General features: G+C 61.8%; 215 protein-coding genes and 1 tRNA gene (1 of these 216 only partly in view). 112 read left to right on the top strand and 104 right to left on the bottom strand.

Annotation, left to right across the window (positions count from 1 at the left end; genetic code table 11):
* Together GR183_RS07955 and GR183_RS07950 are read right to left on the bottom strand one after the other, a co-directional pair.
* A protein-coding gene (locus tag GR183_RS07955; protein WP_160775083.1) for a CobW family GTP-binding protein crosses the window boundary here: on the bottom strand, positions 1–352 show its start. It extends 806 nt beyond the left edge of the window; only the first 352 of its 1,158 coding nucleotides appear in the window; its start codon is at positions 350–352; the stop codon falls past the left edge of the window.
* Between the two features lie 31 nt (positions 353–383).
* Positions 384–1,760 (bottom strand): D-alanyl-D-alanine carboxypeptidase family protein, encoded by a 1,377-nt coding sequence (locus GR183_RS07950; RefSeq protein WP_202395908.1) that lies wholly within the window; start codon positions 1,758–1,760, stop codon positions 384–386.
* A gap of 1,314 nt (positions 1,761–3,074) precedes the next feature.
* Between GR183_RS07950 and acs the strand changes: the two genes are divergently transcribed.
* Complete coding sequence (gene acs / locus GR183_RS07945) at positions 3,075–5,012, top strand: acetate--CoA ligase (protein WP_160775081.1); 1,938 nt, start codon at positions 3,075–3,077, stop codon at positions 5,010–5,012.
* 75 nt (positions 5,013–5,087) lie between these two features.
* Here acs and GR183_RS07940 read toward each other — a convergent pair whose 3' ends face one another.
* The 6 genes from GR183_RS07940 to trmD all read right to left on the bottom strand — a co-directional run bounded on the left by GR183_RS07940 (position 5,088) and on the right by trmD (position 10,882).
* Positions 5,088–6,440, bottom strand: coding sequence for a pilus assembly protein TadG-related protein (locus tag GR183_RS07940; RefSeq protein ID WP_160775080.1), 1,353 nt, complete (start codon positions 6,438–6,440; stop codon positions 5,088–5,090).
* A gap of 292 nt (positions 6,441–6,732) precedes the next feature.
* On the bottom strand, positions 6,733–7,305 hold the full coding sequence (locus tag GR183_RS07935) for an HNH endonuclease (protein WP_202395907.1): 573 nt from the start codon (positions 7,303–7,305) through the stop codon (positions 6,733–6,735).
* Positions 7,306–7,638: 333 nt separating this feature from the next.
* A complete protein-coding gene (gene leuC / locus GR183_RS07930) occupies positions 7,639–9,051 on the bottom strand; it encodes a 3-isopropylmalate dehydratase large subunit (RefSeq protein WP_160775078.1) in 1,413 nt (470 codons plus the stop codon).
* Between the two features lie 76 nt (positions 9,052–9,127).
* Entirely contained in the window at positions 9,128–9,259 is a 132-nt protein-coding gene (locus GR183_RS22170; RefSeq protein ID WP_260513541.1) for a hypothetical protein, read from the bottom strand.
* A 192-nt stretch (positions 9,260–9,451) separates the two neighbouring features.
* Positions 9,452–9,943: a 50S ribosomal protein L19 gene (rplS, locus tag GR183_RS07925; protein WP_160775077.1), complete on the bottom strand. Its 492-nt coding sequence runs from the start codon at positions 9,941–9,943 to the stop codon at positions 9,452–9,454.
* A gap of 237 nt (positions 9,944–10,180) precedes the next feature.
* Positions 10,181–10,882: a tRNA (guanosine(37)-N1)-methyltransferase TrmD gene (trmD, locus tag GR183_RS07920; RefSeq protein ID WP_160775076.1), complete on the bottom strand. Its 702-nt coding sequence runs from the start codon at positions 10,880–10,882 to the stop codon at positions 10,181–10,183.
* A gap of 102 nt (positions 10,883–10,984) precedes the next feature.
* On the opposite strand from trmD, the gene GR183_RS07915 reads away from it, so the two are divergent.
* Positions 10,985–11,449 (top strand): VanZ family protein, encoded by a 465-nt coding sequence (locus tag GR183_RS07915; RefSeq protein WP_160775075.1) that lies wholly within the window; start codon positions 10,985–10,987, stop codon positions 11,447–11,449.
* Here the strand turns inward: GR183_RS07915 and rimM are convergent.
* The 5 genes from rimM to GR183_RS07890 form a co-directional block, all read right to left on the bottom strand.
* Positions 11,416–11,952: a ribosome maturation factor RimM gene (rimM, locus tag GR183_RS07910; RefSeq protein WP_160775074.1), complete on the bottom strand. Its 537-nt coding sequence runs from the start codon at positions 11,950–11,952 to the stop codon at positions 11,416–11,418. The two genes, GR183_RS07915 and rimM, sit on opposite strands and share 34 nt — an antisense overlap.
* Before the next feature lie 312 nt (positions 11,953–12,264).
* Complete coding sequence (gene rpsP, locus GR183_RS07905) at positions 12,265–12,669, bottom strand: 30S ribosomal protein S16 (protein ID WP_160775073.1); 405 nt, start codon at positions 12,667–12,669, stop codon at positions 12,265–12,267.
* A gap of 33 nt (positions 12,670–12,702) precedes the next feature.
* Entirely contained in the window at positions 12,703–13,020 is a 318-nt protein-coding gene (locus GR183_RS07900) for a chorismate mutase (protein ID WP_160775072.1), read from the bottom strand.
* The gene (ffh, locus tag GR183_RS07895; RefSeq protein WP_160775071.1) at positions 13,017–14,555 is read right to left on the bottom strand and encodes a signal recognition particle protein; all 1,539 of its coding nucleotides are present in this window, start codon (positions 14,553–14,555) and stop codon (positions 13,017–13,019) included. Before ffh ends, GR183_RS07900 begins: the two co-directional genes overlap by 4 nt.
* 278 nt (positions 14,556–14,833) lie before the next feature.
* The gene (locus tag GR183_RS07890; RefSeq protein ID WP_160775070.1) at positions 14,834–15,511 is read right to left on the bottom strand and encodes a YggS family pyridoxal phosphate-dependent enzyme; all 678 of its coding nucleotides are present in this window, start codon (positions 15,509–15,511) and stop codon (positions 14,834–14,836) included.
* Positions 15,512–15,682: 171 nt separating this feature from the next.
* On the opposite strand from GR183_RS07890, the gene leuS reads away from it, so the two are divergent.
* The 3 genes from leuS to holA are packed head-to-tail and all read left to right on the top strand — an operon-like array spanning position 15,683 to position 19,930.
* The gene (gene leuS / locus GR183_RS07885) at positions 15,683–18,295 is read left to right on the top strand and encodes a leucine--tRNA ligase (protein WP_160775069.1); all 2,613 of its coding nucleotides are present in this window, start codon (positions 15,683–15,685) and stop codon (positions 18,293–18,295) included.
* Entirely contained in the window at positions 18,282–18,860 is a 579-nt protein-coding gene (locus GR183_RS07880) for an LPS assembly lipoprotein LptE (RefSeq protein WP_160775068.1), read from the top strand. Before leuS ends, GR183_RS07880 begins: the two co-directional genes overlap by 14 nt.
* 29 nt (positions 18,861–18,889) lie before the next feature.
* Positions 18,890–19,930 (top strand): DNA polymerase III subunit delta, encoded by a 1,041-nt coding sequence (gene holA / locus GR183_RS07875; RefSeq protein WP_160775067.1) that lies wholly within the window; start codon positions 18,890–18,892, stop codon positions 19,928–19,930.
* Between the two features lie 25 nt (positions 19,931–19,955).
* Here holA and GR183_RS07870 read toward each other — a convergent pair whose 3' ends face one another.
* The 9 genes from GR183_RS07870 to hemE form a co-directional block, all read right to left on the bottom strand.
* Positions 19,956–20,855, bottom strand: a complete 900-nt coding sequence (locus GR183_RS07870) for a ParB/RepB/Spo0J family partition protein (protein WP_160775066.1) — start codon at positions 20,853–20,855, stop codon at positions 19,956–19,958.
* A gap of 155 nt (positions 20,856–21,010) precedes the next feature.
* Positions 21,011–21,835 carry a ParA family protein gene (locus GR183_RS07865; protein WP_160775065.1) on the bottom strand — a complete coding sequence of 275 codons (825 nt, stop codon included), beginning with the start codon at positions 21,833–21,835 and terminating at the stop codon, positions 21,011–21,013.
* Positions 21,836–21,841: 6 nt separating this feature from the next.
* Positions 21,842–22,579, bottom strand: a complete 738-nt coding sequence (gene rsmG, locus GR183_RS07860; RefSeq protein WP_312846799.1) for a 16S rRNA (guanine(527)-N(7))-methyltransferase RsmG — start codon at positions 22,577–22,579, stop codon at positions 21,842–21,844.
* On the bottom strand, positions 22,576–24,462 hold the full coding sequence (gene mnmG / locus GR183_RS07855; RefSeq protein WP_160775064.1) for a tRNA uridine-5-carboxymethylaminomethyl(34) synthesis enzyme MnmG: 1,887 nt from the start codon (positions 24,460–24,462) through the stop codon (positions 22,576–22,578). Before mnmG ends, rsmG begins: the two co-directional genes overlap by 4 nt.
* A 273-nt stretch (positions 24,463–24,735) precedes the next feature.
* Positions 24,736–26,079: a tRNA uridine-5-carboxymethylaminomethyl(34) synthesis GTPase MnmE gene (gene mnmE, locus GR183_RS07850; protein WP_160775063.1), complete on the bottom strand. Its 1,344-nt coding sequence runs from the start codon at positions 26,077–26,079 to the stop codon at positions 24,736–24,738.
* A gap of 149 nt (positions 26,080–26,228) precedes the next feature.
* Positions 26,229–26,789 (bottom strand): GNAT family N-acetyltransferase, encoded by a 561-nt coding sequence (locus GR183_RS07845; protein WP_160775062.1) that lies wholly within the window; start codon positions 26,787–26,789, stop codon positions 26,229–26,231.
* A gap of 168 nt (positions 26,790–26,957) precedes the next feature.
* A complete protein-coding gene (gene rho, locus GR183_RS07840) occupies positions 26,958–28,223 on the bottom strand; it encodes a transcription termination factor Rho (protein WP_160775767.1) in 1,266 nt (421 codons plus the stop codon).
* Between the two features lie 295 nt (positions 28,224–28,518).
* Complete coding sequence (gene hemJ, locus GR183_RS07835) at positions 28,519–28,947, bottom strand: protoporphyrinogen oxidase HemJ (RefSeq protein ID WP_160775061.1); 429 nt, start codon at positions 28,945–28,947, stop codon at positions 28,519–28,521.
* Positions 28,948–28,958: 11 nt separating this feature from the next.
* Entirely contained in the window at positions 28,959–29,999 is a 1,041-nt protein-coding gene (gene hemE, locus GR183_RS07830; protein WP_376765758.1) for a uroporphyrinogen decarboxylase, read from the bottom strand.
* 429 nt (positions 30,000–30,428) lie between these two features.
* Here hemE and GR183_RS07825 point away from each other — a divergent pair, with 429 nt between their 5' ends.
* The 6 genes from GR183_RS07825 to GR183_RS07800 all read left to right on the top strand — a co-directional run bounded on the left by GR183_RS07825 (position 30,429) and on the right by GR183_RS07800 (position 34,833).
* Positions 30,429–31,265 (top strand): pyruvate, water dikinase regulatory protein, encoded by an 837-nt coding sequence (locus GR183_RS07825; protein WP_208999788.1) that lies wholly within the window; start codon positions 30,429–30,431, stop codon positions 31,263–31,265.
* Positions 31,266–31,306: 41 nt separating this feature from the next.
* The gene (locus GR183_RS07820; protein ID WP_160775059.1) at positions 31,307–31,903 is read left to right on the top strand and encodes a Maf-like protein; all 597 of its coding nucleotides are present in this window, start codon (positions 31,307–31,309) and stop codon (positions 31,901–31,903) included.
* The gene (locus GR183_RS07815; RefSeq protein ID WP_160775058.1) at positions 31,900–32,739 is read left to right on the top strand and encodes a shikimate dehydrogenase; all 840 of its coding nucleotides are present in this window, start codon (positions 31,900–31,902) and stop codon (positions 32,737–32,739) included. Before GR183_RS07820 ends, GR183_RS07815 begins: the two co-directional genes overlap by 4 nt.
* Entirely contained in the window at positions 32,736–33,323 is a 588-nt protein-coding gene (gene coaE, locus GR183_RS07810; RefSeq protein WP_160775057.1) for a dephospho-CoA kinase, read from the top strand. Before GR183_RS07815 ends, coaE begins: the two co-directional genes overlap by 4 nt.
* A gap of 123 nt (positions 33,324–33,446) precedes the next feature.
* Positions 33,447–34,163, top strand: a complete 717-nt coding sequence (gene dnaQ / locus GR183_RS07805; protein WP_160775765.1) for a DNA polymerase III subunit epsilon — start codon at positions 33,447–33,449, stop codon at positions 34,161–34,163.
* A gap of 76 nt (positions 34,164–34,239) precedes the next feature.
* On the top strand, positions 34,240–34,833 hold the full coding sequence (locus GR183_RS07800; RefSeq protein ID WP_160775056.1) for a formyl transferase: 594 nt from the start codon (positions 34,240–34,242) through the stop codon (positions 34,831–34,833).
* A 62-nt stretch (positions 34,834–34,895) separates the two neighbouring features.
* On the opposite strand, the gene GR183_RS07795 is transcribed toward GR183_RS07800, so the two are convergent.
* Positions 34,896–35,882: a 2-hydroxyacid dehydrogenase gene (locus GR183_RS07795; RefSeq protein ID WP_160775055.1), complete on the bottom strand. Its 987-nt coding sequence runs from the start codon at positions 35,880–35,882 to the stop codon at positions 34,896–34,898.
* 314 nt (positions 35,883–36,196) lie between these two features.
* Here GR183_RS07795 and GR183_RS07790 point away from each other — a divergent pair, with 314 nt between their 5' ends.
* A complete protein-coding gene (locus GR183_RS07790) occupies positions 36,197–36,709 on the top strand; it encodes an SH3 domain-containing protein (protein WP_312846798.1) in 513 nt (170 codons plus the stop codon).
* Between the two features lie 28 nt (positions 36,710–36,737).
* On the opposite strand, the gene fabI is transcribed toward GR183_RS07790, so the two are convergent.
* The 3 genes from fabI to fabA all read right to left on the bottom strand — a co-directional run bounded on the left by fabI (position 36,738) and on the right by fabA (position 39,435).
* Positions 36,738–37,553 carry an enoyl-ACP reductase FabI gene (fabI, locus tag GR183_RS07785; RefSeq protein ID WP_160775053.1) on the bottom strand — a complete coding sequence of 272 codons (816 nt, stop codon included), beginning with the start codon at positions 37,551–37,553 and terminating at the stop codon, positions 36,738–36,740.
* A 58-nt stretch (positions 37,554–37,611) separates the two neighbouring features.
* Positions 37,612–38,829: a beta-ketoacyl-ACP synthase I gene (fabB, locus tag GR183_RS07780; protein WP_160775052.1), complete on the bottom strand. Its 1,218-nt coding sequence runs from the start codon at positions 38,827–38,829 to the stop codon at positions 37,612–37,614.
* A 90-nt stretch (positions 38,830–38,919) separates the two neighbouring features.
* Positions 38,920–39,435, bottom strand: a complete 516-nt coding sequence (fabA, locus tag GR183_RS07775; protein ID WP_160775051.1) for a 3-hydroxyacyl-[acyl-carrier-protein] dehydratase FabA — start codon at positions 39,433–39,435, stop codon at positions 38,920–38,922.
* Between the two features lie 374 nt (positions 39,436–39,809).
* Here fabA and irrA point away from each other — a divergent pair, with 374 nt between their 5' ends.
* Entirely contained in the window at positions 39,810–40,241 is a 432-nt protein-coding gene (gene irrA, locus GR183_RS07770) for an iron response transcriptional regulator IrrA (RefSeq protein ID WP_160775050.1), read from the top strand.
* 6 nt (positions 40,242–40,247) lie between these two features.
* On the opposite strand, the gene nth is transcribed toward irrA, so the two are convergent.
* Entirely contained in the window at positions 40,248–41,099 is an 852-nt protein-coding gene (gene nth, locus GR183_RS07765; protein ID WP_160775049.1) for an endonuclease III, read from the bottom strand.
* A 22-nt stretch (positions 41,100–41,121) separates the two neighbouring features.
* On the opposite strand from nth, the gene GR183_RS07760 reads away from it, so the two are divergent.
* The gene (locus tag GR183_RS07760; protein ID WP_160775048.1) at positions 41,122–41,670 is read left to right on the top strand and encodes a DUF2244 domain-containing protein; all 549 of its coding nucleotides are present in this window, start codon (positions 41,122–41,124) and stop codon (positions 41,668–41,670) included.
* Here GR183_RS07760 and mutS read toward each other — a convergent pair.
* The gene (mutS, locus tag GR183_RS07755) at positions 41,667–44,438 is read right to left on the bottom strand and encodes a DNA mismatch repair protein MutS (RefSeq protein ID WP_376765757.1); all 2,772 of its coding nucleotides are present in this window, start codon (positions 44,436–44,438) and stop codon (positions 41,667–41,669) included. The two genes, GR183_RS07760 and mutS, sit on opposite strands and share 4 nt — an antisense overlap.
* Before the next feature lie 150 nt (positions 44,439–44,588).
* On the opposite strand from mutS, the gene GR183_RS07750 reads away from it, so the two are divergent.
* The 6 genes from GR183_RS07750 (at position 44,589) to GR183_RS07725 (ending at position 52,611) form a co-directional block, all read left to right on the top strand.
* Positions 44,589–46,871 carry an NADP-dependent malic enzyme gene (locus GR183_RS07750; protein ID WP_160775047.1) on the top strand — a complete coding sequence of 761 codons (2,283 nt, stop codon included), beginning with the start codon at positions 44,589–44,591 and terminating at the stop codon, positions 46,869–46,871.
* Positions 46,872–47,038: 167 nt separating this feature from the next.
* Positions 47,039–47,695, top strand: coding sequence for a phosphoribosylanthranilate isomerase (locus GR183_RS07745; protein ID WP_160775046.1), 657 nt, complete (start codon positions 47,039–47,041; stop codon positions 47,693–47,695).
* A 3-nt stretch (positions 47,696–47,698) separates the two neighbouring features.
* Complete coding sequence (gene trpB / locus GR183_RS07740; protein WP_160775045.1) at positions 47,699–48,916, top strand: tryptophan synthase subunit beta; 1,218 nt, start codon at positions 47,699–47,701, stop codon at positions 48,914–48,916.
* Between the two features lie 264 nt (positions 48,917–49,180).
* The gene (gene trpA / locus GR183_RS07735) at positions 49,181–50,014 is read left to right on the top strand and encodes a tryptophan synthase subunit alpha (protein WP_160775044.1); all 834 of its coding nucleotides are present in this window, start codon (positions 49,181–49,183) and stop codon (positions 50,012–50,014) included.
* Positions 50,015–50,154: 140 nt separating this feature from the next.
* Positions 50,155–51,144 carry an acetyl-CoA carboxylase, carboxyltransferase subunit beta gene (gene accD / locus GR183_RS07730; protein ID WP_160775043.1) on the top strand — a complete coding sequence of 330 codons (990 nt, stop codon included), beginning with the start codon at positions 50,155–50,157 and terminating at the stop codon, positions 51,142–51,144.
* A gap of 156 nt (positions 51,145–51,300) precedes the next feature.
* On the top strand, positions 51,301–52,611 hold the full coding sequence (locus GR183_RS07725) for a bifunctional folylpolyglutamate synthase/dihydrofolate synthase (RefSeq protein WP_160775042.1): 1,311 nt from the start codon (positions 51,301–51,303) through the stop codon (positions 52,609–52,611).
* 30 nt (positions 52,612–52,641) lie between these two features.
* On the opposite strand, the gene GR183_RS07720 is transcribed toward GR183_RS07725, so the two are convergent.
* The 11 genes from GR183_RS07720 to aptA form a co-directional block, all read right to left on the bottom strand.
* Positions 52,642–53,307 (bottom strand): RES family NAD+ phosphorylase, encoded by a 666-nt coding sequence (locus GR183_RS07720; protein WP_160775041.1) that lies wholly within the window; start codon positions 53,305–53,307, stop codon positions 52,642–52,644.
* 96 nt (positions 53,308–53,403) lie between these two features.
* A complete protein-coding gene (locus GR183_RS07715) occupies positions 53,404–54,105 on the bottom strand; it encodes an antitoxin Xre/MbcA/ParS-like domain-containing protein (RefSeq protein ID WP_160775040.1) in 702 nt (233 codons plus the stop codon).
* A gap of 247 nt (positions 54,106–54,352) precedes the next feature.
* Complete coding sequence (locus tag GR183_RS07710) at positions 54,353–55,333, bottom strand: ABC transporter substrate-binding protein (RefSeq protein WP_160775039.1); 981 nt, start codon at positions 55,331–55,333, stop codon at positions 54,353–54,355.
* Positions 55,334–55,368: 35 nt separating this feature from the next.
* Positions 55,369–56,523 carry an ABC transporter permease gene (locus GR183_RS07705; RefSeq protein WP_160775038.1) on the bottom strand — a complete coding sequence of 385 codons (1,155 nt, stop codon included), beginning with the start codon at positions 56,521–56,523 and terminating at the stop codon, positions 55,369–55,371.
* Positions 56,520–57,389, bottom strand: coding sequence for an ABC transporter permease (locus tag GR183_RS07700; RefSeq protein WP_202396027.1), 870 nt, complete (start codon positions 57,387–57,389; stop codon positions 56,520–56,522). Before GR183_RS07700 ends, GR183_RS07705 begins: the two co-directional genes overlap by 4 nt.
* A gap of 52 nt (positions 57,390–57,441) precedes the next feature.
* Positions 57,442–58,245, bottom strand: a complete 804-nt coding sequence (locus GR183_RS07695) for an ABC transporter ATP-binding protein (RefSeq protein WP_160775036.1) — start codon at positions 58,243–58,245, stop codon at positions 57,442–57,444.
* Between the two features lie 120 nt (positions 58,246–58,365).
* Positions 58,366–59,817, bottom strand: a complete 1,452-nt coding sequence (gene hydA / locus GR183_RS07690) for a dihydropyrimidinase (RefSeq protein ID WP_160775035.1) — start codon at positions 59,815–59,817, stop codon at positions 58,366–58,368.
* Position 59,818: 1 nt separating this feature from the next.
* Positions 59,819–60,262 carry a hypothetical protein gene (locus GR183_RS07685; RefSeq protein ID WP_160775034.1) on the bottom strand — a complete coding sequence of 148 codons (444 nt, stop codon included), beginning with the start codon at positions 60,260–60,262 and terminating at the stop codon, positions 59,819–59,821.
* Positions 60,263–60,269: 7 nt separating this feature from the next.
* Entirely contained in the window at positions 60,270–61,520 is a 1,251-nt protein-coding gene (locus GR183_RS07680; protein ID WP_160775033.1) for a Zn-dependent hydrolase, read from the bottom strand.
* 29 nt (positions 61,521–61,549) lie between these two features.
* Entirely contained in the window at positions 61,550–63,043 is a 1,494-nt protein-coding gene (locus GR183_RS07675) for a CoA-acylating methylmalonate-semialdehyde dehydrogenase (protein WP_160775032.1), read from the bottom strand.
* A gap of 17 nt (positions 63,044–63,060) precedes the next feature.
* Complete coding sequence (gene aptA / locus GR183_RS07670) at positions 63,061–64,386, bottom strand: omega-aminotransferase AptA (RefSeq protein WP_160775031.1); 1,326 nt, start codon at positions 64,384–64,386, stop codon at positions 63,061–63,063.
* Between the two features lie 520 nt (positions 64,387–64,906).
* Between aptA and GR183_RS07665 the strand changes: the two genes are divergently transcribed.
* From GR183_RS07665 to GR183_RS07655, 3 genes are all read left to right on the top strand, one after another.
* The gene (locus GR183_RS07665; protein ID WP_160775030.1) at positions 64,907–65,593 is read left to right on the top strand and encodes a TetR/AcrR family transcriptional regulator; all 687 of its coding nucleotides are present in this window, start codon (positions 64,907–64,909) and stop codon (positions 65,591–65,593) included.
* Positions 65,590–66,252: an HTH-type transcriptional regulator RutR gene (rutR, locus tag GR183_RS07660; protein ID WP_160775029.1), complete on the top strand. Its 663-nt coding sequence runs from the start codon at positions 65,590–65,592 to the stop codon at positions 66,250–66,252. Before GR183_RS07665 ends, rutR begins: the two co-directional genes overlap by 4 nt.
* Before the next feature lie 145 nt (positions 66,253–66,397).
* Complete coding sequence (locus GR183_RS07655; protein WP_160775028.1) at positions 66,398–67,201, top strand: lytic murein transglycosylase; 804 nt, start codon at positions 66,398–66,400, stop codon at positions 67,199–67,201.
* Here GR183_RS07655 and GR183_RS07650 read toward each other — a convergent pair.
* From GR183_RS07650 to GR183_RS07630, 5 genes are all read right to left on the bottom strand, one after another.
* Positions 67,174–68,145: a DMT family transporter gene (locus GR183_RS07650; RefSeq protein ID WP_160775027.1), complete on the bottom strand. Its 972-nt coding sequence runs from the start codon at positions 68,143–68,145 to the stop codon at positions 67,174–67,176. The genes GR183_RS07655 and GR183_RS07650 overlap by 28 nt on opposite strands.
* Before the next feature lie 122 nt (positions 68,146–68,267).
* Positions 68,268–69,578, bottom strand: a complete 1,311-nt coding sequence (gene preA / locus GR183_RS07645) for an NAD-dependent dihydropyrimidine dehydrogenase subunit PreA (protein ID WP_160775026.1) — start codon at positions 69,576–69,578, stop codon at positions 68,268–68,270.
* A gap of 62 nt (positions 69,579–69,640) precedes the next feature.
* The gene (locus GR183_RS07640) at positions 69,641–70,999 is read right to left on the bottom strand and encodes an NAD(P)-dependent oxidoreductase (RefSeq protein WP_160775025.1); all 1,359 of its coding nucleotides are present in this window, start codon (positions 70,997–70,999) and stop codon (positions 69,641–69,643) included.
* A gap of 300 nt (positions 71,000–71,299) precedes the next feature.
* Positions 71,300–72,457 carry a DNA alkylation repair protein gene (locus GR183_RS07635; protein ID WP_160775024.1) on the bottom strand — a complete coding sequence of 386 codons (1,158 nt, stop codon included), beginning with the start codon at positions 72,455–72,457 and terminating at the stop codon, positions 71,300–71,302.
* Positions 72,450–73,037 carry a TetR/AcrR family transcriptional regulator gene (locus tag GR183_RS07630; RefSeq protein WP_160775023.1) on the bottom strand — a complete coding sequence of 196 codons (588 nt, stop codon included), beginning with the start codon at positions 73,035–73,037 and terminating at the stop codon, positions 72,450–72,452. Before GR183_RS07630 ends, GR183_RS07635 begins: the two co-directional genes overlap by 8 nt.
* 157 nt (positions 73,038–73,194) lie before the next feature.
* On the opposite strand from GR183_RS07630, the gene GR183_RS07625 reads away from it, so the two are divergent.
* Both GR183_RS07625 and GR183_RS07620 read left to right on the top strand, forming a co-directional pair.
* Positions 73,195–73,557 carry a hypothetical protein gene (locus tag GR183_RS07625; RefSeq protein ID WP_160775022.1) on the top strand — a complete coding sequence of 121 codons (363 nt, stop codon included), beginning with the start codon at positions 73,195–73,197 and terminating at the stop codon, positions 73,555–73,557.
* A 209-nt stretch (positions 73,558–73,766) separates the two neighbouring features.
* Complete coding sequence (locus tag GR183_RS07620; protein ID WP_160775021.1) at positions 73,767–73,913, top strand: hypothetical protein; 147 nt, start codon at positions 73,767–73,769, stop codon at positions 73,911–73,913.
* Positions 73,914–73,919: 6 nt separating this feature from the next.
* Here the strand turns inward: GR183_RS07620 and GR183_RS07615 are convergent, their stop codons facing one another.
* Positions 73,920–75,131 carry a porin gene (locus GR183_RS07615; protein WP_208999785.1) on the bottom strand — a complete coding sequence of 404 codons (1,212 nt, stop codon included), beginning with the start codon at positions 75,129–75,131 and terminating at the stop codon, positions 73,920–73,922.
* A 194-nt stretch (positions 75,132–75,325) separates the two neighbouring features.
* On the opposite strand from GR183_RS07615, the gene GR183_RS07610 reads away from it, so the two are divergent.
* Complete coding sequence (locus GR183_RS07610; RefSeq protein ID WP_208999784.1) at positions 75,326–76,339, top strand: NADP-dependent oxidoreductase; 1,014 nt, start codon at positions 75,326–75,328, stop codon at positions 76,337–76,339.
* A gap of 713 nt (positions 76,340–77,052) precedes the next feature.
* Here GR183_RS07610 and GR183_RS07605 read toward each other — a convergent pair.
* The 6 genes from GR183_RS07605 to GR183_RS07580 all read right to left on the bottom strand — a co-directional run bounded on the left by GR183_RS07605 (position 77,053) and on the right by GR183_RS07580 (position 84,912).
* Complete coding sequence (locus GR183_RS07605; protein WP_160775020.1) at positions 77,053–77,919, bottom strand: restriction endonuclease; 867 nt, start codon at positions 77,917–77,919, stop codon at positions 77,053–77,055.
* Positions 77,920–77,929: 10 nt separating this feature from the next.
* Positions 77,930–79,006, bottom strand: coding sequence for a ParB/RepB/Spo0J family partition protein (locus tag GR183_RS07600; protein WP_160775019.1), 1,077 nt, complete (start codon positions 79,004–79,006; stop codon positions 77,930–77,932).
* A gap of 291 nt (positions 79,007–79,297) precedes the next feature.
* Positions 79,298–82,282, bottom strand: a complete 2,985-nt coding sequence (gene polA / locus GR183_RS07595; protein ID WP_160775018.1) for a DNA polymerase I — start codon at positions 82,280–82,282, stop codon at positions 79,298–79,300.
* Between the two features lie 57 nt (positions 82,283–82,339).
* Positions 82,340–83,383, bottom strand: a complete 1,044-nt coding sequence (locus GR183_RS07590; protein WP_160775017.1) for an acyltransferase family protein — start codon at positions 83,381–83,383, stop codon at positions 82,340–82,342.
* A 140-nt stretch (positions 83,384–83,523) separates the two neighbouring features.
* On the bottom strand, positions 83,524–84,369 hold the full coding sequence (locus GR183_RS07585; RefSeq protein ID WP_160775016.1) for a sterol desaturase family protein: 846 nt from the start codon (positions 84,367–84,369) through the stop codon (positions 83,524–83,526).
* A gap of 24 nt (positions 84,370–84,393) precedes the next feature.
* A complete protein-coding gene (locus GR183_RS07580; protein ID WP_160775015.1) occupies positions 84,394–84,912 on the bottom strand; it encodes an FxsA family protein in 519 nt (172 codons plus the stop codon).
* Between the two features lie 337 nt (positions 84,913–85,249).
* Here GR183_RS07580 and GR183_RS07575 point away from each other — a divergent pair, with 337 nt between their 5' ends.
* The 7 genes from GR183_RS07575 (at position 85,250) to trpS (ending at position 93,853) form a co-directional block, all read left to right on the top strand.
* A complete protein-coding gene (locus GR183_RS07575; RefSeq protein WP_160775014.1) occupies positions 85,250–85,984 on the top strand; it encodes a Tim44/TimA family putative adaptor protein in 735 nt (244 codons plus the stop codon).
* Between the two features lie 43 nt (positions 85,985–86,027).
* Entirely contained in the window at positions 86,028–87,182 is a 1,155-nt protein-coding gene (gene mltA, locus GR183_RS07570; protein ID WP_160775013.1) for a murein transglycosylase A, read from the top strand.
* On the top strand, positions 87,179–87,781 hold the full coding sequence (locus GR183_RS07565) for a Smr/MutS family protein (protein WP_160775012.1): 603 nt from the start codon (positions 87,179–87,181) through the stop codon (positions 87,779–87,781). Before mltA ends, GR183_RS07565 begins: the two co-directional genes overlap by 4 nt.
* Positions 87,778–88,149 carry a helix-turn-helix domain-containing protein gene (locus tag GR183_RS07560; protein WP_160775011.1) on the top strand — a complete coding sequence of 124 codons (372 nt, stop codon included), beginning with the start codon at positions 87,778–87,780 and terminating at the stop codon, positions 88,147–88,149. Before GR183_RS07565 ends, GR183_RS07560 begins: the two co-directional genes overlap by 4 nt.
* Positions 88,150–88,219: 70 nt before the next feature.
* The gene (locus tag GR183_RS07555) at positions 88,220–91,048 is read left to right on the top strand and encodes a [protein-PII] uridylyltransferase (RefSeq protein ID WP_160775010.1); all 2,829 of its coding nucleotides are present in this window, start codon (positions 88,220–88,222) and stop codon (positions 91,046–91,048) included.
* A 20-nt stretch (positions 91,049–91,068) separates the two neighbouring features.
* On the top strand, positions 91,069–92,649 hold the full coding sequence (gene murJ / locus GR183_RS07550) for a murein biosynthesis integral membrane protein MurJ (RefSeq protein WP_160775009.1): 1,581 nt from the start codon (positions 91,069–91,071) through the stop codon (positions 92,647–92,649).
* Positions 92,650–92,770: 121 nt separating this feature from the next.
* A complete protein-coding gene (gene trpS / locus GR183_RS07545; RefSeq protein ID WP_160775008.1) occupies positions 92,771–93,853 on the top strand; it encodes a tryptophan--tRNA ligase in 1,083 nt (360 codons plus the stop codon).
* 101 nt (positions 93,854–93,954) lie between these two features.
* On the opposite strand, the gene cysK is transcribed toward trpS, so the two are convergent.
* From cysK to dut, 3 genes are all read right to left on the bottom strand, one after another.
* Entirely contained in the window at positions 93,955–94,917 is a 963-nt protein-coding gene (gene cysK, locus GR183_RS07540; RefSeq protein WP_160775007.1) for a cysteine synthase A, read from the bottom strand.
* Positions 94,918–95,126: 209 nt separating this feature from the next.
* Positions 95,127–95,804 (bottom strand): HAD family hydrolase, encoded by a 678-nt coding sequence (locus GR183_RS07535; RefSeq protein ID WP_160775006.1) that lies wholly within the window; start codon positions 95,802–95,804, stop codon positions 95,127–95,129.
* A gap of 59 nt (positions 95,805–95,863) precedes the next feature.
* On the bottom strand, positions 95,864–96,313 hold the full coding sequence (gene dut, locus GR183_RS07530) for a dUTP diphosphatase (RefSeq protein WP_160775761.1): 450 nt from the start codon (positions 96,311–96,313) through the stop codon (positions 95,864–95,866).
* 218 nt (positions 96,314–96,531) lie between these two features.
* On the opposite strand from dut, the gene GR183_RS07525 reads away from it, so the two are divergent.
* Complete coding sequence (locus tag GR183_RS07525; RefSeq protein ID WP_208999783.1) at positions 96,532–96,957, top strand: cysteine rich repeat-containing protein; 426 nt, start codon at positions 96,532–96,534, stop codon at positions 96,955–96,957.
* 54 nt (positions 96,958–97,011) lie between these two features.
* On the top strand, positions 97,012–97,593 hold the full coding sequence (locus tag GR183_RS07520; protein ID WP_160775005.1) for an OmpA family protein: 582 nt from the start codon (positions 97,012–97,014) through the stop codon (positions 97,591–97,593).
* Between the two features lie 44 nt (positions 97,594–97,637).
* On the opposite strand, the gene coaBC is transcribed toward GR183_RS07520, so the two are convergent.
* Together coaBC and GR183_RS07510 are read right to left on the bottom strand one after the other, a co-directional pair.
* The gene (gene coaBC / locus GR183_RS07515; protein ID WP_160775004.1) at positions 97,638–98,849 is read right to left on the bottom strand and encodes a bifunctional phosphopantothenoylcysteine decarboxylase/phosphopantothenate--cysteine ligase CoaBC; all 1,212 of its coding nucleotides are present in this window, start codon (positions 98,847–98,849) and stop codon (positions 97,638–97,640) included.
* Positions 98,849–100,063 (bottom strand): penicillin-binding protein activator, encoded by a 1,215-nt coding sequence (locus GR183_RS07510; protein ID WP_244313648.1) that lies wholly within the window; start codon positions 100,061–100,063, stop codon positions 98,849–98,851. Before GR183_RS07510 ends, coaBC begins: the two co-directional genes overlap by 1 nt.
* Before the next feature lie 176 nt (positions 100,064–100,239).
* Here GR183_RS07510 and rsmI point away from each other — a divergent pair, with 176 nt between their 5' ends.
* From rsmI to olsB, 8 genes are all read left to right on the top strand, one after another.
* Positions 100,240–101,166 (top strand): 16S rRNA (cytidine(1402)-2'-O)-methyltransferase, encoded by a 927-nt coding sequence (rsmI, locus tag GR183_RS07505; protein ID WP_160775002.1) that lies wholly within the window; start codon positions 100,240–100,242, stop codon positions 101,164–101,166.
* On the top strand, positions 101,163–101,339 hold the full coding sequence (locus tag GR183_RS21655) for a hypothetical protein (RefSeq protein ID WP_202395904.1): 177 nt from the start codon (positions 101,163–101,165) through the stop codon (positions 101,337–101,339). Before rsmI ends, GR183_RS21655 begins: the two co-directional genes overlap by 4 nt.
* A gap of 16 nt (positions 101,340–101,355) precedes the next feature.
* The gene (locus GR183_RS07500; RefSeq protein WP_160775001.1) at positions 101,356–101,742 is read left to right on the top strand and encodes a YraN family protein; all 387 of its coding nucleotides are present in this window, start codon (positions 101,356–101,358) and stop codon (positions 101,740–101,742) included.
* 343 nt (positions 101,743–102,085) lie between these two features.
* Positions 102,086–102,679, top strand: coding sequence for a class I SAM-dependent DNA methyltransferase (locus GR183_RS07495; protein WP_160775000.1), 594 nt, complete (start codon positions 102,086–102,088; stop codon positions 102,677–102,679).
* A gap of 137 nt (positions 102,680–102,816) precedes the next feature.
* Entirely contained in the window at positions 102,817–103,761 is a 945-nt protein-coding gene (gene gshB, locus GR183_RS07490) for a glutathione synthase (RefSeq protein ID WP_160774999.1), read from the top strand.
* 103 nt (positions 103,762–103,864) lie between these two features.
* Positions 103,865–105,391, top strand: coding sequence for a YifB family Mg chelatase-like AAA ATPase (locus GR183_RS07485; protein WP_160774998.1), 1,527 nt, complete (start codon positions 103,865–103,867; stop codon positions 105,389–105,391).
* Positions 105,392–105,592: 201 nt separating this feature from the next.
* Positions 105,593–107,794: an ATP-binding protein gene (locus GR183_RS07480; protein ID WP_160774997.1), complete on the top strand. Its 2,202-nt coding sequence runs from the start codon at positions 105,593–105,595 to the stop codon at positions 107,792–107,794.
* A 250-nt stretch (positions 107,795–108,044) separates the two neighbouring features.
* Complete coding sequence (gene olsB / locus GR183_RS07475) at positions 108,045–108,938, top strand: l-ornithine N(alpha)-acyltransferase (protein WP_202396023.1); 894 nt, start codon at positions 108,045–108,047, stop codon at positions 108,936–108,938.
* Positions 108,939–108,956: 18 nt separating this feature from the next.
* On the opposite strand, the gene GR183_RS07470 is transcribed toward olsB, so the two are convergent.
* Positions 108,957–109,259: a DUF1330 domain-containing protein gene (locus GR183_RS07470; RefSeq protein WP_160774996.1), complete on the bottom strand. Its 303-nt coding sequence runs from the start codon at positions 109,257–109,259 to the stop codon at positions 108,957–108,959.
* A 116-nt stretch (positions 109,260–109,375) separates the two neighbouring features.
* Here GR183_RS07470 and GR183_RS07465 point away from each other — a divergent pair, with 116 nt between their 5' ends.
* Entirely contained in the window at positions 109,376–111,547 is a 2,172-nt protein-coding gene (locus tag GR183_RS07465) for a transglycosylase domain-containing protein (protein WP_160774995.1), read from the top strand.
* 5 nt (positions 111,548–111,552) lie between these two features.
* Here the strand turns inward: GR183_RS07465 and GR183_RS07460 are convergent, their stop codons facing one another.
* Genes GR183_RS07460 through hrcA form a run of 4 tightly spaced genes read right to left on the bottom strand, consistent with a single transcriptional unit; the run spans position 111,553 to position 115,423 of the window.
* Positions 111,553–112,743 (bottom strand): multidrug effflux MFS transporter, encoded by a 1,191-nt coding sequence (locus tag GR183_RS07460; protein WP_160774994.1) that lies wholly within the window; start codon positions 112,741–112,743, stop codon positions 111,553–111,555.
* A 22-nt stretch (positions 112,744–112,765) separates the two neighbouring features.
* Complete coding sequence (locus GR183_RS07455) at positions 112,766–113,506, bottom strand: M48 family metallopeptidase (RefSeq protein ID WP_312846797.1); 741 nt, start codon at positions 113,504–113,506, stop codon at positions 112,766–112,768.
* Positions 113,507–113,508: 2 nt separating this feature from the next.
* Positions 113,509–114,312, bottom strand: coding sequence for a molybdopterin-synthase adenylyltransferase MoeB (locus GR183_RS07450; protein ID WP_160774993.1), 804 nt, complete (start codon positions 114,310–114,312; stop codon positions 113,509–113,511).
* 13 nt (positions 114,313–114,325) lie between these two features.
* The gene (gene hrcA, locus GR183_RS07445) at positions 114,326–115,423 is read right to left on the bottom strand and encodes a heat-inducible transcriptional repressor HrcA (RefSeq protein ID WP_160775757.1); all 1,098 of its coding nucleotides are present in this window, start codon (positions 115,421–115,423) and stop codon (positions 114,326–114,328) included.
* 177 nt (positions 115,424–115,600) lie between these two features.
* On the opposite strand from hrcA, the gene rph reads away from it, so the two are divergent.
* The 5 genes from rph (at position 115,601) to GR183_RS07420 (ending at position 120,575) form a co-directional block, all read left to right on the top strand.
* The gene (gene rph / locus GR183_RS07440) at positions 115,601–116,314 is read left to right on the top strand and encodes a ribonuclease PH (RefSeq protein WP_160774992.1); all 714 of its coding nucleotides are present in this window, start codon (positions 115,601–115,603) and stop codon (positions 116,312–116,314) included.
* Between the two features lie 12 nt (positions 116,315–116,326).
* The gene (gene rdgB / locus GR183_RS07435) at positions 116,327–116,944 is read left to right on the top strand and encodes an RdgB/HAM1 family non-canonical purine NTP pyrophosphatase (RefSeq protein ID WP_160774991.1); all 618 of its coding nucleotides are present in this window, start codon (positions 116,327–116,329) and stop codon (positions 116,942–116,944) included.
* A gap of 4 nt (positions 116,945–116,948) precedes the next feature.
* Positions 116,949–118,106 (top strand): radical SAM family heme chaperone HemW, encoded by a 1,158-nt coding sequence (gene hemW, locus GR183_RS07430; protein ID WP_160774990.1) that lies wholly within the window; start codon positions 116,949–116,951, stop codon positions 118,104–118,106.
* A 353-nt stretch (positions 118,107–118,459) separates the two neighbouring features.
* Positions 118,460–120,007, top strand: a complete 1,548-nt coding sequence (phaZ, locus tag GR183_RS07425; RefSeq protein WP_202396013.1) for a polyhydroxyalkanoate depolymerase — start codon at positions 118,460–118,462, stop codon at positions 120,005–120,007.
* 160 nt (positions 120,008–120,167) lie between these two features.
* Complete coding sequence (locus GR183_RS07420) at positions 120,168–120,575, top strand: DUF2852 domain-containing protein (RefSeq protein WP_160774989.1); 408 nt, start codon at positions 120,168–120,170, stop codon at positions 120,573–120,575.
* A gap of 80 nt (positions 120,576–120,655) precedes the next feature.
* Here GR183_RS07420 and secB read toward each other — a convergent pair whose 3' ends face one another.
* Positions 120,656–121,195 carry a protein-export chaperone SecB gene (gene secB, locus GR183_RS07415; RefSeq protein WP_160774988.1) on the bottom strand — a complete coding sequence of 180 codons (540 nt, stop codon included), beginning with the start codon at positions 121,193–121,195 and terminating at the stop codon, positions 120,656–120,658.
* Between the two features lie 255 nt (positions 121,196–121,450).
* Here secB and GR183_RS07410 point away from each other — a divergent pair, with 255 nt between their 5' ends.
* On the top strand, positions 121,451–122,827 hold the full coding sequence (locus GR183_RS07410) for an ActS/PrrB/RegB family redox-sensitive histidine kinase (RefSeq protein ID WP_160774987.1): 1,377 nt from the start codon (positions 121,451–121,453) through the stop codon (positions 122,825–122,827).
* Between the two features lie 62 nt (positions 122,828–122,889).
* Positions 122,890–123,447 (top strand): ActR/PrrA/RegA family redox response regulator transcription factor, encoded by a 558-nt coding sequence (locus GR183_RS07405; RefSeq protein WP_160774986.1) that lies wholly within the window; start codon positions 122,890–122,892, stop codon positions 123,445–123,447.
* A 12-nt stretch (positions 123,448–123,459) separates the two neighbouring features.
* On the opposite strand, the gene GR183_RS07400 is transcribed toward GR183_RS07405, so the two are convergent.
* A complete protein-coding gene (locus tag GR183_RS07400; protein ID WP_160774985.1) occupies positions 123,460–123,948 on the bottom strand; it encodes an MmcB family DNA repair protein in 489 nt (162 codons plus the stop codon).
* Between the two features lie 165 nt (positions 123,949–124,113).
* Between GR183_RS07400 and GR183_RS22165 the strand changes: the two genes are divergently transcribed.
* The gene (locus GR183_RS22165; protein ID WP_160774984.1) at positions 124,114–125,310 is read left to right on the top strand and encodes a GNAT family N-acetyltransferase/peptidase C39 family protein; all 1,197 of its coding nucleotides are present in this window, start codon (positions 124,114–124,116) and stop codon (positions 125,308–125,310) included.
* A gap of 5 nt (positions 125,311–125,315) precedes the next feature.
* Positions 125,316–126,779: a RimK family ATP-grasp domain-containing protein gene (locus GR183_RS07390; RefSeq protein ID WP_160774983.1), complete on the top strand. Its 1,464-nt coding sequence runs from the start codon at positions 125,316–125,318 to the stop codon at positions 126,777–126,779.
* A gap of 70 nt (positions 126,780–126,849) precedes the next feature.
* Here the strand turns inward: GR183_RS07390 and maiA are convergent, their stop codons facing one another.
* The 9 genes from maiA to GR183_RS07345 form a co-directional block, all read right to left on the bottom strand.
* Positions 126,850–127,497 carry a maleylacetoacetate isomerase gene (gene maiA / locus GR183_RS07385; protein WP_160774982.1) on the bottom strand — a complete coding sequence of 216 codons (648 nt, stop codon included), beginning with the start codon at positions 127,495–127,497 and terminating at the stop codon, positions 126,850–126,852.
* Between the two features lie 235 nt (positions 127,498–127,732).
* Positions 127,733–128,275, bottom strand: a complete 543-nt coding sequence (locus GR183_RS07380) for a VOC family protein (RefSeq protein WP_160774981.1) — start codon at positions 128,273–128,275, stop codon at positions 127,733–127,735.
* A 22-nt stretch (positions 128,276–128,297) separates the two neighbouring features.
* Entirely contained in the window at positions 128,298–128,513 is a 216-nt protein-coding gene (locus GR183_RS07375; RefSeq protein ID WP_160774980.1) for a DUF2783 domain-containing protein, read from the bottom strand.
* A 100-nt stretch (positions 128,514–128,613) separates the two neighbouring features.
* Entirely contained in the window at positions 128,614–130,248 is a 1,635-nt protein-coding gene (locus GR183_RS07370; RefSeq protein WP_160774979.1) for an FAD-dependent oxidoreductase, read from the bottom strand.
* A 31-nt stretch (positions 130,249–130,279) separates the two neighbouring features.
* Positions 130,280–130,828, bottom strand: coding sequence for a DinB family protein (locus GR183_RS07365; protein ID WP_160774978.1), 549 nt, complete (start codon positions 130,826–130,828; stop codon positions 130,280–130,282).
* Between the two features lie 8 nt (positions 130,829–130,836).
* A complete protein-coding gene (locus GR183_RS07360) occupies positions 130,837–131,787 on the bottom strand; it encodes an MBL fold metallo-hydrolase (RefSeq protein WP_160774977.1) in 951 nt (316 codons plus the stop codon).
* Positions 131,788–131,806: 19 nt separating this feature from the next.
* Entirely contained in the window at positions 131,807–132,820 is a 1,014-nt protein-coding gene (locus tag GR183_RS07355; protein WP_160774976.1) for a fumarylacetoacetate hydrolase family protein, read from the bottom strand.
* A 94-nt stretch (positions 132,821–132,914) separates the two neighbouring features.
* Positions 132,915–134,228, bottom strand: a complete 1,314-nt coding sequence (gene hmgA, locus GR183_RS07350) for a homogentisate 1,2-dioxygenase (RefSeq protein WP_160774975.1) — start codon at positions 134,226–134,228, stop codon at positions 132,915–132,917.
* A gap of 302 nt (positions 134,229–134,530) precedes the next feature.
* A complete protein-coding gene (locus GR183_RS07345; protein ID WP_160774974.1) occupies positions 134,531–134,770 on the bottom strand; it encodes a hypothetical protein in 240 nt (79 codons plus the stop codon).
* 113 nt (positions 134,771–134,883) lie between these two features.
* Between GR183_RS07345 and GR183_RS07340 the strand changes: the two genes are divergently transcribed.
* The 8 genes from GR183_RS07340 to GR183_RS07305 all read left to right on the top strand — a co-directional run bounded on the left by GR183_RS07340 (position 134,884) and on the right by GR183_RS07305 (position 142,332).
* The gene (locus tag GR183_RS07340; RefSeq protein WP_160774973.1) at positions 134,884–136,560 is read left to right on the top strand and encodes an alkaline phosphatase family protein; all 1,677 of its coding nucleotides are present in this window, start codon (positions 134,884–134,886) and stop codon (positions 136,558–136,560) included.
* A gap of 108 nt (positions 136,561–136,668) precedes the next feature.
* A complete protein-coding gene (locus GR183_RS07335; protein WP_160774972.1) occupies positions 136,669–137,265 on the top strand; it encodes a TetR/AcrR family transcriptional regulator in 597 nt (198 codons plus the stop codon).
* A 121-nt stretch (positions 137,266–137,386) separates the two neighbouring features.
* Positions 137,387–137,674 carry a YciI family protein gene (locus GR183_RS07330; RefSeq protein WP_160774971.1) on the top strand — a complete coding sequence of 96 codons (288 nt, stop codon included), beginning with the start codon at positions 137,387–137,389 and terminating at the stop codon, positions 137,672–137,674.
* Between the two features lie 125 nt (positions 137,675–137,799).
* Entirely contained in the window at positions 137,800–138,780 is a 981-nt protein-coding gene (locus GR183_RS07325) for a cyclase family protein (protein WP_160774970.1), read from the top strand.
* Between the two features lie 87 nt (positions 138,781–138,867).
* Entirely contained in the window at positions 138,868–139,479 is a 612-nt protein-coding gene (locus GR183_RS07320) for a DNA-3-methyladenine glycosylase I (protein WP_160774969.1), read from the top strand.
* A 202-nt stretch (positions 139,480–139,681) separates the two neighbouring features.
* On the top strand, positions 139,682–140,176 hold the full coding sequence (locus GR183_RS07315; RefSeq protein WP_160774968.1) for a TRAP transporter small permease: 495 nt from the start codon (positions 139,682–139,684) through the stop codon (positions 140,174–140,176).
* 10 nt (positions 140,177–140,186) lie between these two features.
* Positions 140,187–141,509: a TRAP transporter large permease gene (locus GR183_RS07310; RefSeq protein ID WP_160774967.1), complete on the top strand. Its 1,323-nt coding sequence runs from the start codon at positions 140,187–140,189 to the stop codon at positions 141,507–141,509.
* Positions 141,510–141,588: 79 nt separating this feature from the next.
* On the top strand, positions 141,589–142,332 hold the full coding sequence (locus GR183_RS07305; protein WP_160774966.1) for a glutamine amidotransferase-related protein: 744 nt from the start codon (positions 141,589–141,591) through the stop codon (positions 142,330–142,332).
* Positions 142,333–142,394: 62 nt separating this feature from the next.
* Here the strand turns inward: GR183_RS07305 and GR183_RS07300 are convergent, their stop codons facing one another.
* Together GR183_RS07300 and GR183_RS07295 are read right to left on the bottom strand one after the other, a co-directional pair.
* On the bottom strand, positions 142,395–143,267 hold the full coding sequence (locus GR183_RS07300; RefSeq protein WP_160774965.1) for an N-formylglutamate amidohydrolase: 873 nt from the start codon (positions 143,265–143,267) through the stop codon (positions 142,395–142,397).
* Entirely contained in the window at positions 143,264–144,121 is an 858-nt protein-coding gene (locus GR183_RS07295; protein ID WP_160774964.1) for a MurR/RpiR family transcriptional regulator, read from the bottom strand. The genes GR183_RS07300 and GR183_RS07295 overlap by 4 nt, the downstream gene beginning before the upstream one ends.
* A gap of 172 nt (positions 144,122–144,293) precedes the next feature.
* Between GR183_RS07295 and GR183_RS07290 the strand changes: the two genes are divergently transcribed.
* From GR183_RS07290 to GR183_RS07260, 7 genes are all read left to right on the top strand, one after another.
* Positions 144,294–145,094 (top strand): N-formylglutamate amidohydrolase, encoded by an 801-nt coding sequence (locus GR183_RS07290; protein WP_160774963.1) that lies wholly within the window; start codon positions 144,294–144,296, stop codon positions 145,092–145,094.
* A 63-nt stretch (positions 145,095–145,157) separates the two neighbouring features.
* A complete protein-coding gene (locus tag GR183_RS07285) occupies positions 145,158–145,685 on the top strand; it encodes a TRAP transporter small permease subunit (RefSeq protein WP_160774962.1) in 528 nt (175 codons plus the stop codon).
* Complete coding sequence (locus tag GR183_RS07280) at positions 145,682–147,007, top strand: TRAP transporter large permease (protein WP_160774961.1); 1,326 nt, start codon at positions 145,682–145,684, stop codon at positions 147,005–147,007. Before GR183_RS07285 ends, GR183_RS07280 begins: the two co-directional genes overlap by 4 nt.
* A 71-nt stretch (positions 147,008–147,078) precedes the next feature.
* On the top strand, positions 147,079–148,128 hold the full coding sequence (locus GR183_RS07275; RefSeq protein ID WP_160774960.1) for a TRAP transporter substrate-binding protein: 1,050 nt from the start codon (positions 147,079–147,081) through the stop codon (positions 148,126–148,128).
* Between the two features lie 127 nt (positions 148,129–148,255).
* The gene (locus GR183_RS07270) at positions 148,256–149,623 is read left to right on the top strand and encodes a glutamine synthetase family protein (protein WP_160774959.1); all 1,368 of its coding nucleotides are present in this window, start codon (positions 148,256–148,258) and stop codon (positions 149,621–149,623) included.
* A gap of 94 nt (positions 149,624–149,717) precedes the next feature.
* Positions 149,718–151,106, top strand: a complete 1,389-nt coding sequence (locus tag GR183_RS07265; RefSeq protein WP_160774958.1) for an aldehyde dehydrogenase family protein — start codon at positions 149,718–149,720, stop codon at positions 151,104–151,106.
* Positions 151,107–151,180: 74 nt separating this feature from the next.
* Complete coding sequence (locus tag GR183_RS07260; RefSeq protein ID WP_160774957.1) at positions 151,181–152,344, top strand: iron-containing alcohol dehydrogenase; 1,164 nt, start codon at positions 151,181–151,183, stop codon at positions 152,342–152,344.
* Positions 152,345–152,403: 59 nt separating this feature from the next.
* Here the strand turns inward: GR183_RS07260 and GR183_RS07255 are convergent, their stop codons facing one another.
* Together GR183_RS07255 and GR183_RS07250 are read right to left on the bottom strand one after the other, a co-directional pair.
* Positions 152,404–153,804: a sensor histidine kinase gene (locus GR183_RS07255; protein WP_160775755.1), complete on the bottom strand. Its 1,401-nt coding sequence runs from the start codon at positions 153,802–153,804 to the stop codon at positions 152,404–152,406.
* A gap of 10 nt (positions 153,805–153,814) precedes the next feature.
* Positions 153,815–154,480, bottom strand: a complete 666-nt coding sequence (locus tag GR183_RS07250; protein ID WP_160774956.1) for a response regulator transcription factor — start codon at positions 154,478–154,480, stop codon at positions 153,815–153,817.
* Between the two features lie 40 nt (positions 154,481–154,520).
* Between GR183_RS07250 and GR183_RS07245 the strand changes: the two genes are divergently transcribed.
* Positions 154,521–155,642: an ABC transporter substrate-binding protein gene (locus GR183_RS07245; protein WP_244313646.1), complete on the top strand. Its 1,122-nt coding sequence runs from the start codon at positions 154,521–154,523 to the stop codon at positions 155,640–155,642.
* A 24-nt stretch (positions 155,643–155,666) separates the two neighbouring features.
* Here GR183_RS07245 and coaA read toward each other — a convergent pair whose 3' ends face one another.
* From coaA to hisF, 3 genes are read right to left on the bottom strand one after another with little or no spacing between them, the layout of a single operon-like run.
* On the bottom strand, positions 155,667–156,662 hold the full coding sequence (gene coaA / locus GR183_RS07240; protein WP_376765756.1) for a type I pantothenate kinase: 996 nt from the start codon (positions 156,660–156,662) through the stop codon (positions 155,667–155,669).
* A 27-nt stretch (positions 156,663–156,689) separates the two neighbouring features.
* On the bottom strand, positions 156,690–157,013 hold the full coding sequence (locus GR183_RS07235; protein WP_160774955.1) for a phosphoribosyl-ATP diphosphatase: 324 nt from the start codon (positions 157,011–157,013) through the stop codon (positions 156,690–156,692).
* Between the two features lie 32 nt (positions 157,014–157,045).
* Positions 157,046–157,825, bottom strand: coding sequence for an imidazole glycerol phosphate synthase subunit HisF (hisF, locus tag GR183_RS07230; protein WP_160774954.1), 780 nt, complete (start codon positions 157,823–157,825; stop codon positions 157,046–157,048).
* A gap of 226 nt (positions 157,826–158,051) precedes the next feature.
* Between hisF and GR183_RS07225 the strand changes: the two genes are divergently transcribed.
* The 4 genes from GR183_RS07225 to GR183_RS07210 all read left to right on the top strand — a co-directional run bounded on the left by GR183_RS07225 (position 158,052) and on the right by GR183_RS07210 (position 161,184).
* Entirely contained in the window at positions 158,052–158,480 is a 429-nt protein-coding gene (locus GR183_RS07225) for a YeeE/YedE family protein (protein WP_160774953.1), read from the top strand.
* An 18-nt stretch (positions 158,481–158,498) separates the two neighbouring features.
* Positions 158,499–158,933, top strand: coding sequence for a DUF6691 family protein (locus GR183_RS07220; protein WP_160774952.1), 435 nt, complete (start codon positions 158,499–158,501; stop codon positions 158,931–158,933).
* Between the two features lie 123 nt (positions 158,934–159,056).
* Positions 159,057–159,485 (top strand): protein tyrosine phosphatase family protein, encoded by a 429-nt coding sequence (locus tag GR183_RS07215; RefSeq protein WP_160774951.1) that lies wholly within the window; start codon positions 159,057–159,059, stop codon positions 159,483–159,485.
* A gap of 325 nt (positions 159,486–159,810) precedes the next feature.
* Positions 159,811–161,184, top strand: a complete 1,374-nt coding sequence (locus GR183_RS07210; protein WP_202395901.1) for a DEAD/DEAH box helicase — start codon at positions 159,811–159,813, stop codon at positions 161,182–161,184.
* A 78-nt stretch (positions 161,185–161,262) separates the two neighbouring features.
* Here the strand turns inward: GR183_RS07210 and GR183_RS07205 are convergent, their stop codons facing one another.
* Complete coding sequence (locus GR183_RS07205; protein ID WP_160774949.1) at positions 161,263–162,957, bottom strand: methyl-accepting chemotaxis protein; 1,695 nt, start codon at positions 162,955–162,957, stop codon at positions 161,263–161,265.
* A 415-nt stretch (positions 162,958–163,372) separates the two neighbouring features.
* Positions 163,373–165,292: an MliC family protein gene (locus GR183_RS07200; RefSeq protein WP_160774948.1), complete on the bottom strand. Its 1,920-nt coding sequence runs from the start codon at positions 165,290–165,292 to the stop codon at positions 163,373–163,375.
* Between the two features lie 210 nt (positions 165,293–165,502).
* On the opposite strand from GR183_RS07200, the gene GR183_RS07195 reads away from it, so the two are divergent.
* Positions 165,503–166,414, top strand: a complete 912-nt coding sequence (locus GR183_RS07195; protein ID WP_160774947.1) for a methylated-DNA--[protein]-cysteine S-methyltransferase — start codon at positions 165,503–165,505, stop codon at positions 166,412–166,414.
* Positions 166,415–166,422: 8 nt separating this feature from the next.
* Here GR183_RS07195 and GR183_RS07190 read toward each other — a convergent pair whose 3' ends face one another.
* Positions 166,423–167,028, bottom strand: a complete 606-nt coding sequence (locus GR183_RS07190) for a 2OG-Fe(II) oxygenase (protein ID WP_160774946.1) — start codon at positions 167,026–167,028, stop codon at positions 166,423–166,425.
* Positions 167,029–167,353: 325 nt separating this feature from the next.
* Between GR183_RS07190 and GR183_RS07185 the strand changes: the two genes are divergently transcribed.
* On the top strand, positions 167,354–167,725 hold the full coding sequence (locus GR183_RS07185; RefSeq protein ID WP_160774945.1) for a septal ring lytic transglycosylase RlpA family protein: 372 nt from the start codon (positions 167,354–167,356) through the stop codon (positions 167,723–167,725).
* Between the two features lie 219 nt (positions 167,726–167,944).
* On the opposite strand, the gene GR183_RS07180 is transcribed toward GR183_RS07185, so the two are convergent.
* Positions 167,945–168,367 (bottom strand): hypothetical protein, encoded by a 423-nt coding sequence (locus GR183_RS07180; protein WP_160774944.1) that lies wholly within the window; start codon positions 168,365–168,367, stop codon positions 167,945–167,947.
* Entirely contained in the window at positions 168,364–169,281 is a 918-nt protein-coding gene (gene gcvA, locus GR183_RS07175) for a transcriptional regulator GcvA (protein ID WP_160774943.1), read from the bottom strand. The genes GR183_RS07180 and gcvA overlap by 4 nt, the downstream gene beginning before the upstream one ends.
* A gap of 220 nt (positions 169,282–169,501) precedes the next feature.
* Here gcvA and GR183_RS07170 point away from each other — a divergent pair, with 220 nt between their 5' ends.
* From GR183_RS07170 to GR183_RS07160, 3 genes are all read left to right on the top strand, one after another.
* Entirely contained in the window at positions 169,502–170,710 is a 1,209-nt protein-coding gene (locus tag GR183_RS07170; RefSeq protein ID WP_160774942.1) for an acyl-CoA dehydrogenase, read from the top strand.
* Positions 170,711–171,022: 312 nt separating this feature from the next.
* Positions 171,023–171,511 carry a peptidase associated/transthyretin-like domain-containing protein gene (locus GR183_RS07165; RefSeq protein ID WP_160774941.1) on the top strand — a complete coding sequence of 163 codons (489 nt, stop codon included), beginning with the start codon at positions 171,023–171,025 and terminating at the stop codon, positions 171,509–171,511.
* Positions 171,512–171,552: 41 nt separating this feature from the next.
* Positions 171,553–172,143, top strand: a complete 591-nt coding sequence (locus GR183_RS07160; RefSeq protein ID WP_160774940.1) for a ferric reductase-like transmembrane domain-containing protein — start codon at positions 171,553–171,555, stop codon at positions 172,141–172,143.
* 85 nt (positions 172,144–172,228) lie between these two features.
* Here GR183_RS07160 and argE read toward each other — a convergent pair whose 3' ends face one another.
* Positions 172,229–173,401 (bottom strand): acetylornithine deacetylase, encoded by a 1,173-nt coding sequence (gene argE / locus GR183_RS07155; RefSeq protein WP_160774939.1) that lies wholly within the window; start codon positions 173,399–173,401, stop codon positions 172,229–172,231.
* A gap of 272 nt (positions 173,402–173,673) precedes the next feature.
* Between argE and GR183_RS07150 the strand changes: the two genes are divergently transcribed.
* The 5 genes from GR183_RS07150 to GR183_RS07130 all read left to right on the top strand — a co-directional run bounded on the left by GR183_RS07150 (position 173,674) and on the right by GR183_RS07130 (position 179,426).
* Complete coding sequence (locus GR183_RS07150) at positions 173,674–175,266, top strand: ABC transporter substrate-binding protein (RefSeq protein WP_160774938.1); 1,593 nt, start codon at positions 173,674–173,676, stop codon at positions 175,264–175,266.
* 228 nt (positions 175,267–175,494) lie between these two features.
* The gene (locus GR183_RS07145; RefSeq protein ID WP_160774937.1) at positions 175,495–176,472 is read left to right on the top strand and encodes an ABC transporter permease; all 978 of its coding nucleotides are present in this window, start codon (positions 175,495–175,497) and stop codon (positions 176,470–176,472) included.
* Between the two features lie 3 nt (positions 176,473–176,475).
* The gene (locus GR183_RS07140; RefSeq protein ID WP_160774936.1) at positions 176,476–177,411 is read left to right on the top strand and encodes an ABC transporter permease; all 936 of its coding nucleotides are present in this window, start codon (positions 176,476–176,478) and stop codon (positions 177,409–177,411) included.
* A 10-nt stretch (positions 177,412–177,421) separates the two neighbouring features.
* The gene (locus tag GR183_RS07135) at positions 177,422–178,432 is read left to right on the top strand and encodes an ABC transporter ATP-binding protein (protein WP_160774935.1); all 1,011 of its coding nucleotides are present in this window, start codon (positions 177,422–177,424) and stop codon (positions 178,430–178,432) included.
* Positions 178,425–179,426 carry an ABC transporter ATP-binding protein gene (locus GR183_RS07130; RefSeq protein WP_160774934.1) on the top strand — a complete coding sequence of 334 codons (1,002 nt, stop codon included), beginning with the start codon at positions 178,425–178,427 and terminating at the stop codon, positions 179,424–179,426. Before GR183_RS07135 ends, GR183_RS07130 begins: the two co-directional genes overlap by 8 nt.
* A 236-nt stretch (positions 179,427–179,662) precedes the next feature.
* On the opposite strand, the gene pcaQ is transcribed toward GR183_RS07130, so the two are convergent.
* Positions 179,663–180,595 (bottom strand): pca operon transcription factor PcaQ, encoded by a 933-nt coding sequence (gene pcaQ / locus GR183_RS07125; protein ID WP_160774933.1) that lies wholly within the window; start codon positions 180,593–180,595, stop codon positions 179,663–179,665.
* A 110-nt stretch (positions 180,596–180,705) separates the two neighbouring features.
* Here pcaQ and pcaD point away from each other — a divergent pair, with 110 nt between their 5' ends.
* Genes pcaD through GR183_RS07095 form a run of 6 tightly spaced genes read left to right on the top strand, consistent with a single transcriptional unit; the run spans position 180,706 to position 185,429 of the window.
* Positions 180,706–181,497, top strand: a complete 792-nt coding sequence (gene pcaD, locus GR183_RS07120; protein WP_160774932.1) for a 3-oxoadipate enol-lactonase — start codon at positions 180,706–180,708, stop codon at positions 181,495–181,497.
* Positions 181,431–181,883 carry a 4-carboxymuconolactone decarboxylase gene (gene pcaC / locus GR183_RS07115; RefSeq protein WP_160774931.1) on the top strand — a complete coding sequence of 151 codons (453 nt, stop codon included), beginning with the start codon at positions 181,431–181,433 and terminating at the stop codon, positions 181,881–181,883. Before pcaD ends, pcaC begins: the two co-directional genes overlap by 67 nt.
* 44 nt (positions 181,884–181,927) lie before the next feature.
* The gene (gene pcaH / locus GR183_RS07110) at positions 181,928–182,665 is read left to right on the top strand and encodes a protocatechuate 3,4-dioxygenase subunit beta (RefSeq protein WP_376765762.1); all 738 of its coding nucleotides are present in this window, start codon (positions 181,928–181,930) and stop codon (positions 182,663–182,665) included.
* The gene (pcaG, locus tag GR183_RS07105; RefSeq protein ID WP_160774929.1) at positions 182,665–183,240 is read left to right on the top strand and encodes a protocatechuate 3,4-dioxygenase subunit alpha; all 576 of its coding nucleotides are present in this window, start codon (positions 182,665–182,667) and stop codon (positions 183,238–183,240) included. Before pcaH ends, pcaG begins: the two co-directional genes overlap by 1 nt.
* Before the next feature lie 8 nt (positions 183,241–183,248).
* On the top strand, positions 183,249–184,079 hold the full coding sequence (locus GR183_RS07100; RefSeq protein ID WP_160774928.1) for a 3-oxoadipate:acetyl-CoA acetyltransferase: 831 nt from the start codon (positions 183,249–183,251) through the stop codon (positions 184,077–184,079).
* Between the two features lie 3 nt (positions 184,080–184,082).
* On the top strand, positions 184,083–185,429 hold the full coding sequence (locus GR183_RS07095; RefSeq protein ID WP_160774927.1) for a lyase family protein: 1,347 nt from the start codon (positions 184,083–184,085) through the stop codon (positions 185,427–185,429).
* 50 nt (positions 185,430–185,479) lie between these two features.
* Here GR183_RS07095 and GR183_RS07090 read toward each other — a convergent pair whose 3' ends face one another.
* The 3 genes from GR183_RS07090 to GR183_RS07080 form a co-directional block, all read right to left on the bottom strand.
* The gene (locus GR183_RS07090; protein ID WP_160774926.1) at positions 185,480–185,617 is read right to left on the bottom strand and encodes a hypothetical protein; all 138 of its coding nucleotides are present in this window, start codon (positions 185,615–185,617) and stop codon (positions 185,480–185,482) included.
* Positions 185,618–185,740: 123 nt separating this feature from the next.
* Positions 185,741–185,995, bottom strand: a complete 255-nt coding sequence (locus GR183_RS07085) for a YdcH family protein (RefSeq protein WP_160774925.1) — start codon at positions 185,993–185,995, stop codon at positions 185,741–185,743.
* A gap of 27 nt (positions 185,996–186,022) precedes the next feature.
* Positions 186,023–186,505: a hypothetical protein gene (locus GR183_RS07080; protein ID WP_160774924.1), complete on the bottom strand. Its 483-nt coding sequence runs from the start codon at positions 186,503–186,505 to the stop codon at positions 186,023–186,025.
* Positions 186,506–186,544: 39 nt separating this feature from the next.
* On the opposite strand from GR183_RS07080, the gene GR183_RS07075 reads away from it, so the two are divergent.
* Positions 186,545–187,570 (top strand): hydrogen peroxide-inducible genes activator, encoded by a 1,026-nt coding sequence (locus GR183_RS07075; protein WP_208999782.1) that lies wholly within the window; start codon positions 186,545–186,547, stop codon positions 187,568–187,570.
* A 54-nt stretch (positions 187,571–187,624) separates the two neighbouring features.
* On the opposite strand, the gene pobA is transcribed toward GR183_RS07075, so the two are convergent.
* Positions 187,625–188,797, bottom strand: a complete 1,173-nt coding sequence (gene pobA / locus GR183_RS07070; protein ID WP_160774923.1) for a 4-hydroxybenzoate 3-monooxygenase — start codon at positions 188,795–188,797, stop codon at positions 187,625–187,627.
* A gap of 100 nt (positions 188,798–188,897) precedes the next feature.
* On the opposite strand from pobA, the gene GR183_RS07065 reads away from it, so the two are divergent.
* The gene (locus GR183_RS07065) at positions 188,898–189,773 is read left to right on the top strand and encodes a helix-turn-helix domain-containing protein (protein ID WP_160774922.1); all 876 of its coding nucleotides are present in this window, start codon (positions 188,898–188,900) and stop codon (positions 189,771–189,773) included.
* Positions 189,774–189,780: 7 nt separating this feature from the next.
* Here GR183_RS07065 and pap read toward each other — a convergent pair whose 3' ends face one another.
* Positions 189,781–191,250, bottom strand: a complete 1,470-nt coding sequence (gene pap, locus GR183_RS07060; RefSeq protein ID WP_160774921.1) for a polyphosphate:AMP phosphotransferase — start codon at positions 191,248–191,250, stop codon at positions 189,781–189,783.
* Positions 191,251–191,364: 114 nt separating this feature from the next.
* Here pap and GR183_RS07055 point away from each other — a divergent pair, with 114 nt between their 5' ends.
* Positions 191,365–193,407: a bifunctional DedA family/phosphatase PAP2 family protein gene (locus GR183_RS07055; RefSeq protein ID WP_202395900.1), complete on the top strand. Its 2,043-nt coding sequence runs from the start codon at positions 191,365–191,367 to the stop codon at positions 193,405–193,407.
* 129 nt (positions 193,408–193,536) lie between these two features.
* Here GR183_RS07055 and hisA read toward each other — a convergent pair whose 3' ends face one another.
* The 4 genes from hisA to hisB are packed head-to-tail and all read right to left on the bottom strand — an operon-like array spanning position 193,537 to position 196,076.
* Entirely contained in the window at positions 193,537–194,271 is a 735-nt protein-coding gene (gene hisA / locus GR183_RS07050) for a 1-(5-phosphoribosyl)-5-[(5-phosphoribosylamino)methylideneamino]imidazole-4-carboxamide isomerase (protein WP_160774920.1), read from the bottom strand.
* 43 nt (positions 194,272–194,314) lie between these two features.
* The gene (gene hisH, locus GR183_RS07045; RefSeq protein ID WP_160774919.1) at positions 194,315–194,965 is read right to left on the bottom strand and encodes an imidazole glycerol phosphate synthase subunit HisH; all 651 of its coding nucleotides are present in this window, start codon (positions 194,963–194,965) and stop codon (positions 194,315–194,317) included.
* Positions 194,966–194,968: 3 nt separating this feature from the next.
* Positions 194,969–195,478 (bottom strand): DUF2628 domain-containing protein, encoded by a 510-nt coding sequence (locus tag GR183_RS07040; protein ID WP_160774918.1) that lies wholly within the window; start codon positions 195,476–195,478, stop codon positions 194,969–194,971.
* Between the two features lie 4 nt (positions 195,479–195,482).
* Positions 195,483–196,076 carry an imidazoleglycerol-phosphate dehydratase HisB gene (hisB, locus tag GR183_RS07035; protein WP_160774917.1) on the bottom strand — a complete coding sequence of 198 codons (594 nt, stop codon included), beginning with the start codon at positions 196,074–196,076 and terminating at the stop codon, positions 195,483–195,485.
* A 180-nt stretch (positions 196,077–196,256) separates the two neighbouring features.
* Here hisB and pyrF point away from each other — a divergent pair, with 180 nt between their 5' ends.
* Entirely contained in the window at positions 196,257–196,970 is a 714-nt protein-coding gene (gene pyrF / locus GR183_RS07030; protein WP_160774916.1) for an orotidine-5'-phosphate decarboxylase, read from the top strand.
* Positions 196,971–196,976: 6 nt separating this feature from the next.
* Here pyrF and GR183_RS07025 read toward each other — a convergent pair whose 3' ends face one another.
* Both GR183_RS07025 and GR183_RS07020 read right to left on the bottom strand, forming a co-directional pair.
* A complete protein-coding gene (locus tag GR183_RS07025; RefSeq protein WP_160774915.1) occupies positions 196,977–198,161 on the bottom strand; it encodes a pyridoxal-phosphate-dependent aminotransferase family protein in 1,185 nt (394 codons plus the stop codon).
* Between the two features lie 70 nt (positions 198,162–198,231).
* Positions 198,232–199,413: an NAD(P)/FAD-dependent oxidoreductase gene (locus tag GR183_RS07020; RefSeq protein WP_160774914.1), complete on the bottom strand. Its 1,182-nt coding sequence runs from the start codon at positions 199,411–199,413 to the stop codon at positions 198,232–198,234.
* 168 nt (positions 199,414–199,581) lie between these two features.
* On the opposite strand from GR183_RS07020, the gene aepX reads away from it, so the two are divergent.
* From aepX to GR183_RS06980, 8 genes are all read left to right on the top strand, one after another.
* On the top strand, positions 199,582–201,228 hold the full coding sequence (gene aepX, locus GR183_RS07015; protein WP_202395899.1) for a phosphoenolpyruvate mutase: 1,647 nt from the start codon (positions 199,582–199,584) through the stop codon (positions 201,226–201,228).
* A 9-nt stretch (positions 201,229–201,237) separates the two neighbouring features.
* Positions 201,238–202,386 carry a phosphonopyruvate decarboxylase gene (gene aepY / locus GR183_RS07010; protein WP_160774912.1) on the top strand — a complete coding sequence of 383 codons (1,149 nt, stop codon included), beginning with the start codon at positions 201,238–201,240 and terminating at the stop codon, positions 202,384–202,386.
* On the top strand, positions 202,383–203,522 hold the full coding sequence (locus GR183_RS07005; protein ID WP_160774911.1) for a 2-aminoethylphosphonate--pyruvate transaminase: 1,140 nt from the start codon (positions 202,383–202,385) through the stop codon (positions 203,520–203,522). Before aepY ends, GR183_RS07005 begins: the two co-directional genes overlap by 4 nt.
* A gap of 242 nt (positions 203,523–203,764) precedes the next feature.
* Entirely contained in the window at positions 203,765–205,000 is a 1,236-nt protein-coding gene (locus GR183_RS07000; protein ID WP_160774910.1) for an aminotransferase class I/II-fold pyridoxal phosphate-dependent enzyme, read from the top strand.
* 114 nt (positions 205,001–205,114) lie between these two features.
* Positions 205,115–205,753 carry a DUF4833 domain-containing protein gene (locus tag GR183_RS06995; protein ID WP_208999781.1) on the top strand — a complete coding sequence of 213 codons (639 nt, stop codon included), beginning with the start codon at positions 205,115–205,117 and terminating at the stop codon, positions 205,751–205,753.
* A gap of 149 nt (positions 205,754–205,902) precedes the next feature.
* Positions 205,903–207,021: an inositol-3-phosphate synthase gene (locus GR183_RS06990; RefSeq protein WP_160774908.1), complete on the top strand. Its 1,119-nt coding sequence runs from the start codon at positions 205,903–205,905 to the stop codon at positions 207,019–207,021.
* A 3-nt stretch (positions 207,022–207,024) separates the two neighbouring features.
* Positions 207,025–207,858: an SDR family oxidoreductase gene (locus GR183_RS06985; RefSeq protein ID WP_160774907.1), complete on the top strand. Its 834-nt coding sequence runs from the start codon at positions 207,025–207,027 to the stop codon at positions 207,856–207,858.
* Positions 207,855–208,787, top strand: a complete 933-nt coding sequence (locus GR183_RS06980) for a phosphatidate cytidylyltransferase (RefSeq protein WP_160774906.1) — start codon at positions 207,855–207,857, stop codon at positions 208,785–208,787. The genes GR183_RS06985 and GR183_RS06980 overlap by 4 nt, the downstream gene beginning before the upstream one ends.
* Positions 208,788–208,793: 6 nt before the next feature.
* Here the strand turns inward: GR183_RS06980 and GR183_RS06975 are convergent, their stop codons facing one another.
* Entirely contained in the window at positions 208,794–209,291 is a 498-nt protein-coding gene (locus GR183_RS06975) for a phosphatidylglycerophosphatase A family protein (RefSeq protein ID WP_160774905.1), read from the bottom strand.
* A gap of 208 nt (positions 209,292–209,499) precedes the next feature.
* On the opposite strand from GR183_RS06975, the gene GR183_RS06970 reads away from it, so the two are divergent.
* Both GR183_RS06970 and GR183_RS06965 read left to right on the top strand, forming a co-directional pair.
* Positions 209,500–210,720: an LptF/LptG family permease gene (locus tag GR183_RS06970; RefSeq protein ID WP_160774904.1), complete on the top strand. Its 1,221-nt coding sequence runs from the start codon at positions 209,500–209,502 to the stop codon at positions 210,718–210,720.
* Positions 210,717–211,922, top strand: a complete 1,206-nt coding sequence (locus tag GR183_RS06965; RefSeq protein WP_160774903.1) for an LptF/LptG family permease — start codon at positions 210,717–210,719, stop codon at positions 211,920–211,922. The genes GR183_RS06970 and GR183_RS06965 overlap by 4 nt, the downstream gene beginning before the upstream one ends.
* A gap of 3 nt (positions 211,923–211,925) precedes the next feature.
* Here GR183_RS06965 and GR183_RS06960 read toward each other — a convergent pair whose 3' ends face one another.
* Positions 211,926–212,690: a phosphocholine cytidylyltransferase family protein gene (locus tag GR183_RS06960; RefSeq protein WP_160774902.1), complete on the bottom strand. Its 765-nt coding sequence runs from the start codon at positions 212,688–212,690 to the stop codon at positions 211,926–211,928.
* 94 nt (positions 212,691–212,784) lie between these two features.
* Here GR183_RS06960 and GR183_RS06955 point away from each other — a divergent pair, with 94 nt between their 5' ends.
* Positions 212,785–213,510 carry a CDP-alcohol phosphatidyltransferase family protein gene (locus GR183_RS06955; protein ID WP_160774901.1) on the top strand — a complete coding sequence of 242 codons (726 nt, stop codon included), beginning with the start codon at positions 212,785–212,787 and terminating at the stop codon, positions 213,508–213,510.
* Positions 213,510–214,634 (top strand): glycosyltransferase family 4 protein, encoded by a 1,125-nt coding sequence (locus GR183_RS06950; RefSeq protein WP_160774900.1) that lies wholly within the window; start codon positions 213,510–213,512, stop codon positions 214,632–214,634. The genes GR183_RS06955 and GR183_RS06950 overlap by 1 nt, the downstream gene beginning before the upstream one ends.
* A 10-nt stretch (positions 214,635–214,644) precedes the next feature.
* Here the strand turns inward: GR183_RS06950 and GR183_RS06945 are convergent, their stop codons facing one another.
* The gene (locus GR183_RS06945; protein ID WP_160774899.1) at positions 214,645–215,598 is read right to left on the bottom strand and encodes a stealth family protein; all 954 of its coding nucleotides are present in this window, start codon (positions 215,596–215,598) and stop codon (positions 214,645–214,647) included.
* A gap of 186 nt (positions 215,599–215,784) precedes the next feature.
* On the opposite strand from GR183_RS06945, the gene GR183_RS06940 reads away from it, so the two are divergent.
* Complete coding sequence (locus GR183_RS06940) at positions 215,785–217,383, top strand: xylulokinase (RefSeq protein ID WP_160774898.1); 1,599 nt, start codon at positions 215,785–215,787, stop codon at positions 217,381–217,383.
* Positions 217,380–218,021, top strand: a complete 642-nt coding sequence (locus GR183_RS06935; RefSeq protein ID WP_160774897.1) for a CDP-alcohol phosphatidyltransferase family protein — start codon at positions 217,380–217,382, stop codon at positions 218,019–218,021. Before GR183_RS06940 ends, GR183_RS06935 begins: the two co-directional genes overlap by 4 nt.
* Here GR183_RS06935 and GR183_RS06930 read toward each other — a convergent pair.
* From GR183_RS06930 to GR183_RS06915, 4 genes are all read right to left on the bottom strand, one after another.
* A complete protein-coding gene (locus GR183_RS06930; RefSeq protein ID WP_160774896.1) occupies positions 217,972–218,796 on the bottom strand; it encodes a hypothetical protein in 825 nt (274 codons plus the stop codon). The genes GR183_RS06935 and GR183_RS06930 overlap by 50 nt on opposite strands.
* Positions 218,793–219,884 (bottom strand): hypothetical protein, encoded by a 1,092-nt coding sequence (locus GR183_RS06925; RefSeq protein ID WP_160774895.1) that lies wholly within the window; start codon positions 219,882–219,884, stop codon positions 218,793–218,795. The genes GR183_RS06930 and GR183_RS06925 overlap by 4 nt, the downstream gene beginning before the upstream one ends.
* Positions 219,885–219,946: 62 nt before the next feature.
* Positions 219,947–221,671, bottom strand: a complete 1,725-nt coding sequence (locus tag GR183_RS06920; protein ID WP_160774894.1) for an ATP-binding cassette domain-containing protein — start codon at positions 221,669–221,671, stop codon at positions 219,947–219,949.
* 118 nt (positions 221,672–221,789) lie between these two features.
* Complete coding sequence (locus tag GR183_RS06915) at positions 221,790–222,035, bottom strand: hypothetical protein (protein ID WP_160774893.1); 246 nt, start codon at positions 222,033–222,035, stop codon at positions 221,790–221,792.
* Positions 222,036–222,253: 218 nt separating this feature from the next.
* On the opposite strand from GR183_RS06915, the gene GR183_RS06910 reads away from it, so the two are divergent.
* The 5 genes from GR183_RS06910 (at position 222,254) to GR183_RS06890 (ending at position 227,759) form a co-directional block, all read left to right on the top strand.
* Positions 222,254–222,330 (top strand) — tRNA-Arg (locus tag GR183_RS06910).
* Positions 222,331–222,417: 87 nt separating this feature from the next.
* Positions 222,418–223,560 (top strand): DUF6538 domain-containing protein, encoded by a 1,143-nt coding sequence (locus tag GR183_RS22340; RefSeq protein WP_376765755.1) that lies wholly within the window; start codon positions 222,418–222,420, stop codon positions 223,558–223,560.
* Between the two features lie 611 nt (positions 223,561–224,171).
* Entirely contained in the window at positions 224,172–224,849 is a 678-nt protein-coding gene (locus GR183_RS06900) for a vWA domain-containing protein (RefSeq protein WP_160774891.1), read from the top strand.
* Complete coding sequence (locus GR183_RS06895; RefSeq protein WP_208999780.1) at positions 224,827–225,600, top strand: PP2C family serine/threonine-protein phosphatase; 774 nt, start codon at positions 224,827–224,829, stop codon at positions 225,598–225,600. The genes GR183_RS06900 and GR183_RS06895 overlap by 23 nt, the downstream gene beginning before the upstream one ends.
* Before the next feature lie 2 nt (positions 225,601–225,602).
* Complete coding sequence (locus GR183_RS06890; RefSeq protein ID WP_160774890.1) at positions 225,603–227,759, top strand: helix-hairpin-helix domain-containing protein; 2,157 nt, start codon at positions 225,603–225,605, stop codon at positions 227,757–227,759.
* The last annotated feature ends 427 nt before the right edge of the window (positions 227,760–228,186 follow it).

Raw genomic sequence — 228,186 nt, 5'->3', positions numbered from 1 at the left:
GCGCCGGATCGGCAAGGCCGGTCGTTTCGATAACGACCCGGTCGAGCCGCGCGATCCGCCCGTTGTCGAGACCACGCAACAAGTCTTCAAGGGTCGTAACCAGATCGCCGCGGATGGTGCAGCACAGGCAGCCTGACGAAAGCTCGACGATCCCCTCGCCCGAGCCCTCGACCAGCAGGTGATCGAGCCCGATTTCACCGAATTCGTTGATGACGACTGCGGTATCCGCCATCGCCGGATCCTTGAGAAGCCGGTTCAGGAGCGTCGTCTTGCCGGCACCCAGAAACCCGGTGATCACGGTGAGCGGAATGGGCGGCTTCGGGCCACGACGGCCCGCATCGTTTTCAGTCATGGAATACGAGTTTCCGAGTGGAGAGGCGATTTCAAGGCGACTTGGGCTTCAGGATCGGCAGCGGCGCGTTGGGCGCAAGCGTGCCCTTGAAGATCGCGCCGGGTTTCGCTTCGCCGGCGTCATCATCGTCCGAGCCTTCGTCGGCCCCTTCGCTGGTCAGGATCGCGCCGGGGCTTGCGGATTTCGCGATTTTCTCGGGCGCGTCCTGCGACGCTTCCCCTGTCGCTTCCCGCAGCCGGCCAGGCTTCGCGACAGGCACCACCGTTATCGCGGGCGCCGCGATCGCGGCCGCATCCCTCGGAACGCCGATCGATACCGGGATCGTGTTGTAGGCAACGAGTCGAGGACCCGCCAGATCTTCCATGAGTTGCCCCCAGTCGATCTTGTTGCCCTTCTTCGGCACGTCGGCCTTCGCAGGCTCGCGAGAAACGTTGACGCCGGGGATGATGCGTCCGGACGAGCCCTCCAGCCTGCCGTTGTAGGAAAGGATCGCGGAGGGCTTCTTGTCGTTCTTGCCGTAACGAGCCACGAGCTCTTCAGCCGAAGGACGCGGATTGGACTTGCAATAGCCATCCTGCGGCGGCTTTTGCGATATGCCTTTCAAATCCTCGATCGACCCGCGCCCGCGCGTATCGAACCCCTTTTCGATAAGTTCGCGCGAATGGGCAAGACGCTCCAGCCCCGAACCGGCACCCAGAATGACGGCCATGACGGTGCGCCCGCGCCTTGTGGCCGAAACGGCGACATTGAAGCCGGAGTTGCAGATGTAGCCGGTCTTTAGGCCATTGGCGCCGCGAACGCGCATGAGGAACTCGCGATTGGCCGAGCGCAACGTCTTCTTGCCGAATTTCAGGCCCGCATGGCCGTATAGCCCGCGATACTCCGGGAAATCCAGCCAGAGCCGGCGCGCCAGCACGCCAAGATCGCGCGCCGAGGAGACCTGCCTGTTGTCGGGAAGCCCGTGCGGATTGACGAAATGCGTCGCCGACAGGCCCATGCGGCTCGCTTCCTGGTTCATCAGCACGATGAAGCCGGATTCCGTGCCGCCGATCGCCTCGCCCAGCGCGACGGCGATATCGTTCGCCGATTTGACGAGCACCATCTTCAGCGCGTTTTCGACCGTCAGCTTCGTGCCGGGCCTGAAGCCCATCTTGCTCGGCGGCTCGGCGGCGGCGTTCTTGGTAACGGTCACGACCGACTGCATGCTGGCCCGGCCTTCGCGGATCGCCTTGAAGGTGACATAGGCCGTCATCAGCTTGGTGATGGAAGCCGGATACCACTGCCTTGTCGCATCCTTTTCATCGAGGATGCGCCCGCTTTCGGCATCGAAAACGATCCAGGAGGCCACATCCGCCAGCGCCGGGCGGGCCGGGGCGGCAAGCAGCGCGGCACTTAGCGCAAGCGACATAAAGAAAGGCGCCCGGCCCAAAAGCCGGCGCCCGAAAGCACCTTGGAACATGGATACGCCCAGCACGATTTCCTCGCCGACCTTTGCAAAATTGCGGATGGTCCCGACGTCTCGCCCCTATCTGTAACCGAAAGAGGGGGGATTTTGCAAAGGAATGCGCGGGGAAGGGGAGCGGGGCTGCTTTCAAGAAGCGCCTGATCCTGGCCGGTTGGGACATCTGCGAGGGCTTGATGCACCACTCTCGCACGCCCCGCCATTGCCCAGACTCGAGAGATGGTTCGGTCACAGTGCAACAAGCAAGGGCGATAACGACTTCAGACCTTTCGTGGAATCGGCCTGCTCTAATGGATACGCGGGTCAAGCCCGCGTATGACGAGCTGAGAGCGTGGAGCCTGAGAACCACGCGGTCTCCCTAAAGAAAGGCAGACCGAATCTTTCAGGAGAGAAGCACTGCCTTTCCTTCGTCTTCGCCGGGCCCAGACCCGGCGATCCACTAAAGCGCCTGCGGCAAGCGGCGACCGCCGATGCGTGCGCGGATCAAGCCAGCGAATGATGAAGAAGAGGGCACAGCGTGAGGAGCGAGATTCCGGCTCTGCGCGGCATCACTTCGTGCTGCAGCGCGTCCGGAATGACAGGAGTGATGCGAGAAAGCTGAAGCGTGTGGACGCAAGAGAGGTTAGCGTCTGCCGCGCTCTCAGCCGTCATGCCGGACAAGGGAAGCATGCGTATTCCGCCGAAGCGCGTCGCGCGTAGGCGACAAGAATACGCCGTGAAATGCTGACCGCCGATCCGGCACCCGGATATCTGTCGCGGGCGAAGCCAGCACAATATTTCAAAGACGCGCTAGCGCGCGACTGATGCGCTGGGCCCCGGCTCTCGCGATGCGCTGACGCGCACGCGGGCCGGGGTGACGGAGGAGAGGGCACGGGCGCATAGCATGACGAGAGGGCACGGCGTGTGGCACGAGGTCCCGGCTCTGCGAAGCAGCATTACATGCTGCATCGCGTCCGGGATGACAGGAGTGGTACGGCGCATCCCTGAATGACATGCGAAATACGGCAATGTCGTTTGAAAAATTACCCACCCAAACCTTCGTCGTAAGTGCTTTGTCTAAGACTACGAAAGTTCGATCAATGCCTTATGGACGGCGCCGGGCCCGATCAGCATAATGCGCGGCGATTTCACGAAGGCGGTGTGGAGGTTTGCCGGCTGCCGTGATTTGATGGATCCCAAAGCGAATTCCGTTCGGGAAGGTTCGATCCGGACGAGAAGACAACGCTTCTAGCCGATCAAAACCCAATCGGGAGGAAAGCCATGTCCGAGACTGTCTATCCGGTGCCGGCCGAAATTGCCGCCAATGCGCTTATCGACAATGAAAAGTACCTGGAGATGTACCAGCGCTCGGTGAGCGATCCGGAAGGCTTCTGGGGCGAGCACGGCAAGCGCGTCGACTGGATCAAGCCTTTCACCAAGGTCAAGAACACCTCCTACGACCCGCATAACGTCTCGATCAAGTGGTTCGAGGACGGCACGCTGAACGTTTCCGCCAACTGCGTGGACCGGCATGTGGCCACGCGCGGAGACCAGCCCGCGATCATCTGGGAAGGCGACGACCCGAGCGAGCACAAGGTCATCACCTACAAGGAACTGCACCACGAGGTGAACAAATTCGCCAATGTGCTGCACGCCTGCGGGGTGAAGAAGGGCGACCGGGTAACCATCTACCTGCCGATGATCCCCGAGGCCGCCTATTCGATGCTCGCGTGCGCGCGCATCGGCGCGGTCCATTCCATCGTCTTCGGCGGCTTTTCGCCCGACAGCCTTGCCCAGCGCATTTCGGGCTGTGACTCCAAGGTGGTGATCACCGCGGACGAGGGCCTGCGCGGCGGACGAAAAGTTCCGCTGAAAGCCAATGTGGACAAGGCCGTGGCAGGCTTGAGCGTCGACAAGGTCGTCGTTGTGAAGCGTACCGGCGGCGACATCGCCATGAAGGACGGACGCGACGTCTGGTACCACGAGGAGGCAGACCGCGTTTCCGACCACTGCGAACCTGTGGAGATGAACGCGGAAGACCCGCTCTTCATCCTCTACACCTCAGGCTCCACGGGACAGCCGAAGGGCGTGCTGCACACCACCGGCGGCTATCTCGTCTACGCGTCCATGACGCACCAATACGTCTTCGACTATCACGACGGCGAAATCTACTGGTGCACGGCGGACGTGGGCTGGGTGACCGGGCACTCCTACATCGTCTACGGCCCGCTGGCGAACGGCGCTACGACGCTGATGTTCGAGGGCATTCCTACCTATCCCTCGCCCTCGCGCTTCTGGGACGTGTGCGACAAGCACAAGGTCAACATCTTCTACACCGCGCCGACGGCGATCCGCTCGCTGATGGGGGCTGGTCTCGAGCATGTCGAGAAAGCATCCCTCGACACGCTTCGGGTGCTGGGCACCGTGGGAGAGCCGATCAACCCCGAAGCCTGGAACTGGTATCACGACAACATCGGCAAGGGGCGGTGCCCGATCGTCGACACGTGGTGGCAGACGGAAACCGGCGGCATCCTGATCACGCCGCTGCCGGGCGCTACCGCGCTGAAGCCTGGCTCCGCGACGCGGCCCTTCTTCGGCGTGCAGCCGGCGCTCGTCGACGCAGAAGGCAAGATCCTGGAAGGCGCGACGGAGGGCAACCTCGTGCTGCTCGACAGCTGGCCGGGGCAGATGCGCACCGTCTACGGCGATCACGAGCGCTTCGTGCAGACGTATTTCTCCGCCTACAAGGGGATGTATTTCTCCGGCGACGGCTGCCGGCGCGACGAGGACGGTTACTACTGGATCACCGGCCGCGTGGACGACGTGATCAACGTTTCCGGCCACCGCATGGGCACGGCGGAGGTGGAATCCTCTCTCGTCGCCCACCCGAAGGTTTCGGAAGCCGCCGTCGTCGGCTATCCGCACGACCTGAAGGGGCAGGGCATCTACGTCTATGTGACGCTGATGGCCGGCGAGGAACCGACGGACGAACTGAAGAAGGAGCTGCGCGACTGGGTGCGCAAGGACATCGGCCCGATCGCTTCTCCCGACCTCATCCAGTTCGCGCCCGGCCTGCCGAAGACGCGCTCCGGCAAGATCATGCGCCGCATCCTGCGCAAGATCGCCGAAGACAGCTTCGAGAACCTGGGCGACACCTCGACGCTGGCCGACCCGGCAGTCGTCGACGACCTGATCGATAACCGCCAGAACAAGCACTGAGCGGTTATCACGCCACCGGCAAAATGAAAAAGGGGCCATCCGGCCCCTTTTTCAATCCACGAAACGCCTGACCGATCAACGCGACAGATAGGTCTTCTTGATCTGCAGCGCGATCTTCTGGAACTTCTCGCGCAGCTCGGCGTTGTTTTCTGCGTTGTGGTAGTCCTTCGCGGATGTCGCGCAATCCTGCATCATCGCCTTCTGCGTGCTGCCGATCTGGAAACCGATCGTGATGACGCGGATATACGTGTTCTGTTTGATCGAATCGCACAGGGCGAGGGCACGCTGGCGGGCTTCGTAGGAGTTGTTCTGCGCCATCCAGTCATAGTCCGTGCCGTAGTGCGTCGTCGGACCGAAGATCGTGTTGAAATCGCCATCCGTCATCACGATCAGGTATTTCAGCACGCGCTCGTCGGAGTTGGCCGCCGGCTTGCTGTCGGCCGGCCAGAGCGAAGACCAGTTCTCCGAAAGGGCATACCAGCCCCAGGTGATGCCCGTCGCGCCGGCCGTATAGCCCTTGGCCTGCAGATTGTTGATCGTGTGCAGGAGCGAGCCCGACACGCCCGCGCCGCCCGGATCGAGCGTCAGCGGCAGCAGGGGGGATTCAGGGCAGATATAGTCCGAGCTCGAGTAAAGGCTTGAGCCGCTCTTGCGGTATCCCTTCTTCCAGCCCGAACGAACCGTGCCCGGCCCGACGGGCGCTGTCGCGTAGCTCGCGTCGGTGGCAGCCTGCGGGCCGCCACGCTCGGACGCGCAGTATTCGAACGATTCGCGAGACGCGTTCCAGCCGCCGGTCGCAAGGGTCGCGCGTGCCGTGCCGATATTCACGCCCGTGCTGTAGGGCACTAGCGCAATGCGCACCTTTTCGTTGGCCGCCGCGGCTTCCGGCGGAATCAGGATGTTGACGAAATCCGTCGCCGCATCGCGCAACGCGTCGATCTTGCCGCTGGAGGCCATGGAACCGGTCACGTCGACGACCATGGCGATCTCGACGCTCTTGGGGTAGGTGGCCTGGGCGCTGACGCTCATCGTCAGCTTTTCGGGACCGATGCCGGCGATGCTGATGAAATACGTCGGAATTTCCGTGCGGGCGGAAACGTCTATCTGACGCTTTTCCGTATCGATCACCGGCGGGTCGAGAAAGATCTTCGCGTCGCTTCCCGACGATTTCTCGGAGTTCGCGTCGAAGAAATCCTGATAGAACTCATCGACATATTGCTGGACTTCCGCGGCCGTCATGTTTTTGACCGAAAGCTCGCGCGCAACCGCAAGCATGGCCGCGTCGAGGCCGCGCGCCAACGACCGCTTCTGGTTCACCGCCCTGCCGATATCGATGGCCGCGCCGACCATGACAGTGGTGATGATGAAGACGAGACCGAAAAGGGGAAGAACGCCGCCGCGCCTGTCTCGCCGGAACCTGAGGAACACTCCCCTGGCTCCGTTCCATCCGTCAGCTTTTTTCCGCCAAGACATGACTTATTTCTCCAGCCCCGGCGCCCTTCGCAACCCAGAAGCGAGAAAGACGCCAACACACTACAAAGGATCAACTTGTATGCGTACAGACAAAAACAGCCGAACGCTTGATGATCCGACAACGTTACATTGCCATTGCTGGTAGAATGCCATTATCGCGGCCGAAAAGTGTTAAGAACTGGCGCTGCGGAAGCCAATTCTTCTGAAAGGGTTTAAGAACAATTAACCGAATAAAAGAAACTTGGGGTTACGGCTCGAGTTCGGTATCCCAATAAAGGAAGTCAAGCCAGCTGTCGTGCAGGTAGTTCGGCGGAAACAACCGGCCGTTGTTGTGAAGGTCGTGAACCGTGGGCGCAAACGGCATATGGCGGGGCCACATGTTGATGTCCGAGCAGGACTTGTTGGCCTTGCGAAGATTGCAAGGGCTGCAGGCGGTTATCACGTTCTGCCAGGTGGTCTGGCCGCCACGGGAACGGGGAACCAGATGATCGAAAGTCAGGTCCTCTCGCGTGCCGCAATACTGGCACTGGAACCTGTCACGAAGAAAGACGTTGAACCGCGTGAACGCGGGGTGGCGGGAAGGCTTGATGAAACTTCGCAGGGAAACGACGCTGGGCAGCCGGAATTCGGAACTCGGACTTCGGGCGACCACATCGTATTCGGAGACGATGTTGACCCGGTCGAGAAACACAGCCTTGACGGCGTCCTGCCACGACCAGAGCGACAGCGGATAGTAGCTTAGCGGTCTGTAGTCCGCGTTAAGCACCAGCGCCGGGTGGGCGCCTGGAGAAAGCGCGACGTTCACTCCATAGCTCCTCATGCCGGTTCGAAGGCCCGATCTCGATCGGCCAGGTCGCGAAAAAGGCCGGTCTCAGGATCCACCTTGATGAGTTGCACGCATATTGTAGAGCGATGGTGACACTCTTGTGAAGCCATTACTCGCACCAAGGCATACGCCCCGCACTGGCGCCCGGATCTCCAGAAAGCCGGCAAAGCCATTGATTTGGCGGCCGAAGCCGGCTTTCCAGCCGGATCGGATGTTTATTCGGCAAAAGAAAAGGGCGCCCTCTCGGACGCCCTTCACGATTTGTTTCATGATTTGCGGGCCAGTGCCGACGGCGAAAACGAATCACCGGCCAGTCCGCACCCGCGTTCAGCCGCGATCCCACTCGCGGATATCGACGAAGTGCCCGGCGATAGCCGCCGCCGCCGCCATGGCCGGCGAGACCAGATGGGTGCGCCCCTTGAAGCCCTGGCGGCCCTCGAAATTGCGGTTCGAGGTCGACGCGCAACGCTCGCCCGGCTTCAACTTGTCCGCATTCATGGCAAGGCACATGGAGCAGCCCGGCTCACGCCAGTCGAAACCCGCGTCCTTGAAGACCTTGTCGAGGCCCTCGGCCTCGGCCTGCTCCTTCACGAGGCCGGAACCGGGAACCACCATGGCATCGACGGTTTCCGCGACGCGGCGCCCCTCGATCACCTTCGCCGCCTCGCGCAGATCCTCGATGCGGCCATTGGTGCAGGAACCGATGAAGACCTTGTCGAGCGCGATATCGGTGATCTTCGTACCGGCCGTCAGGCCCATGTACTTCAGCGCGCGATGCTTCGACGCGCGGCGATTCTCGTCCTCGATCTGATCGGGGTCGGGCACGACGCCGGTGACGGAAACGACATCTTCCGGAGAAGAGCCCCAGGTGACGATCGGCGGAAGGTTCGCCGCATCGAGGCGGATTTCCTTGTCGAAGACAGCGCCCTCGTCGGAAAACAGCGTCTGCCAATAGGCCTTCGCCATCTCCCAGGCCTCGCCCTTCGGCGCCTTCGGACGGCCCTCCAGATAGGCATAGGTCTTTTCGTCCGGCGCGATGAGGCCGGCGCGCGCGCCACCCTCGATCGACATGTTGCAGACCGTCATGCGGCCTTCCACCGACAGCGCGCGGATCGCCTCGCCCGCATATTCGATCACATGGCCCGTGCCGCCCGCGGTGCCGATCTCGCCGATGATGGCGAGGATGATGTCCTTCGCGGTGACGCCTTCCGGCAGCTTGCCGTCGACGACGACGCGCATGTTCTTCGCCTTGCGCTGGATCAGCGTCTGGGTGGCGAGAACATGTTCCACCTCGGACGTGCCGATGCCATGCGCCAGCGCGCCGAAAGCGCCATGGGTGGAGGTGTGGCTGTCGCCGCAGACGATCGTCATGCCGGGCAGGGTGAAGCCCTGTTCCGGGCCGACGATGTGAACGATACCCTGACGCTTGTCGGTCTCGTTGTAGTACTCGATATCGAACTCGCCGGCATTGTTGGCGAGCGTTTGAACCTGCAGCGCGCTTTCCGGATCGTCGATGCCGTGCGAACGGTCGGTCGTCGGCACGTTATGGTCGACGACGGCGAGCGTGCGGCCGGGCTGGCGCACCTTGCGACCCGACATGCGAAGCCCCTCGAAGGCCTGCGGGCTCGTCACCTCGTGAACGAGATGGCGGTCGATATAAAGAAGGCTCGTGCCGTCTTCCTGGGTGTCGACGACATGGGCGTCGAAGATCTTGTCGTAAAGCGTTTTTGGCTTGCTCATCGGATGTCTCCTGAATTCTGTAGGGATAGGCCGCGCTCACTTCGCGTCAAGGAGCAGCAGGCCGGGGTGGACGGCGTCAGATGCCGTATTGCAGGCCGTGCGCAGCGCTGAGGCGGGCGTGAAAGCGCCAGGGCAGGCGGCGGCGATCCTGAAGGACGACGCGGCGAAGCGGAGCGGCCATTACGCCCGCGTCCCGTTTCGTCCCCATTTCAGCCGTCCAGCACATTGGCCCGCCGTTCCATTCAGTCAGAAAAGAATATGCCGCATTCAATGACGCAGAAACGTCCCGCCGGTCAAGCACGGCAGCCAATTTCAGCCGCCCGCAGATACGAATAAGGCGACCCGTGGGGCCGCCTCATCATCACTCGAAAAGCAAATGCGCTATGGACGCGCGCCGATCTTATTCGGCGCTTGCCTCCGCAGCCGCGGCCTCGGCGGCAGCCGCTTCCCTGGCAGCGGCCTTTTCGGCCTCAAGCGCAGCCTTGGCGGCAGCAACCTCGGCCTTCGTCGCGTCGTTGAGACGGCGGGCGCGCACGTTGGTCGCCTCGGCGATACGCGCGGACTTGCCGCGGCGGCTGCGCAGGTAATAAAGCTTCGCGCGGCGAACCTTACCGCGACGGACAACCTCGACACCTTCCACGAGCGGCGAGAAGACCGGGAAAACACGCTCCACGCCTTCGCCATAGGAAATCTTGCGGACGGTGAAGTTCTCGTCGAAACCGGCGCCCGAACGCGCGATGCATACGCCCTCGAAAGCCTGGGTACGGGTGCGGTTGCCTTCCGTAACCTTCACATTCACCCGCAGCGTGTCGCCCGGAGAGAAATCCGGCAGCTTGCGGATGGAATCAATCTTCGCCATTTCCTCGGCGTTGAGCTGATCGATGATGTTCATGGCTCTTACCTTCTCGGTTCTTCGACCGGTCAGAGCGTCCGCATACGGTCAGGCCGCAGGGGCGAATTCACCGGATTTTATGGCTGAATGCCTGAATTTATCGGTATCCATCGGTCCGATCGATCAGCCGGCGGGGCACAAGAAAACGCCACGCGGCCCACATCCGAACCCGTTTCGGCGAGGGTGATAACCCAACTGCCGCCAAATGTCATGCCCAAAATGGCAGAAAATGCGCGCTTATTCTTCTTCTTCACGGTAGCTGCGGTAAAGATCCGGGCGGCGGGCCCGCGTGATCTCTTCCGCACGCGCCTTGCGCCACGCCGCGATCCTGCCGTGATCGCCGGAGGTCAGGATTTCGGGGATCGCCTTGCCCTCGAAATCCTGCGGCCTGGTATATTGCGGGTGCTCGAGAAGACCCGTCTCGAAACTTTCGCTCTCGCCGCTCTCCCGATTGCCCATCACACCCGGCAGAATGCGCACCACCGCGTCGAGCAGCACCATGGCGCCAAGCTCGCCGCCTGAAAGCACGTAATCTCCGATTGAAACCTCAATGAGATTTCGCGCCTCGATCACACGCTCGTCCACGCCTTCGAAACGGCCGCAGACGATCACCGCGCCCGGCCCCTCGCTCAACCGACGCACATAGGCCTGATCGAGCGGACGCCCGCGCGGAGACATGAGCAGCCTCGGGCGGTTGTCGGATACCGGGCTCGCATGATCGATAGCCTTTGCCAGAATATCCGGCCGCAGGACCATGCCCGCGCCGCCACCCGCAGGCGTATCGTCGACACTGCGATGCTTGTCAGCCGCGAAATCCCGGATCTGAACCGTTTCCAGGCTCCAGATCTCCTTTTCCAGCGCCCGGCCCGACAGGCTGTGGCCGAGCGGACCTGGAAACATGTCCGGATAAAGCGTCAGCACGGTGGCGGCAAACGGCATTTCAGCGATCCTGTCAGAACGACCCGAAAACGAATTTGAAACGGGACCTTAAGGAATTCGGCAGCACTTTAAATATCCAGCCAAATTCCGAAAGGCCCAATTGTGCAGTCGGCACGCGAAGAAAAACATCACACCATCAGCGCATGGCTTCGCCAGCTCGGATTTAAGCCAACGCCGTGGCGCGCGCTTCCTGCAGCGGCACTAGCTGTCTATGGGATCTGCATGGGCCTTGTCTTCAACGCCGGTTTCGACCAACCCTACGACAAGGTGCAGCACATCCTGTTCTTCGGGCTTCTGACGCTCGCGATTCACGCCCTGTTTTCCTGCAGGCTGCGCGTTTCCGCGATCACGGTCCTCATCCTCGGGCTGATCGGGGAAGGGATACAAGGTGTCTTGCCGCATCATCACGCTTCCATGCTTGATGCGGGCGCCAATACCATCGGCATTGCCGCCGTTGCCGTCGCGATCGCGCTTGTCCGTTCCGAAGTGAAAGCCGCCGCAACCGGCAACACCATCGCAGATATGCCTGGAAGTCAGGCTCTGTCTTCATCGCTTTCGGACAGATAGCCATCCGGCAGGGCGACGACGACGCGGCCCGAGGCGATGTCGACCGTCGGCACGAATTCGCGCGTGAAGGGAACATAGAACGAGCGGCCGCCCTTCGGCGCAATCTCAAGAAGATCGCCCGCGCCGAAATTGGGCACCGTCGCGATAGTGCCGAGTTCGGCGCCACCGGTATCGACCGCTGCCAAGCCGATCAGATCGGCATGGTAGAACTCGTCTTCCTCTTCGGGTTCGGGAAGCGCGTCCCGCGCGACATAGAGTTCCACGCCGTTCAGCGCCTCCGCCGCATTGCGGTCGTTCACGCCCTTCAGACGGGCGATGACGACGGACTTCTGCGGGCGAAGGCCCAGAATTTCGAAGCTCTTCGAGCCATCTTTCGTGGAAAGCGGCCCGTAGTCGGCAAGGGCAAGCGGATCATCCCCATAGGGCTTGATCCGCACTTCGCCCCGAATGCCGTGGGCGGCGCCGATGCGCGCGATGGCGATCCGGGCACTTGCTTTACTCATGCCCGGACGTTCCCTCTAAAAGAAACCGGCGCCGCATCGCAGGTTAGGGTCTGTTGGAAATCAGGTTTCGGGCGTGGCGCGTGACGGATTTCGAATCTGAACAGGCGAAGTGACCGCAGTGGTGTATTCCACCACAAGGGCTCTTCAACGCATTCAGAGCCGAAATCCGCCGCGTCCCGAAGGGATATGACGAAAATCGCCCATCTTTGCGTCGCAGGACCTTGAAAGGGGGAGGCCCTTCCGGCAGTCCTGCTCCTGAAGCTGAACGATTTTCATTCATACCACGCTCCAAATCCTGAATCCCAATAGACCCTATTCCGCAGCGGCTTCCTCGGAGGCCGCAGGTTCGGCGGCAGCTTCCTCGGCAGCGGCAGCCGCGTCTTCAGCCTTCTGGCGCTTTTCTTCCAGGCGCTCCTTGGCCTTCTGGCCGAGCTCCGCCTTCTGCGGGTTGTTGCGCGGCTCGCGCTTCAGCACGCCCGCGGCATCGAGGAAACGCAGGACACGGTCGGTCGGCTGCGCGCCATGGCCGATCCAGTGCTGAATGCGCTCCAGGTTAAGCTCGACGCGTTTTTCGTCATCCTTCGACAGCATCGGGTTGTAGGTGCCCAGACGCTCGATGAAGCGGCCGTCGCGCGGCGCACGCTCATCGGCAACGACAATGCGGTAATACGGGCGCTTCTTCGCGCCACCCCGTGCGAGACGGATCTTGAGAGCCATTTTGTCTACTCCTGTTAAATGGCGGTTCGCCGATCAGCGGCGAATGGCTTCGTGATGCCGAATGACTTCCTTGACGATGAAGTTGAGGAATTTTTCGGCGAAATCGGGATCGAGATTGGCCTTGTGCGCGAGATCGCGAAGGCGTTCGATCTGCCGTTCCTCCCGTGCCGGGTCGGCCGGCGGAAGATTGTGGGTGGCTTTCAGGACGCCGACGCGCTGCGTGCAGCGGAACCTTTCGGCCAGCATATGCACGAGAGCAGCGTCGATATTGTCGATCGAGCCGCGCAATTCCCTGAGTTCTTCGAGCGCCGGATTGTCCGGGCCGAGTTGGGTCTCGGCGTTGGTGCTCATTTCTTCTTCCCTTTCCCCAATCCGGGAAGGCCGGGCATTTTCGCCCCGCCCAGACCCGGAAGCCCCGGCATGCCGCCAGACGGCAGGCCCGCGCCCGGAAAGCCGCCCGGCAGACCGCCACCACCGGGCATTCCGCCCGGAAGCTGGCCCGACTTGGCGAGCTTTTCGATCTCCTTCGGGTCGACCTGCGGCATGCCGCCGCCCATGCCGCCCATAAGCTTGCCGAAGAGGCCCTTGCCCTTGCCCATCTGCTTCATCATGTCCGCCATCTGGCGGTGCATCTTGAGAAGCTTGTTGACGTCGGCGACATCCACGCCCGAGCCACGGGCGACGCGCTTCTTGCGGCTGGCCTTCATGAGTTCGGGCCGGCGGCGCTCGGCAGGCGTCATCGACTGGATGATGGCTACCTGGCGCTTGACGACCTTGTCGTCCAGGTTGGCGGCGTCGAGCTGCTTCTTGATCTTCCCGACACCCGGCATCATGCCCATGATGCCGGACATGCCGCCGAGCTTTTCCATCTGCTTGAGCTGCTCGGCCAGATCCTCCAGGTCGAAGGATCCTTTCTTCATCTTGGCGGCCATCTTGGCCGCCTTGTCGGCGTCGAATTCCTGCGCGGCCTTTTCCACCAGCGAGACGATGTCGCCCATGCCGAGGATACGGTCCGCGATACGCGAGGGATGGAACTCCTCAAGCGCGTCCGCCTTTTCGCCCGTGCCGATGAGCTTGACCGGCTTGCCGGTGACCGCGCGCATGGAAAGGGCGGCACCGCCGCGCCCGTCACCATCCATGCGGGTCAGCACGATGCCGGTGATGCCGACACGCTCGTCGAAGGCCGTAGCGAGATTGACCGCGTCCTGACCGGTGAGCGCATCCGCGACGAGCAGGATCTCATGCGGATTGGAGGCCTTCCTGACCTCCGCCATCTCCACCATCAGCGGCTCGTCGATGTGGATGCGGCCGGCGGTATCCAGCATCACCACATCGTAGCCGCCGAGCTTTGCCGCCGTCATGGCGCGGTTCGCGATCTGCACCGGCGTCTGGCCGGCGATGATCGGCAGAGTGTCCACGCCGTTCTGCTCGCCAAGGACCTTCAGCTGCTCCTGCGCGGCCGGGCGGCGCGTGTCGAGCGAGGCCATCAGCACCTTGCGCCTGTCGCGCTCCGTCAGCCGGCGGGCGATCTTGCCCGTGGTCGTCGTCTTGCCCGAGCCCTGGAGACCAACCATCATGATGCAAACGGGCGCCGGCGCATCCAGATCGATCGGCTTGGCGTCGGAGCCGAGCATTTCGACGAGCTGGTCGTGGACGATTTTCACGACCTGCTGGCCGGGGGTGACCGACTTCAGGACTTCCTGGCCGACGGCGCGGTTCTTCACCTTGTCCGTGAAGGAGCGGACAACGGGCAGCGCGACATCCGCCTCGATCAGCGCGCGGCGAACCTCGCGCATCGCTTCCGATACGTCGGATTCCGACAAGGCACCGCGCTTGGTGAGCTTGTCGAGCACTCCGCTCAGGCGATCGGACAGACTTTCGAACATGGTGGCCCTTTCAGGATTGGGTATCGAGATTCAAGCGCTTGCGGCACTTTCATCCCCTCCAGATAGGCATGACGGCGAAAAACGCCAGCGACCGCGCAAAGCAGAAAAACACCCGAGGGCGCAACGCGCTGTCGGGTGGTAACCTCCGGGCTCTCTTTATACCTTTTCGGGGCCCGGGCGGCGGATCGCAATGTCGCATCCTGTCAAGGAGTGCCGGGGTGATAAGCGGGAACGGGGGAGGAGTCAAGGAATTCCGCGCCAATCGCCGGCTTGCAGGGTCAGCCCGAATAATCCCGCGCGCCGAAAATCGCCGAGCCGACCCGCACATGCGTCGCGCCGAACGAAATCGCCGTTTCGAAGTCGCCCGACATGCCCATGGAAAGGCCGAGAAGACCGTTACGGTCGGCCATCTTCTGCAGAAGAGCGAAATGAGGGCCCGGCGCCTCCTCGAACGGCGGGATCGCCATGAGGCCCTCGACCGAAAGGCCGAGATCGTTCCGGCAAAACTTCACGAAATCATCGACCTCACCGGGCATGACGCCGGCCTTCTGCGGCTCCTCGCCCGTGTTGACCTGGATGAAAAGCCGCAGACGCTTGTCTTGCTTCTCCATCTCGTCCTTGACCGCGCGGGCGATCTTTTCCCGGTCGATCGAATGGATCGCGTCGAAAAGCTCCACCGCATCCTTCGCCTTGTTGGACTGCAAGGGGCCGATCAGGTGCAGTTCCACATCCGGATAGTCGGCCTTCAGGCCCGGCCACTTCTTCTGCGCCTCCTGGACGCGATTTTCGCCGAAGACGTTCTGGCCCGCCTCGATCACCGGGCGGATATCTTCCGCCTCGAAGGTCTTGGAGACCGCCACAAGCTCCACCGAGCCCGGCGTCCTGCGCGCTTCCTTTTCGGCGGCGGCGATCCTGGCCCATATTTCGGAGAGGCGGTCGGCTGCGGTTTCGCTCATGGATATTCCGGTCCCGTGCTTTTGCGGATAGGTAGACGCTTGTCGAACGGACGGCAACCGGAGCTCGCGAATTCCGCGTGTTCGCGGTTGACCGGCGCGGCTATTTCTGGTGACAGTCCGCGCAAAGCTATCCTGTTCGAACGAACAAGAAAATCTGGAACGGCGAAATCGATGGCGACGGAACGTTACAACGCCCGCGAAGCGGAAGCGCGCTGGCAAAAAGTCTGGGACGAAAATCAGGTCTTCGTTACGCGGAACGACGATCCGCAGCCGAAATACTACGTGCTAGAGATGTTTCCCTACCCATCGGGCCGCATCCACATGGGCCACGTACGCAACTACACCATGGGCGACGTGGTGGCGCGCTACAAGCGCGCGCGCGGCTTCAACGTGCTGCACCCCATGGGCTGGGACGCCTTCGGCATGCCGGCCGAAAACGCGGCCATGCAGAACAAGGTCCACCCCAAGGACTGGACCTACGAAAACATCGCCACCATGCGCGGCCAGCTCAAGATCATGGGACTTTCGCTGGACTGGAGCCGCGAGTTCGCCACCTGCGATCCGGAGTATTATGCGCAGCAGCAGCGCCTGTTCCTGGACTTCCTGGAGGCGGGCCTCGTCGACCGGCGCAAGTCGAAGGTGAACTGGGACCCGGTCGACATGACCGTGCTTGCCAACGAGCAGGTGATCGACGGGCGCGGCTGGCGCTCCGGCGCGGTGGTCGAGCAGCGCGAGCTGACGCAGTGGTTCCTGCGCATCACCGACTATGCCGAGGAGCTTCTTGAAGCCATCGACACGCTGGACCGCTGGCCGGACAAGGTGCGCCTCATGCAGCGCAACTGGATCGGCCGTTCTGAAGGCTTGCGCATAACCTTCGAGTTCGTCTCGCCCGCGCCTTCCGGCGAAACGGCGCTGGAAATCTTCACCACGCGGCCCGACACGCTCTACGGCGCGTCCTTCATGGGACTTTCGCCGGACCACCCGATTTCGCTGGCCCTTGCCGAGAAGGATCCGGAGCTTGCCGCCTTCATCGAGGAGTGCCACCACCTTGGCACCTCCGAAGAAGCTATCGAAAAGGCCGAAAAGCGCGGTTACGACACCGGCCTGAAGGTGAAGCATCCGCTCGACGAGACCATCGAACTTCCGGTCTATGTCGCCAATTTCATCCTGATGGGATACGGCACGGGCGCGATCTTCGCCTGCCCGGCGCACGATCAGCGCGACCTCGACTTCGCGCGCAAATACGGCCTGCCGGTCAAGCCCGTGGTCCTGCCGAAGGACGCCGACCCGGCGGCCTTCGAAATCGGCGACGAGGCCTATGTCGGCGACGGCACGATCTTCAATTCCGACTTCATGGACGGCATGAACGTGCCGGACGCGAAGGAGGCGATCGCGAAACGGCTTGAGGCGCAGACCGTCGGCAACAATCCGCAAGGCGTGCGTGAGGTCAACTTTAGATTGCGTGACTGGGGCATTTCCCGCCAGCGCTACTGGGGCTGCCCGATCCCCGTGATCCATTGCGAGGCCTGCGGAACGCTGCCGGTGCCGAAGGATAGTTTGCCGGTTAAGCTTCCCGACGATATCAACTTCGACAAGCCGGGCAATCCGCTCGACCGGCACCCGACGTGGAAGCATGTCGCCTGCCCGAAATGCGGCAAGGACGCCGTGCGAGAAACGGACACGATGGACACTTTCGTAGACTCGTCCTGGTATTTCGCGCGCTTCACCGACCCGCGGAACAACGAGCCGACGGACAAGGAAGCCGCCGATGCCTGGCTGCCCGTCGACCAGTACATCGGCGGTATCGAGCATGCGATCCTGCACCTCCTCTATTCCCGCTTTTTCGCACGCGCGATGAAAAAGACGGGGCATCTCGGCGTGACCGAGCCTTTCAAGGGCCTGTTCACGCAAGGCATGGTCACCCATGAAACCTACAAGGGTGCCGACGGCGCCTGGATATCACCGGCCGAAGTCCGGGTGGAGGAGCGTGACGGCAAGCGCCATGCCTTCCTTGAAAAAGACGGATCGGAAGTGACCGTCGGCCCAATCGAGAAGATGTCGAAGTCGAAGAAGAATACGGTCGACCCGACGGACATCATCGAGACCTACGGCGCCGACACAGCACGCTGGTTCATGCTTTCCGACAGCCCGCCCGAGCGCGACGTGGAGTGGACGGAAGACGGCGTGCAGGGCGCCTGGCGCTTCGTCCAGCGCGTCTGGCGGATGACGGGAGAGATCGTTGATAAGATGCCGGCGGCAACTAACAAGCCGGCTAACTTCAGCGATGCGGCAATGGAGATCCGGCGCGCGACGCACAAGACGCTGAAGGCCGTTTCCGACGATATCGAGAAGCTTGCCTTCAACCGCGCGGTCGCACGGCTCTACGAACTCGTCAACACGCTTGCCAAGGCGCAGCAGCAGCAAGACCCGCCGGTGGATCTGTCCTATGCCGTTCGCGAAGGCGCGGAATACCTAGTGCGGATGATGGCGCCAATGACGCCCCATCTTGCCGAAAGCTGCTGGGAAACGCTTGGCGGCGAAGGTCTGCTTTCAACATCCGGCTGGCCCGAGGTCGACGAAAGCCTGCTTGTGGAAGACACGATCACCTTGCCGGTGCAGGTGAACGGAAAGAAACGCGCCGACGTGACGGTGGCAAGAGAGGCTTCCAAAGAGGAGATCGAAGCGGCTACTCTGTCGCTCGACGCGGTCGCCCGTCTCCTCGACGGCAAGCCGCCAAGAAAGGTCATCGTCGTGCCAGCAAGGATCGTCAATGTCGTCATCTAAGCGAGACCGCTCCTTCGATCCGTCGCGTCGGCGGTCCGTGAGCCTCATCCTCGGTGCAACCGGCCTCGCGCTGGCGGGCTGCCGGGTGCAGCCGCTTTACGGAACATGGTCCGTCGGTTCGCAGTCACCGGTCGCAAGCGACCTTGCGGCCATAGAGATCGAGCGGATCGACAGCACCAATACCGAAGACCTGAAGCGCATCGGGCAGGTGCTGCGCAACGAGATGTTGTTCGGCTTCCGGCGCGGGGGACGCGGCGAAGCGCCGCGTTACCGGCTGCGGGTTATCCTCGACCGGCAGCGAAACGCGGTTGGCGTGCAACGCCTCAAGGACGTGCCGGCCTCCTATTCGGTCACGCTAAACGCATCCTTCGTGCTGTCGGAATATGAAACCGACCGCACGCTGACGACAGGACGCGCCTTCGCGACCGCGAGCTACGACTTTTCCAGCCAGCGTTTCGCAAACCTTCGCGCCGAAAGAGACGCGGACGACCGTGCCGCCAAGGTAATCGCGGGCGACATCCAGACACGGCTTGCCGGCTATTTCACCGAGCAAAAGCAAGGCTGAAACCCAATCCAGCGGGGTTCCAACGGGAAATGGTCGCGCTTAAAGCCCAGGAGATCGACCGCTTTCTCGCCCACCCGCCGGAAGGGGTCAGTCTGGTTCTTATCTACGGGCCCGACACGGGGCTTGTCAGCGAACGGGCGCAGAAGCTCGTTGCCCAGGCGACGGCTGACAACGATGATCCGTTTTCGCTTGTGAAGCTGGATGCTGCGGACATTTCCGCGGATCCCACAAGGCTGATCGACGAGGCGCTGACCATCCCGCTCTTTGGCGGACGAAGGGTGGTCTGGGTGAAGGACGGCGGCTCGAAAAATCTCGCCCCCGCAGTCGATCCGCTCCTGAAGCAAAGCGGCGAAATGGCGCTAATCGTCATCGAAGCCGGCGATCTAAAAAAAGGGACCGGACTTCGCAAACGCTTCGAAAGCGACAAGAAGGCAGTGGCGATCCCCTGCTACGCGGACGGAGTGCGCGATGTCGAACGCCTTATCGAAGAGGAAGTGCGCCACTTCGGCCTGACGATCTCACGCGAAGCGAGACAGGCCCTTCAGGAGCACCTGGGCGCGGACCGGCTCGCCAGCCGGGGCGAAATTCGCAAACTCTGCCTTTACGCCTACGGCAAGGAAAGAATCGAGACGGGCGATGTCGACGCGGTGATCGGGGACGCCTCGGCCTTCGTCGTCGACGAATTGGTGGATGCGGTTGCGACCGGCGATCTGGAAACGATCGATCACGGTATCGAACGGCTGGAGGAAACCGGACAGAAGCCCGATATCATCGCCAATAACGCGCTTCGCCATTTCCAGCTGTTGCATCGCTTGCGCGGCCTCTACGACAAGGGCGCGCCCGCCGCGCAGATCGTCAACCAATGCAGCCCGCCGATCTTTTTCCGCAGGCGCGATACGGTGGCCCGCGAAATCGGCCTCTGGAACCGCGAGGACCTGGAAAAGGCAATCGACAGGCTGGGACAAACGGTGCGCGAGGCGAGGCTCAATCAGAATCTCGGCCCGGCGCTGGTTTCGGACGTTTTCCTGACGCTTGGCCGCGTTTCACGCGCGCGCCGCGGGAGAAGATAGACAAGCTATTGATATAACTACCAATTCAGCTTTGAACGCCCAATATCCGGCAAAGCTCGTCAAGCTGCTCCACCGACTTGTACTTGATCTTCAGCTCACCGGTGCCCTTGTCCGTCTTGTGAGCGATCGCGACCTTGAGCCCGAGACCGTCCGTCAGCCGCTTTTCCAGCGCCTTCGTATCGGCATCCTTATCCGGTTTCGGCGCGCGATTGCCCTTGGCCTTGGTCAGGGCATCGGGATCCTGCGCAAGCTTTTCCGCATCCCGCACGTTCAGGCCCCGCTCGACGATAAGCTCGGCAAGGGCGGCGGGATCTTCCGCCGTGATCAGCGCACGCGCATGCCCGGCCGTCAGAAGCCCTTCGGCCAGGTAGTCCTTCACCGAGTTCGGAAGTTTCAAAAGCCGGAGCGTGTTGGCAACGTGGCTGCGACTCTTGCCGATGACCTTGGCCAACTCGCTTTGGCTGTAGGAAAACTCGTCGACCAGCTGGTCGTATCCGAGGGCTTCCTCGATCGGGTTCAGGTCCGCCCGCTGAACATTCTCGATGATCGCGAGTTCAAGGGCTTCCTGATCCGTGACATCGCGAACGACCACGGGAAGCTCGTGCAGGCCGGCCTTTTGCGCCGCCCGCCAGCGCCGTTCGCCGGCGATAATCTCGAATGCATCTTCCCGGCCCGGAACCGGGCGAACGAGAAGCGGCTGCACCACGCCTTTTTCACGTACGGACTCGGTCAACTCCGACAAATCCCGCTCGGAGAAATTCTTTCGCGGATTGCGCGGGTTGGCCGTCAGATGCTCGATCGGCACCTTCTTCGTATCGCGCGGGCGATGGGGTTCAACCGGCGGCTCGTTGCTCGCTTCGCCGATCAGCGCCGCCAGCCCGCGGCCAAGACGCTTGCGCCCGCCTGCAGTGTCATTCTCTTTCATGTCTTCACGCTCGCCAGATCGTCCGCCACATTACCGGACCAGTTCACCGAATATTTCGTGCCCGAATCGCTTATGCTTCCCCGACACGATTGCAGATAACCCGCGACTACGGCCTAATTTGGTTCCGATACCGTAGCGAGCCCGGATTGCCGCGTTCAGGCTGCGACCGTTCGCAGATTGCGCTCGCGTTGGATGATCTCCGACGCCAGGCGAAGGTAAGCCTGACTTCCCGCGCACTTCAGATCATAAAGCAGTGCCGGTTTACCATAAGACGGCGCCTCGGAAACCCGGACATTGCGCGGGATAACCGTCTCGTAGACCGCATCTCCCATCGTCTCGCGTACATCCTCGACAACCTGCGCCGACAGATTGTTGCGGCTGTCGTACATCGTCAGGACAATGCCGTGAATGTTGAGTTCGGGGTTCAGCGACGCCTTCACCTGCTCAACCGTGCTCAGGAGCTGGCTCAGGCCTTCAAGAGCAAAAAACTCGCACTGAAGGGGCACGAGGATCGAATGCGAGGCGGACAGGGCGTTGATCGTCAGAAGATTGAGCGATGGCGGACAATCGACGAGCACATAGGTGAATTCCGGCATACCGCGCCCGATATCCCTCGCCAGCCCTGAAATCGCGCTTCTGAGACGATAGGCCCGGTCCTGTCTGGAGGCTATCTCCAGCTCGATACCCAGAAGGTCCATCGTCGACGGCGCGACCCAAAGACGCGGCACGGCCGTATCCTGGATGGCTTCGCCCAGACTGCAATCACCCGACAGCACATCATAAGTCGAGAGATTTCTGCGGTTGCGCTCGATACCAAGCCCTGTCGAGGCATTGCCCTGCGGATCGAGATCGATCACCAGGACGCGTTCTCCGATCGCGGCCAGCGCCGTGCCGAGATTGATGGCCGTGGTCGTCTTGCCGACACCGCCCTTCTGATTGGCCAGCGCCAGAACGCGCGGAGAACGAGGAAGCATGCTCATGCGAGATCAACCTTTCCCTGTCCCTGAACGCGCCGATATTCGCGAAATGATCAACAACCGGCTGTCCGGATCTACGAGACTCTTCTTTTCTACCAGATCAAGCTCCCAAGCGTGAGAAGCTTCGATAATCTCTTCGCGGAAATTTTTTCCTTTGTGGAAAATCGCAATTGCGCCTTTCTCGACAAGGGGATGCGCGAAGCCACAAAGTACGCTCAAAGACGCCAAAGCCCGCGCGGAGACAGCATCGACGGATTCGCTCCAGTCCGCCAGAACATCTTCGATGCGTTTCGCATGAACTTTCGCCGGACAACCCGTATCGCGGATCACGGTTCTGAGGAAAGCCGCCTTGCGCTGGTTGCTTTCCAGGAGATGAACGATCGGCTCCACACCCTCGGATCCTTCCGCTTCCATCAGCAATATGGCTGTGACAAGGCCCGGAAAGCCGGCCCCACTGCCGAAGTCCACCCACCTTCGCGCTTTTGGCAGAAGGAAGTGTGGCTGGAGGGAATCCGCCACATGGCGACTCCAGATTTCACCGAGAGTCGAGGGAGCGACAAGGTTCTGCGCCGGCTGCCAGCGCTTCAGGAGGTCGACATAGATCTTCAGGCGATCAACTGTTTCACGTGAAACGGCGGCGACATCGGCAAGTGCGGCAGGAGAATCAGGCCGGAGTTCCGGCTTTGCGGAAGCGCCAGACGAGACAGTATTGCCCGTCGGACGCTTGATGTAGCCTTTACCGCTCACGCGACATTCCGCCCGGACTCACTTCGTCCGCTCCGCTTGCGCACATGCGCCAGAAGCAGGGTCAACGCGGCCGGCGTTACACCATCGATGCGGGCGGCCTGACCGAGCGTTCGCGGGCGAACCTTTTCGAGCTTCTGCCGAACCTCGTTCGACAAACCTTTGATCCCTGCGTATTCGATCGCCTCAGGCAACTCCAGTGCCTCGTCGCGCTCAAGGGCAGCGATATCGGCTGCCTGGCGCTTCATATAGACGGCATAAAGCGCTTCAATCGCCGCCTGTTTGGCCGCACCAGCCGACAATTTCGCCATATCCTCAGGCCACAAGCGCCGCAGATCCTCCAGCGATACGTCCGGATAGGAAAGGAGGTCGAACGCGGTTCGCCGCATACCATCCTGATTAAGGGCAATTCCCTGGCGCGCCGCCTCGCTCGGTGTAATGGACAACGTCTTCAGTTTTTCGACAACCTCAGACAGCGAGTGCATTTTCGTTTCGAAGGCGACTCGACGTTTGTCCGACACACATCCGAGCCTCAGACCAACCGGTGTCAGGCGTTGATCCGCATTATCCGCGCGAAGCGACAGGCGATATTCCGCACGCGAGGTAAACATCCGATAAGGTTCGGAAATGCCGCGCGTTACGAGATCGTCGATCATCACGCCAATATAACCCTCGGAGCGCGAGAATACGATCTCCTCGCTGCCGCCAGCCTTGAGCGCGGCGTTTAGCCCGGCAACGATGCCCTGGCCGCCGGCTTCTTCGTAACCGGTCGTTCCGTTGATCTGTCCGGCAAGATATAGGCCCGCCACGCGCTTCGTTTCCAGTGTACCCTTCAGTTCACGCGGATCTATGTGGTCGTATTCGATCGCATAGCCGGGCTTCAGAACCTCAACGTTCTCAAGACCGGGTATCGTCTTCAGAAAGCCTATCTGGATATCTTCCGGAAGCGATGTCGAAATCCCGTTCGGGTAGATCGTCACATCGTCCAGGCCTTCGGGCTCGAGGAAAATCTGGTGGCTGTCGCGGTCGGCGAAACGGACGACCTTGTCCTCGATCGACGGACAATAGCGCGGACCCTGCCCCGAGATATTACCGCTATGCATCGCCGAACGCTGGATATTCTCACGGATGATAGCGTGAGTTTTCTCGGTCGTGCGCGTAATATGGCACGATACCTGCGGTGTCGTGATTTCCGCTGTGAGCGCGGAAAAGACTTCGGGCTCATCGTCGCCCGGCTGTTCCTGAAGCACGCTCCAATTGATCGAGCGGCCATCGAGACGAGCCGGCGTCCCCGTCTTGAGACGCCCCAACTGAAACCCTGCCGACAGGAGGGATTCCGATAGTTTCAACGCCGGTGCTTCGTCCGCCCGGCCTGCCGGGACTTGCCGGTCACCTATGTGGATCACGCCGCGCAGAAACGTGCCGGTGGTCAAGACCAGCGCGCCGCAGTCGATCCGGCTTCCGTCGGCGAGAATTACGGCTCCGATTTGATTATTCCCGATAACGAACTCCGCCGCCTCACCCTCAACGAACGCAAGGTTGCCGGTCTCACGGATGGCGAACTGCATGGCCTCCCGATAAAGCTTTCGATCCGCCTGCGCCCTGGGGCCCCGGACCGCCGGACCCTTGCGGCGGTTCAGCAAACGAAACTGGATACCGGCTTTATCCGCGACCCGGCCCATAAGGCCGTCGAGCGCATCGATCTCGCGAACCAAATGCCCTTTGCCGAGCCCGCCTATCGCCGGATTGCATGACATGGTGCCGATGGTATCGAAGCAATGTGTGACAAGCACGGTCCGCGCGCCAAGCCGTGCGGATGCAGCCGCGGCTTCGCAGCCGGCGTGCCCGCCCCCGACGACGACAACATCGAATTTCAGATCCGGCATTCAGGTTCCCGCTATCGAACTCGCTCGGTTTCCAGATGAGCAGATAAAGATGTGGGGACGGCGCGATCCCACACTATCGTTTGCGCTGGTGATACACCATTTTCCCGCGGGTGGCCAAGGGAAGAGGACCCAGGACCATGGCGTCAGCATTTGCATAGAGCGTCGCGATCGAGCTTCCCGAAGATGTTCAAAAATGCGTCTGAGTCGGTAGCATTAATATGTTTCGAGTCAGAATCGATCGCCGATTTCAGCGTTTCACGTGAAACAGTTCATTCACTTACCGATACAAAACTCGCCGAATATGACGTCGAGCATGTCTTCCACGTCGATACGACCGGATATTCGTCCAAGGGACTCCGCGGCCAGCCTCAGGTCCTCGGCGCGCAATTCCAGCGGTTTCGAGTCCGAATCAAAAGAGCGCTTCAGCGCAGACAGACAATCTTCCAAGTGAGTCCGGTGTCGTTCCCGCGTTGCAAGGGGGTCTTCCGATAGAGCTATATGATCAGCAGCATATTTGCCAAGCCGACCGATAAGCCCTTCCAAACCGTTATGCGTGCGCGTGGATACACTCACGGTTCCGGGTTCATCCTGGGTCATCGCGGGACTTGCCAGATCGGACTTCGACCGGAGCACCCAGACCGCAGGCACGTCAGGTTCGTTCAATAGATCGTCCGGACTCGCGGAGTGCATCTCATCAGAGGGCATGAGCCAAAGGATAAGATCAGCCTGGCGCATCTTCTCACGCGCGCGGCGGATACCCTCCCGTTCCACCAATCCTTCTGCCTCACGGATGCCCGCCGTGTCGACAAGGGTTACCGGCAGACCATGAAGATCGAGATGAACCTCAAGCACATCTCGCGTCGTTCCCGCTTCCTCCGTGACAATCGCAACATCCCGCCTGGCAAGCGCATTCATGAGGCTGGATTTACCGGCATTCGGTGCGCCGGCCAATACAATCTGAATACCCCTTCTCAGTCTTTCAGCTACTCTCGATTGAGACAGATGAATTTCAATCAGCGAGGCAAGCGTGCATACATCCGCCCATACGACATCCGATACCGAGCCCGGGACATCATCCTCATCGGCGAAATCAAGCTCGGCCTCTATAAGAGCCCGCGCTCTCAGCAAGTCGCTTCGCCAGCCATCATAGATTTCCGACAACCCTCCACCCATCTGGCGGAGCGCCTGTCTCCTCTGTGTTTCCGTCTCCGATGCAATCAAATCTGCAAGGCCCTCGACCTCTGTCAGGTCAAGCCGGCCGGCATCAAATGCCCGTCGCGTAAATTCTCCAGCTTCGGCGGGGCGAACGTTCTCGAAAACCGATAGTGCGTCAAACAGAGCGGCCACCACGGCTCGCCCACCGTGACAGTGAAGCTCAAGCACATCCTCCCCCGTAAAGCTGCGGGGAGCCGGAAACCAGATCACCAGGGCGTCATCGAGAACTTCAGCCGTATTGGGATGCCGAATGCTTCGCAGATGAGCCAATCTTGGCTGAAGGGGTGCATCGGTCAGGCGCCGACCGATTTCGGCAGAGCGAGGCCCGGAAATGCGAATGATCGCGACCCCTGCAGGCAACGATCCGCTCGATAGCGCATATATAGTGTCGGAAGTCGTCATCGCCGTTCACCGCATCGGGCAGGGATCGGCGAGTTATCGTTTTGAAACCGATTCAAAGGCGCAGCTTTCGATGAATTCCATATTTGGATGCCAGTGAGCCTTCACTTTCAAACGGAAGGCAAACATGGCCCTGTTTCACGTGAATCCGATTATACAGCTCGTGCGTGCCATTCGGACCTTCGCAGGCGATATAACACATGCGGCCTGAGCGGATGGCCATCTTCGATCATCGGATGCTGGAAATCTCCATCCAGATCTCTCTTCATACCGATCCTTTCCATCACGCGCATCGAGCGTTTGTTGATCTCGGCGGTAAAAGAGACGATCTCATCCAGATCCAATGTTTCGAATCCGAATCGCAGCAGGGCACTTGCGGCTTCGCTTGCGTATCCCTTTCCCCAGGACGACACCGGCAAACGCCAACCAATTTCGACACATGGTTCGAACGGAAGCGGTTTTTCGTATTGGGGCCGATTCAATCCTACGATACCTCCGAATTGTCCGGATTCCTTCAAATCCACTGGAAGAAGACTGAAGCCGTCCCTTTTAACCTTCATCTCGCAACGTTCTACAAGAGCGTCGGATTCTGACGATGAAAGGACAGATGGGAAGTACTCCATCACCCGTGGATCGGAATTCATTTTGCGCATCGGTTCGAGATCCTCATCTTTCCAATCTCGTATGACCAAACGTTCTGTTTCCAGATACATAGTTCAAATCCCGCTTTGGTGGCCTACCAAGCACGCACACAGCATGATTCACGTGAAACACCCGATGCCATTCCCGCCATCCGGCTGACGATGATTTAACGCCTCAAATCATAAAGGGCGCCTCAGTGTCGAGGCGCCCTTCGAACCTGGAGGTGGTTATTCTATAGATCAGGTATTCATGGAATCGAAGAAATCGTCGTTCGACTTCGTCTGCCTGAGCTTGTCGATCAGGAACTCGATTGCATCCACCGTTCCCATCGGGTTCAGGATACGGCGAAGCACGAAGGTTTTCTTGAGCCGATCCGGCGCGACCAGCAGCTCTTCCTTGCGCGTACCCGAACGCTGGATATCGATCGCCGGGAAGACGCGCTTGTCGGAAATCTTGCGGTCCAGGATTATTTCGGAGTTACCCGTGCCCTTGAACTCTTCGAAGATAACCTCGTCCATGCGGCTGCCGGTATCGATGAGCGCCGTGGCGATGATCGTCAGCGATCCGCCTTCCTCGATATTACGCGCCGCACCGAAGAAGCGCTTCGGCCGCTGAAGGGCATTCGCATCCACACCACCGGTCAACACCTTACCCGACGACGGAACCACGGTGTTGTAGGCACGGCCTAGGCGGGTGATGGAATCGAGCAGGATCACGACATCACGGCCATGCTCGACAAGGCGCTTCGCCTTCTCGATCACCATTTCCGCGACCTGGACGTGACGCGCCGCAGGCTCATCGAAGGTGGAGGAAATCACCTCCCCGTTCACCGTGCGTTGCATGTCCGTCACTTCTTCCGGACGCTCATCGATCAGAAGGACGATCAGATAGCATTCCGGATGATTGGTCGTGATGGACTTGGCGATGTTTTGGAGGAACACCGTCTTGCCGGTCCTCGGCGGAGCCGTGATCAACCCGCGCTGACCCTTGCCAAGCGGCGCAACGATATCGATAACGCGCGAGGAATAGTCCTTGGAGGCCGGATTTTCGACCTCCATCACGAAACGGGAATCCGGATAGAGCGGCGTCAGGTTATCGAAATGAACCTTGTGGCGCGCCTTGTCGGGATCCTCGAAATTGATCGAGTTGACCTTGAGAAGCGCAAAATACCGCTCGCCTTCCTTGGGGCTGCGGATCTCGCCTTCCACGGTGTCGCCAGTACGAAGCGAAAACCGGCGGATTTGCGAAGGCGACACGTAGATGTCATCCGGCCCCGGCAGGTAATTCGCATCCGGCGAGCGCAGGAAGCCGAAACCGTCCTGCAGCACCTCCACAACGCCTTCGCCAATGATATCGACGTCCTTGGCGGCAAGCTGCTTCAAGATGGCAAACATTAGCTCCTGTTTGCGCATTGTACTGGCGTTTTCGACCTCATTTTCCTCCGCGAACGCCAGAAGTTCGGTCGGAGTTTTTTCTTTAAGATCTGAGAGTTTCAGCTCTTTGATGGACAAGGCAGTATCTTCTTTTGCTCAGTTGGGAGGTATGTTTCAGCTTGAGCGCGAGCACCGCGCCAGGGGAAACACAAAGAGGTGGGAGAGATTTGCGGATCTTTAACTCACGGTAAGAACCGAAGCCTGGCGCCTTCCAATTCCAAGGTCACCATGTCCGCGCGATTTCGATTAGCCTAAAAATATATGCTTCGCAAGCTTCCGGCAAGTGCAATTACAATTTTGGATACCTCCGGTAACTACCTTTTAATTTTCAACCAAATCAGAAATCTAACCTAGCGGCAGCCGACACTCAGAACGGCCTGACAATCACCAGTATCACAATACCGGCCATCAAGATTGTCGGAATTTCGTTTATCATTCGATAAAAACGCTCCGACTTGTCGTTCCTGTCCGCCGCAAATTTCTTGAGGCAACTCCCAAGATATTCATGAAAAGCCGACATCAGCACGACCAACAATAACTTTGCGTGGAACCACCCTTGCGTGAAAGCGCCGCCCAGGTAAGCCACCCACAGGCCGAATATCCAGCTGGCGCCCATGGCCGGACGCATGATCGCCGACATCAGCCTGCGTTCCATGATCTTGAAGGTTTCAGCCTTGTCCGATCCCGGCTCGGCAGCGGCGTGATAAACGAACAGCCGCGGCAGGTAAAACAGCCCCGCCATCCACGCGATGATCGACATCACGTGAAACGCCTTGACCCACGAATAAATATCCATCGGTTGCCCTTTCAGCCCGACCGGCGAACGCGGTCGATCATCCGCTTCACATCGTCGGGATCGGCGTCAGGCGTAACGCCATGGCCGAGATTGAATATCAGCGGCCCCTGACCGAGTTCCTCCAGAACCCGATCCACACCCTCATCCAGCGCCCGGCCGCCGGCAACGAGCCGCATCGGATCCAGGTTCCCCTGGATCGGCACCTTCTTCTGGATTTCGCGGGCAAGACCCGCCGGTACCGTCCAGTCGAGCCCCACCGCGTCAACGCCGGTACCCTCGATATAGCCGATCAACCGGGCCGCCGATGCCTTCGGGAAACCGATGACCTTCGCATTTGCCGCTCGCGCCTTCACGCCGGAGACGATCTTCCTTGTAGGAGCGACCGACCAACGCTCGAAACCTTCATCGTCAAGCACGCCCGCCCACGTATCGAAGATCTGGACGGCATCCGCGCCCGCCTCGAGCTGGCGAACGAGATAATCGATCGACGCGGGCACCAGCGCATCGATAAAAGCCTGCAACAGGTCCGGATCGCGATAGGAGCCTACCCTGGCGGCTGTCTGGTCCGGTGTGGTATGGCCAGCCACAGAGTAACACGCTACTGTCCAGGGAGCGCCGCAGAAGCCGAGCAGGCTCGTTCCAGACGGCAGCTCTTCCCTCAGACGCTTCACGGTAGCGATAACGGGATCGAGATGCGAATTCGCCCTCGACTGATCGAGCCCGCGCACCAGCAATTCCGAAAGGGGTTCCAGCACCGGCCCCCTGCCTTCCTCGAAGCGAACGGGATATCCCAGTGCATCGGGAACGACGAAGATATCGGAAAAGAGGATCGCCGCGTCGAAGCCGTAACGGCGGATCGGCTGAAGCGTGACTTCCGTCGCAAGGTCCGTGTCGTAACAGAATTCTAGGAAGTTCGGCTTGGTCTTCCGGGTTTCCCGATATTCCGGGAGATAACGACCTGCCTGTCTCATCATCCATATCGGAGGGGGCGACAGCGTTTCGCCATTCAGGACCCGCGGAATAGCTCGCGATGATGCTGCGACGTCAGGCACTGTTCACTCCCTTTAAAAAAACAAAGAATCTTTTTGAAAGAGTCTGTTGTTTTTGTTTGGCACTGGATTGCATGGATTATCCGGTTTTCCTCAATCGTCTACATGATCTTGAGTTGGCGCGAAAGCATGGATAACGAACTCTTTCTGACGCACCCTAAAATTTATGGACCGCAATTCACGTATGGGATTCAATAAGATATGTGAGCGTTAACGCTTTATTAACTTCTTGGACGCCTGCGGACAACATGAGGATATCGGAAGAACAATCAGCTTTTCCCCATGAGCGCGAACCGTTACGCATGAGTCACGCGTGTCGTCATTGGGTGTTGATCGAATTTCCAATACGGGCATGATTTTCCGAAAATGCGGCGTTTGTGCCGATTTATGCACGGTCGGCATACCGCATTCGGAACAGTTGGGGACAAGAGCTTGGGAAAGTCCGGTAACTTCTTCCATTTGCACATGGTTTCGGACTCAACGGGCGAAACCCTGATGACGGTAGCCCGGGCCGCGACCGTTCAATACGAGGACGTGCAGGCAATCGAGCATGTCTATCCTTTGGTGCGTTCGCAAAAGCAGCTCGACCGGGTGGTCGGCGAAATCGAAAGCGCGCCTGGCATCGTGCTTTATACGCTCGTCGACCCCGACGTTGCCGCGCGGCTGGAGCGGGTCTGCCTCGACCTTGCCGTTCCATGCGTGAATGTGCTGGAGCCGGTCTTCAAGATCTTTCAGTCTTATCTGAACGTGGCATGGACGGGACGTATCGGCGGTCAGCACGCACTCGATGCGGATTATTTCGGCCGCATTGACGCGCTCAACTACACGATGCTGCATGACGACGGCCAGGTGCCGGGCGATCTGAATGAAGCAGACGTCGTTCTGGTCGGCATCAGCCGGACATCGAAGACGCCGACCTGCATCTATCTTGCGAACCGTGGCATCAAGGCGGCGAACATACCGATGGTGCCGGATATCCCCCTTCCGCCCCAGCTCGATGAGGTTACGCATCCGCTGGTCGTCGGCCTTGTCGCCTCCGCGGAGAGAATCCAGCAGGTTCGCCAGAACCGTGTTCTGGCGCTGAACGCGGCCTCATATCAAAACGAGAGCTATACGGATCGACGCCAGATCGCGCATGAGGTATCGAGCACCAGGCGGCTCTGCGCCGAAAAGGGTTGGCCGCTGATAGATGTCACGCGCCGCTCCATCGAGGAAACGGCGGCCGAGATCATGGCGCTATTGCGCGACCACCGGGCGGAAGAGATGTAAAGCCTGGAAGGCCGCGCGGCGCAGCAACAGGAAGAACTGCCATGCCTGAAATCATTCTCGCCAGCGGAAGCCGGATCCGCGCAAGCCTGCTTGAGAACGCCGGGATCGATATTCGTGCCATTCCCGCGGACCTGGATGAGCGGGCGGTGGAAGCACCCCTTCTGAACGGCAATGCCACGGTTGAAGATATTGCCGCAGTGCTTTCCGAAGCGAAGGCGCTGGAAGTGAGTGAGCGGGAGCGCGACGCGCTCGTCATCGGCGCCGACCAGATGCTGGAATTCGAAGGCGAGCGCCTGACGAAACCGGAGAACATGGAAGCCGCGCGGCGGCAGCTTCTTGCGCTTTCGGCCAAGACGCATCAACTGCATTCGGCTGTGGCGGTGGTACGTAACGGTGAAACGCTGTGGCGGCATGTCTCTACAGCAAGCCTGACCATGCGCGACCTCTCGCCCGGATTCGTCGGCCGGTATCTCGCCGATGTCGGCGACGAAGCCTTGTCGAGTGTCGGCGCTTATCAGCTTGAAGGGCGCGGCATTCAGCTGTTCGAAAAGATCGACGGCGACTATTTCACCATTCTCGGCCTGCCAATGCTGCCGCTGCTTTCCTTCCTGCGCGATTGCGGAGCTATCGACGGATGACAATACGCGCTGCGGTAACAGGCTGGCCGGTGAAACACTCCCGCTCGCCGCTGGTCCACGGATACTGGCTGAAGAAATACGGAATCGATGGCGAATATGGCCGTGTCGCGGTCGCGCCGGAGGAAGCCGAAGCGTTCTATCGCGACTTCGCAAAAAGCGGCCTTGCCGGCTGCAACGTGACGGTTCCGCACAAGGAGACCGCTGCGAAGGCCTGCGACTGGCTGGACGACGCCGCAAAGGCGATGGGCGCGGCCAATACGCTCTGGCTCGACGAGGAAGACCGGCTTTGCGGTGCGAATACGGACGGTATCGGGTTTCTGGGCAATCTGGATCAAATGGCGCCGGGCTGGGATTCGATATCCGGCGCGGCGGTTGTCCTGGGGGCGGGCGGTGCCGCCCGGGCGGTCATATGGGCGCTTTTGCGCCGTGGATTCCCGTCTGTTTACATTGTCAATCGGACCTTTGAAAAGGCAGAGAAACTCGCAAAAGATTTCGGATCCGACTCAATTGCGCAAACTTGGGACAATCTTGGTGAAATCCTGGGGACGGCAAGCCTTCTGGTGAACACGACCTCGCTCGGAATGGAAGGCCAGCCGGCCATGGAAATCGACCTTGATCCCTTGCCGCAAAATGCGCTTGTCACCGATATCGTTTACGTGCCGATTCAAACAGGTCTCCTTCGTCAGGCAAGCGAGAGGGGCAACCCCACCGCCGACGGGCTCGGCATGCTGCTTCACCAGGCGGTGCCCGGATTTGAAAAGTGGTACGGCGTTCGCCCGGAAGTCACGTCGGAGCTTCGTTCGCTCATCCTTCGCGATCTTGGGGTGGACGAATGATCGTCCTCGGGCTCACCGGTTCGATCGGCATGGGCAAATCCACAACTGCGAAGATGTTCGCCGCCTGCGGCGTCGCCACTTATGACGCGGATGCCGCCGTGCACAGGCTCTACCGTGGAAGGTTGGCTCCCCTGATCGAAGCGGCATTTCCGGGCGTCGTGGCCGATGGAACGGTCGACAGGGGCCTTCTTGGAAAGCGCGTTATCGGCAAACCTGACGCGATGAAGAAGCTGGAGGAAATCGTCCATCCGATCGTGCGTGAAGAGGAGGAAGCTTTTCTCGCTAAAGCGAGTGCCGAAGGTCGGCGCGTCGCGGTGCTGGATATCCCGCTATTGTTCGAGACCGGCGGCGAGGAGCGCGTGCGGGCTTGCGTCGTCGTCACGACCGATGCGGAGATTCAAAGGAAGCGCGTGCTCGAGCGGGCCGAAATGAGCGAGGAACGCTTCGAGCAGATCCTCGCCAAACAGATGCCGGATTCGGAAAAGCGCCGCCGCGCGCATTTTTTGATCGACACCGGCCACGGCCTGGAGGCTGCAAGGCGAAGCGTGGAAGCGACGCTCAAGGCAGTGGCCGGCATGGCCTGAAACCCGGGAAACTGGGGATAAGAACGAGGATAAAAAAGCTATCCGCTATCAGGCGATAGGCGTAGAGGACAGGCTTCGCCTAGACTCCTGACAGGTGAAACTCAATCGGCCAGACGAGCTATGCTGCGGGAAATCGCATTCGATACGGAAACGACCGGGCTCAATCCGAGGGACGGCGACCGGCTTGTCGAGATCGGCGGCGTCGAACTCGTCAATCACGTGCCGACAGGGCGTACCTATCACGTCTACATCAACCCGGAACGAGATGTTCCGATGGAAGCCTACAACGTTCACGGGCTTTCGACGGAGTTCCTGGCGGACAAGCCGAAATTTCACGAAGTGGCGGAAGAGTTCCTCGCCTTCGTCGGCGACGGCAGGCTGGTGATCCACAATGCCTCGTTCGACATGGGCTTCATCAACATGGAGCTTGAGCGTATCGGCAAATCCGCGATCGGGAACGAGCAGGTTCTCGACACGCTTGCCATGGCAAGAAAAAAGCATCCGGGCGGATCTGCGTCCCTGGATGCGCTTTGTTCGCGATACGGGATCGACAATTCCAGGCGTACGAAACACGGCGCGCTTCTCGATGCGGAGCTGCTTGCGGAAGTCTACATCGAACTGATCGGCGGCAAACAGGCGGGCCTTGCCCTGCTTTCCGACGATGAGGCAGAGGGCCAGTCGTTCGATACGGGCGGACGGTCCGCGCGTATGTCGGGCCCCGCAAGGCAGCGGCCGACACCCTTGCCCCACCGTATCTCGGCGGAAGAGATCGCGGCCCACGCAGCCTTTGTCGAAAAGATGGGCGAAGATGCGGTCTGGACAAAATATCGCGAAGAGTAAGAGATCGTTTTGAAGGCGATTCAATTCCGGTGCATGGTGCGGGCCTGAGATTTCACTTTCGATCCAGGGACTGGGCATGAACCCGCGTGAGGCGGATTCCGAAGATCGCGCTTTTCTGCTTCTCATGAATGACGAAGAGGCGGAGTTTTTCGCAAGGCTTCTGGCAAAACATGCGCCGGATGCGTATTTCGCGCATGCGGGCGACAGGGCATCGCTGGTATTTCAGGCGGAAAGCCTGCCGGGCACGGGCCGCCTGATCGCATTCTGCACGGATGTAATCGTGCCCCCGGCAGTGCTTGAGCGGATGGAGGCCGGTTCCTACAACTTCCATCCAGGCCCTCCCGAAAGGCCGGGCTATCGCCCCGCAGGGTTTGCCGCCCACGAAAAAGGCGCGAGCTTCGGTATCACGCTGCACGAAATGGAAGCGTCGGTGGATACAGGGGCGATAATCGACTGCGAACGCTTTTCCGTGTCGGCGCCGGCGAGCGAGGAAGCTATCAACATCGAGGCTTACCGGCGCCTGCTAAACCTCGCGAGGCGGCATGCAAGGACGCTTGCCGAGACGGGCTCGCGTCCCTCCCCTTCGCGAGAACGGTGGTCCGGGCGAAAGACGACCCGGCGGGACTGGCAGCAAATCCAGTCCAGAAGAAAGCTCGGCACGCGCCTCTGACCGGATTCATGTGAAACGACCGATTCCCCGATCGGATCGCCACAAGGCGCGTTGGCGAAGGCCTACAGCATGGAAGGCAGGACGCGGTCGGGCGGACGGTGGCCGTCCATGAAGGTCTTGATATTGATGATGACCTTTTCGCCCATGTCGATCCGGCCTTCGATGGTCGCCGATCCCATATGCGGCAGGAGCACGACACGGTCGGATTTCACCAGCTTCGGGTTTACCGCCGGTTCGTGTTCGAAGACATCGAGCCCCGCGCCGCCGAGTTCATCGTTTTCAAGCTGGCGGATGAGCGCGTTCTCGTCGATCACCTCGCCGCGCGCGGTGTTGATGATGTAAGCCTCGGGCTTGAGGAGCTTCAGGCGCCGGGCGGACAGGAGATGATAGGTCGCCGGCGTGTGCGGGCAGTGAATGGAAACGACGTCCATGCGCGCCAGCATCTGGTCGAGGCTGTCCCAATAGGTCGCCTCGAGTTCGTCTTCCACCTGCGTCGCCAGCCGCCGGCGGTTGTGATAATGGATCGACATGCCGAACGCCTTTGCACGGCGGGCGACCGCCTGGCCGATCCGGCCCATGCCGATGATACCGAGGCGCTTGCCCCATATGCGGTGGCCGAGCATCCATGTCGGCGACCACCCGGCCCACTCGCCGTGCTCCATCACCTTGATGCCTTCGGAAATGCGCCGGGCCACGCCGATGATGAGGCCCATCGTCATGTCCGCCGTATCCTCGGTCAGGACACCGGGCGTATTGGTGACAGTGATCGATCGATTGTTGGCCGTGACGACGTCGATGTTGTCGACGCCGGTGCCGAAATTGGCGATCAGCTTGAGATTCGCTCCGGCCTGGGAAAGCACGGCGGAATCGATCCGGTCCGTCACCGTCGGCACCAGGACATCGGCTTTCTTGACCGCTTCCACAAGTTCCGCCTGGCTCATCGGGCGGTCGGAGTCGTTCAGTCGCGTGTCGAACAGTTCGCGCATCCGCGTCTCGACCACGTCCGGCAATTTCCGGGTGACGACGACCAGGGGCTTCTTCTTCGGCATGCTCCTCCGCCTTCCGCACTTCGTTGAGGGCCCGTTAACCCTAAGGTATCACCATGCACCGGCGGGCAAAGTTTCCCGAGCGGTACGTTACCGTTCTCCTACTCACAAGACCGGCTCAAAACAAGGGACAGCAACCAATCAATATCGGCAGCCCTCACGACCTAACATGATATCTCGCAAGTTCGAAGTGAACTTCGGCCTTGGTATAGCAAGCTGATTTGTGCCACATGCAGCGGACGGACGCAGCAGGGAACGTAATGGCGACGCGGAATAAAAATATATTCGCAGGGAAAACGGGCGCAGCGAAGGCGCTCGTGCGGCGGCTCGTTCCGCTTTTGATTCTCGCCGCATATCTTGCCGGCGGTGCGCAGGCGCAGGCGCAGGCGACGAAAACCGGCCCGAGCGGCCTGCCGGTGCCGCGGTTCGTCAGCCTCAAGTCGGATCGGGTCAACGTTCGCAAGGGCCCCAGCCGGGAGCACGATATCGCCTGGACTTTCGTGCGCGCCGGCCTGCCTGTGGAAATCGTCCAGGAATTCGACAACTGGCGCCGGGTGCGCGACTGGGAAGGCGAGGAAGGCTGGGTGTTCCATTCGCTCCTGTCGGGCCGTCGCACCGGGCTTGTGACGCCATGGGAATCTTCGTCCACCACGCCGTTGCGCGCCGATGCTTCATCGGATGCGACCATCCTCGCGGAGCTCAAGCCGCTGGTTCTGGTGAATGTGGCCGGATGCAGCGAGGGCTGGTGCGAGGTTTCCGCCAATGGCTACGATGGTTGGGTGGACCAGACGCGGCTATTCGGCGTCTATCCGGATGAAACATTCGAGTAGCCGTCGAAACGGCACCCGAATTTTCCTGTCAGATCTGGTCCTGGTCTTCCTGAACCTTCAGGGCGTCGAGCCTGGGCATGGAAACGATGTTGTATCCGCTGTCGACAAAATGGATTTCGCCGGTAACGCCTGCCGAAAGATCCGAAAGAAGGTAGAGGCCGGCGCCGCCGACATCTTCAAGCGATACCGTGCTGCCGAGCGGCGAATGCTGCTTTTGATACTTGAACATCAGCCGCGCATCGGTAACGCCCGAACCCGCCAGCGTGCGGACGGGGCCGGCGGAAATCGCGTTCACCCGTATGCCCTGCAGGCCGTAGTCCATCGCCAGATAGCGGACGGACGACTCAAGCGCCGCCTTCGCAACGCCCATGACGTTGTAGTTCGGCATGACGCGCGTCGAGCCGCCGTAGGTCAGCGTGATGACGGAGCCGCCATCGGACATGAGCTCGGCGGCGCGCTTGGTCACCTCGGTGAAGGAGAAGCATGAAATCACCATCGTGCGGGAGAAATTATCCCGCGTGGTGTCGGCATATTTGCCCTTCAGCTCGGACTTGTCGGAATAGCCGATGGCGTGGACGAGAAAATCCAGCTTGCCCCATTTTTCCTTCAGCGCGGCGAAGACCGCGTCGACGGAAGCGATATCCTCCACGTCGCAAGGCAGGACAACGTCGCTGCCGAGGCTTTCCGCCAGCGGCATGACCCGCCTTGCAAAAGCATCGCCCTGATATGTGAAGGCCACTTCCGCGCCTTGCGCCGCGACGGTCTTGGCGATGCCCCACGCGATCGAATGGTTGTTGGCAACGCCCATGACAAGACCGCGCTTGCCTTCCATAAGCCCTGTCATAGGGTACTCCTGCTCATATTGATAAGGATGCGAGGCCGGCTGACGTGTCGGCCAGGCATCAGGCGCTGTAGCGCCGGAAGACGAGCGAGGCGTTCGTTCCGCCGAAGCCGAAGCCGTTGGACAGCACGCAATTGAGGTTTGCGTTGTCCATGCGCTCACGCACGATCGGCAGGTCGGCGAACTCCGGATCGATCTCGTCGATATGCGCGGAAGGCGCCACGAAGTCACCTTGCATCATGAGTATTGAATAGATCGCCTCGTGAACGCCGGCAGCACCCAGCGAATGGCCGGAGAGCGACTTGGTTGCCGAGATCTTCGGCACGTCCTTGCCGAAGACGGCACGAATCGCCTCGATCTCGCGCTGGTCGCCGACCGGCGTGGAGGTGGCGTGCGGATTGATGTAGTCGATCGGTTCCTTAACGTTCGCCAGGGCGATGCGCATGCAGCGTTCCGCACCCTCGCCGGAGGGTTGAACCATGTCATAGCCGTCCGACGTCGCGCCGTAGCCGATGATCTCCGCATAGATCTTCGCGCCGCGGGCCTTGGCGTGCTCAAGCTCCTCCAGCACGAGAACGCCGCCGCCGCCGGCGATGACGAAGCCGTCGCGGTTCTTGTCGTATGCGCGCGAGGCGACCGAAGGCGTGTCGTTGTATTTCGACGACATGGCGCCCATGGCGTCGAAGAGGTTGGAGAGCGTCCAGTCCAGTTCCTCGCCGCCGCCGGCGAAGACGACGTCCTGCTTGCCCCACTGGATGAGTTCGGCGGCGTTGCCGATGCAGATGTTCGTCGTCGCGCAGGCCGCCGAGATCGAATAGTTCACGCCGTGGATCTTGAAGGGTGTGGCGAGCGTCGCGGAATTGGTCGAGCTCATCGCCTTCGGCACGGCGGTCGGGCCGATGCGCTTCGGGCCCTTTTCACGGGTGATGTCCGCCGCTTCCACGATCGCGCGGGTCGACGGGCCGCCGGAGCCCATGATCAGCCCCGTGCGCTCGTTGGTTATCTCGTTTTCTTCCAGTCCGGAATCGGAGACCGCCTGCTGCATGGCGATGTAGTTCCATGCGGCGCCCGCGCCCATGAAGCGGGTTGTGCGACGGTCGAGAACCTCGAAGGCGTCAACCGTGGGGGCACCATGCACCTGGCACCTGAAGCCCAGGTCCGCGTAATCGCCCGCCCGGACGATGCCGGACTTGCCCTCGCGCAGGCTCGCCATCACCTCCTGGGTCGTACCGCCGATCGACGAAACGATTCCCATCCCGGTTACTACAACCCGCCTCATTGAGGTCTCCCCGTACTTTTTTCGCATGCGTCGCAAAAGCTGCCGCATTGCAATTCGTTCTGATCCAATGTTCCGGCCGACACGCCGGGTTCAGTCTGCGCTCACCTTGAAAAGGCCGACGCGCAGGTCCTTCGCCTGATAGATAGTCTCGCCGTCCGCTTTAAGCCACCCGTCGGCGATGCCAAGCACCAGCCGGCCCGTGCGCACGCGCTTGATGTCGATGCCGTATTCCACGAGTTTGGTGGAGGGCGTGACCATCTTGGAAAACTTGATCTCGCCGGTGGAGATCGCGCGGCCCCGGCCTTCCTCGCCAAGCCAGCCCAGGAAAAAGCCGGTCATCTGCCACATGGCGTCGAGTCCGAGGCAGCCGGGCATGACGGGGTCGCCCTGGAAATGGCAGGGGAAGAACCAGAGATCGTCCTTGATATCGAGCTCCGCGCGTACGCAGCCCTTGCCGTGCTCGCCCCCATCTTCGGAAATTTCCGTGATCCGGTCGAACATGAGCATGGGCGGGAGCGGCAATTGCGCGTTGCCCTGTCCAAAAAGCTCGCCCCGCCCGCAGGCAAGCAGTTCCTCGTAGTCGTAGCTCGATTGCCGCTCTCGCATTCCTGTCCCGCAGTTCTGTCTCATGGCCGCCCGCACCGTGGCATAGCGCGCCAGTGCCGATCCGGCCAATCCGTTTTGTGCTTGTTCTGTCGAAAACCGCGCTTTCCTAACACAGTGCCACCGTCTTCGAAAGACCGTGCGACACTGCCGGAAAGTAGGATGCCGCTGTGTCGCCGAGGGTCGTTATCAAGTTCCGTACAAAAGATTGATAGACGGGCGCCGCCCCCCTATTTCTCCATACGATCGCGGAAAAGCCCGCTGCGACGACGTGTAGCTTGCCATTTTGGTGGCCGCCGTGGCAAAAAGCTAGGGAACGACTTCTTTTGCCGGACTGAATAACGCGGCGGAAAACGGAACGGATTGGCCGGACGGTAATGACGGAACATCATCACGTTACGCATCAGGACCTGAACGTGGCCGACACGCTGCGCGATGCCGGCTTGCGGCCGACGCGTCAGCGTGTGGCACTCGCCGAACTCCTGTTTTCCAAGGGAAACCGCCACGTTTCCGCGGAACTTCTGCATGAGGAGGCGGAAGCGGTGAACGTGCCCGTCTCGCTGGCCACCGTCTACAACACGCTGCACCAGTTCACCGAGGCGGGCCTGCTTCGCGAAGTCGCCGTGGAAGGTACGAAAACATATTTCGACACCAATACCGACGACCATCATCACTTCTTCATCGAAAGCGAAAACCGCCTCATGGACATCCCGGGCAAGGGCGTGCACTTGACGTCGATGCCGCAGGCGCCGGAAGGCATGGAAGTGGTTCGCGTCGATGTGGTCGTCAGGGTCCGGCCCAAGCGCTGACGTTGCTCAGGCTCCGGGCTTTTCTTCCTCGGCAACCTTCTCCGCCATCTGATGGGCGATTTCCGGAACCGCCTCCAGCTTTTCCTTCTCGGGGCTCTTGCACAGATCGTAGATGACGCAGCGCCTGCATTCGGGCTTTCGTGCCTTGCAGATGTAGCGTCCGTGCAGGATCAGCCAGTGATGCGCATGCAGGGCACGGTCCGGCGGGACGATCTTTTCCATCGCCTTTTCAACGTCGAGCGGCGTTTTGCCGGGCGCGATGCCGATCCGGTTTCCAAGCCGGAAAAGATGGGTGTCGACGGCGATCGTCGGCTGGCCGAATGCGATGTTGAGCACGACGTTGGCCGTCTTGCGCCCGACGCCCGGCAGCGCCTCCAGCGCCTCGCGGTCCTGCGGCACCTCGCCGCCGTGCTCCGAGATGAGCATTTGGGAAAGGGCGACGACATTCTTCGCCTTGTTCTTGTAAAGCCCGATGGTGCGGATTTCCTCGCGCACCCTGTCCTCGCCCAGCGCCAGCATCTTTTGCGGCGTATCGGCGATCTGGAAGAGATGCTTCGTCGCCTTGTTGACGCCGGCATCCGTTGCCTGGGCGGAAAGGACGACGGCGACCAGCAGCGTGAAGGCGTTGGTATGATCAAGCTCGCCCTTAGGCTCCGGGTCGGCGGCGTGAAAGCGGTCGAATATCGCGCGGATTTCGGCCTTCGTGTAGCGGGGCGCGGCACGGCTGCGAGCAACTGCTTTCGGCTTGGCGCCGGCAGCCTTCGCGGTGCTTCGCTTTGCCGCAGGCGTCGCCGGCTTTTTCGCAAGCGATCCCGCGCTCTTACGTGATTTTACGGGTTTCTGGTTTTCCTCGGACATTTCCCATCTATACTTATCGCCCATGACGAAGAGCAATGGCCGATCGAGCGATGCGAGGGAATTTGATGGTGGCGCGGAAACCGCCGACCGCCCGTTCTTTTCCGCCGTGCTTACGCCGCATCGTTCGCTCGGGCCGAAGGGCTTCACGGTCCTGATGCTCGTGACCGGCGGGGTTTCCTTCGTCGCCGGTCTCGCATTCATGGCGGTCGGCGCATGGCCCGTCGTCGGTTTCCTTGGTCTCGATGTCCTGCTGGTCTGGCTGGCGTTCCGTTTGAACTACCGCACGGCGCGCGCTTTCGAGGAAGTGAGCGTTTCGCTTACCGAGATCGTTATTCGCAAGGTCAGCCATTATGGCAAGACCGAGGAATACCGCTTCAATCCGTTCTGGGTGCGGCTTGCGGTTTCGCGTGAGGAGGACGAGGGCGTCACCCGCATCACCTTGTACTCGAAGGGCGAGCATGTGCCGGTCGGCGGATTTCTGAATCCGGATGACCGCACGAGTTTCGCGGGTGCGTTCCAGGCTGCGCTTTCGGCGGCGAAGTCCGGGCGCATCCCGCGGCCGGCGGGTTAATTGCCCTTCTTGAGCCCAAGCCTCTTTCGTTTCAGTTCGTAAAGCGCGTCCAACGCCTCGCGAGGCGTCATGTCGTCGGGGTCGACGGCGTCGAGGGCTTCGCCCAGTTCGTCCGAAGCTTCCGCCGTTGTCGCAGAGGCGGCGGGCTTTTGCGGCACGGCTGCGAAAAGCGGCAGGTCGTCGATCAGCGTTTCGACGGGCTTTTGCCGGTCCTGCTCTTCCAGCTGGTCGAGGACGGCGCGTGCGCGCTCCACCACGGAAGCCGGCAGCCCGGCAAGGCGCGCGACCTGAATGCCGTAGGACCGGTCGGCCGCACCCGGCGCGATCTCGTGCAGGAAGATCACGTCTCCCTCCCACTCCTTCACCCGCACGGTGGCGTTCGAAAGACGTTCCAGACGGGCGGAAAGGGCGGTCAATTCGTGATAGTGCGTCGCGAATAGCGCGCGCGAGCGGTTGATCTCATGCAGATGCTCGATGGCCGCCCAGGCGATCGACAACCCGTCGAAAGTTGCCGTGCCACGCCCGATCTCGTCCAGGATCACGAGCGAACGCGGTCCCGCCTGGTTGAGGATCGCAGCGGTTTCCACCATCTCCACCATGAAGGTGGAGCGCCCGCGCGCGAGATCTTCGGCAGCGCCCACACGCGAAAACAGCCGGTCGACAACACCGATATGGGCATCGCGCGCCGGAACGAAGGCGCCCATCTGCGCCAGAATCGCGATCAGCGCGTTCTGCCGAAGGTAGGTCGATTTACCGGCCATGTTTGGGCCGGTGATGAGCCATATGCGGCCGTCGCCGTCTCCGCCCTCGCCACCAAGGTCGACGTCGTTCGCCACGAAAGGATCGCCGCCCTGACGGCGAAGCGCCTGTTCGACCACCGGGTGCCGCCCGCCCTTGATATCGAAGGCAAGGCTGCCGTCGACCCTTGGCCGCACGTAGTTCTCGGCTTCGGCAAGGACCGCAAGCGCCGTCGCGACATCGAGTATGGAAAGCGCGTCCGCTCCCTTCTTGATGAGGTCGCCAGCTGCAATCACCTGCCCCTGCAGTTTCGCGAAGACCTCAAGCTCCAGCGCCAGCGCCCGCTCGCCCGCGCTTGCGATCTTCGATTCCAGGTCGGCAAGCTCCGTGGTCGTGAAGCGCATGGCGCCGGCCATCGTCTGGCGGTGGATGAAGCGGGCCGGATCGGCGGAAAGCTTTTCCGCCTGCATGGTCGGCACTTCGATGAACCAGCCGAGCACGTTATTGTGCTTGATCTTGAGCGAGCGCAGGGCAAGCTCCTGCGAAAGATCGGCCTGCATGCGCGCGATCACCTTGCGGCTGTCGTCGCGAAGCCGCCTGAGATCGTCGAGGTCTGCCGAATATCCCTCGGCCACGAAGCCGCCGTCGCGCTTCAGGAGCGGCGGTTCGTCGGTAAGCGCATGGCTGAGTTCCTGGCCAAGGTCATATGGCGTCTCGGCAAGGCTTTCGCGCGCGGCATCGACTTCGGCGGGAAGCGCGCCATGGCGAGCCAGAAGGTTGGCGATCGCCTGCGCCGAGGACAGCCCCTCGGCAAGCGCCAGCAGGTCTCGCGGGCCACCCCGGTCGAGCGCGAGCCGCGAAAGGGCGCGCGCCATGTCGGGCGCGGCCTTCAGATATTCGCGAAGCCGCTCGCGCAGCATGGTTTCGGAATGGAAAAGCTCGACCGCATCCTGACGGCGGTGGATCGCATCTATGTCGAGCAGGGGGCCGGCAAGGCGTGCCGCCAGAAGGCGCGAGCCCGCCCCGGTGACCGTCCGGTCGATGGCGGCAAGCAGCGAGCCTCCCCGCTCGCCGGAAAGCGTGCGCATGAGTTCCAGGTTCGCCCGTGTCGCCGGGTCGATCAGCATGCGCCCGTCGCCCGCCTCCCGCGAAGGGGGGTCGAGCGGCGGTCGGTTGCCGATCTGCGTTTTTTCCACGTAGGAAAGAGCACCGCCGGCGGCTGACAGTTCGATGCGGGAGAAACTGCCGAAGCCGTCGAGCGTTCTCACCCCGAAATAATGCGACAGGCGGTCGGCGGCGGTCGCCCCGTCGAAGAGCGCGCGCGGAACCGGGGAAAGCGAGGCCGGCAGGTCGTTCAGGAGGCGGCGTAACTCGGCGTCATCGAGAAGATTGTCGGACACGACGATCTCGCGCGGGTCGATGCGGGCGATATCCGCCGAAAGCGTTTCGGCATCGCTCTCTGCAACCCGAAAAGCGCCGGTCGAGATATCGATCCAGGCAAGCCCGAAACTTTGCGTCTCGTCGAGAGAGCCGGAGCGTGCGCGGGTCAGCGCCAGAAGATAGTTGCTGCGGCTTGCGTCGAGTAGCCGCTCCTCAGTCAGGGTGCCCGGCGTCACGAGGCGGATCACGTCGCGCCGCACGACGGATTTCGAGCCGCGCTTCTTCGCTTCGGCCGGATCTTCCGTCTGCTCGCAGACGGCGACGCGATGGCCCAGCGAAATCAGCTTTTGCAGATAGTCGTCGGCGGAATGCACCGGCACGCCGCACATGGGGATATCCTCGCCAAGATGCTTGCCGCGTTTCGTGAGCGTGATGGCAAGCGCTTGCGCCGCGATTTCGGCGTCCTTGAAGAAAAGCTCGTAGAAATCGCCCATCCGGTAAAACAGAAGGCTGTCCGGGTTCGCGGCCTTGATTTCCATGTATTGCGCCATCATCGGCGTCACGCGCTGGTCCGCTGCCGCCTTGTGGGAGGCGCTGTCTGCGTTTCGGCCTTTGGCTGGCGTCTTGGTTCGGGTCAAGGTATCGGACATTGGCGCAAAGTAGCAAACCGTTGAAAGTCTTTCATTGCGGATCGTCCTCCAGTCGGGTTGAGCGCACCATTTTCCGGGGATAATGTGCCTCTCCCCAAAAGGGTTCGGGCTCATCCCGATTCCATAACAATTCGATCCAGGGAGGCCGGAATGGTGGCGACGGACAAGTCGAGCAAAAGCGGTGTCAGCTTTACCGAGCAGGAGGCGCTGCAGTTCCACCAGCAAGGCCGGCCCGGCAAGCTCGAAATCAATCCGACCAAGCCGATGGCGACGCAGCGCGACCTGTCGCTTGCCTATTCGCCGGGCGTCGCCGTTCCGGTGAAGGCCATCGCCGAAGACCCGACGCGCGCGTTCGACTACACCACGCGCGGCAACCTCGTCGCGGTGATTTCCAACGGCTCGGCGATCCTCGGTCTCGGCAACCTCGGCGCGCTTGCCTCGAAGCCCGTGATGGAAGGCAAGGCCGTGCTTTTCAAGCGGTTCGCCGACGTCGATTCCATCGACCTGGAAGTCGACACGCAGAATGTCGATGAATTCGTGAATTCCGTTCGCTATCTCGGGCCTTCCTTTGGCGGCATCAATCTTGAGGACATCAAGGCACCGGACTGCTTCATCATCGAGCAGCGCCTGCGCGAGATCATGGATATCCCCGTCTTCCATGACGACCAGCACGGGACCGCGATCATCGCTGCGGCAGGCCTCATCAACGCTTTTCACCTGACGGGGCGCGACATCAAGGACGTCAGGATCGTCTGCAACGGCGCGGGCGCGGCGGGCATCGCCTGCATCGAACTGGTCAAGGCCATGGGCGTGCCGCATGAAAACGTGCTGCTCTGCGACACGAAGGGCGTGATCTACCAGGGCCGCGAAGAAGGCATGAACCAGTGGAAGTCCGCCCATGCCGTGGAGACGGATGCCCGGTCTCTCTATGATGCCCTCAAGGGGGCCGATGTCTTCCTCGGCGTTTCGGTGAAGGGCGCGCTGACGGAAGACATGGTGCGCGTCATGGCGCCCAATCCGATCATTTTCGCCATGGCCAACCCCGATCCGGAGATCACGCCCGAGGAAGTGGCTGCAATCCGCGACGATGCGATCATGGCAACCGGGCGGTCGGATTATCCCAACCAGGTCAACAACGTTCTGGGTTTTCCCTATATCTTCCGTGGCGCGCTCGACGTTCTGGCGACGACCATCAACGATGAGATGAAGGTCGCCTGTGCCGAGGCGCTGGCCAAGCTGGCGCGCGAGGAAGTGCCGGATGAAGTGGCCGCCGCCTATCGCGGCAACCGGCCGAAATTCGGCCCGGAATATATCATTCCCGTACCGTTCGATCCGCGCCTTATCTCGACCGTGCCGCCGGCGGTGGCCCAGGCGGCGATGGATTCAGGCGTCGCGCGCCGGCCGATCGTCGATATGGATGCCTACCGCAACCAGCTTTCGGCAAGGCGCGATCCGGTCGCCGGCACATTGCAGCGTATCTTCTCCAAGGTGCGCCAGTCGCCGAAGCGTGTGGTCTTCGCCGAAGGCGAGGAAGAGCCGATGATCCGCGCGGCTGCAAGCTTCGTCGGCCAGGGCCTCGGCAAGGCGATCCTGATCGGCCGTGACGACGAGGTGCGCGAGGCGGCGAAGGAAGCCGGCGTCGATATCGACCGGCCGGGCATCGAGATCCTGAACGCCCGCCTTTCCAACCGGAACATGGATTATGCGGAATTTCTCTACGCCCGCCTGCAGCGCGCCGGTTATCTTTATCGCGACTGCCAGCGTCTCGTGAACAACGACCGCAACTACTGGGGCGCGATAATGGTTGCGCGCGGCGACGCGGATGCCATGGTGACCGGCATTACGCGAAATTATTCCGTCGTTCTCGACACCGTCAGGAACTGCATCGACGCCAAGCCCGGCCATCGGGTGATCGGCGTTTCCCTGGCGCTCAGCCGCGGCCGCACCGTTCTTGTTGCCGATACGGCGGTCATCGACATGCCGACGTCGGAGGAGCTGGCGGATATCGCGGAGGAAGCGGCGCATGTAGCCCGGCGCCTCGGTTATGAGCCGCGTGTGGCGATGCTTGCCTATTCCACCTTCGGCCATCCGCCGGGCGAACGCTCCGAGCGCGTGCAGGAGGCCGTGAAGATCCTCGACCGGCGCCGGGTCGATTTCGAATACGACGGTGAAATGGGTGCAGATGTTGCGCTCAACCCGGACAAGATGGCCGCCTATCCCTTCTGCCGCCTGACCGGGCCTGCGAATGTGCTCGTCATGCCGGCATTCCACTCCGCGTCAATCTCCACGAAGATGCTGCAGGAGCTTGGCGGCTCGACGGTCATCGGCCCGCTGCTCGTCGGCCTCGACAAGCCGGTGCAGATCCTGACGATCGGCGCAAAGGACAGCGACATCGTCAACATGGCGGCGATTGCGGCGTATAATGTGACGTAAAAGACCAGCGACCGCGCAATCTTGTCCGTCATTGCCGGGCTTGACCCGGCAAACCATATGGGAAAGTGCTGCGGCAAAAACGTGATGGATGCCCGGGCCACGCCCGGGCATGACGCCGGAGCCAATGCCTTCGATGAAGAAGACTGCATTTGCTGAGTGAGACCCGAATGACCCAACCGCTCGTCAAGATCTGCGGGCTATCGACGCCGGATACGCTGGACGCCGCTCTGGAAGCGGGTGCGGCGATGGTCGGGCTCGTCTTTTTCCCGAAGAGCCCCAGGAATGTGTCGATCGAGGAGGCTACGAGCCTTGCGGAACGTGCGCGGGGCAAGGCGGAGATTGTCGCGCTCGTGGTCGACGCGGACGATGATTTGATCGACCGGATTGCCGAAGAGGTGAAGCCGGACTGGCTTCAGCTGCACGGTAAGGAAACGCCGGAGCGCTGTGCCCGCATCAAGATGCGCACCGGGCTTAAACTCATGAAGGCGCTGGGCGTTTCTCAATCCTCCGATATCGACGCCGCGCTGCCCTATATCGGTCTTGTCGACCGCATCCTGTTCGATGCCAAGCCGCCAAAGGGGGCTGAGCTTCCGGGCGGTAACGGCGTTGCCTACGACTGGTCCCTTCTAAAGGAGCTTGACCTGGGGGTTCCCGTCATGCTTTCGGGAGGGCTTGCCCCCGACACGATCGCCGAGGCGCTTGCCTTATCGGGCATATCGGCCGTCGATGTTTCTTCAGGCGTGGAGCGCGAACGGGGCGTGAAGGACGAAAAACTTATCCGGGCGTTCATCGCGAATGCAAGGCGCGCCGGCGTGGGAGAGTAAGAAATGACCGTGCAACAGCCGAACACCTATCGCTCAGGTCCCGACGAGCGCGGTCATTTCGGGATTTTCGGCGGGCGCTATGTCGCCGAAACGCTGATGCCGCTGATCCTCGATCTGGAAAAGGCCTATGAGGACGCCAAGGCCGACCCATCCTTCCAGGGCGAGATCGACAGCCTGAACAAGCACTACACGGGCCGCCCGTCGCCGCTTTATTTCGCCGAGCGCCTGACGGAGGAACTTGGCGGCGCGAAGGTCTATTTCAAGCGCGACGAGCTGAACCATACCGGCAGCCACAAGATCAACAATTGCATCGGCCAGATCCTGCTTGCCAAGCGCATGGGCAAAACCCGCATCATCGCCGAAACGGGTGCTGGCCAGCACGGCGTTGCGACGGCGACGGTCTGCGCGCGGTTTGGCCTGCCCTGCGTGGTCTACATGGGCAAGACGGATGTCGAGCGGCAAAAGCCGAACGTTTTCCGCATGAAGCTTCTGGGTGCCGAAATCGTGCCGGTGACCGCCGGCGCGGGCACGCTGAAGGACGCCATGAACGAGGCGCTGCGCGACTGGGTCACCAATGTGGACTCCACCTACTATCTCATCGGTACGGCGGCCGGCCCGCACCCCTATCCGGAAATGGTGCGCAACCTCCAGGCCGTGATCGGCAATGAAACCAAGGCGCAGCTCATGGAGGCCGAAGGCCGCCTGCCGGACGCGCTCGTCGCCGCCGTCGGCGGCGGATCGAACGCCATCGGCCTGTTCCACCCTTTCCTCGACGATCCGTCGGTGAAGATCTACGGCGTGGAAGCCGGCGGCAAGGGCCTTGAGGGTGACGAACATTGCGCCTCGCTCAATGCCGGCAAGCCGGGCGTTCTACACGGCAACCGCACATATCTCCTTCAGGACGGTGACGGGCAGATCCTCGAAGGCCATTCCATTTCCGCCGGCCTCGACTATCCGGGCATCGGGCCGGAGCATTCGTGGCTGAAGGAGACGGGCAGGGTGACCTATGTTCCCGCGACCGACGACGAGGCACTGGAGGCATTCCAGTTGCTCACGCGTGTGGAAGGCATCATCCCCGCGCTGGAGCCGTCGCATGCGCTGGCGCATGTCATGAAGCTCGCGCCGCAGATGGACAAGGACCAGATCATCGTCATGAACCTTTGCGGGCGTGGCGACAAGGATGTCTTCGCCGTCGGAAACATGCTTGGTTTCGATCTTTGAAACCGGGTGCTAGTCACCCGAATCTGAAGCTCGTCTCATTGCCTGGCATGCTCTGAACGAACTTCAGATTCAAAAGGGTGACTAGCGAATATATGTTTCTAGTGTGGTTTCCGGATTTGAAATACGCTCCGGAGGCTGCTGCTATAATGAGGCGTATTTCAAATTCACCACACTAGGCGAGATTGACAGCGCCTGCCTGCCGGCCATAGATCGTCGCGTTCAATTCAACGCATAAGAACAATTCGTCACGAGGGCTCACCCGCAATGCCGGAAACCAGGATCGACCGCCGCTTCGCGGCCTGCAGGGAAGCCGGGCGCCCGGCGCTCGTCACCTTCATCACCGCGGGCGATCCGGACCTTGAAACGTCCGAGGCGATCCTGGCCGCCCTGCCCGAGGCCGGCGCAGATGTTATCGAGCTTGGCATGCCGTTTTCGGACCCGATGGCGGAGGGCATCCCGATCCAGCGCTCGACGCAGCGCGCGCTTGCCGCCGGCCAAACCATGAACAAGACGCTTTCCATGGTTCGCCGTTTCCGGGAAAAGGACGATGAAACGCCGATCGTGCTGATGGGCTACTACAATCCGGTCTACGTGCGCGATCCGAAGAAATTCGTGGTCGAGGCGAAGGAGGCTGGCGTGGACGGGCTGATCATCGTCGATATCCCGCCGGAAGCTGATGACGAGCTTTGTATTCCCGCACTCGAGGCCGGCCTTAATTTCATCCGCCTCGCAACGCCGACGACGGACGATAAACGTTTGCCGACGGTTCTCGCCAATACCTCCGGTTTCGTCTACTACGTCTCGATCACCGGCATCACGGGTGCTGCCGCGCCCGATGCGCAAAAGGTCGCCGTGGCGGTCAACCGCATCAAGGGCCATACCGCGTTGCCCGTCGCAGTCGGCTTCGGCGTGAAAACCGGCGAGCAGGCGCGGGAAATCGGCAAAAACGCTGACGGTGTCGTCGTCGGTTCGGTCCTTGTTGAAGCCGTGCGGGAAAGCCTGGACGAGGCGGGCCGCGCCACGGAAAAGACGGTTTCGGCTGTCACGGATTGCGTTCGCGATATCGCGGCCGGCGCTCGGATGGCCAAGACGGGCTGACGGCACGCCCCCGCTTCTGCTAAAAGACGGATAAATTCGATTTCGAGCGGCGCGCAGGGGCGGCTCCGCGCGCCGGGATCAGAAAGAAATGATCGGCCTTCCCCCTCGGAGAATGGAACGATCAGGAAACGGATCGAGCCTTGAACTGGATCAATAGCGTTGTCCGGCCGAAAATCCGCAGCTTCCTGGTGAAGCGCGACACGCCGGAAAATCTCTGGATCAAATGCCCCGAAACGGGAGAAATGGTCTTCCACCGGGACCTTGAGGCCAATCAGTGGGTGGTGCCGAGCTCCGGGCATCACATGCGCATTCCGGCGAAAAAGCGCCTGGAATTCTTCTTCGACGGCGGCAAGTACGATGTCGTCGAGACGCCTCAGGTGGCCGTCGATCCGCTCAAGTTTCGCGACGAGAAGCGCTATGTCGACCGGTTGAAGGACGCGCGCGCCAAGACGGAAATGGACGACGCGGTGCTGGTCGCCACCGGCAAGCTGAGGGCCCAGCCGATCACCGTTGCCGTTCAGGATTTCTCCTTCATGGGCGGTTCGCTCGGCATGGCGGCGGGCGAAGCCATTCTGAAGGGCATTGAAACGGCGGTCGAGAACAAGACGCCCTTCGTGCTTTTCGCCGCATCGGGCGGCGCGCGCATGCAGGAGGGCATTCTCTCCCTCATGCAGATGCCGCGTACGACGGTCGGCGTCCAGATGCTTCGCGAGGCAGGCCTGCCCTTCATTGTCGTCTTCACGAACCCGACCACCGGCGGCGTGACGGCGTCCTACGCCATGCTTGGCGACATCCATATCTCCGAGCCGGGCGCGCTCATCGGGTTCGCCGGTCCGCGCGTTATCGAGCAGACGATCCGGGAAAAACTGCCGGAGCGGTTCCAGACGGCGGAATACCTGCTGGAGCATGGGATGGTGGATATGGTCGTCCATCGCCATGAGCTTGGCGAGACGATCGCCCGTCTTTGCTCCGTGCTTATGAAGCGCGAGGTCGAGGTGCCGAGCCTGGATGAGGTTAGCGTCCAGGCGACGCTCGAGATCGAAGAGCCAGGGGAACGCGCCGGGGAGACGGCCGAAGCGGTGGGTGAACCCGAGAAGAGCGATCAGCAACAGCCCAAGGCTGCCGAATAGGCCTCGTATCCTTCGCATTCGCGTCTTGCGCTGTTCTCTTTTCGACATAGCGGTGTGATGCCCCTTGCGGGCAATTCCGGAGGATCGTAATCGGGGGCGGATCGATGCCCCACCGTCGTGGCGTCAGCTTGTCGAAGCCGCTTGGAACCAACGCGAATGGATCAGGTCACCGCTATTCTTGAACGGCTTCTCGCGCTTCACCCGCGCGAGATCGACCTATCGCTCGGCCGTATGGAGCGGCTTCTGGCCGCGCTCGGCCATCCGGAGCGAAAGCTGCCGCCGGTCATCCACGTGGCAGGAACCAACGGCAAGGGCTCCACGACCGCGACCATGCGCGCGATCATGGAGGCTGCCGGCAGTCGCGTCCACGTCTATACCTCGCCGCATCTCGTTGCCTTCAACGAGCGTATCCGCCTTGGCGGAACGCTCGTCGACGATGGGCGGTTGATGGAGGCGCTCGACCGTTGCGAGCAGGCGAACGGCGGAGCCGAAATCACCTTCTTCGAGATCACGACCGCAGCCGCCTTCCTGCTGTTTTCAGAAGAACCGGCGGATGCGCTTCTGCTTGAAGTCGGGCTCGGCGGGCGGCTCGATGCGACGAATGTGATCGACCGGCCTGCGGTCAGCGTGATCACCTCCATATCGATGGACCATGAGCGGTATCTTGGCGCATCGCTGGAAGGCATCGCCCTGGAAAAAGCGGGTGTCATCAAGCCGGGCGTGCCTGTCGTTACCGCCGCGCAGGACGATATCGCACTGGGGGTGATCGAGCGTTCGGCACTTCGCAACCGCTCGCCGATCCATATATTCGGTCAGGATTTCGCGGCGAATGAGGAAAACGGCCGGCTCGTTTATCAGGATGAGAACGGGCTCTTCGATTTTCCCTTGCCTGCTTTGCGGGGGCATCACCAGCTCGAGAATGCCGGGCTTGCGATCGCCGCCTTGCGCGCCGCGGATCTCCTTCCGCAACCTCAGGCGGTTGAAAAGGGCCTCCAGTCGGTCGACTGGCCGGGCCGTCTTCAGCCTCTCATGCATGGAGGCATCGTCGACCAATGTCCGCAAGGGGCCGAAGTCTGGCTTGACGGCGGTCATAACCCGGGAGCGGGAGTTGTCGTTGCCGCATTCATGGGCGCGCAGGAAGAGAGGTGTTCCCGGCCTCTTTACGTCGTCTGCGGCATGCTGAATACGAAGGATCCGGTCGGCTTTTTTCGCGCATTCGAAGGGCTTGCCCGTCATGTCGCGACGATCCCTTTGAGCGCCACGGAAAACGGGCGCGATCCCTTCGAGCTTGCAGACAGCGCGCGTGAAGCCGGACTGGAGGCGACCCCGTTCGACAGCCTGGAAGCCGCGTTGGCGGATATCGCGGCTTGCGCGGAAAAGGATGGCGAGCCGCCGCGCATCCTCATCTGCGGCTCTCTCTACCTCGTCGGAGAGGTGCTGGCGCTGAACGGCACGCCACCGGTCTGAAAACTGGGCCTGCGCCGACGAATGAGCGCGTTACAGGTCGTCTTCGAGCGTGATAGAGAGATCGGAAAGCGCATTTTCCAGCTTTGGCGCGCGCGGCAGCCGCACTGCCTCGCCGGAGGTCAGGTTAGGCTTAATCGCGTGCTCGTAGACGGCGATGCAATCTCTTCCCGTCAGTCTCGAGCGGTAGAGAATCCCATCGATATTCGGGAATTTGTCGTGCAGTTCGCTGCTGAATTGCCGGGATTCCTTGTGCGACTTGGACCCAACAGCGTCGGTATCCAGCCCTAACCGCAATGCGCCGACGGTTCGTAGATCGAGCAGGTTCAAACTGTCGGTCGTCGAGATTTCCGCGACCGACCAGTCGTTCAGTTCGGAAGCCGACAACACACGTTCCTCGACGGCTTCGAACCTGTCGCGAATGACCGTTTCGGCGATCGCGGAAACCAGATCGCAGGCCGCGTAGAGAACATGGAAATGATTGTCGGGGGGAGAAAAGCGAGAGGATCCCGGACCAACGCCCAGTGGCGTTTCTTCGAACTCGCTGCGCATTACCCTTAGCCATCGGTCTGGCTTCAAGGGTTGTATCAGGCGCGAAATTTCCTTCGGATCCAAAGGCATATTCAATATTTGCGCCCGGGATGAATGTTCAGGTGCGATTTTACTAAAAACCGCCATTCGTTTGAATCGTTCGTTCAAAGCATATTCGAATGCAATTCGGGGTCGCCATATCCAACCGAACCATAGAACAAGCGGTAATCGATCCCGGATCGAACCGGACCCGGGATCTTGATCCTATGAAAAGGACCGGTGGGCTGCATCCAAAACGGCCTCTGCCTGCCCGTCCTTCAAAGCCGCCAAAGGAGGCATCTTGCCGAAATCGAGATGTGGCGTAACGAGCCAACGCCATGCGACATGATGGTTGCCGGCAGCCGCAGAAATTATCCCGCCCAGTCCTTTGACCGGACGTCCGTCGATGAACTGTGCGGCGGGATAGACATGCGCCCTGAGCCCCTTGTTGAGCGCAATCACCATGTCTTTTTGCCGCCAACTGTCCAGCGTGGACCTCGAAATACCCAGTTGCTTCTTGATGTCAGAGGGACGCCAGACTTCTCCGGCCCAGCTTTCCAGGGCGGTCGGCTTCGCCAGTCGCCTCACGCGCTCGGCCGCCTCTGCTTCGCTCAAGGGGGGGCCGAGGCCTTCGCCCGCCGAAACTTCGACGGGGCGCGTGTCGTAAGGGATCTGGATGGGCGGTTTGTCCGCAATGACCCGGCACACGGCTACAAGAAGCTCGTTTGTGCTTCCGCTCAGCTCGGCAAGAGACTTCATGTCCATGCTTCCGGCGGCATTGACGAATTCGGCCATGGCTTCGCCCATGGTGTCCAGTATCGTTGTCGGCACATCCGGATTTTCCGACCGCAATTCTTCCTGCAGCTTGGGCAAGGAGACATGAAGGCGGTTCTCGGTTCCGTTATCGGGGGTCTTCATGGTGGACATGGTCGTTTCCTTCATGTCCGCAATATAGGCAATAATGTCCGAAATGTCCAGTTTGTCTAATATGCGCAATAGACGTGGCCGCTTAGAGCATGTCCCCCAAAAGTGGGGACCGGTTTTGGGACAAGGACATGCGCAATATCAAATAGATGGAGCGCGTCCGGTGAGTCCGATTAAACAAGACGCGCTCTAACGAGAAAGGGCGCCGCAATCGCGGCGCCCTTCCGAAGTTCGAACATGAACCGCAGGCTTACTTGATCTTGTCCGTAACGGCGTGGGTCCATGCGCCTTCGGGGGCCGCGGTGATCACGGGGTCGGAGCCACCGGCCAGAAGCGTGTCGACCGTGCGTTGGTAGTCCGCCGGGTCGAGCGTGCCGTCGGAGCCTTCCGTCAGCTTGTTGATCTCGCCGACCATCCGGATCTGGTGCTTTTCGGTCTGTGCGCCGGTGGCGTCGTTCTCAAGCACGATTTCCGCCGCTTCTTCCGGGTGCTCGCGGGTGTAGTCCCAGCCCTTCATGGACGCCTTCACGAAACGGGCCATCCTGTCGACGAATTCGGGATCTTCCAGGTTCTGTTCCAGAACGTAGAGGCCGTCCTCGAGCGTTGCGACGCCCTGGTCCTCGTACTTGAAGACGATCAGGTCCTCTTCCGGAATGCCGGCGTCGATTACCTGCCAGTACTCGTTATAGGTCATGGTGGAAATGCAGGCGGCCTGCTTTTGCAGCAACGGATCGACGTTGAAGCCCTGCTTCAGGACGGTCACGCCCTGGTCGCTGCCGTCGGTCGGGATGCCGAGATGGGCCATCCACGACAGGAACGGATATTCGTTGCCGAAGAACCAGACGCCGAGCGTGTTGCCGCGCAGGTCCTCCGGCTTGGAGATGCCGCTTTCCTTCAGGCAGGTCAGCATCATGCCGGACTTCTTGAACGGCTGGGCTATATTGACGAGCGGCACGCCCTTCTCGCGCGAGGCGAGGGCGGAAGGCATCCAGTCGATAACCACGTCGGCGCCGCCGCCTGCGATAACCTGCGGCGGGGCGATGTCCGGGCCGCCCGGCTTGATCGTGACGTCAAGGCCTTCTTCCTCGTAGAAGCCCTTGTCCTTGGCAACGTAATAGCCGGCGAACTGGCCCTGGGTGACCCACTTAAGCTGCAGCGTGACTTCGTCCGCCGCCTGAGCCGTTCCGAGCCCCATGGCAAGGGCCGCGGCGGCGAGCATCAATTTCTTCATTCTCAAGCTCCCTCTGGTTTCGGCACCCGCGTCCGTTATCCCCTGACTGACGGATGCCAGAAGGTGAACACCCGTTCCAGGAGCGTCACCAATCCGTAGAAGACGGAGCCCGCCAATGCGGCGACGGCGATCTCCGCCCAGACCATGTCGACGTTCATCCGGCCGACTTCGGTCGATATTCTGAAGCCCATTCCGACGATCGGCGTGCCGAAAAATTCCGCGACGATCGCCCCGATGAGCGCCAGCGTGGAGTTTATCTTCAACGCGTTGAAAATAAAGGGCAAAGCCATCGGAAGGCGTAATTTGAAGAGCGTCTGCCAGTAATCCGCTGCGTAAGTCGTCATCAGGTCGCGCTGCATGCGGTCCGCGCTCGCAAGGCCTGCCACCGTGTTCACCAGCATGGGGAAGAAGGTCATGATGATGACGACGGCGGCTTTCGAGGGCCAGTCGAAGCCGAACCACATTACCATGATGGGCGCGACGCCGACGATCGGAAGCGCGGAGACGAGGTTGCCGATCGGCAGCAGGCCCCGGCGCAGGAAGTCGACCTTGTCGACGAGGATGGCCACGATGAAGGCGCTGCCGCAACCCACCGCATAGCCGATGAGGACGGCCTTGAGGAACGTCTGTTGGAAGTCGGCCCAAAGGGTCGGCAGCGAACTTGCGAAGCGCGCGCCGATGGCGGAAGGCGGCGGAAGCAGCACGGGCGATACGCCAAGGCCGATGACCAGAAGCTGCCAGAGTACCAGCACCCAGACGCCGAAAAGCGCGGGGATGAGAATCCCGATCGCGCGCTTTGCCGCGAGCGATGTCACGTCCCAGCCCGAAAGCCGTTCGACGAAGAGCCATGAGGCGAGCCAGAGCGCGCCCACGAGCGACCAGAAGCCGCTTTCCGCCTTGCTGAAATTCGTGCCCACTGCCCGCAGCAGCTGGATCGCCGCGACGACGGAGACCGCAAGCAGCGCCAGATCGACGAGCCGGCGCGGACCGACCCCGAGCGCCAGCAGGATCGCCGCCCCGCCAAGCAGGATTGGCGAAAGCATCAGGTCGGCGGACGCGATGACTGTGGGCCCGTCCGTGAAGGCCGTCTGCGGCAGGGAGATCAAGGCAAGGGCGACGATGGCCCAGGCGAGAGTACGGCCGACGCCGGCAGCGCCCTGTCCGGTGAGTGTGAGGCTTGCACCGCTCATTGCGCCATCCCCATGCGTTTCAGGACGATGCGCTCGGAAACGCCGACGATTGTGACGAGGCTCGCGGCGATAACCGCGGCAACGATCAGCGCCGACCAGATCTGGATCGTCTGTCCGTAGTAGGAACCGGCAAGAAGGCGCGCACCGAGACCCGCGACAGCACCTGTCGGCAGTTCGCCGACGATGGCGCCGACGAGGCTCGCCGCCACCGCCACCTTCATCGAGGCGAAGAGGAAGGGAGCCGCCGAGGGAAGGCGTAGTTTCAGCAGCGTCTGACCCTGGGATGCCGAATAGGTCTTCATCAGGTCGAGCTGGATGATCTCGGGCGAGCGCAGGCCCTTCACCATGCCGACGGTGACGGGGAAGAAGGAGAGATAGGTGGAGATCATTGCTTTCGGCAACGTTCCCGTAATCCCTATCGCGTTCAGCACGACGATGATCATCGGCGCGATCGCCAGGATCGGTATCGTCTGCGAGGAGATGATCCAGGGCATCAGGCTCTTGTCCAGAACCCGGCTGTGGACGATCAGCACCGCAAGCCCGATGCCGAGCGTGGTGCCGATCAGGAAACCGAGAAGGGTGGAGGAAAGCGTGATACCGGAATGGTAGACCAGCGAGCGCTTGGAGGTGACTTTCTTTTCAGCGGTCGTCTTCCAGATTTCCACCGCAACCTGATGGGGCGCGGGCATGACCGGGCGCTCCTGTGCCAGCGTGTCGGTGATCAACCGGGCGATGGATACGTTCTCCTGCCCCGCGCGCTCATAGGTGTCTCGCTGGAAGGGGGTGTTGAGCAGCACGGCGGCGACATACCAGGCGGCGAAGATCACCGCCACGACGACGATCACCGGCCCGGCCGTGCCGCTCATCAGCCGGCTGAAGGGGTTGAGCGAGGCCGATGCCCCGCCGTGGGACATTGCCTCAGTCGTCATAGCTGTGCCCCGCGCGCAATCCGTCGCGCACGCGATGCGCGATCTTCAGGAACTCCGGCGTTTCGCGGATGTCGAGGGTGCGGTCGCGCGGCAGGTCGCTTTCGATCACGTCGTAGATGCGCCCCGGTCGTGGGAAAAGCACGACGATCTTCGTCGACAGGAAAACCGCTTCGGGGATGGAGTGGGTGACGAAGACGACGGTCTTGTTGGTCTTCGCCCAAAGCTGGAGAAGCTGCTCGTTCAGGTGGTCGCGCACGATCTCGTCAAGCGCGCCGAAAGGTTCGTCCATCAAGAGCAGATCGGGCTCGACGGCGAGCGCGCGGGCGATGGAGGCGCGCTGCTGCATGCCGCCGGAAAGCTGCCAGGGGTATTTGCGCTCGAATCCGGAAAGGTTGACGAGCTCCATGTTGCGCTTGACGCGCTCCGCCCTTTCCTCCGACGACAGCCCCATGATTTCAAGGGGAAGCGCGACATTGTTGGCAATCGTTCGCCAGGGGTAAAGGGCCGCAGACTGGAAGACATAGCCATAGGCGCGGGCAAGGCGGGCTTCCTCCGGCGAAACCCCATTGACGGAGATGTGTCCGCCGGTCGGCTTTTCCAGGTCGGCGATTACGCGAAGCAGCGTGGTCTTGCCGCAGCCCGATGGCCCGATGAAGGAGACGAAGTCGCCCTCCTCGATGTTGAGGTCGATATTGGAGAGCGCGTGCACCGGCCCGTCGTTCGTCTCGAACGTCAGGGAAAGATCGCGGATGTCGATGACGGAACGCGCGTTAGCACCGTCTTCCCTTGCCATCCCGTCCTCCGTTCGTACTGCCTGGCTAGCCGTTGTCAGCATTGTCCCATCTCTTTTATCGGCGCAAGGCGGGCTGGCCGTCTCGCGCACTTTCGTTTCACAGTTGGTGCGGAAGGCCGCTCAGACGCCCGTCGCCGGAATGCCGCTACGCTCCACCTTGCGCGGCGCGGTCAGTTCCTTCCACTTCGAAAGCGCCTTGTTGACGGCCTGATAGGGCTCGCGGGCGACGAATTCGCCGTGGCCCGGCTCCGCCTTCACGGTCGATTCCTCGATGGCCACCTTGCCGCGCGTCAGCGTATAGCGCGGCAGGCCCTTCACCTCTATGCCCTCGAAGACGTTGTATTCGATAACCGACTGCTGGTTCTTCGCGCTGATCGTCTTCGAGCGCTCCGGATCCCAGACCACGATGTCGGCGTCCGCCCCTTCCACGATCGCGCCCTTCCTCGGGTACATGTTCAGGATCTTGGCGATATTGGTCGAGGTCACGGCGACGAATTCGTTCATCGTCAGCCGGCCGGTGTTGACGCCGCGCGTCCAGAGCACCGGCATGCGGTCTTCCAACCCGCCGGTTCCGTTCGGGATCTTCGTGAAATCGCCGACGCCCATGCGTTTCTGGTCCACCGTGAAGGCGCAGTGGTCCGTCGCCACCACCTGCAGCGAGCCCGCCTGAAGGCCCGCCCAGAGCGAGTCCTGATGCGTCTTGTCGCGGAAGGGCGGAGACATCACGCGCTGGGCGGAATGGTCCCAGTCCTTGTTCTGGTATTCGCTGTCGTCGAGCACGAGATGCTGGATCAGCGGCTCGCCGTAAACGCGCATGCCCTTCTGCCGTGCGCGGCGGATCGCTTCATGCGCCTGCTCGCAGGATGTGTGCACGACGTAGAGCGGAACGTTCGCCATGTCGGCGATCATGATGGCGCGGTTCGCCGCTTCGCCTTCCACTTCCGGCGGGCGGGAGTAGGAGTGCGCTTCCGGGCCGTTGTTGCCTTCCGCCAGAAGCTTCTGCTGAAGCGTGGCGACCACGTCGCCGTTTTCGGCATGCACCAGCGGCAGGGCGCCAAGGGCCGAACAGCGCTGGAAGGAGGCGAACATCTCGTCGTCGTCCACCATCAGCGCGCCCTTGTAGGCCATGAAGTGCTTGAAGGTGTTGATGCCCCGGTCCACCACCTCGGCCATTTCGTTGAAAACCTGCTCCGACCACCAGGTGATCGCCATGTGGTAGGAATAGTCGGCGCAGGCGAGCGAGGATTTCTGCTGCCAGATGGCGAGCGCTTCCAGGAGCGACTGGTTGGGAGACGGCAGGCAGAAGTCGACCACCATGGTCGTGCCGCCGGAAAGGCCGGCGCGCGTGCCGCTTTCGAAGTTGTCCGCCGAATGGGTGCCCATGAAGGGCATTTCCAGGTGCACATGCGGGTCGATGCCGCCCGGCATCACGTAGCAGCCGGTGGCGTCCAGCACCTCGTCGGCGGAGAGATTGTCGCCGATCTCGACGATCTTGCCGCCGTCGATCTTCACGTCGGCTTTCCAGGTGCGGTCGGCGGTGACGATCGTGCCGCCCTTGATGACTTTCGACATGTCAGAATCTCCCACTTATTACTCGTGACGAATCGAGCGCTCCGCCCGCGACGAACCGCAGCTTCAGCCAGACCGCCCGCAACGTCGCCTTCCTTTGCAAAAGGCCCGTGGCGGCAACGACAAGGCGCCCCTCCACGCCCGGCCACGTCAGGCTGAAGCCTTCGTATCGCCCCTCGCCCAGGATGTGGACCTGCGGCGAGCGGTTGGAATCCTCCTCCGCCCACCCGGCGAATTCGGACATCGGCTCGGCGAGGCGGAAGCGCCGCTGTTTGATCGCCTCGGTCGAGGCATCCCGGCTTTCGCGGACCATCGGGTTGTCGCGCACCGAGACGAACACGAACTCGCGGCCCATCCGCCTGTTGCCCGGCGTCAGCTCCTTGAGAAATGCAAGCAGCATCGCATGATGCTGCCTGATCTCAAGAAATGCGTCGACGAGCGCTCTCACTTTCCCCTCAGCCTGTGACTTCCGCCGATTCCAGCACCGCATGCAGCAGTACATCGGCACCCGCCGTCGCCCATTCGGGGAAGATCTTCTCATCCTCGTTGTGCGACAGGCCGTCCACGCAGGGGCACATGATCATCGAGGTCGGCGCCACGCGGTTGACCCAGCAGGCGTCGTGACCGGCGCCCGAGACGATATTGCGGTGGGAATAGCCGAGGCGTTCTGCGGCATCGCGCACCTTGGATACGCAGCCTTCGTCGAAGGTGACGGGGTCGAAATGGCCGACCTGCTCCACCTCGCCCGAAATCTGCAGCGCGTCGCAGATGGTGTCGATGCCGTCGCGGATGCGATCATCCATCTCGTCCAGCGTCGCCTTGTCGGGCGAGCGGATGTCGATTGTGAAGACGGTCTTGCCGGGTATGATGTTGCGCGAGTTCGGATAGACCTCGACATGGCCGATGGCGCCCACGGCGTCGGGCTGATAGTCCATCGCCACCTCGTGCACCAGTTCGGTCACGCGCGCCATGCCAAGGCCTGCGTTGCGGCGCTTGGGCATGGGGGTGGAGCCGGTGTGGCTTTCCTTGCCCGTCAGCGTCACCTGCAGCCATTTCAGGCCCTGTCCGTGGGTGACGACGCCGATGTCGACGCCCTCGTCCTCAAGGATCGGCCCCTGCTCGATGTGAAGCTCGAACATGGCGTGCATCTTGCGGTCGCCGACTTCCTCGTCGCCGACCCAGCCGATGCGTTTCAGTTCGTCTCCCACGGTTTTTCCTTCGGCATCCTCGCGGGCGTAGGCCCAGTCGAGGTCGTGAACGCCCGCGAAAACGCCGGAGGCGAGCATGGCAGGGGCAAAGCGCGTGCCTTCCTCGTTCGTCCAGTTGACGACGACGATCGGGTGCTTCGTCTTGATGTCGCGGTCGTTCAGCGTGCGGATGACCTCAAGCCCGCCGAGTACGCCCAGCACCCCGTCGTAGCGTCCGCCCGTCGGCTGGGTGTCGAGGTGCGAGCCCATGTAGACGGGCAGCGCGTCCGGGTCGGTGCCTTCGCGGCGGGCGAACATGTTGCCCATCTTGTCGACGCCCATGGTGAGGCCTGCTTCCTCGCACCATTTCTGGAAGAGCGCACGGCCCTTGGCGTCGTCGTCCGTCAGCGTCTGGCGGTTGTTGCCGCCGCGCACGCCGGGGCCGATCTCCGCCATTTCCATAAGGCTGTCCCACAGGCGGTCGCCGTTGATCCGCAGGTTGTCGGAAGGGGCTGTCATTGCTGAAATCTCCTATGCCTGCGTTCTTCTCACATCGTCGGGAAGGTGTAGACCGCGCCGTCCTTTATGCCGGCGGGCCAGCGGGATGTGATGGTCTTCAGCCGCGTATTGAAGCGGATTCCTTCCGGCCCGTAGATCGAGTGGTCGCCGAAGAGCGAGCGCTTCCACCCGCCGAATGAGAAATAGGCGACCGGCACGGGGATCGGCACGTTGACGCCCACCATGCCCACCTCGATCCGGTCGGCGAAGGCGCGCGCGGCGTCGCCGTCGCGGGTGAAGATCGCGGTGCCGTTGCCGTATTCGTGGGTGTTGATGAGGTCGACGGCCTCGTCGTAGTCCTTGGCGCGCACGACGGAGAGAACGGGGCCGAAGATCTCTTCCTTGTAGATCGTCATGTCCTTCGTCACACGGTCGAACAGCGTGCCGCCGACGAAATAGCCGCCCTCGTAGCCCTGCAGGTTGAAGCCGCGCCCGTCGACGACGAGTTCCGCGCCTTCCTTCTCCCCCTGGTCGATATAGCCAAGCACCTTCTGCTGGTGCGCCTTGGTGATCACCGGGCCCATTTCGGCGTCCGTATCGGTGGACGGGCCGATCTTGAGGGACTGCACGCGCGGGGTCAGTTTCTCGACCAGCTTGTCGGCGGTTTCCTCGCCGATGGGAACCGCGACGGAGACCGCCATGCAGCGCTCGCCGGCGGAGCCGTATCCCGCGCCCATCAGCGCATCCGCCACCTGGTTCATGTCGGCGTCGGGCATGACGATCATGTGGTTCTTCGCCCCGCCCAGCGCCTGCACGCGCTTTCCGTGGGCGGTGCCGGTCGAATAAACGTATTCGGCGATGGGCGTGGAGCCGACGAAGGAGATCGCCTTCACGTCCGGGTGCGTCAGCAGCGTGTCGACGGCTTCCTTGTCGCCGTGGACGACGTTGAGCACGCCTTCGGGGAAGCCCGCCTCCGCGAAGAGGTCGTAGACGACCATGGCGGCGGAGGGGTCGCGCTCGGAAGGCTTCAGGATGAAGGTGTTCCCGCAGGCGACCGAAACCGGATACATCCACAGCGGCACCATGGCCGGAAAGTTGAACGGCGTGATGCCGGCGACGACGCCAAGCGGCTGTCGGTCGGAATAGCTGTCGATCGCCGGGCCAACGTTGCGCGCGAATTCGCCCTTCAGAAGGTGCGGGATGCCGCAGGCGAATTCCACCACCTCGATGCCGCGCGCCACTTCGCCCAGCGCATCGTCATGGGTCTTGCCGTGTTCGGCGGAGATCGCGCGGGCGATCTTGTCGGCGTTTTCCGAAAGAAGCTCCTTGAAGCGGAACATCATGCGCGCGCGCTTGAGCGGCGGCGTGTCGCGCCATGCCGGGAAGGCGGCTTTCGCGGTGGCGATTGCCTCCTCCACTTCGGAAGCGGAAGACAGGCCGACGACGCCGGACTGTTCGCCCGTCGCCGGGTTGAAAACGGGCGCGGTGCGGCCCGAGCGGCTTTCCACGCGGGCGCCGCCGATGGCGTTCGTAATCGTCTGCATTTCATTCCCTCCCCAAATCAGTCCAGGCTCTGGAGCACTTCGCGAAGCGTGCTCACGATCTGGTCGATCTGGCTTTTTTCGATAATGAGCGGCGGCGACAGGGCGATGATGTCGCCGGTCGTGCGGATCAGGACGCCCGCGTCATAGGCCTTCAGGAACGCTGAGAAAGCACGCTTCGTCGGCTCGCCGGCGATAGGCTCCAGCTCGATCGCGCCGATCAGGCCGATGTTGCGGATGTCGATGACGTGGCGCGTGCCTTTCAGCGAATGGAGCGCGTCCGCCCAATAGTCCTCCAGTTCCGCGCCGCGCGTCAGCAGGCCCTCTTCCTCGTAGGTGTCGAGCGTGCCGAGGCCGGCCGCGCAGGCGACCGGATGGCCGGAATAGGTGTAGCCGTGGAAGAACTCGATCAGGTGTTCCGGTCCGGTCATGAATGCTTCGTGGATGTCGCTGGTGCAGAACACCGCACCCATCGGGATGACGCCGTTGGTGATGCCCTTGGCCGTCGTCACGAGGTCGGGCGTGACGCCGAAATGGTCGACGGCGAACGGCGAGCCGAGGCGTCCGAAACCGGTAATCACCTCGTCGAAGATGAGCAGGATGCCGTGCTGGTCGCAGATCTGGCGCAGCCGCTCCAGATATCCCTTGGGCGGGATCAGCACGCCGGTGGAGCCGGCAACCGGTTCCACGATCACGGCGGCGATGGTGGAGGGGTCGTGCAGCTGGACGACGCGGATCAGTTCCTCGGCGTATTCCGCCCCGCTTTCCGGCTGGCCGCGGGAATAGGCGTTACGCTCCAGGTCATGCGTGTGGCGGATGTGGTCGACACCGCCGAGCAGCGTTCCGAAATGCTTGCGGTTGGCGACGATGCCGCCCACCGAAATGCCGCCGAAATTCACGCCGTGGTAGCCGCGCTCGCGGCCGATCAGGCGCGTGCGCGCACCCTCGCCGCGCACCCGGTGATAGGCGATCGCCATCTTCAGCGCGGTTTCGACCGATTCCGAGCCGGAGTTGGTGAAGAACACATGGTCGAGCGGTGAAGGCATCAGCGCCGTGAGCCGCGCGGCCAGTTCGAAGGCCGCCGGATGGCCCATCTGGAAGGCCGGCGCATAGTCCATTTCGGCCACCTGGCGCTGCACGGCCTCGGTGATCTTCGGCCGCCCGTGGCCGGCGTTGCAGCACCAGAGACCCGCCGTGCCGTCCAGCACCTGCCGCCCGTCGGCGGTGGTGTAGTGCATGTCCTTGGCGCCGACGAAAAGGCGCGGGTTCTTCTTGAACTGCCGGTTCGCGGTGAACGGCATCCAGAAGGCTTCAAGATTGTTTGTTGCAAGCGCCGTCTTCGACATGGTTCCTCCAATCGCCCTTGTTTTCCCAAACGGGCGAAACATCGATCCAACAATCGACCGAAGGAGCGCCGGGCACCTTTTGCTGCGGCCGGGCCGGCTCAATTGCCTGCGTCGGTCCGCATCGGGCCGGGGCCGTCTCCGGTCGTTCCCATGAGCGGCGCTCGCGTTCCACGCAGGAGGCCGCGAACATGGGCCGCTCGTTGTGAAGAAGCGCGCGGTCGGCCTTCAAAGGCGTCCGCGGTCCGCTTCTCTTTCGCCGGTCGATGATATGGCTGCCGCCGGTTGGGCGATCAGCCGCTGTCATCCCCTGGCCGTCCGGGCATACGGCATTCGCATGGCCCAGGCTATCTGGAAGGTTGAACGGGCCGTTATCTTTTTTTCTGGCCGGCCCGCCGGTCGTTGCGACCGTCGCGGTCAGGGTGTAAAACCTGACCAAACGGTCAAATCGAGCGTATGAACACTTGACCAAACGGTCAAGATCATTTTTCGATATCTCTGCTCAAAACACGATCACGGTCGGATGTCGCAGAAAACAACCCAGAAAAGCGCGGTGCGCGCGGAAAACGAGCGGATGATCCTGAAGGCGGCGGAAGCCGTTTTCGCCGATCACGGTTTTCGCGGCGCGACGACCGGCATGATCGCCGAGCGCGCAGGCATTCCCAAGGCCAATCTGCACTATTATTTCCCGACCAAGGAAGCGCTCTACCGCCGCGTCGTGGAGCATATCTTCAACATCTGGCTCGATGCGGCCAACTCCTTCGACGAAAGCGACGATCCGGTCGAGGCTCTGACGGCCTATATCTCCAAGAAGATGGACATTTCGCGCGAGCATCCGATGGGCTCCAAGGTCTGGGCGAACGAGATCCTGCACCGCGCGCCCGTCATCCAGGACTATCTGGAAACCACGCTGCGCGACTGGACGGCAAGCCGCGCCTCCGTCATCGAACGCTGGATCGCGCAAGGGCGCATCGCGCCCATCGATCCGAACGCGCTCTTGTACATGATCTGGGCGACGACCCAGCACTACGCCGATTTCAACCACCAGATCGACACGCTGAACGGCGGCAGGCCCCTCACCGGGGAACAGTTCGCCGAAGCCAAGAAAACCGTGATCCAGATCGTGCTCGCCGGCATCGGGGCAGCACCAGTGTCGCTTGCCCGCGATGCCTCGGCCAGAGCCTCCGGCGACACGGAGGCGGCCGAATGAGCGCGCCATCCGAAAGCGAGACGGGCAACGGCAGGAGCAACGGATCGGCGACCAAGATCCAGGAGAAGAACCGCGCGCGCATCCTGGAAGCCGCCTTTTCGGAATTCGCGCAATTCGGCTATCGCGGCGCGCGCATCGAGCAGATCGCTGCGGCCGCCGGCATGTCGAAGTCGAACCTGCTCTACTACTTCGGCTCCAAGAAGGACATCTACAAGGCGGTGCTGGCCGACCTTCTGGACATCTGGCTCGCCCCCCTTCGCACGCTCGACCCGCAGGGCGATCCGCGTGAGGAACTGTCTGCCTACATCAACCAGAAGATAGAGCTTTCCGCCCGCTATCCGGAGGCTTCGAAGCTCTTCGCCAACGAGGTCATGCAGGGCGCGCCGATGATCGGCGATGTTCTGGAAGGCTCGCTCAAGGCACTTGTCGACGAGAAGACGCAGGTGATCCGCACCTGGGCGGCCAAGGGCAGGATCCGCCCGGTCGACCCGCATCACCTCATCTTCATGATCTGGGCGACGACCCAGCATTACGCGGATTTCGCGACGCAGATCCGCGCGCTCACCGGCACCGGCATCGAGGAGGCGGACTTTCGCAAATCGGCGGAGGAGACCGTGGCCTCGATCATCCTCGAAGGGGTAATGGCCAAGGGCGGGTGAAGCCCAGTCATTTCCGCCAAGGCGTCCTCGTCTTCCAATTTCCGGAATTTTCAGCCTAATATATTGTTTCCGTTCGGGAAGGATGTACGCTGGGGCACGTTCGCTTGACCGGACTTCGCTTTGTTTCGCGTATCGGGAGCCGGTCATGTCGAGACTTGTCGTCGCCCTCTTTGTATTCGTTTTCGCCGCCCTGCCCGCATTTGCCGCCTCTTGCGGAAACAACGCGAGCGGCTTCGGCCCATGGCTTGAGGATTTCAAGCGCCGCGCGGTCGCCTCCGGCATTTCGCCGCGCACGGCGCAGGCGGCGCTCAACGGCGTGACCTACAATCCCAAGGTCATCCGTCTCGACAGGTCGCAGAAGTCGTTCAAGCTGAGCTTCGACCAGTTCCGCCAGCGCCGCGCGCCCGCCGGCACCATCGCGCTGGGGCGCAAGCAGTTGCGCAACAATCAGCGGCTGTTGAGCAGCATCGAGAAATCCTACGGCGTTGCTCCGGAAATTCTCGTGGCCATATGGGGGCTTGAAAGCGGCTTCGGGCGGTTTTCCGGCAATATGCCGGTGTTCCGCTCTCTCGCGACGCTCGCCTACGATTGCCGCCGTTCGCAGTTCTTCACGGCGGAACTCTACGCCGCCCTCGTCATCGCCGACCGTGGCTACATGAGCCCTTCGGCGATGGTTGGCGCCTGGGCGGGCGAGCTTGGGCAGACGCAGTTTCTCGCTTCCAACTACGTGCGCTACGCCGTCGACTACGACCGGGATGGGCGCCGCGATCTCATCCGCTCGCGAGCGGATGTCCTCGCCTCGACGGCCAATTACCTGCGTCAGAAGGGTTGGCGTCCGGGTGGGGACTGGTCGCCGGGTACGCGCAACTATGCGGTTTTGCGGGAGTGGAACCGGGCGGAGGTCTATCGCCAGACGATCGCCTATTTCGCGACCGAACTCAGGCGCTGACCTTTCGCGCTCCCCCGCGTCGACCATTGCAGGATGAAGGTCGCAAGTGCTGTGATCGCCACGCCCGCGAAAACGGTCAGGCTTGGCGTGCCGTCGCCGATCACCATCTTCTCCATCACCACGAAGGCCGGAAGCAGGTAGGTGTAGGCCATCACCTGTCCGGACGGCAGGCGCACGGTGGCATACTTTGCGAGGTAGAAGGTCAGTGCCGTCGGCAGGACGGCGAGATATACAATGCCGCCATAGACCGTCCAGGGCACTTTCGCCCAGTCGGCGGAAAGGATTGCCGGCAGGCCGAAGAGGAAGAGCATCGCCGCGCCGCCCATCAGCACCCACAGCGTGAAAAGCATAAGCGGCTCGGACCGGTGCAGCTTGCGTACGAACGGCGAATAGGCGGCGAACGCCACGCAGCCGAGCAGGAACATGCGCTCGCCGTAGCCGAGCGAGAGGTTCAAAAGCGCTGCGATATTGTCGCCGTAGAGCACGACCAGAGCGCCGAGGCCGGCTATCGCGAGGCAGGCGAGCTGCAGGCGCGTCATCGTCTGGCGAAGCAGCAGCCAGGCGATAGCCGCCGTCATGGCGGGCACGAGGGCGAACAGCGCGCCTGTGTTGATCGCGGTCGTGTAGCGTAGGCCCTCGAACATGGCGACGAAATAGAAGGCGAGCAGGCTGCCCACCCAGGTGGCTCTCGCGGCTTGCGCGGGAGAAGGCATCCGCCATTCGCCGCGCGCGGCGACGATGCCGGCGAAGACGAATGTGGCCAGCAGGAAACGCAGGAACGTGAGCGCGCGCGGGTCCAGCGCGGGTGAAATCGCCTCGCCCACGGGAAAGGTCGTCGAAATCACGAGAATGAAGAGCAGCATCGCCAGATGCGCGCGCAGATTTCCCGCCGGCCTTGCCGGAGCGGGTTCGCTATGCACGGATCTTGCGAGCGGCTGGTTCATTCGTCTCCTGGGGTGTTGAGAACTGGTATATCAGGGGTTGAGAATGTAAAAGCCGGCGCAATATACCTGCGCCGGCTTTTCCCGCAGTCCCGAAATGCGTTTCGACCGTACGAAGGCGCCGGTTACTCGGCGGCTTCCATGACCCGGTTCGGATTGTTCGGATGCGTCGTCCAGTCGGCGAACTTGTTGTCGATCGGCTGCTTCGTGCGTGGATCGACCCCGCTCGTCATCGGCTCCATGGTGATGCAGTTCTCCACCGGGCAGACGTTGACGCACAGGTTGCAGCCGACGCATTCCTCGTCGATCACCTCGAAGTGGCGCGCCCCGTCAACCATCGCCGTGATCGCCTGGTGCGAGGTGTCCTCGCAGGCGATGTGGCAGCGTCCGCACTTGATGCAGAGGTCCTGGTCGATCTTCGCCTTGGTCACGTAGTTGAGGTTGAGGTTCTGCCAGTCGGAGCAGTTCGGCACGGCCATGCCGACGAACTCGTCGATCGACGTGTAGCCCTTTTCGCCCATCCACTCCTTGAGCCCGTCGATCATGTCCTGCACGACCTTGAAGCCGTAGGTCATGGCGGCGGTGCACACCTGCACGTTTCCGGCGCCAAGCGCCATGAACTCCGCCGCATCGCGCCATGTGGTGATGCCGCCGATGCCGGAAATCGGCAGGCCGGCCGTCGCCGGGTCGCGGGCGATTTCGGCCACCATGTTGAGCGCGATCGGCTTAACGGCCGGGCCGCAGTAGCCGCCGTGCGCGCCCTTGCCGTCGATGGTCGGCGTCGGCGCCATGACGTCGAGGTCGACGCCCACGATGGAGTTGATCGTGTTGATCAGCGACACGGCGTCGGCGCCGCCGTTCTTGGCCGCCTGCGCCGGCTTGCGGATGTCGGTGATATTGGGCGTGAGCTTCACGATCACCGGCATTTTGGTGTTTTCCTTGCACCAGCGGGTGACCATCTCAATGTATTCCGGCACCTGGCCCACGGCCGAGCCCATGCCGCGCTCGGACATGCCGTGCGGACAGCCGAAGTTGAGCTCGACGCCGTCGGCGCCGGTATCCTCGACACGTTTGAGGATGTCGATCCAGTTCTTCTCCTCGCAAGGCACCATCAGCGAGACGACAAGCGCCCGGTCGGGCCAGTCGCGCTTCACCTGCTTGATTTCCTTGAGATTCACCTCCAGCGGGCGGTCGGTGATGAGCTCGATGTTGTTGAGGCCCAGAAGGTTGCGGTCGCGCCCGTGGATCGCGCCGTAGCGCGGGCCGTTGACGTTGACGATGTGGGGGTCCTCGCCCAGCGTCTTCCAAACGACGCCGCCCCATCCCGCCTCGAAGGCGCGGATGACGTTATAGGCCTTGTCGGTTGGCGGCGCGGACGCGAGCCAGAACGGGTTCGGCGATTTGATGCCGAGAAAATTGCTTGTCAGATCGGTCATGTCTGTCCCCTTTTTTCCTTGGGGCGGAATGAAATTCCGGAAATTGCATCAAGTCGGCGGCGTCAGCCTGCCAGGGCTTCGTCGATGGAGCGGGCGGCCAGCTTGCCGTCTTCCACCGCGGCCACCGTCAGGTCCTCGCCACCGGCCACGCAGTCGCCGCCGGCCCAGACCTTGTCGAGAGAGGTCTTGCGGGCGTCGTCGACGCGGATGCGCCCTGCGTCCAGTTCCAGCGCGTCGGAACCGCCGGTGACCGGATCGGCGATGAACGTCTGCCCGATCGCCTTGAACACCTGGTCGGCTTCGAACCGTTCCGTCTCGCCGGTGCCGGAAAGCCTGCCGTTCGCATCCACCGCGGTGCGCTCCGCCTCGATGGCGACGACATGCCCGCCCTCGCCGATCAGGCGCTTGGGCTGGAACCATTCGCGGATCAGCACACCGTTCGTCTGGGCAAGCTCCTGCTCATAGCGGCTTGCCTTCATGGCGTCCTGGCCGCGCCGGTAGAGGATCGTCACCTCTTCCGCGCCCAGGCGCTTCGTCTGCACCGCTATGTCGATCGCCGTCATGCCGCCGCCGATGACGACGACCTTGCGGCCGACGGGAAGCTTGGCGCGGTCCGTCTCCTGGCGCAGTTCCGCGATATAGGCGACGGCGTCGATAGCGCCGGAAAGGTCCTCGCCCTCGGCGTTAAGCGCATTCACGCCTGGAAGACCCATGCCGAGGAAAACCGCATCATACTCGCCGCGCAGGCCCGACAGCGTAATGTCGCGGCCAAGCGCCTTGCCGGTCTCCACCTTGATACCGCCGACGGAAAGCAGGAATTCCACTTCGCGCTGGGCGAAGTCGTTCACCGTCTTGTAGGCGGCGATGCCGTATTCGTTGAGGCCGCCGAGTTTCTCACGCGCCTCGAAGATCGTGACGTCATGGCCTTTCAGTGCAAGGGCATGGGCGCAGGAAAGGCTGGCCGGGCCGCCGCCGACAACGGCGATCTTCTTGTTCGTCGGTGCCGCGCGGGTAAAATGCGAGCCGGATACCTTGTCCATATAGGTGTCGGTCGCATAGCGCTGCAGCAGGCCGATCTTCACCGGCTTGTCTTCCGCCTCGTTGCGCACGCAGGCTTCTTCGCACAGCGTTTCGGTCGGGCAAACACGCGCGCACATGCCGCCGAGGATGTTTTCGGCGAAGATCGTCTTCGCCGCGCCCACCGGGTTGCCGGTCTGGATCTGGCGGATAAACTGCGGAATGTCGATCGACGTCGGGCAGGCGATCGTGCAGGGCGCATCAAAGCAGAAGTAGCAGCGGTCGGCCTCGACGGAGGCTTCATGGCGATCGAGCGGCGGATGAATGTCGTCGAAATTCTTCAGGTAGTCTTCGGGCGACAGGCGGCCCGCGCGGATATCGGGCGCCGAAAGTACGTCGGCCATTTAAGGACCTCCGGATAGGTCCGGACTCAATGACGCCGCCGCCATGAGGCGGGCGTCGCTGTTCCGGTCAGTTGTTCCTCTCCGCGGCCTCGCTCGTTCAGGGCGGGCCGCTGTCTGGCGATTGTCGCGGCCGGTGCCTCGTTGTCGTGGGCTTTTCGGTCCGCTTCGTCTATTGGGCCGAATTTTGACCAAATAGTCAAATTTTTTATTCAGGCGGCTGGGTCGCGGCCTTCGGGCGTACGCGGGGTCGCTCCGGCCGAAGCCGCGTTGCCGGCTTGCCGTCACCCGGCGGTCCGGGGTTTACCGACTGTTTTCCGAAGAGCCGGTGACGAGAGGCATTTCGAGCGTGAATGGCCTCGTCGCCAGGACTGCGCCATTCACCTGAATGTCTATCGCATGGCCGCCGGCATAGTATTTTCGCGTGGTAATCTCGCGTATCGCATGGCGCTTGGAGAGCTTTATCGAACCTCCGCCTTCAAGTGTGACGGCACGCCATTTGAAAACTTTCGGGCTGGTGCCGCCATTCGCCTTGCGGTGATGGATCACGTAGTCGATCACCAGTTTCTGCGCCTGGCTGGAGGTCGAGACGATCTCCGCCTCGAATTCCAGATCCGAGCCGAAATCGACGCTTTGCGGTACGGAAAGAAAGTCCGCCCGTACCTGCGCCGGGCTGAATCCCAGCGCGGCAAGCGTTTCGGGATGGCCTTTCTTGATCAATGTGCGGCAGGCGTGGCGCACCAGCCGCGCACGGTTCTTTCCCGCTCCGTCAAGCCACCGCCTTGCGGTTTGCGCTATCTGGTCCGGGTGATCCTTGCTGATATCGTTCAGATTGTTGGCAACCGAACGGCGGACGTATTCCTCATCGTCATCCTTCAGTTTCTCCAGCAGTTCCATGACCGGCGCCGGATCGGCGATGAACTGCGGAAGCTTCGGCGCCCAGGGCAGTCTCGGCCGCGTCCCTTCGGACACGAGACGGCGCACGTGCTGGTTCGGGTGGCCTGTCCAGTCGTGCAACACTTCCAGCGTTTTCTCCGGCGCGCGCAGCAGAACCGGGCGGATGGCGAACTCCGCGCTGGAGCGCATGGTCAATTCCTTGAGAAGCAGCATCGTCGTTTCGAAATGCGCCGCGCCGTTCTCGGCGACATAATCTGCCAGGGGAAGCGTCGCCCAACCCGTCACCCCCCTTTCGTTCGTGCGCACATCGAAGTCGACCTCGGTCAATGCGGGGCCAAGGCAGTCGAGCATGATTTCGGCAGCGCGCGGGAAATCCTGCGGAAGGTGACGGGCAAGCGTTTGCGTGATCCGCTGCGAGCGCTGCTTCAGTTCAAGCTTGTCGAATCCGTCCAGCGTCTCAGCGGCGAACCCTTCGGCGTCGAATGAGGTCCAGCGGTCCGAAAATACGCTGGCCATCGACCTGACAAGCTCGGGAGAAAAAATATTCTTGAGGGGTTCAGCCATCGTGGTGCGGCCCGAAAAGCGAATCCAGAACGGTTGCGGCGATTTCCCGGGCCGTCCGTGTATCCGGCCGGACGATGCCGTAGACGGACAGTCCCGCGTCGAGGGTCGCCAGCGACTGCGCCATTCGGCGCGTGTCGGCGTCGGTATGCAAGTCACCGTCGGCTTTCGCGGCGTCCAGGTTTTGAAGCAGCAGCCGCTCGGTTGCGAAAATGAATTCCTCGGCGCTGGAATAGGCCGTTTTCGGCGCCACCGCCTTGTCCGTGAGGGTGTTTATGACGAAGCACCCCTTATAATCCCCATCGATCTCGATGGTGGCGAAATACCGGCGGATGTTCGCGATGCCGAGCGGCTCTCTCAGGAGCGTTTCCGGCCAGCGCCCGCGCGCTTCGTCCAGATAGGCGGCCAGCGCCTCCTCGAAGAGCCCGGCCTTGCCGCCGAATTCCTTGTACAGGCTGAACCTGTTCATGCCGGTCCGTTCCACAAGCGTTGCCAGATGCGCACCCTCGTAGCCGGACTTCCAGAATTCCCGCATTGCTTTGTCGAGCGCGTCGGCGCGGTCGTATGATTTCTTGCGTCCCATATGGCGCGCGTATCAGCGCCCGGGGTTCCCTGTCAATATTTGTCACCATTCGTTCTGAAATATTGACGGGCGCTGCCGGCTCTGCTTTTTGTCACCATTCGTTCTGAAAAATCACCCTTTGCCGGCCACGCCCGGCCCCCACCGAAAGGAATATCCCTTGAACGTTCATATCACCGGCATTGCGCTTGGCATCGCCATCGGTCTTGTCGACTGTTCGCTGTTCGCGGCGACAGGCATGCCCATCACCGCGCCACTCGCGGTCGAGGCCGTGGTCTTCTGGGCCGCCGTGGGCTGGGCCATTCACACCGTGCCGGTGAAGCTGCCCGGTATCGTGAAAGGCGTCGCCATTTCCTGGTTTTTGAACATTCCATGGATTCTGGAATATGCGGTTGTTCAGGGGCAGGCCGAAATATTCATGCCGATGGCCGTTCTCGGCACGTTGTTCGGCGCGGTTGCCGGGCTGGTGTCCGCATACCTGAAGCGGCGTTCGGGCGCGGCGGCCGCCGGGCGCACCGCGTGATCCGGCTTTGCTGAGCGAAACCCGGTTGAACCGGCCCGGGCTTTCGTCCGGGCCGTCGCCGTTTTGCGTTGCGGAAATATCGCTGAGGCGGAGAAATTGCGCAAACGCGAGTTGCCTGCTCGAAAATTGCCGCAAAGTCGCATTGTCTTGGCCGGTGAAAGGCCCGCGCCGAGATTTGGACGCCGGGCAGCCCATCTGCGGAGAGGACCATGCGGGTCGACATCATCGCCGGCATCATTGCCATCGCACTTCTTTTGATCGCCGTGAGCGCGCCGGCGGATGCGGAGGATCCCGCGTTCGACTGCTCCGGGGCGGAGCATGAGATTGCTCAGCCGGTCTGCAATCCGAAAAACTAAGCCGGCTTAAAACGTCCGCTGCACGCGGAATGTCGCGACCCAGAAATCACCGTCCGAAAGGCCGGATGCGCGCGTGAAATTACGCGTCTGATAGCCGATTTCGCCGCCCATCAGGAACCCGGCGACGGGCTGCCATGTCAGCGCGGCATTGCCGCCCCATTGCGCGAAGTCATAGGCGCGCAAGGCAGCATCGGCCTGGTGATAGCCGCCTTCCAGCGCGATCTCCCAGTCGCCGAAGATCGGCTGGCGGTATCCGGCGGCGAGGTTCCAGGTCGTCGTCGTCTCCAGCGAATTGCCGGTCACCACGGCGTCGGTGATCTGCCCGTTCCAGCTGTCGATGCCATATCGGCTCGCGCCGTCTGTATAGATCGCCTCGGCGAGGAAGACGGCGCCCGCCGTCAGGAAGGGCGCGTTTACGCTCACGCCCGCGCCGAGGGCGAAGCCGAGTTCGGAATCCGCCGTTCCCTGATAGGTCGACCGGTCGTAAGCGACCTGGTGCAGCGCGCCCATAACCTGTGCCGAACCCCAGCCCTGGTCGACGCGCAGTGCCGCCACGAAATCCGGAACCCGGTGCCCGCCATAGGCGTTCGCGGCGATCAGCGTCGTGCCGGCGGCGTTCAGCCGGGCGATATTCGTTCGCCGGCGCGTGCCGTCTTCCACGGAAAGCGTGGCCGAGAACCCGTTGCCGAAGCTTTGCGTGTAGGAAAAGAGGTTCTGCTTGATGTCCGTATAGTCGGTGAAGAACACGCCGAAGGCATAGCCCGTCCAGAAATCCCAGACGGATTGGGCGCGCCCCGCCGTCAGCCCGCCGAACTGGATGAAGCCGAACTCGATCGTCGTCGTATCTGCGGCCGTGCCCGTCTGGTTCTGGAAGACGACGCTCAGATAATTGCGCAGGATACCGTATTCCGTGTGCGTTCTCGCGTCGAACCGGGCATAGCCGCGCGTGCGGTATCGCACGGAGATGTCGCTGTCCTCATCCCAGAAGTTGGGGCTGTCGCCGAACTGCTGGGCGGAAACCTCGGCGCGTATCCGCCCGCCGACCTTCAGGCAGGTTTCCGTGCCCGGCAGGTAGAAGAAGCCGTTTCCGAATGCGTCGCACACCTGAACGTAGTCGACAGGCTCCGGCGCTATGGGCAGGTCGGCGGCCCCGGCACTCGTGACGGGAAGAGCGGCAAGGCCCGCTGCCGCCATGAAATTCAGGGGAGCGAATCGCACGGTCGTCTCCATTTGATTCCCGATTGGGAGGAGGAGAATCTATCGTTACGTCAGTTTCAACCGGCACCGGGGAAATATGCGGTTTCGCGGGGTCGCTGTATCCCGCAGGCCACAGTCTGTTGCACAGCGGCCTTGATAAGGCCTGGAACCTCGCGGCAAACTCCCTCCAAAATCGGGAATCGGAGAGAATTTTGGTGAGCAAAGCCCGCGTGAACCGCCGCGTCATCCTGTCCTCGCGCCCGAAGGGCGTGCCGCAGGCGAAGCATTTTTCGATAGACGAGGCGCCGGTGCCGGATCTCGCCGAGGGCGAATTCCTGATCCGCAACGCCTACTGGTCGGCCGATCCCGCGCAGCGCGGCTGGGCGAACGATGCGCCCAACTACCTGCCCCCCGTCGCGATCGGCGATCCCATGCGCGGCTTTGCCGTCGGCAAGGTGATAGAGTCGCGCAATCCGGATTATGCGGAGGGCGATGCCGTCACCGGCATGTTCGGCTGGCAGACTCACGCAGTGAGTAATGGTGAGAATGTCGACAGGAAGGTTACGGAGACGGACCTTCCGCTCTCCCTTGCCCTCGGCGTTCTCGGCCTCAACGGTATCACCGCCTATTTCTGCCTGCTGGAAGTTTGCGCGCCGAAGGCGGGTGAAACTGTCGTCGTTTCCACCGCCGCGGGCGCGGTCGGCTCCGCCGTCGGGCAGATCGCGAAGATCAAGGGCTGCCGCACGGTCGGCATCACGGGCAGCGATGAAAAGGCGGAGCTTTGCCGTCAGCGCTTCGGCTATGACCTTGCGATCAACTACAAGACGGAAAACGTGGCGAAGGCCATAAAGGCCGCCTGCCCGGACGGGGTGGATTGCTATTTCGACAATACGTCGGGCCCGATCAGCGATGCGGTGATGGCAAATCTCGCCAAGGGCGCGCGCATCGCCATTTGCGGCACGGCGGCGATACAGGATTGGGACCCGCTTCCCCAGGGCCCGCGCGTTCACCGGCAGTTGCTGGTTGCCCGCGCCCGCATGCAGGGCTTCATCGCGTTCGATTATCAGGCCCGTTTCCCCGAAGCGCTTTCCCAGCTGGCGGACTGGGTGCGCGAGGGCAAGCTTTCCTATAACGAGCATGTGCTGGACGGCCTTGCCGCCGCCCCCGGCGCGATTGCCATGCTTTACAGGGGCGAAAACACCGGCAAGCTCGTGATCCGGGTGGATTGACGGCCCTTGTGGCCGTCATCCCCGCACCACTCCTGTCATCGCGGCGGAGGCGGCGCTCTTCCCCGGCTTGATCGGGGACCCTCCCTCCACACACCGTGCCCTATCGTCACGAGATACCCGCCTGCGCCCTCGGGCCTTGCCCCCGTGCAGACGGGGGATGACAACGAGGGGTGGGCCGCCGTGCCCTCTCTTCCGTCATCCCGGACCAACGAGGCGAGCGCGCGAGCCGAGTGCCGATCCGGGACCCAGCGCATCAGTCGCGCGTTAGCGCGCTTCTTTTAATAGAGCGGGCTTCGCCCGCGACAGATATCTGGCTCCCGGATCAGCGGTCAGCATTTCACGGCGTATTCTTGCCGCCTTCGCGCGATGCGCTCAGGCGGAATACGCATGCGCTTCCCTTGTCCGGCATGACGCCTGAGAAGGCCGTAGACACTCACCTCTCTTCCGTCATGCGCGGGCTTGACCCGCGCACCCATTCAGAACCGCCGCTTGCCGCAACCTCTCTATGGGTCGCCGGGTCTATGCCCGGCGATGGCGAGAAGAGATGCTGCAAGGCGTTCCGGCCTGTCGGTTCCAACCGGCTTGACGCTAAGAATTAATCTCGGGTCGAATTGATATGTTTCTCCGGTAGTGTTTAAACTCCGGCCGCCAATTATACTTCAATGTTCCGAGGCGTAGCTTATATCGACAAATATTGTATTATTATCAGCGCCTTAGGCCACCAACCATGACCGAAATGTTCGCGCATCGAAGCGATTTTCTACTAGGCCGACTCCGTGATCAGCCAAAAACATGGCCAATTGTTCGCCATTCATAGCTATAACGCCTGACTTACTAAGTAAGTCCATTGCATCTCGCGAGATATCGCCAGTTGTAAAAAATAAAAAGAAGACTGGATCACAGGTTCTCATTTGAAGGTCGGAAAGGGGATCCTTTGAACCGGCATATACTTTTGATTTTGCGAGTGATACAGACCCAACAAGTTCACGAATGTCTTTCGTTGACACTTGCGTCGCTTGGTAATGTTTTGATTGACCAACCATCCATATTTTCAGCTGCTTTTCTGCGCCTGGTGTTATTGCGGAGGGTTTCAAAAGTTCTCCAAAAGGAACGCGACCAAAGAAATCTATGCCTTGATCAGCAGAAACTCGAGTTACATACCCTTTTTCTACATTGAATAGTGAAAGGACCCGTCCACTTAGGATTTCGAATTCATTCGGCGTAAGGGTGCTAAATTCAGAGATGAATTCAAATGTGTTTGCACGCCTTTCTTTTGCGCTAGCGATAATTGCGTCATCACCGGGTTCAACGAAGCAAGAACCCTGGATATAATCGTCGTTCGCAAAGCTTAGTTCGTATTGAAGAAACCGACTTTCCGTTCTCGCCGTATGTATGGCTGCGCTAATTCTATTTTTGAAATTTTTATGCCAACGTTCGGCTAGCTCTCCTGGTGTTTCACTCGCACTGTGCCAAGATTCTTGTATGATAATTTCTTGCAACACCTCGACAACCAAGCGCGGTGGCATTTGAACTGGAATCAATCTCGATAGTATTTTAATTGCTTCTGCAGGACCGCGCATGACGTTCTCACTACTGCGCGGCAAGCCTGCGATGCATTTCAAGAACGTTTTGTGCTTGTTGTATTAGTTCATTAATGGCTTGGGTTTCTTCCTCTCCGAAACTTTGAATCTCCACGCCGGGAATATTGGCTAGGGCGGACTTAGCTTCAGCGACCTCGTTTCGCCAACGACGAGCCATATTCCCTTGAGTTGCGATCGCCATCGCGTCAACTAGATCTCTGTCTAGTCGGAGAAGTTCCGCTCGTGCGTCAGCATTGGCAAGAATTTCACGAAGTTGACGAACTTCCGCATAGGTACGAATCTTTGGTTCCCGTTCGTCATCTTGTCCAACGTTCCTTGGTGTAATGAGTTGGTAAAAAATTTCTTTGTTTTCTTCGTTTTGAAATTCATTCTCTGCAGCATTCCAATTCAGCCATTCCCGTACCGAGGGAAGGGAAATGGCCTCGTGGAAAAGTGGATACATTGAGGCAGTTGCGAATTCTGAATAAACTTCGTCATCGCGCATCTGTTGTAAAGCGCGATAAGCCCGGTATCGTCTGTTTACTTCTTGTACGCTTAACCCCAAACGCTGTGCGATAGAGCTTGGATCCAGCGCATGAGTGTCCTGAAGATCCGCAATCAGCTTAGCGCGTTGATAGCCGCCCCATTCTTTGATGCCGCCAACATGTCGAATGCCCATAATGGCTTCACGAAAGAAGGCGTCTTGACCGTCCGCATCAGCAATTAGACATGGTACGGCATCAAAAACGTCCACAACAGACTGTGGGACATTGATTCCTCCCTCAAATTCTTCCTTCAATTGCAGGAGCGCAGCCACGCGGCGATTTCCTTCGATAACAAGATACTTGTTGTCAGCGTGTTCATACGGAGCAACGACGATCCTCTCGATTTCGAGAAATCCGTTAGAAAAGATTGAATCGCGAAGGGGACGAAGATTTTCTCTTCTAAGACGCGTCATCGTGCCGTTTTGCACTCGGTCCAGATGAAACCGATTGGACTCAATCTGAACAAAGTTATCTTGCTCTTGAAGGCGATAATTGTTCGGATCGAGAAGAAGTTGATTTAGTGGTAGTGCCTCAGCTCGCATCCATTCTCTCCTTCAGGGTTAATTATTTAGGAATTCTATATATTCTACTACGGATTTGGATACATCAATTGATCTCGATTACACAGTCTTACTTAACCGGCATAGTATTCTTTCCATTCTATCATGGGGCCGTAATACCTTTGGTTCTAGATCTTGGTCTGTGCCGCGATGAGAGGTTGCATTCTGATTGAACTGGGCGCCAAAAGATCAAGATTGCATTGACTATTCAAATGCAAAAATTCTTCCTGCGCAAAGGATTGTACTCCGTTAGGAAACCCTCTTATCCCCGCACTAATGCGCCTCGTCCCAATTGTCCGCGGCCCTTGCGTCCACCTGCAGGGGTACGGAGAGTTGCACCGCCGGTTCCGGCGCCTTTTCCATCACGTCCTTCACCAGCGGGATTGTTTTCTCCACCTCATCGTCCGGCACTTCGAAGATCAGTTCGTCATGCACCTGCAGCAGCATTCTGGCTGAAAGCTTCGAGGTAGCGAGGCGGTCTTCCATGCGGATCATCGCCCGGCGGATGATATCCGCCGCAGACCCCTGGATCGGCGCGTTGATCGCCGCGCGCTCCAGGAAGGAGCGCATGTTCGGGTTCTTCGTGTTCACTTCCGGGTAGTGCGCCTTGCGGCCGAAGATCGTGCGCACGTAGCCGTTTTCATGCACGAATTTCTTCGTCGCCTCCATATAGTCGCGGATGCCGGGGAAGCGCTCGAAATAGGTTTTGATATAGTCTCCCGCCTCGCCCCGCGAAATGCCGAGCTGGGCTGCGAGGCCGAAGGCCGAAATGCCGTAGATGATGCCGAAATTGATCGCCTTCGCCCGGCGGCGCACCATCGGGTCCATGTCCTTCACGGGCACGCCGAACATTTCGCTCGCCGTCATGGCGTGGATGTCCAGCCCGTCCTCGAACGCCTGTTTGAGCTGCGGAATATCCGCCATATGCGCGAGCACGCGAAGCTCGATCTGGCTGTAGTCCGCCGAAAGCAGCTTGTGCCCCTTGTCTGCGACGAAGGCCTTGCGGATCTTGCGCCCTTCCTCCGTTCTCACCGGAATGTTCTGCAGATTCGGCTCGGAGGAGGAAAGCCGCCCCGTGGTGGTGGCGGCGAGCGAGTAGGACGTGTGCACCCGTTTCGTTTCCGGGTGGATGTAGCCCGGCAGCGCGTCGGAATAGGTCGATTTCAGCTTGGAAAGCTGGCGCCACTCGACGATGCGCGAGGGAAGCTCGTGGCCTTCCGCCGCCAGATCGTCCAGCACCGAGACGGAGGTGGACCATGCGCCCGTCTTCGTCTTCTTGCCGCCGGGCAGGCCCATCTTGCCGAACAGGATATCGCCAAGCTGCTTCGGGCTGCCGATGTTGAAGCTTTCGCCCGCAAGCTCGTGGATTTCGGATTCAAGGCGCGCCATGCCTTGCGCGAATTCGCCGGAAAGGCGCGACAGCATCTGCCGGTCGACGGAGGCGCCCCGCTCCTCCATCCGCGCCAGCACCGGCACCAGCGGACGCTCCAGCGTCTCGTAGACGGTTGCCATATGGTCGCCCGCGAGGCGCGGTTTCAGCACCCGCCACAGACGCAGCGTCACATCCGCGTCTTCCGCCGCATAGGCCGACGCGCGCTCGATCGGCACCTTGTCGAAGGTCACCATCGACTTGCCGGAGCCCGCCACCTCCTTGAAGGGGATCGGCGCATGGCCGAGCCAGCGCTGCGACAGCTCGTCCATGCCGTTGCCGCCCTTGCCGGCGTCGACGGTGTAGGAGAGCAGCATCGTATCGTCGAAGGGCGCGACCTCGATGCCGTAGCGCTTCAGCACCAGCCAGTCGTATTTCAGGTTCTGCGCGATCTTCAGCACCGACGGCGCTTCCAGCATCGGCTTGAGAACGTCTAGCGCGTCTTCCAGCCTGATCTGGCCGGGGATAAGTCCGCCGCCGCCCAGAAGGTCGCCCTCTCCCTCCACATGGGCAAGCGGGATGTAGCAGGCCTTGCCGGGTTCCGTTGCCAGCGACACGCCGACAAGCTCCGCCTGCATGGCATCGAGCGATGTCGTCTCCGTATCGACGGCGACATATCCCCGCTCGAAAGCGTCGGCGACCCATTCCTTCAGCCGTTCCAGGTCCATCACGGTTTCGTAACCGCTGGTGTCGATCTTTTGGGTGCGAGCTTCTTCCGCCCGGGAATCCGCTAGCGCATCCGGCGTCCAGGGGCCAGTGTCGGGCGCGGAGCCGTGAGAACTTTCTGAGGAACTTCTTTCGGCCGGTTTGGAATTTTGATCGGCCGGCGCGGAATTCATCACGCGGCCCTTGCCGTCCGGCGTGTCCCAGCCCTTGATTTCGAATTCGGCCGCCTCGACTTCCGCAGTGTCGGCGCCGGTTTTCTCCGCCACGCGCCGCGTCAGCGTGTTGAATTCCATCGCCTTCAGGAAGGCCACGGCCTTCGGTCCGTCAAGGGTTTCGACCGCCAGCGCGCCCAGCGGCACGTCCAGCGGAACATCCTCCTTCAGCGTCACCAGTTGCTTCGAAATCCGCGCCTGATCGGCGAATTCGATCAGGTTCTGCCGGCGTTTCGGCTGCTTGATCTCCTCCGCCTTCGAAAGCAGCGTCTCAAGGTCGCCATACTCCTGGATGAGTTGTGCCGCCGTCTTCAGCCCGATGCCCGGAACGCCCGGCACATTGTCGACCGAATCTCCGGCAAGTGCCTGAACCTCAATGACCTTATCCGGCGTGACGCCGAATTTCTCGGCAACGTCCTCAACGCCGAAGATCTTGCCCTTCATCGTGTCGATCATGCCGACCTTGGGCCCCAGAAGCTGCATCAGGTCCTTGTCGCCGGAAGCGATCGTCACCCTTGCGCCCGCCTTTTCCGCCTGCCTCGCGTAGGTGGCGATCAGGTCGTCGGCCTCGAACCCCTCCTGCTCGATGCAGTGCACCGAAAACGCCCGCGTCGCCTCGCGGATCAGGCCGAACTGCGGGATCAGGTCCTCCGGCGGTTCCGGGCGGTGGGCCTTGTATTCGGGGTAAATCTCGTTTCGGAAGGTTTTTGCCGAATGGTCGAAGATCACCGCCATATGCGTCGGCTCGTCGCCAGGTTCCGGTGTCAGCCCCTCCTGCAGAAGCTTCCACAGCATGTTGCAGAAGCCCGAGACCGCGCCGACGGGCAGTCCGTCCGACTTGCGGGTCAGCGGCGGCAGCGCGTGGTATGCACGGAATATAAAGGTGGAGCCGTCGACGAGGATAAGATGATCGTCGGTGGTGAGTGTCGGGGCGTTGGATTCGTTCGGCATGGGCCGGACGATGCCCGCGAAATCGCCAAAGGGCAAGCCGCTATCGACAGCTTCCGGTTATTCCGCGGCCTGCGGTGAAGCCGCCGTGACGCGGGGATTGTCGATCCGCGCCCAGGCCGGCCGCACGAACAGGAAGCGCCCGTATCCGGTCTTTTGAATGAGCCACCACAAAACCAGCGGTGCGATGACGCCCGCCGCCGTGACGATCACCGAAATCGTGCCGAGATCGGAGACGATCCCGAGCTTCAGGAGGATCGTGCGCGATACCGCCATCGGGAAGAAGAAGGCGAGGTAGATGACGATTGAATTCTCGCCGCAATGGCGCAAGGGCGCGGCGACGCCGATCTGGGTCAAAAGCGCGGAAACGGTGATGACGGCGAAGGCGCCGATTGCGCCGAGGAAGAGGCTGACGAGCGGCAGGTCGGCATGGCCCTGGAAGACGAGCATGCCGTTGGCGAGCGCCCAGACGAACAGGCCGCCGAGGGCAACCGCGACGTGGCGCCGCGCCCAGGCTGCGATCTCGAAGGCGTTTTGCGCGAAGATGTAGCCTGAATAGAAATAGACATAGCGTGAGCAGAATTCGTCGAGCGTTACCCAGCCGGTATGGATCGGCGCGATCTGCAGGACGGCGGCGCCGGCAAGCATCACGGGCCAGGGAATGCCGATCTGCCGCGCGGCCTTCGTCACGACGAACATGACCGGCAGCAGGTAGATGAACCAGAGCGTGCCGAAGGGCTGGACGAAGCTCAGAAGGTATTCGCGCAGCACGCCCGCCCAGCCGATTTCGGCGGCGAAATGCGGCGCCTTGACGATGAATTGCAGCGTTACCCAAAGCGCATAGAAGTAAGCGAAATGGACAACCTTGCGGTCGGCGTAGAGCCGCCAGTCGCGATCGATCACGTTGGCAAGGAAAAGCCCGGAAATCAGAAAGAAATCCGGCATCCTGAAGGGGCGTGCGAATTCGACGAGATAGTGCATCCACCCGGTTTCGCCGGCTGCCGCCTCCACGCCGAGGGTGGAATGCATCATGACGACGAAGACGATGCAGAAGCCCTTGGCCGTATCGACCCAGTCGACGCGGGTTTTCGCACCCTCTTTCATCACGCCTTCCCCTTGCGGTCCGGATTGCCTCAGGGGACAGGATTGCGTAGCGGAGATGTAAGTGACGTTAACCGAAAGAGTTAACGGAGAAATACGTCGCCAGAAGCTTGATCAACGTTACGTGAGCGACGTAGGCGGCTTCAATCCTCGCCATTGAACCGCCGTCCGATCGGGAAACGGCCGACGGTGCCGCGAAAAGGCTGGATCAGCATGCGGTCGAGCCAAAGATCGCGCGGCGTGCGGAACTGGTCGATGCCGATCGCCATTTTCTCGTGGCCGTCCCTCGGTTGGGGGCGATACGTGCCGAGCAACCGGTCCCACCAGGGGAGGTTGAAGCCGAAATTGCTGTTGGCCTCGTCCGGGTGAATGGAGTGGTGCACCCGGTGCATATCCGGCGTTACGACGAAGAGCCGCAGGATCCGGTCGATGGAGACAGGCAGGCGGATGTTGCTGTGGTTGAACATCGATGTGCCGTTGAGCAAAACCTCGAAAACGAGAACGGCGGCAGCCGGCGGGCCCAGGGCTGCGACGGCGGCAAGCTTCAGCGCCATCGAAAGCAGGATCTCCACGGGGTGGAAACGTAACCCCGTCGTCACGTCGAATTCAAGGTCGGCATGGTGCATGCGGTGCAGCCGCCAGAAGGCGGGCACGGCATGAAACATCACGTGCTGCAGGTAGATCACAAGATCGAGTACGAGCACCGTGACGACGAATTCCAGCCAGCTCGGCAGCTCGACAAGATTGAAAAGGCCCCATCCCCCTTTTTCGGCGGTGACCGCCAATCCTACGGCAAGAACCGGAAAGCTCAGGCGCACGAGCAACGTATCGACCACGACGACGGCGAGATTGTTGGACCAGCGAAGCAGGCGCGGGATTTCCTGCCGCCGGCGAGGGGCCGCGACCTCGAATACGGCCATTGCGACCAGGATTGAGAAAAATGCGGAAAGGCGCACCGCCGGTTCGTGATCGAGAAGAAATTCCGTCATCTGACGCAGTGCCCGTCCGCCCGGTCAGTTGTCCGGTTGGCCCTTCCAGGGGCTGATGCGGTGCGGGTCGCCGCTTGCGCCATGGTTTTCGCGCGTTTCACCATTCTTCGCCGTCCAGTCCTCTTCGTCCAGGTCCACGACATTGGGGTCGTGACGGTAGTGCCGCCCACCCTGGACCACCGTGACATCCGAATGCCTGACAATATAACGGCCTATGGCCGTGCGCACCGGCGGAATGAAGAGCAGCAGCCCGAGGGCATCCGTGACGAAACCCGGTATGAGCAGCAGGATGGCCGCGATGACGATGAAGGCGCCGTGGATCAGGTCGTCCCCCGGCACGCGGCCCGCATCGATCTCGCCGCGCATTCTTGTCAGCAAGGTCAGCCCCTGGACGCGCAGCATGACCGTTCCGGCGACCGCGGTCAGGACGGTCAAGGCGATCGTCGGAATTGCGCCGATTTCGGAGCCGACTTCGACGAAGACGAAGATTTCGAGAAGCGGCACCCCGATGAGCACGAGTAGAATGAGAAGTCCGATGGGCATTTGCGATCCGGTCGGTTGCGGTTTAGGACTGTTGTAAACCAGAATTTGAGCGCGTCTGACTCTTCGGTGACACCGCGCAAAAGCTCGAAATCCGATTCTCCACGGTCATTTGACAGTCGGCTCACGAACTCACATAGGATGCGAAATAGCGGAGTGCGAGGGAAATTCTCCGCAAATGTTCAAGGCCGGGCTTCATCGGACTTGTGAAAAGGTCTGGATGCTGCTTCAAGGAACCTTACATTAGGGATAGGACACCGTTCCCTTTGCCCGATCATACCCCGGGGCCAAATGCCAAGCATCCCCGATCGCATCACGCGATTACACGGCCGGACGCGACATGAGTGAAATATTCGACGTCTACAACATCATCTTCCTGGCGCTGGCGATTTTCATTTTCCTGCGGCTGCGCAGCGTTCTTGGAAAACGGACAGGCAGCGAACGGCCTCCGTTCGATCCCTATTCCGCACCCAAGGAAAACCGTTCGCGCAACGGCGCCGGTGAAAACGGCAGCGATAACGTGATTCCCCTGCCCGGCCAGACGGAACCGATCGACCTTGAGCCGGAGGCGGAGCCAGCCACTTCGGCGGCGACCCTCGACAAGGTCGCGCCGAAGGGAAGCGCCCTGAACGAGGCGCTGCGTCAGATCCTGTCCGCAGACCGTTCTTTCGATCCCGCCCAGTTCCTCGAAGGCGCCAAATACGCCTATGAAATGATCGTCACGGGCTATGCCCATGGCGACCGCAAGATGCTGAAAAATCTCCTTTCCAAGGACGTTTACGAAGGGTTCGTGGCGGCAATCCAGGATCGGGAATCACGCAAGGAAACCGTGGATTTCACGTTCGTCGGCATCGACAAGGCGGAAATCATCGAAGCTGCGCTGAAGGATTCCAGTGCCCAGGTCACCGTTCGTTTCCAGAGCGAACTCATATCCGTGACCCGCGACCGCGACGGCAACGTCGTGGACGGCGACCCGAGCAAGGTGAGCGACGTCACGGATATCTGGACGTTCGCCCGCGACACGACGTCGCGGGATCCGAACTGGAAGCTGGTGGCGACAGAATCGATCGAATGACGGTTGCGGCGTGGGTGGCGTCAAAACGGCAGTGGCGGCATGCATGCCGCTTTTCGCCGTCTGGCTCGCGGCTGCGGCTCCCGCCCAGGGAGCAGCGGATGTGAGGGGGCCTGAGCTGATTTTCGTGGAATTCCGCGATCTTGGCGGCTGGGCGGAAGAAGATCACGCTGCCGCATTGGCGGCGTTCGCCCGTCATTGCGAAAACCCGGCACGAAAGCCTGCGAAATCCGGCGCGCTTGGCGTCGATGCCGAGGCGCTTTTGAAGGTTTGCCGCAAGGCGCGATCAGTGGAGCCTGCGCGGGCGCGGGCTTTCTTCGAGGAGAATTTCCGCGCGCTGCGTATCGGCGCGGCCGGTTTCGTGACCGGATATTTCGAGCCGGAGCTGGAAGGCTCGCGCATCAAGACCGGCAATTTCAGCATTCCGTTGCTGTCGCGGCCGGACGATCTCGTGAAGGTCACGGACGAAAACAGGCCCGAAGGTTTCGACCCGGCTTTCGCCTTCGCCCGCAGGCTCGGCGATGGACGCCTCGTCGAGCATCCCGACCGCGGTGAGATCATGGATGGCGCGCTTGACGGGCGCGGCCTCGAACTCGTCTGGCTCTCGGATCCCGTCGACGCTTTCTATATTCACGTTCAGGGTTCGGCGCGAATTCGCCTGACCGACGGCAGTGTCATGCGCGTCGGTTACGCGGCGAAGACCGGCCATCCCTATTTTCCGATCGGCAGGGTGATGATCGAGCGCGGCCTTGCCGCGCCCGGCACGGTGACCATGGATGTCCTGCGCGGCTGGCTTGCGAAAAATCCGGGTGAAGTGGACGGCGTTTTGCGTCGCAACCGATCCTATATCTTTTTCAGTGAAGTGGAGGTCGGCGATCCGGACGCGGGGCCTGTCGGTGCCGCCGATATCCCGCTGATCGCAGGCCGCAGCCTCGCGGTCGACAAGACGCTTCACACCTTCGGCACGCCGGTGTTCGTCGAGGCGAACCTGCCGACCGGCGAAGATGAAGCGGCCGAGCCTTTCCGGCGGCTGATGATCGCGGAGGATACGGGATCGGCAATTGTCGGCCCGGCCCGTGGCGACATCTTCATGGGGTCCGGCGAGAAGGCGGGCGATATCGCCGGGCGTATCCAGCATGACGCACGCTTTACGCTATTGGTGCCTCAGGGCGTCACGCTTGACCGCGAGGTGGAGCGTTGAACGGCAAGTCGCGGCGAGGCCGCCAGCTTTCGCCCGAAGAGCGCGCGCTATGGGAGCAGGTGGCGAGGAGCGCGAAGCCACTGCATCCGCCAAAACCCAAGCCCGGGCAGCCTGGCGCAGGGGATGGCGCGCTCGCGCAGAAGGCCGAAAGAAACGAGCCGCCAGCGCCGGCCACGTCGACGGCCATCCGCTCTCCGCAGGCAAAACCCACTGTACCCCCTACAATAAAGCCTCCCGCGCTCGCCCCGCTCGAGCGCCGTCACCGGCAGAAGCTTGCGCGCGGAAAGGCCGGCGTCGATGCGCGTATCGACCTGCACGGGCTGACGCAGGCGGAGGCGCACTCAAGGCTGGCAGGTTTTCTCCGGCTTGCCCAGGCGAAAGGGCATACGCTCGTCCTCGTTATCACGGGCAAGGGCTCGCCCGAGCGCGGCGCTTATGCGCATGAACGCGGCGTGCTGCGCCGGGTTGTGCCGCAGTGGCTCGCAATGCCCGAATTCCGGTCCGTCGTGGTCGGCTTCGAGGAGGCGCAGCGTACCCACGGCGGCGGGGGCGCGCTATACGTTCGTATTCGCAAGAAGAGGGGGGCGGTTGCCCGATGACACCTTTCGGAGCGAAAATCCGCGAGCACAGGCGCAGGCGAGGCATTACGCTCAAGGAGATGGCGGCGGCACTTTCGGTTTCAAGCGCATATCTTTCTGCCCTCGAACACGGCAAACGCGGCCGCCCTACGTGGTTCATGGTCCAGCGTATCATCACCTATTTCAACGTCATCTGGGATGAGGCGGAAGAACTGCAGCGCCTTGCCGAAATTTCCGACCCGAAGGTTGCGATCGATACCTCGGGCCTGGTTCCGGAAGCGACCGAACTTGCCAATCAGCTTGCCGGCAAGATCGGCGGGCTGTCGCGCGACAGCCTCAATCAGCTTCTGCATCAGCTCAGGGTCGTTGCCGCGCGCGACGGGGTGTGAGAGACGTAAGGGAGGCGAAGAGCGAAATTCGGCATCGCAATTGCAAGTGACAGGGAGGCGAACGAACCCGTTGGACGTTCCCACAACCAAGGCATCGAAGGCTGAAGCCGATCTGGTCGATATCGAAGCGCTGAAGGCGGAGCTTGCGGCTTATGCTGAAGAGGCGGGCGGCAACGGTGGCGATTTCGCGGTCCGCACCAAGGTTCTCAAGCACCTGAAATCCGTCATGCGCGAAGCGCGCGAGGAAGCAGAGGAACTGCTCTTTGCCGACGGCAGCGGGACCAAATGCGCAAAGCGGCTCTGCCAGATCCAGGATGCGCTGATCCGGGCGATCTACGATTTCGCGGTGGAATTCGTCTACAAGGTGGAAAATCCTTCTTCGGGCGAGAGGCTTTCCGTTGCCGCCGTCGGCGGGTACGGGCGCGGCACTCTGGCGCCCTTCTCCGACGTCGATCTCCTTTTCCTGCTTCCCTACAAGCAAACGCCCTGGGGCGAGCAGGTGGTCGAATACATCCTCTACATGCTTTGGGATCTCGGGCTGAAGGTCGGCCATTCTACACGCAACGTCGACGAATGCCTGAGGCAGGCGCGCGGCGACATGACGATCCGCACCGCCCTTCTCGAGGTGCGATACATTCACGGCGATGCGCCCCTTTTCAAGGAGCTCGTCAAGCGGTTCGACGAGGAAGTGATCGCCGGAACGGGGCCGGAGTTCATCGCCGCAAAGCTTGCGGAACGCGACGAGCGCCACCGCCGCCAGGGCGCCTCGCGCTATCTGGTCGAGCCCAACGTGAAAGAGGGCAAGGGCGGCTTGCGCGATCTGCATTCGCTGTTCTGGATCGCCAAATATTTCTATCGCGTGCGCTCGGGTTCCGAACTTGTGAAGGTGGGCGTTCTTTCGCGCGCGGAGTACAAGCGCTTCAGGAAGTGCGACGACTTTCTCTGGGCGGTCAGGTGCCACATGCATTTCCTGACCGGACGGCCGGAGGAGCGCCTTTCCTTCGACATCCAGCGCGAGATCGCCGTCAGGCTCGGCTACACGCAGCACCCGGGCATGAAGGACGTGGAACGCTTCATGAAGCACTATTTCCTCGTCGCCAAGGATGTGGGGGATCTCACGCGCATCATCTGCGCGGCCCTTGAAAACCAGCACGTGAAGATCGCCCAGAAGCTTTCGCGCTTTCTTGGCCGCCTGGGCCGGGGAATGGCGCGCCAGCGCGTGATCAAGGGGTTTCCCGATTTCCTGATTGAAAATGCGCGCATCACCGTGGCAAGCGATGGCGCGTTCGAAAAGGATCCGGTCAACCTGATCCGCATATTCGCGCTTGCCGACCGAAACAATGTCGCCTTCCACCCGGAGGCGATGAAGCTGATCCGCCGCTCGCTGAAGCTGATCACGCCGGACGTGCGCGACGATCCGGAAGCCAACCGCCTGTTCCTGCAGATCCTGACGTCGCGCAACGACCCGGAAACCGTGCTGCGCAAGATGAACGAGGCGGGGGTCCTCGGCCGTTTCGTGCCGGATTTCGGCAAGGTCGTGGCGATGATGCAGTTCAACATGTATCATCACTACACGGTCGACGAACATCTCATACACGCTGTTGGCGTGATGGCGGCGATCGACCGTGGCGAGGCGGGCGAAAACCATCCGCTTTCGACGGATCTGATCAAGTCCATCCAGAACCGCAAGCTGCTCTATGTGGCAATTTTCCTGCACGATATCGCCAAGGGGCGGCCGGAGGATCATTCGATCGTCGGCGCGCGGATCGCGCGCAAGCTATGCCCCCGCTTCGGCCTGACGGCGGCGGAAACGGATACGGTCGCCTGGCTCATAGAGCATCACCTCGACATGAGCACGATCGCCCAGTCGCGCGATCTTTCCGACCGAAAGACGATCGAGGATTTCGCGCGCATCGTGCAGAGCATGGAGCGGCTGAAGCTGCTCCTGATCCTCACCGTCGCCGACATCCGCGCGGTGGGACCCGGCGTCTTCAACGGCTGGAAGGGCCAGCTTCTCAGGACGCTATTCTACGAAACGGAGCCGCTTCTGACAGGCGGCCACAGCCAGGTTTCGCGCGACGAGCGCGTGAAAAGCGCCAAGCAGGAACTGGCCGAAGCACTCGGCCACTGGAGCGCGAAGGAGCGCAAGTCCTACCTTGGGCGTCATTACCCGGCCTACTGGCTGCGCGTGCCGCTGGAGCGCAAGGTGGCGGATGCGGAGATGATCCGCGAGGCGGACAGCAAGAAGGAACGCCTTGCGGTGCGTGTCGCCACCCACGCTTTCGAAGGCGTGACGGAGGTGACGGTGCTTGCGCCCGACCATCCGCGCCTTCTGTCCACCATCGCCGGCGCCTGTTTCGTCGCGGGCGCGAACATCGTCGACGCGCAGATAGACACGACGACCGACGGTTTCGCTCTCGACACGATTTTCATTTCCCGCGAACTCCCCGACGACGAGGACGAACTCAGGCGCGGGCGCAGGATCGCCGACCTGATCGGCAAGGCCTTGCGCGGCGAGGAGTCGCTGCCTGCCACGGTTGCAAAAAAGGCTGCCTCCAAGGCCCGCCTGAAGGCCTTTCGCATCGAGGCGGAGGCGCTTGTCAACAACGCATGGTCGGACCGCTATACCGTGATCGAGGTTACCGGGCTCGACAGGCCGGGTCTGCTTTTCGATCTGACGCGGGCGATCTCGGACCTAAACCTCAACATCGCCTCGGCCCATGTCGTGACCTTCGGTGAAAGGGTCGTCGATGTTTTCTATGTTACTGATCTGACAGGCCAGAAAATCGCCAACATCGGACGTCAGGACGCAATCCGAAAGCGGCTTGCCAAAGCGGTCGACGGTGAGGAGGAGCAGTCCGCACCGCCGAAACGCCCGCGTCGCGCCGCCGCGTCCTGAGGATATTGGAACCTCCGCCGATGAGCCTCCTGAAGAACTTCGCCACAGTCGGCGGCGCGACCATGACAAGCCGCGTGCTCGGCTTCGTCCGCGACGTGATGATCGCCGCATTCGTGGGGACGGGGCCGGTCGCGGATGCCTTCTTCGTTGCCTTCCGTCTGCCCAACCTGTTCCGCAGGCTGTTTGCGGAAGGAGCGTTCAACTCCGCCTTCGTGCCGCTCTTCGCCCGTGCGCTTGAGGAGGAGGGCGAAGATGGCGCTCGGCGGTTTGCCGGTGAAATCCTGTCCGCGCTCTTCTGGACGCTCGTCGTGCTTACGGCGGTGGCCGAAGTGTTCATGCCGGGGCTGGTGATCCTGCTGGCGCCCGGCTTTCTTGAGGATCCGGAGAAATTCGATCTGGCGGTGCTCCTGTCGCGCATCACCTTCCCCTATCTCCTATGCATGTCGCTGGTGGCGTATCTTTCCGGCATCCTGAATACGTTCAACAGGTTCGCCGCCGCCGCGCTGGCGCCCGTCGTCCTCAACGTCGTGATGATTTCCGTCCTTGCAGGCATCGGGCTCTCCGGCCTTGTGCCGGGCACGATGCTGGGTGCCGTCATGGCCGGTGGTGTGGCTTTGGCGGGACTTGCGCAGCTTACGCTTCTTTTTTTCGCCATCCGGCACATGGGTTTCTCGATCCCGCGCTTCCGCCCGCGCCTCACCAAGGGCGTGAAACGGCTTTGGGCGCTCGGCGTTCCGGGCCTGCTTGCCGGCGGCATTACGCAAATCAACATCGCGGTGGGCACGATCATCGCCTCCGCGCAGGCTGGAGCGGTATCCTTTCTCTATTACGCGGACCGTATCTACCAGCTTCCGCTCGGCGTCGTCGGCATCGCCATTGGCGTGGTGCTCCTGCCGGATCTTGCCCGTCAGCTTCGTTCGGGCCGGGAGGACGTTGCCCTTCACACGCAAAACCGGGCGATGGAATTCGCGCTGGCGCTGACCTTGCCCGCAACGGTCGCGCTCATCGCGGTGCCGACCGAGATCATCTCGGTCCTGTTCCAGCGCGGCGCTTTCGACGCCGCGGATACGCAGGCGACAACCGCCGCGCTGATCGCCTTCGCCCTGGGCCTGCCGGCTTTCGTGCTCAACAAGGTCTATTCGCCGGGTTTCTTCGCGCGGGAAGATACGAAAACGCCGATGTGGTTCGCAGGCGTCGGAATGGTCGTCAACGTTGCCGGCGCGCTGGCGCTTGCCCCCTTCCTCGGCCATGTCGGCATAGCGCTTGCGACCTCGCTCGCCGGCTGGGTGAACACGGGCCTTCTCGGCATCACGCTCTGGCGGCGCGGACATTTCGACATGGATGCCGGGTCCAGGAAGCGTCTGCCGCTTCTGGCCGTGGCAAGCTTGCTGATGGGCGGCGTTCTCTATGGCGGCGCGGCGCTTCTGTCCGGCTGGCTCTCCTCGCCGCAGTTGATCTTGCGTTTTTCGGCACTCGCCCTGCTTGTGGCCATCGGCATGGCCGCCTTCGCGCTCTTCGTCCATCTTACCGGCGCGGTCGATCTGAAGCGTTATCTGGGCGGTGTGTTCAAGCGCAAGCCTCCGTCCGTCGCGGGAGAATGACACGCCCGATCACATTCCGGACAGGCATTCGCTAAATGGGGTTGCGCCCGCGCGATAGCTTCGCCATACAGGCGCGCATTCGATCGAAAAGCTCCCATGGGTCCACACTAAGGGAAATGAAATGACAGCCTTCCCCAAGCGGGTCTTCTCCGGCGTTCAGCCGACCGGCAATCTCCACCTCGGCAATTATCTCGGCGCGATTTCGCGCTTCGTGCCGCTACAGGACGAAATGCCGTCGATCTATTGCGTGGTCGACATGCACGCCATCACGGTCTGGCAGGATCCGGCAGAGCTGACCCGCGCCACGCGCGAGGTGACGGCCGCCTATCTCGCCGCCGGCATCGACCCGAAGAAGGCGATCATCTTCAACCAGAGCCAAGTCAAGGAACACGCCGAGCTTGCCTGGATCTTCAACTGCGTCGCACGCATGGGCTGGCTCAGCCGCATGACGCAGTTCAAGGAAAAGGCCGGCAAGAACCGCGAGAACGCCTCCGTCGGCCTGTTCGCCTATCCCGCGCTTATGGCCGCCGACATCCTCGCCTATCGCGCGACGCATGTGCCCGTTGGCGACGACCAGAAGCAGCATCTGGAGTTGACGCGCGATATCGCGCAGAAGTTCAACAACGATTTCCAGGACCGTATCAAGGAACTGGGGCTTGGCGTGCCCAACCCGGAGCCTTCGCCCGAAACGCCGGATGAGCTTTTCTTCCCCGTTACCGAGCCGATGATCGCGGGGCCCGCCACGCGCATCATGTCGTTGCGCGACGGAACGAAGAAGATGTCGAAGTCGGATCCTTCGGACCTTTCGCGCATCAATCTGACGGACGATACGGACACGATCGCCCGCAAGTTCAAGAAGGCGAAGACGGATCCCGAACCGCTGCCGGGCGAGATTGAGGGTCTTGAAGCGCGTCCGGAAGCCGACAATCTGGTCGGCATCTACGCAGCCCTTTCAGGGGTGACGAAAGCCGATGTGCTCAAGGAATACGGCGGGCAGCAGTTTTCCACCTTCAAGCCGGCGCTCAGTGAACTGGCGGTGGAGAAGCTTTCGCCGATCGCCGCGGAAATGCGCAACCTGATCGCGGACCCGGCGCATATCGATGCGGTCCTCAAGGACGGTGCGGAGCGCGCAGCGGCCATTGCCGAGCCGATCCTGCACGATGTGAAGCGCATTGCGGGCTTTCTGGAGTGCAGGCGCGGATGAGCGGCTGTACCTTGCGCCAATGAGAAAAGCCGCGGTTCGCCCGCGGCTTTTCTCATTGCAGGCCCGCGAAGCGCCAGGCAAGGCGCTTCGCGGTTATTTCCCTACTCCAGCCCTTCGAAGAGGGCGGTCGAAAGGTAGCGCTCGGCGAAGGAGGGGATGATCACGACGATTCTTTTGCCCGCCATTTCCGGGCGCTGGCCAACGCGGATTGCCGCCGTCAGAGCGGCACCCGATGAAATGCCGACGGGCAGGCCTTCGAGGCGCGCGGCTTCGCGGGCCATGACGAAGGCTTCTTCGTTGGAGATCGTCTGCACCTCGTCGTAAACGGATGTCTCCAGCACGCCCGGCACGAAGCCGGCGCCAATTCCCTGAATCTTGTGCGGACCGGGATCGCCGCCTGAAAGGACCGGGCTGTCGGCGGGCTCCACGGCGACCACGTGAAGATCGGGCTTGCGGGATTTCAGCACCTGCGAAACGCCGGTGATCGTGCCGCCGGTGCCGATGCCGGAGACGAAGACGTCGATATCGCCGCCGGTGTCGTTCCAGATTTCCTCTGCAGTGGTCTTGCGGTGGATTTCGGGGTTGGCCGGGTTTTCGAACTGCTGCGGCATGACCGAATTCGGGATCGAGGCCAGAAGCTCCTCGGCGCGGGCGATGGCGCCCTTCATGCCCTTCGGTCCTTCGGTAAGCTCCAGCTCCGCGCCAAGAAGCCTGAGCATCTTGCGCCGCTCGACCGACATGGTCTCCGGCATGACGAGGATCAGCCGGTAGCCCTTGGCCGCCGCGACGAAGGCAAGCGCGATGCCGGTGTTGCCCGAGGTGGGCTCGACCAGCGTCGTTTCGCCGGGCTTTATCTTCCCGGCGGTTTCCATCGCCTCGATCATCGACACGCCGATGCGGTCCTTCACGCTTGCAATCGGGTTGAAGAACTCCAGCTTGCCGATGAGTTCGGCCTTCACGCCGTGTTCGGCGGCAAGCTTGTCCATGCGCACCATCGGCGTGTCGCCGATCGTGTCGATGATGGAGGAGTAGATTCGGCCTCGGCCGGGTTTGCGCTCGCTCATGCGTTTCCGTTCCCCTTTGTTCTGGCCGGTATTCCGGATCATGCGTCCGGAACGTCGCGGCGTAAGTTTGTTTCCCCAGGTGATTGCGGGTCGAACCGTTGCCGCCGATCTTCCGTCATGCGGTCGGCGCCCGACCGGTAAGGGGCAATCCTGTAAGAGCGTCGAGCCTGAGGCAAGTGCAGGAAAGGGCTTTCGCTGCCTTTCGCCGTTCAACAGGCATCGAGTTCGCGCGTATCGATATTCAGAAGCATCGGCAATTTGGCCATATCCGCAAAGAGTTCGGCGCCGGCAGAACGCATCGCCTCGCTGTCGGCTCCGGGATCGCCCGTGAAGCCGAGCGCGCGCATTCCGGCGGCTCTTGCTGCCTGGATACCCGCCACGCTGTCCTCGATCACGACGCAGTCTTCCGGCGTGCCGCCCATGCCGGAAGCGGCGTAGAGAAAGATATCGGGTGCGGGTTTGCCTTCCCGGCAATCTTCCGCGGAAAAGAGTACGTCCTCGAAATGCGGCAGCAGGCCGGACTTGCCGAGAGTTACGCGCATCTTGGCGTATTTCCCGCTCGATCCGACGCAATAGGGTATGCCCTCTTCCTTCAGTGCCGCGACGACGTTCTCGATGCCCCTGATCGGTTCGACGCCCTTTTCGAATTCCAGCAGGGTTCTTGCGCGAACCCCATCCGCCCAGCTTGCGGGCAAACTGCGTCCGGTCAGATTTTCCACCATGGGCTGAATCGTTTCCATCGTCCGGCCCATGAAGCGGCGCTGCGCTTCCCGATAGTCCATCGGCAGGCCGAGTTCCGTCACCATTTCGGCAAGCACCTTGTTCGCCGCGGTTTCCGTGTCGACAAGCACGCCATCGCAATCGAAGATTACTAGTCCAGGACGCATGAAGTCTTTCCCCAAAAGCATTGTCGCGATGGCCACCGGCCGAAGCCTTGCGAAATTTCCTATTTGGTTCCGGTCGAGCCGAAGCCGCCGGCGCCGCGTTCCGTCGCCTCAAGATCGTCCACTTCGTGGAGTTCGGCGTGAGCGATGGGGGTGATCACCAACTGCGCAATGCGCGCGCCCCTTTCGATCCCGAACGGCTCCTGGCCCAGGTTGATCAGGATGACCTTGATCTCCCCGCGATAGTCGGCATCCACCGTTCCCGGCGTATTCAGCACGGTCACGCCGTTCCTCGCGGCAAGGCCGGAACGCGGGCGCACCTGCGCCTCCGTGCTCGGAGGCAGGGCGATGGCGATGCCGGCCGGCACCAGCGCGCGCTCGCCGGGCTGCAATACCATCGGCGCGTCGACGGCGGCATAGAGGTCGAGGCCGGCCGCACCGGCGCTCTGGTAGGAAGGCAGCGGCAGGTCGGCCCCATGCGGCAGGCGGCGGATTTTCACGGATGTCGTCATGCGGTTCTGGCACCGGGTCTGGAAATTGAAACCAGCCAATGAGGTCGCATTCCGGAAATCACTTGGCAAGGGCGTATTTTGAGGATTGGGACCCGGGCCGATCCCCATATGCCTTACGCGATAAAAATTACGTAGGGGTATATACCGATGATACATAATACAATTAGTATCGAACGGGTGTGCTGGGATTTAACTCTTTATATCGAGGGAGGTGCTGGATGATTAGGGCCTTTGCAATTCTCGCAGTGATGGCGTTGCTTGGTATTTCAGGCAGTGGTGGCGCATTTGCGCAGACAATCGGATTTGCCGACGCGATCAAGATACTTCATTCCAGTTGCGGCGCGGATATCGAGAAATATTGCAAGAACGTCAATCTCGGCAACAACCGCATCCAGCAGTGCTTGCAGAAGAACGAGGCGAATGTCTCCGACCAGTGCAAGGCGGATTACGCGGGCGTTTACGTCATGCTGCAGAAACGCTTTGCCGCGCAGGAAGCCGTCACCAAGGTCTGCGACCGGGATATCCAGCAGCTTTGCAAGCTGGTGAAACAGGGCAAGGGGCATGTGCTCAATTGCCTGCTGAAGGCGGAACCTTCGGTCAGCGACAAGTGCAATCAGGCGATTACGGACGCCGGATACCGCTGAGCGAACTTATGGGCCAGACCCCGATATTCGGACCGATTTCACGGAGCATGACCGATGAAGAAAATCGCCTTTACGGCCGCCGGCGCGATTGCGCTCGCGCTTTTCTCCCAGACCGCCGCGACCGGCCAGACGAAGCTTTCCCGCAATGAGATCATCAACAGCCTTCGCGATGCCGAAGTGCAGGTGAAAGTGAATGCCGACGACCTTCGCGCACAGGCGCTGCAGAACATCAAGCAGCATCCGGGCGACAACGCCACCACCTCATTGCCGCTGTCTGAGCAGCTCGCCAAGCTCCGCCAGTTCAATGTCGAGATCACGTTCGACTTCGATTCCGACCGTATCCGCCCGGAATCCTACGAGACGATCGGGCTTATCGCCGATGCCCTGCATACGCCGTACCTCTGGGGCCAGACGTTCTTCGTCGTCGGTCACACGGATGCGAAGGGAAAGCGGGAATACAACCTCGAACTGTCGCAACGCCGCGCGAACGCCATTCGCGAAGCGCTGGTCACGACCTTCCGCGTCCCGGAGGGTCAGCTTGAGGCGGTTGGTCTCGGCGAAGAGGACCTTCGCGATCCGCAAAAGCCCGACAGCGAGATCAATCGCCGTGTCCAGTTGATCAACGTGGGGTTCTGAGCCGGCTTTTTCCGAAAATCGAGGCCGGGGCCGCCCTTGCGGCCTCAGGCTTCCTTCAGACTTTTCGCAATCACCGCGACCAGCCGCTCGGCGACCTCTTGTTTCGACAGCGTCGGCCAGTCCTCGACGCCGTCTTTCGTCACGAGCCGCACGGTGTTGGCATCCCCACCCATGACGCCCGTTTCAGGCGATACATCGTTGGCGACGATCATGTCCGCGCCCTTGCGGGCGAGTTTTGAACGCGCATTTTCGATCAGGTTCTGCGTTTCCGCCGCAAAGCCGATGACGAGCTTCGGCCGGCCGGCATCGCTGTTTCCGACGGTTGCCAGGATATCCGGATTTTCGGTTAGCTTCAGCGCCGGCGGCTTGCCGCTTCCGTCTTTCTTGATCTTCTGGCCGAACGTGCCTTCGGCGCGCCAGTCGGCAACGGCGGCGGCCATGATCGCGACATCGGCGGGGAGTGCGGCCTTGACCGCATCCAGCATTTCGCGCGCGGTCTCCACGCGGACGACCTTCACGCCGCCGGGCTCGGGGATCGTCACCGGCCCGCAAACGAGGGTAACATCCGCGCCGGCTTTCGCAGCCGCCTCGGCGATGGCGTGTCCCTGCTTGCCGGAAGAGCGGTTGGCGATGTAGCGCACGGGGTCGATCGGCTCATGGGTCGGCCCGGAAGTGATGACGATCGAGCGTCCGGAAAGGGGGCCGGCGTTTCGCGCGAAATGCGCCTCTATGGCCGCGACGATTTCCAGCGGCTCCGACATGCGTCCGACGCCTGCCTCGCCGCTTTCCGCCATTTCGCCGCTATTCGGGCCGATGAACGAAATGCCGTCGGCTTTCAATTGCGCGACGTTGCGTGCAGTGGCCGGATGCGACCACATCGCAGGGTTCATGGCTGGCGCCACAAGCACCGGCTTGTCGCTCGCCATCAGGACGGCGGAGGCGAGGTCGTTCGCCATCCCGTGCGCCATTTTGGCGAGCAGATCTGCGGTCGCCGGAGCAACCACGATCAGGTCCGCCTCGCGAGACAGCCGGATGTGGCCGACGTCGTGCTCGTCCTCGCGGTCGAAAAGTTCGGTGAAGACCCGGTCTGCGGTCAGCGCACCGACTGAAAGCGGCGTGATGAACTCCTGCGCGGCCGATGTCATCACCGCGCGCACGGATGCTCCGCGCTCTTTCAGACGGCGGATCAGGTCCAGCGTCTTGTAGGCGGCGATGCCGCCACCGATGACGAGGAGGATCCGCTTGCGGCCTGGCATCAGCTGCCCGGTCCGAACGAGCGTGGAGCGGCGTCGATCACCCGTGTGCCGGAACCCGTCACCTCGTAGACGGCAAGGCCGCGCTCGTTCAGCCCGTTGGAGCGGAAGCGGAAGACGCCGTCGATGCCGAGGAAGCCGTCGCTGTTGGTCATCACCCGGCTGTTGAAGCGCTCGGCCCCGGCGGAGCGAACCAGCCCTGCGGCGAGGATCGTCGCGTCATAGGCGAGCGTCGCGTTGCGCGGCGGGCGGCTGCCGAACTGGCCCTGATAGCGCTGGGCGAACGACTGGAAGCCGGAATTGTCCGGTCCCGGATACCAGGCGCCGGTCAGAAGGCCGGTGTTCTGCACCTCCGCCGAATCCCATTGCCCGGTACCGATCATCTTGATCGTGCCGAAGTTGCCGCCGGCCTGAAGCACCTGCGCGACGAACCCCGGCACACCGCCGCCTGCCGGGACGAACAGCGTGTCGATGGAGCTGGAACTTGCCGCGATTGTCTCCGCCTTGGCGCGCAGGTCGTCGGTGTTTCCGCCGCTCAGGCTGTAACGCTGGATGGAGACGATGCGCCCGCCGGCCCGGCCCACTTCCTGGCGGAATACCGCCTCGGCGATGGAACCATAGGCATCGTCCGGCAGGATTGCGGCAAAGGAGCGTTTTCCCTGCGAGCCGGCGAAAGAGACGATGCGGCGAACGTCGCTTTCAGGCAGGAAGCTCAGGAGATAGACCCCGCGCGAGGCAACGGCGGTGTCGGTCGAGAATGCGACGACCGGCACGCCGGATGAGCGTGCGACGGAGCCAGCGCCGCCGACGGCCGGAGCGAAAACCGGACCCAGAATGAGTTCCGCTCCCTGGGCGATCACTTCCTGGGCCGCCATGCGCCCGCCTTCGGCCGTGCCGCCGGTGTCCTTCACGATGAGCTGGATATCCGCGCCCTGGAAGTCGGATAGCGCGAGTTCCGCCGAATTGCGGAACACCTGGCCGATGGAGGTCTGGTTGCCGCCGCCCGAAAGCGGAAGCAGCAGGCCGACGCGTACGGTTCCCGTGCCGATCACATCACCGGCGACCGGAGCATTGCCCGCGTTCGGATCGCTCGGGTAGCCGGGAAAGTCGCCCAGCGAGGAACCGGAGCAACCGGCCACGAGCCCGGCGACGGAAAGTGCTGCAATGGTGAGCGCGCTGCGTGAGCAGCGCCCGGCGAGGCTTACAAGACGATGCAAGGCCGACCTCCTGAACCCCATGCGCCGGATTCCGCGCGGCGCATAATATCTCTCGATCAAATCTTGGCGGCTCCGTTGAGTCCTGTCAAAACGAGCAGGATTTGACGGTGGTTTCGCAGACGGTTTACAGCATCGCGGAGGATTCTGAAACCATCACGCATCGCAAGGAGTGACGGATGACCGGCGAGCCCGGCCCGAGGGAAAGCCAGACGACGGGCGTACGCCGCTTCGTCATCGGCGCGCATGCCTTCGAGGCGCCCCGGCTGGAGCCGGCGCTTTACATCGTTTCGACGCCGATAGGCAATCTCGGCGACATGACCGTGCGCGGGCTGGAAACGCTCGCCGGCGCCGACCTCATCGCTTGCGAGGATACGCGTGTGACGGCAACGCTGCTGCAGCGTTTCGCCCTGAAAACGCCGATGCTTGCCTATCACGAACACAACGCGCAGAAACAGCGGCCGAAAATCCTGCAAGCGCTCGAGGAAGGAAAGGCGATCGCACTGGTGAGCGATGCCGGAACGCCGCTCGTCTCCGACCCCGGCTACAGGCTCGTGCGTGATGTTGTCGAGGCGGGCTATAGGGTGGTGCCTATCCCGGGCGCGAGCAGCCCGCTTGCCGCGCTGGTCGGTGCGGGGCTTCCTTCCGACACGGTTTGTTTTGCAGGGTTCCTGCCGCAAAAGGCCGGCCAGCGCGGAAAACGGCTTGGTGAGCTGCGCAATGTTCCGGCAACGCTCGTCTTCTTCGAAAGCCCGCATCGGCTGCCCGATGCCCTCATTGCCATGGCCGAAACGCTCGGCGGTGAGCGCGAGGCGGCGGTCGCGCGTGAAATCACCAAGCGTTTCGAGACGTTCGAGCGGGGAAGCCTGAGCGATCTGGCGGACCGCTTTGCCGGCCGCTCCGTCAAGGGCGAGATCGTGGTCGTGGTCGGCCCGCCGCCCGAGGAAAGGCCGGACGCAAGCGACGCCGATCGATTGCTTGCCGAAGCGCTGAAAACGATGAAGCCCGCGGCCGCCGCGAAGCATGTGGCGGAACTGACCGGACTCGACAGAAAATCGCTCTATGCGAAAACCCTTGCGCTCAAGGGCGGGGAGGAGACGTCTTGACGAAGCTTTTGATGGTGTTCATCGCCATTCTTGTGGTGATCCAGGTTATCAAGCCGTTGGGCTGGCCGGGCCTGCGTTATCGCCGCGATGCCTGGAAGCTTGCCGTTTTCGGCCTGATCGCCATGGCTCTCCTCATTACCGTTACGGCGCTCATTCAGCCGTCGGCCGGCTGAATGGCCTGAAAGAACCGTGGGCGGGCGCAATCAGGGCAGAAACCGGTCGGACCGGCGGAAAGCCTACCGGCTCGGCTTGTCGGCGGAAGGTCGCGCGGCCTTCTTCCTGCGGCTGAAGGGTTGGCGCATCCTCGCAAGGCGCTACAAGGCGGCGACCGGCGAAATCGATATCGTCGCGTTCAAGGGAGATACGGTCGCCTTCGTCGAGGTGAAGGCGCGCGCCAGCCGGGATGCGGCGCTTCTTGCCATAACTCCGGCCGCACAACGGCGCATCGCTTCCGCCGCGCGTATCTGGCAGGCGGAAAACCCCTGGTCGAGCGGCTGTACGCTGCGCTTCGACGCCATTCTCGCAGGCAGGGGCTTTCGCCTTTCCCACCTACAGAATGCCTTTGAAGTTCCGTAAAAAAATGGGTGCCGCGGGATATCCGCAGCACCCTTCAAGGTGTCGTCTCTTGCAAGACGCCTCGGGTTGGGATCCTGTGGAGATCAGGTCTCTGCCCCAAACAATGCGAAACCTGATGCCCGGCAAGACCCGGTTGGGGGAGGAATCCGCCTGACTACAAGCGGATATGGGCATTTCCGCGCTGGACTTTCGTTCAGCCTGCCCGAAGCTAAGCCCCAATCGGGGGTCTGGAACAACCCGTGCCTTGCTTTCGAGGGGTTTGTGCAATCCGTTTGGGACGCCTTGCAAAAGTTGCGCCGCATGCGCCTTTCGCGGCGCTGAGACACGCTCATGGAGGCAAGCGATGAAAAACGTGTGGCGTCTCTACCAGATGCACGCTCGCGACTACGACGCCGCGCGAAGCCGCCACCTGATGGAGCGATCCTATCTCGAGGAAATAATTGCAAGGGTCGGCCCGGACGGGAACGTGCTCGATCTTGGCTGCGGGGTTGGCGAACCTGTAGCTCGTTTTTTCATGGATTCGGGCCTCGCCGTGACGGGCGTCGATGCGGCGCCGGCCATGATCGACATTTGCAGGGGCCGGTTTCCGGATGCCGAATGGATAAACGCCGATATGCGCGGCCTAGATCTCGGGCGGCGCTTTGATGCGGTTATCGCCTGGGACAGTTTCTTTCACCTTGAGCGCGACGAACAGCGGGCGATGTTTCCCGTCTTCGCCCGTCATGCGGCGAAGAACGGCCTTTTGCTCTTCACCTCCGGCCCGACGAACGGCGAGGCGATCGGCACTTTCCATGGTCAAGAGCTGTATCATTCAAGCCTCGATCCGGAAGAATACGAGCAGCTTCTGGACGACGGGGGCTTCGACGTTCTCGTCCATAAGGTTGAGGATCCCGACTGCGGCTGGCACACGGTCTGGCTGGCGCGAAGGCGCGATTGAACCCTAACCCTGAACGGGAAGCGAAGCCTCACGGCTGGACAAAGCCGCCCCCGCCTTTCATATGATTGCCGACAACAGGCGGCGAAAGCGTGGATCTCATGCGCCTGCGGCCCACCAGCGCTTTTCCGGAGTATCAAATGGCCCTCAAGGTTGCGGTCCAGATGGACCATATCTCCTCGATCAATATCGCGGGCGACAGTGCCTTTGCCCTCATGCTCGAAGCACAGGAGCGCGGGCACGAGCTTTATCACTACACGCCGGAAAGGCTGGCGATGCGCGGGAATACCGTGACGGCGAGTGTCGAGCCGGTCGAGGTTCGCGACGTTCAGGGCGATCATTTCACGCTCGGGGAACGCCGGCGCGCCGACCTTTCGGACATGGACGTCATCCTCATGCGCCAGGACCCGCCCTTCGACATGGCCTACGTTGCGGCGACCCACATGCTCGAGAAGATCCATCCGGGCACGCTGGTGGTGAACGATCCGGATCACGTTCGCAACGCGCCGGAAAAGCTCTTCGTGACCGAGTTTTCGGACCTGATGCCGCCGACGCTGATCACGCGCGACCGCGACGAGATCGACGCTTTCCGCAAGGAGTACGGCGATATCGTCATGAAGCCGCTGTTCGGTCATGGCGGAGCGGCGGTGTTCCGCGTGACGCAGGACGACCTCAACTACGGCTCGCTCTATGACTTTTTCGCCGTCACATTCCGCGAACCCTGGGTCGTCCAGGCGTTCCTGCCGAACGTGTCGAAGGGCGACAAGCGCATCCTGCTTGTCGACGGTGAGTTCGCAGGTGCGGTCAACCGCGTTCCCGCCGAAGGCGACCTTCGCTCCAACATGGTGCGCGGCGGGGCGGCGACCGAGGCCGAACTGACGGAACGCGAGAGGGAAATCTGCGCCCGCCTCGGCCCCTCCTTGCGCGAGCGCGGGCTGATCCTCGTCGGTATCGACGTGATCGACGGACATCTGACCGAAATCAACGTGACCGCGCCGACGGGCATTCGTGCCGTCGCAAAGCTTGGCGGTCCGAACATCGCGGCGAAGGTTTGGGACGTGGTGGAGAAGAAACGCTCGGCCTGACGCAACGCGTTCAGTTGGATGTAATTTGTTCCCTCTTCGTTCTTGATTTCGTACGTCGGTTGCAATAGCTTCTTGCTCAACTTTACCGGGGCGGGAAGCAGGCATGGTTTCGCGGGTCACGACGGTCGCGTTTCAGGGGATCGAGGCGGTCCCCGTCGACGTTCAGGTTCAGATCGGCCCCGGCCAGGTCAACTTCATGATCGTCGGCCTGCCGGACAAGGCCGTCGGCGAAAGCCGGGAGCGAGTACGCTCCGCGCTGCATGCTTCGGGGCTTGCTCTTCCGGCCAAACGCGTGACGGTCAACCTTGCGCCCGCCGACCTGCCGAAGGAGGGATCGCATTACGACCTGCCGATTGCGCTTGCGCTGATGGCGGCGATGGGGGCCGTTCCGGCGGAGGAGCTGGAGCGTTTCGTCGTGCTTGGCGAGCTTGCGTTGGATGGCACGTTGTCGCCGGTCGCCGGCGTCCTGCCCGCCGCGATAGGGGCGAACGGCATTGAAAAGGGTTTGATCTGCCCGGCCGATTGCGGGCCGGAGGCCGCCTGGGCCGACCCGGAGATGGAGGTTCTGGCTCCTCGCTCGCTCATCCAGATCGCCAATCATTTCAAGGGAACGCAGGTGCTCTCCCGTCCTGTGGCGAAGCTCGGCGGTGCGGTGGCGGATCTTCCGGAGCTTGCCGACGTGCGGGGCCAGGAAACCGCGAAGCGCGCGCTGGAAATCGCCGCCGCCGGCGGTCACAACCTTTTGATGATCGGCCCTCCGGGTGCGGGAAAATCGATGCTGGCCTCGCGCCTTCCTTCCATCCTGCCGCCGCTTTCGCCGAAGGAACTTCTGGAGGTTTCGATGATTTCCTCCGTCGCGGGCGAGCTTGCAGAAGGCCGGCTGAGCGACCGCCGTCCTTTCCGCGCGCCGCATCATTCCGCGTCGATGGCCGCGCTCGTCGGCGGCGGCATCAGGGCGCGGCCGGGCGAAGTGTCACTTGCTCACAACGGGGTTTTGTTTCTCGACGAATTGCCAGAATTCCAGCCGCAGGTGCTCGACAGCCTGCGCCAGCCGCTCGAGACGGGAGAGACGGTGATCGTACGCGCGAACCACCGGGTCAGTTACCCCTCGCGCATCCAGCTTGTGGCGGCGATGAACCCTTGCCGCTGCGGGCATGCGGGCGAACCGGGCCATACCTGCAAGCGTGGCGAACGCTGCGCGGGCGACTATCAGGCGCGGATTTCCGGACCGCTGATTGACAGGATCGACATCCGCATCGACGTGCCGAACGTGACGGCGGCGGATTTGATCCGCCCCTCGCACTCGGAATCTTCCGCCGATGTTGCGGCAAGGGTCGCGACTGCGCGTGAAAAACAACGCAACAGGTTCCTTGAACTCGGTGCTTCCGCGCGCACCAATGCCGATGCAGGCTCGAAGCTGATCGAGCAGATCGCCGAACCGGATCGGGAAGGTCTTTCGCTGCTTCAGGATGCCGCCGACAGCCTGCGGCTTTCGGCAAGGGGCTATCATCGGGTGCTGAAGGTGGCGCGCACGCTTGCCGATCTCGACGGGATGGAGCGTGTGGGGCGGCTGCATCTGGCGGAGGCATTGAGTTATCGCGGGGCGCATCTCCTGCGCGAAGCGGCGTAAAGCGCATCCGGGCGCACTCGCGGATCGTAACTGCGGGTGTCGTGATTTTACCTGACGGTGGAAAGTGTTTCTCAAGGTCTGGCCCGCATAATCCCTCTGCAATTTGGCGATCTGTTCGCAGGTAAAATGAGGGAGCCACCCTTGGAAGGGACGACGCGACGTCGGAAGGGCGGAGATCAGGTAACGGACAAGCAAGGGCCGGTGTCCGGAAAAAGGGCCCGCTTCGGGCTTGCGGCCTTGCATGTTCGACAGACGCTGGCCGCCTTCGGCATGGCCGTCGGCATCGCCTTTTCGTTCTGGCTGATCCTGGGGGATTCGACCGGCAGGCTCCTTGCGATTTCCATGAGCTTTCTTTCCGGCACGCTTGCGGCATGGGTGCTGACGGGAGGGGATCTTGCCCGGCTTTCAGGCCGGCAGCGCGCGCTCGACAGCGAGGTTCATTCGCTGCGGCGGGAGCGCGAAGCGCTGGAGGATCGTCTATGGGAACTCAAGGAGTCCGACGAACGCCATCGCAGCGTATTGGACTCGCTCGGCGACGTGATCATCCGCCGGGGCGAAGGCGGCGACGTCACATACGCGAACGATGCGGCAGCAAGGCTTTTTCCCAGGGAAGTCGCCCCGGTGGCGGGCAAGGCGCTTGCTCTCGATATCGGCGGCGAAGGGGACGGGCAGGATGGCGCGTTCGGCGATATCCGGCTGGAAACGGTAGAGGGTCCGCGCTGGTTCTCCCGGCTTGACCTTGCCGTGCGCGACCCGATGGACGAGCGCCCCCTCGTCCAGACGATCCTGCGCGACATCACGAGCCGGCGGGCCATGGAGGAGGAGCTTGTCGAAGCCCGCGACATGGCCGAAGCGGCGAGTGTCGCGAAAAGCAGGTTCCTGGCGACCGTCAGCCATGAAATCCGCACCCCGTTGAACGGTATCCTCGGCATGGCGGGTCTCCTTCGCGACACCCGGCAGACGCTCGAACAGAAAAGCTACACCGAAGCGTTGGTCGGTTCGGGAGAATCGCTTCTTCACCTGATCGACGAAGTGCTGGAGTTCTCCAAGGTAGAGGCGGGTCGGGTGGAGCTTGCGGAGGAGGCCGTTTCCGTGTCGGGCCTCGTCGAAGGCGTCGTCGAGTTGCTTGCGCCGAAGGCCCAGCTCAAGGGCCTGGAAATCGCCGCGCGCATTGGCGCGGATGTGCCGCGCGAGATCGTTTCGGACGGCAAGCGCCTTCGTCAGGTATTGTTCAACCTTGCCGGAAACGGCTTGAAGTTCACGGAAACGGGCGGTGTCGCAATCGAGGTCGACCGGGTGGAGGCCGGCCCGCTGGAACGCGAACGCGGGATCGGGCTTCAGATCCTTGTGCGTGACACCGGCGTCGGCTTTACCGGGGAACAGGCCGAACGCCTGTTCCGCGAATTCGAACAGATCGATCATGGTCTTTCCCGGCGTTACGGCGGCACGGGCCTCGGCCTTGCGATATCGCGCCGTCTCGTCACGCTCATGGGCGGCACGATAGAGGCCGAGGCCTCTCCGGGGGCCGGCGCGACCTTCCGCGTGCGCCTTCCGGTGAAGGTGGAGCGCGACGTTCTGGAAGACGATGCGGCTTTCGATCTGCCAAGGCGGAAGATCGCCATCGTCTCCAAAAGCAGGATAGGCGCGCCGCTCATCGCCGCCCGTCTTTGCGAGGTGAGGGCGCAAGCTTGCATAGTGGCGCCGGGCGCTGCGGATTTCGAGGAGGAGATCGGCGATGCGGATCTCCTGCTGGTCGACCACGCGGCGTTTTCCGACGCGGGCGCCTGGCTTGCCGGGGCACGGGCCGCCGGGCTCGAAATGCCGGCCGCGGTTATCGTCAAGCCGACGGAGCGGGACCGGCTTCCGCGCCTAAACGATGCCGGCTTCGATGCCTACCTCGTGGAGCCTGTGCGCACAGCGTCGCTTTTCGGCGTTGTGACGGGTCTTCTGGATCCGGACCGGCGCGCATCCTTCTGGACAGGCGCCAATGCGCTCATCGAGGAAGAACACCAGCAGAGCGCTGAATCATCGCGCCCGCTTCGGGTTCTCGTCGCCGAGGACAACGATATCAACCGCCTCTTGACGGAAGCGCTATTGCGCAAGTTCGGGCATGAGCCGGTTGTCGCAACGAACGGAAAGGCGGCGCTCGAAGAGGTCCGGGACGGGTCGTTCGACGTTCTCCTCGTCGATCTCCATATGCCGGAAATGGACGGGGTCGAGTTCATTGCACGCTATCGTGAATACGAAAGTTCGCGATGCTGGGATCCAGCACCGCTCATTGCGGTGACGGCCGATGTGATGCCGGATGCCCATGCGCGGGCGCGGGACGCCGGCGCAGATGACGTTCTCACCAAGCCTCTCGATCCCGACATCCTCAAACAGGCGCTTTCGCGCGCCTCGTGACCTCTCCGGCACGCGGTCCGGCTGGCCGGCGGCTTTGGCCGGCGGCGAATTGTCATGGTATCGTTGAAAAACTATGATGTAGAGCATGACCTGTCCGGTCGGGGCCGTCGCGATTCGTGTTGGTGCGATAGTCCTTGCCGAGGGATCCAATGCCAGACGCCGAGGATACCGGCGCGTCTTCGGGGGACGAAACGTGAAGGCCATGCCGCGATCGGGGCTTTTGTCGCCGCGCACTCTGGTTCGCAAGTTCATGCCGGGTGCGGGCCCGGTGCCGATTGGGCCGGGCCGGTCCGCGCCGCACAGGTTGAAGACATTCGGCAGGCAGGTTGTCCCGCTTGGCCGCATCGGGTCGCTGGAGGTGCGGCTTGCCCGCAGCGCCCGCGAAATCCGCAAGGCGCAGGAACTTCGCTATCACGTCTTCTACGAAGAGATGTCGGCGCTCGCCGATGCCGAGACGCAAGCGCTCCGGCGCGATTTCGATCCCTTCGACGCCATTTGCGACCATCTTCTGGTGGTCGACCATGACCACCTCGAACGGGTCAAGCCGTTCGCGCGAAAAAAACCGCAGGTCGTGGGCACTTACCGTCTTCTGCGCCAGGAGGTCGCGAACCTCTACGACGGCTTCTATACGACCGGCGAATACGACCTGCAGCCGTTGATCGATGCGCATTCCGACCTGCGTTTCCTCGAACTTGGCCGCTCCTGCGTCCTCAAGCCTTATCGAAACAAGCGCACGGTCGAACTCCTCTGGCACGGTATCTGGTCTTACGTGCTCCTGAACCGGATTGACGTGATGATCGGTTGCGCGTCGATGGAGGGCACGGACCCGGACCGCCTGGCCCCGCAGCTTTCCTTCCTGCATCATTTCGCCCGCGCGCCCGAAGACTGGCGCGTCAGAGCCGTCGACGAACGCTATGTCGAAATGAACCGCATTCCGAAGGAAGCGGTCGACCAGCGCCAGGCGCTGCGTGACCTGCCGCCGCTGGTCAAGGGGTATCTGCGCCTTGGCGCCCATATCGGCGACGGTGCGGTCATCGATCACCAGTTCGGCACGACGGACGTCCTGATTATCCTGCCCGTATCCGCGTTGAACGAGCGCTACGTCAACTATTACGGAGCGGACGCCAGCCGCTATGCGTCCTGACTTTTCGCGGCCGCACGGTTACGGCTGCGGGCCGTCGTATCCTTCGATCACCACCAGGTCGTTGACGCCGGCGTGGCGCCTGATCTCCAGTGCCTCCGCATATTCCGGTGAGCGATAGCACTCCAGCGCCGCCTGATAGCTGGGGAATTCGATCACGACGTTGCGCTGCCGCGCGGCCCCTTCCATGCATTCGAATTCGCCGCCGCGAACGATGAAGCGCGCCCCGTACTTGCCGAAGGCTTTGGCATTCGCCGCTACGTAATTCTTGTAGGTGTCCGGGTCCGTAACATCGACGCGGGCGATCCAGTATCCTTTTGCCATGTGCTTCCTTCCTGTTTTAAGCGCCCTTTAATCCGCCACAATTAACATAAAAACGGAAGCGATCCGCATGGTCGGAAAACACTTTTCGGCGGACGGAATTCGTCGATCGAGGGTCAATGGCACGGCGCCCGACAAAAAGGCAGCGAATAGAGCCGCGGTTCGAGCCTGACGAGCCGGGATCGCTCGACGTGCGGCTGAGCGCGGATGATCGTGCGGCGAAGCCGTCGAAAGCCAAGCCGCGCCGGCGTAAATCACCGTCGTCAGGCAAGGCCTCGCCCGCCAAGGCGAAAGCGAAATCGAACGCTCGCCGCAAGCGCGGCAGCGCCCGCAAGCGGCGGGGCGGAAACGGTGGGTCCCGAATCGGGCGTTTTTTCAGGAAGGCGACCTATTGGAGCCTTGTCGCCGGGCTTTGGGCGTTCATCGGCTTTGTCGGCCTGATGGGTTATTACGCGGCGCATCTGCCGCCGCCTTCGGAATGGGAAGTGCCCAAACGCCCGCCGAACGTCAAGATCGTTTCCCAGTCCGGTCAGCTTGTCGCAAATCGGGGCGATACGGGCGGCGAGGCCGTCAGGCTGGAGCAGCTGCCCGCCTATCTGCCGGAGGCTGTCATCGCTATCGAGGACAGGCGCTTCCGATCTCATTTCGGTATCGATCCGATCGGCCTCGCCCGCGCGGTGTTCGTTAACCTCGCGCAGGGCCGCCTCGTCCAGGGTGGCTCGACGCTGACCCAGCAGCTTGCCAAGAACCTTTTTCTGGAGCCCGACCGGACCCTCAGCCGGAAGATGCAGGAAGTGGTGATGGCGCTCTGGCTGGAGCAGAACTTCTCCAAGGATCAGATCCTTGAGATGTATCTGAACCGGGTCTACCTGGGTGCCGGCGCTTACGGCGTAGATGCGGCCGCGCGGCGCTATTTCGACAAGCCGGCGCGGTATGTCACGCTCAAGGAGGCCGCGACGCTCGCGGGCCTTCTCAAGGCGCCGTCGCGTTACGCGCCCACCAACAGCCCGGATCTTGCCGAAGACCGGGCGAGAACGGTCGTCCTTGCGATGAAGGATGCCGGCTTCATCAGCGACCGGGACGCGAAGGATGCCATCGCCGCATCGGCAACCGTCGTCGCGAAATCCGTCGGCGCGAGCAACAATTATGTCGCCGACTGGGTGATGGACGAACTGCCGAGCTTCATCGGCCAGATCGACAAGGACGTGATCGTCGACACGACGATAGACATGGATATGCAGCGCGCCGCGGAAGAGGCGCTGAAGCGCAAGCTCGCCGAACAGGGCGGCAAGCTCGGCGTCTCGCAAGGCGCGATCGTCACGCTCGACCGCAACGGCGCGGTCAAGGCGCTGGTCGGCGGGCGGGACTATTCGAAAAGCCAGTTTAACCGCGCGGTCAATGCGCACCGCCAGCCGGGGTCCGCCTTCAAGCCTTTCGTCTATCTGGCCGCACTTGAAAACGGCCTTACGCCGGAAACGATACGCGTCGATGAGCCGGTGACGATCGGCAAGTGGTCGCCAAAGAACTACTCGCGCAAGCACTACGGCGCGGTAACGCTCACCCAGGCGCTCAGCTATTCGCTCAACACGGTCGCGGCCAAGCTCGCCTATGAAGTCGGGCCTAAACGCGTGGTAGAAACGGCCCGCAGGCTTGGCATCTCCTCGCCCCTGCAGGCCAATCCGGCGATAGCGCTCGGCACATCCGAGGTCACGCCGCTTGAAATTGCGGCGGCGTACGTTCCCCTGTCGAACGGCGGCTACGGCGTCGTGCCGCATGTCATCCGCCAGATCAGGACCGTCGATGGCAAGGTGTTATACGCCCGCAACGGAGACGGACCGGGCCGCGTCGTCGATCCGCTTATCGTTGGACGCATGAACCGGATGATGTCCGAAACGTTGCAGACGGGTACCGGCAAGAAGGCAAGCCTCGGCGAGCGGCCGGCCGGCGGCAAGACGGGCACCAGTCAGGATTTCCGCGACGGCTGGTTCATCGGCTATACGAACCAGCTGACAACCGCCGTCTGGCTCGGTAATGACGATAATTCGCCGACGCGCCGCGCGACCGGCGGTTCCCTTCCCGCCGAAATCTGGAAGGAGACGATGCTTGCCGAGCACCGCAACGTGCCGGTGGCAGCCCTGCCGGGCATTGTGGATGAGCCGGTAAGGGTCGCGGAGCCGGGCAATGCCGGGCCCGTTCCTCCCGGCCGTATCGGCGAGGATCAAGGCCGCATCGTGAGGCCGGAGCCGGGCCGGGGCCCGCTCAATCTTCTGCAGAGGATATTTGGCGGCTGAGGATCTCAGGCCGATGCCTCGCGCACATGCCGGCTGAACCTGTAGATCAGGAAGGCGGCGATGCCGTTTGCGGCGATGACGGCGGCAAGCGGCACGGCGGAGGAGCCGATGCTTGCGCCCACGCCGATGCCGACAAGCGCGGCGATGCTCATCTGCGTGACCCCGACGAGTGACGAGGCCGTTCCCGCCCGGTCCGGGAAGGGCATGAGCGCGGCGGCTTGCGTTTGCGGCAGCGCGAAGCCGACGCCGATCATGTAGATCATCATCGGAAGGATAACCGATAGCGGGCTTTCGACGCCGGCGAGCACGCAGGCCAGCATGACCACGCCGCCGGCGGCCAGAAGCAGCGTGCCGACGGTGATGACGGTCGACGATCCGCGTGTGGCGATACGCTGTCCGCCGATGGTGCCGAGCACATAGGCTCCCGCGCAGGCGCCGAAGGCGATGCCATAGACGGTCGGCGAAAGGCCGTAGAGATCCTGCAGCACGAAGGACGAGCCGGAAATGAAGGCGAAGAGCCCGCTGTAGGTGAGCGTGACAACGGCGAGGTGAACCCGGAAGCCTCCGTTTGTCAGTAGGCTCGCGAAGGCTTTGAGGATCGCGATCAGCGAAAACGGCTCTTTCGTGCGGTGCTTCAGCGTCTCCGGCAGGCTGCGCCCGACGATAAGCAAAAGGCAGACACCGAAGGCGAGCATCACGAAAAAGATTGGCCGCCAGCCGGATATCGCGGCGATCAGCCCGCCGAAGAACGGTGCGACCGCCGGCACGAGACCCATGATGGAACCCATGCGGGCAAGTTCGTTGCCGGCGCGCGGTCCATCGTAGAGATCGCGGACGACGGCGCGCGCCAGCACGATGGGCGCGGATGCGCCGAGCGCCTGCACCGTGCGGGCGACGATCAGAAGCTCCACGGAATTGGCGATCGTGCAGGCAAGGCTTGCGATCGAATAAAGCGCAAGGCCGCCCATGAGCACCGGCTTTCGGCCATGGCGGTCGGCGAGCGGACCGTAGACGATCTGACCGGCGGCGAAGCCGACGAGAAAGGCCGAAAGCGTCAGTTGCAGGACCGGATTGGTGGTGGCGAGGTCGCTCAGGATTTCCGGAAGCGCCGGCAGATACATGTCCGTCGACAGCGGCCCGAGGGCGGTGAGCCCTGCAAGCGTCGCGGTCAGCGCCCATGTGTTCGCCTTCAGCACGTCCTTTTCCTGTCCGTTCGCGTCAGCCGATGTGGTGGAGCCGGCTGCCGTTGTGCTTCAGCCAGCGGCGTGCTTCGTCGGTATGCGGCGCAAGCCGCCGGCAAAGTGCCCAGAAGCGCGGGCCGTGGTTCATTTCGATGAGATGCGCCACTTCGTGCGCCGCTACGTAATCGAGTATGTCCGCGGGAGCAAGCACCAGCCGCCAGGAAAAGGAAAGCCTGCCGTTCGACGCGCAGGAGCCCCAGCGGCTCGTCGTGTCGCGTACGGTGATGCCGGAAGGTTTTTTCGGGATATTTTGCGCGTGCCGGTCTACGGCGGTTTCCAGGTCGGCGCGCGCTTCGCGCTTCAGCCAGTCGGTCAGCTTGCGGGCAAGGTGCTCTTCCGCGCCCGGCACCCGGATTTCGGGGTTTTCGCCGCCGTCCGTCACCTCCACGAGGCCGCGAAGCCGGCCGGTGCGGACGATTGTGTGTTCGACCCCGCGCAGCGGAATGCTCGCGCCTTCGCGCAATCCGGTCGTTTCGGGGCGCTGCTTGAGCTTTTCGGCGAGCCAGCCGCGGTGGCGCTCGGCGAATTCCAGAGCCGTCTCGAACGTGCCGTTCTGCGGAACGGTCAGCACCGGCCCCCGGCTGTCTGCCGGAATGCGCAGGAGATAGCGTTTCGCACGGGCGTTCCGCGTCACGCGGACGGGGATTTCTTCGCCGCCGATATCGAGCGTGAACGTGTCGGGCAAAGGTTCGGGCTTTCGCGCGAAGAGCTTTCGCACACTCAGGCCTCCGCCAGTTCGGCGAAGGATTTTGGCTTGGTCCCCGTCAGCGGGTTTTTCGCCGACCAACCGTATCTGATCGTCTCCATGCGCATTGAGCGAGAATCGAACAGCAGCAGACGGCCGACCAGCCCCTCGCCGATGCCGACGATCTCCTTGATCGCCTCGAGCGCCTGCAGCGAGCCGATTGTGCCGGTCAGCGCGCCGAGGATCCCGGCCTCCGCGCATGTCGGCAGCATGCCTTCCGGTGGTTGATCCGGGAAAATGCAGCGATAGGTCGGGTTCGGCTTGCCTTCGGCGCCGGTCTCATAAGGCTTCAGCAGCGTGAGCGAGCCGTCGAACTGGCCGACGGCACCGGTCACCAACGGCTTTTTCGCGAAGAAGCAGGCGTCGGAGGCGAGATAACGCGTCGTGAAATTGTCCGAACCGTCGACCACCAGGTCGTAGCGGCCGATCAGCGCCATGGCGTTTTCGGGCCGGAGGCGAACCGGATGCGGCTCCACCTTCACATGCGGGTTGATGCGCGAGATCGCTTCCGCCGCGCTTGCGACCTTGGGTTCGCCGAGTTGGTCGGTATCGTGGATCACCTGGCGCTGCAGGTTGGAGAGCGACACCGTGTCGTCGTCGACGATGCCGAGCGTTCCCACACCTGCGGCTGCGAGATACTGCAGCACGGGCGCACCCAGCCCGCCCGCGCCGATGACGAGCACGCGCGCCGCCTTCAGCTTCTGCTGGCCGGGTCCGCCCACGTCGCGAAGCACGATGTGGCGGGCGTAGCGTTCCAGTTCGGCGGGGGAAAGGGTCATATGCGCTGCCGCTTCACGATTTCGGGTTGCCGATCATGCGGCTGACGAGCTTCGCCGTGTAATCCACCATGGGGATGATGCGGGCGTAGTTGAGCCTCGTCGGGCCGATGACGCCGAGAACGCCGACGATGCGCTGCTCCGCGTCGCGATAGGGCGAAACGATCAGCGACGAGCCGGAGAGCGAAAAGAGGTTGTTTTCCGAACCGATGAATATCCTCACCCCCTCGCCCTGCTCGGCAAGTCCGAGAAGCTGGATCAGATCGCGTTTGGATTCCAGATCGTCGAAGAGCAGGCGGATGCGCTCCAGATCGTCCACGGCCTCCAGATCGGCCAGCAGATTGGAGCGGCCCCGCACGATCAGCGTGCCGACATCGTCGGCGTTGTTGGTCCATGTGGCCACGCCCGCTTCCACCAGCTTGGCGGTCAGCCGGTCAAGCTCGGCCTGGCGTTCCTTTTGCTGGCGCTCCAGCTCGATGCGCGCTTCGGCGAGCGTTCGCCCGCGAATGAGATTGGTCAGGAAGTTGGAGGCTTCCACGAGGGCGGAATTGGGAAGGCCGGGCGGCAGGTCGATGATCCGGTTTTCAACCGAGCCGTCTTCGGCGACCAGAACGACAAGCGCCTTCAGCGGTTCGATGCGCACGAATTCCACATGCCGCAGGCGCGCGTCCTGCTTGTGGGCGAGCACCACGCCGGCCCCGCTCGAAAGGCCGGAAAGCAGTTGGCTCGCTTCGGTCAGGATCTGTTCCGTCGTGCGCGGCACCTTGGCGCCCCGCACCTGAACGTCGATCGCCTCGCGCTCTTCTTTCGTCAGGTCGCCGACCTCAAGCAAAGCATCGACGAAGAAGCGCAAGCCCCCTTCGGTCGGCAGGCGCCCGGCGGAGGTGTGCGGCGCATAAAGCAACCCCAGGTGCTCCAGATCCGACATCACGTTGCGGATGGACGCGGGAGAAAGCTGCAGCGACAGCATGCGCGACAGATTGCGGGATCCCACCGGCTCGCCGGTGGTCAGATATGTTTCCACGATCGAGCGGAAGATTTCCCGCGACCTCTGGTCCAGATCGCTGAGGCTGACGGAAGGAACGCCAATGCTCACGGGTGAACTCGTCCTGATTGTCTGACCTCGGTTTTGGTTTCAGGGCCGGATTCCATGCGGTCCTTTTATAGATATAGGGCCGAAAGCTGATAATTTGGCAAGCGACCCTTTGACCTCAATCCGTGGACAGCGCTAAAAGGCACGATCTCCTGATCGAGTGTGGAACATAGCACTTTGCAGCCGGAAAGGAATTTCATGCGACCGTCCAAGCGCGCAGCCGACGAAATGCGGGCCGTCACTCTCGAACGCGGCGTTTCCAAGCATGCCGAAGGCTCATGCCTCGTGAAATTCGGCGATACGCATGTGCTGTGCACCGCCAGCCTGGAAGAGCGCGTGCCGCCCTGGCTGCGCGGCCAGAACCGGGGCTGGGTCACGGCGGAATACGGCATGCTGCCGCGCGCGACGGGAGATCGCATGCGGCGTGAGGCTTCCGTCGGCAAGCAGTCGGGCCGCACGCTGGAAATACAGCGGCTGATCGGGCGTTCCCTGCGCGCGGTGGTCGATCTCAAGGCGCTCGGCGAGCGCCAGATCAGCGTCGACTGCGATGTCATCCAGGCCGACGGCGGCACGCGCACCGCCGCGATCACCGGAGCCTGGGTCGCGCTCAACGATTGCATCGCCTGGATGAAGGCGCGCGATATGATCTCCGCTCCCGTCCTCGTGGACCATGTGGCGGCGATTTCCTGCGGCATTTATGAAGATACGCCGGTCCTCGACCTTGACTATGCCGAGGATTCGGAAGCCGAAACGGATGCGAATTTCGTCATGACGGGCTCTGGCGGCATCGTCGAGGTGCAGGCGACGGCGGAAGGCAAGCCCTTCTCCGAGGATGAGTTCCAGGCGCTGCTCGGGCTTGCCCGAAAGGGTGTTTCGCGGCTCGTCGACCTTCAGAAAATGTCGATCCTTTGAAGGCGGTGTCGCGTGACGGCTGAGCGGAAGTTGGAACCTGGCCGATTGGTGCTTGCCAGCCATAATCCCGGCAAGCTGGCCGAAATCCGGGACATGCTGGCGCCATTCGGCTTCGAGGTGGTTTCGGCCGGCGATCTCGATCTGCCGGAGCCTGAAGAAACCGGCACGACTTTCGAGGAAAACGCCGAACTGAAGGCGCGCGCGGCGGCCGAGGCCAGCGGCCTTCCCGCCCTTGCGGACGACAGCGGCTTCTGCGTGGCCGCGCTCGATGGCGCGCCGGGCGTCTATTCCGCGCGCTGGGCGGGGCCGGAAAAGGACTTTGCGCTTGCCATGCGCAACGTGGAGGAAAAGCTCCAGGCAGCCGGGGCGGCAAGCGAGGCGCAGCGGTCGGCATCCTTCGTTGCGGTCCTGTGCCTTGCCTGGCCAGACGGCGATGTCGCCCTTTACCGGGGCGAAGTTTCGGGAACTTGCGTCTGGCCGCCGCGCGGAAGCCACGGTTTCGGCTATGATCCGGTCTTCCAGCCGGATGGCGAATCACGCACGTTCGGCGAAATGACCCAGACCGAGAAAAAGGCTTTGTCTCACCGCGCCCGCGCTTTTGCCCGGTTCCGGGCGTCCGCGATCGGATAGGCTCATGAACGTTCAGCCGGAAGGCGGCTTCGGGATTTATGTTCACTGGCCGTTTTGCGCGGCCAAGTGCCCCTATTGCGACTTCAACAGCCATGTTCGCCATGCGCCGGTGGATCAGGCGCGCTTCGCCGCCGCTTTCGAGCGCGAGCTTGAGCATTACGCAGAACTCGTGCCGGGACGGGCCGTTCAGTCGATCTTTCTCGGCGGCGGCACGCCGTCGTTGATGGAGCCGGCGACCGTCGCCCGCGTGCTCGACAGGATATCCGCTCTCTGGCCGGTCGACCCCGATGTGGAGGTGACGCTGGAGGCCAATCCTTCCAGCGTTGAAGCGGGGCGGTTTCGCGGCTATCGCACGGCCGGCGTCAACCGGGTATCGCTCGGCGTGCAGGCGCTTGACGACAGGGAGTTGAAATTCCTCGGCCGGCTTCACGACGTCGCTCAGGCGCGCGAAGCGATCGAGATCGCGAGAAACACGTTCCCTCGCCTGTCCTTCGACCTGATTTACGCCCGTCCCGGCCAGACGGTGGAGGCCTGGACGCGCGAACTTGACGAGGCGATTGGCCTCGCCGCCGATCACCTGTCGCTTTATCAGCTCACGATCGAGCAGGGCACGCCGTTCTACCGGCTCTACAAGGCCGGCAAGCTGACGGTGCCGGACAACGATCTTTCAGCCGATCTTTACGAGGCGACGCAGGAGGTTTGCGCCGCGCGCGGCCTCCCGGCCTATGAGGTGTCGAACCATGCGGCGTCCGGCGCGGAATGCCGGCACAATCTCGTCTACTGGCGCTATGGCGACTATGTGGGGGTCGGGCCCGGGGCGCATGGGCGAATTTCCGTCGGCGCCACGAAACGCGCGACGGCGACGGAAATGCATCCCGAGACATGGCTTGCCAACGTGGAGGCCTATGGCCACGGCCGCGTTGAGGACCTGCCACTCGATCAGGAAGAGCAGGGCGACGAATTCCTGCTGATGGGCCTTCGTCTTGTCGAGGGCGTGGATCTGGCGCGTTTTGAAAGGCTTGCCGGGCGCAGGATCGACCCCTGGAGGCTGGACCAGCTTCTCGAGCATGGCATGGTCGAGGAACTCGGGCCGCAGCGCCTCAGGGTTACGCCCGCCGGCTTTCCGGTGCTCGATGCCGTCGTCGCCGATCTTGCCGCGTGACTGTGGATATCCACATATGACGTTACGTAATTACTCGCAATGGCTGTGCGGGGTGCAAGTATTCGACCCGATTTGACGGTTTGATTTGTCTGATAATTTGCTTTGTTCGCAGGTGCGATCTATCCTCCACCGCAGTGCCGCAAAAGTGATGAGCTGTCGAACCGCCTGAACCTTCGCAAGAATCGCCGGTCCGTGGACAATGCTACGACAGTCGATATTGAGAATGTGGTTCCAATCCGCTTAATCTTTTGCAATGCGAAAGTCGTGACGGGCATTGCCGGTCGTTGGATGAAAGGTCGGATCAGGTGCCTTATTACCAGCTTTACGAACTCAATCACGCGGCTTTGAGCCCCATGCGGGCGGCTGCGGATATGACGCGCCTTTACTTCCAGAATCCCCTCAATCCGGTTTCCCATACCACTTACGGGCGCTCCATCGCGGCGGCCTGCGAAGTGTTCGAGCGCACGACGCGCCGTTATGGCAAGCCGGAGTTCGGGCTGCATGAAACCACGCTGGGCGGCATGCGTGTGCCGGTTCGCGAAAAAGTGGTCTGGAAGAGGCCGTTCTGCAATCTCATTCACTTCGAGCGTGGCCCGGGCGATGCCAGGGCGCGCACCCGTCGCGGCAGCGACCCGCGCATCCTGATCGTCGCGCCCATGTCGGGCCACTATGCCACGCTCCTGCGCGGCACGGTCGAGGCCATGTTGCCGCGCGCCGACGTCTATATCACCGACTGGATCGACGCGCGCATGGTGCCGCTGTCGGAAGGCGGTTTCGACCTCGACGACTATATCGACTACATCATCTCCATCCTGCATTTCCTTGGCGAAGACACGCATGTCATCGGCGTGTGCCAGCCGTCGGTGCCGGTTCTTTCGGCGGTCGCCGTCATGGAGGCGAACGACGATCCCTATGCGCCGTCGACCATGACGCTCATGGGCGGGCCGATCGATACGCGTATCAACCCCACGGCCGTCAACGATCTCGCCGAGCGCAAGGGGATCGACTGGTTCGAGCGCAACGTCATCATGCCGGTGCCCTTCCCGCACCCGGGTTTCATGCGTGATGTCTATCCAGGTTTCCTGCAGCTTTCCGGCTTCATGAGCATGAATCTCGACCGGCATATGATCGCCCATCGCGACTTCTTCCAGCATCTCGTCGAAAACGACGGCGACAACGCGGAAAAGCACCGTGAATTCTATGACGAATATCTGGCCGTCATGGACCTTTCGGGTGAGTTTTACCTGCAGACCGTGGAAACGGTCTTCATCCGCCATGCGCTTCCGAACGGCAAGATGACGCATCGCGACGAGCCGGTCGATTGCCATGCGATCCGCAATACGGCGCTGCTGACCATCGAAGGCGAGAAGGACGATATCACCGGCCGCGGCCAGACGAAGGCGGCGCACAAGCTCTGCGTCAATCTTCCCGAGGACAAGAAGGTTCATTACGAGCAGCCGTCGGTCGGCCACTACGGCGTTTTCAACGGTTCCAGGTTCCGCGCGGAAATTGCCCCGCGCATCCTCGATTTCATCGCATCCAATCGAACGCGCAACGTTACGGTAACGGCTGGTGCGGCAAACGGCACGGCGAGGCCGGCAAATACGCCTGCGCCGATCGTGGCGAAAACCGCGCCTGTTGAGACGAAGACGAACCCGCTTGATGAGATCCTGCTCGTCAAGCCGGAAGGCACCGTCGACGATCTGAAGCGGATTTCGGGCGTCGGGCCGAAGCTTGAGAAAATGCTGAACGAGGCCGGTATCTTCCATTTCTGGCAGATAGCGCAGCTTTCGACGGCCCAGATCGCGGTTCTCGACGACAAGCTGGAATTCCGCGGCCGCATCGCGCGCGACAACTGGATCGGGCAGGCGAAAAAACTCACGGAATCAGTGACTTCCTGAGGCTTTGCAAACGTGGTTTGATCGGCGGCGGGGCGTTAAAGCGCGCCGCCGTTTTTCTTTTGCGGCGCTGCTCGTGGAATGCCGATTACGCCGCGTTCATCTTGAATATCCGCTTCCTCGCGCCCACCTGATAAGAGCAACGGGTGAAGAGGGAGTCGTCATGACAAGTTGTTCTGCGATCAGACCGGGCTGGAATCCGATGACAATCGGCCTGATGGTGCTCGGCTTCATCGTTTTCTGGCCGCTTGGCCTTGCAATGCTTGCCTACATCATCTGGGGCGACCGCTTTGGAGACATGGCGCGCGATGCCCGCGATCAGTGGCGCTCGGGAGCCTGGCATGGCCCGTCGAGCGGCGGTCACGGCTTCGGCCGCACCGGAAATGCCGCGTTCGACGAATATCGCGAACGCGAGCTTAAGCGCCTTGAGGAAGAGCGGGCCCGGCTTGACCGCATGCGTGCGGAGTTTGACGAGTTTCTGCGTGAGTTGCGCCGCGCGCGCGATCAGGAGGAGTTCGACCGCTTCATGGCGAACCGTGGCCGCAAGCCCGGACAGGAAGCGGAAGCCTGAACACGTTGAAATGAAAAGCCGAAATGAAAAAAGCCGCGGACCGGTTCCGCGGCTTTTCGTTGTCTGGGCGTTTTGCCCGCTCAGTTCGGCATCGGCTGCTGGGGAGCCTCGCCTTCGCCTTCGCCGTTGCCGCTCGCTGCCTGCTGCTGTTGCAGGTTCTGGCGGTAGAGCGCGGCGAAATCGATCGGGTCCAGCATCAGCGGCGGGAAGCCGCCGTTGCGTGTCGCCTCGGCCAGGATGTTGCGCGCGAACGGGAAGATGATGCGCGGCGCCTCGATCATCACGAAGGGGTGCAGGTGCTCCTGCGGCACTCCGGAAACCTTGATAAGCCCGGCGTAGACAAGCTCGACGACGAACAGCGCCATGGCGTCGTTGTTGGCCTTCGCGCTCAGCGTCAGCACCACTTCGAACTGGTTGTCGTTGAACGGCGTCGCGTTGACGTTCACATTGATGTCGAGCTTCGGCTGTCCCTGCGGCTGCAGCGAGCGCGGCGAATTGGGGTTTTCGAAGGAAAGGTCCTTGATGTACTGAGCGATGATCGAGAGGCCCGGCTGAGCCTGCCCCTCTCCGCCCTGCGGGGCACCACCGGCCGGTGCGGCGGCGTCGTTGGTATCGGTCATGTCGTGTCGTCCTGGTTTCAAGTGCCTGGGGCCGCGCGCCGGCGATGACTTCGCGCATCGCAAGACGGCGGCTTCGGCCCGGTGGGCCAAACTGTCGAGCGCTGGCTAGCATGTTGCAAGGTCACGGCACAAGGTATTTAGGACGATAACGGTTGCGAAACCGCCGGTTTCCGGCTTCCTGCGCGAGATCGGCTGGCACGGCGAAGCCGGCGGAACTAAAGTGCAAGGCATTGATCGACAAGGAAGGTTTGCCGAATGCTGGAAGCGCGCGAAGACGACCTGCGTCTGCCGCACAGGAGATTGAAGCTCGATACTCTCGTGCGCCTGCGCTGGCTTGCGATAGCCGGGCAGACGGCGGCCCTTCTCGTGGTGCATTTCGGGCTCGGTTACCCCTTTCCGCTCGTCTTGTGCTTCGGGCTCGTGGCGTTTTCGGCGTGGCTCAACATCTTCCTCAAGATCCTGTGGCCGGCAACCCGCCGCCTGTCGGAGCGCATGGCGGCGATCCAGCTCGGATACGACCTTATCCAGATGGGCGGGCTCCTGTACCTGACGGGCGGTCTCGGCAATCCCTTTGCGTTCCTGCTGCTTGCGCCGGTCATGATCTCGGCGACCGGGCTTTCGGCGCACAAGACGATCCTGCTCGGCCTGCTCGCGGCCGGCATCGCCAGCGTGCTTGCCGTCTTCCACATGCCGCTGCCCTGGCCGCAAACGCGCGATTTCCTGCTGCCGCCAATGTACGCCTTCGGCGTTTGGACCGCGCTCGTATGCGCGCTTGCCTTCATGGGGGTTTACGCGTTCCGCGTGGCGGAGGAAGCCCGCCAGCTTGCCGATGCGCTGGCGGCGAGCGAGCTTGTGCTCGCGCGCGAGCAGCATCTCAACGCGCTAGACGGGCTGGCGGCGGCGGCCGCGCATGAACTCGGCACTCCGCTTGCCACCATCTTCCTGACAGCCAGGGAGCTGAAGCCCGAGTTCGAGACCGACGATCCTCGCGGGGAGGATGTCGCCCTGATCTCCTCCCAGGCGGAAAGATGCCGGGATATTCTCGCCAAGCTCACCTCCCTTTCCAACGAGGGCGACCTGCACATCCGCCGCATGCCGCTGTCGCAGCTGATCGAGGAGGTCGTCTCGCCCTACCGCGATTTCGGCACGCGGATCGAGGTCGATCTGCGCGGCGAAGGCGGAGAGCCGGTCGGCGCGCGCAATCCGGGCATCATTTACGGCCTCGGCAATCTCGTGGAGAACGCGGTCGACTTCGCAGATACGACGGTAAGGGTGGAAGGACGCTGGAGCGGCAAGGACGTTCGCATCGTCATCAGCGACGACGGGCCGGGCTTCGCGCCGGATGTTCTGGCCCGCCTCGGCGATCCCTATGTCACCGCCCGCGGGCGGTTGAAGGATGCCCGTGGCGACGACGGAACGCGCGCCGGCGGCCTCGGCCTCGGCTTCTTCATCGCCAAGACCTTGCTGGAGCGCACGGGCGCGAGGCTTTATTTCGACAATCGCCGCCCGCCCGCGCATGGCGCGGTGATAACGGTCGCCTGGCCCCGCCCCGTGATGGACCAGGAAGGCAAAATGGCGGTGGAGAATGGTGCGGCACCTTCGGCTTCCGTCGATACGGGGGCTTTGACGTGAAGGAAAGCCAATCTATAACAAATGCTGAATTTTGAATTCCTCTAAACAAGGCCGGAATGCCCATGACCGATCCGCAGGGCCAGGAAAACGCGATGGAAGACCGCCGCCTGCTCATTGTCGATGACGATCACGCTTTCAACCAGCGGCTGGCGCGAGCGATGGAAAAACGCGGATTTCAGACCGATACCGCCGACAGCGTGCGCGAGGCGATCGGCAAGGTGGAAGCCGCCCCGCCCGCCTATGCGGTTGTAGACATGCGCCTAGAGGATGGCAGCGGCCTCGACGTGATAGAGGCGATCCGCGCCCGCCGCCCGGATGCGCGCGCGTTGATCCTTACCGGCTACGGCAACATCGCGACGGCCGTCACGGCGGTAAAGCTCGGCGCGGTCGACTATCTGGCGAAGCCCGCCGATGCCGACGACATCTACGCGGCGTTGACCCGCGAGGGCGACGAGAAGGCGCCTCCGCCTGAAAATCCGATGTCGGCGGATCGTGTGCGCTGGGAGCACATCCAGCGCGTCTACGAGCTTTGCGACCGTAACGTCTCGGAAACGGCGCGCCGGCTCAACATGCATCGCCGCACCCTGCAGCGCATCCTCGCCAAGCGCGCGCCGCGCTGAGCGGTTTCTTTCCTAAAAGGCAGCGTCCGACCGGGCGTCCGGGTCGAGCGCATCATGCAGGCGGTTTGCGGCGGCCTGCGCGAAGCGCAACGTCACGGCCTTGCGCCTTGCGCCCGCAAGCTTGTGTTCCGGCGCCTCGCGCAGGATATCGGCGAAAAATCCGTCGGAGAGGATGAAGCCTGCTTCTTCCGGAAAGATGCCGCGCGGCACTTCGGCATGGCTTGCGAAGAAGAAACGGTCGCAAAAGTCCCGGTATCCCGGCCATTTGCGGTCGGCGCGAAAGTCCGCGATGGAGGATTTCACTTCCACGATCCAGATTTCGCCCTTCGGCCCCACGGCCATCAGGTCCGCGCGCCTGCCCGAAGCCAGCACCACCTCGCCCACGCTCGCATATCCCAGCTGCCGGAAAAGCCGTGCGACCCCGCGCCAGACCATCGTCGCCGTGTCGGATTGCCGCCCGTCGGCCAGGGGATCGTCCAGCCTCACCCTGTTCGATTGCATCGACCACCTCCAGATTGGCGATTGTTCTTGTTTCGTTCGTTGAATGCAAGTGCGAAATCGCGCTGGCGAAGCGCCGCTCCAAGGCGTATATAGCCCGCTGTTGGGTCATGGCGTAAATTGCGAGCCGTCATGCGATCCTGATTTCTTTTCGGAAAATCGAATATCGTGGACACATCGTCCCGCGCCGCCAATGCGCCGCATCCTGCCGATGATCGGCAAGGCTCCCACCCCGTCGGCTTACGCGCGGCGAGGGCGGAGGATCTTGCGCCGCTTGTCGCGCTTGAAAATGCCGCCTTTTCGAGCGACCGCATCTCGCGGCGCAATTTCCGTCATTTCCTCAAAAGCCCGACGGCACGGCTGATCGTGGCGATAGCGGGGGACCGGCTCGCCGGATACGCGCTCGTGCTCTTTCGCGCGCAAACGGCGCTGGCAAGGCTTTACTCCATCGCCGTCGATACCGCTTTCCAGGGTTCCGGCATCGGGCGAAAGCTGCTGGAGGCGGCTGAAGATGCCGCCTATGACGCCGACCGGCTTTTCCTGCGTCTTGAGGTTCGCGCGGACAATCCGGCCGCCCTCGGTTTGTACGAAAGATCGGGCTACCGGCGGTTCTCGCGGGTCAAGGGCTACTATGAGGACGGCGAAGATGCGCTTCGCCTCGAAAAGCGCCTTCATGGCGGGCAAGCGCTCAGAACGTCGGTTCCCTACTTCCGTCAGGCGACGGACTTCACATGCGGGCCGTGCTGCCTGCGCATGGCATTCGGCGCCTTCGATATCGAAAGCGGCGTGGACGAGACCGCCGAACTCAGGCTTTGGCGCGAGGCGACGACGATCTACCTCGCATCGGGTCTCGGCGGGTGCGAGCCTTTCGGCCTCGCGGTCGCGGCGAAGAAACGAGGCCTATACGCCGAAATCCGGGTCAACACGGAAGAGCATTTCTTCCTTTCTTCCGTTCGCGATGCGGAAAAGCGCCGCGTGATGCGTCTCGTGCAGGACGATTTCCGCAGCGAAGCGAAAACCTTGTCGATCCCGGTGTTCGACAGGCCGCTTTCGGCGCAGGAACTGGCGGGCGAGGCGCAGCGCGGCACGCTGTCGATCGTGCTCATCTCCGGTTACGGCATGTATCGCAAGAAGGAGCCGCACTGGATCCTCGTTCACGGCGGCGACGAGCGTCATGTGATCGTGCACGACCCCTGGACGGAGCCTGAAGTCGCCGCCGGCCACGACAAGGGAACCGATCCGGACGCCATCCCCGAGACGTTCGCCGACGCCGCGCACCTGCCCATTCCCTTCACCGCTTTCGAGCATATGGCCCGCTGGGGCAAGCAGGGTATGCGCGCGCAGATATTGCTCAGAAAGGCATAGAGCCTATGGCCACATGGGTCATTCTCGTCGACAATTCCAAGGACCTTTCGAACGCGGAAACCCCGCACAAGGTCATGACGGTGCGCGAATACATCACGCGCCCGAAGCTTTTCGCCGGCACGCATCCGACGATCCTGAACCTTTCGCGCTCCTACGCCTACCAGGGCGGCGGATACTACGCCTCGCTTCTGGCGGAAGCGCGCGGGCACCGCGTCGTGCCTGGCGTTGAAACCATGACGGAACTTTCCAGGAAGGGGCTTTACCGGCATGCCCTTCCCGAACTGGAGGACCGCCTCAACAGAACGCTGGCGAAAATCGCGGATGTTCCGGCAGGTTCCTTCAAGCTCACGGTCTGCTTCGGCCATGCCGCGGATGCCGCTTACGAGCCTTTTGCCCGCCTCGTGTTCGACTGGTTTCGCGTGCCGCTTCTGGAGGTGACGGTAAAGCCCGGCGAATGGCGCACGATAGACCGTATCCGCCCGCTTCCCCTGACCGAACTGGATTCCCAGGGGCGCGAGCATTTCAACAGCTCGCTGGAGGCCTACACCCGTCGTTCCTGGCGCGCGCCGAAACAGCGCGTGCCGATGAAATATTCGCTCGCCGTCCTTTGCGACCCGAAGGACCCGCTGCCTCCGTCCTCGCAAGCCTCCCTGAAGTATCTCGCGAAGGTCGCCGCGCGGCACGGCGTGGAAGTGGTTCCCATCGGCAAGGGCGATCTGGAGCGGCTTGCCCAGTTCGATGCGCTTTTCATCCGCGACACGACCACGATCGATAATCACACCTACCGTTTCGCCCGTCGCGCGACGTTCGAAGGCATGCCTGTCATCGACGACCCGGTTTCCATGATCCGCTGCACCAACAAGGTTTATCTGGCCGAGCTTCTGGAGCAGAACGGCGTGCCGACGCCGAAGACGGTGATCCTGTCGACCATGAAGGATGCGGATGGGCTGGGCGAAGCGCTCGGCTGGCCGATCGTCTTGAAGATACCCGACGGTTCCTTCTCGCGCGGCGTCTTCAAAGTGGAAGATGCCGCCGCGCTTTCCGCCAGGATGAAGGAGTTGTTCGACGAGTCCGACGTCCTCCTTGCCCAAGAATTTTGCCCCACCTCCTTCGATTGGCGGATCGGCGTTCTGGACGGTGAGCCGCTTTTCGCCTGCCAGTATCTCATGGCGAAGAAGCACTGGCAGATCGTGCGTCACGAGGAAGGCAAACCAGCCGTCGAAGGCCGTTTCCGGTCCTCCTCGCTTCTCGAGGCGCCGCCCCTCGTGGTGGAAACGGCGGTGCGCGCCGCGCGCCTTATCGGTAACGGGTTTTACGGCGTGGACCTGAAGCAGGTCGGCGACAATGTCGTCGTCATCGAGGTGAACGACAATCCGAACCTCGATCACGGGGTAGAGGACGCGGCGGAAAAGGACATGGTCTGGGACCGGCTGGTCCGCTGGTTCCTGAAGCGGCTTGAGGCGCGCTAGAGCGCTTTCCACGAAAGCGGGATCGCTTTCGTGACAAGAATTCGCTCCAGAATTAATATCTTGAGCGGGTTCAGTCCTTCGGTGGTCCGACCCGGTCCGGATGGGCTGCGGCGAAAGCGTCTATTGCCCGGCAGCGCTCGCCGATCTCGATCAGCTTCGGGCAGGCGGAAAGGTCGGCACCCCAGCGCTCGGCGTTGTAAAGCTGTGGCACGAGGCAGATGTCGGCCATCGTCGGCCGGTCGCCATGGCAGAAGGCGCCGGTCGCCGGAGCGTCCAGCATCTTTTCGAACGCTGTCAGGCCTTCGCCGATGAACTTCTTCATCCAGTCGATACGTATCTGCTCGTCCCCGCCGCCGAGCTGCATCGCATATCCGGCAACGGACATGTTGCAGACCGGGTGGATTTCCATGGCGATCACGTAAGATAGCGCGCGCACGCGCTGCCGTCCCACGGGGTCTCGGGGCAGAAAGCCGGCCCCTTCCCGCGTCTCGTCCAGATATTCGAGGATAGAGACCGACTGGGTCATCGTCCGCCCGTCGATTTCTAGTGTCGGCACAAGGCCCTGCGGGTTGCGGGCAAGGTTCTCCGGCGCTTTATGTGCCTTCTTGAGAAGGTTCACCTGCACCGCGTCATAGCTGATGCCGAGCAGGTTCAGCGCGATCCGCAGCCGGTAGCTGGCTGACGAACGCCAGTAGTCATAGAGAACGGTGCGGCTCATTCTTCGTCTCCTGGGGTCAGGATCCTAAGGCGTAGGCGATGTGGCAATTCCGTTCCACCCTCACCCGGCGCGAGACTGATGCTCAACAGTTTCTTGGCGTTTCTGCGAACAACGACGTTGATGTTTGTTACCGCGCCGCAGCTCGCGTCCCCTCTCCCTTGAGGGAGAGGGCTAGGGTGAGGGTGACGCCATTCGCAGGTTCGCTGGCGCTCGCGAGATTCGTAAAACCAGGAAATCAAACGTCGGAAAGTTCCTTCTCGTGCATCCAGGCGGCGTGCTTGGGCGCGCGCTTGGTCTTCGACCATTCCTCGAGCATGTCCCATTTGACGGCGTCGAGTTTCTTCAGCATCTCGTCTTCCGCCGGGTCCGGGCAGGCCAGTTCGATACGGTGTCCGTTCGGATCGAAGAAATAGATCGAATGGAAGATCGAGTGGTCGGTAACGCCCAGAACCTCGATCCCGTTCTTTTCGAGGTTCTCCTTGAACTCCAGCAGCGTATCGCGGTCCTTCACCTTGAAGGCGATATGCTGCACCCAGATCGGCGTGTTCGGATCGCGGCCCATTTCCGGTTTCGTCGGCAGCTCGAAAAAGGCGAGCACATTGCCGTCTCCCGCATCCAGGAAGATGTGCATGTAGGGGTCGGGCTCATGGGTCGACGGCACATGGTCCTCGGCGATCGCGAGGATGAAGTCCATGTTCAGGTTCTTCGTGTACCATTCGACCGTCTCCTTCGCGTCCTTGCAGCGATAGGCGACGTGGTGGATCTTCTCGATTTTCATGGGGCATGTCCTCCGTGGACGGTCAGGATCGGGCGGGATCCCGGTGCATGGCCTGCTTTGCAGCCGCAAGCGCATCCTTAAGCACCTCCCGGTCGCCGACCTGGTTGGCAAGCACGAGAATAAGGCGCGCGTTGAGCGCGTCGCTTTGCGCCTTCGGGAGCCCTTCGTGGGCGGCGAGAAGGTCGGCGTAGAAGTCGTCAGGCCGGTCGATATTGGCCTTGAGGGTCAGTTCGCTCATTCCCGTCTCCTCAATTCCGGCTAGAGCATATTCCGTTCAGGTTGAATCAGGCTGAACGACAAGAATATGCTCAAGCTATTGATCCTGGAGCGTTTTCTTATCAATCGGGTGTTTCAACCCGATTGGAAAGCGCTCCAGTTGCGGTGTTGACAGCGGAGCGAAGCTCCGCCTCGTTGAATTTCGTCCAGCGCGCGGCGACATGCTGGTCAGGGCGCATCAGGTAGATGCCGGCCTGCGCATCGCCCAGATAGCGCTCGGCGAGGGCCCCGCTTGGATCGTCATTCGTTGAAAGCTCCAGCCGCTCGACCTCGATGCCTTCCACGTCGATCCTGTCCGGCGCATCCGCGTCGATCGTCATGAGCTGGAAGCGGTCGCCGAGGCGTGAAAGCAGCCATCCGTTGCCAATCGGCGCGTCCACCGCCGGGGCGCCGGGGCGTGTGCGGTCTGGCATTCCGGCCACGTCCGGGCCGTTCAGCGGTGAGCCGTCGTAGGTCGCGGGAACCGACAGCCGCCCGGAATTGACGATGGGGCGGGCGAACTCGAAATGTTCGGCAAGGTCCAGAACGGCGTCGCGGAAGATACGGCTCTGGTCCGATTTCGGGGTGATGAAGTCGGTGGAGCGCGACGAATTCAGGATGTTCTCGTCAGCCGCATGGACTCGCTCCGCGTCATAGCTGTCGAGCAGCGTCTCCGGCGCCTTGCCCTCCATCACGAGCTTCAGCTTCCAGATCAGGTTGTCGGTGTCCTGCAGGCCGGAGTTCGCCCCTCGCGCGCCAAATGGTGATACCTGATGCGCGGCATCGCCGGCGAAGATTACCCGCCCGTGGCGGAATTTCTCCATCCGCCGGCACTGGAAGGTGTAGATCGAGACCCATTCCAGCTCGAATTTCGCATCCTCGCCCAGCATTGCCTTCAGCCGCGGGATCACGTTTTCCGGCTTCTTTTCCTTTTCCTTGTCGATGTCCCAGCCAAGTTGCAGGTCGATCCGCCAGACGTTGTCGGGCTGCTTGTGCAAAAGGGCCGACTGGCCCTTGTTGAACGGCGGATCGAACCAGAACCAGCGTTCGGTCGGAAAGCCCGCTTCCATCACGACGTCGGCGATCAGGAAATTGTCTTCGAAGACGCGGCCGACGAAGTCGAGCCCCATCATGGAGCGCACGGGTGAGCCGGCGCCGTCGCAGGCGATCACCCAGTCGGCGGCGATACGGTAGGGACCGTCCGGCGTCTCCACGGTCAGCAGCACGCCGTCGTCCTTCGCCTCGACCGCTGTCACCTTGCTGCCGCCGCGAAGGTCTATGGGCTTGCCTTCGGCCTCCAGCGCGCGGGCGCGGTTCACCAGGTATTCCTCGAAGTAATATTGCTGCAGGTTGATGAAGGCGGGCCGGTGGTGGCCTTCCTCCGGCAGCAGGTTGAAATCATAGACCTTGCGGTCGCCGAAGAAGACCTTGCCGAGATTCCACTGGACGCCCTTGTCGACCATTTCCTGCCCGCAGCCGAGCCGGTCGAGGATTTCAAGCGGACGCTTTGCGAAACAGATCGCGCGCGAACCCCAGCTCACCTTGTCGTTTTCGTCGAGGATGACGACCGGCACGTCATGCCGGGCAAGATCGATCGCGGCCGCCAGCCCGATTGGTCCCGCCCCGATGACGACGACCGGATGGCGAACCGGCTCCGCCGCGTCCTGATCGGCCGATCGCTCGTAGGGGTACAGCGGCGTTTCGAAGATCTTCGTCATGTTTCCTCCCGAACGCACCTGCTTGCGCTGGTTAGTTTGGTTGCCAGTCCGTCATTCCGGCCGTTGTCAGATGCTTCTCCGCAACCGGGTCGCGTTCGAAGTCCAGAAAGAATTCGTCGAGCTGCGGTGGCTTCACCTTGGTGGATGAGAGCATCGCGTGCGCCTGCCCCCGGTGGTGGATCTGATGCTGGAAGAGATGCATGAGCAGCGCATCCACCCGCTCCTCGATCACGCCTTTATCCCCGCGGTCGGTCGTGACATGCCGCCTCGCGCCTTCATCCGTCAGGTCGCGGCAGAAGGCGACGAGGCGGGCATCCTCTTTCGCCTGTTTGGATTTCAATTCGGACGGATTGGAAATTTCCTGGGCGTCGTAGACTTTCTTCCCGACGCCCTCTTCATAGAGCGCGTCGAGGTAATAGCGGTCGACGAAAAACACGTGGTTAAGCGTCGCCTTGAGCGAGGGGAAGAAGCCCGTGCGCGGGGCCGCGAACTCTTTTTCGGAGAGTTCGCAAACCGCATCGAGCAGCTTCTCGTTCGCATAGGCGTTGTTGAGCGCCATGAGGTGAAAATGAGAGATCATGTAATTACTTAGCCCTGCAGAGCATCCCACATTTCCTTGTCGCGCTCCGCCGTCCAGATGCGAGGCGTGTCGATGTCGAGCGCCTCGTCATAGGCCCTCGCGACGTTGAAAGGCAGGCAGTGCTCGTAGATCGCGTAATCGGAAAATTTCGGGTCGCATTCGGCCCGGCATGCGTCCCAGGCTTCCTTCAGCGAGCCGCCGCGCGATGCGACCTGCGCCACCGGGCGGTAGGTCGATTTCACGAAATCACCTGTAAGATCAAGCGCATCGTTGACCATCTTCTTGCCCACCAGCGCATCGCCACGCCCCGGCGCGATGGCGTCGACATCGAAGGCGCGGATTTTCTCGAGCGTTCCCGGCCAGTCGTGGAAATGGCCGTCGCCGCAGTAGCAGGCGGAGTGATATTCGACGATGTCGCCCGTGAACATGACGTTCGCATCCGGCACGTGGATCACGATGTCGCCCGCCGTATGGGCGCGGCCGAGGAACATCAGGTCGACCCGCCGTTTACCGAGGTAGACTGTCATGCGGTTGTTGAAGGTAGTCGTCGGCCATGTCAGGCCCGGAATGCTCTCATGCCCCTGGAAAAGACGCGGGAAACGGGCGAATTCGCTGTCCCAGTCCTCCTTGCCGCGTTCCGCGACCATGGAGCGCGCCTTCTCGCTCATGATCACCTGCTGAGCGTTGTATGCGGATGCGCCCAGCACCCGCACGGCGTGATAGTGGGTCAGCGTCAGATGCGTGATCGGCTTGTCGGTGACGGATCGCACCTTCTCGATCACCTTGTTGGCGAGCCTTGGCGTCGCCTGCGCTTCCACGATCATCACGCTGTCGTCGCCGATGATGACGCCGGAGTTCGGGTCGCCCTCGGCGGTGAAGGCCCAGAGGCCGCGGCCGATTTCGCTGAAGGAAATCTTCTTTTCGGCCATATCGCCTTGCGATGCGAAGGCTTTTGCCATCGGAATTCTCCCAAAATTTTCAGTGTTCGTATTTTTCCACCGTCTGGTCTATCGCACCGAAGATCGAATGGCCGGCTTCGTCCCTCATTTCGATGCGCACCGTATCGCCGAAGCGCATGAAGGGCGTTGTCGCCTCGCCAGCCTCGATCGTCTCGATCATGCGGATTTCGGCAATGCAGGAGTAGCCGACCCCGCCTGCATCGACCGGCTTGCCCGGTCCACCGTCGAGCTTGTTGGAAACCGTGCCCGAACCGATGATTGCACCCGCCGAGAGAGGCCGCGTTTTCGCCGCATGGGCGATGAGTGTGGGGAAATCGAACGTCATGTCGACGCCCGCGTTCGCCCGCCCGAACGGTTTGCCGTTGAGGTCGACGCATAGGGCCAAATGCACCTTGCCGCCGTCCCAGGCATCGCCCAGTTCGTCGGGCGTGACAGCCACGGGCGAAAAAGCGGAAGAGGGCTTCGACTGGAAGAAGCCGAAGCCCTTGCCGAGTTCGGCGGGGATAAGCCCGCGCAGGCTCACGTCATTGACGAGCATGACGAGGCGGATCGCATCGCGCGCCTCATCGACGCTCGCGCCCATCGGCACGTCGTCGACCACGACCGCGACTTCGCCTTCCATGTCGATGCCCCATGCCTCGTCGCCCATCAGGATCGGCGCGCGGGGGCTAAGGAATGCGTCGGAGCCGCCCTGATACATAAGCGGGTCGGTCCAGAAGCTTGCCGGCATTTCCGCGCCGCGAGCCTTGCGGACCAACTCCACGTGGTTCACATAGGCCGAGCCGTCCGCCCATTGAAAGGCGCGCGGCAGCGGCGAAAGCGTCAGGTGCTCGTGAAAGCGCATGGTCGGTACGGCGTCATGCTCCAGACTCTCGGCAAGCACGGCCAGTTTCGGGCCCACGGTTGCCCAGTCGTCCAGCGCTGCCTGAAGGGTCGGCGCGATGCGCGTTGCCTCCGTGCAGCGGGTAAGGTCCTTCGAGACGACGACGAGAAGGCCGTCGCGCGTTCCGTTGTTCAGCGTTGCCAGTTTCATATTGGTTCCAGTTTCCCGGAGCGCTTTCCAGCCGGATGCGTGATCCGATTGACGGAAAATCGCTCAATTCTAACCAGAGGAAGGATGCCGGGGATTATTCCCAGTTGCCTTCCGGCGTGCCGTTGAAGCGCTTCTTCAGCCCGCTCCAGCAGTCGAGATAGTTTTCCTGCAGGGTTTCCAGGTTCGCGGCGTAGCGCGTCAGATGCTGGGGAAAGCGCGTCTCGAACATGAAGGCCATTGTGCCGGAAAGCTTGTGCGGGCGAAGCTCCGCGTTGCTCGCCTTGTCGAAGCCCATGGCATCGGGCCCGTGCGGCAGCATCATGTTGTGCAGGCTCATGCCGCCCGGCACGAAGCCTTCTTCCTTGGCGTCGTACTGGCCGTAGATCAGGCCCATGAATTCCGACATGATGTTGCGGTGGTACCAGGGCGGGCGGAATGTGTGTTCGGCCACCATCCAGCGTTCGGGAAAGATCACGAAGTCGATGTTGGCCGTGCCCGCTTCGCCGGAAGGTGCCGTCAGAACCGTGAATATCGACGGATCGGGATGGTCGAACAGGATCGCGCCGACCGGCGAATAGGTCGTGAGGTCGTATTTGTAGGGCGCATAGTTGCCGTGCCATGCGACGACGTCGAGCGGCGAATGGCCGATTTCGGTGACATAGAAGCGCCCGCACCATTTCACGGTGATGCGGCAGTCGGTTTCCTTGTCCTCGTACCAGGCGGTCGGCGTCTTGAAGTCGCGCGGGTTTGCCAGGCAGTTCGCGCCGATCGGCCCCCGATCGGGCAGCGTGAATTTCGCGCCGTAGTTTTCGCAGACATAGCCGCGCGATGGGCCGTCCTTCGGCTCGACCTTGAAGACCATGCCGCGCGGCAGGATGCAGATCTCCTTCGGCGCGACGTCCATGATGCCCATTTCGGTGTAGACGCGAATCTCGCCTTCCTGCGGCACCAGCAGCATTTCTGCATCCGCGTTGAAGAAATAGTCGTCCCGCATTGCTTCGTTCAGCACGTAGACGTGGGTCGCCATGCCCACCTGCGTGTGAACGTCCCCAGCCGTCGTGATCGTGCGCATTCCGGCCACGAAGTTCGTCGGTTCGTTCGGCATGGGGATCGGGTCCCAGCGCAATTGGCCGAGCGCAAGTTCGTGATCGTCGATGTTCGGCGCCGTGTGCCAGTGGTTATAGGAAACCGGGTGAAAGCGGGCGGTGTGGCGCACGGAGGGGCGGATCCGGTACAGCCATGAGCGTTCGTTCGTTCCGCGCGGCGCGGTGAAGGGCGAGCCCGAAAGCTGCTCGGCATAGAGACCGTAGGCGCAGCGTTGCGGCGAATTCTGTCCCTGGGGAAGCGCGCCAGGCAGCGATTCCGTCTCGAAATCGTTGCCGAAGCCCGGCATGTAGCTGAGCGTCATGTCTGATCCCTCCTCCGGCATATTCAATTCCGACCCGTCCGACCAAGAATATGCTCATTTATCAATGCGGGAGCGAATTCTTGTCGGCGGATTTGCAATCCCGCCCGCCAAACGCTCCGCATTCAGACGATGATTAGTTGCGTTTGTAACTTTTTATGCGCAAAGGTTCAACCGTCATTTCCTCGGATGGATGAACCAAAAGGATTGTTTCGTCTTATGGTATTGAAACAATGGGCAAATATGAAATCATTTCGTATTGCGGCCCGTTGGTGCCGACAATGCGTTTCATGCGGACCGCCAGGTCAAACGGCCAGATAGACAGCGAGAGCCAAAAGCCAGAAACCGCAGCCGACCCACCCTGCCACGGTATCTTGCAGCAGAAAAGTGCCGCCAGGCCTGCGTTTCAGCCCGAGGGTGTTGAAGCCTCTCTCGTTCGACGACATCGTTTGCACCTGTATGCGGCCGAAACTGGCCATCGGCACGATCAGCCGCGCGGTCCAGTAACCTATTATATCGTAGGCAATGGAAATGAATTCGTACATCTGGCTGAAATCCGGATTTCGCAACCATTACGGAAATTCATTCATGGATATAGGTAGCCTGGCATAGGGACGGTAAGAAAACGGGAAACAATTTTCAGAAAGGCGAGCGCGCAGTGGCCGGAAAAATAAAAAACATCCTCTTCATCATGTTCGACCAGCTGCGGTTCGACTATCTCTCCTGCGCGGGCCACCCGACGCTTGAAACGCCCAATATAGACAGGCTGGCCGCGAAGGGCGTGCGCTTTTCGAACGCCTATGTGCAATCGCCCGTCTGCGGCGCCTCGCGCATGAGCTTTTACACCGGCCGTTACGTTCATTCCCATGGCGCCGCCTGGAACAACTATCCGCTCAAGGTTGGGGAGACGACGCTTGGCGATCATTTGCGCGAGATCGGCATGGACGCCTTTCTCATTGGCAAGACGCATATGAAGGCGGACGAAAAGGGGATGGAAAGGCTTGGTGTCTCGCGGGATTCGATCATTGGCGCGCGCGTCTGGGAATGCGGTTTCGACGTTTATTTGCGCGACGACGGACTATGGGGTGAAGGCCCTTCGGGCTTCTATGACAAGCGGCGCTCGCCATACAACGAATACCTGAAAGCCAGGGGCTATGAGGCGGAGAACCCTTGGGCGGAAAATGCCAATGCCGGGGTGGCGGACGACGGCGAAATTGCCTCCGGCTGGTTCATGAAGAACGCGCGCAAGCCCGCGAACATTCGCGAGGAGGACAGCGAAACGCCGTGGCTCACTTCACGGGCGATCGACTTTCTGGAGGAGCGGCGGGAAAGCGATGCGCCGTGGCTGTGCCACCTTTCCTACATCAAGCCGCATTGGCCCTACATCGTGCCGGCGCCCTACCACGCGATTTATGGCAGAAATCAAATCGTGCCGGCGGTCCGCCACGTAAGCGAAAAGACCGACCCGCATCCCGTCCATGCGGCCTTCATGAACAACCCGATCGGGCAGGCGTTTTCGCGTGATGAGGTCCGCGAGACGGTGATCCCCGCCTACATGGGCCTCATCAAGCAGTGTGACGACCAGATGGGCCGGCTCTTCGCCTATATGGAGGAAACCGGCCGGATGGACGACACGATGATCGTCATAACCTCCGATCATGGCGATTATCTTGGCGACCACTGGCTTGGCGAAAAGGATCTCTTCCACGATCCGTCGGTGAAGGTGCCGCTCATCGTCTTCGATCCTTCGCGCGAGGCGGATGCGGCGCGCGGCACGGTCTGCGATGAGCTTGTCGAAGCAATCGACCTTGCACCGACATTCATCGAGGCGGCAGGCGGCGAAGTTCCGCGTCATATCGTCGAGGGGCGTTCGCTCCTGCCGTTCCTGCGCGGCGAGAAGCCGGACGACTGGCGGGAATTCGCCGTCAGCGAATATGATTATTCCGCGACGCCGATGGCGGGCGAACTTGCGCTCGAGCCCAGGGACGCAAGGCTCTTCATGATCGCCGACAGGCGCTGGAAGTTCGTCCATGCAGAAGGCGGATATCCGCCCATGCTCTTCGATCTCGAAAAAGACCCGCAGGAACTTGTCGATCTCGGGCGGAGCGATGAGCACGCGCAGATCATCGAGCTGATGTACGAGCGCCTGTCGCGCTGGGCGCGGCGGCTTTCGCAACGCACGACGGTTTCAGACGCCGAGGTCGTCGCAAGGCGCGGCAATCCCTATGCGACCGGCATCCTCATCGGAGTTTTCGATGAGGATGAGATCGAGCCGCGCTGGAGCGAAAAATACCGCGGACCGGCGCGCCAGCGGTTCCTGCCTGACAGCGATTGAAGAAGCGGCTGAAAATTTCCGATTGACGAATTGGGACGCTTGTCCTAGAAATAAATTAGGACATGCGACCTAATTTACGGAGCCGTGCCGGCGAGAATGAGGAAAACCATGAGCAAGAAGGCGACGCGTGACGAGATAATCGCTGCGGCGGATGATCTGTTCTATCGGCAGGGCTTCGAAAAGACGTCCTTCGCCGATATTGCGGGCGTCGTGAATATCTCGCGCGGCAATTTCTATCACCACTTCAAGACCAAGGATGAGATACTGGACGCGGTGATCGAAAAGCGTCTCGCCGACCGGCAGGCCATGATGGAGAAGTGGGAGATCGAAGGCGAAACGCCGGAAGACCGCATCCGCAGCTTCATCGATATCCTGATCGTGAACGGCGAGAAGATAAAGCGCTACGGTTGCCCGATCGGCACGCTGACGAGCGAACTCGCCAAGCTGAACCACGCCGCACAGGGCGAGGCGAACAAGCTGTTCACGGTATTCCGCACCTGGCTGAAGCGGCAGTTTGAAATGCTCGGCCGCGAGGATGACGCCGATGAATTGGCGATGCATCTGCTTGCCCGCAGTCAGGGGGCGGCAACGCTTGCCAATGCCTATCAGGACGACGCCTTTATCGCCCGTGAGCTTGAGAGCATGTACGCCTGGCTAAGCGGATGCGCAGCGGGCGCGAACAAACGGGAGAGGGCGGAAATGTAACGCTCCGCCCCGACTTCGTCGGAAACACCAAATCGGCACTTGCCGCTTTCAACGCGCCGTCTCCGGGCTGCGCGAAAGCTCGCGGCATGCCTGTTCATACCCATCAGGAAGGAAGAAACAGATGTTCATCGTGTTGTTGAGATTTTCGGAGAACAAAGCCCGTGCGGGTGAGTTCATGGATGGCCACAAGGCGTGGATCCAGCGCGGTTTCGAAAACGGGACCTTCGTGCTGATGGGCAGCCTGCAGCCGAACCTTGGCGGCGCCCTCGTCGCTCACGACACGACGCTTTCGGAACTTGAAAGCTTCGTCGGCGAGGACCCGTTCGTCGTCGAGAAGATCGTCACGCCCGAAATCCTGGAGATCACCGCGTCGAGGGCCGATGACCGGCTAAGCTTCCTGATCGGCTAAACGCTCCCGAAATCCCGAACATTCCCGGTTGCCGCCACGTTGAAAGCGCTGCTTTCCGCGACTGATTCCGCTCGTGCGGAGCATGGCGCCGGCATGTGTGTCCACCCAGAAAAGGAAAATTACTGATGAAACGCTCGATGACTCAATTGGCGAAGCTAGGCGCGGCCGCGGCCCTCGCCGCATTTGTTGCAGCCGCACCGGCCTCCGCCGAAGGTGACAAGGTCGGCAAGAGCCCCTGGGGGCCGAAGGACGAGATCGGCACGCTCAACATGATGAGCGATGCTTCGCGCATGGAAATCCTGCAGCGGATCGACGCGGGAAAGGTCTATGATCTCGGTCTCGATCTCTTCGTCGGCATGCCCGATTGCTGCAGTGCCGCCTTCGGCGATCCGACCTACCAGATGTATATGCTCCACACGCCTGCGCGTGGCGGCGGCGGAGAAGAGCTGGTGTCGCATTCCAGCGAAGCGATCTCCATGAACACCCACACGGGAACGCATATCGATACGCTGAGCCACTTCGGACTGCACGGAAAGCTCTTCAACGGCGCCAGCGCCGATGAGGCGCTTGGCGCGCGCGGCTGGGCAAAATCGGGTGCGGACAAATATCCGCCGATCGTCGCGCGCGGCGTCATGATCGACGTGGCCAAGGCGAAGGGCGTCGACGTGCTGCCGGCGTCCTATGCCATCACGGTCGACGATCTTAAGGACGCGCTCGCCAAACAGGGCACGAAGCTTGCCGAAGGCGATGTGGTGCTGGTGCGCACCGGGCAGATGGGGCTGTGGCCGGACAGGTCGAAGCTCTCTCTTTTCACCCAGTCGGGCCTGAGCCTCGAGGCGGCGAAGTGGCTTGCGGAAGAGCGGAAGTCGATGGTGCTTGGCGCGGATAACCTGGGCCTGGAAAGCTTCCCCTCCACCAATCCGCAGAACTTCGCGCCGGTCCATTCCTACCTGCTGGCGGAAAAGGGGGTCTCCTTCATCGAGCTGCTTTGGCTGGAAGAGCTGTCGAAGGACGAGGTTTATGAATTCGCCTTCATCACCTCTCCGCTGAAACTGCGCGGCGCGACCGGTTCGCCGATCCGCCCCGTGGCGATCCCGGTGAAGTAAGGCGGCTGATCCATACGCGAAATTTCATGGAAAGAGCCCCGTTTCCGGTCTATCCGGGAGCGGGGCGAATTGGCGGAGGGTTTACGCATGACAAGGACCATCGAAGGCCCGGACGGGAGGCAGCGCTGCCGGTGGTGCGGGGCGGCGCCGGAGTTTCTGGCCTACCACGACACGGAATGGGGCTTCCCGGTGAGCGATGACCGGCGCCTGTTCGAGAAGCTTTGCCTGGAAGGCTTTCAGTCCGGCCTGAGCTGGCGGACGATCCTCGCCAAGCGCGAAGGCATCCGGAAAGCCTTCCTTGGCTTCGATTTCGACAGGGTCGCCCTTTTCGGCGAAAGCGATGTTGAACGCCTGCTGAAGGACGAGGGCATCGTGCGTCACCGCGGCAAGATCGAGGCGGTCATCAACAATGCGAAGCGGGCACAGGAGCTTGTGAAGCGCGAGGGTTCGCTGGCGGCCTACTTCTGGCGCTACGAACCCGATGAAGATGCCCGTGGCGAGCCGCAGACGGCATCGACTTCCCCCACATCCGTCGCCCTGTCGAAGGATCTCAAGAAACTTGGATGGAAATTCGTCGGTCCGACAACCGTCTACGCATTCATGCAGGCAATGGGGCTGATCAACGATCATGTGGAAGACTGTGTCGTCAGGACGGATGTCGCGCAGGCAAGACGAGGCTTCATCCGGCCGGGTCGCTGAGCGTCATTATCGCCCGGTTGACGAAGCGGTATATCCAAAAGTTATGAAAACGCCCCTTTTTCTCATTTTACATTACCAAATCGATTGATCATTGTGGCCACCGGTTCCGGCCTGTAACGTTCGGCCGGTAGGCGAATGCGAATTCGCTTCGGGAGGGTTCAGTGGAAAAGGGGTCGCCGTGTATCAGCGGGTCGATCGAATAATGCAGGGGTTGAGCTCCTGGCTCGCGCTTGCGGGCGGGGCGGTGCTCGTCGGGCTTACCGTCATGACTGTGGTAAGTATTGTCGGGCGGACGTTCAACCGCTTCGGCCTCGGCCCCGTTCCGGGCGATTTCGAAATCATCGAGATGGGCGCGGCCTTCGCCATTTTCGCGTTCCTGCCCTGGTGTCAGTACCGGCGCGGGCACGTCACGGTCGACATCTTCATGGCGCGCTTCGGCGAAAGGGTGAACTTCGCCGTCGATGTGATCGCAAATGCGCTGATGACGGTGGCCGCCGCCGTCATGCTCTGGCGGCTGACGCTCGGCATGCTCGACAAGCATGCCTATCACGAAACGTCCTTCATTCTGCAGTTTCCGATCTGGTGGGGCTATGCCGCCTCGATGATCGGCGCGGTCGCCTTCCTGCTCATCTCCGCCTTTACGGTCTGGCGCAGCTTTCGCGAGCTGAAGCAGGCCGGCGGCGCGCTCAACACATAAGGGGTGACGCGTGAGTTCGCTCGAAATCGGCCTCTGGTCCATCCCCATTCTTTTGCTGCTGATTTTCCTGCGCATACCGATCGGCCTTGCGATGTTCCTGACCGGCATCGTCGGCACGTGGCTGGTCACGGGAACGTGGGTCCCTGTCCTGGCGCAGCTCAAGTCGGTGATCTACGACACCTTCTCCAGCTATTCGCTGTCGATCGTCCCGCTTTTCCTGCTGATGGGCCAGTTCGCGACGCGCGGCGGCATGTCGCGTGCGCTCTTCCGGGCGGCGGAGACCATGGTCGGCCATCGCCGCGGCGGCGTCGCCATGGCGGCGGTCGCGGCCTGCGGCGGTTTCGGCGCGATCTGCGGTTCGTCCCTGGCGACGGCCGCCACCATGGGCCAGGTCGCCCTGCCCGAGCTGAAGCGCTGCGGCTATTCGGATTCGCTTTCCACCGCCTGCCTTGCCGCTGGCGGCACCCTCGGCATCCTTATCCCGCCATCGGTCGTTCTCGTTATCTACGCGATCCTGACGGAACAGAATATCGCCAAACTCTTCCTTGCCGCCTTCGTGCCGGGTTTCCTTGCGGCACTCGGATACATGCTCACCGTTTCGCTCTACGTGCGTTTCGATCCGAAGTCGGCGGGCGCGCAGGAAAAGGCGAGCTGGGCGGAGCGCCGCGAAGCGCTCGTGTCCGTCTGGCCGGTCCTTGTCATCTTCATTCTCGTCATCGGCGGTATCTACGCCGGAATATTCACGCCGACGGAGGGTGCGGCCGTGGGTGCCGCAGGCACCGGCCTCGTCGCTCTTTTCAACGGCGGGCTGGACTGGAAGGCTTTTCGCGAATCCATCCTGTCGACAGCCTCTTCGACCGGCATGATCTTCTTCATCGTGCTCGGCGCCAGCGTTTTCAACTCTTTCCTCGCCTTCTCGCAGCTTCCCCAGCAGTCGGCGCAATATGTCGCCGAGCTCGGCTGGAGCCCGTGGTTCGTCCTCATCCTCATTCTCATTTGCTATCTTGTCTTCGGCTGCATCATGGATTCGCTCTCCATGATCCTTCTCACGATCCCGATCTTCTTCCCCATCGTTTCAGCGCTCGACTATGGCCTGCCGCTGGAGGAATTCGCCATCTGGTTCGGCATTATCGTGCTCATCGTCGTGGAGGTGGGGCTGATCACGCCGCCGGTCGGCATGAATCTCTTCGTCATCAACTCGATGGCGCGTCATGTGCCCCTCGGCCAGACGTTCCGCGGCGTTGCACCGTTCATCGCGAGCGACATCGTGCGTGTGGCGATCCTGGTAATGTTTCCCTCGATAACGCTGTTTATGATCCGCTGGCTTTATTGACCGGCCGCCGTTCGGGCTTGACCGGACCCGGACGGCGCGCCACAACCGTGGCATCAGGACATCGCAACGGACCCCGCACATGCCCGCATCGTCGCCCCGGCCGATCACCATCGGAATTCTGGAGACCGGACGCCCTCCGCAACAGTTGGAGGAGAAATACCCGAACTATCCGAAGATGTTCGAGGAACTGCTTTCCGGCAGCGGGGCGGAATTCAGGACCTATGCGATCCTCGACGGCGATTTCCCGAAGGATCCGAGGGAGTGTGACGCCTGGTTGATTACGGGCTCCCGTTTCGGCGTTTACGACGGGTATGAGTGGATAGACAAGCTGAAAGGCTTCGTCAGGAGCGCGCACCAGGCGAAAAGCCCGGTCGTGGGCATCTGTTTCGGCCATCAGCTTATCGCCGAAGCGCTTGGCGGCAGGGCGGAGAAATCCGATCGCGGCTGGGGCGTCGGGCTGCATGAATACGATGTCACCGGGAAAGCGGACTGGATGGAGGGTGAAAGGGCAAGCTTCGCGCTTCAGGTCTCCCACCAGGATCAGGTGACGAAGGTGCCCGAGGGCGGCACGGTGCTGGCAAGTTCCGACTTCTGCCCGAATGCGCTGATCGCCTATGACGACTGGGCCGTCACTTTCCAGGGCCATCCGGAGTTCGGGCCGGATTTCAGCGAAGATCTCATCAAGATGCGGCGCGGAACCACGCTGCCGGAGGATTTCGCCGACAAAGCGCTGGCAACGGTCGACGCAGGGCAGGATTCCGAGCTTGTCGCCCGATGGATCGCCGCCTTCCTTCAAAAGGCGCTTCACCGGGAAACCGCTTAGCGCAAGCGCGTAATCGGAAGTACCTTCGGCAAAATGGTCTTCAGCTTGTCTCCGGAACCGGGCTACCCCTGAGACGCGACCCAGTTTCCGAGAAGGCTTGCAAACTCGGTCAGCTTCGCTTTCGTCTCTTCGTATTGCGGCAGCCGCTCGTAAGTCTCCTCATTCATGTAGAGGCCGCGGTTGATCTCAAGCTGCAGCGAATGGCGGCCATCTTCCGGCCTGCCCGAAACCCGCACGATCTCCGCTCCCTTGAAAGGGTCGTTGACCTTCACCTCAAAGCCCAGATCCTGAAGGATTTCCCGTGCGGCCTGGGTGAATTCCGGCCGGCAGGTCGTTCCTTTCCTGTCGGAGACGACCATGTCGGGACGCCTTGAGCCCAGCTTGTCCTCATGCATGGGGTTCGCGCGGGTCTGCATGGAATGCAGGTTCACGTGATAGACGCATTGCGCTTCGGCGCTTGCCGCATCGAGCAGCACGGCCAAGGCGTCGTGATAGGGACGCCAGCATCTTTTGATCCGCCGGCGAACTTCCCTCGCAGTCAGTTGACGGTCGTAGAGCGGGGCGCCGTCCGGCGGCGTCCTCGTCCAGACCGTACCCTTGCCGAGCAACGCTTTGGCGGTGGGGACAAGCGTCATGGCCTCGCCATCCGCCAGCGCTTCCGGCGCGATGTCGTCGGCCGCCCGGTTCACGTCGCAATAGATGCGCGGAAACAGGCAGGCAAGCAGCGGAAAGCCCAGCTGCGGCACCTGGGCGAAAAGATCGTCGACATACATGTCCTCCGCCCGCCGGAAGCGCCGTTCCGGCTGGCACGGTGTGAAATCCGGCGGATAAAGCGTGCCGGAGTGCGGGCTGTCGAAGACGAGCGGGGCCGCGAGACGATCCGGCAGGCGGACATCCAGAAGGCGGGTGATGCTTTGCGGGAAAGCCGTCGTCACGGCGCGCCCTTTCTCTTCGGATCTTCCTCGTCGCGCAGACGTTCCAGCTCGGACATGCGTGTCTTGCTGCGTTCGCTTTCGGCTTGCGTGACGCCGGCGATCAGCGTTTCGGCAATGGTCATGAGGGCTGTAAGCGAATCCCATGGCGACGGCACGGAGACGCGCGCCGGCAGAACATGCGTGGCAACGCTTGCGATCGGCGACAGCCAGGTATCGGTGATCAGTACGATCTGCACGCCGCGCGCGGCGGCGGCCTGGGCAAGGCGGATCACGTCGGCCTGATAGCGGCGGATGTCGAAGATGACGAGGACGTCGCGCTTGCGCATGTCGATCAGGAAGTCGCGCCAGTTCCCTTCCTGTCCGGCCAGATGCACGACCTTGCCTCTCAGGATTCGCAGGTGGGCCGCCATGTGCCGGGCCAGCGCGTCCGAAAAGCGGCCGCCAAGCAGGTAGACGGAGCGGCGCTCGTCGGCAAGCAGCTCGACAGCGGCCTCGATCTCGGCGGCGGGCAGATGTCGGAAGGTTTCGCGGATGTTGTCGATCGTCGCCGACCAGACTTCGCCCGTGGCCTCCGGCGAGGCGCTGGTGTCCTCGGCGCGGGCGAGCGGGGATTTCAGCTGGTCTTCCAGTTCGTCGCGCAGGCGGCGCTGGAACTCCGCGTAGGTGGAATAGCCGAGGCGGGCGGCAAACCTCAGGATCGAGGGAGAACTCACGCCCGCCACCTTCGCGAACTCAGCCACCGTGCCGAGCCCCAGCATCGGATAGTTGCCGAGAAGCGACAATGCCGCCCGCCGCTCCGTCACGGTGAACGTGTCGAGCCTGTCGCGGATATCTTCCGCCAGTGATTGCTGCATCGGCGCTGGCGTCCTCCCGCAGGGTTCCTCAAATCGCGGCTGAAATTGTCATTTGACTTGAGCTTCGCGATTGTATCAAATCATACAGGCTTTGGCATATCCCGCAAATCTGTAACAAATCAAACATCAAGCGGAACGCCAATTCGAACCCGGGGAACAACGGGGGAGGGGAATGAGCGTAGCAAAGGCCGAAGCGGACGGCGCGGCGGCTCCTGTCGCGATCGTCAATCGCGCCGGCGCGGGAGCATTTGTCGTCCTTTGCGATCATGCGTCGAATGCGCTTCCGGCGCGGTTCGGCACGCTCGGCCTTTCGCCTGCAGACCTTCAGGCGCATATCGCCTGGGACCCGGGTGCCCTGGGCGTTTCGCGCCGCCTTTCAGGCCTTCTCGATGCGCCGCTGGTTCACCCGACGCTTTCGCGGCTCCTGGTCGATTGCAACCGCGCTCCGGATGCGCCCGACCTTGCTCCCGCTCTGAGCGAAGCGACCGAAATTCCCGGCAACAGGGATCTTTCGGAGGAAGATCGCGCGGCGCGGATCGCGCTCGTGCATACGCCCTTTCACGCCGCCGTCGACGAGGTTCTGGATGAGCGCGCCGCGCGCGGCCTGCCGACGCTGCTCGTATCGGTGCATACGTTCACGCCCGTCTACAGGGGCGTTTCCCGTCCCTGGCAGATCGGCGTCCTCTACGACCAGGATCGCAGGCTCGCCGAACGGCTGATTTCCGCCTTGAAATCCGATTCAAGCCTGACCGTCGGCGATAACGAGCCTTACGCACCGTCCGATGGGGTCTACTATACGCTGGACCGGCACGGCCAGGCGCGCGGGCTGGCAAGCGTCATGCTGGAAATCCGCAACGACGAGGTGGCGGATGCTGCGGGGGAAGAGGCGTGGGCGCACCGCCTCGCCGCCCTTCTTGCCGAGGCCGGGAGGGCGGTATCGGCGAGCGAAGCCGGGCGAAAGAAGACGAACTGAGGGGACTGCGCATATGAATTCTTGCGACCATCGAATGGCCGCGCAAGCCACGGGGAGGCGGTCATGCCAAGGCCGATAAGGCTCTTTGTGCGCTATGTGGATGCCACCAACCGCATCGTCGGGCGGATCACGATGTACATGATCTTCGCGATGATCGGCATCCTGATGTATTCGGCGATCATGCGCGGCGCGCTCGACTATGGCTTCGTCAGCATGTCGCCGCTCTGGACGCTGGAAATGGCCCAGTTCGTCATGACCGCTTACTACATGCTGGGCGGCGGATGGTCGATCCAGGACGACAGCCACGTTCGCATGGACCTCGCCTATTCGCGCTGGTCGCCGAAGCGCAAGGCCATCGTCGACTGTTTCACGGTCTTCTTCCTGATCGTCTATCTCGGCGTGATGCTCTACGGCGGCCTGTCCAGCACCAGTTACGCACTTCAGTACGGCGAGACCAGCTATTCGTCCTGGGCGCCTTACATGGCGCCGATCAAGATTATCATGTGCATTGGCATTTTCCTGATGCTGCTGCAGGCGATCGCCCAGTTTTTCAAGGATATCGCGGTGGTGCGAGGGGAGACTCTCGCGTGAGTTACGATCTGATCGCAATCCTGATGTTCGCGGGGATGATGGCCCTGCTCCTGACCGGGCAACGTGTTTTCGGCGCCATCGGCTTTATCGCGGCCGTCTTCGCGCTTCTCCTGTGGGGTACCGGCGGGGGCGAAATACCGTTTTCCGCCGCCATGAAGCTGATGAAGTGGTATGCGCTGCTGACGCTGCCGCTCTTCATCTACATGGGCTACATGCTGTCGGAATCCGGCATCGCCGACGATCTCTACAAGATGTTTCACGTCTGGTTCGGGCCGGTGCGCGGCGGGCTCGCTATCGGTACGATCCTGCTGATGGTGGTGATTTCGGCCATGAACGGCCTTTCGGTCGCCGGCATGGCGATCGGCGCGACGATCGCGCTGCCGGAGCTTCTTCGCCGCAACTACGACAAGGTCATGGTGACGGGTGTCATCCAGGCAGGCTCGTCGCTCGGTATCCTGGTTCCGCCCTCCGTGGTGCTGGTGCTTTACGCGATGATCGCCCGCCAGCCGGTTGGCCAGCTTTGGCTCGCGGGTGTCTTCCCCGGCCTGATGATGGCCGGCATGTTCATCGCCTATATCGCGATCCGTTGCTGGCTTCAGCCTTCGCTCGGGCCCACGCTGTCGCGTGAGGAGCGCGATGTTCCGCTTGGCGAGAAGCTGAGGCTTCTTACGGCCGGCATCCTGCCGTTCCTCATCTTCCTGTCGATGACCGGGCTGTTCGTGGCCGGCAAGACGAGCCTTGTCGAAAGTTCGGCGATCGGGGCGATCGGCGCGACCGTGGCTGCCGCCGTCCGCCGCAAGCTTACGACGAAGGTCATGCGGGACACGATCCAGAAGACGCTGGCCGTCTCCTGCATGTTCATGTGGATCATCGTGGCCGCCCTCGGCTTCGGCGCGGTCTTCGACGGGCTTGGCGCGGTGAAGGCGATCGAGCGCTTCTTCGTGCAGGACCTTGGCCTGACGCCATGGGAAATCCTGATACTGATGCAGATTTCCTATCTCGTCATGGGCATGTTCCTGGACGATACGGCGATGCTCGTCATCGTGGCGCCGCTCTACGTGCCGCTGGTCAAGGCTCTCGGCTTCGACCTCATCTGGTACGGCGTGCTCTACACGATCACCTGCCAGATCGCCTATATGACGCCGCCCTTCGGCTACAACCTCTTCCTCATGCGGGCGATGGCTCCGCCCCAGATCACCATCCACGACATCTACAAATCCATCGTGCCTTTCGTGCTGGTCATGATGTTCGCGCTCGCGGTCGTCATGGCTTTCCCGGAAATTGCGCTTTGGTTGCCGCACCATTTCTACATCAGAGGGTAAGTGCCGGATCGATAACAAGCAGGCCGTAAAAGAAGTATCCGCCGGCAAGTCACCGAAAGAGGAGAAGAGCAATGCAGAACAGACGTGATTTCATGACCAAGGCCGGTCTTGCCACGGCGGCTGCCGGTACGACTGCACTTGCCGCGCCTTACGTGCGTGCGCAATCTCCGATCACCTGGCGGCTTCAGACCTATGCCGGTCCGGCACTCGGCGAGCATGTCATCAAGCCGGCGATCGATGCCTTCAACAAGGCGGCCAACGGTGAAATGACGATCGAACTTTACTACGCCGATCAGCTGGTGCCGACAGGGGAGCTGTTCCGCGCCATGCAGAACGGCACGATCGACGCGGTGCAGTCGGACGACGATTCCATGGCGGCCCCTGTCGACGTTCGTGTTTTCGGTGGCTATTTCCCCTTCGCCACCCGCTATTCGCTCGATGTGCAGGCGCTGTTCTACAAGTACGGGCTGAAGGAAATCTGGGAAGAGGCTTACGGCGAGGTCGATAACGTGACCTGGCTTTCGGCGGGCTCCTGGGATCCCTGCCATTTCAACACGAAGGATCCGATCCGCAGCCTGGACGACCTCAAGGGCAAGCGCGTCTTCACCTTCCCGACCGCCGGCAAGTTCCTGTCGCGTTTCGGCGTCGTGCCGGTGACGCTGCCTTGGGAAGACGTGGAGGTCGCCGTCCAGACCGGCGAGCTCGACGGTATCGCCTGGTCGGGCATCACCGAGGATTACACGGTCGGCTGGGCCGACGTGACCAAATACTTCCTCACCAACAACATCTGCGGTGCCTGGATAGGTTCCTTCTTCGCCAATACGGAACGCTGGAACGCGGTGCCGCCGCATCTGCAGGAACTTTTCCGTCTGACGATGGACAGTTCGCATTACTACCGCCTGCACTGGTACTGGGCGGGCGAGGCGAACCTGCGCGTCACCGGCGGCAAGATGGAACTGACCACGATCCCCGATGACCAGTGGGCGACCGTGGAGGCGGAAGCCGAGGTGTTCTGGGACGAGATCGCGGCGACCAGCCCGCGCTCGGCGAGAGTGGTGCAGATCCTGCGGGACTACCGGGATACCATGCGCAAGGCAGGACCTCCCTATCGCTACAGCTGATAATGCTTTCCGCTCCGGAACTCCGGTTCCGGAGCGGATTTTAGCCGGCTAACAAATTGCCGGAAACCTCTAACCGAGTTACACACGCGCCGGCATTATCCGGCAGATCCAGGAAACGACAACTCAAATGGCTGGCAAACTGACGTTCGAAGAGCTGAAGAAATGCGTCGCGGACGGCGAGATCGATACGGTCGTCGCCGCTCAGGTCGACATGCAGGGCCGGCTTATGGGCAAGCGCTTTCAGGCGGAATTTTTCGTCGACGGCGCCTATCGCGAAACCCACAGCTGCAACTACCTGCAAGCGACCGACATGGAGATGCATACGGTCGAGGGTTATAGCGCGACGAGCTGGCAGTCGGGCTACGGCGACTATGTGATGAAGCCAGACCTTTCCACGCTGCGGCGCGTGCCCTGGCTGGAAGGTACGGCGCTCGTGCTTTGCGATGTGCTGGACCATCACACGCACGAAGACGTGCCGCATTCGCCCCGCGCTGTCCTGAAGCGCCAGGTGAAGCGGCTTGAGGCCATGGGCATGAAGGCGACCATGGCGAGCGAGCTTGAGTTCTTCCTTTTCCGCGAAAGTTTCGAGGAGGCGCAGGCAAAGCGCCATCTGGGTCTCACCCCGATCAGCGCCTACAACGAGGATTATCACATCTTCCAGACCACCAAGGAGGAAGACGTGATGCGCGCGATCCGCAACGGCCTGCAGGGCGCGGACGTGCCGGTGGAAAATTCCAAGGGCGAGGCGGAAGCCGGGCAAGAGGAGATCAACGTCCGCTACACGGACGCGCTGACGATGGCCGACCGCCATTCGATCATCAAGAATGCCTGCAAGGAGATCGCCTGGGCGAAGGGCCGCGCCGTCAGCTTCATGGCGAAGTGGGATTTCGCGCGCGCCGGCAATTCCTCGCATATCCACCAGTCGCTGTGGAGCATGGATGGCGAGCCGCTCTTCTACGACAAGGACGGCGAGCACGGCATGTCGAAGCTGATGCGGCACTATCTCGCCGGGCTTTTGCACCACGCGAGCGAGATCACGCTCTTCCTCGCGCCTTACATCAATTCCTACAAGCGCTTCCAGGCGGGAACATTCGCTCCCACCAAAGCTATCTGGAGCATGGACAACCGCACGGCCGGTTACCGCGTCGTCGGGGCGGACACGAAGTCGGTTCGCGTGGAGTGCCGGGTCGGCGGGGCGGATCTCAATCCCTATCTCGCCATGGCCGCCCTCATCGCGGCAGGCATCGACGGGATGGAGAAGGAGCGCGTTCTGGAGGCCGCCTTCGTGGGCGATGCCTATCAGGGAACGGACGTTCGCGAGATTCCCTCCACCTTAAGGGCAGCGACGGAAGCCGCCGACACTTCGGAAATGCTGCGCACGGCCTTTGGCGACGAGGTGATGGACCACTATGTCCATGCCGCGAAATGGGAGCAGCTCGAATACGACCGGCGCGTGACCGACTGGGAGCTGAAGCGCGGTTTCGAGCGGAGCTGATTCCGCTTCTCTCCCGATCTGGTTTCATGACAAAAGACCTCTCCGGGTTAGCGACGAAATAAATCGCCCGGATCTTTCCCAGCAGGATCGCAAGATGAGCGAAACAGTCAAAATCATATCACCGGTCGACGGTTCGGTTTACGCCGAGCGCCCGATAGCAAGCGAGGCGGAGCTTGACCGAGCGGTCGCTTCCGCCAGATCGGCTCAGGGTGACTGGGCGATGAAATCCGTCGCCGAACGCAGCCGTTATGTCATCGCCGCGCTTGAGGCGTTGATGGCGATGAACGACGAGATCGTGCCGGAGCTTGCCTGGCAGATGGGTCGTCCCGTGCGCTACGGCGGAGAGATGGGCGGTGTGGAAGAACGCACCCGCTACATGGTGCAGATCGCGGAAGCCGCGCTCGCGCCGAACCGCTACACCGACAAGCCGGGCTTCACCCGCTACGTGAAGCGTGAGCCTGTCGGCGTGGTGCTTGTGATCGCGCCATGGAACTACCCCTTCATGACGGCGATCAACACGATCATGCCGGCACTGATCGCAGGCAATTCCGTCATCCTGAAACATGCCGCGCAAACCCTTCTTGTCGGCGAGAGGCTGGCGAAGGCGTTCGAGGCGGCTGGCATCCCGAAGGGCGTCTTCCAGAACGTCGTGCTCTCGCACTCGCAGACGGAAAAGCTGCTCGGTTCCGGCAAGATCGACCACATCAACTTCACCGGCTCGGTCGCGGGCGGGCGGGCGATAGAGCGCGCGGCGGCCGGCACCTTCGCAAGCCTCGGCCTCGAGCTTGGCGGCAAGGATCCGGCCTATGTGCGCGAGGATGCCGACCTCGACTACGCCATTGCCGGCCTCGTCGACGGTGCCTTCTACAATTCCGGCCAGTGCTGCTGCGGGATCGAGCGTATCTACGTTCACGAAAGCCGCTTTGACGATTTCGTCGAAGGCTTCGCCGGCATGACGCGGCAATATGTGCTGGGCAATCCGCTTGAAGAAGCGACGACGCTCGGGCCGATGGCGCAGCCGCGCTTTGCCGACTGGGTGCGCGAGCAGACGGCGGAAGCCCTTCGCAAGGGCGCGAAACCGCTTATCGATACGTCGAAATTCGAGATGGACAAGCCGGGCACGGCCTATCTCGCACCGCAGGTGCTAGTCGATGTCGACCACCAGATGTCGGTCATGCGCGAGGAAAGTTTCGGTCCCGTCGTCGGCATCATGAAGGTGCGTTCGGACGAAGACGCGATCCCGCTCATGAACGACAGTCCCTACGGGCTGACCGCTTCCGTCTGGACGAAGGACGAGGAAGCGGCGATCGCTATCGGCGACCGGGTGGAGACGGGCACCGTCTTCATGAACCGTTGCGATTACGTCGATCCGGCACTTGTGTGGACGGGCGTCAAGGATACCGGCAAGGGCGCTGGCCTATCCACCTTCGGCTACGATGCGCTGACGAGGCCGAAGTCCTATCACCTGCGCCTGGAAACCTGAACCGAACAACCACCGAATGAAGCGGGAGGCGGCCAGCCTCCCGCAAATTCCTTCCTGTCAGAAAGCTTGAAGACATGACGACCTCCCCGTCAGCAAACTGGTCCTACCCCACTTCGATCCGCTTCGGCGCCGGCCGCATCAAGGAGCTTGGCAAGGTTGCCGAGGCCGCTGGCATGAAGCGGCCCTTGCTCGTCACGGATCCCGGCCTTGCGAAGCTGCCCATGGTGGCGGATGCGCTTTCCATCTGCCGTGAGGCGGGGCTGGAACCCGCCGTCTTTTCCGACGTGAAGCCCAATCCCGTCGCCTCCAACATCGAGGCGGGCGTTGCCGCCTTCCGCGCGGGCGATCATGACGGCGTGATCGCCTTCGGCGGCGGCTCTGGTCTCGATGCCGGCAAGGTCATCGCCTTCATGGCGGGTCAGACCCGCCCGATCTGGGATTTCGAGGATATCGGCGACTGGTGGAAGCGGGCGGATGAAGCCAATATCGCGCCGATCGTTGCCGTCCCGACCACGGCAGGCACAGGTTCGGAAGTGGGCCGCGCCGGTGTCGTCACCAATGAGGAAACGCACACCAAGAAGGTGATCTTCCACCCGAAGATGCTGCCGGCGACGGTGATCTGCGATCCGGAACTCACCGTCGGCATGCCGCGCTACTTCACGGTCGGCACGGGCATGGATGCGCTCGCCCACTGCCTTGAGGCCTATTCGTCAACCTTCTATCACCCGATGGGAGACGGTATCGCGGTCGAGGGTATCCGCCTCGTTTTCGACAGTCTGGAAAAGGCCGCGAACACGCCGGACGATCTCATCGCGCGCGGCAACATGATGTCGGCTGCCGCCATGGGCGCGGTCGCCTTCCAGAAGGGCCTCGGGGCCATTCACGCGCTGTCGCATCCGGTCGGCGCGCTTTACGACACCCACCACGGCATGACGAATGCCGTCTTCATGCCCTATGTGCTTGCGTTCAACCGTCAGGCGATCGAGAAAAAGTTCGACCGCCTTGCAGGCTATCTCGGTATTTCAGGCGGTTTCGACGGGCTGATGCAGGCGATCCTCAAGCTCAGGGCCGACCTTGAAGTGCCGAATACGCTTGAAGGTCTCAAGGTTGGCGGCGAAAAGCGCGATCTCATTGCGGAAATGGCGGTAGTCGATCCGACGGCGGGCGGCAACCCGATTGAGCTCACCAAGGACGGCGCGAAGCAGATTTTCGATGCCGCGCTCGAGGGCCGTCTCTGAAATCCCGGAAAACCTCCCGACGAACTTACGGGTCGCATCTCACGATGCGGCCCTTTTCTTTAGCTGGATGCTCGCGGAAAGGTCACTTCCACCTTCAATCCCCCTCCGGGCGCGTCGCCCAGCGTAACATCGCCCGACATGACGCCTGCGATTTCCGTCACGATCGCAAGGCCGAGCCCAGCCCCGCCCGCCGTATCGCCGGAAAGCTGCTCGAAGCGCGCCAGAGCCTTTTCCCGGTTTTCGCGGGAAATGCCCGGCCCGTCGTCTTCCACTTCCAGGATCGCCCGGTTGCCGTTGCCGCGAACGCGCACGGTCGCCGATCTGCCGCTGCCTGCGTGGTGGATGGCGTTTTCGACGAGGTTCCTGACAAGCTCGCCAAGCAGCATGTGATTGCCGTGAATGAACGGGCCGCTATTGCCTTGCGCCTCGAAGCCGAGGTCGAGGCCGGCCTTCGCGGCGGCCGGTTCCAGGTCCTCCGTCACGGATCTCGCGGTTTCCTGCAGGTCGATGGCCGCTCCCCCGTCCCTGTCGACGGAGGCCTCGTCCACGCGGGCAAGAAGCAAGAGCTGGGCCAGCGTGCGCTCGCTTTGCAGCACCGCCCGGTCGGCCCTGTCGAGCGCCTCTCGCGCCGTATCCCGGTCCTCCGCGCGCCGGGCAAGCTCGATCTGGGTGCGGACGACGGCAAGCGGCGTGCGAAGCTGGTGCGAGGCGTTGCCGGTGAAGTGCTTCAGCGCATCGAGCGCCGCCCTCAGCCGCCGTATGAAGCCGTTGATTGCGCCGACGAGGCGCTCCACCTCCTGCGGTACGCTCTGGCGGATCGGGCTCAGGTCGTCCTCGCTGCGCCGGTCGATGGCTTTTTCAAGCCGTGTCAGGGGCCGCAGCGCGCGGCGTACGCCGAAAAGGACGGCAGCCCCGGCGATCAGGATCAGCAATCCCTGCCTTGCCGCCGAGCGCAGCAGGATGTCGCGTGCAAGCGCCTGTCTCGCGGTCGTCGTTTCCGCGACAGCCACGCGGAAGGCGAGCGAACGCTCGCCGGAAGAGGCCGCGCCGTTCAGCAGCGCGACGCGGATCGGCTCGCTGCGAAATTCCTGATCGGAAAACTCCACGTCGCTGGCGATTTCCGTCTGTGCGTGCGGCTCCGGCACGGGAAGCTGGCGGTATCCGGTCACGAAGACGCCGGGCGGGCCTTCCACCCGGTAGAAGACGCGGTCCTCCGCCGCGCTCGTCAACATTTCGAGCGCCACATAAGGCACGTCCACCTCCAGAAGCCCGTCCGGCCCGACGGCGACGCGCTCGGCAATCGCAAGGGCCGATCCCGCAAGCACCCGGTCGAACACGTCGTTCGCCGTCTGGCGTGCCTCCCGGTAGGTGTCGATGAGGCTGAGCGCGGCCAGCAGGCTGAGCGGAAGCAGCAGCCAGAGCAGCAGGCGGGAGGTCAGGGAGCTTGGGCGGTGCAGCATCGGGTAAGGGTCAACCCGCTTCGAGGCAATAGCCGAGACCGCGCGCGGTGCGGATGCGCACGCCATGCGGTTCAAGGCGCTTTCTTAGCCGGGAAACATATTGCTCCACGGCATTGTCGCTGATGTCCTCGTCGAATTCCGATAGCCGCTCCGCGATCCGCGTCTTGGAGACGACCTTTTCCGCCCGGCTTATCAGGATCTGAAGGACGTTCAGCTCGCGCGCCGGCAGGTCGAGAGGCGTGCCGTTCAATGCGGCCTGCCGCGCGTTCAGGTCGAAGGTCAGCGGCCCGCACTCAAGCCGCGCATTGCGCGCGCCGGAAAGCCGGCGCATGAGCGCGCGGATGCGCGCCTCCACCTCGACCACCTCGAAAGGCTTGGTCATATAGTCGTCCGCGCCCTTGTCGAGGCCGCGAATTCGCTCGTCGAGCGCCCCGCGCGCCGTCAGCACCATCACAGCGCAATCCGTACCCCGTGCCCGGATATCTGAGAGAATATCGAGACCGTCCATGTCCGGCAGCGACAGGTCGAGCAGCACGAGGTCGAAAGAGTGCGCGGCCAATGCCGCCATCGCGCTTTCCCCGTCGCCGACGGCGTCTACGACATAGCCGCTTGATCTCAGGACCGAGGTCAACCCCTCGGCCAGCGTCGCGTTGTCCTCCACGATCAAGATGCGCAAGGGTTTCCTTCCCGTCGTTTCTTCCTTGAGATGCGTGCCCTTGCCCGATCATACTCCGCTCATGACGCATTTCACCATATGCCGCATCGCATTCGCCGCCGCGCTTGTCCTTTCCGCTCTGGTCACGCCGCAAACCGTCTTTGCCGCCGAGGTGACGAGGGTCTATCCGGCACTTGACGAGACCGGGCCGACGCGAACCCTGAAGATCTATTCCTCGCTCGATGCCGATATCGCCGAACCGCTGCTCCAGGCGTTTCGCAAGGGGCATCCGGGCATCGCGATCGACTACTGGGAACTGCAGACCCAGGAGATCTACGCCAAGGTCCTGGAAGAGACGGACCGGGGCGAGGAGACGGCGGACATCGCCTTTTCCTCGGCGATGGATCTGCAGGTGAAGCTTGCCAATGACGGCTATGCCCAACCGCTGGAGCTTGCCTCCGCCGGAGTCATGCCCTCCTGGTCGCAGTGGCGGGATGCCGTCTTCGGCGTCACCTTCGAGCCGGCGGTCATCATCTACAACAAGACGGCCTTCGAAGGTCGGGAGCCACCGCGCACCCGCGCGGACCTCGCGCAATATCTGAAGGCGAACGAGGCGGAGCTTTACGGGCGCGTCGGCACCTACGATGTCGAGCGGGCGGGGCTGGGGCTGTTCTTCCTCGCCCGCGACAGCGAGCACAACCGCAAGATCTGGTCGCTGTTCAGCGCGCTCGGCGCGACGGGGGTGAAGCTTTATTCCAACTCCTCGGCGATCGTGGAGCGGGTCGCGGACGGGCGCTTCGCGCTCGGCTACAACATTCTGGGCTCCTATGCGGCGGGCTGGGCGCGCAGCGCGCCCGACCTCGGCATCGTCCTGCCGGAGGATTATACGGTGGTGATGACGCGCACCGGCCTCGTGCCGAGGAACGCCGCTTCGCCGGATCTCGGTGCGGCCTTTCTCGACTTTCTGCTTTCGATCGGCGGTCAGCGGCTGATCGCCGAGGAGACCGGCCTGCCGGCGCTTCATCCCGCGGTCGAGGGTGAGAACACCGCCTCCTACATGCATCGGACCTATGGCGCGCGCCTGCGCCCCGTTCCGGTGGGGCCCGCGCTCGTCGTCTATCTCGACCAGGTCAAGCGCCAGCGGCTGCTCGATCGCTGGAACGATGCATTGCGCGTGCAGTAGGAAAGGCGGCGACGTCCTCGCGCTTCACAATTTCCTGAGCGCCACCTGCTCGATCTCGTGGCTCTCGCCCTTGGTGAGGATGAGGTCGGCGCGCGGGCGCGTCGGCAGGATGTTTTCGACGAGATTGATCAGGTTGATCTTGGACCAGAGGTCCTCGCCGATCCGTTTGGCCTCCTTATCCTCGATCAGCGAATAGCGATGGAAATAGGAGCCGGGGTCGCGGAAGGCCGTTTCGCGCAGGCGCATGAAGCGCTCCATGTACCAGCGGTGCAGCACATCCATCTCCGCGTCGATATAGATCGAGAAATCGAAGAAGTCGGACACGAAGGGGATCGCCTTTCCGTCCTTCGGCAGGTTCGACGTCTGCAGGACGTTGAGCCCCTCCAGAATGAGGATATCGGGTCGGTCCACGATCACATGCTGGCCGGGCATGATGTCGTAGTAGAAATGCGAATAGATCGGCGCCTTGACGTTGCGCTTGCCGGCCTTGATGTCTGACAGGAACTGGAGGAGCGCCGCCCGGTCGAAGCTTTCGGGAAAGCCCTTTCGGCGCATCAGGCCTTCGGTTTCCAGCACGGCGTTCGGATAAAGGAAGCCGTCGGTCGTCACGAGGTCGACCTTCGGCGTCGACGGCCACCGCGCAAGCAGCGCCTGCAGCACGCGCGAGGTGGTCGATTTGCCGACGGCGACCGATCCGGCGATGCCGATGATGAAGGGGTTCTTGTTGTCGTTTACGCCGAGAAAGTGGTTCGTTGCGCGGTGCAGCGCCTGCGTCGCCTCGGCATAGAAAGACAGGAGCCTGGAAAGCGGCAGGTAGATCGTCTCCACCTGGTCGAGCGAGATCGGGTCGTTCAGGCCCTCCAGGCGCCGCACTTCCGCCGCCGTCAGCGTCATCGGCGTATCGGCGCGCAAATGGCTCCACTCGGCTTCGGTGAAGACGCGGTAGGGCGAAAGGTCGGGCTGCGTCATCTGGGCAAGGCCGTCATCCATTCGCATAGCGTTCACGGTGCTTTCAGGCATCTTGCACCGTCTCCCTTCAAGGTGCCGTCACCCCGCCGGGCGCGACGCCTTTTCCTCAAGCCCGGTCTGGGCGGTGCGGCGGGCAAGTTCCGCCATGACGTCATCGAGGGCGATATCGCTTGCCCTCAAAAGTACCAGAAGATGGTAGAGCAGGTCCGCCGCTTCTCCCGTCAGTTCGCTCCTGTCGCCCCTTACGGCGGCGATCGCGGCTTCCACGGCTTCTTCGCCCACCTTCTGCGCGATCTTGGGCACGCCCTTGTCCATCAGCTTGCGGGTGTAGGACATGGCGTCGTCGCTCGCCGCGCGAACGCCGATAATGCGGTCAAGATCGGAAAGTGTGAATTCCGTCATTGGTCTGAGGTTCCGTATCCTGCCGGGCGCTGTCACCCGTCGAGGCGCATGGGGATGCCGGCTGCGGCCATATGCGTCTTCGCTTCGCGGACCGTATGCGTGCCGAAGTGGAATATCGAAGCGGCGAGAACGGCGGTCGCATGGCCGTCGCGCACGCCTTCGACCATGTGGTCGAGATTGCCGACGCCTCCGGAAGCGATCACCGGAACGTGCACGGCATCGGCGATCGCCCGCGTCAGCGCGATATTATAGCCGGCTTTCGTGCCGTCGCGGTCCATGGAGGTGACGAGCAGTTCGCCGGCTCCCCGTTCCACCACCTTTTTGGCGAATTCCACGGCGTCGATGCCGGTTGCGTTGCGCCCGCCGTGGGTGAAAATCTCGAAGCGCTCGGGTTCGCCCGGCTTGCTCACCTGCTTGGCGTCGATGGAGACGACGATGCACTGCGAGCCGAATTTCTCCGCCGCCTCGCGCACGAAATCCGGGTTCTTCACCGCCGCCGTGTTGATGGAAACCTTGTCGGCGCCGGCGATCAGCAGTTTGCGGATATCTTCCACCGTGCGCACCCCGCCGCCCACGGTCACCGGCATGAAGCAGGCTTCCGCCGTGCGCCTGACAACGTCGAAGATCGTGTCGCGGCCCTCGTGGCTTGCCGTGATGTCGAGGAAGCACAGTTCGTCCGCTCCCGCCGCATCATAGGCCTTGGCAGCCTCCACCGGGTCGCCCGCATCGACAAGGTCGACGAAATTCACGCCCTTGACGACGCGCCCGTCCTTGACATCCAGGCACGGTATGATGCGAGCTTTCAGGGTCACGTTGCTTTTCCTCGAACGGCTGAACTGCGGCGAACGCATATTCTCTCAAGGCCGTCTCATATCAAAAAACAAGGGCTTGTGCAGGAGTTTTGACCTTACCGGGGTGCCCAATCCGTTTCACGCTGCCTCGGTCTTGTTAAATTCGATTATTCGAATATATAAGAGGAGAGTTTTCAGCCAGCCCCTGCCGGGGCAGTGGGCCGGGCTTTTCAGATCGGATCGACCAATGACCGAATTCACACCGTTTCTCTCCGCGTTGGGCGGGGCCCTGATCGGGCTTTCCGCGGTCCTGCTCATGGCGGTTCATGGGCGCATCGCGGGCGTTACCGGCATTCTGGGCGGCCTTCTGCCGCCGAAGATCGCCGGGGACTGGGCCTGGCGGGCGGCTTTCCTGGCAGGCATGATCTGCGGGCCGCTCGGCTATGCGTTGATAACGGGCGGCATGCCGCGGATCGACGTTCCCGTCTCCGTGCCGATGTTTCTGATTGGCGGTTTCATCGTCGGCATTGGTGTTTCCTATGGTTCGGGCTGCACGTCGGGGCATGGCGTTTGCGGCATGGCGCGGGTTTCGCCGCGTTCCATCGTCGCAACCCTCACTTTCATGGCGACGACGACGGTCACGGTTTTTCTCGTGCGCCACGTCTTCGGCCTTTGATTCCGGGAGCCTGAGAAGATGAAGATACTCTCCGCTTTCGCGTTCGGCCTGATCTTCGGCCTCGGCATCGCCGTTTCGGGCATGATCGATCCGGCAAAGGTGCTGAATTTCTTCGATTTCGCCGGTATGTGGGACCCGAGCCTCGCCTTCGTCATGGGCGGCGCGCTTGTCGTTACCGCCATCGGCTACCGTTTCGTGCTCAAGGCGCCGCATCCGGCTTTGGCCAGCAGCTTTTCCATCCCGACGAGGCGCGATATCGATCTGCGCCTGGTTGGCGGTGCCGCCACCTTCGGCATCGGCTGGGGCCTTTCGGGCTTTTGTCCGGGCGGCGTCGTGCCGGCGCTCGGCCTTGGGCGCGCCGAGCCTTGGGCTTTCGTCGCCGCAGTTGTCGCCGGCATGCTCGTCGCCAATTTCGTGGAAAGCTGGCGCATGCGCTCCGCCCATCCCGCCTGACGCGGAAGTTAGGGATTTCCGGCATTACGGGGCTGCAATTTGCGACGAAGCGGGGCAGTATGCGAAAAAATCCCGACCGGTTGCGGCAAGCCATGCCGCAGCCAAGCACCTGGACGACGCCCCATGGATATAAGACGCCTGACCGCTGAAGTTGCCGTATCGCCGCAGATCGGCGTGGAAGATCTCGAGGCCATCAAGGCAGCGGGCTTCCGCACGATCATCAACAACCGGCCGGATGGCGAAGAGGCGGGCCAGCCCGAGGCGGCGGATGTGGAACAGGCGGCGCGTGCGCTTGGCCTCGACTTTCGCTTCATGCCGGTGATCTCGGGCGGTGTCACGGAAGGCGATGGCGATGATTTCGCCGCTCTTCTGGATGAGGTCGAAAAGCCCGTTCTCGCCTATTGCCGCACGGGCACGCGCTGCACCGCGCTCTGGGCGCTCGCCAGATCGCTTCAAAAGGATGCGCCGAACGACATTCTCTCCACCGCGCTGGATGCCGGCTATCAGCTTGAAGGTCTGCGCCCGGTGCTGGAAAAGCGCTCCGCGGGCTGACCGCCGGCGCGGGAAATTCCGGCCGGAAAACCAGTATCTTTTTGCGCTGCAAAAAGAATTCCTTTGACACGCCGCGCGAAACAGGCCACATGAGGGCTTGCGCGGCGTTCGATCCATTGCAGCGTGAGCGGCCAAATGTTCGGGCATGTCCCGGCCGGCCGGGCTTTACGGGCGCCTTCCTCCCCTGATTTCGTACGGGGCTTCCTTCACGCGAGGCCTGTTTCCGTCCGCGACGCCCCGAAAACGGGCCGGCGCGCGGGTATCGTTCGCATTGCGGCTGGAGCGGACAAGAAGCTGTCAGCCTGCAAAACCTGAAAGAACACACTTGACCGATTTTCATTCCCTCGGGCTTGCCCGCCCGATTCTTCTTGCGCTCGACGGCGCGGACTATTCCACGCCGACGCCGATCCAGGCCCAGTCGATCCCCCTCGTACTCGAGGGGCGCGATCTTCTCGGCATCGCCCAGACCGGCACCGGCAAGACGGCGGCCTTCTCGCTGCCGATGATCGATCGGCTGCTTGCCACGAATATCCGCCCCAGCCCGCGCGGCACTCGCGGTCTCGTGCTTGCGCCCACGCGCGAACTGGCGGACCAGATTGCCAAGAACATCCGCAAATACGCCGCCAAGGCCCGCATGCATGTGAATGTGGTCATCGGCGGCGTGCCGATCGGCCGCCAGATCCGCATGATGAGCCGTGGCCTGGACATCCTGGTGGCCACTCCCGGACGGCTGCTCGATCTTTACGACCGTCAGGCGCTCCACTTCGACGATCTTGAATTCTTCGTCCTCGACGAAGCCGACCAGATGATGGACCTCGGCTTTATCCATGCGCTGAAGCGCATTGCGGCTCTCTTGCCGAAGGAGCGGCAGTCGCTCTTCTTCTCGGCGACGATGCCCAAGGAAATCGCCGATCTTGCCGCCTCCTTCCTGACCGATCCGGCACAGGTTGCCGTTGCCCCCGCCTCCACCACGGTGGAGCGTGTTTCCCAGGCGGTCGCGCATGTTCCGGCAGGCCGCAAGCCCGGGGTCCTGGGCGACATTCTCGCTGCCGATGAAGTCACGCGTGCCATCGTCTTCACCCGCACCAAGCGCGGGGCGGATCGCGTGTCGCGCACGCTGGAGGAAAAGGGCATCCCGGCTGTCGCCATCCACGGCAACAAGAGCCAGGGTCAGCGGCAGAAGGCCCTTGCCGGCTTTTCTTCGGGCCGGCTCAAGGTGTTGGTCGCGACGGATATTGCCGCGCGCGGCATCGACATCGGCGGCGTTAGCCACGTCGTGAACTATGAAATGCCGGATGTGCCGGAAACCTATGTTCACCGTATCGGGCGCACGGCGCGTGCGGGGGCATCGGGCCAGGCGATTTCGCTGGTGAGTGCCGATGAGCGCGGCCAGCTTCGCGCGATCGAGCGGCTGACGAAGATGCCGCTCGATGTCATGGCCGGCTTCGAACCGCAGCCGGGCGAAGAAAGCGAGCCTCGTGGGCGCAATGCCGGCCGCGGCCGCGGTCCATCCCGGCCGAACGGCGGCAATGCGCGCAACGGCAAGCCGCAGGGCAACCGCTCGCGCAACGGCGAGGCGCGCGGCAAGGGGTTTTCCGACAAGGAAGGCGGCTTCGGCAGCCGCTCCCGCAAGCCGGCGGCGTCGGGGCGTCCCGACCGGCGTCAGCGCAGTGCTGAAGGCGAGCGTGCCGGTCGCTGACACCGGCTTCAGATGATCAAAACAAAAGCCCGGCGGAAGATCGCTTCCGCCGGGCTTTCTTTGTTTCCTGCCGTGTCGTCAGGCCGCGTTCGAGCGCGTACGGACGTTACCGAGGAACTGGCTCACCAGCTCGCGCAACCGGCCGGAATTCTCCTGCAGCTGGCCTGCGGAAAGATCGACCGTCTCGGAAGCCATATGCGTGTCCTGGGCAGCCGTGGAGACGATGGCGATATTTTCCGTCACCGCTTCCGTACCCTTGGATGCTTCGCTGACGTTTCGTGCGATCTCGCCTGTCGCGGCACCCTGCTCTTCGACGGCTGCGGCGATAGCGGAGGCGATATCGTTCATTTTCATGATCGTATCGGTCACCGACGATATCGCGCTGGCCGCGTCTGTCGTCTGGTTCTGGATTTCGGAGATCTGCGCGGAGATCTCCTCCGTCGCCTTGGATGTCTGGTTCGCCAGTTCCTTGACCTCCGCGGCGACGACCGCGAAGCCCTTGCCGGATTCGCCGGCACGCGCGGCCTCGATGGTGGCGTTGAGCGCAAGCAGGTTTGTCTGTTCGGCGATCGCCTGGATCAGCGTTACGACCTCGCCGATCTTGCCCGCCGTGCCGGCAAGGCCCTTCATGCGGTCGTTCGTTCGTCCGGCCTCGGATGCGGCCTGGGCTGCGATTTCGCTTGATGACTGCACCTGGCGGCTGATTTCGGCGACGGATGCGGAAAGCTCCTCCGCCGCGGCCGCCACGCTCTTGACGTTGTGCGAGGCCTGCTCCGCGGCCGCCGAACCCGCGACGCTTTGTTCCGTCGTCCGTTCCGCACCGGCGGTAAGGTTGGCGGCAGCGGCCTGCAGGTCGGCCACGGACTTGCCGACGGTGTCGACAAGGCCGGTCACTTCCTGATCGAAGCTCGCGCAAAGCGCCTGGATTTCGTCGGCTCGCCGGGCGGCCACTTCCTGGCGTTCGTGATCGCGCGACATCAAGTCCTTGCGGGCGGCTTCATTGGCAACGAACACCTTCATGGCGTCGGCCATCCGGCCGATCTCGTCATGGCGATCGAGGGAGTCGATCGTCACGGCCTCCTTGCCGTCGGCGAGCTGGCGCATGGCTTCGGTCAGCTTCAGCAGCGGGCGGGTGATATTGCGGATCGATGCCAGGGCGATAAGCGCGGCGACGACCGCTCCGCCAAGGCCGATGAGAAGAACCCGCATGGCCTCGCTCCAGAAGGCGGCGTCAATGTCGTCCACATAGGCGCCGGTGCCGATCATCCAGCCCCAGGGTGCGAAGGATTCGCCCCAGCCGTATTTCGCGGCCGGTACATCGCTGCCGGCGCGCGGCCAATGGAACAGCACTTCGCCGCCGCCGTTTTTGCCCTGTGCGATCAGTTTTTGGATGAAGGGCACGCCGTTCTTGTCCTCGGCGCCCATCATCTTCTTGCCGACGAGGGCGGGATTTACATGAAAGACGTTCGTTCCATCGTTTTCGGTAAATCCGAAGAGATAGTCGTTGTTGCCGTAGCGCATGGCGCCGATCGATTCCGCCGCCGCCATCTGGGCCTGCTCCCGCGTCAGCTTGCCGCTCTTTTCAAGTTCGTGGAAGTGCCGTGCGATGGCGACGCCGCTTTCGGCCTGCGCCTCGATACTGCGAAGGCGCTCGTCAAGCATTGCCTCACGCAGCGACGTGAGCCCGACAACGGCCAGCGTTGCGGCCAGCAGCGCCACAATGATGGTCGGGATTGCAATTTTCTTGGAAATGGACAGGCGGGCGAGGAACATTCCGGCGACTCCATGAACATACACAACTACGGGCCGCCTGGGTTCCATGCCTCAATTGTCGTCGGCATTCGAACCGGTCATGACGTCCCGCGACATCACTCATCGACAATTATCGGTAGTTTGAGGGAGTTAAAAATATTACAATATCAACGACCTAGGGTGATTTAGGTAACTTGTGAAAATTTACGATGCGGGACCTGATTTATCAGGCTCTGCCTTGCGTGCGGGCTCTGAATGGCCGTGCAAAAATTTCCGGCGCCGGATTCCGGTCAATTGACGAAGATGGCCATGGCCGGTTCGGGCGATTGACCGCGAGGCAGCCGCTCCGCGCGCTCCAAATCCCGATTCTCAACAGACCCTGGAGCGCTTTCCACGAAAGCGGAATCGCTTTCGTGACAAGAATTCGCTCCAGACCCTAGAACGCCCGGCAGGCAACCGGCGGCGCGCCGGGCCTCAGCCAGGTCGCGCGGTTGCCCCTGCCGCGCAGCTCGTAGCCCCTGAGCTTGTAGAAGAAGCCGGAACCGGCGCGCCGCTCGCGAAGGGTCACTGGCGACAGTCCGAACTCGCGCACCACGGCGACGTTGCGGTTACCGTCGAAAATGACGTTGAGTTGCGTGCCGTACTCGCAGGCGTAGGCCGCATCGCTCACCCGGGGCCGCGCGGGATAGGGCGGATCGTAGGGTCCGGCGACCGCCGGCGGGGGCGGCGGCGTTTGCGGGCGGCCGGGACGAAGGTCGACGACGCGGGCGCTCTCGCGCGGAAGGTAGATGCCGAGGCATTGGCCCCTCGGGGTGGAGACGAGCCAGGGATGGCCCATCACCGTCGGCTGCCGCAGCACGCCGCCCGGCGGAATATTCGCCTCCAGCACGCGCTCGCCGCGATAGCCTATCCAGTTCAGGATCACGGGCTGGTGGCGGTTGTTGCGGAAGGTGATGGAGGCCGGCCGGTCGCTCGCCACCGCGCGGATCACGCCTTCGTCTGCGCAGGTTGGCCCATTCGCGGAGATGTCTGTGGGTGTGCCCCCTGCCTGCGGGTAGGCGGGCGCGGGCCCGGCGGGCGCCGTCTCCACGATCTGCTGCGGCGGCGAGCAAAGCACGCGGAACCGGCGCACCTTCGCCGCACTGCCGTCGAGCGAAACGGAATAGCGCCATGTGCCGTTGATCCCGACCTTCAGATCGTAGCCCCGTGTGAGGTCTTCCCACAGCGGATCGCCCGTTTCCACGGTAAATGCGGGGTGGGAGCGGCCGGTTTCCCCGTTCACGGGCGTGCCCGTGGCGCGGTAGCGGCGCACCTCTTCGCGCGCCTGCAGCGTGACGTCGACGGGCGCGCCCTCACGCAAACCCCGGGAGGATTCCACCAGCGTGATTTCCGCCTCGCCGCTTTCGGCGGTGCAGGTCGCGTAAAAGGCAGTGTCGTCGGTCTCGGGCGTGCCGTAGATGAGTGCTGCCGTCCGGTCCGTGCCGGAAGGGTCTTCGACGATCCATTGTTTGTCCGCATAGCGGGTAAGGAGGGCGTCATCGTTGCTCGTTTCGGTGCGCAATCCATCCGTTTCGGCTTCGCCCGAGGGCGTGTCCTGCGGCGAAATTCCTGCGGTGCCGGTATCGCCGGAGCGTTCCTGTCCGGGCCGCTGCGGCCTGCGCCCGCCGCTCAAGGGCGGTGTGGATGGAGCGGAATTCGAGGGAACGGCCTGGCGCACGGTGCGCTGCGGGCCTTCGCGCTGCTGTGGCTCGGCAGCCGTATCGGCCGCGACAAACACTTTGTTGTCGCCGCAAATGTCGTCCTCCTTGTCGAGGACGCGCCCGTCCTTCAGCACGATGCGCAAGGTTTGGCGGCAGGTTATGCGCCCGCCGTTCGCCGGGTCGCCTTCCACCTCCACGTAAGCCGTTCCGGGCGCCCTGCGCGTGATCTTCACCGGCTTGCCGGAGAGCCTGACCTCGCGGATTTCCGACCCGTCGTCCACTTCGATCATCACGACTTCGCGCTCGATCCGGAGCGCCTCTCCCGCCGCGACTTCCACCTGGTAGTTGGTCGCGCAAAGGTCCAGCGCCTTGCGCGCCTCGCGCCCGTTCGACAGGCGAAAGCGCAGAGACTTGCGGCAGACGAAGCTTTCGTCCGGCTTGCCGATTTCCACGAAAACGCGCTCCCCGCTGCGGCCGACTTCCTTCAGCCGCTCATCGGCGAAATAGACCGCCTCGATCTCGACATCCGCGTCATCCGTGCCGATGGAAAGAATGCGCGTCTCGGCAAATGCCTGTCCCGTGGAGAGGACGGCAAGGAAGGCGCCAAGAACGGCGAGGCGCGAAAGTCTTGTCAGTGCGGAGTTCGGTGTCGGCATCGGTCTACTCGAGAAGAGGTCGTTCCATCGGAGAATGGCGATCTTGAAGAATTATCCGCCTGCCGATGAACCCAGCCTGAACGTTTCGGGCCGAATTTCGGCTTCAATATGGACATGATACATGCTTCGTCCGTCATGCTCGCAAATCGGGTGGAGAGATACCGCGTTGGCGGAGTATTGTCCTGTCACGAACGGATTTGAAGGTGGGACATGACGCAAGCCGCATCCATCGATTTACCAGCACTCGAAACGGCATTTCCGGCAGGAACCGACGACGTTTCGCGCGACTACGAGGTGGTGCGCCGGACGCTCCAGACGATCACCGAGAACTGGCGCGAGCAGCCGGGCCTGGAAGATCTCGCGCATGACCTCGGGCTTCAGCCGATCCAGCTGCAAAGGGTCTTCTCGCGCTGGGCCGGCATCACGCCGAAGCAGTTCCTGCAGGCGATCACGCTCGATCACGCGCGTGCCCTCCTGCAGGATTCGGCAAGCGTGCTCGACGCCTCGTTCGAAGTGGGCCTTTCGGGCCCTGCCCGCCTGCATGATCTTTTCGTCACCCATGAGGCAATGACGCCAGGCGTCTACCGCGCCAAGGGGGCCGGGCTCACGATCTCCTACGGCTTTCACCCCTCGCGCTTCGGGCAGGTGCTCATCATGGCAACGGAGATGGGGCTTGCGGGTCTTGCGTTCGCCGATTCCGGCGAGGAGGCGGCCGCGCTTGAGGACATGACCTCGCGCTGGCCGAAAGCCGAATACGTGGAAGATCGCGAGATGACGGCGCCTTACGTCGCGCGCATCTTCAACCGGGAGGAATGGTCGCCGGACCAGCCTCTCAAGGTGGTGCTCATCGGCACGGACTTCGAAATCCGGGTCTGGGAGACGCTGTTGCGCATCCCGCTCGGCAAGGCGACGACCTATTCCGACATCGCCGAGCGCATTGGCAAGCCCACTGCGGCGCGCGCCGTCGGAACGGCGGTCGGCAAGAACCCGATCTCCTTCGTGGTGCCGTGCCACCGCGTGATCGGGCGCGGCGGCTCGCTCTGCGGCTATCACTGGGGCCTGACGCGCAAGCGCGCGATCCTCGGCTGGGAGGCGGGCGTTTCCGGCGCGATCACGCCCTGAGAATTGTTTCAGCGGAAGCTCGGCCCGTGCACCCAGGTAACGAGGGAGTGGCGCACGCCCTTCGTCACCGGCGTCACCCGGTGCAGCACATAGCTTGGAAAGACGATTGCCGCGCCCCGTTCGCGCGGCATCGCTTCCTCGCGCCCGGTGGCGTTTACCTCCAGCATGCCGCCCTCATAGCTTTCGGGGATCGATAGCTGCACGACGACGGTCAGCTTGCGGAACCTGCCGAAGCCCTGCCCGCCCCGGTCGGAGTGCCAGTCGTAATGGCCGCGTTCCTCCGCCCTGTAGCGGGTTAGTTGCAGCGCCTCGTCGAAGCCGCCGAGCACATAGTCGAATGCCTCCCGGTTGATGTCGGCGACGAAGCCCATCATCCGCCGCATCACCCATTCGTCCGCACCCTCGCCCTTCAGCCAGATGACGTCGGTGCGGCGGATGTCCGGCATGCTCACCTCGCCGACGAGGCCGGCATCCTCGGCTTGCCGCATCGTGAAGCGCTCGATCAGCCTTTCGCATTCCTCTGCTGAAAAAAGTGCGGGTTTCACCGCGAAGTTCGGTGCGAAACGGTTGCCGTAGCCAAGTTCGCCCAGCGGTGCGCCATAGACGGGGATCATTGTCGTCATCCCTCCGGAAAAGCGCGGAATCCTGCGCTATCGAAGCCGTTCGGAATGGGTATTTCCAACCGGCAGAGCGATATGCCGCCGGTCCCCGGCTTTTGCAAGCGAATTCGCCTTTCGTGCGCGCGTTGCCTTGCGGCTGCGGCAAAACGGCATGTGGCCGATCCGCATCACCAACGGAAAAGGTGCACGATGGATTACGTAGCGTTCACATTTTGGCCGAAGTTGGCGGCCAATTGGCCCTGATACCGGTGGAAAAACGGCTCGGATCATGAAGCTGTGCCGCCGTTAATCAGATCAAGAACTGTGCAGGGTACGCTCCATGTTGAACCGTTCAGCCGTCGCCGGCATCACCGCGCTCGTCGCTTTATCCTTCCCGGCGGAAGTTCAGGCCCAGTGCGGCAAGGCTTCCTGGTATCAGCTCACCAGCCGCACCGCGAGTGGCGTGATGGCGAATCCGGAGGCGATGACGGCGGCCCACCGCAGCCTTCCCTTCGGCACGCAGGTGAAGGTCGAAAACCTCTCCAACGGCAAATCTGTTGTCCTGAAGATCGTCGATCGCGGCCCCTTCGTGCGCGGCCGGGTCATCGATGTGTCGCGCCGCGCGGCGCGCGAACTCGGTTTCCTGCGCAAGGGCGTTACGCGCGTGAAGGTGATGGACGCCGAAAGCGGCAAGAACATCAACGCCTGCTGACCGTATTGGCCTTGAAGGAAAATCGGTCCTGACCAGGGGGAGGGAGGGGGATTCCACCCGGTCAGGACCGCCGCATCTCCTGAACAAGAGACGGCCTCAAGACAGCAGGATTCGCGTCCTTAGCAAAGTGTAAACTGTTTTCATTTTGAAAAGTCGCAGCGGCATCAAAAGCTTGCGATGGGGACATCGGCCACCTGGCCTTTGTCCGCGCTTTTCGCGTCAGTCGCACTTGCGGCGGTATTCGTATTCGCCGGTCTTGGGGTTGCGCACGGGCGAGACCGGGCAGTCGGATTTTTGTTTCCTGTTCGCCTCGTTGAGCCGTTCCTTCACGGGGTTCCGCTCCGGCCTGCGCGGGCTGAAGGTCGTATCCGGCAGTTGCGGATCGGGAAAGCTTCGCCTCTGGCCGGCGTTCGGGCCGTAGCGCGTAGGCGGCAGCGGGCGTGAAAGCGGGTCCGGCCTGCGCGGCGGAGGGGCCGGCGTTATAATGCTTTTCGGCGGTGTCGGCGGGGTGATGTTTCGAAGCGGCGGCGTCGAAGGGGTGCTGTGCAGGAGCGGCGGCGTCGAAAGTTGCGCGCCCGCCTCCGTGGAATATCCCGTCAGCAGGAAGATGGCGCACAGCCCGGCGGTCCCAACACGTTTCATGGCATGCCTGTCCTTTCCGGTGCCGGTTCCCGCGCCTCCCTCAAAAGCCAGTCCCTGAATGCCGATACGACGGGGCGCAGCGTCCGGTTTTCCGGATAGACGAAATGATAGGCCGTATCGAGCTTGAGGGAAGAGCCGAATAGTCGCACCAGACGTCCGGATTCCAGTTCTTCGCCGATGAAGAAGCGTGGCAGCAGTGCGGCGCCCAGATCATGGGCCGCGGCTTGCGTGATCATCGCGAATTGTTCGAAACGCGGCCCTTGGAAGGCGACGTCGGTTTCGATCCCCGCTGCCTCGAACCATTGCCGCCAGGCAAGCGGGCGGGTCGACTGGTGAAGCCGCGTGACGCGCGTCAGGTCCGCCGGTTCAACGATCGCATGCCGCTCCCTGAAGGCGGGCGAGGCGACGGCCACCACTTCCTCGGCGAAAAGCGGTTCGACGACACCGCCCGCCCACACCGCCTCTCCGTGGTGGATCGCGGCATCGAACGGCTCCTTGTCGAAGTCGAAGGGGCGCAGGCGAACCGCAAGGTTGAAGCTCGCTTCCGGGTAGATCTCGTGAAACTTCGCAAGGCGCGGCGCAAGCCAGCGCGTACCGAAGGTCGGCAGCGTCGCGAGGTTCAGAACGTCCGCACTTCCCGCGAACGACATCACCTGACGCGTCGCGCCGGTCAGGTGGTCCAGCGCCTCGCGCACGTCGTGCAGGTAGAGCCTGCCGGCGTCGGTCAGCAGGATGCGCTGTCGCACGCGTTTGAAAAGCTCCACCCCCAGCCGGTCCTCAAGCTGGCGCACCTGCTTGGAAACTGCGCCTTGCGTCAGGTGCAGTTCTTCCGCCGCCCTCGTGAAGCTGCCGTGGCGTGCGGCGCATTCGAAGGCGATCAGGCTGTCGGCGTGTGGCAGGAAACCGCGTCGCAATGTTCATTCCATCTTTTCATGAAGTCGGGAGAACATATCACTTTTCCGAACGCGCGCGAGAGGGAAGAGTCCGGCACCCGATATCCGCCGCGCGTTCAGCCGCCGAAATCCGCCTGGATGCGGTTGCGGCTTGGCGTGGCGTGGCGATCTGCCATATTTGTCTTAGAAAAGCCGCCGCTCGGCAGGCGGAGCCATGCGAAAAGGCGACGAGGAAACCACCATGAGCAAACATCATTCCGATCCGACGGGCGGCGGCAGCTTCGCCTGGGACGATGCGTTCCTGCTGCGCGATCAGCTGAACGAGGACGAAGTACTCATCATGGAGACCGCGCGCGCCTATGCGCAGGACAAGCTTCAGCCCCGCGTGCTGGAGGCTTATTCACACGAAAAGACGGACCGCGACATCTTTTACGAGATGGGTGAGCTTGGCCTTCTCGGCATCACCTTGCCGGAGGAATACGGCTGCGCCGGCGCGTCCTACGTGTCTTACGGTCTGGTTGCGCGCGAGATCGAGCGTGTGGATTCCGGTTACCGGTCGATGAATTCCGTGCAGTCCTCGCTCGTCATGTACCCGATCTTCGCCTACGGGTCGGAAGAGCAGCGCAAGAAATACCTGCCGAAGCTGGCAAGCGGCGAATTCGTCGGCTGCTTCGGCCTGACGGAGCCCGATGCCGGGTCGGATCCCGCCGGAATGCGCACGCGTGCGGAAAAGATCGACGGCGGATACCGCATCAAGGGCTCCAAGATGTGGATCTCCAATTCGCCGATCGCCGATGTCTTCGTCGTCTGGGCGAAGTCGGATGCCCATGACGGCGCGATCCGCGGGTTTGTGCTGGAGAAGGACATGCGCGGGCTTTCGGCGCCCAAGATCGGCGGCAAGCTTTCGCTTCGCGCCTCCATCACGGGCGAAATCGTCATGGATGGCGTCGAGGTGGGCGAGGATGCGCTTCTGCCCAACGTCTCCGGGCTGAAAGGCCCCTTCGGCTGCCTCAACCGCGCGCGCTACGGCATTTCCTGGGGGGCGCTGGGCGCTGCGGAAGACTGCTGGCACCGCGCGCGCAACTACGGGCTGGAGCGCAAGCAGTTCAACAAGCCGCTCGCCCAGACGCAGCTTTTCCAGAAGAAGCTTGCCGACATGCAGACGGAAATCACCCTCGGCCTGCAGGGTTCCCTTCGCGTCGGCCGCCTGCTGGACGAAAACCGCGCCGCACCGGAGATGATCTCCATCGTCAAGCGCAACAACTGCGGCAAGGCGCTGGATATCGCGCGGATGGCGCGGGACATGCACGGCGGCAACGGCATCCAGGAGGAATATCACGTCATGCGTCACGCGCAGAACCTGGAAACCGTCAACACCTACGAGGGCACGCACGACATCCATGCGCTGATCCTCGGCCGCGCCCAGACGGGCCTTCAGGCGTTTTTCTGATTGCGAGTTTAGTGGCTTGTTCAAGCAAGGCGGCGGTGGCGACACCGCCGCCTTCTGCTTTGCGTCCTGCAGGTCGTGGTGCTTCTCGCTCAAACCACTGGCTGCGCGCGGCACGAGATTGACAAACAGGCCGCCACGAAAGGCGTTCAAATCGCGGCAGGGGATGTGCTGTCCGTCAATGGCAGTTTTGGTCACTTGTTCGCCTTTGTCGTCTGGTAATCTTTCACTCATGCACTAGGTGTCTTGAACAAGCCCGTGTTCTGGTTTGCCCGGATCTCACGCCTGACGTTGATCATCTGGAGGTTTGCCGCAATGACAGCCGTATTGCTTGATCGCCGCGTTCTGCTTTGCGCCGGCGGTGCTGTGCTGGTTTCCGGCGTGTCCAGCCTGCTGTCTCCTGCGTACGCAAGGGGTGTCGAACCGACCCGCACCATGCGGGGCGGAGCCAACAATTACCTCCCCGGCGCGCCGATCGTGGACCGGATCGGTGGCGGAGGTTTCTGGATGACGGGCACCGTACGCCGGGCCGGCGACGGGGCGCCGCTTGCCGGTCAACGCATCCAGATCTGGGCCCACACCACTGAGGGGCACGAGCGAGACCCGCACAGCCATGGAGCGACACTCACTGACGCGAACGGCGTCTTCCGGCTGGAAATGCCGCAGATCGTACCGGCGTTCGGTCAACCGCACGGTCATCTCGCCTATGATAGCGGTGAATATGAAACCGTCTTTTTGCGCCCGGTGATGCGGAGTTCGAAAGATACCAGCCTCGAAGCGCACTTCGTCCTTCAGCCGGTCTGACGGATTTGAGTACAGAACAGTTGCGCCTGGCGCGCGCCGTCATGATATGGGCCACGCTGGCGTTAGCTGTAGTCGTGCCGATCCTCGCGGCTGCGGCGAGCCCGCTGCTGGCATGGCGAGAGCCGGTTTACATAGCGGCGGGGTTCGCAGGGATCGTCGCGCTGGCTTTCGTGTTGATTCAGCCTTTGTTGATTGTCGGACACCTGCCCGGATTGTCCGCCTTTCGCGGGCGGCGCATTCATCGCTGGGTCGGAAGCGCGCTGGTCTTGGTGGTCGTTCTCCATGTTGCTGGCCTTTGGATAACCAGCCCGCCGGACGTGGTTGACGCCCTTCTTTTCGTATCGCCCACGCCCTTCTCCGCATGGGGCGTGACCGCCATGTGGGCTGTCCTTGCCGTTGCTTTGTTAGCCGCATTCCGCCGGCGTTTGCGCCTGCGTCCGCGTACCTGGCGCATCGGCCATTTGTCGCTCGCATTGGCAATCGTGGTGGGTAGCGTGGTCCATGCGATGCTTATCGAAGGAACGATGGAGTTCGTGTCGAAGACAGTCCTTTGCGCGCTTGTGATTGCGGCATTCATGAAAGCGATTGTTGAACTGGGTGCGAAGTTGAAACCGCTCCGCCGATATCGCTAATCCGGCAAAAGAGCAGCGCTTGAAAGGTAAAAGGTGCGTCTATTCGGCATTCGATACCGTTCTAACCCGCAATCACTGCCGCTTTTTACCTCCCCGCCTCTCCAATCAACCGGTCGATAAACGCCTCGCATTTGTCGAGTTCGGTGGCGGCCACGAATTCGTCGGCCCGGTGTGCCTGGGCGATGGAGCCGGGGCCGATGACGACGGTGGGGATCGCCGCCATTTCCTGAAAGCGCCCGCCTTCCGTGCCATAGGCGACCTTGGAATGGTCGTTCTTGCCGGCAAGGCGCTTGGTCAGTGCCGTCACCGGCGCTTCGGGGCTGGTGTCTAGGCCGGGGAAGGATGAGATCCACTCGAACTTGATACCCGTTTCCGGCGCTTTCGCCTTCATTTCCGGCTCCAGCACGTCTGCCGCATAGCGCTTTACTTCGTCCACCAGCGCATCGGCATCCTCGCTTGGCAGAACGCGGAACTCGAACTGGAACTCGCAGGTTTCCGGCACGATGTTGAGCGCCGTCCCGCCCGAGATCGTGCCCGTGTGGCCGGTCGAAAACGGCACGTCGTAGAGGTCGTCGGTCGCGCCGTTTTCCAGTCGTTCCGAAATCTCGCGGATCTTGAGGATCAGCCTTGCCGCATAGTCGATTGCGTTCACCCCTTCCGGCGCAAGCGAGGAATGGCACGGCCTGCCCTTGACGATTGCCTTCAGGGAACGTTTCGACTTGTGGCCCAGCACCACCTGCATTTCCGTCGGCTCGCCGACGAAACAGGCTTCGGGTTTCGGCAGCGTTTCCATCATCTTTTCGATGAGAGACGGCACACCCTTGCAGCCCACTTCCTCGTCATAGGAAAAGGCGAGGTGAAACGGCTTTTTCAGATCGCCCGCGCGCATCGCGTCGACACGGGCAAGACAGCAGGCGAGAAATCCCTTCATGTCGCAAGAGCCGCGCCCGTAAAGCTTGCCGTCGCGCTCGATCAGGTCGAACGGGTCGTGGGACCAGTCCTGCCCGTCCACCGGCACGACGTCCGTATGGCCCGAAAGCACGTAGCCGGGCACCTCCGCCGGGCCGATGGTCGCGATGAGGTTCGCCTTCTTTCCCGTCTCGTCGTAGATGCGGGTAGAGGCGATGCCGCGTTCTTCGAGAAAATTCTCCACCCAGCCGATCAGCTCAAGGTTAGAGTTCCGGCTCGTCGTGTCGAAGGAGACGAGCGATTTCAGGATTTCCTTGGCGGAAAGGGAAGCTCTTTCGGTGGCGGTCAAATCGGAACTCGCTGTTTGGGCGGGGGCGGCGTGAAGCCTTCATCTCGTTGAGAAAAGTGGGAAATTTCAGGCAGCGGTCAAGTTTCACGCATTCGTTGTCGATTTTCGTTTGGCCTGAATAAGATAGCATAATAGCCTTTCCTACAAGCTGATGCGTTGTCAGGCTGCGAGCCCGTAAAAATACAAGAATTCGGGTCGGGGCCGACGGTCCGTTGTCGGCTGGAAGTCCGCTCCCTATCCGGCGCGGGCTGCCATCCAGAGGGGAGAAAAAAATGAAACGTTGCAACCTGCTGCTGCGCTCCGTAGCGGCGGCCGCGGTCGTTGGCGCCGCCGGTTTTTCCGCGCCCGCGCTTGCCGAGGATCTCACCATTGCAGTGGGGGCGGAAGCCACCTCCATTGACCCGCATTTCCACAATCTGGGGCCCAACAACCAGCTCGGTTTCCAGATCTTCGACCGTCTCGCCAATCCGGACGAGCGGCAGAATTTCGAACCCGGCCTTGCCGTTTCCTGGGCTCCGATCGACGACACGACGTGGGAGTTCAAGCTGCGCGAGGGCGTGAAGTTCCACGACGGGTCGGATTTCAATGCCGATGACGTCATCTGCACGTTCGAGCGCGCGCCCAACGTGCCGAATTCGCCGGCCGGCTTCAGCACCTATACGAAGGGCAAGACCTTCGTGAAGGTGGATGACTATACCGTCCACGTGAAGACGGATGCGCCCTATCCGCTGATGGTCAACGACCTCGGCAATGTCGCTATCGTTTCCAACGAAACCGGCTGCGACGCCTCGACGGAGGATTACAACTCCGGCAAGGCCGCCGCCGGCACCGGGCCGTACAAGTTCGTGGAATATGTTCCGGGCGACCGGATCGTGCTTGCGGCCAATCATGACTATTGGGGCGAAAAGCCGACCTGGGAAACGGTGACGATCAAGCCGATCAAGTCCGGCCCCTCGCGCGTCGCCGCCCTTCTTGCGGGCGATGTCGACGTGATCGCGTCGGTGCCGACAACGGATATCGAAACGCTGAAAGGGCGCGACGACGTCACGCTTTCGCAGGGCGTGTCGAACCGCGTGATCTATCTCCATATCGACCAGTTCCGCGAGGCGTCCCCCTTCGTGAAGGCGAACGGCGGCGGCGACATCAAGAACCCGCTGATGGACAAGCGTGTGCGTGAGGCGATCTCCAAGGCGATCAGCCGCGAGCTTATCCGCGACCGGGTGATGGAAGGTCTTTCGATTCCCGCCGGCCAGCTTCTGCCGGAGGGCTTCTTCGGCGTTTCGGAAAACCTGAAGCCCGATGCCTATGACGCGGACGCCGCCAAGGCCCTGCTCGCCGAAGCCGGCGTGCCGGACGGCTTCGAGCTGACGATCCATGGGCCCAACGACCGGTATGTGAACGACGCCAAGATCGTCGAGGCGATCGCGCAGATGCTGACGCGCGTCGGCATCAAGACGCAGGTCGAGACGCTGCCGCGTTCGGTCTATTTCTCGCGCGCTTCCTCGGGCGCGGACGGCCTGCCGGAGTTTTCGCTCATCCTCGTCGGCTGGGGCGCGGGTTCGGGAGAGGCATCCTCGCCGCTTCGCGCGCTCATCGCCACCAACGACAAGGACAAGGGCATGGGCACGGCCAACCGCGGCCGTTATTCCAACCCGGAAGTCGACAAGGTGATCGAGGAAGCCCTTGCCGAGGTCGATGACGAGAAGCGCGCCGGGCTTCTCGCCAAGGCGACCGAAATGGCGATAGGCGACTACGCGATCATTCCGGTCCACTACCAGGTCAACACCTGGGCGAGCCGCAAGGGGCTGAAGTACATCCCGCGCACGGATGAATACACGGTCGCCTACGGCGTGGTGAAGGAATAGTCCGTCAGAATCGAAAATCACCCTCACCCGGTGCTGCGCACCGACCTCTCCCTTCAAGGGAGAGGTGAAGGTGTCTGAAGCAGTCGTTCTGTCGACCAAGCAACCTTGAGCCGGGAATCAACGATCGGAATTGGTCAAGGTGGCGCATCTCGCGCCCCCTCTCCCTCGAAGGGAGAGGGCCGGGGTGAGGGTGACTTGTCCGCATTCTTTAACCGAAGAGACTGAAAGATGAGCGTCTTCATATTGCGGCGCCTGATGCAGAGCGCGCTCGTCATGGTCGCCATGGCGGTGATCGTCTTCTTCGGCATTCACCTTATCGGCGATCCGGTCTGGATGTTCGTCTCGCCGGACATGGACCAGCAGGACATCGAGGAGGTCACCCGCGCGCTCGGCCTCGACCGGCCGATCTGGGAGCAGTTCGGTTATTTCGTGCTGAGTGCGCTTCAAGGCGATCTCGGCACATCGTTCATTTTCGGCGAGCCTGCGCTCGGCCTCATCATAGAGCGTATGCCGGCGACGCTTGAGCTTGCGTTCACCGCGCTCCTCATGGCCGTCGCCTTCGGCATTCCGCTCGGCCTTTATGCCGGGCTTTATCCCGACAGCGCCGTTTCCAAGGCGATCATGGCGGGCTCCATCCTCGGCTTTTCGTTGCCCACCTTCTGGGTCGGCATCATGCTTATCATGGTCTTCGCCGTCATCCTCGGCTGGCTGCCGTCGACCGGGCGGGGCGATACGGTCGATCTATTCGGCGTGCCGGTTTCCTTCCTGACGCTCGACGGGCTGAAGCACCTGCTTTTGCCGGCCTTCAACCTCGCGCTGTTGAAGATCTCGCTCGTCATTCGCCTGACCCGCGCGGGCACGCGCGAGGCGATCCATCAGGACTACATAAAGTTCGCCCGCGCCAAGGGGCTTTCCACCCGGCGCATCATCGGCGTCCATCTGTTGAAGAACATCCTCATTCCGGTTGTTACCGTGCTCGGTCTGGAGTTCGGCTCGCTGATCGCCTTTTCGGTCGTCACCGAAACCGTCTTCGCCTGGCCCGGCATGGGCAAGCTCCTGATCGAGGCGATCCAGCAGCTCGACCGGCCGATCATCGTCGCCTACCTGATCATGATCGTCTTCCTCTTCGTGGTGATCAATCTGATCGTCGACATTCTCTATTCCATTCTCGATCCGCGCGTGCGGCTCGGCGACAGGGGAGCCTGAGCCATGGCCGTGACCGACGCCGGCAAAACCTCCCCTATCGAAGCCGCGCCGCTTCCCGCCCCGCCCGCGGAAGCGCCGTTGAAGCGCTTCCTGTCGGACTTCGCCGACAGCAGGCTGGCATTGGGCGCCGCCCTCTTGCTTGCCGCGATCATGATCGTGGCATTCCTCGCGCCCGTCATTGCGCCGCAAGACCCGTACGACCTTGCCACCGTTTCCGTGCTCGATGCGCGTCTGCCGCCGGGTACGGAAAACTTCGCCGGCTACACGCATTGGCTCGGCACGGACGGTGCCGGCCGTGACCTCCTGTCGGCGATCCTCTACGGGCTTCGCATTTCCATCTCCGTCGGGCTCGCCTCCGGCGTGATCGCGCTTTTCGTCGGCATGGCCGTCGGCCTGGTCGCGGCCTATGTCGGCGGGCGCACGGAAGGGCTGATCATGCGCGTGGTCGACCTTCAGCTGTCGTTTCCGGCGGTGCTTGTCGCGCTGATCCTCCTTGCCATCCTTGGAAAGGGCATCGACAAGATCGTGATCGCGCTCGTGGTCGCCCAATGGGCCTATTACGCGCGCACGGTGCGTGCCTCGGCGCTGGTCGAGCGCCGGCGCGAATACGTGGAGGCCGCGCAAAGCCTCGGCCTTTCGCATGCGCGCATCATCTTCCGCCACATCCTGCCGAACTGCCTTGCGCCCTTGATCGTCGTCGGCACCGTGCAGACGGCGCATGCCATAGCGCTGGAGGCCACGCTTTCCTTCCTTGGCGTCGGCCTGCCGCAGACGGAGCCTTCGCTCGGCCTGCTGATCGCAAACGGGTTCGAATACATGATCTCCGGCAAATACTGGATTTCCGTTTTCCCGGGGCTCGCGCTTCTTCTCACCATCGTTTCCATCAACATGGTGGGCGACCAGCTGCGCGACGTTCTCAATCCGCGCCTGCAGAAGTGAGCCGGCTAATATGAATGATGCTCCCACCCTGCAGGTCACGGATCTCAAGACGCATTTCTTCACCAAGGCGGGCGTTGCGAAGGCGGTCGACGGCGTCACGCTTTCGGTCAACCGGGGCGAGGTTCTGGGCCTTGTCGGTGAATCCGGGTCCGGCAAGACGGTGACGGGCTTTTCCATCCTCGGCCTTGTCGATCAGCCGGGCCGGATCGTTTCCGGTTCGATCAGGCTGAACGGAGAGGAACTCGTCGGCAAGCCGGAGGCCGATCTTCGCAAGATACGCGGGCGGAAGGTCGCGATGATCTTCCAGGACCCGATGATGACGCTCAATCCGGTGCTTCGTGTCGACACGCAGATGATCGAGGCGATCCGCGCACATGGGGATGTCTCGGAAGAGGCGGCGCGCGAGCGCTCGCGGGAAGCGCTCGTCAGGGTCGGCATTCCCTCGCCGGACGAGCGTCTCCAGTCATATCCGCATCAGTTTTCGGGCGGCATGCGCCAGCGCGTGGCGATTGCGATCGCGCTTTTGAACGAGCCGGACCTTATCGTCGCCGACGAACCGACAACCGCACTCGACGTCACCATCCAGGCGCAGATCCTCTACGAGGTGCAGAAGCTTTGCGCCGAAACGGGCCTTGCGATGATCTGGATCACGCATGACCTTGCCGTCGTCGGCGGCCTGGCGGACCGTCTGGCGGTCATGTATGCGGGTCGTGTGGTGGAGGAAGGCCCGGTCGATCAGGTGCTGGACGCACCTCTTCACCCTTACACGCGCGGGCTTATCGGTTCGGTGCCGAGCCATAATCGCCGTGGTGCGCGGCTGTCGCAGATCCCGGGTATGACGCCCTCGCTCCTTCACCTGCCGGAAGGTTGTTCATTCGCAGCGCGCTGTCCGCGCGCGGATGACGCCTGCCGCGTCATGCCGCCGCTTGAAGGCTTCGGCCCGTCGCGCGCCGCCCGCTGCCATCATCCCTTCACCGCCGAAAACGACGGCCAGGAAATCGATTTGACGTTCAATGAGTGAAACTCCGATCCTCACGCTCGAAAATGTCTCAAAGCGCTTCATCCGGCGGCTCGACGCGGCGGAAAAGCTGGTCAATGTCTTCGGCGCGGACCGCCGGGAGCAGGTGGTCCATGCCGTCGACGATGTCTCGATTGCCGTCAAGCAGGGCGAGGTGGTCGGCCTCGTCGGGGAATCGGGCTGCGGAAAATCGACGCTTGGCCGTGTCGTTGCCGGCATTCATGCGCCAAGCGAAGGCAGGCTCCTCTGGCGCGGGCAGGATGTCGAATCGGCTTCGGCCGAACTTCAGCGCGATGCGCGCCTCAAGGTGCAGATGATCTTTCAGGACCCCATGTCCTCGCTCAATCCGCGCATGCGCGTGCGCGATATCGTGGGTGAGGCGCCGCGCGTTCACGGCCTCGTCTCAGGCGCGGGCGTGAAGGATTACGTTGACGACATGCTGCTGCGCGTCGGCCTCGATCCGAGCTTTCGCGATCGCTACCCGCATCAGTTTTCCGGTGGCCAGCGTCAGCGCGTCGGCATTGCCCGCGCCCTGGCCGTGAAGCCGGAGTTTCTGGTCTGCGACGAAAGCGTCGCCGCACTCGATGTTTCCATCCAGGCGCAGGTCCTGAATCTCTTTATGGACCTCAGGACGGATCTCGGTCTCACCTATCTCTTCATCTCGCATGACCTTGGCGTGGTCGAGCATTTGTCGGACCGCGTGGTGATCATGTATCTGGGGCGCGTGGTGGAGACCGCGCCGACGGATGAACTTTTCCGGGAGGCGAACCACCCCTATACAAAGGCGCTTCTGGCCGAAGTTCCGCGCATCGATACGCGCAAGCGCAAGTTCCAGCCGGTCAAGGGGGAGATTCCGTCGCCGCTCGACCCGCCACCGGGCTGTCACTTCCACCCGCGCTGTCCGTTTGCCTTCGAGCGCTGCAAGCGCGAGGCGCCGGCGCTGAAGGAAATCGCGCCCGGTCGCCATTCGGCCTGTCATTTGAATGATGGGGGGTGAGAGGGGCGGTTGCATTGGCTCCTGAAACGTCGCGCTTTTTTCCTCAGAAATCCCGTACCGTGCCTGTCATCCCCGAGCTTGATCCACTGCTGTGCGGTTAAGCCTGTAACTATCTGCATACGCGAACATTTCGGATTTGCACAAATCGGCAGACACGGGCGCGTTCCCTCTCCCTCGAAGGGAGAGGGTTAGGGTGAGGGTGAATTGAACCCGGTTCGGACTACTATCTGTTCCCCTCACGCTTCCCGCGCGTTCCGCCCCCGCTCCTCCGCCGCCTCGCGCAGGCTCGCGGTAAAGAGCATCAGGTCCGGCGTCTGCGGTTCTTCCGTGCGGATCGAAACGCCCACGGGGCCGAGCGTGATCGCCGTATCGAGCGGCAGTTCCACCAGCGTTCCCTCCTTCAGGTCGGTCGCCACGACGCCTTGCGAAATAATCCAGACGGCGTCGCTCGATCGCGTGAAGGCGCGCCCGAAGGCGTTGGACACTGTTTCCACGCGGCGCGGCAGGTTGCCGATGCCGTTCGCCACCATCAGCCGCTCCACCAGCGGGCGGATCGCGGCGGAGCGGTTGGGGTAAAGCACGGTGAATTCCTTGAGCTGCGCGATATCCGGTTCTTTCGTCAGCGGGTGGCCTGGGCGCACCACCAGGCTTACGTGCTCGGTGTAGAGTTGCTGGAAGCTCAGCCCCTGCATCGCCTCCGGCTGGCCGAGCCTGCCGACGACGACGTCGAGCGCGCCGACGCGAAGCTGGTCGAGCAGGTGTCCGTTCGGGCCGGTGACGATGGAAAGCGGCGTTCCGATCCCTTTTTGCATATAATGGGAGACGGCCTGGGGGATCATGCTCGCGGCGACGCTCGGCAGTGCGCCGATGTTCAGCAGCTTGTCGGAGCCGAAACGCGCCTGCTCGATGCCGTCCAGCCCCTGTTGCAAGGCGGCGACCGACATGCTGGCGTAGTGGTGGAAGATATCGCCTTCTGCGGTCAGGAACACGCCGGCGCGGCTGCGTTCCATAAGTGCTGCGCCAAGGATGTCCTCAAGTTCCTTGATCGTCTTTGATACGGCCGGCTGGGTGACATGAAGCGCATCCGCCGCTTCCGTCAGGCTCTGGCGGCGGGCGACTTCGAGAAAGGCCTGCAGGTGGCGCAGCTTGATGCGTTGGTCGAAGAGCATTAACATTCCTACCGGTTATGCAATGGCCTGAAAATGTAATTTTACATTACTAAATGTGTAGGCCACAGTTCAACAAAGATAAATAACCTGATGTGCGGGAGGAGAGCGGAGTGCAGTCCTTAAGCGTGGACGGGCGTGTGCTTCATGTCCGGGTCGAAGGGCCTTCGGACAGTGAAACGGTGGTCGCCTTTTCCAATTCGCTCGGCACCGACTTTCGCATCTGGAACAGGCTCGTTGCGCTTTTGCCTCGGGGCTGGAAGGTCGTGCGCTACGATACCGCCGGTCACGGGCTGTCGGATGAAGGCCCGGACATGGGGATCGAGGATCACGCGCGTGACCTGCTCGCCGTGCTCGATTTTGCAGGGGCGGAAAAGGCCTATGTCGTCGGCCTCTCCGTCGGCGGCATGATCGCCCAGGCGCTCGCCGCCGATCATCCCGAACGCGTGGCCGCCGTCTGCCTTTCCAACACTGCGCCGAAGATCGGCACGCAGGATCTGTGGCAGACGCGGATCGATGGGATCCGCAATAACGGGCTGGAAAGCCTTGCCGACGGCATCATGGAGCGCTGGTTCTCGCTGGATTTCCGCTCCAGGGGCAGCGAGGAAGTGAAGATCTGGCGCAATATGCTGGTGCGCACGCCGGCGGGCGGTTACGCCGATACCTGCGCCGCGATCCGCGATGCGGACCTGACGGCGAAGGCGCGCACGATCCATGCGCCCGCCCTTTGCCTCGGCGGTTCTGAAGATGGCGCAACCCCGCCCGACCTCGTGCAGGCCTGCGCGGCGACGATCCCGAACGGCCGCTACGTCGAGATCGAGGGCGTGGGCCATCTTCCATGTGTCGAGGCACCCGAAAAGGTCGCCGAGGCGATCGTTCCGTTTTTCAAGGAGTTCGGCGCGTGAGCGAGACAAGGTTCGAGGCTGGCATGCGCACGCGCAGGAGCGTGCTGGGAGATGCTCATGTCGACCGTGCGGAAGCGCGCAAGACATCTTTCGACGAGCCGTTCCAGACGCTCATTACCGAAAGCGCCTGGGGAACGGTCTGGGCAAGCGATGGCCTGACGAAGCGGGAGCGATCGCTGATCACCATCGCGCTTCTTGCGGCGCTGGGGCATGATGAGGAAGTCGCCATGCATTGCCGGGCGACGAGGAACACCGGCGCAACGCCGGAGGATGTGCGCGAGGCGCTGCAGCATGTCGCGATCTATGCCGGCGTGCCGGCGGCGAACCGCGCGATCAAGATCGCTAAATCCGTCTTCGAGCCCGAAGCGGGCAAAGGACGAGAATAACGCGCGGGATTGCGTGCAAGAATAACTTGCCAGAACAACGTAAGATGGAGGTGACGCCGATGTCCGGCCTACCGTTCTACCGCAGGGAGCGCGGCGAGCATCCGCCGGCCTTGACGCCCGGCTACAAGAGTTCGGTGCTGCGCGCGCCGTTTCGTCCGCTCGTCTCGCCGGAACAGACCGAACTCGACATGACCGGGCCGACCTTCGGCCACGGCATGCTCGGCCCGCTCGATAACGATCTCATCCGCAATGCCTCTCAGGGCGGAGAGGCGCTCGGCGAGCGCATCATCGTTCATGGCCGCGTGCTGGACGAGAATGCGAGGCCCATCCCGAACGCGCTGATCGAGGCCTGGCAGGCGAATGCGGGCGGGCGCTACGCCCATACCAACGACGGTTATCTTGCCCCGCTCGATCCGAATTTCTCCGGCTGCGGGCGCACGATGAGCGACGGGGACGGCTACTATCGTTTCCGCACCATCCGCCCCGGCCCCTATCCCTGGCCCAACAACGGGTCGGACTGGCGCCCGGCGCACATTCACCTGTCGATCTTTGGCGAAGCCTTTTCCCAGCGCCTCATCACCCAGCTTTACTTCGAGGGCGATCCGCTGATCCCGCTTTGTCCGATCGTCAACACGATCCCCGATCCGGACGTGATCGAGCGGCTGGTGGCCAGGCTCGACTTCAAGAACCAGATGCCGTTCGACAGTCTCGCCTATCGGTTTGACATCGTGCTGCGCGGACGCCGGCAGACCTACTTCGAAAACAGGGAGGAGGGAGCGTGATGACGAGGGAACCTCAGAAAGACGGCCGCCTCAAGGAAACGCCATCGCAGACGGCTGGCCCATACGTCCACATCGGCACCGCGCCGCAGTCTATCGGCCGTGAGCCGCTGCCCAACCAGCCCGGCCCGGTCGCCTATGACGGCGCGGATTCGATCACCATCGAAGGCGTCATCTACGATGGCGCGGGCGAGCCGGTTCGCGACGCCATGGTCGAATTCTGGGGCGCGGACGCTCAGGGCCGCACCGGCGAGCATGGGCTTTTCGGGCGCGCGACGTCCGATTTCAAGACCGGCGAATTCCGTTTCCAGACGGTGAAGCCCGGCCAGATGAAGGAAGGCCTGGCCCCGCGCATCGATTTCCTGATCTTTGCGCGCGGCATCAACCTCCACCTTCACACGCGCATCTATTTTCAGGAGGATCAGGCGCTCGTCGAGGCCGATCCGGAACTGCGGCGCGTCGCGCCAAAGTCCCGTGCCACGCTGATCGCGCAGAGGATTGACGGCGGAGCGAAGGCGGCCTACCGCTTCGATGTCAATCTCCAGGGCGAAAACGAAACCGTCTTCTTCGACGTTTGAGGAGCTTCATGAGCAAGCCTTGCATCATCACCGTCGCGATCACCGGATCGCTTCCGAAGAAGAAGGACAACCCGGCGGTGCCGGTCACCGTGGAGGAGCAGATCGCCTCCACGCGCGAGGCCTATGAGGCGGGCGCTTCCCTCGTTCATGTCCATGTGCGCAACGAGGACGAGACCCCGACCTCGGACCCCGCGCGGTTCAAGGCGTTTCTGGATGGCGTGCGCGAAGCCTGCCCCGGCATCATCGTCCAGTTCTCGACCGGCGGGCGCTCCGGCGTCGGCTCGGAGCGCGGCGGCATGCTTTACCTGAAGCCCGACATGGCCTCGCTGTCGACAGGCTCCTGCAACTTCCCGACCCGGGTTTACGAGAACCCGCCCCAGCTTGTCGACGAGTTGGCCGCGAAGATGCTGGAACATGACGTGAAGCCGGAGATCGAGGCCTTCGACCTATCGATGCTTTATCAGGCCATCGCGATGAGCGAGGATGGGCGGCTGAAAAAGCCGCTGCACGTCCAGTTCGTGTTTGGTGTGAAAAACGCCATGCCGCTGGAGCGAAGGGCGCTGGAGTTCATGGTCTCCGAGCTCAATCGCCTTCAGCCGGAAGCGACGTGGACGGCCGCCGGCATCGGTCGCGGGCAGCTTGAGGTCAACCGCTGGGCGCTCGAACTCGGCGGCCACTGCCGCACCGGGCTGGAGGATAACGTCCGCCTCGACCGCGATACGCTGGCGCCGTCGAACGCTGCTTTGGTCGAGCGTGTCGTCGCCCTTTGCCCGGAGTATGGCCGCCGGCCCGCGACCGTTCAGGAAGCGCGCGACCTGCTTTCGCTCCCGCAGGTGTGATCGATGGCGATATCCCCGCTCGATTCCACCCTCTATTCCGGCCTCTTCGGTGATTCGGAAGTCGCCAACCTTCTGTCCGACGAGGCCGAACTGAGGGCGATGGTCGAGGTGGAAATCGCGCTCGCCCGTGTCCAGGCGCGGCATGGGCTGATTTCGGCGGAAGCTGCGAAAGTCGTCGAAAACACCCTTTCCGGCGTCGAAATCGACCCGAAAGTCTTTCTCCTCGCCACCACGTCGGCCGGCGTGCCCGTTCCGGGCCTCGTCGCGAAATTGCGAGAGATTTCAGGGGGTTCGGCGGCGGATAGCCTGCATTTCGGCTCAACCTCGCAGGATATCGTCGATACCGGCCTGATGCTCCGCCTGAAGCGGATAATTGGATTATTCGAGCATAGGCTGAAATCGCTGGTCGGGGATATCTCGGCTCTCGCCCGCGAACACCGCGCAACGCCCATGGCCGCCCGCACGCGGGGGCAAATGGCAACGCCGATAAGCTTTGGCCTGCGCGCCGCAAATTGGGCGCGGGACCTTGCGCGCGAGCTTCACGCTTTGCGGGAAATCGCGGAAAACGGCTTGTTTCTGCAGTTTGGCGGCGCTTCGGGTGATCTCGCAGCCATGTCGAAGGATCGCGCTTTATTGCGCAGGATCGAGGCGGATCTCGCCGGGGATTTGGGGCTCAAATCCTCCGCCCCATGGATGACGGGCCGCGCACCGTTTCTCGATATCGCGACCCGCTTTACCGCCATCACGAATACCACCGCCAAGATCGGTGCCGACGTTCTGATCGGCACGCGCAGCGAAATCGGCGAATTTGACCTTGCGGATTCAGGCGGCTCCTCGACCATGCCGCAGAAGAAGAACCCGGTGAAGGCCGAGGTTCTGGTCGCCCTCGCCCGCCTCAACGCGAGCCTCCTCGGCGCTCTCGCGGCAACCGGCGTTCATGCGGAAGAGCGTGACGGTGCTTCCTGGATGGGGGAATGGCTCACTTTGCCGCAAATCGCCGCGGCAACGGGAGCAAGTCTCTTGAGGGCGCAGGAACTCATCTCCGGCCTGAAGCCCGATCTTGAGCGCATGAAAGCGGCGATAGATGCCTCGAACGGGTTGATGCTGGCGGAAGCGGCAAGCTTCGCGCTGATGGAGCACATGCCCCGTTCGGAGGCCCAAGCACTCGTCAAAAAGGCTGCAAATTCAGTTCGTTACAGCGGAAAGCATCTTCTCGATGAAATCCGCCATCTTACCGATGCCAAGGTCGATTGGGATGCGCTCCGCTCAAGCGTCAAAACCGCCGACGCCGCCGCCGACATGACGGACAGATTGCTGGAAGAAGCCGAAATACCATTGATCGAGAGCTGACTTCTTCCAGGCTCAAATCCCGTAGTCTCGTCGGTGTCGGGCTTTTCGGTTCAGGAGGACTTGAGTGTCCCGGTAGGATCGCCGCAAGTCTCGAGTTCCGAGGCCGTTTGCTCTTTCTCGCCTTCCGTGCCCGTATCGTCGAGCAGAACGGCATCCATAAGTTCATCGACATTGGCACTATGGAACATTCTTGACGTCGCGATAAAGTCGAGCGGATTTAGCATTTCACTTCTCCCTTATGGTTGCGGGGCGGCCCGCACAGGCAAAGGCAACAAGGGCCTGAACCGTGCTGGCCTTTCGCCGCCGCATTCTCAGATGGGTGAAACCCCGCCTGGCTTTGCTTCGCTGGATGCAGGCCGTGCCAATGTCCGAAGCAGGCCTTCATTCGCGACGATCTCGTCTTTCAACCGCAGCTTTTCGCGCTTCAAATTGCGCAAAGCAGTCGTATCCGGAGCAGGGCGTTTGTTTTCTGCCGCGACCAGAAGTTCCAGAATTTGATGACGTCCGCGAAGAGCATCTATCCGGGCGGCAAGGCACCCTGGTCTGATCGAAGTCTGTAGGTTCATGATGTTTTGCCTCCGAAACTTGCGGGTTCAGCCAAGCGGTTTGTGATGCGAATTCGAACGAGCTCCCAGCTTTTCGACGTGAACCCAACGCATCTGTTCGCCGATTTCCGAAAGAAGATCCGGCAGGCGGCGCTCCGCTTCGTCGACCGGCTGAACGGCTTTGAAGCGGCAGCCGAAACGGGAAACGGATGCGTTTCGAGCATCCCGGTTCGGCCAGATCACCACGCCACGGTGGACGATTTCCACGAGCCGGTATGCGCCGTAGGAACCGACAAACTGCAGGGTGCTTGCCAGAGATTCGACTGAACCCCGCCATTCGACAACGATCTCGACATCGCGAATGCGCCGATCGTCATATGGCGCGCTTCCGGGGACGTTACCGGCTCGGCCGGTAGTCTCGACACGCGACTTCCCGATCCTGTTGCGGGGGTCCTCAAAGGGGAGGATCGCAGGTCTGTTGCTATGTATTGCCTCCTGAACGGAGGTTCGCCTGCGCGCGTCGTCGTACATTGCGGGTCTCCTTTCCTCTAATCCAAGTCTAGAGGACACATGGGATTGCCGCCTTCGCTAATCGATCCTATTTCATTAGAAATTTCGATTGAAAAAACCTATCGAAACTGTTCGACAGGAAGAAGGTGCATGGATCGCACTCCAACGCTCAAGCAACTCCGGTATTTTGCGGCTCTTGCGGACGCCAGGCATTATCGGATTGCAGCAGAACGGGTCGGCATCAGCCAGCCGTCTCTTAGCCTGCAGATTAGCAACCTGGAGGAAATATTGCGTCTGGAACTGGTTGAGCGCGGACGCAGTGGTGCGGTTCTGACCCCCGTTGGGCGGGAAGTTTTGGTGCGCGCCCGCCGGATTGTCGAAGAAGTTAGCGCGCTCGTCGAGATTTCGGATACGCTTAAAACCGGCATGAGCGGCACGATCAAGCTGGGCTCAACGCCAACGTTAGGGCCCTATATTCTGCCCAATGTCGTTCGCCTCCTGCATGCGCGGTTTCCGGCATTGAAGCTCTTCATTCGCGACGGGGCGCCTCGCGATCTTCTTGAGGATCTTCAGGCCGGAGTGCATGACATTATTCTGACCCAGTTGCCTGTCCAGTCCGGCGACGTCGTGGTTCGGCGACTTTTTCGGGAACCTCTGCAACTGGCCGTGGCGAGAGATCATGCGCTGTCCACTAATGATAATGTCGTCGATCGCGATCTTGCGGGCGAGGATATCCTTAACCTCAGCAGCGCTTTCACGCTCCATAGCCAGATCGTGGCACTTTGCCGGGAGGTTGGCGCGAATCTTCGCCAGGATTACGAGGGCACGAGCCTCGATGCGTTGCGCCAAATGGCGGCGATGGATATGGGACTGGCGTTTCTTCCTTCGCTCTATGTGCGTTCTGAAGTCCCGATTGATGACGGCGATGTGCACGTCTTGCCGTTCCGGCAGGGCTCTTTCACACGCTCGGTCGGGCTTGCGTGGCGCAAGACATCGGGAAATCAGGAAGGATTCGAAAAGCTCACGGAGATCATCCGTTCCGTCGTCCGTTCCGATTTCAAGGGTCTCGTGAGCGTCGAGACTTGAAGGTGCCGCCTGTCGGCGCGGCGGAGCTTAATCACGCCCGCTCTACCGCGCCGACTAGTAGGGCAATCCCACATAGCTCTCCGCCAGAGATGTCATTGCCGCCCTTGAGGAGAACAGGTAATCCAGTTCCGCGCGCTGCATTTTCGCGCCGAATTCGCCGTCTTCCGGGAAGGTGTGGAGCAGTTTCGTCATCGTCCAGGAGAAGCGTTCCGCCTTCCAGACACGGGAAAGCGCGCGTTCCGAATAGGCTTCCAGTCCCGCCTCGTCGTTCTTCTTGTAGAAGTCGATCAGCGCATGGGAGAGATAGTAGATGTCGGAGGCCGCGAGGTTGAGGCCCTTGGCGCCCGTCGGCGGCACGATATGCGCCGCATCACCGGCGAGGAACAGCCTGCCGTAGCGCATCGGTTCGGCGATGAAGCTGCGCAAGGGCGCGATGCTTTTTTCAATGGACGGTCCGGTCGTCAGGTTCGGCAGGACTTGTTCAGGCAGGCGCTTTGCCAGCTCCTCCCAGAAGCGGTCGTCCGGCCACTCCTCCACGTGTTCGGCCAGCGTGCACTGCACGTAATAGCGGCTGCGCGTCATGGAGCGCATGGAGCAGAGCGCGAAGCCGCGCTCATGGTTGGCGTAGATGAGTTCATCGGAAATCGGCGGAACGTCCGCCAGAAGTCCCATCCAACCGAAGGGATAGACCAGCTCGTATTCCTTCAGGACATCCACCGGAATGGACTTGCGCGACACGCCGTGGAAGCCGTCGCAGCCGGCCACGAAATCGCAGTCGATGCGATGCGTTTCTCCATCCTTTTCGTAGGTCACGTAAGGTTTGTCGCCGGTGAGTTCATGCAGCGCGACGTTTTCCGCTTCATGCACCACCTTGCCGCCCATGGCGTCGCGCGCGTCGTAAAGGTCCTGGGTCACCTCCGTCTGGCCGTAGACCATCACGCTCTTGCCGCCGGTCAGCCCCTCAAGGTCGATGTGGTGAAGCTTGCCGCCATAAGCGACGTCGAAGCCCGCGTGCACCAGCCCTTCGCGGTCCATTCTGGCTGAAACCTGCGCTTTGCGAAGCAGGTCCACCATGCCCTGTTCCAGCACGCCGGCGCGGATGCGGCCGAGAACGTAATCGCGGCTTTTCCGCTCAAGGACGATCGTCTCAACGCCCTTCAGATGCAGAAGCTGGGAAAGCAGAAGGCCGGCGGGGCCGCCCCCGACGATTACGACATCCGCGCGCATGGTACTCCTCCCGCCGGAAACCGGCGTAATTGGGTTTGTTGATCAGGAAAATGCACTTCGCGGCTTTACTTTGGAATGGAAGTATCGAACCAATAATTGGATGAATCGTGCATTTTCGAATATTCCCGATTATGGCCTCTACGGCGAGCCAGCCGGGCCCGGCCTGCCGGACGTCTTGCATGTGGAATCGATTTCCGCGCGTAGCAGTGCGCGGAGATGGCGGATTTCGACGCATCGCCACGCAGCACTCCACCAGATATTCTGGATCGAGTCGGGAGGTGGGGTGATAAGTTTCTCCGATATGGAGAAATCGATCACGCCGCGGACATTGATAAACATTCCGGCCGGCGTCGTGCACGGCTTTCGCTTCGCCCCGCAAACCGAGGGTGCGGTGATCACCGTGCCGCTTGAGGTTTTCGCGCCGATCCGCGCCGAACTCGACCCCGGCGGCCTGCTTTCGCACGCGGCGCTTCGCAGCGGCATTGCGGAAAGTCCGCCTGCTTTGGCCGAAATGTTTGCCGAGCACGGCGCGGTGCGGCCGTTTCGTGCAGGCGCGCTCAAGGCGCATGCCGGGTTGATCGCCGCCTGGGCCGCGCGCCAGATCGTGCCTCACGCGCTCGCCCCCGATACCGGGGATAACGCCGGGGCGCGCCTTTTGAAGCGTTTCCAGGCGCTCGTCGAACATCGTTTCACCGAAAAGCACGGGCCCTCTAATTATGCGGATGAGCTTGGCGTGACGACGGCGCATCTGACCCGCATCTGCCGGGAACATCTCGGCAAACCGGCCTCGCAAGTGTTGCGGGACCGGCAGATGCTGGAGGCCCGGCGCCTGCTTGCCTATACGCAGATGACGGTTGCGGAAGTGGCGGATCGCCTGGGCATTTCCGATCCGGGGTACTTCTCGCGGCTCTTTTCGGCGCAAATGGGCCTGTCGCCGCGCGCCTTCCGCCAGGGCTTTACCGACAGGCCATCGTGACGTGCGGTCAAAGCGCTTTTTTCAGCTGCTTGCAGAGGGTTTTCAGCACCGTCACCCTCGCGTGGCGCTTGTCTTCGGCGGAAACGAGCGTCCAGGGTGCGGCGGATGTCGACGTGCGGTCGATCATGTCTCCCGCCGCCACCGCGTAGGCGCCCCATTTCAGGCGGTTTCGCCAGTCCTCGTCGGTGATCTTGAACTGTTTGTAGGCGGTTTCCTCGCGCGCCTTGAAGCGGGCAAGCTGCTCCTCCTCGCTGATCGCGAGCCAGAACTTCGCGACGACAATATCGTCCTCCACGAGTTGCCGCTCGAACTCGTTGATTTCGTTATATGCGCGCATCCAGTCGGCTTCGGTGCAATAGCCTTCGATGCGTTCCACCAGCACGCGCCCGTACCATGACCGGTCGAAGATCGCGATACGCCCCTTTCGCGGGATCCGGCGCCAGAAGCGCCACAGGTAGGGCCGCGCCTTTTCCTCGTCGCTGGGGGCGGCGATCGGGTGCACCTTGTAGATGCGCGGGTCCAGCGCCCGTGTCGCGCGGCGGATCGAGCCTCCCTTGCCGGCGGCATCATTGCCTTCGAAGGCCGCGACAAGCGCTGTATCGCGGAACTTCTTCTTGTCGGTGAGCGTGGCAAGTTCCTGCTGCCAATGCTCCAGCTCCTTCTCGTACTCGTCCCTGCCGAGCTTCGCGGAAAGATCTATCGCGTCGAGCGCGCTCCGATGGCTGGTGCCGGCAACGATCGCGGGGGCCGCGATCGATTCCGGCTCCGGGCGTTCAAGCCGGTATCTGAGCGCCGAATTGATGATCTGGCCGAGCGCGATATCGCGATATTCCTCGTCAAGCGCGGGGATCACGTACCAGGGCGCTTCTGCGGTGGAGGTTCGCATCGCTGCTTCCTCGACCGTCTCCCGCGCCGTTTCGTCGCCCATGAAGCGCGTCCATTCCTCCAGAATATGGCGCACCCGGCGGCTTTTCTTGGCCAGCGCCTTCATCCGCTTTTTCTGTTCGTCGAGCGGCAGATCGAACCAGAACTTGAGGATCAGGACGTTTTCATTGAAGAGCATTTCCTCGAATTCGTTGATCCGGACAAGCTCCAGTTCGTATTCGCTTTTCGAGCATTTGCAGGTCGCATGCCGGCGCATGGGCAATTGGTACCAGGAGCCGACGACGATCGAGACCTCGCCCTTTTCCGGCAGGTCGCGCCAGAAACGCCAGAAGGGCGGGCGCAAGCGCTCTTCCTCCGTCGGCTCGCCGTAGGCGTTGCAGGCCAGATGGCGCGGGTCCATCCATTCGTGCAGCCTTGAGATTGCTTCGTTCTTGCCCGCACCGTCCATCCCGGCGATGACGAGGAGAACGGAAAACTTCTTTTCCTCGATCAGCTGCAGCTGCGCTTTCAGGAGGTCGGTGCGCAGGTCCGGTTCCAGCTGCTTGAAGTCTTCTTTCGACAATGTTTGCGGCATTTCGGCGGATTTGAACATTGGGTAAGGTTCCTGCGCGGTAACAGCCAATTTCCAGCGTTTCCTAACGTTAGAATATTCGAAAAATTCCTGAAATGCGTATTCGGGATTGGCGGGAGGCGTTCCAGTTCGTACATGTCTCCTGATCGTTTCAACGAGACGCAAGACCGGCGCGTGACAGACATCCTCCAGCAACTCGTCAATTTCATCGGCGAGCATCCGCTACTGGCCAACTTCGTGGTCTTCATGATCGCGATGGGAGAGGCGCTGTTCCTCATCGGCCTCGTGGTTCCCTCCACCGTGGTGCTGGTAGGTGCGGGCACGCTTGTCGGCCTCGGCAAGCTCGATCCATGGCCGATTTTCATATGGACCATGCTGGGTGCGATCGCGGGCGATGCCGTTTCCTATTGGGTGGGGCATATATACAAGGGCCAGCTCAAGACCGTCTGGCCGTTCAACCGCTACCGTGCGCTGGTGGAACGCGGGGAGGAATTCTTCCTTCGCCACGGCGGCAAGAGCGTCTTTATCGGCCGCTTCGTGCCGGGTGTGAAGGCGATCGTGCCGGGAATTGCCGGCATGGTTGGAATGAACGCCACCCGTTTCACGGTGATAAACGTCGTCTCGGCGTTCTTCTGGTCCATAGCGCATCTCGGCCCCGGATTTATCGCGGGCACCGCCTTCAGCGCCGTCGGCGAGGTCAGCGGCCGGCTGGCGACGGTACTCGGCGTTCTCGTCGGCATCCTCTTCGTCGCCGTCATCCTCGGGCGCTGGCTCATCCTGATTGTCCTGCCGTTATTCGCAGGCAGCCGCACGGCGATCTACTCCAGGCTGGCGGAGAAGGAAGGCAGGTTCGCCGGTTGGCTGGCGAAAGTCTTCGATCCCGAGCACCCGCGCTCGGCGGGCATGCTTGTCTCCGCATTCCTGCTGCTCGTCACGCTTCCGGCCTTCGCGGCGATTTCGCTCGCGGTCATGCCGAGCGGCAATTCGATGGAGCGCGCCGATACGGCGATCCGCAATCTCTTCCTGTCGCTGAGAACACCCATCGGCGACGACATCATGGTGTTCATCACCATGCTCGGCGACGGGGTGGTGACGTCCATCACTACAGCCGTCATCGCCATCTATCTCTTTACCCGCCATGCCTGGCGGCGCGGCACGGGCTTCCTTATCGCGATGGCCGCCACGGCGCTCTTCGTGCCGCTGTTCAAGCTCCTCTTCCACCGTTCCCGCCCGCTCGATCTCTTCTATACCGGGGCCGATGCCTTCTCCTTCCCCAGCGGACATGCGACGATCAACACCGTTCTCATCGGCATCGCCATGGTTCTGGTCGCCCATGACCGCTCGCCGCTCGTGAAGGCCGGAATTTTCTCGGTCGGCATCGTCTATATTCTGGCAATCGCCTTTTCGCGCATATACCTCGGGGCTCACTGGTTTTCCGACGTCATCGGCGGGTTGGCGTTCGGAACCGCGATGGTGTCGGCATTCGCCTTCGTCTTCGGCTCGATCCACAATGAAAAGATCGGCCGCTGGTGGCTTGCCGGCATCGTCACGGTGACGATAATCGCGGTCGGCGGCAATCATATCGACCGCAGCTTCGACACCGCGCGCTGGGACTACGCGCCGCAGGCGCCGATCGTCACCATGAGTGAAAAAGACTGGCTCGGCGGCGGATGGAAAGAGCTGCCGGCGCGGCGGATCGAACTCAACGGCGAGACGGAGGAGCCGCTGATCCTGCAATGGACCGGCGATCTCGCTCCCCTCCAGGAGGAACTCGTCTCGCTTGGCTATGCGCGGGCTCCGCGCTGGTCGCTTGCCACGCTCACGGGGTTCCTTGTCGGCCAGACGCCGGCAGACGCCCTGCCGGCGCTGCCGCGCACGCACAACGGCCGCGCGCCTTCGATCGTCCTGATTCGCGAAGACGGGGAGGAAAAGGGGCGATGGGTGCTGCGCCTGTGGCCGACGATCTACCGGATCGCGGACGGCGGCTTGCCAAGGCAAGTCTACGTCGCCTCGCTCATGCACGAGCGTGTCGAGTATCCGCTCAACGAGCTTTCCACGATCCGCACCGACCGGGAAGAGCCGGAACAAGGCGACAATCCGCTGATGCTGCTTCCGGGAACCCTCATGAAAACGCGGGCGAACGGGGCGGAGGTGGTGCTTGGCGGGTTCAGGGAATAAGGCAGTCAGAGCGCTTTCCACGAAAGCGGGATCGCTTGCGTGATAAGAAATCGCTCCAGAATCAATATCTTGAGAATATCCTCGTCGCGAAATCCGGTGCGGATTTCGCGGGATATGCTCCAGCAACCTTCAGCTATGGGCACCCTTGATAAGGGCGATCGCTTCCTGAGGGTCGAGACGCCCGTCGTAGAGCGCGCGGCCCGAGATCGCGCCTTCCAGGATCGTGCAATCCGGCTGGAGCATGCGCTTCACGTCTTCGATGGAGGCAAGGCCGCCGGAAGCGATGACGGGGATGGAGACCGCGCGGGCAAGCTCCAGCGTCGAGTCCCAGTTGATGCCCTTCAGGACGCCGTCCCGGTCGATATCGGTGTATATGATCGCGGCAACGCCCGCGTCCTCGAAGCGTCTGGCAAGTTCGATGGCCGTCAACTGCGATGTCTCCGCCCAGCCCTCGACGGCGACCTTGCCGCCGCGCGCGTCGATGCCGACGGCGATTCGGCCGGGATGCGCCTTGCAGGCTGCAACGACGAGGTCGGGATCGCGAACGGCAACGGTGCCCAGGATCACGCGGGCGATGCCCTTCTCAAGCCAGGCTTCGATCTGGGCGAGCGAACGGATGCCGCCTCCGAGTTGCACCGGGTTCTTCGTCGACTTCAGGATCGCCTCGACCGCTTCGCCATTGCGGCTTTCGCCGGCGAATGCTCCGTCGAGATCGACCACATGCAGGCGCTCGAAGCCTTGTTCCTCGAAAAGCCTCGCCTGTGCCGCGGGGTCATCGTTGAAGACGGTCGCCTGCGCCATGTCGCCGAGCTTTAGGCGTACGCACTGGCCGTCCTTCAGGTCGATCGCGGGAAAGAGGAACATTGGTAATCTGCTTTCGTTCTGAAGGTGACTTAGGATTCAGACCCTAGGGCGCCCAGTTCAGGAAATTGGCGATGAATTCAAGGCCGAGCGTCTGGCTCTTTTCCGGGTGAAACTGGGTGCCAACCATGTTGTCGCGGCCGACAATGGCGGTAACCGCGCCACCGTAGTCGGTCGTGGCAATCACATGCGCAGGGTTGCTGGCCACAAGCTGATAGGAATGGACGAAATAGGCGTGCAGACCCTGCGGGCCGGTGTCTATGCCTTCCAGCAGCGGGTGCGGGCGAGCCTCGTCGATCGTGTTCCAACCCATATGCGGGATCTTGAGGGTGGGATCGTCCGGCTTGATCTCCACCACGTCGCCCGGAATCCAGCCAAGGCCTTCCACCGTCTCGAATTCAAGGCCGCGCGCCGCCATCAGCTGCATGCCGACGCAAATCCCCAGGAACGGCCGACCCCTGTCGACAACGGCTTCGTTCAGCGCCTCGATCATGCCGTCGACGGCGGCAAGGCCGCGCTTGCAATCGGCAAAGGCGCCAACGCCCGGAAGGACTATACGTTCGGCCTTGGCCACGAAATCCGCGTCATTCGTCACACGCACGTCGGGAACATGCGCCGTCTCTCCGGCGGCGCGCTCGAAGGCCTTGGCGGCGGAGCGGAGATTGCCCGAGCCGTAGTCGATAATTGCGACTGTCATTCGTTAAGTTCCGTTTCGTCCCAGCGTCAGCCCGACGACGCTCTCTCCGCCCACGCGGGGCGCGACTCCCGCCGTGCGGCGAGGCCGGTTTTCCGTGTGATCGGCAGTATGGTTCTCCGGGCGGCCAGCCGGGGTGAGGTAGCCTGAGAAGAAGCGCACTTCCGCCTCGTCCCTGTCCGCCCCGGCGACGGCACCGGCAAAATTCCAGCCGCGCCGCTCCATCGTCCAGCGGCGAAGGTTGTTCGCCTCGAAAGCGAAAAGAAGCGCGAAGAGCGTGGCCGAAATGCCGGTCGCAGGCCCTCCGAAAGCGAAGGAAAGAGCTTCGATCGCAACAGCGATTGCCAGGTACGCGAGGAAGACGAGCCAGAGCCGGTGCCAGAGCGTCCAGATCATGGGAATGAAAAGCGCCGGCCAGCAGAAGCCGTCCTTGATGAAAAGCGTGCGGTCCGCATCGCTTTCGGTGAAAGCGTCCGGGCTGGTGTCCGGCGGCGTCAGTACCGCGTAGATCGTCATCTCCTCACCCTCCGAGCTGGCCCTTGGTGGAGGGGATGCGGCCCTCCTGGCGCGGGTCGGGTTCAATCGCCTTGCGCAGGCAGCGCGCGACCGCCTTGAAGCAGGTTTCGGCGATGTGATGGCTGTTGGAGCCATCGAGGTTGGCAACATGCAGCGTGATACCGGCGTTCATCGCAAGTGCGCGAAAGAACTCCTCGAAGAGTTCTGTATCGAAATCGCCGACCTTTTCGCGCGGAAACTCCACCTGCCAGACGAGGAACGGCCGCCCCGACACGTCGATGGCGCATCGCGTCAGCGCTTCGTCCATTGCGAGATGGCAATCGGCATAGCGCGTCAGGCCCTTCATGTCGCCGAGTGCTTGTCTCAAAGCCTGCCCGATGGCAATGCCGACGTCTTCCGCCGTGTGGTGAAAATCGATGTGCGTATCGCCCTTGGCGCGGATTTCCATATCGATGAGCGAATGGCGCGACAGCTGCTCGAGCATATGGTCGAGGAAGCCGACCCCGGTTTCGATATCGAAAGTGCCGGTTCCGTCCAGCGTCAGCTTGACGGAAATATCGGTTTCCTTGGTCGTGCGCGTGATCGTTGCGGAGCGCATCTGCCAACCCCCAGGCTCGAGTATCCGCTTCGGCGGAATATTCCGCCAAGCGCGTGGCGTTTTATCAGGCAAGGGTATGCATTGAAATAGCTTACGATCATTTACCTGCTGGCCAAGTAACGTTCGCAGCGTTATCAGCACATCGAATTCCCGCCACGGCGAGCAACCGGAGGATTTCGCATGCCCTTCAAACCGAAGACCGCGACCGACCGCCTGATTGTCGGCCTCGACGTGCCGACAGTGGATGAGGCAAGGGCAATCGTTGCCGAAACCGAAGGCGCGGTCGGCGTCTACAAGATCGGCATGCAGCTTCAGTTCGCCGGCGGTCTGGCCTTCGCGGAGGAACTCGCGCGCAAGGGGCACAGGATATTCCTCGACGTCAAGCTTTTGGATATCGACAACACGGTGGCGAGCGCTGTGAAAAACATCGCGAAAATGGGCATGAGTTTCGTGACGATCCATGCCTACCCGAAGGCGATGCGCGCCGCTGTGGACGCCTTGGGCGAAACAGGCGCGGAGCTTTGCCTGCTCGGCGTGACCGTTCTGACGTCGATGGATCAGCGGGATATCGAGAAGGCCGGATACGCCGGAGAGCTTGGCGATCTCGTTCGCTCAAGGGCCACGGATGCAAGGCTCGCGGGAATGGGCGGCATCGTCTGCTCGCCGCATGAGGCGGCAAGCCTGCGGCCGGTGATCGGCGATGACATGGCGATGGTAACGCCGGGCGTGCGCCCGGCTGGCTCTGCGGCGGGCGACCAGAAGCGCATCATGACCCCGGGGGATGCCATTCGTGCTGGCGCGGACTACCTGGTGGTGGCGCGGCCTGTTGTGCGGGCGGAAAACCGGCGCGCGGCGGCGGAAGCGATCGTGGAAGAAATCGCCTCCGCGCTCTGACGGCGATTATTCGGAAACCGCGCTCGTCAGGTGGTCGACGGCGGCCTGAACGCCGCCCCTGCCGTGGGGAACCTTAAGCGCCGCAAGGCCCATCTCTATGGCGCCGAGAGTGCCGATCACCATGGGTGCATTGACGTAACCCATGTGGCCGATGCGGAAGCCCAGGCCGTTGATCTCGCCGATCGTCCCGCTGAGCTTGACGTTGCAGGTCTCCTCGCAAAAGCGCATGAGCGCTGCTGGGTCGAGGCCCGGCGTCAGCACCACGGTCACGGAATTCGACCGCTCGGCTTCCTCGAGAATGTTCATCTCCAGCGCGCCGTCCTTCGCCCAGACGTTCACCGCCTTGCGAACGGCTTCGCCCAGTAGCCTGTGCCGGCGGTGCGAGGCGTCGAGACCCTCCTTCATCAGGATGTCGAGCGCTTCGCGGAAGCCGAAGAGAAGATGCTCCGGCGGCGTGCCGCAGTATTTCTGGTAGTGCTCCTCGCCAAGGCGGAAGGTCCAGTCCCAATATTGCGTCTTGAGGTCGGCGTGCTCATGCGCGGCGAGCGCCTTTTCGTTCGCCGCGACAAAGGCGAGGCCGGGCGGCGTCATCAGCCCTTTTTGCGCGCCTGTGAGCGCCACATCCACGCCCCATGCGTCCATCTCGAAGGGAACGCAGCCGAGCGAGGCGATCGTATCGACCAGGAAGAGCGCATTGTGGCCGGCGGCATCGATAGCCTTTCTCAAGCGCGCGATATCGTTGATGACGCCGGAAGCCGTATCGACCTGCACGACGAGCACGGCCTTGATCGCACCGTCACGGTCGGCATCCAGACGGGCTTGCAGCGCCTCGGCGTCCACGGCCTTGCGCCAGTCGCCGGGTAGAATCTCCACGTCCAGGCCGAGCACGGCGGCCATTTCGCCCCAGCCGCGCGCGAAGCGGCCTGAGTCCAGCACGAGAACCTTGTCGCCCCGCGATAGGGTGTTGGTGAGTGCCGATTCCCAGCCGCCATGGCCGTTCGAAGCGTAAATGAAGGTCTTGCCTTGCGTCCTGAAGATCGTTTTCAGGTCGCGCAGGCAGTTGTCCGTCAGCTCCACCAGTGGGCCGACGTAGATGTCGACCGCCGGGCGATGCATGGCGCGAAGCACTTCTTCGGGCACGTTCGTCGGCCCGGGGATCATCAGAAAGGGGCGGCCTGTGGCAAGCGTCATGGTCGGTCGTTCGCCTCGTGAAAATGAAGTGCATCAAATAGCGCGGGCAGAGCGATTTCAAAAGAGCCGGTTAGACGACATTCTTTTCGACCACCGGGCGCATATCGGCGATGCGGGCATGGTCGAGAGCGGAAAGGTCGAGGTTCCTGTAAGCGCCGTGAACGATCAACTCCGCGATGCCGCGCCCCACTGCGGGCGCCTGCTGCAGGCCGTGGCCGGAAAAGCCGCACGCCAGATAAAAGCCCGGAACGGCGGTGGTTTCGCCCAGGATCGCGTTGTGGTCGAAGAGGTTCACATCATAGTGCCCGGCCCATGCCGCGCCCGGCTTGATCGCCTCGAACGCGGGAACCCTGTCGGCGAGCGTCGGCCATAGCGCTTCCTCGAAGAAGCCGTGGTCCACGTCGAAGTCGTCGGCCTCCACATCGGGATCGTTTTCCGGGACGCGACCGCAGATGAAGCCGGTTCCCTCGGGCCTGACGTAAGTGCCGGTCGGGTCGATCAGCAGCGGGCAGCCTTCGACCGGCTCCCGGCAATCGAAGTTGAAGATCATTCGCTTGCGGCGGTGGATGGGAAGCTCGATGCCGAGATCTCGGGCAAGACTGACAGCTCCCGCAGATCCCGCGGCGTTGACGAGCTTGCCGCATGCGATTTGCGTGCCGTCAGAAAGGGCAAGAAGAAAGCCGTCGCCCGAGCGTTCGGCGCGTTCCACGGCAGCGGCACAATAGGGCACGCCGAGCGAGCGCGCTTTCTTGCGGAACGCCTGCATCAGCCCGTAACCGTCGAACCAGCCTTCGCCGGACCTTCCCCAGCAGCCTGCGGCAATTCCTTCGACATTGAGCCATGGGAAGCGCTTCGCAAGGTCTTCAGGCTCGAGAAAGAGGATATCGGCACCGAGACGCGTCTGCCGCGCGTGGTTCTGTTCCAGGATTTCCCGCCTGTCGGGCGTGGCGAGGAAAAGATAGCCACCTTCGTGCAGGCCGATATCGGGGACATCGCCACCCACGGCGAGCCTTGTTCCGATATCGCGGAGAAACTCGATCCCGTAGAGCGAGATTTCAATGTTGGTGGGATCTGAAAACTGCTGGCGGATCGAGGCGGCGGAAAGCGTTGATGCGCAAAACCGGTAGGACGGATCCTTCTCCAAAACCAGTATTTTGCCGGCAAAATCAGGGTCCATCGCCAGATGGCAGGCGATGGAAGAACCCGTCACGGCGCCGCCGACGATCGCCACGTCGGCCGTCTCGATCTTCATTGTGTCGGTCTCTGGAGACTGTGCGGCCGGTGCCGCGAGATTTATGGAATGTGAGCTATGCCATGCGGCAAAACCGTGGTAGGTGCACACCCCTACCAAGTCAAGTTTTCGGGCCCGGCGACCGGGAAAACGGTGGTCGGCCCTTACGGAAATATTGAGGATCGAACCGTGAACCTCCATAGCGATCTTTCGCCTTCCAACGATCAATTGTCGAAATTCACAAGGCTGCGCAGGCTTCTGACCGGCGAAGGCACGAATTTCATCATGGAGGCTCATAACGGGCTTTCCGCAAAGATCGTGGAGGAAGCCGGTTTCGACGGTATATGGGCGTCCGGCCTTTCGATTTCCGCGGCACTTGGCGTGCGCGACAACAACGAGCTTTCCTGGACGCAGGTTCTCGACGTTCTCGAATTCATGTCCGACGCCTCGTCCCTGCCGATCCTCGTCGACGGCGACACAGGCTACGGCAATTTCAACAATTTCCGTCGCCTTGTGAAAAAGCTCTGCCAGCGGCAGATCGCCGGCGTGTGCATCGAGGACAAGGTCTTCCCGAAAACGAATTCCTTCCTCGCCGACAACCAGCAGCTTGCCGAGATCGACGAGTTCTGCGGCAAGATCAAGGCCGGCAAGGATACGCAACCCGATGACGATTTTTCCATCGTCGCGCGCATCGAGGCGCTGATCGCCGGCCGAGGAATAGACGAGGCCCTGCGCCGCGCGGAAGCTTATGCGGAAGCCGGGGCGGACGCCATCGTCATTCACTCCAAGAAATCCGATCCGGACGAGATCCTGACCTTCTGCCGGTCGTGGGACCACCGCATCCCGGTCGTGCTGATCCCGACGAAATACTACCGCACGCCCACGCAAACGATGAAGGATGCCCGGGCGTCTTTGATCATCTGGGCGAACCACAATCTGCGCGCTTCCATTCAGGCGATGCGCGATACATGCGCGACCCTGATGCGCGACGAAACGCTTGTCGATGTGGAAGCCGCCGTCGCCCCGCTGAACGATGTCTTCACGCTTGCCGATGCCAGCGAGCTGGAAGAGGCGGAGAAGGTCTATCTCGCCGGCGGGCCTCAGGTGGAGGCGGTCGTGCTCGCCGCCTCGCGCGGCTCCGAGCTTGCGGAACTGACCGAAGACAAGCCGAAATGCATGCTGAACGTGCGCGGTGAATCGATCCTTGCCCGCCAGGTCAAAGCCTTGAAGCGTGTCGGCGTTTCCGATCCGACGGTGATCGCCGGTTATCGCGAGGAGGCGGTTGACCTTGCCGGTATCCGCAAGGTGGTGAACGCCGACTACGGGTCGACGGGTGAGGCGGCGTCGCTCGCGCTTGCCGGGGATGCGCTCTCCCGCGACTGCATCATCTCCTATGGCGACGTCGTCTACCGTCCGTTCTTCCTGAACCTCCTGATGGAGCGCCAGGAGGATTTCGTCATTCTGGTGGATCCGGACTGGAAGGAGCACCGGGAAGAGCGCAGCCTCGACAGCCGCGACATGGTCAGGCTTTCGGTGCCCTACGACCAGGCGTTCGACGGCGGTGAGGAGCCGCATCTCGTCGATATCGGCGAGAACATCGACGGAGCCGATGGCGAATGGGTTGGCCTGTTGCGCACCTCGGCCAACGGCTCGCGCAAGCTGAAGGCCGAGCTTGAGCGCATGCGCGAAGAAGGCACGCTCGCCAAGGCCGATATCGGCACGGTGCTGAAACGGCTCGTCAAGAAAGGCGAGACCGTGGCCGCGATCTATGTGTCGGGCAACTGGATGAACGTCAACGACCTGCTCGATCTTGCGCAGGCGCGAAACGCCATGTGATCGCCCGTCATGATCGAAGCCAGGGAATTCATCAAGGAAGCCGGCCGTAACGGCATCGACTTCTATGCAGGCGTGCCCTGCAGTTTTCTGACACCGCTGATGAACGCGGTGATCGGCGCGCCGAACGCGCGCTATGTCGGCGCGACGAGCGAAGGCGAGGCCGTGGCCATCGCCGCCGGCGCGTGGCTTGCGGGCAGGAAAACCGCCGTGATGTGCCAGAACTCGGGCCTCGGCAATGCGGTCAACCCGCTGACCTCGCTCAACTGGCCGGCCAGGATACCGACGCTGATGATCGTCACGTGGCGGGGCGAGCCGGGCCTCGGCGACGAGCCGCAGCACGAACTGATGGGCGAGATCACCGGGGCGCTGCTCGACACGATGAGGGTTGCCAGGGCCGCCTTTCCCGCCGAAACGCCTGAGGTCGCGAGCCGCCTCGAAGAAGCCTGCCGCTACATGGAGCTTGAGCAGTTGCCTTTCGCTTTCGTGCAGGCAAAGGGGACGGTAGCGAAGTCGAAGCTCGATCAGGCGCCGGTAACGGCGCGGCCACGGGCGGAGATCGCCGGTACGTTTTCCGGCCGGGAAGCGCCAAGGCGCATCGACGTACTGGAGAGGATCAACGCCAACGCGCCGGCGGGCGCGGGCCTGATCGCGACCACGGGCTATTGCGGGCGCGAGCTTTATACGCTGGGTGACGCGGCGCGAAACTTCTACGTCGTGGGGTCCATGGGCGGCGCGAGCGCGATCGGCCTGGGTGCCGCGCTCAACAGCGGGCGGGAGATCATCGTTCTTGACGGGGACGGGGCTGCGTTGATGAAGCTCGGCAACCTTGCGACCATCGGCGCGGAAGCACCTGAAAATTTCACGCATATCGTTCTCGACAATGGCATGCATGAATCCACCGGCGGCCAGATGACGGTTTCGGAAGGTGTCGATTTCGCGGAAATCGCGCGGGCATCGGGTTATTCCCATGTGGTCCGTTCGGATTCGCTCTCAAATCTCGACGAAGTCCTGCAAAGCGCATTTTCCGCCAAGGGGCCGCGTTTCGTGCATGTGCGGGTTTCTCCGAGCAAGGTCGAGAATTTGCCGAGACCGAAAGTCACCCCGGCGGAGGTCGCAAGACGGTTCCGCGACTATCTGTGCGGTGGCGAACGGGCATGAGCGACATTCGCGAACCTTTTCTGCTGACGCCCGGCCCGTTGACGACGTCTGCGCGCGTCAAGCGCGCGATGCTGCGCGACTGGGGATCGAGGGACGAGGAGTTCCTCCACCTTTCGCAGAAAGTGCGCTCCGGCATTTTGAAGATCGCGGGCGCTGGAGAGCGTTTCGCGGCGGTTCCGCTGCAAGGCAGCGGCACCTATGCGGTCGAGGCGATGATCGCCAGTTTCATCGCTGATGACGCCGGCGCGCTCGTTCTGGTCAATGGGGCTTATGGCCGGCGCATCGTCGAAATCGCCGAGCGACTGGGCAAGCGCATTTCCGCATACGAAGTCGCTGACGACAGTTTGCATGATCTTCAGGAAGTGGAACGACGCCTGGCGAGTGACCCGGACCTTCGCACCGCCATCGTCGTGCACTGCGAGACGACGTCCGGACTGCTCAATCCGCTTGAAGAGATTGCGGCAACCGTAAAGCGGCACGGCAGGGGCCTTCTGGTCGATGCCATGAGCAGCTTCGGTGCGCTTCCCCTCGACGTCGAAGCGCTGGACATCACCGCTCTCGCCGCTTCATCGAACAAATGCCTGCAGGGCGTGCCGGGGCTTTCGTTCGTTCTTGCGCGGCGCGAAGAGCTTGAAGCGGCAGCGGGCCGCGGTTCGTCGCTCGTCCTTGATCTTTGCGCCCAGTACCGGCAACTGGAGGTGGATGGTCAATACCGCTTTACGCCACCTACGCATGTAATCGCGGCCCTTGCCGAAGCTCTCGACGAATTGACCGAGGAGGGCGGACCACCGGCGCGCTACGCACGCTACAAGAAAAATTGTGAACTCTTGATCGAAGGCATGCGTGAACTTGGGTTTAAAACGGCATTGGCCGACTCGCTGCAGGCACCGATCATCGCATCGTTCCGGGAGCCGGAGGAAGACTGGTTCTCATTTGAGATTTTCTACAATGCTCTCAAGCAAAGAGGCTTTGCGATATATGCAGGGAAGATGAAATCCGCCTCTACCTTCCGTATCGGAACCATAGGCGCAATCGATCCACAGACGATTACGCAGTTCCTGCAAATCGTGCCTCTCGTGATTGTTGAAATGAAGGCTGGATTGTTGCATCAATCACAACAGATGCCATCAAACTGAGATGAAAACAGTCAACAGAACTCGACATCGGCGACGATGTCATATATCGGAAACATTTATCCGACGTGCCGAGAGACTGCGTGAAACAGCCGAATTCGCGATAGCGGAGGTCGCTGCAGGCCGGATAAGCGTCATTGCCCGGTCAGGCGTTTTCGGGCAATCGGAATTTCGCGGCGTTCGTGCCGCGCACCAAACCTGCGGTTGCGGCGGTGCGCGGAGGGCGCTGCAGAGCGGGGGTAAGTATGAAGCCTGAACGGCCAAGTTTCTCAGCAGTATCCGAACGGCGTTTTCGCCTGGCCGGAAAGGCAATCATCGAGCGTCACAATCCGTATTTCGTCGCCGTCGACCGCCAGCAGGACCTGTGCGAGCAAAACGCGAAGCCGTTCGTCAGTTTCGCCCATTACGACTATCTCGGACTTTCGAAAAATCCGGAAATCATCGCTTCGGCAAGCGAAGCTTTGCATAGCCTTGGAACCGGAGTCGGCGCGTCGCGCCTTGTTGGCGGCGAGCGCCTGGGCCACCGCGCGTTCGAGGATGATCTCGCCGATTATCTTGGTGTGGGAGGCGCGATGACGCTGGTCTCCGGCTATCTCGCCAATGTTTCGCTGATCAACCATCTCATGGGGCCGCGCGACCTCGTTCTCATCGACGAGCTTGCACACAATTCGATTTTCGTCGGCGCCAAGAGCGGCCGCTACGACTGCGTGACCTTCGAGCATAACGATCTTTCCGATCTGGAGGCCAAGCTTGAGGCGACGCGCAACCAATATCGGCATGTCCTGGTCGTGGTCGAAGGCCTCTATTCCATGGATGGCGATATTCCCGACCTGCCGCGTCTCATGGAGCTCAAGGATGCGCATGACGCCTGGCTTCTGGTCGATGAAGCGCATTCCTATGGCGTGCTCGGCAAGACGGGCCGCGGGCTTTGCGAGCACTTCGATATCGATCCGCGCCGCGTCGAGCTGACGGTGGGCACGCTTTCCAAGTCCTTCGTGTCCTCCGGCGGTTTCGTTTGCGCCGAGGCGGGCGTTATCGACTGGCTCCGGTTTACCTTGCCGGGCTTCGTTTATTCGGTCGGGCTCGCGCCTGCGGCGCTTGGCGCGGCGCAGGGCGCCCTGACGTTCCTTCGCCGTACGCCGGAACAGGTGGAAAAGCTGCATCGCAAGTCCACCTACTTCAGGGATCGCGCAAAGGCGAGCGGCCTCAACACGGGGGCTGCCCTTGGCTACGGCGTCGTACCGCTTCTCTTCGATACGCCGCATCAGACCATGCTCGTTTCGCAAGCGTTGATGGATGAGGGCATTTACGCTCCGCCCATCGTGCAGATCGGCGTTCCGAAGGACCTGCCCCGGATTCGCTTCTTCATCTCCGCGGAGCACACGTTCGAAGAGATCGACCGGGTGATAGAAATCGCTGCCGCGGCGTGCCACGGTACACCGGAGGCCGCGCCCGCAGTCACGGCAGCGGCGGGGAGTTGAACCGCAGGGACGCCCTGGTTGCCCGAACTTGAAATACGCTCAGGAGGCAGTAGCTGAATTGAGGCGTAATTCAAATTCGAAAACCACACGGCAGTGCCCGGAAGTTGATGCGCCATGATGCCTCTTGCTTCGATCGGCAAATATCATTCGGCGATACTGAAGGTCGCGCTGATTGCAACGCTTTTCTCGGCAACCTTCATGCCAGGCGGCGGGCAAGTGTCGGCGCAAGGGGGCCGGCCCGCCGGATCCACGGTTTCGATCGTTCGCAAGCTTCCTGTCGTGCAGCCGACATGGCCCGTGCCGGACGAGCCGAACATGCTGTTCTACCTGCAGCGGTCGACCAATCCGAACACGGTCATATACGCAGCCAGGTTCGACGCCAACGGGCGTCTTGATCCGAACAGGCCGGTGGACGTCTATTGGCGCCGCTACAATACGAACGGAAAGAAGAAGGACCTCGGCTTCTTCGAAGAGAGGATGGCCTTCGGCGTTCGTGCCCGCCGCAGCGGGAACGAAAATGAATTCGATCTCCGGATCACCGCCTTTCCCGAGCGGGCAGCGAAGCTCGTTCAGGAGGGGCCCGGGTCCGCGACACTTATCCTGAAGACGGCCGACGGACGGCAGATCGAGCCGGTCTATGCCTACGTCGAAGTTGCGGAAGACGGCATCATGCCCAAGATCGCCCATGTGAAGGTGTTCGGAAGGGACCGTTCGACGGGTCAGGCGGTTGTCGAAACGATCGCCGTGAAATAGGAAAGGCCGATACGCGCAAAAACCTCTAGTACCTGCGCGTTCGCTGTGCATTATAGCGGCCCATTGGCGCCGGCTCCGCATGGAGTTTCACGGGTGGGCGCGCGTTCGAAACGAAACTCATCGCTTAAGCTGAAGGCCTCCAACCGACAATGACATCCAATCCCGTTAAGCCGATCAGAACGGCCATCGTTGGCGTGGGGAACTGCGCCAGTTCCCTCGTTCAGGGCATCTCTTATTGCCGTGCTCTCGGCGATGACGCGGTTGGCGTGACATTCCCAGTGCTTGGCGGCTATCGTCCGCAGGATGTGGAAATCGTCGCGGCTTTCGATGTGGACCAGCGCAAGGTTGGCAAACCCTTGGGTGAAGCGGTATTCGCCGCACCAAATTGCACGGAGCGATTTTACACCGAACTTGACGGGCAGACCGCTCAAGTCATGCGCGGACCGGATCTCGACGGCGTTTCCGCATTCATGCGAAATCAGGCGCCGGACAAAAGCTTCGTGGTGTCCTCCGCACCTGCCCTCTCAAGGGAGGACGTGGTTGCCGCACTGAAGGCGGCGGAAGCGGAGGTCGTCATCAATTTCCTGCCGGTGGGCTCGCATGAAGCGGTGGCCTTCTATGCGCAATGCGCGATCGATGCGGGCTGTGCGCTCGTCAACGGAATTCCGGTCTTCATCGCCTCAGACGCTGTCTGGGCGGAACGTTTCCGTCAGGCGGGCCTTCCCGTTCTGGGCGATGATTTCAAGGCGCAGTTCGGCGCGACGATCACCCACCGATCGCTGGCACGGCTGGCCGACATGCGCGGCGTCAAGGTCGATCGTACCTATCAGCTCAACGTCGGCGGAAATACCGACTTCCTCAACATGATGGATATGGATCGGCTCGCCACGAAACGCGAATCGAAGACCGAAGCCGTCCAGGCATCGATGGACGCCCGCCTGGATGACAACGAGATCCGCATCGGGCCTTCGGACTACGTTCCCTGGCTCAACGATCGCAAGGTTGCCTATGTTCGCCTCGAAGGAAGGCTTCTGGGGGGCGCGCGCACGTCCGTGGAAATGCGCCTAGAGGTCGAGGATTCGCCGAATGCGGCAGCCATGGCGCTGGTTGCCATCCGCTGCGCGCGCATCGCGCGCGAGCGTGGCCTCGGCGGACCGATCGAGGATGCCTCCGCGTTCCTTTTCAAGCATCCCCCTGTGCAGCTTGACGATGCTACGGGCTACAACCGGCTCGTCGCCTTTGCGGACGGCCATAGCCAAGAGGGCTGACCTGTGGCGCGCGATCCGGATAGGACATCCGGGCAAAAGCCGCGCCCGGCCTTCATCACCGGCGGGTCGAGCGGGATAGGCCTGGCGCTCGCCGAACGCCTGGCGGGAAAAGGGCACGACCTGGCGCTTTTCGCCCGCCGGCGTGGAGCGCTCGAGGAAGCGCGCGATTCGCTCGTATCGAAGTTTCCCGGTCGGCGGATCGAGATCTTTTCGGTCGACGTGAGTGAAGGCGATGAGGTGGGCGCAGCCGTTGCGGCCGCCGTCGAACGGATGGGCGCGCCCGGCTGGGCGATCGCCAATGCCGGCATCGCCCGCCCGGGACTGTTCATGGAGCAGCCGCTTGAGGATCACCTCGAGCAAATGCGGACGAATTATTTCGGCGCCCTGCAGTTTTCCAGGGATTGTGTGCAAGCAATGGCCGCTGCGGGCGGTGGGCGCCTGGTGTTCGTGTCTTCCGGCGCGGCGTTCTTCGGCATCCATGGCTATTCCGCCTATGCACCTTCGAAATTCGCGATGCGGGGGCTTGCGGAAGTCCTCAGGGTGGAGCTCGCTCCGCACGACATCTCGGTGACGCTTGCCTATCCGCCGGATACCGACACACCCCAGCTCGTGATGGAGAGCAAGACCAAGCCCGCCGCCACCAAGGCGATAACAGCGGGCGGCGGCCTGTGGCCGGCCGGCAGGGTCGCGGAGAAGATCGTCGCCGGCGCCGACAGGGGAAAATTCATCGTCGCTCCGGGCCTCCAGATGGGGCTGCTGGCAAGGTTTCACAGCGTGCTCGCGCCGGCGCTTCGGTCCTGGCAGGCGGGCATCGTGAGAAAGCATCATACGCCGTGACGGTGTCGGTCGGAGTCTGGCCCATCGCGGCTGCGGTCGGCCTCGCACTGTCCATCGGTGTTCTTTTGCTCGCGGTCCTGAGCCTGATACCGAAAACCGCCGGCGTTTCCCGCTCGCTCTGGCCAACGCTGCTGACGGAAATCGTCATTCTCGCCGTCGGGGCGGTGCCGTTGCTGGTAGGCGGGCCAGTCCTGCTTCTTTTTCTCGTCGCATTGTCGGCGCGCGTTTTCTATGAGGTCGCAATCGTCGGCGCCCGGCGGTGCGGTTATGCCGCCGAAAATGCGGGTTTCAAAAGCCGTGCGGCGGGGGCATCGCTCCTGATCGGGGCCGGAACCGCCGCAAGCGGATATCTGCTTTCCTATCCCCAGGCCGTAAGCCTTTGCACGCTGATGGCGATACCATTGGCGATAGGGCACGCGATCGGGCGCAGGCAAATGTCCGGTCTGGCCGTGACCGCGGCAGAAAGCCTTTTTTTCCCCGGCCTGTTTCTGATGCTGTTCGCCGCGGCCGCGAGCGATCCTTCCTTGCGTGGCGTTCTTCTTCTGGCGTTCCTGCTCGTGGAGACTTACGACAGCTACGCGCTACTTGGCGGAAAGCTCGCCGGTAAAAGGAAGGCATTCCCGAACCTTTCTCCCAACAAGACCGTGGAAGGACTTGCGTTCGGGGCGCTTGCGCTTGCCGCCACGGCGATCATCGGCGGTTATATGCTGGTCGACGCCGATCCTTTTGCGATGCTTGGGCTTTCGGTATTGATCGCGTTTTTTTCCGTTGCGGGAGATCTCGCGGCTTCACGCCTGAAGCGCCTTGCCGGCGTGAAGGACTATCCGCCTGTCATGCCAAGGCAGGGCGGGGTTTTCGATATCGCCGATGCGTGGATCATGACGGGGCCGGTCGTCGTTGGTGCCGCCGTTTGGCTGGCTGTCCTGTAATCCTGCTCAAAAAAGTGCGTCTATCGCGAATTTGGCTGCCCAAAGCAAAACGATCGCCTGAAGTGCGGCGGCCGCATCGTCCAGCATGATGCCGAAGCCACCCTTCACGCCGTCCTGCAGCGCATTCACCGGCCAGGGTTTGACGATGTCGAAAAACCGGAACGCGACGAAGCCGGCGAGCCACCAAACGGGGTGAAGGGGCAGTGCCAGCACGGTGGCCGCAGCACCGAATGTTTCGTCAATCACGACGATTTGCGGGTCTTCCTCTCCGCGATCCCGCGCCACACGCGCGGAGGCCCAGGTGCCGACGGCGAAAAGGCCCGCAAGTGCGGCCACGACAAGCGCAACGGGCAGAAGCTGCAATGCATAGGCCAGCGGAAGCCCGACAAGCGCACCGAAGGTGCCGGGCCAGAAAGGCGCCAAGCCCGCGCCGCCCGAAAGGCCGATCCCGAAGGCCAGTCTCGACAGGCCCTTTGCCTCAGTCGATTGCGATGTTCCATGCATTGCGTTGCTCCGAAAGCGTGGATCACGGATTATCACTGCGCGGGCGGTCGTGAAAGCGCGTTTCCGGGATGGCGGGGTCCGTTTTGCCGCGGAGAACGCCGAATGTTCGAATATTGGACAAGATTCAATATCTTGTGCCATATCCAGCCGTTATGATCGGCGCGTTTGAGATGAGGCGGTAACGGGCGTGCGATAGCAAAGCGGAGCGATGAGGTTTCTCAACACGGTCACATTGTCGGTAGCGCTTGGCGCGTTGAGGCAGGTCGTCATCGTCCTGTTGCTGATCGAGGCTGTGTTTGTCGCGGAATCGCTGACCGGCCTGCTGGAGACCGTTCTGCGCAACGGCGGAACGCTCCTTCAGGTCACATTGGTCCTTGCGTTGACGACACCGGAAATTTTCGATTTCGCGCTGCCGCTCGCGATGGTGATCGGCATTTTCGTGACGCTGAATACAACGCGCGAGGACCGGGAAATCGTGGCGCTCTCGGCAGCAGGATTTTCATGGAACTGGATTCCGAAGCTTGCGGTCGGCATGGGTATCGCGGGCTGTCTGGTCTCTTTGCTGGTTTCCGGCTGGATAAACCCGGTCATGGCCTTCCAGAAGCGGATAATGATTTTCGACCTGAAGGCGCAGTTCATCTTCAACCGCATTACGGAGCCGGGCCGCGAGGACGCCATCCAGACGATAAAGGGCAAGACGTTCATCGCCCTGAACGAGGAGACGGAAAACGGGATAGACCGCCATCTCTTCATTCATCAGCCTTCGCAGCCGGATATCTGGCGCATTACGCAGGCTCAGGGCTGGTCGCTCAACGGTCCCGATGACGGGGGGCGCTACAGCCTCGACCTCGGCAAGGTCGTCGCCCATGACTTCAACAAGGGACAGGCGGCGGAAGGCGGAAGTATTCTCGACAACGGGCGCGGGCCGAACCTGCGCGCACTTGCGGGGGAGTTGTTCCCGTCCATCCCGGCGCTGCCGTCAGTGCGGGTCGGCGAACTGTCGCTTCCGGTCACGCTCGACAACATCTTGCAGCGCGCACCGCGCGAGCTCATTTCAAGGGAGTGGACATATCCCGATGTCCTTGGTCTCGGCAGAGCGCTTTCGGCGCCGCGCGACAAGGTTTTGAAACGCGCCGGGCAAATGACATCCCGGGCTCTTTTGTGTTTCTTTGCGCCTCTCGTGGCTATCGCGGCGCTGGTTTTTTCGCGATCGGGGCTGCTGAGGTACCTGGCATTGCCGCTCGGATGCGCAACGCTGCTCGTGATCGATACGGTGTCACGCGCCAGCCTTGAGAGTATCGCGCAAAATGGCCTGCTTCCTCTCGGTTTGGCCAGTGCGGTAATGGTTGTCGGGGTGTCGGGAGGGCTGCTGGCGCTGGCCGCGGCCAACAGCAGCCGGCTCGTAATCCCGGCGGGGCAGCGCGCGTGAAAAGCGATGTCGAACACCCGCGCATGGGAACTTCGCCGCCGCGGGTGAATGGCGTTGGTGTGATATTCGGCATCTCGGGAAGGCGCGCACTCAAGCTCTATACACTTTCCGTCGCCACGGTCATGGCGCTGTTCCTCGTCATCGCCTGGTCGATAGACCTTGCCGAAAATTTCGACGATGTGGTCGAAGTCGCAGCGCGGAATGAGCTGAACGCAAGCTGGCTGCTTGCGCGCTACCTCGTTTATCGCATGGCTGACATCGTCACTCGCCTTCTTCCCGTTGCCTGTTTCATCGGTCTTTTCATCGCGGAGATGTGGCGGACGATCCGCCTTGAAAGCACGATCATGGCGGCTTCCGGCTGGTCGCCCGTGCAGACGCTTCTGGTCGTCACGATCTTTGGCGTCGGGGTCGGGGCGCTTCAGTTCTCGCTTGAGCGTGACCTGCGCCCGGCCGCGATCTTCGCCCAGGTGGATCTGGAAACGGGTTCCTATGCCAGACGGTTCAAAAGAGGAGTTTCCGACGAGGCGCGCTGGTTTGTCGTGGGGAGAGATATTCTGCGTGCCCATGTCAAATCGGACGGGGAGCCTGAATTCCGCGACCTTGAGCTTTATCGCGGTGCGGGAAAGGGCGATCTTCAGGATGTGGTGGTCGCTGAAAGAGCGATCCCCACGGACAGGTACAATATCTGGCAGTTGCGAGACGCCTACCTCTGGGCGCGCTTGCCGGGCCGCCCTTCAGCGGGCGACAGCCGGCCGGCCTCGGACAAGTTCTTTCTGGTCTCACGCTACGCAACGCTTGAGCTCGAGATCGACCTTCTGCCGGTCCAGCTCGAATATCATGGAGTGCCCGCTTTCTACCTTCCGGAGAAGGCGTTGCGGGAGTTGGAGTACGCACGTCACGCGGTCAAGGAGAGCGAGGTTTCGTCAGCGCGCGCCCGCAGGACGGCGTCGGCGGTCCTGCCGGGCTCGTTCGCCCTGCTCGGGGCAAGTCTGGCGCCGCTTGCCGGGTCGGGTCGGGTTCGTTCGGTATGGAAGATGCTGATGCTTCTTTTGTGTGGCTACGCGGCGCTCGTCACGCTCAAGGTATTCTGGGCGCTTGGCGAGCTTGGCGCGGTTTCGGCGCCCGTTTCCGCGTGGTTCGCGGTGGTGGCAGCTCTTGCCGGGACGCTTGCCGCAACCTGGTGGCAGGCAAGACTGCGCTAGGCGTCAGACCTTCCTAGACATATTGGCAGCGATCCGGGGGTAGATGCGTTCGGCGGCACGAGCGAACATCGCCTCGTCGTCGACTTCCGCCCAGGCGAGGTCATCGATCCTGATACAGGCGATATCTATTGTGCGCGCGGTTGCGACCAGGCCGTCTTCATAATCGGCAAGCGGCTTTTGCGCGATCATTGGCCGGGCAATTTCCTTGACCTGCCGCACGGCATCGCGCGCAAGGCCCGTGATGCCGACAAGTTCGCCGTAATGCGCGTCGGGATGGCGGTTTCGCTCCTTCGACATGTCGCGCAGGCGCCTGCTCGTCGAGGATGGCGCGTCATCGGCCCAGACATAGACTTCATCTCCCGCGCCGGTTGGTCCTGACACCACGAGCGTCGAGCGCGAACCTTCCGCAGCGATCGGGCCAAGAGCACGGGGTTCGTAGACGAGATCGGATTCCAGAACGATCACCGGGCCGTCGAGCCCGTCGAGGCCCACCATCAGGCTGTGCAGGCTGCCCTGTTCCAAGTAATCGGGATTGTGGCGAAGTTCCACTCCATCCGGCCAGTCTGCGGCGGCACGTTCGTAGTGATCCGCGAGATGGCCGGTCACGATGCGGATGCGCCCGACGCCCGCGCGCTTCAGATTGGCGATGGAATCGCCCACGAAACTGCGGTCGCCGAAACGAAGCAGCCCCTTCGGGGACATTTCCCCCCTCGCTCCCATGCGAACGCCGCGCCCGGCGGCCAAAATCACGGCAGTATATTCGCGCATTCCATCTTCATTTCGTGCTAAGGCCCACCTCGTATAGGAGAGCGATAGCTGTGGGGCAAGCGCAATGGAAGTCGAACCAATGGGGAAAGGCAGCATGAAGACGCCTGGCCTTGGCGCGTTCGTGGACGAATACAAGAAAAACAAGCTGGTCGAGGAGTTGAAGGGCAACTGGGCGAATGTCGTCTTCCACCGCGCGCCGTCCTTTCTGCTGGCGTGGCTGTTCGTCCGCATTGGAATTTCGCCGCTTGGCGCAACGCTGCTTTCGCTTCCCGTCGCCCTTGCCCTGCCGGTACTCGCTCTCGCGCCACCGCTGGAATCCGCCATCGTCTGGGTTTTTGTCGCAGGCTTCCTGTTCCAGGTTCTCGACTGCGTGGACGGATCGCTGGCACGGGTGACGGGGCGCGTCACCCATCTCGGAGGGCGTATCGACTTCCTGATCGATATGGCGCAGTGGGGCCTGCTTTACGTGAGCGTGGGCATCCTTGCCGACAGGGCGCTCGACGGTTCCGGACTGTGGACGGCGCTTGCCGCCGTGGCCGCGTGGCTTCGGCTTTATGCGCGCACCGTCCGCGATGCGTTCGATGAGAAAGAGGCTCAGAAGCCGGCTGCGCCGGTGACGTTGCCCCGCTCCCCGGCGGCACTTGTTGCGGTGTTCATTTCGGGTCTTTCCGGCCTTGTGCCGTTTCTGGCGTTCGCTGCTGTCGCCCCTTCGCTTGCTCCCTATGCCGTCTGGTTTCTGGTCGTCTATTCTATCCTCGATGTCGGCGATTCTCTGGTGCAGGAACTCGGCAGGCAGTTCGAGGGCGGGTCTCGCGCGTAATGAGGGTCGTGGAAGTTTGCCCCTACGACATGACGCGCCATGGCGGGGTGCAGAACCACATCCGCGATCTCGCGCGGTGGCTTGAGGCGCAAGGCCACGAGACGAGGATCGTCGCGCCACCCGCGATGTCCGGCGCGCCGGCGCCGGGCGTCGATCATGTCGGGCGGTCCCGCCGGATCGGCATCTCGGGCACGGTGACGGAAATCTCCTATCTCCCGGCCGCGGAGCGCGCCGCTTTGGCAGGCGATCTGGCGGCATGGGGTGCGGATGTCCTGCACCTGCACACGCCCTGGACGCCGCTCATTCCCTGGCAGGTATTCAGGGCCTGCCGCCTGCCCACCGTCGTAACCTTCCACGCGACATTGCCGGAAAACTCGACGAAAGGCCTGAGCGGCTGGCTCTACCGCAGCGCCGCACGCTACTTCCAAAAGCGCGCCGGCGCGTCGGTCGTGCCCTCACCCTCTCCCATGTCGATATTGCAGGTCGGCCCCGGCGTGCCGGCGCCGCGTATCCTGGCTCCGACGATAGATCTTGAGCCCTGGCGCAATGCCGCGCAGCCCGAACGGCCGTTCGATCCGGGCGCACCGCATGTGGTCTTTCTCGGGCGCCTTGAGCACCGCAAGGGCGTGGATGTGCTTTTGAACGCCTGGCCGCAGGTGTTCGAGCGCCTGCCCGGCGCTCGGCTCACCATTGCCGGTGACGGCGCGCAATACCCTCTTGTCGATGAGGCGATGAAGCAGCCCTGGGGAAAGGGGATAGCCTATCGTACCGCCCCTGATTTCGATGACGCGCGCCAACTGGTTGCCAGAGCGGATATCTTCGCAGCGCCCGCGCCCTACGGCGAAAGCTTCGGCATCGTGCTGATCGAGGCGATGTCGGCGGGCGCCGTTCCTGTCGCCGCCGCCAATTCGGGATACAGGACCGTTCTTGACGGGCCGGGTGAAAGCCTTCTCGTGCAGCCCGGGGATAGCGATGCCCTTGCGCGAAAAATCGTTGAACTTGCAGGCGACCCCGCCCGCCTTCTGGAAATGCGGAACTGGGGCGGGGAGCGTGCCCGGCAATTCGACGTGCGCGAAGTCGGGCCCGCCTATCTCCAATTGTTCGAAGAGGTCGCCGGAAGCTGAGCGTTGAAGATCAGCCGGGCCTTTCGAAAGGCGAGGGGTCCGGAAACCATCTTTCAAGCGTACTTCGAACGTTTCTGACGACGTCCGGGTTCGGAGAGCGCTCGAAACTGTCGTTCAGCGTGATTGTCTTCGGCTTTCTCCACTCCAGCATCTTCAGCTGCAGCGCGGTCCAGGGCGCGAAGTTCTCAAGCGAGGCATAGCCTTCCATTTTACGGCTTCGGGAGCGCGTCGCAAGAGCGCCCTTCCCGCTCTCCAGCAGGAAATGCGGATAGAGATATTCGCCGGGAACGTTGCCGTTGGCGCGAAACCGCGAAGTGCGGGTTGCGTGGAACTCGCCTGGGAAGCGCTCGATCATCTCCTGGAAGAATTCACGGTCGATCAACCGCGGCCCATGGATCACATAGGCATGGCGTTTGGGTCCGAATTCGCGATCAAGCGCGGCATTGGCTGTGGCGAGCGCCAGGTTCCACGGGCTGGCTTTCGCCGGATCGAGATTCGCATGAGCCGGGGTGTGCTTGCGGCGCGTGAAAACGAGGGGTCTGCCGTCGGGCGACATGAATTCGGAAATTTCGAGCGGACGCGGGATCAGCATGTCGTCTTCCATGTAGACGAAGCGATCCGACAGGCCGGGCAGCATGTGGAGGTGGCTTACGATCGCGAATGAATTGAATGTCGGAAGGATATCCGCCGCCATGACCTCGTCATGGTGGATAACGCGGATTTTCGGGTGGTCCGGGTCGAGCCAGGCGGGCATCTGCGGCCTGCATGTCAGCAGGTATATACGCCGTACAAAAGGCATGTTGCGGGATATTGAGCGCAGGCTGTATTTGATCAGGTCCAGGTTGTCGCGAGTGCGGTTCGGATTGGTGTCGCGCTTGTCGCCGGCATATTTTTGCAGTTCGCCCTTGTATCCGGGAAATTCGTCGTCCACCCAGGTGTAGACCACGTCGATCGGCTCGTTCATCGCGACTTCGCTTGCTTCCTGTCCATTTTGGTTTCTTTTGGCAGCGCGGTGGAACGGAAACAAGCCTGCGGATGGCGATTGTTTGCGGCCACCGCCGTACAAGCCGGTTGCAATCGATGGCGTCAAGGTCCTATTCCTGCATGCCGGGCAGATGAACTGAAACAACTTCGAGCGGTGGGGGTCTTTTTGCCGACAACCAAGGAAGCCAGGGAAGGCGATCTGGTGATCGCCGCGGATTTCGGCACGTCCGGCGTCAAGGTTGGCGTCGTCGGACCGACACTTGAAATTCTGGCGAAATCCATCGCCGACTATCCGCTCAGCCTTCCCGGCGCCGGTCGGGCGGAGCAGACCCCCCAGGACTGGTGGGACGCGCTTGCCCGCGCTGTTCGGGAGCTTTCGGGCAAGGTGGATCGCCTGTCGGAGCGCGTGGGCGCGATCGTCTTCTGCGCGCAGATGTGCGGTGTCCTTGCCGTCGACAAGGAGGGCGAACCGCTGCGGCCCTGCCTGATATGGCTCGACAAGCGCTCGGCCCAGCTGTCGCGCGGCCTCGTCGGCGGGTTCCCGACGGTCAGCGGTTACAATCTCGCGAAGCTCGTACGCTGGGTAAGAACGGCGAATGGCGCGCCTTCGCTCAACGGAATGGATCCTACCGGCAAGATGCTGTGGCTGAAGCGGCACGAGCCGGAAACGTTCGCACGCAGCCACAAACTGCTCGACGTCAAGGACTGGCTGATCCACCGCGCGACCGGGCGCTTCACGATGACGGCCGACAGCGCAAACCTGACCTGGCTCATGGATACGCGTCCCGGACGCGAAGGCTGGTCGGAAGGCCTGTCGCGAATGACCGGGTTGCCGCTCGACAAGCTTCCCGAAATCGTGGAAGGCAGCAGCATCGTTGGCGAGTTGACGGAGCGGGCGGCTCAGGATCTGGGCTTGAAGAAAGGCATTGCCGTTGTCGGCGGCGGTGGCGACGCCACGGCCACGGCCGTCGGCTCCGGCGCGGTGGCGGACGGGGCGCTTCACGTCTACGCGGGAACCAGCGGTTGGGTCAGCGGGTTCTTCGACAGGCGCATTTTGAGCATCTCGCATTCGTTCGCGACAATCGCGAGCAGCGTGAAAAACAGGCCGCTCCTCATCGCAACACAGGAGAGCGCGGGCACGGCCTTTTGCTGGCTGGCAAAGCTGCTCGGCGGCGACGATGTATCCGACGATATGCTGGCGGATCTTTTCTCGGACGTTGGAATACGTTCGCTACACGATCCGCTGTTCACGCCCTGGCTTGCGGGGGAGCGCGTGCCGGTCGACGATGACCGTCTCAGGGGAACGTTCGTCGGCCTGAGCTTGCAGCACGACCGGCAGGCCATCGCACGCTCCGTTCTCGAAGGTGTCGCCTTCAATACGCGCTGGGCCTATTCGAAGGTCATCAAGGCCGCGAAGGCGTCGGAGAGCGAACCGCTGCCGCTGGTCGGCGGCGCGGGACAAAACCCGGTCTTCGCGCAGCTTCTGGCGGATACGCTGAAACGACCGGTCGTGGTTGGCGAACCCAGATATGCCGGTGTTCTGGGAAGCGCGGCGATGGCGGCCGGTGCCATCGGCTGGTATGCGGACACATGGGCCGCGGCAAAGGCGATCGGCCACCGCGCCGACACGATCTACGAGCCGAACGGTGAGGCCACGGACCTGCTCGACGCGCGCTATGCGCGGCTCGACAAGCTGCGCGGATCGCTCGTCAAACTTTACCGGACATCGGCGGTCGGGAATGCCGAAGAGGGGAAACCGGCATGATCGACGGCCTGTTCAAGCGCCATATCGACCCGCTTTGGGAAAAGGCCGCCGCCCCGCTTGTGCGCGCGCGCCTTACGCCGAACCAGGTGACGGCCATCGGCCTCGTGTTGATCGCGATCGCGTCGGCGGCTTATCTCATGCACCGCTCGAGCCTCGTCTTCGGGCTGACGCTTGCCGTTGCCTTCGCCTTCGATGCGCTGGACGGGGCCGTTGCCCGTCAGCGCGACATGCGCTCGAAAGCGGGTGGCTATTTCGATGCCATGGTGGACCGCTATCAGGAACTCATCGTGCTTGCAGCCATAGCCTTTGTCGCGGGCCTCTGGCCGGCCGCATTCTTCGCATTCGCGGGCGGTGTGCTGACGAGTTATGCCAAGGCGCGCACGGCGCTGGAGATCGCAATCGACAATGATGCCTGGCCCGATCTCTTCGAAAGACTGGAGCGGATCATCTTTCTCTGCGTCCTGCTGGTTGCCGATGGCGTGGCTTCCGCCGCCAGCCTGGGTTCGCCGTGGATCCTCTTCGCGGGCCTTACGCTTTATGCGGTCCTGTCGAATATCACGGCACTGCAGCGGATCGCCCGCGCAACCGCTATGTTGCGGCGCGCGGATGCCGCAGGGCGGAAAGCCGAAGGTTCGTGACAAGGTCGATGTAATAGGTCCCGAAGACGACGAGATAGGCTGAAATCAAAGTCGGTTCCAGCAGGACATACGCCCGATAGACCAGGGGTCTGGCTGCGCCGAGCCCGGCGTCTTTCAGGACGAACAGCCCAAGGTAGGCGAGTGCGGCCGCGAAACAGGCAACGGCAAGCGGGGCCCTGAGCCGGCTGATGCGCGGGTTTACGCCTCTCTTTTCCGCAAGCGCATCGGTAACGGGCTTTTGCAGGGCGATGCATCCGCATGCGAACCCCATGACCAGTACGGCGAGCGACTGGCTGATGAAGAACGTGTAGCTTCCCAGCATGTGCTGCTCGTTGAACGAAGGAAACGTGTACTGGCTGAGAATGACCATGCCGACTGCCGCCGTCGCCTGCAGCATTACCAGAAGCAAGGCTGAAAGGTTCAAGACGCGTCTGGTTCCCGGCGATCCGGCATCGATGGCCCGCGCCGACCGCCAGTAGAGCCAGGCGACCGGGATCATGGCCAGGACCGTAAATACGGCGCTTGTTGAAATCCAGAAGGCGAAAGGTTCGCCAATCGCCGGGTCGGAGATCGCCCGGCTGATCGTCGGCGGCTTCCGGGCGGCAAGATCCGGATGGCGCTCGATATACTCGGAGCGCGCGCGGTAGATCCAGTAGTTCACGGTCACCGTGACGAATGTCATGGGAAAGAACAGCAGCGCGAGCATGAGGGCCTGCTTCGGCTTCGCCCACCATTTGGACGTATCGATTTCCCTGTCGTTGTCAGCGGGTGTCATGGCTTGAATGCGTGAAACCTTTTGATCCAGTGGTTCGAATAGAGCTCCGGCGGAAGCGGCTTGTCAAACCAGTCCGCGAACTCCTCGTGCCAGCGCGCGATCGCCTCCGGCGTGACATCGCTCCAGTCCTCGACGATGGCGACGGGCAGGCCTTCATACATGGGATCGAGGCTGGTTGTCTTCACGATCGGTACGGATTTGAGGATCAGCGCTTCCCAGGTTCGGTGGCAGTCTATGCTGTTTCCGCGCGGGCTTGCCTCGAACGACACTTCTCTGTGGCGAAGCCAGACGCTGTTGCGTGGCGCCTGCCGGGGTTCCCACAGGATCAGGTCTCCCTTGGCCTTGAGGCTGTCGCGCGCTTCGGCACGCGCCTCATGGCGTTTGCGTGCATGCGGGTGGCGCAGGAACGTGTCCATGTTGAGGTGGAAATTGCAGTAGACCTTCAGCGGCTTGTCGCGAAAGGACGGGATTTCCTCCCGGATCGCCTTCATCGTGAGCTGCTGGTTGCCGGGCCTTGACGGCAGGCCCATGTCGCGGGACTGGTTGGGACTTGCCGGGTCGAGCTTGTGATAGTTGAGACCGAGCGGAAGCGGGGTGATCCAGCCGGTGTCGAGCCAGGAGGGGGCGAGCTCGAAGTTCTCCATGAACCAGTGCAGCACCTTGTTCGACGAGCGCACCTTTTCAACGTCGAAAGCCGCAGTCGAATTGTTTTCGCGCGCGGTGACGAGCACGAAGCGGCCCTGCATCCGGTCCAGGAACTCTTCTATGAAGCGCGGCGCATGCATCGTGTTGACGAAGACCACGGTGCCTTCGGCAAGCGGCTTGAAGAGTTCGGCCGGCGGTTCGTCGTCGAACTCGTCCCAGACGATGTCGCAGCCGTCGCGCATGACGGTCGAGGAGACGAACATGTCCTGTTCTTCCCGCTCTTCCTCTTCGCGCGTGAAGTCGAACACGCGCGCCCTCTTGCCCCAGTTCGGATCGAGCGCGCGCATGATCGTCTTGCGCGTCGGGTAGTGCAGGTAGGCGACCGCCAGGCCGGCGATGAGGATCAGAACGACAAAAGCCGCGAGGGCGAGGTACAAGGGCATGGATGCTCTGCGGTACGGGGCGAAGGTTTCGACCGTTGTTTTCGTGCAGACGGGGATGCGGCCTAACGATCCGCGGCGGCGGATTCAAGCTGCCTCGGTTCGTTTTCGCTTGCCGAAAGGTCGATGCCGGAGCGCCCGGGGCGGGTGTCGGAAACGATCTTGCCGGCGTCCATCCTGATCAGCCTGTCGCATTTGTCGAAGCAGTGTTCGTCGTGCGTGACGGCGATCACGAGATGGCCGTCGGCCGCCATTTGCGGGACGAGAATATCGTAGAAAAGCTTGCGCCTTTCCGGGTCCTGGTCGGCAGCGAACTCGTCGAGAACGATGATCGGGCGCTTCTCGGCAAGAGCGATGGCCAGTGCCAGGCGCCGTTTTTGCCCGGTCGACAGCGCAAGCGTGGAGAAGCTGTCGCCGTCGATCGTTACACGATGGGTAATGTCCATCTCGCCCATCCTCAGGCCGAGCGCTTCACGCTCTTCCCCGGTCAGGCCGTAAAGCTTGGAAAACAGGTGAAACTCGCTGAAGACGGCGCTGAAAAGCTCGCGGTAGGCACTCATCGACTTATCGTCGACCAATTCACCGTCGAGGAGGATTCGCCCGCCGTCGGGTTTCCTGAGTCCGGTCAGCAGCGAAAGGAAGGTGGATTTGCCCGCCCCGTTGCCACCGCATACGAAGACGACTTCGCCCGGCTTCAATTCGAGGTCGATCGGCCCGGTTACGAAGGTTTCTCCGCTCTCCTTGTCGCCGATGGCGTTGGAAAGCGTCACCGTCAGGCCTTCCAGCATGATCGAGTTGAACGAAGGTTTCAGCGTATGCGGTTTTCCTGCGTTGCTTTCGGCTTCCAATGCGAGGTCCTGCTGCAGTTCGTCGATAAGCCGCATGGAAACGGTCGCACGCGAAAACGTCGAAAGGTTTCCGAGAACCGTTTCGATAGGGCCGTAGGCCAGCAGGACGACGGTCATGATCTGCAGCACGGTTGAAGTGTCCGTGCCGGCAACGAGCGGCAAGCCGACGACGATCATCGTCAACAGAAGCATCATCGCGCCTTGCGCCATGACCTGGCCGAAGCCGTAGAGCCGTTCGGCGGCGACCGTGAGATCGAAATTGCGTTTGACGATACGCCCGACATCCTCCTGCAAGGCCCGCTTTCGCTCGTATCGCAGGCGCAGCTCCTTGTAGCCGCGGAGGATGTCGTTCACTCGGTCGAAGAACAGCCACTCGGTCTTGGAGGCTTCCTCGGCGGTGGACTGGGCGGGGCGTTGCGCGAGGATGTATCCGGAGGCGCCCAGGCACACCACGGCGATGGTTATCAGCCCGCTTTCCCAGGAAAGATAGAGGAGATAGGGGATGCACAGGGCGATCAGGAATATCGCCTCGAGAGACTGGATCAGGTTCACCGCCGCGCGTGTTGCCCGGTTCACCTCCTGGGTCACGATGGAATAGACCTTGCCGTGGTCGTGTTTGCTCAGAAATGACGCGCTTGCATGCAGCAACTGGCGGCTGAGGCGCACGCGCAGCTTGTTTTTCGTCGCCTCGACGAGGCGGAAATTGCGCATCCTTGCCATGAAGGAAAACGTCAGGGTCGCGGCGATACACGCCAGCAACAGCACTATGTATTCGAGGTTCCGACTGCCGCCGGCAAGTTCATTGACGGAGAAGATCATTCCACCGCGCGCAATGCTCGCCAGCAGCGCAAATAGGAGCACGGGGTCGCGCAGAATGTTCCCTTCGCTGATCAAAAAGCGGAACAGGATAAGCATGCCCATTGTGGGCGAAGCTTTTTTCAAATCCAATCTCCTGTCGGGCCGGGTTCGGCATCCGCAGGGTCGCCGGAATGCGGAAAAGGCCGATCGGTCTCAATTCATATTCATTCTGCCACGGGACCGGACCTGACAGTGTACCCTTTTATTTCGCGTGTCCGCGCTTTTGCGGGACGCAGCACTCAAAGGCAAGTGCGGCCAGCCATTTCAACTGAATAGAGCCAATCCGCACCGAGTGGAATGGCCGGCTCGCGTCAATACGGATTTTTCGCAGCGGCGTTGCCTTCGCGCATCCCCGTTCCCCACCGGCGTGGTTGCGGTGCTGGAACGTTGCGTCGGCTGGCAACACGATCTCCGCCGCAGCCTTTCGAACAATCTTCGGGTTTTTCAAGGGTCGGGTATCACCTTTTCGCAGGTTTGCGCGCTTGTATTAAGGCGGTGTTCGGCGCATTTCCCCGGCTTTCCTTAGGTTCAAGATGAGTGGTAAATCCTTGCCTCAAGATGAGGGTGTTGCGCTTGATGCAAGCAATCCTGTTCCGGCCGACAAAGCAATTGCCCTTAGAAGTCAGATGGGTTATCCCTGCCAAATCGCGTCATCGCAAGGCTCTTGCACCCGTAGCTCAGCTGGATAGAGCGCTGCCCTCCGAAGGCAGAGGTCACAGGTTCGAATCCTGTCGGGTGCGCCATCTCCTTCCCATCATTTGCGCCCAACCATCTGAAATCATTGGACTAACCAAAGTCGCGAAAATCGTTCGCGCCTAAGGGTAGACCAAATGGTAGACCAAAAGTGCGTCAACACGTTCCGGAAGAGGGGCGTCTATTATTTCTCAAAGCGCGTTCCAAAGGATGTCGAGAGGCACTACGCCACCCCGCGAATTGTATTTTCGCTAGGCACTCGATCCGCTCGCGTAGCTCGCAGTCGGGTTCGGTCAACGCTCACGCATCTTGAAGAGTTCTGGGTTGCACTGAGGCTTTCCGAAGGCACCTATCAGGGAAGCCAAATAGGTCGCCCTCTCCTTAAAAAGGCGGAGGATCGGATGCCGACGCTAAAGGAGGCTTTGAGTTACTATTTGAGGATGAAAGGCAACGGCAGAGGAAAGGTATTTGAGAATACATCGGCTCGGTCTATAAATTATGCTATAGATATTATCGGAAATCACAGAATAGATCAATATAAAAGGGATGAAATATTAAAATATAGAGACGCTTTAACAGCTAGAGGATTATCAAATTCAAGCGTGAGACGCGTATTCGCTTCATTCAGGTCTATATTTCGGTTTGTAGCATCAGAGCACGGACTTGATACTACACCATTATTCGCCGGAATTTTTCTTGGAACTGCCGAGTCAGTTAAAAAACGGAAACCTATTTCTGATCACGGATTGAAGAGAGTTCAAACCGAATGCAGACGAGTTAACGATGATATGCGACACCTGATCGCGCTTGTCTCAGATACCGGCTTGCGTTTGGCGGAGGCCGCTGGGCTTGTAAAGGACGACGTTATTCTCGAAGGTCCGCACCCACATCTTCTTATCCGTCCCCATCCGTGGCGCAGATTGAAGACACCTAGCAGCGAACGCGTCGTACCCCTTGTAGGGGCAGCGCTTTGGGCCGTAACGCGGTCTATGGATGCTGAAAGCCGTTTCTTGTTCCCGCGATATTGCAGCGAGGCAATTTGCAAGGCGGCATATGCGAGTAGCGCTCTCAATCGATGGCTCTCAAACCATGTCGCCGACGGTGTGGTAGTGCATTCGTTTCGCCACTCACTCAGAGATAGGCTGCGCGCGGTTGAATGTCCTGCAGAAATTGTCGACGAAATAGGCGGTTGGTCCAGCAAAAACGTTGGACGATCTTATGGAGATGGCTACCCCATATCGGTGAAAGCGTCGTGGATGGCAAAGATTACGCAAATTTAACTTTGAAAATCTTGATTGCGCCTCAGTGGCTGTTCGTGAGGCGCCATCTGTCGGCCTTTATGACAAAATCAACTCTGAAGCACCAAGTAGATCAGCCTTTTAACTCGCCTGCTTATCGATCTGCGCAGCATAGTTTAAATGGCCGCTTTATCGGTTCCTGTCTGCTCTACGCTCGCGGCCGATGTCACTGAGATGTCAAAATGCACGAACTCGATTAGCGGTAACTTTCTTTTTTATTCGCGTCACCTTCAAGGTTATCGTTCGCCGCTGAAAGTGTTGAAAGGCGAAACACACGCGATTACAGAATGGTGAAGGCAAATTGCGCGGCATAGTGGTGGTATAGAGATCGCCCCAACCTCATTTTGCCTCCAAAAAATTATCTTGCAATGTCATGATGCTAGGCACATTACCAATCTTGGGCGACGTTCTGTGATCGCCTTTTACGGCAGCCCGTTGATGTAACTCCATCGAAGGGGGTATCTAGCTCAAACTTTGGGCCAAAAATTCGGATAGCGCAATTCTTGACCTAGCGGAACTTAATGGTTGTGATAAGGAACTAAAATCAACTGAGCCTGTTACCATTTCCGGCACCGAGACGATAAGGAAAGCCAATGGACGAATTTGAGCAGCAACCATTCAATGATGCAGAATTTGCGGAAAATCCGGAGCAGCGGTGCCCAGTTATTCTTTTGTTGGATACGTCATATTCAATGAGTGGGATGCCAATTTCCCAACTAAATGAGGGTTTAGGAACGCTTCGGCAAGAATTGTTGAATGACCCGATGGCCTCAAAACGCGTCGAATTGGCAATGGTCACTTTTGGACCGGTCGAAGTTAAATCCGACTTCGCCACTGTGGATCACTTCTATCCCGAAACTCTTGAAGCGAACAACACAACGCCAATGGGTGAAGCTATTGTGACCGGCCTAGACATGCTGCGCCAACGTAAAGACAGGTACCGTGAAAATGGCGTGAAATATTACCGTCCTTGGGTGTTCCTGATTACCGATGGCGCCCCAACCGATAGCTGGGCGGAAGCCAAGAGGCGTGTGCATGAAGGTGAGGAGCGTAAAGAGTTCATGTTCTATGCCGTAGGAGTTGATCAAGCGGATATGGGTGTTCTTAGTCAGATAACCACCCGCCAGCCACTCAAGCTCAAGGGTTTGGCCTTCAAGGAATTGTTCCAGTGGCTGTCTAGTTCACTTAGCGCAGTCTCACAGTCCAATCCCGGCGACGCTGTTTCGCTTGCGAATCCAGCAGCCCCGGATGGCTGGGCGGTTGCGGGGTGACGACTTGATATGGAAATGGGCGACCGCGTCCGTAATTGGCACATCCCACCTTCGATCCGGTGACAGGCTTCAAGACGCTTACTCCGTTTCGCTGATCGGGGATGACCATATTTTCGCAGTTGTGTCGGATGGCGCAGGTAGCGCGCAATTCGGTGCATATGGTGCATGGCTTATTTGCCGTTTTCTAACGACCCGTTTTCGCGAGAGGTTACGCGGCCAATCGGAATTGCCAAGTGACGACGAATTGGCGGATTGGGTTGATGAGCTGCGGGACCAAATTGCGGATATAGCCAACCGACGCGGTAGCACGCGACGACAATTCGCGGCAACCTTGGCCGCAATCCTTGTATCGCCGGTAGAAGTGTTGACGTTGCACGTTGGCGATAGCGCCATTGTTGGCAGGAGAGATGCGGAGTGGGATGTGCTCTGTTGGCCTGAAAATGGAGAGTATGCGTCTAGCACTTACTTTGTGACTGATGACCCGGCACCACGTCTAAACCTCGCTCGTCAGCACCGGAAACATGATGCGTTCGCGATATTTTCGGATGGTGTGGGTGATCTGGCATTGTCACATCTGGAGCAGGTTGCGCATCCCCGCTTCTTTGAACCGATGATGCGCCCCGTTGACGCAGCCATAGATGAAGGGCGTCTTATCGAGTTATCTGCGAAATTAGCCAACTATCTTGCTGGTCCATCGGTTTGCGAGCGCACTGATGATGACAAAACGCTGATCCTCATTTCCGGGGACTGACCGTGCAAGAAGTCTTCATGAGAAAGGAGCGGATTTCCGTCGCCAAGTCGATTGGCAAGGGCGGCGAAGGTGAGGTCTATGCGATCAAAGGTCAGTCGGATCTAGCTATTAAAATTTACAATGCCAGTCTGCGCGCCAAGAGGGAATCTAAGGTTCGCGCGATGGTAAGCCAAGGACTTGCAGTAAAAACTAACCTTATTGCCTATCCCGATGATGTGGTTACCGACCGGCAGGGAAACTTTCTCGGCTTTGTAATGCGGCTAGTGTCGGGCTATCGCCCACTGCATGAGCTATACAGCCCGAAGTCGCGCCAACGACATTTTCCCAATGCGGACTACCGGTTTATTATTCATGCAGCACTAAACGTTGCACGGGCTGTTGGGACGGTGCACCAGACCGGGTGTGTTATTGGAGATCTAAACCATTCTGGTGTGCTTGTTGCTCAGGACGCCACGGTTGCCTTGATCGATGCCGATAGCTTCCAGTTTAGGCTAAACGGCATGTCTTACCCCTGTGTTGTTGGCGTGCCGGATTTCACACCACCCGAGCTTCATGGAAGAAACCTTGCATCCGTAGAGCGGACAATAGAACACGATAACTTCGGCCTTGCCGTTGCAATATTCCATCTGCTGTTCATGGGGCGCCACCCATACGCCGGACGCTACAAGGGGCCTGATATTTCCATGGGTGAAGCGATTGCGCAGAACCGTTTTGCCTTTTCGCTCACCCGGCAAGCCACAACGCAGACAACCCCGCCACCCGGCGCGCTGACGCTGAACCTATTCCCTGATCCCATCGTTCGAGCGTTCGAATGCGCATTCGGCTTGAAACCGAGCGCACGACCAAGCGCACTAGACTGGATTCAAGCTCTGTCCAAACTGGAAGCCTCATTAAACCGGTGCAGCAAAGTTAAGACGCACTACTACCCCCTCAATGCCAAGGGCTGCGTGTGGTGCAATCTAACAAGCAACAGCGGTTTTGACATGTTCCCAGATTTGGCCGCTGTTACGCCAAACTTTCCGACTGATGCGCGCGGCACGGAACAGGCAATACGTGAGATAGTTGCATTTCGCTTTCCAACCGTGGCGGACTTGCTACCTAATCCGCCATCCCCCAGTCGAACTAGTAGTTCATTGCATGCAGCAAAAAATGGCAAGAGCGGGCGCACCTTATTGGGGTTGCTAATGATAGGCGGCGCTGTCGCCGGATTCATCTACTTTCCACAGGCATTTTATATCTGGGGCATATTGGCTTTCTGGGGATGGGCCACGTTTTCTGATCGCTCGGTGGATACAGGTCCATTCCTGCAAGCCTTCAAAGCAGCAGACAAAAAGATACAGCGCGAGTTGGACGCATTTGTCCAACGAAATGGTGTGACTGAGGTTGTGAGAGTGCGCGGTGATCTAGACGCCGCAATTACTGCCTATAAAGGCCATGAGGAAGCGTTAACTCGCGAATTGATGATTTTAAAATCCAATCGCGAGTCCCGCCAGCGACAGGCCTATCTAGATAAATTCTCGATCCGGCGCGCGGCCATATCGGGGATCGGACCAGCCAAAACAGCGACGCTGATTTCATTTGGTATCGAAACTGCCGCCGATGTAAATCGCGCTGCCATTTTACGCGTTCCGGGCTTTGGCGACGTCATGACAGGTAAGCTCATGGACTGGCGTCGCAGGCACGAATCGCGCTTCAAGTATGACCGAACGCCGAACGCTCAAGACGTTGCTGACGAACGGGCGCTGCGCGGACGCTTTGCAGCAGAGAAAGCCAAACTAGAGTCGACCATCCGAAATGGGTTGGGTACGCTACGAAACGCGCGCTCGCGTCTCGATGCATTGCCCGCTAAAGCACGAAGCGACAGGGCGATCATTGAGGCTCTCAGTGCTCGCGCGCAGGCGGAACAGGACTTGAAGGCTCTGGGCGCTTCTGTTCCGGCCTCTACTGTGTCTCTATCGGTCACATCGACACCACAACCCGTACCACAGCCGCCAAGGGCACCACCACGCGCCACGCCAACTAATCCACCCCGCGCCTCTAACATTGGTGGTGTTCCGAGTTGCCCGCGTTGCGGTTCGTCAATGCGGCGTCGAACTGGGCGATATGGGCGTTTCTGGGGGTGCTCGCAGTACCCACGCTGCAGGGGTACTCGAAACTAACGAAGACATGCTCCGTCCTCGTTTCACCTATCGCTGATCTATGGGGCAACGCTTCAGGCAATTTGAAGTGAAAACGTCCAATTTTCGCAGTCGTAGCAGCTCAGGGGGAGTACTTCTCGAAAGCCTTAAAGCGCTCCTGTCCCAGCCTAAGTTCCCCTCGGTGTCCGAGGGTCTATTCCCGATTCAAACAATAATGTTTCATGGTTACATTTTGCCCATAGCAGTTGATTGGAATGTACACATGGCGTTGACGCACTTTTGGTCTACCATTTGGTCTACCCTTAGGCGCGAACGATTTTCGCGACTTTGGTTAGTCCAATGATTTCAGATGGTTGGGCGCAAATGATGGGAAGGAGATGGCGCACCCGACAGGCATCTGAGTCACTGGTGAGTTGAACGATTCCAATATGTTAGCTCGCCATTGCCA

Source organism: Stappia sediminis, assembly GCF_009826895.1.
GTDB classification, from domain to species: Bacteria; Pseudomonadota; Alphaproteobacteria; order Rhizobiales; family Stappiaceae; genus Hongsoonwoonella; species Hongsoonwoonella sediminis.
The sequence above is the reverse complement of the archived record's forward strand: the minus strand, read 5'-3'. Positions and strand labels throughout refer to the sequence as shown.

Excerpts from the sequence above, each read along its gene's own strand:
- GR183_RS07950 (WP_202395908.1), bottom strand. The coding sequence starts at position 1,760 with ATGTCGCTTGCGCTAAGTGCCGCGCTGCTTGCCGCCCCGGCCCGCCCG.
- acs (WP_160775081.1), top strand. The coding sequence starts at position 3,075 with ATGTCCGAGACTGTCTATCCGGTGCCGGCCGAAATTGCCGCCAATGCG.
- GR183_RS07935 (WP_202395907.1), bottom strand. The coding sequence starts at position 7,305 with ATGAGGAGCTATGGAGTGAACGTCGCGCTTTCTCCAGGCGCCCACCCG.
- leuC (WP_160775078.1), bottom strand. The coding sequence starts at position 9,051 with ATGAGCAAGCCAAAAACGCTTTACGACAAGATCTTCGACGCCCATGTC.
- GR183_RS22170 (WP_260513541.1), bottom strand. The coding sequence starts at position 9,259 with ATGGGGACGAAACGGGACGCGGGCGTAATGGCCGCTCCGCTTCGCCGC.
- rplS (WP_160775077.1), bottom strand. The coding sequence starts at position 9,943 with ATGAACATCATCGATCAGCTCAACGCCGAGGAAATGGCGAAGATTGAT.
- trmD (WP_160775076.1), bottom strand. The coding sequence starts at position 10,882 with ATGCCGTTTGCCGCCACCGTGCTGACGCTTTATCCGGACATGTTTCCA.
- rimM (WP_160775074.1), bottom strand. The coding sequence starts at position 11,952 with ATGAGTAAAGCAAGTGCCCGGATCGCCATCGCGCGCATCGGCGCCGCC.
- rpsP (WP_160775073.1), bottom strand. The coding sequence starts at position 12,669 with ATGGCTCTCAAGATCCGTCTCGCACGGGGTGGCGCGAAGAAGCGCCCG.
- GR183_RS07900 (WP_160775072.1), bottom strand. The coding sequence starts at position 13,020 with ATGAGCACCAACGCCGAGACCCAACTCGGCCCGGACAATCCGGCGCTC.
- ffh (WP_160775071.1), bottom strand. The coding sequence starts at position 14,555 with ATGTTCGAAAGTCTGTCCGATCGCCTGAGCGGAGTGCTCGACAAGCTC.
- GR183_RS07890 (WP_160775070.1), bottom strand. The coding sequence starts at position 15,511 with ATGAGCGAAACCGCAGCCGACCGCCTCTCCGAAATATGGGCCAGGATC.
- leuS (WP_160775069.1), top strand. The coding sequence starts at position 15,683 with ATGGCGACGGAACGTTACAACGCCCGCGAAGCGGAAGCGCGCTGGCAA.
- GR183_RS07880 (WP_160775068.1), top strand. The coding sequence starts at position 18,282 with ATGTCGTCATCTAAGCGAGACCGCTCCTTCGATCCGTCGCGTCGGCGG.
- holA (WP_160775067.1), top strand. The coding sequence starts at position 18,890 with ATGGTCGCGCTTAAAGCCCAGGAGATCGACCGCTTTCTCGCCCACCCG.
- GR183_RS07870 (WP_160775066.1), bottom strand. The coding sequence starts at position 20,855 with ATGAAAGAGAATGACACTGCAGGCGGGCGCAAGCGTCTTGGCCGCGGG.
- GR183_RS07865 (WP_160775065.1), bottom strand. The coding sequence starts at position 21,835 with ATGAGCATGCTTCCTCGTTCTCCGCGCGTTCTGGCGCTGGCCAATCAG.
- mnmG (WP_160775064.1), bottom strand. The coding sequence starts at position 24,462 with ATGCCGGATCTGAAATTCGATGTTGTCGTCGTCGGGGGCGGGCACGCC.
- mnmE (WP_160775063.1), bottom strand. The coding sequence starts at position 26,079 with ATGACGACTTCCGACACTATATATGCGCTATCGAGCGGATCGTTGCCT.
- GR183_RS07845 (WP_160775062.1), bottom strand. The coding sequence starts at position 26,789 with ATGTATCTGGAAACAGAACGTTTGGTCATACGAGATTGGAAAGATGAG.
- hemJ (WP_160775061.1), bottom strand. The coding sequence starts at position 28,947 with ATGGATATTTATTCGTGGGTCAAGGCGTTTCACGTGATGTCGATCATC.
- GR183_RS07820 (WP_160775059.1), top strand. The coding sequence starts at position 31,307 with ATGCCTGAAATCATTCTCGCCAGCGGAAGCCGGATCCGCGCAAGCCTG.
- GR183_RS07815 (WP_160775058.1), top strand. The coding sequence starts at position 31,900 with ATGACAATACGCGCTGCGGTAACAGGCTGGCCGGTGAAACACTCCCGC.
- coaE (WP_160775057.1), top strand. The coding sequence starts at position 32,736 with ATGATCGTCCTCGGGCTCACCGGTTCGATCGGCATGGGCAAATCCACA.
- GR183_RS07800 (WP_160775056.1), top strand. The coding sequence starts at position 34,240 with ATGAACCCGCGTGAGGCGGATTCCGAAGATCGCGCTTTTCTGCTTCTC.
- GR183_RS07795 (WP_160775055.1), bottom strand. The coding sequence starts at position 35,882 with ATGCCGAAGAAGAAGCCCCTGGTCGTCGTCACCCGGAAATTGCCGGAC.
- fabI (WP_160775053.1), bottom strand. The coding sequence starts at position 37,553 with ATGACAGGGCTTATGGAAGGCAAGCGCGGTCTTGTCATGGGCGTTGCC.
- fabB (WP_160775052.1), bottom strand. The coding sequence starts at position 38,829 with ATGAGGCGGGTTGTAGTAACCGGGATGGGAATCGTTTCGTCGATCGGC.
- fabA (WP_160775051.1), bottom strand. The coding sequence starts at position 39,435 with ATGCGAGAGCGGCAATCGAGCTACGACTACGAGGAACTGCTTGCCTGC.
- irrA (WP_160775050.1), top strand. The coding sequence starts at position 39,810 with ATGACGGAACATCATCACGTTACGCATCAGGACCTGAACGTGGCCGAC.
- nth (WP_160775049.1), bottom strand. The coding sequence starts at position 41,099 with ATGTCCGAGGAAAACCAGAAACCCGTAAAATCACGTAAGAGCGCGGGA.
- GR183_RS07760 (WP_160775048.1), top strand. The coding sequence starts at position 41,122 with ATGACGAAGAGCAATGGCCGATCGAGCGATGCGAGGGAATTTGATGGT.
- mutS (WP_376765757.1), bottom strand. The coding sequence starts at position 44,438 with ATGTCCGATACCTTGACCCGAACCAAGACGCCAGCCAAAGGCCGAAAC.
- GR183_RS07750 (WP_160775047.1), top strand. The coding sequence starts at position 44,589 with ATGGTGGCGACGGACAAGTCGAGCAAAAGCGGTGTCAGCTTTACCGAG.
- GR183_RS07745 (WP_160775046.1), top strand. The coding sequence starts at position 47,039 with ATGACCCAACCGCTCGTCAAGATCTGCGGGCTATCGACGCCGGATACG.
- trpB (WP_160775045.1), top strand. The coding sequence starts at position 47,699 with ATGACCGTGCAACAGCCGAACACCTATCGCTCAGGTCCCGACGAGCGC.
- trpA (WP_160775044.1), top strand. The coding sequence starts at position 49,181 with ATGCCGGAAACCAGGATCGACCGCCGCTTCGCGGCCTGCAGGGAAGCC.
- GR183_RS07725 (WP_160775042.1), top strand. The coding sequence starts at position 51,301 with ATGGATCAGGTCACCGCTATTCTTGAACGGCTTCTCGCGCTTCACCCG.
- GR183_RS07715 (WP_160775040.1), bottom strand. The coding sequence starts at position 54,105 with ATGTCCACCATGAAGACCCCCGATAACGGAACCGAGAACCGCCTTCAT.
- GR183_RS07710 (WP_160775039.1), bottom strand. The coding sequence starts at position 55,333 with ATGAAGAAATTGATGCTCGCCGCCGCGGCCCTTGCCATGGGGCTCGGA.
- GR183_RS07705 (WP_160775038.1), bottom strand. The coding sequence starts at position 56,523 with ATGAGCGGTGCAAGCCTCACACTCACCGGACAGGGCGCTGCCGGCGTC.
- GR183_RS07700 (WP_202396027.1), bottom strand. The coding sequence starts at position 57,389 with ATGAGCGGCACGGCCGGGCCGGTGATCGTCGTCGTGGCGGTGATCTTC.
- GR183_RS07695 (WP_160775036.1), bottom strand. The coding sequence starts at position 58,245 with ATGGCAAGGGAAGACGGTGCTAACGCGCGTTCCGTCATCGACATCCGC.
- hydA (WP_160775035.1), bottom strand. The coding sequence starts at position 59,817 with ATGTCGAAAGTCATCAAGGGCGGCACGATCGTCACCGCCGACCGCACC.
- GR183_RS07680 (WP_160775033.1), bottom strand. The coding sequence starts at position 61,520 with ATGACAGCCCCTTCCGACAACCTGCGGATCAACGGCGACCGCCTGTGG.
- GR183_RS07675 (WP_160775032.1), bottom strand. The coding sequence starts at position 63,043 with ATGCAGACGATTACGAACGCCATCGGCGGCGCCCGCGTGGAAAGCCGC.
- aptA (WP_160775031.1), bottom strand. The coding sequence starts at position 64,386 with ATGTCGAAGACGGCGCTTGCAACAAACAATCTTGAAGCCTTCTGGATG.
- GR183_RS07665 (WP_160775030.1), top strand. The coding sequence starts at position 64,907 with ATGTCGCAGAAAACAACCCAGAAAAGCGCGGTGCGCGCGGAAAACGAG.
- rutR (WP_160775029.1), top strand. The coding sequence starts at position 65,590 with ATGAGCGCGCCATCCGAAAGCGAGACGGGCAACGGCAGGAGCAACGGA.
- GR183_RS07655 (WP_160775028.1), top strand. The coding sequence starts at position 66,398 with ATGTCGAGACTTGTCGTCGCCCTCTTTGTATTCGTTTTCGCCGCCCTG.
- GR183_RS07650 (WP_160775027.1), bottom strand. The coding sequence starts at position 68,145 with ATGAACCAGCCGCTCGCAAGATCCGTGCATAGCGAACCCGCTCCGGCA.
- preA (WP_160775026.1), bottom strand. The coding sequence starts at position 69,578 with ATGACCGATCTGACAAGCAATTTTCTCGGCATCAAATCGCCGAACCCG.
- GR183_RS07640 (WP_160775025.1), bottom strand. The coding sequence starts at position 70,999 with ATGGCCGACGTACTTTCGGCGCCCGATATCCGCGCGGGCCGCCTGTCG.
- GR183_RS07635 (WP_160775024.1), bottom strand. The coding sequence starts at position 72,457 with ATGGCTGAACCCCTCAAGAATATTTTTTCTCCCGAGCTTGTCAGGTCG.
- GR183_RS07630 (WP_160775023.1), bottom strand. The coding sequence starts at position 73,037 with ATGGGACGCAAGAAATCATACGACCGCGCCGACGCGCTCGACAAAGCA.
- GR183_RS07620 (WP_160775021.1), top strand. The coding sequence starts at position 73,767 with ATGCGGGTCGACATCATCGCCGGCATCATTGCCATCGCACTTCTTTTG.
- GR183_RS07605 (WP_160775020.1), bottom strand. The coding sequence starts at position 77,919 with ATGCGCGGTCCTGCAGAAGCAATTAAAATACTATCGAGATTGATTCCA.
- GR183_RS07600 (WP_160775019.1), bottom strand. The coding sequence starts at position 79,006 with ATGCGAGCTGAGGCACTACCACTAAATCAACTTCTTCTCGATCCGAAC.
- polA (WP_160775018.1), bottom strand. The coding sequence starts at position 82,282 with ATGCCGAACGAATCCAACGCCCCGACACTCACCACCGACGATCATCTT.
- GR183_RS07590 (WP_160775017.1), bottom strand. The coding sequence starts at position 83,383 with ATGAAAGAGGGTGCGAAAACCCGCGTCGACTGGGTCGATACGGCCAAG.
- GR183_RS07585 (WP_160775016.1), bottom strand. The coding sequence starts at position 84,369 with ATGACGGAATTTCTTCTCGATCACGAACCGGCGGTGCGCCTTTCCGCA.
- GR183_RS07580 (WP_160775015.1), bottom strand. The coding sequence starts at position 84,912 with ATGCCCATCGGACTTCTCATTCTACTCGTGCTCATCGGGGTGCCGCTT.
- GR183_RS07575 (WP_160775014.1), top strand. The coding sequence starts at position 85,250 with ATGAGTGAAATATTCGACGTCTACAACATCATCTTCCTGGCGCTGGCG.
- mltA (WP_160775013.1), top strand. The coding sequence starts at position 86,028 with ATGCCGCTTTTCGCCGTCTGGCTCGCGGCTGCGGCTCCCGCCCAGGGA.
- GR183_RS07560 (WP_160775011.1), top strand. The coding sequence starts at position 87,778 with ATGACACCTTTCGGAGCGAAAATCCGCGAGCACAGGCGCAGGCGAGGC.
- murJ (WP_160775009.1), top strand. The coding sequence starts at position 91,069 with ATGAGCCTCCTGAAGAACTTCGCCACAGTCGGCGGCGCGACCATGACA.
- trpS (WP_160775008.1), top strand. The coding sequence starts at position 92,771 with ATGACAGCCTTCCCCAAGCGGGTCTTCTCCGGCGTTCAGCCGACCGGC.
- cysK (WP_160775007.1), bottom strand. The coding sequence starts at position 94,917 with ATGAGCGAGCGCAAACCCGGCCGAGGCCGAATCTACTCCTCCATCATC.
- GR183_RS07535 (WP_160775006.1), bottom strand. The coding sequence starts at position 95,804 with ATGCGTCCTGGACTAGTAATCTTCGATTGCGATGGCGTGCTTGTCGAC.
- dut (WP_160775761.1), bottom strand. The coding sequence starts at position 96,313 with ATGACGACATCCGTGAAAATCCGCCGCCTGCCGCATGGGGCCGACCTG.
- GR183_RS07525 (WP_208999783.1), top strand. The coding sequence starts at position 96,532 with ATGATTAGGGCCTTTGCAATTCTCGCAGTGATGGCGTTGCTTGGTATT.
- GR183_RS07520 (WP_160775005.1), top strand. The coding sequence starts at position 97,012 with ATGAAGAAAATCGCCTTTACGGCCGCCGGCGCGATTGCGCTCGCGCTT.
- coaBC (WP_160775004.1), bottom strand. The coding sequence starts at position 98,849 with ATGCCAGGCCGCAAGCGGATCCTCCTCGTCATCGGTGGCGGCATCGCC.
- rsmI (WP_160775002.1), top strand. The coding sequence starts at position 100,240 with ATGACCGGCGAGCCCGGCCCGAGGGAAAGCCAGACGACGGGCGTACGC.
- GR183_RS07495 (WP_160775000.1), top strand. The coding sequence starts at position 102,086 with ATGAAAAACGTGTGGCGTCTCTACCAGATGCACGCTCGCGACTACGAC.
- gshB (WP_160774999.1), top strand. The coding sequence starts at position 102,817 with ATGGCCCTCAAGGTTGCGGTCCAGATGGACCATATCTCCTCGATCAAT.
- GR183_RS07485 (WP_160774998.1), top strand. The coding sequence starts at position 103,865 with ATGGTTTCGCGGGTCACGACGGTCGCGTTTCAGGGGATCGAGGCGGTC.
- olsB (WP_202396023.1), top strand. The coding sequence starts at position 108,045 with ATGCCGGGTGCGGGCCCGGTGCCGATTGGGCCGGGCCGGTCCGCGCCG.
- GR183_RS07470 (WP_160774996.1), bottom strand. The coding sequence starts at position 109,259 with ATGGCAAAAGGATACTGGATCGCCCGCGTCGATGTTACGGACCCGGAC.
- GR183_RS07465 (WP_160774995.1), top strand. The coding sequence starts at position 109,376 with ATGGCACGGCGCCCGACAAAAAGGCAGCGAATAGAGCCGCGGTTCGAG.
- GR183_RS07450 (WP_160774993.1), bottom strand. The coding sequence starts at position 114,312 with ATGACCCTTTCCCCCGCCGAACTGGAACGCTACGCCCGCCACATCGTG.
- rph (WP_160774992.1), top strand. The coding sequence starts at position 115,601 with ATGCGACCGTCCAAGCGCGCAGCCGACGAAATGCGGGCCGTCACTCTC.
- hemW (WP_160774990.1), top strand. The coding sequence starts at position 116,949 with ATGAACGTTCAGCCGGAAGGCGGCTTCGGGATTTATGTTCACTGGCCG.
- phaZ (WP_202396013.1), top strand. The coding sequence starts at position 118,460 with ATGCGGGCGGCTGCGGATATGACGCGCCTTTACTTCCAGAATCCCCTC.
- GR183_RS07420 (WP_160774989.1), top strand. The coding sequence starts at position 120,168 with ATGACAAGTTGTTCTGCGATCAGACCGGGCTGGAATCCGATGACAATC.
- secB (WP_160774988.1), bottom strand. The coding sequence starts at position 121,195 with ATGACCGATACCAACGACGCCGCCGCACCGGCCGGTGGTGCCCCGCAG.
- GR183_RS07410 (WP_160774987.1), top strand. The coding sequence starts at position 121,451 with ATGCTGGAAGCGCGCGAAGACGACCTGCGTCTGCCGCACAGGAGATTG.
- GR183_RS07405 (WP_160774986.1), top strand. The coding sequence starts at position 122,890 with ATGACCGATCCGCAGGGCCAGGAAAACGCGATGGAAGACCGCCGCCTG.
- GR183_RS07400 (WP_160774985.1), bottom strand. The coding sequence starts at position 123,948 with ATGCAATCGAACAGGGTGAGGCTGGACGATCCCCTGGCCGACGGGCGG.
- GR183_RS07390 (WP_160774983.1), top strand. The coding sequence starts at position 125,316 with ATGGCCACATGGGTCATTCTCGTCGACAATTCCAAGGACCTTTCGAAC.
- maiA (WP_160774982.1), bottom strand. The coding sequence starts at position 127,497 with ATGAGCCGCACCGTTCTCTATGACTACTGGCGTTCGTCAGCCAGCTAC.
- GR183_RS07380 (WP_160774981.1), bottom strand. The coding sequence starts at position 128,275 with ATGAAAATCGAGAAGATCCACCACGTCGCCTATCGCTGCAAGGACGCG.
- GR183_RS07375 (WP_160774980.1), bottom strand. The coding sequence starts at position 128,513 with ATGAGCGAACTGACCCTCAAGGCCAATATCGACCGGCCTGACGACTTC.
- GR183_RS07370 (WP_160774979.1), bottom strand. The coding sequence starts at position 130,248 with ATGACGAAGATCTTCGAAACGCCGCTGTACCCCTACGAGCGATCGGCC.
- GR183_RS07365 (WP_160774978.1), bottom strand. The coding sequence starts at position 130,828 with ATGATCTCTCATTTTCACCTCATGGCGCTCAACAACGCCTATGCGAAC.
- GR183_RS07360 (WP_160774977.1), bottom strand. The coding sequence starts at position 131,787 with ATGGCAAAAGCCTTCGCATCGCAAGGCGATATGGCCGAAAAGAAGATT.
- GR183_RS07355 (WP_160774976.1), bottom strand. The coding sequence starts at position 132,820 with ATGAAACTGGCAACGCTGAACAACGGAACGCGCGACGGCCTTCTCGTC.
- hmgA (WP_160774975.1), bottom strand. The coding sequence starts at position 134,228 with ATGACGCTCAGCTACATGCCGGGCTTCGGCAACGATTTCGAGACGGAA.
- GR183_RS07345 (WP_160774974.1), bottom strand. The coding sequence starts at position 134,770 with ATGTACGAATTCATTTCCATTGCCTACGATATAATAGGTTACTGGACC.
- GR183_RS07335 (WP_160774972.1), top strand. The coding sequence starts at position 136,669 with ATGAGCAAGAAGGCGACGCGTGACGAGATAATCGCTGCGGCGGATGAT.
- GR183_RS07330 (WP_160774971.1), top strand. The coding sequence starts at position 137,387 with ATGTTCATCGTGTTGTTGAGATTTTCGGAGAACAAAGCCCGTGCGGGT.
- GR183_RS07325 (WP_160774970.1), top strand. The coding sequence starts at position 137,800 with ATGAAACGCTCGATGACTCAATTGGCGAAGCTAGGCGCGGCCGCGGCC.
- GR183_RS07320 (WP_160774969.1), top strand. The coding sequence starts at position 138,868 with ATGACAAGGACCATCGAAGGCCCGGACGGGAGGCAGCGCTGCCGGTGG.
- GR183_RS07315 (WP_160774968.1), top strand. The coding sequence starts at position 139,682 with ATGCAGGGGTTGAGCTCCTGGCTCGCGCTTGCGGGCGGGGCGGTGCTC.
- GR183_RS07305 (WP_160774966.1), top strand. The coding sequence starts at position 141,589 with ATGCCCGCATCGTCGCCCCGGCCGATCACCATCGGAATTCTGGAGACC.
- GR183_RS07295 (WP_160774964.1), bottom strand. The coding sequence starts at position 144,121 with ATGCAGCAATCACTGGCGGAAGATATCCGCGACAGGCTCGACACGTTC.
- GR183_RS07290 (WP_160774963.1), top strand. The coding sequence starts at position 144,294 with ATGAGCGTAGCAAAGGCCGAAGCGGACGGCGCGGCGGCTCCTGTCGCG.
- GR183_RS07285 (WP_160774962.1), top strand. The coding sequence starts at position 145,158 with ATGCCAAGGCCGATAAGGCTCTTTGTGCGCTATGTGGATGCCACCAAC.
- GR183_RS07275 (WP_160774960.1), top strand. The coding sequence starts at position 147,079 with ATGCAGAACAGACGTGATTTCATGACCAAGGCCGGTCTTGCCACGGCG.
- GR183_RS07270 (WP_160774959.1), top strand. The coding sequence starts at position 148,256 with ATGGCTGGCAAACTGACGTTCGAAGAGCTGAAGAAATGCGTCGCGGAC.
- GR183_RS07265 (WP_160774958.1), top strand. The coding sequence starts at position 149,718 with ATGAGCGAAACAGTCAAAATCATATCACCGGTCGACGGTTCGGTTTAC.
- GR183_RS07260 (WP_160774957.1), top strand. The coding sequence starts at position 151,181 with ATGACGACCTCCCCGTCAGCAAACTGGTCCTACCCCACTTCGATCCGC.
- GR183_RS07255 (WP_160775755.1), bottom strand. The coding sequence starts at position 153,804 with ATGCTGCACCGCCCAAGCTCCCTGACCTCCCGCCTGCTGCTCTGGCTG.
- coaA (WP_376765756.1), bottom strand. The coding sequence starts at position 156,662 with ATGCCTGAAAGCACCGTGAACGCTATGCGAATGGATGACGGCCTTGCC.
- GR183_RS07235 (WP_160774955.1), bottom strand. The coding sequence starts at position 157,013 with ATGACGGAATTCACACTTTCCGATCTTGACCGCATTATCGGCGTTCGC.
- GR183_RS07225 (WP_160774953.1), top strand. The coding sequence starts at position 158,052 with ATGACCGAATTCACACCGTTTCTCTCCGCGTTGGGCGGGGCCCTGATC.
- GR183_RS07220 (WP_160774952.1), top strand. The coding sequence starts at position 158,499 with ATGAAGATACTCTCCGCTTTCGCGTTCGGCCTGATCTTCGGCCTCGGC.
- GR183_RS07215 (WP_160774951.1), top strand. The coding sequence starts at position 159,057 with ATGGATATAAGACGCCTGACCGCTGAAGTTGCCGTATCGCCGCAGATC.
- GR183_RS07205 (WP_160774949.1), bottom strand. The coding sequence starts at position 162,957 with ATGTTCCTCGCCCGCCTGTCCATTTCCAAGAAAATTGCAATCCCGACC.
- GR183_RS07200 (WP_160774948.1), bottom strand. The coding sequence starts at position 165,292 with ATGCCGACACCGAACTCCGCACTGACAAGACTTTCGCGCCTCGCCGTT.
- GR183_RS07195 (WP_160774947.1), top strand. The coding sequence starts at position 165,503 with ATGACGCAAGCCGCATCCATCGATTTACCAGCACTCGAAACGGCATTT.
- GR183_RS07190 (WP_160774946.1), bottom strand. The coding sequence starts at position 167,028 with ATGATCCCCGTCTATGGCGCACCGCTGGGCGAACTTGGCTACGGCAAC.
- GR183_RS07185 (WP_160774945.1), top strand. The coding sequence starts at position 167,354 with ATGTTGAACCGTTCAGCCGTCGCCGGCATCACCGCGCTCGTCGCTTTA.
- GR183_RS07180 (WP_160774944.1), bottom strand. The coding sequence starts at position 168,367 with ATGAAACGTGTTGGGACCGCCGGGCTGTGCGCCATCTTCCTGCTGACG.
- GR183_RS07170 (WP_160774942.1), top strand. The coding sequence starts at position 169,502 with ATGAGCAAACATCATTCCGATCCGACGGGCGGCGGCAGCTTCGCCTGG.
- GR183_RS07165 (WP_160774941.1), top strand. The coding sequence starts at position 171,023 with ATGACAGCCGTATTGCTTGATCGCCGCGTTCTGCTTTGCGCCGGCGGT.
- GR183_RS07160 (WP_160774940.1), top strand. The coding sequence starts at position 171,553 with ATGATATGGGCCACGCTGGCGTTAGCTGTAGTCGTGCCGATCCTCGCG.
- GR183_RS07150 (WP_160774938.1), top strand. The coding sequence starts at position 173,674 with ATGAAACGTTGCAACCTGCTGCTGCGCTCCGTAGCGGCGGCCGCGGTC.
- GR183_RS07145 (WP_160774937.1), top strand. The coding sequence starts at position 175,495 with ATGAGCGTCTTCATATTGCGGCGCCTGATGCAGAGCGCGCTCGTCATG.
- GR183_RS07140 (WP_160774936.1), top strand. The coding sequence starts at position 176,476 with ATGGCCGTGACCGACGCCGGCAAAACCTCCCCTATCGAAGCCGCGCCG.
- GR183_RS07135 (WP_160774935.1), top strand. The coding sequence starts at position 177,422 with ATGAATGATGCTCCCACCCTGCAGGTCACGGATCTCAAGACGCATTTC.
- GR183_RS07130 (WP_160774934.1), top strand. The coding sequence starts at position 178,425 with ATGAGTGAAACTCCGATCCTCACGCTCGAAAATGTCTCAAAGCGCTTC.
- pcaQ (WP_160774933.1), bottom strand. The coding sequence starts at position 180,595 with ATGCTCTTCGACCAACGCATCAAGCTGCGCCACCTGCAGGCCTTTCTC.
- pcaC (WP_160774931.1), top strand. The coding sequence starts at position 181,431 with ATGTGTCGAGGCACCCGAAAAGGTCGCCGAGGCGATCGTTCCGTTTTT.
- pcaH (WP_376765762.1), top strand. The coding sequence starts at position 181,928 with ATGGAGGTGACGCCGATGTCCGGCCTACCGTTCTACCGCAGGGAGCGC.
- pcaG (WP_160774929.1), top strand. The coding sequence starts at position 182,665 with ATGACGAGGGAACCTCAGAAAGACGGCCGCCTCAAGGAAACGCCATCG.
- GR183_RS07100 (WP_160774928.1), top strand. The coding sequence starts at position 183,249 with ATGAGCAAGCCTTGCATCATCACCGTCGCGATCACCGGATCGCTTCCG.
- GR183_RS07095 (WP_160774927.1), top strand. The coding sequence starts at position 184,083 with ATGGCGATATCCCCGCTCGATTCCACCCTCTATTCCGGCCTCTTCGGT.
- GR183_RS07090 (WP_160774926.1), bottom strand. The coding sequence starts at position 185,617 with ATGTTCCATAGTGCCAATGTCGATGAACTTATGGATGCCGTTCTGCTC.
- GR183_RS07085 (WP_160774925.1), bottom strand. The coding sequence starts at position 185,995 with ATGAACCTACAGACTTCGATCAGACCAGGGTGCCTTGCCGCCCGGATA.
- GR183_RS07080 (WP_160774924.1), bottom strand. The coding sequence starts at position 186,505 with ATGTACGACGACGCGCGCAGGCGAACCTCCGTTCAGGAGGCAATACAT.
- GR183_RS07075 (WP_208999782.1), top strand. The coding sequence starts at position 186,545 with ATGGGATTGCCGCCTTCGCTAATCGATCCTATTTCATTAGAAATTTCG.
- pobA (WP_160774923.1), bottom strand. The coding sequence starts at position 188,797 with ATGCGCGCGGATGTCGTAATCGTCGGGGGCGGCCCCGCCGGCCTTCTG.
- GR183_RS07065 (WP_160774922.1), top strand. The coding sequence starts at position 188,898 with ATGAATCGTGCATTTTCGAATATTCCCGATTATGGCCTCTACGGCGAG.
- pap (WP_160774921.1), bottom strand. The coding sequence starts at position 191,250 with ATGTTCAAATCCGCCGAAATGCCGCAAACATTGTCGAAAGAAGACTTC.
- GR183_RS07055 (WP_202395900.1), top strand. The coding sequence starts at position 191,365 with ATGTCTCCTGATCGTTTCAACGAGACGCAAGACCGGCGCGTGACAGAC.
- hisA (WP_160774920.1), bottom strand. The coding sequence starts at position 194,271 with ATGTTCCTCTTTCCCGCGATCGACCTGAAGGACGGCCAGTGCGTACGC.
- hisH (WP_160774919.1), bottom strand. The coding sequence starts at position 194,965 with ATGACAGTCGCAATTATCGACTACGGCTCGGGCAATCTCCGCTCCGCC.
- GR183_RS07040 (WP_160774918.1), bottom strand. The coding sequence starts at position 195,478 with ATGACGATCTACGCGGTACTGACGCCGCCGGACACCAGCCCGGACGCT.
- hisB (WP_160774917.1), bottom strand. The coding sequence starts at position 196,076 with ATGCGCTCCGCAACGATCACGCGCACGACCAAGGAAACCGATATTTCC.
- pyrF (WP_160774916.1), top strand. The coding sequence starts at position 196,257 with ATGCCCTTCAAACCGAAGACCGCGACCGACCGCCTGATTGTCGGCCTC.
- GR183_RS07025 (WP_160774915.1), bottom strand. The coding sequence starts at position 198,161 with ATGACGCTTGCCACAGGCCGCCCCTTTCTGATGATCCCCGGGCCGACG.
- GR183_RS07020 (WP_160774914.1), bottom strand. The coding sequence starts at position 199,413 with ATGAAGATCGAGACGGCCGACGTGGCGATCGTCGGCGGCGCCGTGACG.
- aepY (WP_160774912.1), top strand. The coding sequence starts at position 201,238 with ATGATCGAAGCCAGGGAATTCATCAAGGAAGCCGGCCGTAACGGCATC.
- GR183_RS07005 (WP_160774911.1), top strand. The coding sequence starts at position 202,383 with ATGAGCGACATTCGCGAACCTTTTCTGCTGACGCCCGGCCCGTTGACG.
- GR183_RS07000 (WP_160774910.1), top strand. The coding sequence starts at position 203,765 with ATGAAGCCTGAACGGCCAAGTTTCTCAGCAGTATCCGAACGGCGTTTT.
- GR183_RS06995 (WP_208999781.1), top strand. The coding sequence starts at position 205,115 with ATGATGCCTCTTGCTTCGATCGGCAAATATCATTCGGCGATACTGAAG.
- GR183_RS06990 (WP_160774908.1), top strand. The coding sequence starts at position 205,903 with ATGACATCCAATCCCGTTAAGCCGATCAGAACGGCCATCGTTGGCGTG.
- GR183_RS06975 (WP_160774905.1), bottom strand. The coding sequence starts at position 209,291 with ATGCATGGAACATCGCAATCGACTGAGGCAAAGGGCCTGTCGAGACTG.
- GR183_RS06970 (WP_160774904.1), top strand. The coding sequence starts at position 209,500 with ATGAGGTTTCTCAACACGGTCACATTGTCGGTAGCGCTTGGCGCGTTG.
- GR183_RS06960 (WP_160774902.1), bottom strand. The coding sequence starts at position 212,690 with ATGCGCGAATATACTGCCGTGATTTTGGCCGCCGGGCGCGGCGTTCGC.
- GR183_RS06955 (WP_160774901.1), top strand. The coding sequence starts at position 212,785 with ATGAAGACGCCTGGCCTTGGCGCGTTCGTGGACGAATACAAGAAAAAC.
- GR183_RS06950 (WP_160774900.1), top strand. The coding sequence starts at position 213,510 with ATGAGGGTCGTGGAAGTTTGCCCCTACGACATGACGCGCCATGGCGGG.
- GR183_RS06945 (WP_160774899.1), bottom strand. The coding sequence starts at position 215,598 with ATGAACGAGCCGATCGACGTGGTCTACACCTGGGTGGACGACGAATTT.
- GR183_RS06935 (WP_160774897.1), top strand. The coding sequence starts at position 217,380 with ATGATCGACGGCCTGTTCAAGCGCCATATCGACCCGCTTTGGGAAAAG.
- GR183_RS06930 (WP_160774896.1), bottom strand. The coding sequence starts at position 218,796 with ATGACACCCGCTGACAACGACAGGGAAATCGATACGTCCAAATGGTGG.
- GR183_RS06925 (WP_160774895.1), bottom strand. The coding sequence starts at position 219,884 with ATGCCCTTGTACCTCGCCCTCGCGGCTTTTGTCGTTCTGATCCTCATC.
- GR183_RS22340 (WP_376765755.1), top strand. The coding sequence starts at position 222,418 with ATGGTAGACCAAAAGTGCGTCAACACGTTCCGGAAGAGGGGCGTCTAT.
- GR183_RS06900 (WP_160774891.1), top strand. The coding sequence starts at position 224,172 with ATGGACGAATTTGAGCAGCAACCATTCAATGATGCAGAATTTGCGGAA.
- GR183_RS06895 (WP_208999780.1), top strand. The coding sequence starts at position 224,827 with ATGGCTGGGCGGTTGCGGGGTGACGACTTGATATGGAAATGGGCGACC.